The organism is Amycolatopsis acidiphila (assembly GCF_021391495.1).
In the GTDB taxonomy this organism is placed as follows: Bacteria; Actinomycetota; Actinomycetes; order Mycobacteriales; family Pseudonocardiaceae; genus Amycolatopsis_E; species Amycolatopsis_E acidiphila.
Map to the genome: position 1 here is coordinate 1,977,493 of NZ_CP090063.1, position 225,689 is coordinate 2,203,181.

The 225,689-nt window shown below is 70.4% G+C and carries 205 protein-coding genes, 1 tRNA gene and 6 pseudogenes (2 of these 212 only partly in view); 117 read left to right on the forward strand and 95 right to left on the reverse strand.

Going from position 1 to position 225,689, the window contains the following annotated elements:
• On the forward strand, positions 1-2,884 hold the 3' portion of the coding sequence (locus tag LWP59_RS09670; RefSeq protein ID WP_186383374.1) for a CHAT domain-containing protein. It extends 248 nt beyond the left edge of the window; 2,884 of the gene's 3,132 nt are visible here — the last part of the coding sequence; its start codon lies off the left edge, out of view; its stop codon occupies positions 2,882-2,884.
• Between the two features lie 124 nt (positions 2,885-3,008).
• Here the strand turns inward: LWP59_RS09670 and LWP59_RS09675 are convergent, their stop codons facing one another.
• Positions 3,009-3,263, reverse strand: coding sequence for a helix-turn-helix domain-containing protein (locus tag LWP59_RS09675; protein ID WP_144641978.1), 255 nt, complete (start codon positions 3,261-3,263; stop codon positions 3,009-3,011).
• A gap of 249 nt (positions 3,264-3,512) precedes the next feature.
• On the opposite strand from LWP59_RS09675, the gene LWP59_RS09680 reads away from it, so the two are divergent.
• The 3 genes from LWP59_RS09680 (at position 3,513) to LWP59_RS09690 (ending at position 5,163) form a co-directional block, all read left to right on the forward strand.
• A complete protein-coding gene (locus tag LWP59_RS09680; RefSeq protein WP_186383373.1) occupies positions 3,513-3,824 on the forward strand; it encodes a winged helix-turn-helix domain-containing protein in 312 nt (103 codons plus the stop codon).
• A gap of 90 nt (positions 3,825-3,914) precedes the next feature.
• Positions 3,915-4,562, forward strand: a complete 648-nt coding sequence (locus tag LWP59_RS09685; RefSeq protein ID WP_144641977.1) for a hypothetical protein — start codon at positions 3,915-3,917, stop codon at positions 4,560-4,562.
• A gap of 40 nt (positions 4,563-4,602) precedes the next feature.
• Positions 4,603-5,163 carry an HD domain-containing protein gene (locus LWP59_RS09690; protein ID WP_144641976.1) on the forward strand — a complete coding sequence of 187 codons (561 nt, stop codon included), beginning with the start codon at positions 4,603-4,605 and terminating at the stop codon, positions 5,161-5,163.
• On the opposite strand, the gene LWP59_RS09695 is transcribed toward LWP59_RS09690, so the two are convergent.
• Together LWP59_RS09695 and LWP59_RS09700 are read right to left on the reverse strand one after the other, a co-directional pair.
• Complete coding sequence (locus tag LWP59_RS09695) at positions 5,142-5,612, reverse strand: NUDIX hydrolase (RefSeq protein WP_144641975.1); 471 nt, start codon at positions 5,610-5,612, stop codon at positions 5,142-5,144. The two genes, LWP59_RS09690 and LWP59_RS09695, sit on opposite strands and share 22 nt — an antisense overlap.
• Positions 5,599-6,366: a DUF5919 domain-containing protein gene (locus tag LWP59_RS09700; protein WP_144641974.1), complete on the reverse strand. Its 768-nt coding sequence runs from the start codon at positions 6,364-6,366 to the stop codon at positions 5,599-5,601. Before LWP59_RS09700 ends, LWP59_RS09695 begins: the two co-directional genes overlap by 14 nt.
• Positions 6,367-6,549: 183 nt before the next feature.
• On the opposite strand from LWP59_RS09700, the gene LWP59_RS09705 reads away from it, so the two are divergent.
• The 8 genes from LWP59_RS09705 (at position 6,550) to LWP59_RS09740 (ending at position 11,900) form a co-directional block, all read left to right on the forward strand.
• Positions 6,550-6,861: a hypothetical protein gene (locus LWP59_RS09705; RefSeq protein ID WP_229857280.1), complete on the forward strand. Its 312-nt coding sequence runs from the start codon at positions 6,550-6,552 to the stop codon at positions 6,859-6,861.
• A 10-nt stretch (positions 6,862-6,871) separates the two neighbouring features.
• Positions 6,872-7,075: a hypothetical protein gene (locus LWP59_RS09710; RefSeq protein ID WP_144641972.1), complete on the forward strand. Its 204-nt coding sequence runs from the start codon at positions 6,872-6,874 to the stop codon at positions 7,073-7,075.
• A 181-nt stretch (positions 7,076-7,256) separates the two neighbouring features.
• Positions 7,257-7,910: a hypothetical protein gene (locus LWP59_RS09715; protein WP_229857279.1), complete on the forward strand. Its 654-nt coding sequence runs from the start codon at positions 7,257-7,259 to the stop codon at positions 7,908-7,910.
• 10 nt (positions 7,911-7,920) lie between these two features.
• On the forward strand, positions 7,921-8,733 hold the full coding sequence (locus LWP59_RS09720; RefSeq protein ID WP_144641971.1) for an FtsK/SpoIIIE domain-containing protein: 813 nt from the start codon (positions 7,921-7,923) through the stop codon (positions 8,731-8,733).
• A 43-nt stretch (positions 8,734-8,776) separates the two neighbouring features.
• A complete protein-coding gene (locus LWP59_RS09725; protein ID WP_229857278.1) occupies positions 8,777-9,031 on the forward strand; it encodes a hypothetical protein in 255 nt (84 codons plus the stop codon).
• Between the two features lie 22 nt (positions 9,032-9,053).
• The gene (locus tag LWP59_RS09730; RefSeq protein ID WP_186383372.1) at positions 9,054-10,556 is read left to right on the forward strand and encodes a replication initiator; all 1,503 of its coding nucleotides are present in this window, start codon (positions 9,054-9,056) and stop codon (positions 10,554-10,556) included.
• Between the two features lie 4 nt (positions 10,557-10,560).
• Positions 10,561-10,740, forward strand: a complete 180-nt coding sequence (locus tag LWP59_RS09735; protein WP_144641969.1) for a helix-turn-helix domain-containing protein — start codon at positions 10,561-10,563, stop codon at positions 10,738-10,740.
• Entirely contained in the window at positions 10,740-11,900 is a 1,161-nt protein-coding gene (locus LWP59_RS09740; RefSeq protein ID WP_144641968.1) for a tyrosine-type recombinase/integrase, read from the forward strand. The genes LWP59_RS09735 and LWP59_RS09740 overlap by 1 nt, the downstream gene beginning before the upstream one ends.
• Before the next feature lie 57 nt (positions 11,901-11,957).
• Here LWP59_RS09740 and LWP59_RS09745 read toward each other — a convergent pair.
• Positions 11,958-12,030 (reverse strand) — tRNA-Asn (locus LWP59_RS09745).
• Positions 12,031-12,178: 148 nt separating this feature from the next.
• On the opposite strand from LWP59_RS09745, the gene LWP59_RS09750 reads away from it, so the two are divergent.
• Entirely contained in the window at positions 12,179-12,418 is a 240-nt protein-coding gene (locus tag LWP59_RS09750) for a hypothetical protein (RefSeq protein ID WP_144641967.1), read from the forward strand.
• 360 nt (positions 12,419-12,778) lie between these two features.
• Here the strand turns inward: LWP59_RS09750 and LWP59_RS09755 are convergent, their stop codons facing one another.
• Together LWP59_RS09755 and LWP59_RS09760 are read right to left on the reverse strand one after the other, a co-directional pair.
• Positions 12,779-13,285, reverse strand: coding sequence for a GNAT family N-acetyltransferase (locus tag LWP59_RS09755; RefSeq protein WP_222425628.1), 507 nt, complete (start codon positions 13,283-13,285; stop codon positions 12,779-12,781).
• A gap of 65 nt (positions 13,286-13,350) precedes the next feature.
• A complete protein-coding gene (locus tag LWP59_RS09760; protein ID WP_144641966.1) occupies positions 13,351-13,734 on the reverse strand; it encodes a VOC family protein in 384 nt (127 codons plus the stop codon).
• A gap of 196 nt (positions 13,735-13,930) precedes the next feature.
• Between LWP59_RS09760 and LWP59_RS09765 the strand changes: the two genes are divergently transcribed.
• The 7 genes from LWP59_RS09765 to LWP59_RS09795 all read left to right on the forward strand — a co-directional run bounded on the left by LWP59_RS09765 (position 13,931) and on the right by LWP59_RS09795 (position 19,849).
• Positions 13,931-14,914, forward strand: a complete 984-nt coding sequence (locus LWP59_RS09765) for a Gfo/Idh/MocA family protein (RefSeq protein ID WP_144641965.1) — start codon at positions 13,931-13,933, stop codon at positions 14,912-14,914.
• Positions 14,914-15,933, forward strand: a complete 1,020-nt coding sequence (locus LWP59_RS09770) for a zinc-dependent alcohol dehydrogenase (protein WP_144641964.1) — start codon at positions 14,914-14,916, stop codon at positions 15,931-15,933. Before LWP59_RS09765 ends, LWP59_RS09770 begins: the two co-directional genes overlap by 1 nt.
• Before the next feature lie 54 nt (positions 15,934-15,987).
• A complete protein-coding gene (locus LWP59_RS09775) occupies positions 15,988-17,004 on the forward strand; it encodes a DUF2235 domain-containing protein (RefSeq protein ID WP_144641963.1) in 1,017 nt (338 codons plus the stop codon).
• Between the two features lie 25 nt (positions 17,005-17,029).
• Positions 17,030-17,779 (forward strand): enoyl-CoA hydratase-related protein, encoded by a 750-nt coding sequence (locus tag LWP59_RS09780; RefSeq protein WP_144641962.1) that lies wholly within the window; start codon positions 17,030-17,032, stop codon positions 17,777-17,779.
• A gap of 84 nt (positions 17,780-17,863) precedes the next feature.
• A complete protein-coding gene (locus LWP59_RS09785; protein WP_144641961.1) occupies positions 17,864-18,055 on the forward strand; it encodes a DUF3253 domain-containing protein in 192 nt (63 codons plus the stop codon).
• A 14-nt stretch (positions 18,056-18,069) separates the two neighbouring features.
• The gene (locus tag LWP59_RS09790) at positions 18,070-18,696 is read left to right on the forward strand and encodes a TetR/AcrR family transcriptional regulator (RefSeq protein WP_144641960.1); all 627 of its coding nucleotides are present in this window, start codon (positions 18,070-18,072) and stop codon (positions 18,694-18,696) included.
• Between the two features lie 151 nt (positions 18,697-18,847).
• Entirely contained in the window at positions 18,848-19,849 is a 1,002-nt protein-coding gene (locus LWP59_RS09795) for a zinc-binding alcohol dehydrogenase family protein (RefSeq protein ID WP_144641959.1), read from the forward strand.
• On the opposite strand, the gene LWP59_RS09800 is transcribed toward LWP59_RS09795, so the two are convergent.
• Complete coding sequence (locus LWP59_RS09800; RefSeq protein WP_144641958.1) at positions 19,846-20,733, reverse strand: NAD-dependent protein deacetylase; 888 nt, start codon at positions 20,731-20,733, stop codon at positions 19,846-19,848. The two genes, LWP59_RS09795 and LWP59_RS09800, sit on opposite strands and share 4 nt — an antisense overlap.
• Before the next feature lie 194 nt (positions 20,734-20,927).
• Here LWP59_RS09800 and LWP59_RS09805 point away from each other — a divergent pair, with 194 nt between their 5' ends.
• Complete coding sequence (locus LWP59_RS09805; RefSeq protein WP_186383371.1) at positions 20,928-21,074, forward strand: hypothetical protein; 147 nt, start codon at positions 20,928-20,930, stop codon at positions 21,072-21,074.
• A gap of 2 nt (positions 21,075-21,076) precedes the next feature.
• Here LWP59_RS09805 and LWP59_RS09810 read toward each other — a convergent pair whose 3' ends face one another.
• On the reverse strand, positions 21,077-21,397 hold the full coding sequence (locus LWP59_RS09810; protein WP_229857276.1) for a winged helix-turn-helix transcriptional regulator: 321 nt from the start codon (positions 21,395-21,397) through the stop codon (positions 21,077-21,079).
• Between the two features lie 70 nt (positions 21,398-21,467).
• On the opposite strand from LWP59_RS09810, the gene LWP59_RS09815 reads away from it, so the two are divergent.
• Positions 21,468-22,637 carry a cytochrome P450 family protein gene (locus tag LWP59_RS09815; protein ID WP_144641997.1) on the forward strand — a complete coding sequence of 390 codons (1,170 nt, stop codon included), beginning with the start codon at positions 21,468-21,470 and terminating at the stop codon, positions 22,635-22,637.
• A 3-nt stretch (positions 22,638-22,640) separates the two neighbouring features.
• On the opposite strand, the gene LWP59_RS40915 is transcribed toward LWP59_RS09815, so the two are convergent.
• Both LWP59_RS40915 and LWP59_RS40920 read right to left on the reverse strand, forming a co-directional pair.
• Positions 22,641-22,793 carry a hypothetical protein gene (locus tag LWP59_RS40915; RefSeq protein ID WP_373299411.1) on the reverse strand — a complete coding sequence of 51 codons (153 nt, stop codon included), beginning with the start codon at positions 22,791-22,793 and terminating at the stop codon, positions 22,641-22,643.
• 411 nt (positions 22,794-23,204) lie between these two features.
• Positions 23,205-23,294: pseudogene (locus LWP59_RS40920) on the reverse strand (NAD-dependent epimerase/dehydratase family protein); the annotation flags it as partial.
• 86 nt (positions 23,295-23,380) lie between these two features.
• Here LWP59_RS40920 and LWP59_RS09825 point away from each other — a divergent pair.
• On the forward strand, positions 23,381-23,668 hold the full coding sequence (locus LWP59_RS09825; protein WP_229857274.1) for a winged helix-turn-helix transcriptional regulator: 288 nt from the start codon (positions 23,381-23,383) through the stop codon (positions 23,666-23,668).
• Between the two features lie 108 nt (positions 23,669-23,776).
• Here LWP59_RS09825 and LWP59_RS09830 read toward each other — a convergent pair whose 3' ends face one another.
• Positions 23,777-24,229, reverse strand: coding sequence for a hypothetical protein (locus LWP59_RS09830; RefSeq protein WP_144641957.1), 453 nt, complete (start codon positions 24,227-24,229; stop codon positions 23,777-23,779).
• Between the two features lie 92 nt (positions 24,230-24,321).
• Here LWP59_RS09830 and LWP59_RS09835 point away from each other — a divergent pair, with 92 nt between their 5' ends.
• The 3 genes from LWP59_RS09835 (at position 24,322) to LWP59_RS09845 (ending at position 28,261) form a co-directional block, all read left to right on the forward strand.
• Positions 24,322-25,053 (forward strand): TetR family transcriptional regulator, encoded by a 732-nt coding sequence (locus LWP59_RS09835; RefSeq protein WP_144641956.1) that lies wholly within the window; start codon positions 24,322-24,324, stop codon positions 25,051-25,053.
• Positions 25,054-25,340: 287 nt separating this feature from the next.
• Positions 25,341-26,684 carry a M14 family zinc carboxypeptidase gene (locus LWP59_RS09840; protein ID WP_144641955.1) on the forward strand — a complete coding sequence of 448 codons (1,344 nt, stop codon included), beginning with the start codon at positions 25,341-25,343 and terminating at the stop codon, positions 26,682-26,684.
• Positions 26,681-28,261 carry an amidohydrolase gene (locus tag LWP59_RS09845; protein WP_222425626.1) on the forward strand — a complete coding sequence of 527 codons (1,581 nt, stop codon included), beginning with the start codon at positions 26,681-26,683 and terminating at the stop codon, positions 28,259-28,261. Before LWP59_RS09840 ends, LWP59_RS09845 begins: the two co-directional genes overlap by 4 nt.
• On the opposite strand, the gene LWP59_RS09850 is transcribed toward LWP59_RS09845, so the two are convergent.
• Positions 28,229-29,050 carry a DUF1295 domain-containing protein gene (locus tag LWP59_RS09850; protein ID WP_144641954.1) on the reverse strand — a complete coding sequence of 274 codons (822 nt, stop codon included), beginning with the start codon at positions 29,048-29,050 and terminating at the stop codon, positions 28,229-28,231. The two genes, LWP59_RS09845 and LWP59_RS09850, sit on opposite strands and share 33 nt — an antisense overlap.
• Positions 29,051-29,105: 55 nt before the next feature.
• Between LWP59_RS09850 and LWP59_RS09855 the strand changes: the two genes are divergently transcribed.
• From LWP59_RS09855 to LWP59_RS09865, 3 genes are read left to right on the forward strand one after another with little or no spacing between them, the layout of a single operon-like run.
• On the forward strand, positions 29,106-29,600 hold the full coding sequence (locus LWP59_RS09855) for an EXPERA domain-containing protein (protein ID WP_144641953.1): 495 nt from the start codon (positions 29,106-29,108) through the stop codon (positions 29,598-29,600).
• Positions 29,601-29,636: 36 nt separating this feature from the next.
• Entirely contained in the window at positions 29,637-30,440 is an 804-nt protein-coding gene (locus LWP59_RS09860; RefSeq protein ID WP_229857271.1) for an MEDS domain-containing protein, read from the forward strand.
• Positions 30,437-31,396, forward strand: a complete 960-nt coding sequence (locus LWP59_RS09865) for a sensor histidine kinase (protein WP_144641952.1) — start codon at positions 30,437-30,439, stop codon at positions 31,394-31,396. Before LWP59_RS09860 ends, LWP59_RS09865 begins: the two co-directional genes overlap by 4 nt.
• Here the strand turns inward: LWP59_RS09865 and LWP59_RS09870 are convergent.
• From LWP59_RS09870 to LWP59_RS09900, 7 genes are all read right to left on the reverse strand, one after another.
• Positions 31,389-32,762 (reverse strand): uracil-xanthine permease family protein, encoded by a 1,374-nt coding sequence (locus LWP59_RS09870; protein ID WP_144641951.1) that lies wholly within the window; start codon positions 32,760-32,762, stop codon positions 31,389-31,391. The two genes, LWP59_RS09865 and LWP59_RS09870, sit on opposite strands and share 8 nt — an antisense overlap.
• 169 nt (positions 32,763-32,931) lie before the next feature.
• Positions 32,932-33,540 (reverse strand): SRPBCC family protein, encoded by a 609-nt coding sequence (locus LWP59_RS09875; protein WP_144641950.1) that lies wholly within the window; start codon positions 33,538-33,540, stop codon positions 32,932-32,934.
• A complete protein-coding gene (locus tag LWP59_RS09880; RefSeq protein WP_144641949.1) occupies positions 33,540-35,861 on the reverse strand; it encodes a xanthine dehydrogenase family protein molybdopterin-binding subunit in 2,322 nt (773 codons plus the stop codon). The genes LWP59_RS09875 and LWP59_RS09880 overlap by 1 nt, the downstream gene beginning before the upstream one ends.
• Positions 35,858-36,319, reverse strand: coding sequence for a (2Fe-2S)-binding protein (locus LWP59_RS09885; protein ID WP_144641948.1), 462 nt, complete (start codon positions 36,317-36,319; stop codon positions 35,858-35,860). Before LWP59_RS09885 ends, LWP59_RS09880 begins: the two co-directional genes overlap by 4 nt.
• Complete coding sequence (locus tag LWP59_RS09890) at positions 36,312-37,187, reverse strand: FAD binding domain-containing protein (protein WP_144641947.1); 876 nt, start codon at positions 37,185-37,187, stop codon at positions 36,312-36,314. Before LWP59_RS09890 ends, LWP59_RS09885 begins: the two co-directional genes overlap by 8 nt.
• The gene (locus LWP59_RS09895; protein ID WP_144641946.1) at positions 37,184-37,960 is read right to left on the reverse strand and encodes an alpha/beta fold hydrolase; all 777 of its coding nucleotides are present in this window, start codon (positions 37,958-37,960) and stop codon (positions 37,184-37,186) included. Before LWP59_RS09895 ends, LWP59_RS09890 begins: the two co-directional genes overlap by 4 nt.
• On the reverse strand, positions 37,957-38,913 hold the full coding sequence (locus tag LWP59_RS09900; protein ID WP_144641945.1) for an amidohydrolase family protein: 957 nt from the start codon (positions 38,911-38,913) through the stop codon (positions 37,957-37,959). Before LWP59_RS09900 ends, LWP59_RS09895 begins: the two co-directional genes overlap by 4 nt.
• A 129-nt stretch (positions 38,914-39,042) precedes the next feature.
• Here LWP59_RS09900 and LWP59_RS09905 point away from each other — a divergent pair, with 129 nt between their 5' ends.
• The 4 genes from LWP59_RS09905 (at position 39,043) to LWP59_RS09920 (ending at position 41,744) form a co-directional block, all read left to right on the forward strand.
• Positions 39,043-39,657, forward strand: a complete 615-nt coding sequence (locus LWP59_RS09905; protein WP_144641944.1) for a UbiX family flavin prenyltransferase — start codon at positions 39,043-39,045, stop codon at positions 39,655-39,657.
• A complete protein-coding gene (locus LWP59_RS09910) occupies positions 39,620-40,573 on the forward strand; it encodes a LysR family transcriptional regulator (protein WP_191334780.1) in 954 nt (317 codons plus the stop codon). The genes LWP59_RS09905 and LWP59_RS09910 overlap by 38 nt, the downstream gene beginning before the upstream one ends.
• Positions 40,570-41,265, forward strand: a complete 696-nt coding sequence (locus LWP59_RS09915; RefSeq protein ID WP_222425625.1) for a GntR family transcriptional regulator — start codon at positions 40,570-40,572, stop codon at positions 41,263-41,265. Before LWP59_RS09910 ends, LWP59_RS09915 begins: the two co-directional genes overlap by 4 nt.
• A gap of 89 nt (positions 41,266-41,354) precedes the next feature.
• Positions 41,355-41,744 carry a DUF6010 family protein gene (locus LWP59_RS09920; RefSeq protein ID WP_144641942.1) on the forward strand — a complete coding sequence of 130 codons (390 nt, stop codon included), beginning with the start codon at positions 41,355-41,357 and terminating at the stop codon, positions 41,742-41,744.
• Here the strand turns inward: LWP59_RS09920 and LWP59_RS09925 are convergent.
• The 6 genes from LWP59_RS09925 to LWP59_RS09950 all read right to left on the reverse strand — a co-directional run bounded on the left by LWP59_RS09925 (position 41,741) and on the right by LWP59_RS09950 (position 47,561).
• Positions 41,741-42,688, reverse strand: coding sequence for a GlxA family transcriptional regulator (locus LWP59_RS09925; RefSeq protein WP_144641941.1), 948 nt, complete (start codon positions 42,686-42,688; stop codon positions 41,741-41,743). The two genes, LWP59_RS09920 and LWP59_RS09925, sit on opposite strands and share 4 nt — an antisense overlap.
• A gap of 123 nt (positions 42,689-42,811) precedes the next feature.
• Positions 42,812-43,519: a GntR family transcriptional regulator gene (locus LWP59_RS09930; protein WP_144641940.1), complete on the reverse strand. Its 708-nt coding sequence runs from the start codon at positions 43,517-43,519 to the stop codon at positions 42,812-42,814.
• Entirely contained in the window at positions 43,519-44,955 is a 1,437-nt protein-coding gene (locus LWP59_RS09935) for a UbiD family decarboxylase (RefSeq protein ID WP_144641939.1), read from the reverse strand. The genes LWP59_RS09930 and LWP59_RS09935 overlap by 1 nt, the downstream gene beginning before the upstream one ends.
• Complete coding sequence (locus tag LWP59_RS09940) at positions 44,952-45,932, reverse strand: ABC transporter substrate-binding protein (protein ID WP_144641938.1); 981 nt, start codon at positions 45,930-45,932, stop codon at positions 44,952-44,954. Before LWP59_RS09940 ends, LWP59_RS09935 begins: the two co-directional genes overlap by 4 nt.
• Complete coding sequence (locus tag LWP59_RS09945) at positions 45,929-46,759, reverse strand: ABC transporter permease (RefSeq protein WP_144641937.1); 831 nt, start codon at positions 46,757-46,759, stop codon at positions 45,929-45,931. The genes LWP59_RS09940 and LWP59_RS09945 overlap by 4 nt, the downstream gene beginning before the upstream one ends.
• The gene (locus LWP59_RS09950; RefSeq protein ID WP_144641936.1) at positions 46,671-47,561 is read right to left on the reverse strand and encodes an ABC transporter ATP-binding protein; all 891 of its coding nucleotides are present in this window, start codon (positions 47,559-47,561) and stop codon (positions 46,671-46,673) included. Before LWP59_RS09950 ends, LWP59_RS09945 begins: the two co-directional genes overlap by 89 nt.
• Positions 47,562-48,629: 1,068 nt before the next feature.
• Between LWP59_RS09950 and LWP59_RS09955 the strand changes: the two genes are divergently transcribed.
• Positions 48,630-49,946, forward strand: coding sequence for an MFS transporter (locus LWP59_RS09955; RefSeq protein ID WP_144643072.1), 1,317 nt, complete (start codon positions 48,630-48,632; stop codon positions 49,944-49,946).
• On the opposite strand, the gene LWP59_RS09960 is transcribed toward LWP59_RS09955, so the two are convergent.
• A complete protein-coding gene (locus LWP59_RS09960) occupies positions 49,943-50,731 on the reverse strand; it encodes an acyl-CoA thioesterase domain-containing protein (RefSeq protein ID WP_229857270.1) in 789 nt (262 codons plus the stop codon). The genes LWP59_RS09955 and LWP59_RS09960 overlap by 4 nt on opposite strands.
• Before the next feature lie 30 nt (positions 50,732-50,761).
• On the reverse strand, positions 50,762-51,394 hold the full coding sequence (locus LWP59_RS09965) for a TetR/AcrR family transcriptional regulator (protein ID WP_144643073.1): 633 nt from the start codon (positions 51,392-51,394) through the stop codon (positions 50,762-50,764).
• 254 nt (positions 51,395-51,648) lie between these two features.
• On the opposite strand from LWP59_RS09965, the gene LWP59_RS09970 reads away from it, so the two are divergent.
• Together LWP59_RS09970 and LWP59_RS09975 are read left to right on the forward strand one after the other, a co-directional pair.
• Positions 51,649-53,781, forward strand: a complete 2,133-nt coding sequence (locus LWP59_RS09970) for an acetate--CoA ligase family protein (protein ID WP_144643074.1) — start codon at positions 51,649-51,651, stop codon at positions 53,779-53,781.
• A gap of 54 nt (positions 53,782-53,835) precedes the next feature.
• A complete protein-coding gene (locus LWP59_RS09975; RefSeq protein WP_233459068.1) occupies positions 53,836-55,506 on the forward strand; it encodes an MFS transporter in 1,671 nt (556 codons plus the stop codon).
• Between the two features lie 21 nt (positions 55,507-55,527).
• Here the strand turns inward: LWP59_RS09975 and LWP59_RS09980 are convergent, their stop codons facing one another.
• From LWP59_RS09980 to LWP59_RS10000, 5 genes are read right to left on the reverse strand one after another with little or no spacing between them, the layout of a single operon-like run.
• Positions 55,528-56,136 (reverse strand): PHP-associated domain-containing protein, encoded by a 609-nt coding sequence (locus LWP59_RS09980; protein WP_144643076.1) that lies wholly within the window; start codon positions 56,134-56,136, stop codon positions 55,528-55,530.
• Positions 56,133-57,266 carry a thiolase C-terminal domain-containing protein gene (locus LWP59_RS09985; RefSeq protein WP_144643077.1) on the reverse strand — a complete coding sequence of 378 codons (1,134 nt, stop codon included), beginning with the start codon at positions 57,264-57,266 and terminating at the stop codon, positions 56,133-56,135. Before LWP59_RS09985 ends, LWP59_RS09980 begins: the two co-directional genes overlap by 4 nt.
• Positions 57,266-57,673 (reverse strand): Zn-ribbon domain-containing OB-fold protein, encoded by a 408-nt coding sequence (locus LWP59_RS09990; RefSeq protein ID WP_144643078.1) that lies wholly within the window; start codon positions 57,671-57,673, stop codon positions 57,266-57,268. Before LWP59_RS09990 ends, LWP59_RS09985 begins: the two co-directional genes overlap by 1 nt.
• A gap of 13 nt (positions 57,674-57,686) precedes the next feature.
• A complete protein-coding gene (locus tag LWP59_RS09995; RefSeq protein ID WP_144643079.1) occupies positions 57,687-58,439 on the reverse strand; it encodes an SDR family NAD(P)-dependent oxidoreductase in 753 nt (250 codons plus the stop codon).
• Between the two features lies 1 nt (position 58,440).
• Positions 58,441-59,313 (reverse strand): SDR family NAD(P)-dependent oxidoreductase, encoded by an 873-nt coding sequence (locus LWP59_RS10000; RefSeq protein WP_144643080.1) that lies wholly within the window; start codon positions 59,311-59,313, stop codon positions 58,441-58,443.
• 283 nt (positions 59,314-59,596) lie between these two features.
• Between LWP59_RS10000 and LWP59_RS10005 the strand changes: the two genes are divergently transcribed.
• The 5 genes and pseudogenes from LWP59_RS10005 (at position 59,597) to LWP59_RS40930 (ending at position 63,683) form a co-directional block, all read left to right on the forward strand.
• Positions 59,597-60,802 (forward strand): acyl-CoA dehydrogenase family protein, encoded by a 1,206-nt coding sequence (locus LWP59_RS10005; protein WP_144643081.1) that lies wholly within the window; start codon positions 59,597-59,599, stop codon positions 60,800-60,802.
• A gap of 15 nt (positions 60,803-60,817) precedes the next feature.
• Entirely contained in the window at positions 60,818-61,912 is a 1,095-nt protein-coding gene (locus tag LWP59_RS10010) for an acyl-CoA dehydrogenase family protein (RefSeq protein WP_144643082.1), read from the forward strand.
• A complete protein-coding gene (locus tag LWP59_RS10015) occupies positions 61,912-62,763 on the forward strand; it encodes a MaoC/PaaZ C-terminal domain-containing protein (RefSeq protein ID WP_144643083.1) in 852 nt (283 codons plus the stop codon). The genes LWP59_RS10010 and LWP59_RS10015 overlap by 1 nt, the downstream gene beginning before the upstream one ends.
• Before the next feature lie 24 nt (positions 62,764-62,787).
• A pseudogene (locus tag LWP59_RS40925) lies at positions 62,788-63,144 on the forward strand (alpha/beta hydrolase domain-containing protein); the annotation flags it as partial.
• A 98-nt stretch (positions 63,145-63,242) separates the two neighbouring features.
• Positions 63,243-63,683, forward strand: a complete 441-nt coding sequence (locus LWP59_RS40930; RefSeq protein WP_407653126.1) for an alpha/beta hydrolase domain-containing protein — start codon at positions 63,243-63,245, stop codon at positions 63,681-63,683.
• Here LWP59_RS40930 and LWP59_RS10025 read toward each other — a convergent pair.
• The 5 genes from LWP59_RS10025 to LWP59_RS10045 all read right to left on the reverse strand — a co-directional run bounded on the left by LWP59_RS10025 (position 63,568) and on the right by LWP59_RS10045 (position 68,662).
• The gene (locus LWP59_RS10025) at positions 63,568-65,622 is read right to left on the reverse strand and encodes a DUF6351 family protein (protein WP_144643085.1); all 2,055 of its coding nucleotides are present in this window, start codon (positions 65,620-65,622) and stop codon (positions 63,568-63,570) included. The two genes, LWP59_RS40930 and LWP59_RS10025, sit on opposite strands and share 116 nt — an antisense overlap.
• A 111-nt stretch (positions 65,623-65,733) precedes the next feature.
• Entirely contained in the window at positions 65,734-67,245 is a 1,512-nt protein-coding gene (locus LWP59_RS10030) for a WXG100 family type VII secretion target (RefSeq protein ID WP_186383449.1), read from the reverse strand.
• On the reverse strand, positions 67,242-67,574 hold the full coding sequence (locus LWP59_RS10035; protein WP_144643086.1) for a hypothetical protein: 333 nt from the start codon (positions 67,572-67,574) through the stop codon (positions 67,242-67,244). Before LWP59_RS10035 ends, LWP59_RS10030 begins: the two co-directional genes overlap by 4 nt.
• Positions 67,575-67,584: 10 nt before the next feature.
• Positions 67,585-68,067, reverse strand: a complete 483-nt coding sequence (locus LWP59_RS10040) for a YbaB/EbfC family nucleoid-associated protein (RefSeq protein WP_144643087.1) — start codon at positions 68,065-68,067, stop codon at positions 67,585-67,587.
• A 118-nt stretch (positions 68,068-68,185) separates the two neighbouring features.
• Complete coding sequence (locus LWP59_RS10045; RefSeq protein WP_144643088.1) at positions 68,186-68,662, reverse strand: Lrp/AsnC family transcriptional regulator; 477 nt, start codon at positions 68,660-68,662, stop codon at positions 68,186-68,188.
• 131 nt (positions 68,663-68,793) lie between these two features.
• Between LWP59_RS10045 and LWP59_RS10050 the strand changes: the two genes are divergently transcribed.
• The 3 genes from LWP59_RS10050 (at position 68,794) to LWP59_RS10060 (ending at position 72,470) form a co-directional block, all read left to right on the forward strand.
• Positions 68,794-71,115, forward strand: a complete 2,322-nt coding sequence (locus LWP59_RS10050) for a transketolase-like TK C-terminal-containing protein (protein ID WP_144643089.1) — start codon at positions 68,794-68,796, stop codon at positions 71,113-71,115.
• A gap of 106 nt (positions 71,116-71,221) precedes the next feature.
• Positions 71,222-72,052 carry a COG1361 family protein gene (locus LWP59_RS10055; protein ID WP_144643090.1) on the forward strand — a complete coding sequence of 277 codons (831 nt, stop codon included), beginning with the start codon at positions 71,222-71,224 and terminating at the stop codon, positions 72,050-72,052.
• A gap of 55 nt (positions 72,053-72,107) precedes the next feature.
• Positions 72,108-72,470: a VOC family protein gene (locus LWP59_RS10060; RefSeq protein WP_144643091.1), complete on the forward strand. Its 363-nt coding sequence runs from the start codon at positions 72,108-72,110 to the stop codon at positions 72,468-72,470.
• A gap of 48 nt (positions 72,471-72,518) precedes the next feature.
• On the opposite strand, the gene LWP59_RS10065 is transcribed toward LWP59_RS10060, so the two are convergent.
• Complete coding sequence (locus tag LWP59_RS10065) at positions 72,519-73,115, reverse strand: TetR/AcrR family transcriptional regulator (protein WP_144643092.1); 597 nt, start codon at positions 73,113-73,115, stop codon at positions 72,519-72,521.
• Between the two features lie 87 nt (positions 73,116-73,202).
• On the opposite strand from LWP59_RS10065, the gene LWP59_RS10070 reads away from it, so the two are divergent.
• Positions 73,203-73,940, forward strand: a complete 738-nt coding sequence (locus LWP59_RS10070; RefSeq protein ID WP_144643093.1) for an SDR family NAD(P)-dependent oxidoreductase — start codon at positions 73,203-73,205, stop codon at positions 73,938-73,940.
• Here LWP59_RS10070 and LWP59_RS10075 read toward each other — a convergent pair.
• From LWP59_RS10075 to pdxR, 3 genes and pseudogenes are all read right to left on the reverse strand, one after another.
• Complete coding sequence (locus LWP59_RS10075) at positions 73,937-74,896, reverse strand: LCP family protein (protein WP_144643094.1); 960 nt, start codon at positions 74,894-74,896, stop codon at positions 73,937-73,939. The two genes, LWP59_RS10070 and LWP59_RS10075, sit on opposite strands and share 4 nt — an antisense overlap.
• On the reverse strand, positions 74,893-75,402 hold the full coding sequence (locus tag LWP59_RS10080; protein ID WP_144643095.1) for a SigE family RNA polymerase sigma factor: 510 nt from the start codon (positions 75,400-75,402) through the stop codon (positions 74,893-74,895). The genes LWP59_RS10075 and LWP59_RS10080 overlap by 4 nt, the downstream gene beginning before the upstream one ends.
• A gap of 68 nt (positions 75,403-75,470) precedes the next feature.
• Positions 75,471-76,858 (reverse strand): annotated as a pseudogene (gene pdxR / locus LWP59_RS10085) (MocR-like pyridoxine biosynthesis transcription factor PdxR).
• Between the two features lie 78 nt (positions 76,859-76,936).
• On the opposite strand from pdxR, the gene LWP59_RS10090 reads away from it, so the two are divergent.
• The 3 genes from LWP59_RS10090 to LWP59_RS10100 are packed head-to-tail and all read left to right on the forward strand — an operon-like array spanning position 76,937 to position 79,489.
• A complete protein-coding gene (locus LWP59_RS10090; protein WP_233459069.1) occupies positions 76,937-77,566 on the forward strand; it encodes an MFS transporter in 630 nt (209 codons plus the stop codon).
• On the forward strand, positions 77,503-78,123 hold the full coding sequence (locus LWP59_RS10095) for an MFS transporter (RefSeq protein WP_233459070.1): 621 nt from the start codon (positions 77,503-77,505) through the stop codon (positions 78,121-78,123). Before LWP59_RS10090 ends, LWP59_RS10095 begins: the two co-directional genes overlap by 64 nt.
• A gap of 4 nt (positions 78,124-78,127) precedes the next feature.
• A complete protein-coding gene (locus LWP59_RS10100) occupies positions 78,128-79,489 on the forward strand; it encodes a hypothetical protein (protein ID WP_229857268.1) in 1,362 nt (453 codons plus the stop codon).
• Here LWP59_RS10100 and LWP59_RS10105 read toward each other — a convergent pair.
• Positions 79,486-79,683, reverse strand: coding sequence for a hypothetical protein (locus LWP59_RS10105; RefSeq protein ID WP_144643096.1), 198 nt, complete (start codon positions 79,681-79,683; stop codon positions 79,486-79,488). The genes LWP59_RS10100 and LWP59_RS10105 overlap by 4 nt on opposite strands.
• A 72-nt stretch (positions 79,684-79,755) precedes the next feature.
• Positions 79,756-80,124 carry an STAS domain-containing protein gene (locus LWP59_RS10110; protein ID WP_144643097.1) on the reverse strand — a complete coding sequence of 123 codons (369 nt, stop codon included), beginning with the start codon at positions 80,122-80,124 and terminating at the stop codon, positions 79,756-79,758.
• Positions 80,125-80,448: 324 nt separating this feature from the next.
• On the opposite strand from LWP59_RS10110, the gene LWP59_RS10115 reads away from it, so the two are divergent.
• The 7 genes from LWP59_RS10115 (at position 80,449) to LWP59_RS10145 (ending at position 88,433) form a co-directional block, all read left to right on the forward strand.
• Positions 80,449-80,922, forward strand: coding sequence for a hypothetical protein (locus tag LWP59_RS10115; RefSeq protein WP_144643098.1), 474 nt, complete (start codon positions 80,449-80,451; stop codon positions 80,920-80,922).
• Positions 80,923-81,111: 189 nt separating this feature from the next.
• Positions 81,112-82,095 carry a LacI family DNA-binding transcriptional regulator gene (locus LWP59_RS10120; RefSeq protein ID WP_144643099.1) on the forward strand — a complete coding sequence of 328 codons (984 nt, stop codon included), beginning with the start codon at positions 81,112-81,114 and terminating at the stop codon, positions 82,093-82,095.
• An 8-nt stretch (positions 82,096-82,103) separates the two neighbouring features.
• The gene (locus LWP59_RS10125; protein WP_144643100.1) at positions 82,104-83,723 is read left to right on the forward strand and encodes an FAD-dependent oxidoreductase; all 1,620 of its coding nucleotides are present in this window, start codon (positions 82,104-82,106) and stop codon (positions 83,721-83,723) included.
• A 24-nt stretch (positions 83,724-83,747) separates the two neighbouring features.
• Positions 83,748-85,898 carry a hydantoinase/oxoprolinase family protein gene (locus LWP59_RS10130; protein WP_144643101.1) on the forward strand — a complete coding sequence of 717 codons (2,151 nt, stop codon included), beginning with the start codon at positions 83,748-83,750 and terminating at the stop codon, positions 85,896-85,898.
• Positions 85,895-86,407: a hypothetical protein gene (locus LWP59_RS10135; RefSeq protein WP_144643102.1), complete on the forward strand. Its 513-nt coding sequence runs from the start codon at positions 85,895-85,897 to the stop codon at positions 86,405-86,407. Before LWP59_RS10130 ends, LWP59_RS10135 begins: the two co-directional genes overlap by 4 nt.
• 2 nt (positions 86,408-86,409) lie before the next feature.
• Positions 86,410-87,684 carry a TRAP transporter large permease gene (locus tag LWP59_RS10140; protein ID WP_144643103.1) on the forward strand — a complete coding sequence of 425 codons (1,275 nt, stop codon included), beginning with the start codon at positions 86,410-86,412 and terminating at the stop codon, positions 87,682-87,684.
• Positions 87,681-88,433, forward strand: a complete 753-nt coding sequence (locus LWP59_RS10145) for an alpha/beta hydrolase (protein WP_144643104.1) — start codon at positions 87,681-87,683, stop codon at positions 88,431-88,433. The genes LWP59_RS10140 and LWP59_RS10145 overlap by 4 nt, the downstream gene beginning before the upstream one ends.
• Before the next feature lie 333 nt (positions 88,434-88,766).
• On the opposite strand, the gene LWP59_RS10150 is transcribed toward LWP59_RS10145, so the two are convergent.
• Positions 88,767-89,660: an isocitrate lyase/PEP mutase family protein gene (locus LWP59_RS10150; protein WP_144643804.1), complete on the reverse strand. Its 894-nt coding sequence runs from the start codon at positions 89,658-89,660 to the stop codon at positions 88,767-88,769.
• Positions 89,661-89,782: 122 nt separating this feature from the next.
• On the opposite strand from LWP59_RS10150, the gene LWP59_RS10155 reads away from it, so the two are divergent.
• Both LWP59_RS10155 and LWP59_RS10160 read left to right on the forward strand, forming a co-directional pair.
• Positions 89,783-90,058, forward strand: coding sequence for a hypothetical protein (locus LWP59_RS10155; RefSeq protein ID WP_144643803.1), 276 nt, complete (start codon positions 89,783-89,785; stop codon positions 90,056-90,058).
• A gap of 125 nt (positions 90,059-90,183) precedes the next feature.
• Positions 90,184-91,008, forward strand: a complete 825-nt coding sequence (locus LWP59_RS10160; RefSeq protein ID WP_144643802.1) for a universal stress protein — start codon at positions 90,184-90,186, stop codon at positions 91,006-91,008.
• Here LWP59_RS10160 and LWP59_RS10165 read toward each other — a convergent pair.
• Complete coding sequence (locus LWP59_RS10165; RefSeq protein ID WP_144643801.1) at positions 90,977-91,813, reverse strand: oxidoreductase; 837 nt, start codon at positions 91,811-91,813, stop codon at positions 90,977-90,979. The two genes, LWP59_RS10160 and LWP59_RS10165, sit on opposite strands and share 32 nt — an antisense overlap.
• Positions 91,814-91,827: 14 nt before the next feature.
• Positions 91,828-92,340: an SDR family oxidoreductase gene (locus LWP59_RS40650; protein WP_186383537.1), complete on the reverse strand. Its 513-nt coding sequence runs from the start codon at positions 92,338-92,340 to the stop codon at positions 91,828-91,830.
• Between the two features lie 58 nt (positions 92,341-92,398).
• Here LWP59_RS40650 and LWP59_RS40305 point away from each other — a divergent pair, with 58 nt between their 5' ends.
• Positions 92,399-92,971 (forward strand): TetR/AcrR family transcriptional regulator, encoded by a 573-nt coding sequence (locus LWP59_RS40305; RefSeq protein ID WP_144643800.1) that lies wholly within the window; start codon positions 92,399-92,401, stop codon positions 92,969-92,971.
• A 9-nt stretch (positions 92,972-92,980) separates the two neighbouring features.
• Positions 92,981-93,481, forward strand: coding sequence for a DinB family protein (locus LWP59_RS10185; RefSeq protein WP_144643799.1), 501 nt, complete (start codon positions 92,981-92,983; stop codon positions 93,479-93,481).
• A 128-nt stretch (positions 93,482-93,609) separates the two neighbouring features.
• On the opposite strand, the gene LWP59_RS10190 is transcribed toward LWP59_RS10185, so the two are convergent.
• From LWP59_RS10190 to LWP59_RS10200, 3 genes are read right to left on the reverse strand one after another with little or no spacing between them, the layout of a single operon-like run.
• Complete coding sequence (locus LWP59_RS10190) at positions 93,610-95,688, reverse strand: xanthine dehydrogenase family protein molybdopterin-binding subunit (protein WP_144643798.1); 2,079 nt, start codon at positions 95,686-95,688, stop codon at positions 93,610-93,612.
• Positions 95,685-96,674 carry an FAD binding domain-containing protein gene (locus tag LWP59_RS10195; protein WP_144643797.1) on the reverse strand — a complete coding sequence of 330 codons (990 nt, stop codon included), beginning with the start codon at positions 96,672-96,674 and terminating at the stop codon, positions 95,685-95,687. The genes LWP59_RS10190 and LWP59_RS10195 overlap by 4 nt, the downstream gene beginning before the upstream one ends.
• A complete protein-coding gene (locus LWP59_RS10200) occupies positions 96,671-97,165 on the reverse strand; it encodes a 2Fe-2S iron-sulfur cluster-binding protein (RefSeq protein WP_144643796.1) in 495 nt (164 codons plus the stop codon). The genes LWP59_RS10195 and LWP59_RS10200 overlap by 4 nt, the downstream gene beginning before the upstream one ends.
• 48 nt (positions 97,166-97,213) lie before the next feature.
• Between LWP59_RS10200 and LWP59_RS10205 the strand changes: the two genes are divergently transcribed.
• A complete protein-coding gene (locus LWP59_RS10205; RefSeq protein WP_144643795.1) occupies positions 97,214-97,984 on the forward strand; it encodes an enoyl-CoA hydratase/isomerase family protein in 771 nt (256 codons plus the stop codon).
• On the opposite strand, the gene LWP59_RS10210 is transcribed toward LWP59_RS10205, so the two are convergent.
• Entirely contained in the window at positions 97,971-98,594 is a 624-nt protein-coding gene (locus tag LWP59_RS10210) for a TetR/AcrR family transcriptional regulator (protein WP_144643794.1), read from the reverse strand. The two genes, LWP59_RS10205 and LWP59_RS10210, sit on opposite strands and share 14 nt — an antisense overlap.
• Positions 98,595-98,639: 45 nt before the next feature.
• On the opposite strand from LWP59_RS10210, the gene LWP59_RS10215 reads away from it, so the two are divergent.
• The 3 genes from LWP59_RS10215 to LWP59_RS10225 all read left to right on the forward strand — a co-directional run bounded on the left by LWP59_RS10215 (position 98,640) and on the right by LWP59_RS10225 (position 100,746).
• Positions 98,640-99,089 carry a YdeI/OmpD-associated family protein gene (locus tag LWP59_RS10215; RefSeq protein ID WP_144643793.1) on the forward strand — a complete coding sequence of 150 codons (450 nt, stop codon included), beginning with the start codon at positions 98,640-98,642 and terminating at the stop codon, positions 99,087-99,089.
• 80 nt (positions 99,090-99,169) lie between these two features.
• The gene (locus LWP59_RS10220) at positions 99,170-99,538 is read left to right on the forward strand and encodes a YciI family protein (protein WP_144643792.1); all 369 of its coding nucleotides are present in this window, start codon (positions 99,170-99,172) and stop codon (positions 99,536-99,538) included.
• Positions 99,535-100,746: an RNA polymerase sigma factor gene (locus tag LWP59_RS10225; protein WP_144643791.1), complete on the forward strand. Its 1,212-nt coding sequence runs from the start codon at positions 99,535-99,537 to the stop codon at positions 100,744-100,746. The genes LWP59_RS10220 and LWP59_RS10225 overlap by 4 nt, the downstream gene beginning before the upstream one ends.
• A gap of 24 nt (positions 100,747-100,770) precedes the next feature.
• Here the strand turns inward: LWP59_RS10225 and LWP59_RS10230 are convergent, their stop codons facing one another.
• The gene (locus LWP59_RS10230; RefSeq protein WP_144643790.1) at positions 100,771-101,235 is read right to left on the reverse strand and encodes a nuclear transport factor 2 family protein; all 465 of its coding nucleotides are present in this window, start codon (positions 101,233-101,235) and stop codon (positions 100,771-100,773) included.
• 135 nt (positions 101,236-101,370) lie between these two features.
• On the opposite strand from LWP59_RS10230, the gene LWP59_RS10235 reads away from it, so the two are divergent.
• Genes LWP59_RS10235 through LWP59_RS10245 form a run of 3 tightly spaced genes read left to right on the forward strand, consistent with a single transcriptional unit; the run spans position 101,371 to position 104,404 of the window.
• Positions 101,371-102,693: an MFS transporter gene (locus tag LWP59_RS10235; RefSeq protein ID WP_144643789.1), complete on the forward strand. Its 1,323-nt coding sequence runs from the start codon at positions 101,371-101,373 to the stop codon at positions 102,691-102,693.
• A gap of 38 nt (positions 102,694-102,731) precedes the next feature.
• Positions 102,732-102,968: a hypothetical protein gene (locus tag LWP59_RS10240; protein WP_373299400.1), complete on the forward strand. Its 237-nt coding sequence runs from the start codon at positions 102,732-102,734 to the stop codon at positions 102,966-102,968.
• Complete coding sequence (locus LWP59_RS10245) at positions 102,968-104,404, forward strand: MFS transporter (protein WP_144643788.1); 1,437 nt, start codon at positions 102,968-102,970, stop codon at positions 104,402-104,404. Before LWP59_RS10240 ends, LWP59_RS10245 begins: the two co-directional genes overlap by 1 nt.
• A 4-nt stretch (positions 104,405-104,408) precedes the next feature.
• Here the strand turns inward: LWP59_RS10245 and LWP59_RS10250 are convergent, their stop codons facing one another.
• Positions 104,409-105,251 carry an MBL fold metallo-hydrolase gene (locus LWP59_RS10250; protein ID WP_144643787.1) on the reverse strand — a complete coding sequence of 281 codons (843 nt, stop codon included), beginning with the start codon at positions 105,249-105,251 and terminating at the stop codon, positions 104,409-104,411.
• Between the two features lie 31 nt (positions 105,252-105,282).
• Between LWP59_RS10250 and LWP59_RS10255 the strand changes: the two genes are divergently transcribed.
• Positions 105,283-105,924: a hypothetical protein gene (locus tag LWP59_RS10255; protein WP_144643786.1), complete on the forward strand. Its 642-nt coding sequence runs from the start codon at positions 105,283-105,285 to the stop codon at positions 105,922-105,924.
• A 142-nt stretch (positions 105,925-106,066) separates the two neighbouring features.
• Here LWP59_RS10255 and LWP59_RS10260 read toward each other — a convergent pair whose 3' ends face one another.
• A complete protein-coding gene (locus tag LWP59_RS10260; protein WP_144643785.1) occupies positions 106,067-106,612 on the reverse strand; it encodes a hemerythrin domain-containing protein in 546 nt (181 codons plus the stop codon).
• Positions 106,613-106,677: 65 nt separating this feature from the next.
• On the opposite strand from LWP59_RS10260, the gene LWP59_RS10265 reads away from it, so the two are divergent.
• The 4 genes from LWP59_RS10265 (at position 106,678) to LWP59_RS10280 (ending at position 109,115) form a co-directional block, all read left to right on the forward strand.
• Positions 106,678-107,085, forward strand: a complete 408-nt coding sequence (locus LWP59_RS10265) for a low affinity iron permease family protein (protein WP_144643784.1) — start codon at positions 106,678-106,680, stop codon at positions 107,083-107,085.
• 148 nt (positions 107,086-107,233) lie between these two features.
• Complete coding sequence (locus tag LWP59_RS10270) at positions 107,234-108,409, forward strand: PucR family transcriptional regulator (RefSeq protein ID WP_229857266.1); 1,176 nt, start codon at positions 107,234-107,236, stop codon at positions 108,407-108,409.
• A 56-nt stretch (positions 108,410-108,465) separates the two neighbouring features.
• Positions 108,466-108,837 (forward strand): YidH family protein, encoded by a 372-nt coding sequence (locus LWP59_RS10275; RefSeq protein ID WP_229857265.1) that lies wholly within the window; start codon positions 108,466-108,468, stop codon positions 108,835-108,837.
• Positions 108,834-109,115: a DUF202 domain-containing protein gene (locus tag LWP59_RS10280; protein WP_144643783.1), complete on the forward strand. Its 282-nt coding sequence runs from the start codon at positions 108,834-108,836 to the stop codon at positions 109,113-109,115. The genes LWP59_RS10275 and LWP59_RS10280 overlap by 4 nt, the downstream gene beginning before the upstream one ends.
• Here the strand turns inward: LWP59_RS10280 and LWP59_RS10285 are convergent.
• Both LWP59_RS10285 and LWP59_RS10290 read right to left on the reverse strand, forming a co-directional pair.
• Entirely contained in the window at positions 109,103-109,834 is a 732-nt protein-coding gene (locus LWP59_RS10285; protein WP_144643782.1) for a GntR family transcriptional regulator, read from the reverse strand. The two genes, LWP59_RS10280 and LWP59_RS10285, sit on opposite strands and share 13 nt — an antisense overlap.
• Positions 109,834-111,021, reverse strand: coding sequence for an acyl-CoA dehydrogenase family protein (locus LWP59_RS10290; protein ID WP_144643781.1), 1,188 nt, complete (start codon positions 111,019-111,021; stop codon positions 109,834-109,836). The genes LWP59_RS10285 and LWP59_RS10290 overlap by 1 nt, the downstream gene beginning before the upstream one ends.
• Positions 111,022-111,144: 123 nt before the next feature.
• Between LWP59_RS10290 and LWP59_RS10295 the strand changes: the two genes are divergently transcribed.
• Genes LWP59_RS10295 through LWP59_RS10305 form a run of 3 tightly spaced genes read left to right on the forward strand, consistent with a single transcriptional unit; the run spans position 111,145 to position 113,965 of the window.
• Positions 111,145-111,978 (forward strand): FAS1-like dehydratase domain-containing protein, encoded by an 834-nt coding sequence (locus LWP59_RS10295; RefSeq protein ID WP_144643780.1) that lies wholly within the window; start codon positions 111,145-111,147, stop codon positions 111,976-111,978.
• Positions 111,975-112,763: an HpcH/HpaI aldolase/citrate lyase family protein gene (locus LWP59_RS10300; protein WP_144643779.1), complete on the forward strand. Its 789-nt coding sequence runs from the start codon at positions 111,975-111,977 to the stop codon at positions 112,761-112,763. The genes LWP59_RS10295 and LWP59_RS10300 overlap by 4 nt, the downstream gene beginning before the upstream one ends.
• Before the next feature lie 11 nt (positions 112,764-112,774).
• Positions 112,775-113,965: a CaiB/BaiF CoA transferase family protein gene (locus LWP59_RS10305; RefSeq protein ID WP_229857263.1), complete on the forward strand. Its 1,191-nt coding sequence runs from the start codon at positions 112,775-112,777 to the stop codon at positions 113,963-113,965.
• 21 nt (positions 113,966-113,986) lie between these two features.
• Here the strand turns inward: LWP59_RS10305 and LWP59_RS10310 are convergent, their stop codons facing one another.
• The 3 genes from LWP59_RS10310 to LWP59_RS10320 are packed head-to-tail and all read right to left on the reverse strand — an operon-like array spanning position 113,987 to position 119,212.
• Entirely contained in the window at positions 113,987-117,028 is a 3,042-nt protein-coding gene (locus tag LWP59_RS10310; RefSeq protein ID WP_222425714.1) for a carboxyl transferase domain-containing protein, read from the reverse strand.
• A 33-nt stretch (positions 117,029-117,061) separates the two neighbouring features.
• Positions 117,062-117,583, reverse strand: a complete 522-nt coding sequence (locus LWP59_RS10315; RefSeq protein ID WP_144643776.1) for a DUF6069 family protein — start codon at positions 117,581-117,583, stop codon at positions 117,062-117,064.
• 33 nt (positions 117,584-117,616) lie between these two features.
• Complete coding sequence (locus tag LWP59_RS10320; protein ID WP_186383536.1) at positions 117,617-119,212, reverse strand: PucR family transcriptional regulator; 1,596 nt, start codon at positions 119,210-119,212, stop codon at positions 117,617-117,619.
• Positions 119,213-119,273: 61 nt separating this feature from the next.
• Between LWP59_RS10320 and pruA the strand changes: the two genes are divergently transcribed.
• The 4 genes from pruA (at position 119,274) to LWP59_RS10340 (ending at position 124,452) form a co-directional block, all read left to right on the forward strand.
• Positions 119,274-120,899, forward strand: coding sequence for an L-glutamate gamma-semialdehyde dehydrogenase (gene pruA, locus LWP59_RS10325; protein ID WP_191334779.1), 1,626 nt, complete (start codon positions 119,274-119,276; stop codon positions 120,897-120,899).
• Positions 120,900-120,912: 13 nt separating this feature from the next.
• Positions 120,913-121,839 carry a proline dehydrogenase family protein gene (locus tag LWP59_RS10330; protein ID WP_144642336.1) on the forward strand — a complete coding sequence of 309 codons (927 nt, stop codon included), beginning with the start codon at positions 120,913-120,915 and terminating at the stop codon, positions 121,837-121,839.
• 144 nt (positions 121,840-121,983) lie between these two features.
• Positions 121,984-122,709: an alpha/beta hydrolase gene (locus tag LWP59_RS10335; RefSeq protein WP_144642337.1), complete on the forward strand. Its 726-nt coding sequence runs from the start codon at positions 121,984-121,986 to the stop codon at positions 122,707-122,709.
• Between the two features lie 465 nt (positions 122,710-123,174).
• A complete protein-coding gene (locus LWP59_RS10340) occupies positions 123,175-124,452 on the forward strand; it encodes an OFA family MFS transporter (RefSeq protein ID WP_233459062.1) in 1,278 nt (425 codons plus the stop codon).
• A gap of 60 nt (positions 124,453-124,512) precedes the next feature.
• Here LWP59_RS10340 and LWP59_RS10345 read toward each other — a convergent pair whose 3' ends face one another.
• Entirely contained in the window at positions 124,513-125,940 is a 1,428-nt protein-coding gene (locus LWP59_RS10345) for a bifunctional phosphatase PAP2/diacylglycerol kinase family protein (protein WP_144642339.1), read from the reverse strand.
• Positions 125,941-125,986: 46 nt separating this feature from the next.
• On the opposite strand from LWP59_RS10345, the gene LWP59_RS10350 reads away from it, so the two are divergent.
• Together LWP59_RS10350 and LWP59_RS10355 are read left to right on the forward strand one after the other, a co-directional pair.
• Entirely contained in the window at positions 125,987-126,664 is a 678-nt protein-coding gene (locus LWP59_RS10350) for a glycoside hydrolase family 16 protein (RefSeq protein WP_144642340.1), read from the forward strand.
• Between the two features lie 40 nt (positions 126,665-126,704).
• Positions 126,705-126,941 (forward strand): KTSC domain-containing protein, encoded by a 237-nt coding sequence (locus LWP59_RS10355; protein WP_144642341.1) that lies wholly within the window; start codon positions 126,705-126,707, stop codon positions 126,939-126,941.
• On the opposite strand, the gene LWP59_RS10360 is transcribed toward LWP59_RS10355, so the two are convergent.
• Genes LWP59_RS10360 through LWP59_RS10375 form a run of 4 tightly spaced genes read right to left on the reverse strand, consistent with a single transcriptional unit; the run spans position 126,934 to position 130,375 of the window.
• Positions 126,934-128,262, reverse strand: a complete 1,329-nt coding sequence (locus LWP59_RS10360; RefSeq protein WP_144642342.1) for an acetyl-CoA carboxylase biotin carboxylase subunit — start codon at positions 128,260-128,262, stop codon at positions 126,934-126,936. The genes LWP59_RS10355 and LWP59_RS10360 overlap by 8 nt on opposite strands.
• A complete protein-coding gene (locus tag LWP59_RS10365; protein WP_144642343.1) occupies positions 128,259-128,495 on the reverse strand; it encodes an acetyl-CoA carboxylase in 237 nt (78 codons plus the stop codon). Before LWP59_RS10365 ends, LWP59_RS10360 begins: the two co-directional genes overlap by 4 nt.
• Positions 128,496-128,504: 9 nt before the next feature.
• Positions 128,505-129,476 carry a 5-oxoprolinase subunit C family protein gene (locus tag LWP59_RS10370; protein WP_144642344.1) on the reverse strand — a complete coding sequence of 324 codons (972 nt, stop codon included), beginning with the start codon at positions 129,474-129,476 and terminating at the stop codon, positions 128,505-128,507.
• Positions 129,473-130,375, reverse strand: coding sequence for a 5-oxoprolinase subunit B family protein (locus tag LWP59_RS10375; RefSeq protein WP_144642345.1), 903 nt, complete (start codon positions 130,373-130,375; stop codon positions 129,473-129,475). Before LWP59_RS10375 ends, LWP59_RS10370 begins: the two co-directional genes overlap by 4 nt.
• A 138-nt stretch (positions 130,376-130,513) precedes the next feature.
• Here LWP59_RS10375 and LWP59_RS10380 point away from each other — a divergent pair, with 138 nt between their 5' ends.
• Positions 130,514-131,281 (forward strand): LamB/YcsF family protein, encoded by a 768-nt coding sequence (locus LWP59_RS10380; protein WP_144642346.1) that lies wholly within the window; start codon positions 130,514-130,516, stop codon positions 131,279-131,281.
• 12 nt (positions 131,282-131,293) lie between these two features.
• Here LWP59_RS10380 and LWP59_RS10385 read toward each other — a convergent pair whose 3' ends face one another.
• The 3 genes from LWP59_RS10385 to LWP59_RS10395 are packed head-to-tail and all read right to left on the reverse strand — an operon-like array spanning position 131,294 to position 134,573.
• Complete coding sequence (locus tag LWP59_RS10385; protein WP_222425648.1) at positions 131,294-132,262, reverse strand: 5-oxoprolinase subunit C family protein; 969 nt, start codon at positions 132,260-132,262, stop codon at positions 131,294-131,296.
• Entirely contained in the window at positions 132,259-133,104 is an 846-nt protein-coding gene (locus tag LWP59_RS10390; protein WP_186383388.1) for a 5-oxoprolinase subunit B family protein, read from the reverse strand. The genes LWP59_RS10385 and LWP59_RS10390 overlap by 4 nt, the downstream gene beginning before the upstream one ends.
• Complete coding sequence (locus LWP59_RS10395) at positions 133,101-134,573, reverse strand: PucR family transcriptional regulator (RefSeq protein WP_144642348.1); 1,473 nt, start codon at positions 134,571-134,573, stop codon at positions 133,101-133,103. Before LWP59_RS10395 ends, LWP59_RS10390 begins: the two co-directional genes overlap by 4 nt.
• 174 nt (positions 134,574-134,747) lie before the next feature.
• On the opposite strand from LWP59_RS10395, the gene LWP59_RS10400 reads away from it, so the two are divergent.
• Positions 134,748-135,956: a CoA transferase gene (locus LWP59_RS10400; RefSeq protein WP_144642349.1), complete on the forward strand. Its 1,209-nt coding sequence runs from the start codon at positions 134,748-134,750 to the stop codon at positions 135,954-135,956.
• Here the strand turns inward: LWP59_RS10400 and LWP59_RS10405 are convergent.
• Positions 135,934-137,448: an MDR family MFS transporter gene (locus tag LWP59_RS10405; protein WP_144642350.1), complete on the reverse strand. Its 1,515-nt coding sequence runs from the start codon at positions 137,446-137,448 to the stop codon at positions 135,934-135,936. The two genes, LWP59_RS10400 and LWP59_RS10405, sit on opposite strands and share 23 nt — an antisense overlap.
• Before the next feature lie 57 nt (positions 137,449-137,505).
• Positions 137,506-138,402, reverse strand: coding sequence for a LysR family transcriptional regulator (locus tag LWP59_RS10410; protein ID WP_229857261.1), 897 nt, complete (start codon positions 138,400-138,402; stop codon positions 137,506-137,508).
• 105 nt (positions 138,403-138,507) lie between these two features.
• Between LWP59_RS10410 and LWP59_RS10415 the strand changes: the two genes are divergently transcribed.
• Positions 138,508-139,368 (forward strand): aldo/keto reductase, encoded by an 861-nt coding sequence (locus LWP59_RS10415; RefSeq protein WP_144642351.1) that lies wholly within the window; start codon positions 138,508-138,510, stop codon positions 139,366-139,368.
• Positions 139,369-139,470: 102 nt separating this feature from the next.
• On the opposite strand, the gene LWP59_RS10420 is transcribed toward LWP59_RS10415, so the two are convergent.
• Positions 139,471-140,109, reverse strand: coding sequence for an HD domain-containing protein (locus tag LWP59_RS10420; protein ID WP_144642352.1), 639 nt, complete (start codon positions 140,107-140,109; stop codon positions 139,471-139,473).
• 107 nt (positions 140,110-140,216) lie between these two features.
• On the opposite strand from LWP59_RS10420, the gene LWP59_RS10425 reads away from it, so the two are divergent.
• Together LWP59_RS10425 and LWP59_RS10430 are read left to right on the forward strand one after the other, a co-directional pair.
• The gene (locus LWP59_RS10425; RefSeq protein WP_144642353.1) at positions 140,217-141,173 is read left to right on the forward strand and encodes a GlxA family transcriptional regulator; all 957 of its coding nucleotides are present in this window, start codon (positions 140,217-140,219) and stop codon (positions 141,171-141,173) included.
• Between the two features lie 93 nt (positions 141,174-141,266).
• Positions 141,267-142,253: a hypothetical protein gene (locus LWP59_RS10430; protein WP_144642354.1), complete on the forward strand. Its 987-nt coding sequence runs from the start codon at positions 141,267-141,269 to the stop codon at positions 142,251-142,253.
• Here LWP59_RS10430 and LWP59_RS10435 read toward each other — a convergent pair.
• Entirely contained in the window at positions 142,233-142,895 is a 663-nt protein-coding gene (locus LWP59_RS10435; RefSeq protein ID WP_144642355.1) for a FadR/GntR family transcriptional regulator, read from the reverse strand. The genes LWP59_RS10430 and LWP59_RS10435 overlap by 21 nt on opposite strands.
• Before the next feature lie 128 nt (positions 142,896-143,023).
• Here LWP59_RS10435 and LWP59_RS10440 point away from each other — a divergent pair, with 128 nt between their 5' ends.
• The 5 genes from LWP59_RS10440 to LWP59_RS10460 are packed head-to-tail and all read left to right on the forward strand — an operon-like array spanning position 143,024 to position 147,044.
• Positions 143,024-143,899 (forward strand): fumarylacetoacetate hydrolase family protein, encoded by an 876-nt coding sequence (locus LWP59_RS10440; RefSeq protein WP_144642356.1) that lies wholly within the window; start codon positions 143,024-143,026, stop codon positions 143,897-143,899.
• Between the two features lie 17 nt (positions 143,900-143,916).
• Positions 143,917-144,678 carry an alpha/beta fold hydrolase gene (locus LWP59_RS10445; RefSeq protein WP_222425649.1) on the forward strand — a complete coding sequence of 254 codons (762 nt, stop codon included), beginning with the start codon at positions 143,917-143,919 and terminating at the stop codon, positions 144,676-144,678.
• Positions 144,679-144,713: 35 nt separating this feature from the next.
• Entirely contained in the window at positions 144,714-145,946 is a 1,233-nt protein-coding gene (locus tag LWP59_RS10450; protein ID WP_144642357.1) for a metal-dependent hydrolase family protein, read from the forward strand.
• Positions 145,943-146,293: a DUF1636 family protein gene (locus LWP59_RS10455; RefSeq protein WP_186383389.1), complete on the forward strand. Its 351-nt coding sequence runs from the start codon at positions 145,943-145,945 to the stop codon at positions 146,291-146,293. The genes LWP59_RS10450 and LWP59_RS10455 overlap by 4 nt, the downstream gene beginning before the upstream one ends.
• Before the next feature lie 13 nt (positions 146,294-146,306).
• A complete protein-coding gene (locus LWP59_RS10460) occupies positions 146,307-147,044 on the forward strand; it encodes an SDR family NAD(P)-dependent oxidoreductase (protein WP_144642358.1) in 738 nt (245 codons plus the stop codon).
• A gap of 161 nt (positions 147,045-147,205) precedes the next feature.
• Here the strand turns inward: LWP59_RS10460 and LWP59_RS10465 are convergent, their stop codons facing one another.
• From LWP59_RS10465 to LWP59_RS41375, 4 genes and pseudogenes are all read right to left on the reverse strand, one after another.
• On the reverse strand, positions 147,206-147,415 hold the full coding sequence (locus tag LWP59_RS10465; protein ID WP_144642359.1) for a hypothetical protein: 210 nt from the start codon (positions 147,413-147,415) through the stop codon (positions 147,206-147,208).
• A gap of 32 nt (positions 147,416-147,447) precedes the next feature.
• Positions 147,448-148,998, reverse strand: a complete 1,551-nt coding sequence (locus tag LWP59_RS10470; protein ID WP_144642360.1) for a purple acid phosphatase family protein — start codon at positions 148,996-148,998, stop codon at positions 147,448-147,450.
• Positions 148,999-149,110: 112 nt separating this feature from the next.
• On the reverse strand, positions 149,111-149,233 hold the full coding sequence (locus tag LWP59_RS40310) for a hypothetical protein (protein ID WP_267903802.1): 123 nt from the start codon (positions 149,231-149,233) through the stop codon (positions 149,111-149,113).
• A 40-nt stretch (positions 149,234-149,273) separates the two neighbouring features.
• Positions 149,274-149,465 (reverse strand): annotated as a pseudogene (locus tag LWP59_RS41375) (virginiamycin B lyase family protein); the annotation flags it as partial.
• 206 nt (positions 149,466-149,671) lie between these two features.
• On the opposite strand from LWP59_RS41375, the gene LWP59_RS10475 reads away from it, so the two are divergent.
• Positions 149,672-150,916 (forward strand): molybdopterin-dependent oxidoreductase, encoded by a 1,245-nt coding sequence (locus tag LWP59_RS10475; RefSeq protein WP_229857260.1) that lies wholly within the window; start codon positions 149,672-149,674, stop codon positions 150,914-150,916.
• Entirely contained in the window at positions 150,916-151,347 is a 432-nt protein-coding gene (locus tag LWP59_RS10480) for a hypothetical protein (RefSeq protein WP_144642361.1), read from the forward strand. Before LWP59_RS10475 ends, LWP59_RS10480 begins: the two co-directional genes overlap by 1 nt.
• Here LWP59_RS10480 and LWP59_RS10485 read toward each other — a convergent pair.
• On the reverse strand, positions 151,334-152,842 hold the full coding sequence (locus tag LWP59_RS10485) for an FAD-dependent oxidoreductase (protein ID WP_144642362.1): 1,509 nt from the start codon (positions 152,840-152,842) through the stop codon (positions 151,334-151,336). The genes LWP59_RS10480 and LWP59_RS10485 overlap by 14 nt on opposite strands.
• A gap of 3 nt (positions 152,843-152,845) precedes the next feature.
• Positions 152,846-153,763 (reverse strand): AurF N-oxygenase family protein, encoded by a 918-nt coding sequence (locus LWP59_RS10490; RefSeq protein WP_144642363.1) that lies wholly within the window; start codon positions 153,761-153,763, stop codon positions 152,846-152,848.
• 353 nt (positions 153,764-154,116) lie between these two features.
• Here LWP59_RS10490 and LWP59_RS40660 point away from each other — a divergent pair, with 353 nt between their 5' ends.
• Complete coding sequence (locus LWP59_RS40660) at positions 154,117-154,335, forward strand: cupin domain-containing protein (protein ID WP_308431683.1); 219 nt, start codon at positions 154,117-154,119, stop codon at positions 154,333-154,335.
• Positions 154,336-154,410: 75 nt separating this feature from the next.
• Here the strand turns inward: LWP59_RS40660 and LWP59_RS10500 are convergent, their stop codons facing one another.
• Entirely contained in the window at positions 154,411-155,271 is an 861-nt protein-coding gene (locus LWP59_RS10500; RefSeq protein WP_229857259.1) for an SAM-dependent methyltransferase, read from the reverse strand.
• 70 nt (positions 155,272-155,341) lie between these two features.
• Complete coding sequence (locus LWP59_RS10505; RefSeq protein ID WP_144642364.1) at positions 155,342-156,799, reverse strand: phospholipase D-like domain-containing protein; 1,458 nt, start codon at positions 156,797-156,799, stop codon at positions 155,342-155,344.
• A 276-nt stretch (positions 156,800-157,075) separates the two neighbouring features.
• On the opposite strand from LWP59_RS10505, the gene LWP59_RS10510 reads away from it, so the two are divergent.
• Together LWP59_RS10510 and LWP59_RS10515 are read left to right on the forward strand one after the other, a co-directional pair.
• Entirely contained in the window at positions 157,076-157,351 is a 276-nt protein-coding gene (locus LWP59_RS10510) for an IclR family transcriptional regulator (RefSeq protein ID WP_144642365.1), read from the forward strand.
• A 165-nt stretch (positions 157,352-157,516) separates the two neighbouring features.
• The gene (locus tag LWP59_RS10515; RefSeq protein WP_144642366.1) at positions 157,517-158,893 is read left to right on the forward strand and encodes an MFS transporter; all 1,377 of its coding nucleotides are present in this window, start codon (positions 157,517-157,519) and stop codon (positions 158,891-158,893) included.
• A 46-nt stretch (positions 158,894-158,939) separates the two neighbouring features.
• Here the strand turns inward: LWP59_RS10515 and ggt are convergent, their stop codons facing one another.
• The gene (ggt, locus tag LWP59_RS10520; protein ID WP_144642367.1) at positions 158,940-160,778 is read right to left on the reverse strand and encodes a gamma-glutamyltransferase; all 1,839 of its coding nucleotides are present in this window, start codon (positions 160,776-160,778) and stop codon (positions 158,940-158,942) included.
• 128 nt (positions 160,779-160,906) lie between these two features.
• On the opposite strand from ggt, the gene LWP59_RS10525 reads away from it, so the two are divergent.
• The gene (locus LWP59_RS10525; protein WP_144642368.1) at positions 160,907-162,889 is read left to right on the forward strand and encodes an NPCBM/NEW2 domain-containing protein; all 1,983 of its coding nucleotides are present in this window, start codon (positions 160,907-160,909) and stop codon (positions 162,887-162,889) included.
• Here the strand turns inward: LWP59_RS10525 and LWP59_RS10530 are convergent.
• Positions 162,886-163,725 carry a helix-turn-helix domain-containing GNAT family N-acetyltransferase gene (locus tag LWP59_RS10530; RefSeq protein WP_144642369.1) on the reverse strand — a complete coding sequence of 280 codons (840 nt, stop codon included), beginning with the start codon at positions 163,723-163,725 and terminating at the stop codon, positions 162,886-162,888. The two genes, LWP59_RS10525 and LWP59_RS10530, sit on opposite strands and share 4 nt — an antisense overlap.
• Before the next feature lie 101 nt (positions 163,726-163,826).
• Between LWP59_RS10530 and LWP59_RS10535 the strand changes: the two genes are divergently transcribed.
• Entirely contained in the window at positions 163,827-165,146 is a 1,320-nt protein-coding gene (locus LWP59_RS10535) for an FAD-dependent oxidoreductase (RefSeq protein ID WP_144642370.1), read from the forward strand.
• A gap of 8 nt (positions 165,147-165,154) precedes the next feature.
• Complete coding sequence (locus LWP59_RS10540; protein ID WP_144642371.1) at positions 165,155-166,366, forward strand: MFS transporter; 1,212 nt, start codon at positions 165,155-165,157, stop codon at positions 166,364-166,366.
• On the opposite strand, the gene arsB is transcribed toward LWP59_RS10540, so the two are convergent.
• Complete coding sequence (gene arsB / locus LWP59_RS10545) at positions 166,267-167,430, reverse strand: ACR3 family arsenite efflux transporter (RefSeq protein ID WP_308431682.1); 1,164 nt, start codon at positions 167,428-167,430, stop codon at positions 166,267-166,269. The two genes, LWP59_RS10540 and arsB, sit on opposite strands and share 100 nt — an antisense overlap.
• Entirely contained in the window at positions 167,427-167,726 is a 300-nt protein-coding gene (locus LWP59_RS10550) for an ArsR/SmtB family transcription factor (protein WP_144642372.1), read from the reverse strand. Before LWP59_RS10550 ends, arsB begins: the two co-directional genes overlap by 4 nt.
• 66 nt (positions 167,727-167,792) lie before the next feature.
• Between LWP59_RS10550 and LWP59_RS10555 the strand changes: the two genes are divergently transcribed.
• A complete protein-coding gene (locus tag LWP59_RS10555; protein ID WP_144642373.1) occupies positions 167,793-168,197 on the forward strand; it encodes an arsenate reductase ArsC in 405 nt (134 codons plus the stop codon).
• Positions 168,198-168,210: 13 nt separating this feature from the next.
• Here the strand turns inward: LWP59_RS10555 and LWP59_RS10560 are convergent, their stop codons facing one another.
• The 6 genes and pseudogenes from LWP59_RS10560 to LWP59_RS10585 all read right to left on the reverse strand — a co-directional run bounded on the left by LWP59_RS10560 (position 168,211) and on the right by LWP59_RS10585 (position 172,996).
• Positions 168,211-169,656 carry a nitrilase-related carbon-nitrogen hydrolase gene (locus LWP59_RS10560; protein WP_144642374.1) on the reverse strand — a complete coding sequence of 482 codons (1,446 nt, stop codon included), beginning with the start codon at positions 169,654-169,656 and terminating at the stop codon, positions 168,211-168,213.
• On the reverse strand, positions 169,631-170,221 hold the full coding sequence (locus LWP59_RS10565; protein ID WP_144642375.1) for a TetR/AcrR family transcriptional regulator: 591 nt from the start codon (positions 170,219-170,221) through the stop codon (positions 169,631-169,633). The genes LWP59_RS10560 and LWP59_RS10565 overlap by 26 nt, the downstream gene beginning before the upstream one ends.
• A 70-nt stretch (positions 170,222-170,291) precedes the next feature.
• Entirely contained in the window at positions 170,292-170,636 is a 345-nt protein-coding gene (locus tag LWP59_RS10570; RefSeq protein ID WP_144642376.1) for an MmcQ/YjbR family DNA-binding protein, read from the reverse strand.
• Between the two features lie 31 nt (positions 170,637-170,667).
• Complete coding sequence (locus LWP59_RS10575) at positions 170,668-171,489, reverse strand: class I SAM-dependent methyltransferase (RefSeq protein ID WP_186383390.1); 822 nt, start codon at positions 171,487-171,489, stop codon at positions 170,668-170,670.
• Positions 171,490-171,611: 122 nt separating this feature from the next.
• Positions 171,612-171,998: pseudogene (locus LWP59_RS10580) on the reverse strand (DUF2000 domain-containing protein); the annotation flags it as partial.
• Between the two features lie 245 nt (positions 171,999-172,243).
• Entirely contained in the window at positions 172,244-172,996 is a 753-nt protein-coding gene (locus LWP59_RS10585; protein WP_144642378.1) for an IclR family transcriptional regulator, read from the reverse strand.
• Positions 172,997-173,074: 78 nt separating this feature from the next.
• On the opposite strand from LWP59_RS10585, the gene asnB reads away from it, so the two are divergent.
• Both asnB and LWP59_RS10595 read left to right on the forward strand, forming a co-directional pair.
• On the forward strand, positions 173,075-174,580 hold the full coding sequence (asnB, locus tag LWP59_RS10590; protein WP_144642379.1) for an asparagine synthase (glutamine-hydrolyzing): 1,506 nt from the start codon (positions 173,075-173,077) through the stop codon (positions 174,578-174,580).
• Positions 174,581-174,726: 146 nt separating this feature from the next.
• A complete protein-coding gene (locus LWP59_RS10595) occupies positions 174,727-175,986 on the forward strand; it encodes an IS701 family transposase (protein WP_233921981.1) in 1,260 nt (419 codons plus the stop codon).
• A 440-nt stretch (positions 175,987-176,426) separates the two neighbouring features.
• Here the strand turns inward: LWP59_RS10595 and LWP59_RS10600 are convergent, their stop codons facing one another.
• The 5 genes from LWP59_RS10600 to LWP59_RS10620 form a co-directional block, all read right to left on the reverse strand.
• Positions 176,427-176,858, reverse strand: coding sequence for a toxin-antitoxin system YwqK family antitoxin (locus LWP59_RS10600; protein ID WP_144646105.1), 432 nt, complete (start codon positions 176,856-176,858; stop codon positions 176,427-176,429).
• 17 nt (positions 176,859-176,875) lie between these two features.
• Positions 176,876-183,262, reverse strand: a complete 6,387-nt coding sequence (locus LWP59_RS40315) for an RHS repeat-associated core domain-containing protein (protein ID WP_144646107.1) — start codon at positions 183,260-183,262, stop codon at positions 176,876-176,878.
• 228 nt (positions 183,263-183,490) lie between these two features.
• Positions 183,491-184,296, reverse strand: a protein-coding gene (locus LWP59_RS10610; RefSeq protein ID WP_407653013.1) for an IS5 family transposase whose coding sequence is annotated in 2 segments (ribosomal slippage) — positions 183,491-183,957 and positions 183,957-184,296 — 807 coding nt in all. Because the reading frame shifts where the segments join, the coding sequence is not laid out codon by codon here.
• A gap of 399 nt (positions 184,297-184,695) precedes the next feature.
• On the reverse strand, positions 184,696-185,115 hold the full coding sequence (locus LWP59_RS10615; RefSeq protein ID WP_191334967.1) for a hypothetical protein: 420 nt from the start codon (positions 185,113-185,115) through the stop codon (positions 184,696-184,698).
• A 240-nt stretch (positions 185,116-185,355) separates the two neighbouring features.
• Positions 185,356-185,505, reverse strand: a complete 150-nt coding sequence (locus tag LWP59_RS10620; protein ID WP_233921982.1) for a hypothetical protein — start codon at positions 185,503-185,505, stop codon at positions 185,356-185,358.
• A 61-nt stretch (positions 185,506-185,566) separates the two neighbouring features.
• Between LWP59_RS10620 and LWP59_RS10625 the strand changes: the two genes are divergently transcribed.
• The 4 genes from LWP59_RS10625 to LWP59_RS10640 all read left to right on the forward strand — a co-directional run bounded on the left by LWP59_RS10625 (position 185,567) and on the right by LWP59_RS10640 (position 193,177).
• Complete coding sequence (locus LWP59_RS10625; RefSeq protein ID WP_233921983.1) at positions 185,567-190,243, forward strand: LamG-like jellyroll fold domain-containing protein; 4,677 nt, start codon at positions 185,567-185,569, stop codon at positions 190,241-190,243.
• Positions 190,244-190,367: 124 nt separating this feature from the next.
• Complete coding sequence (locus LWP59_RS10630; protein ID WP_144646404.1) at positions 190,368-190,658, forward strand: transposase; 291 nt, start codon at positions 190,368-190,370, stop codon at positions 190,656-190,658.
• An 8-nt stretch (positions 190,659-190,666) separates the two neighbouring features.
• Positions 190,667-191,524, forward strand: a complete 858-nt coding sequence (locus LWP59_RS10635; RefSeq protein WP_267967022.1) for an IS3 family transposase — start codon at positions 190,667-190,669, stop codon at positions 191,522-191,524.
• A gap of 141 nt (positions 191,525-191,665) precedes the next feature.
• Positions 191,666-193,177, forward strand: coding sequence for an ISL3 family transposase (locus LWP59_RS10640; protein ID WP_144646373.1), 1,512 nt, complete (start codon positions 191,666-191,668; stop codon positions 193,175-193,177).
• A gap of 306 nt (positions 193,178-193,483) precedes the next feature.
• On the opposite strand, the gene LWP59_RS10645 is transcribed toward LWP59_RS10640, so the two are convergent.
• A complete protein-coding gene (locus LWP59_RS10645) occupies positions 193,484-194,743 on the reverse strand; it encodes an IS701 family transposase (protein WP_233921984.1) in 1,260 nt (419 codons plus the stop codon).
• A gap of 252 nt (positions 194,744-194,995) precedes the next feature.
• Here LWP59_RS10645 and LWP59_RS10650 point away from each other — a divergent pair.
• The 4 genes and pseudogenes from LWP59_RS10650 to LWP59_RS10665 all read left to right on the forward strand — a co-directional run.
• A pseudogene (locus LWP59_RS10650) lies at positions 194,996-195,197 on the forward strand (IS5/IS1182 family transposase); the annotation flags it as partial.
• Between the two features lie 533 nt (positions 195,198-195,730).
• Positions 195,731-198,148 (forward strand): BTAD domain-containing putative transcriptional regulator, encoded by a 2,418-nt coding sequence (locus LWP59_RS10655; protein WP_186383568.1) that lies wholly within the window; start codon positions 195,731-195,733, stop codon positions 198,146-198,148.
• Between the two features lie 74 nt (positions 198,149-198,222).
• A complete protein-coding gene (locus LWP59_RS10660) occupies positions 198,223-199,446 on the forward strand; it encodes an MFS transporter (RefSeq protein WP_144644345.1) in 1,224 nt (407 codons plus the stop codon).
• 25 nt (positions 199,447-199,471) lie between these two features.
• Positions 199,472-200,227 (forward strand): MerR family transcriptional regulator, encoded by a 756-nt coding sequence (locus LWP59_RS10665; RefSeq protein ID WP_186383569.1) that lies wholly within the window; start codon positions 199,472-199,474, stop codon positions 200,225-200,227.
• A gap of 30 nt (positions 200,228-200,257) precedes the next feature.
• Here the strand turns inward: LWP59_RS10665 and LWP59_RS10670 are convergent, their stop codons facing one another.
• A complete protein-coding gene (locus LWP59_RS10670) occupies positions 200,258-201,292 on the reverse strand; it encodes a ParB/RepB/Spo0J family partition protein (protein ID WP_233921985.1) in 1,035 nt (344 codons plus the stop codon).
• A 482-nt stretch (positions 201,293-201,774) separates the two neighbouring features.
• On the opposite strand from LWP59_RS10670, the gene LWP59_RS10675 reads away from it, so the two are divergent.
• The 8 genes in view from LWP59_RS10675 to LWP59_RS10710 are tightly spaced (at most 46 nt apart) and all read left to right on the forward strand, a layout consistent with a single transcriptional unit that may run on beyond the window.
• A complete protein-coding gene (locus LWP59_RS10675) occupies positions 201,775-202,551 on the forward strand; it encodes an FMN-binding negative transcriptional regulator (protein ID WP_267903847.1) in 777 nt (258 codons plus the stop codon).
• A gap of 1 nt (position 202,552) precedes the next feature.
• Positions 202,553-203,335 carry a thioesterase II family protein gene (locus tag LWP59_RS10680; protein WP_144644353.1) on the forward strand — a complete coding sequence of 261 codons (783 nt, stop codon included), beginning with the start codon at positions 202,553-202,555 and terminating at the stop codon, positions 203,333-203,335.
• Positions 203,328-207,071, forward strand: a complete 3,744-nt coding sequence (locus tag LWP59_RS10685) for an SDR family NAD(P)-dependent oxidoreductase (RefSeq protein ID WP_144644356.1) — start codon at positions 203,328-203,330, stop codon at positions 207,069-207,071. The genes LWP59_RS10680 and LWP59_RS10685 overlap by 8 nt, the downstream gene beginning before the upstream one ends.
• Positions 207,068-208,405, forward strand: coding sequence for a lysine N(6)-hydroxylase/L-ornithine N(5)-oxygenase family protein (locus LWP59_RS10690; RefSeq protein ID WP_144644359.1), 1,338 nt, complete (start codon positions 207,068-207,070; stop codon positions 208,403-208,405). Before LWP59_RS10685 ends, LWP59_RS10690 begins: the two co-directional genes overlap by 4 nt.
• 46 nt (positions 208,406-208,451) lie before the next feature.
• Complete coding sequence (locus LWP59_RS10695; RefSeq protein ID WP_144644362.1) at positions 208,452-208,658, forward strand: MbtH family protein; 207 nt, start codon at positions 208,452-208,454, stop codon at positions 208,656-208,658.
• Positions 208,659-208,661: 3 nt separating this feature from the next.
• A complete protein-coding gene (locus LWP59_RS10700; protein ID WP_144644365.1) occupies positions 208,662-211,169 on the forward strand; it encodes a condensation domain-containing protein in 2,508 nt (835 codons plus the stop codon).
• A gap of 2 nt (positions 211,170-211,171) precedes the next feature.
• Complete coding sequence (locus LWP59_RS10705) at positions 211,172-218,866, forward strand: non-ribosomal peptide synthetase (protein ID WP_222425722.1); 7,695 nt, start codon at positions 211,172-211,174, stop codon at positions 218,864-218,866.
• A 2-nt stretch (positions 218,867-218,868) separates the two neighbouring features.
• On the forward strand, positions 218,869-225,689 hold the 5' portion of the coding sequence (locus tag LWP59_RS10710) for a non-ribosomal peptide synthetase (protein ID WP_233921986.1). 1,483 nt of this gene lie beyond the right edge of the window; 6,821 of the gene's 8,304 nt are visible here — the first part of the coding sequence; its start codon is at positions 218,869-218,871; its stop codon lies beyond the right edge, outside the window.

The window sequence follows — 225,689 nt, forward strand, 5'->3', positions numbered from 1 at the left end:
GCTAGGCGGGATGTACACCATCTTTCTGCAGGAGATCGCGAATAGTAATGCTATCCAAAAGATACGAAGGGTGCTTGACGATCTTTGGGGAGTGTCTCCAGATCACCTTGTTGAATTCATTCAATCGCATCCTGAGCTTGCAACCAGTGACGCTGCAATTGAGGCAAGGGTACAGCGTGAAAGCCTGCCGGAAGAACTGCGCAACGAAACACCACCAGTAGCTAGGCTACGCTTGATTGAGGGCCTATCAAACGGCGGAACTGTCGAGAGTGCCGTTGCAGATTACCTGACTGCAATCGACGAATTTTGGCAAGGCCAGGTGCTGCCTGAGTTGGACCAGTTACGAGATCAGTTACGCGAAGCACCGGGTGACCCCAACCTAATCCCGGCCGCGCGCCGGGTGCTCCAGATTGTGGCCGGACACCCGGAACTTGAGCGTGATTTCGACTTTGATCTGGGGACCAGGATCCTTACTCAAGCTGGCGTCGGCCACGGTGAAGTAGACGAGGCGGTAGCTCTATTCGAGAGAGTGCGAGAGCTCAGTCAAGAGCATGATGGCGTTTGGTTTCGCGCTACTGGAAATCTTGCTATTGCACTCGATAAGAAGCTTGGCGGAGATTCAAGCGAAGCCTGGGAAATATGCATCGGAATGCTCCGCGAGGCGTGCGATCCCACCCTTCGAGATATCGACTCCGAAGCATGGGGAACTAACCTTACAAACCTTGCTCATGCGCTGTGTCAACGTCCAGGAGGTCCCACAGCAGAAGACCTAACTTTAGCGTTGGAAAGTCTACTTCTCGCGTTACAGGTCCGTCCAGTTGACGATAATGTCGTCAACTGGGCATTTACTCAGTTGCATCTGGGAATAGTCTTTTACAAGAGGCGTCATCCAGGCGACCTGGAGGCAGCAGTTCAACATCACCGTTCGACATTAGAGATTTTACGATCAGAGGACGACGAACATCTGTGGATTGCTCATCATTACAATCTAGCTAATGCTTTGGTCGAATTGGGCGCAGATAGTTCTGTCGAGGCTGAAGAAATAATAAGGGCAGCTATTACCGCCTGTCCAGGTCCACTGTTTCACGGTCTACTACTGCGCCTGTTGGCAAATATACTTGAAGATCGTCTCGGGTCGCTGGCTGAGGAAGTCGTAACATTGCGCGCTGAAGCAGCTCGCCAAATAGACCCGCGCTTAGAACCCGCACTACATCTCGAAGTTGGCGGCCAGTTGGTTGTAGCCCTCCAGGAGTTAAACAGGTGGGAGGAAGCTGGTGCGCAGTACGAGAACAGCTGGGTTGCCTTCGAGGCGCTTTATGGAGCGCAACTCACTCCAGAGACGAGACGTGACGTCGTTGCTCGCAATGAGCGACTCGGCAGGTGGGCCGCTTATACGATGGCCCGGGCGGGAAATATGGTCCGCGCGGTGGAGATACTTGAGCGAAGTCGCGCAATGGAACTGGCGGCTGCGGCTAGTAGAGATATGGCCGACTTAACGAGTTTGGCTGAGGTTGACGGGCAACTTGCTCGCCGTTACGAAGATTTACGCAAAGCTTACCGTGAGGTAATTGGAGCGCGCTTTTCGGCACCGGAAAACATTGCGGTCTCCACTTCGGTGAACAACGCGCGAATAGTCGAGCGAAGTTTGAGGGAACTCACAGCCGAGATTCGCAGGATTCCCGGCTTCGAGTCATTCCTTCTGCCTCTAACGTTCAATGAGATAGCCTGTGCAGCACAGGGTATCCCGATAATCTACCTGATCTCGGCTCCGGGCGGCTGTTTCGTAATAACTATATCGCATCCGGATGAGCAGGTGGGGCTGAATGGAATTCATATCGAGTCGGCTTCGAGTAAGGTCCTGGCGGAACTGGTTCTCCTGAATACCGAAAATGGCACACCTGGTCTGCTCCTCGCGCAACTTGATGAATATGACGAAAGTGTAATGGTGGGGGCGATCGCAGCGTTGGAAAAATTGCGCCCTCTTGCTACTGTCGTCGCGAAGGAAAGCCGACGACTTGGTACCCAGAAGTTCGTTGTCGTTCCAACTGGGCTATTGGGCTTTGTCCCGCTCGCCGCATTGCCAGTTGATGGCAGCGAGGCAGAAGTGCTTGATGATGTCTGCCTGCTGCTCGTTACGCCCTCCATTGCGACTTATCTGTCGTCACGAAAGCGGGCCGATCGGCATTTTGACTATAGTTTCGTTGGCATCGCCGATACAGATCCGGAGCATCCACTGCCTGGTAGTGTTGCAGAACTGGAGACTATATCCCACTTGTTCTCATCGGTAGGACGGGTACGATCTTCAATAGGTGACGGAGCTACTTATGACTGGTTCGCGTCTAACACTTCAAATGCGTCGCATGTGCACCTTGCGTGCCATGGGTATAGTCGTATTGAGCACCTGCAGCATGGCGCGTTGGTTCTTGGGCAAGGCACATATTTAGGCGTGTCGGAGCTTGCGCGCGAGATTCGTTTGGACGCACGGTTAGTCATCATGAGCGCTTGTCAGTCAGGGCATTATGCTACTGCTAGTGCTCCGGATGAATTCGTGGGCTTGACTGCAGCCTTTCTCGAATCAGGTGCAGCTTGCGTGATTTCGAGCCTGTGGCCTGTATCTGATGACGGCACGGCGCTCCTAATGACTCGGTTCTACGAGAATCTCCTTCGCAACGCGCTGGATCCGCCTGAAGCGCTTCGCGGCGCTCGGCAGTGGCTGCGTAAACTTAGCGAAGATGAGCGTCGCGGGTATCTTCTTGAGCGGCCAATACTTGCGCAAGGCCTTAGACGTCAGCAGGTTGGGGCTCCTCGTGTCAGGAATTGGAGAAACCACCTGCCTTATAGTTCGCCTGAATATTGGTCTGCTTTTGTTTCTTACGGTTGTTGAATCGACAGGGTTATGACAGCCGTAGCGAAGGGTCCGCTTCGTGCAGACCGCCAAAGTTGCAATGTTGCTGACAGAGAGGATTTTAGACATGCAATGACCATGGGTTGTGCGTGCCATGGGGAAGTTATTCGGACTGTTGATTCCAGGTGCGGCTGAGGCGCGACAGGAAAGCCGGTACAGAGACCCTGAGCACCGTCGCAACGTGCCGCAGTTCCACCACGTCCAACCTCCGCTGGCCGGACTCGTACTTGCTGACGAACGACTGGGGCACCCCAAGGGCTTCCGCCACCTGAGCTTGAGTCAACCCCGCCTCGCGCCGGAGTTGGCGTAACAGCTCGCAGACCTGTTGGTACTCGGCCGAGTAGATCGACTTCTCCACGCATTCAGGCCACCGCAGTAGTTGTCAATATCCCAAGATGGGATATCCTGGCGGTGCGTCCTGGTGCGGCGGGCCTGGGTTCCGCGTGATGCACGGCGCTTGACCGTCCCTCCTGGGGGACGGGGCCGCACCGTGGCTCGCGTTCAGCTCTTGGCCTGCTCGGCGACTCTTCGCGTCGACGTGGTGGTCGAGCTGAACCGGCGGTTGGCGGCAGTTGATGTCCGACTGCAACCAAGCGGAGGTACTTCGATGGTGTCAACGTTCGATCCGGACCCGGCTGGCTACCTGTACGAGCAGGTGGCCGCCCATATCCAGGCGCGGATCCGGTCCGGCGAGCTACAGCCCAATCAGCCGCTGCCCGCAGAGCTACGGCTCGCGCAGGAGTACGGGGTCTCGCTGGGGACCGCCCGGCACGCGGTGCGGCTTCTGCGGTACCGAGGGTTGGTCCAGGTGATTCGGAGCAAGGGGACGTACATTAGCCGTCTGGACGCGTTCCAGGTGCCCGGCCTCGGCTCCGAGGAAGCGCTGCCGAACAGCGTCGACGACTGTCAGTGGCTCTGACCAGCTACGTACCGAGAAGACCCCGACACGCCAAAACCCCGGCCGCTTGAATCAGAGGCGTGCCGGGGTCTTCGTAGATGATGGTACACGATGCCTGACCTGAGTCACCTCGAATCCTGGTTTTCCCACGATCGCCTGAGCCCGTACCGGAGGGCGGCCAGTGACCACCGCGACGCGGTCGCGCTCTACGAGTGGAACGCGGAGGTCTCGGCCTCCTTCTGGCGCACCCTGGGGCACGTGGAGGTCCTGGTTCGCAATGCGCTGCACCGCGAGCTCACCGCCTGGTCGCAGCAGCGGTACCAGACCGATCGGTGGTACGCGGCGATAGATCCGCTGGTGAGCGAACAGACGCGCCGTGACACCCGGGAAGCCATCCGCCGGGGCACGCGCAACGGCCGGGCGGAGACACCGGGGCGAGTGGTGGCGGAACTGAACCTCGGATTCTGGCGCTTCCTGCTGGCCCGGCGGTATGACGGCACGCTCTGGCGGTACTGCATGTATCGCGCCTTCCCGGGCAAGCGTCGCGCCGACGTCGAACGGGCTGTCTCGGAGCTGCACGTGCTCCGCAACCGCATCGGGCACCATGAGCCCATCCACAACCGGCCCCTGTATGCCTTGCTGGCGCTCTCGCTTGAAGTCGCGAGCTGGATCGACCCCGAGGCGCGGGAGTGGATCGCGGCCGGCGACCTGACACCCAGCCTGCTCGCGCAGCGCTCCTGGACGGGAAAGCAGCCGTAGGGAGGAATCGGCCAGGGCTGGACTTCGATACCCTTCGCCGATGTCACTGGTGAGCTGGGCGCATGGCGTTGCCGCTCGGAAGCTTGCGGACTCGCTTCCGCGTCGCTGGGCCCATGTCGAAGGGGTGGCCCGGCAGGCTCGTCGGCTCCAGTTCGTGCCCGAGGTGGACGCCGAGTTGGTCGAGGCCGCTGCGCTGTTGCATGACATCGGCTATGCCCCGGACCTTGCGGTTCTCGGTTTCCACCCGGTCGACGGTGCCCGGTATCTCGCGAGCATCGGCACGTCCCCTCGGCTGGTGAACCTGGTCGCTCACCATTCCGCGGCTTGCCACGACGCGGAGCCCCTGGACCTGGCCTATCTCCTCGATGACTACGAGGACGAGCGGACCCCCGAGCGGGACGCGCTGTGGTGGGCCGATATGACGACCGGGCCGGATGGGGAGACGCTGACGTTCATCGAGCGCATGACCGAGGTCAGGTCGCGCTACGGTGCCGAGCACGCGGTCAGCAAAGCGATCGACTTGTCGTGGTCGGTACGACTGGGGGCTGTCGAGCGCACGGAAGCCCGGCTGGCGGCTGCTCAGGTGAAGAACGCGGACTGACGGTTTTCGAAGCCGTGCTGGATGCGTAGCCGGATCGAGGGGTGCACGTTGAGATCTGCGATCTTGTTCCGGGGCACCCAGTGCACTTCTTTACTCTCCGAGCTGGTGCGCGGTTCGCCGCCGGTCGGGTTGGCCCGGAAGCAGATCGAAAACTCCTGCCGTACCTCGCCGTCGTCGTAGGCGATCACGTGGCGAGGGTTGGAGTACGCACCGATCAGCTCGGTCACCTCGACGGTGATTCCCGTTTCCTCCTGCACCTCTCGAGCGAGGGCCTCGCTCAGGGTCTCGCCCAGCTCGAGGTTGCCGCCGGGCAGCGCGTATAGGTCGTTGTCGGTGCGTCGGATCATGAGCAGTTCGCCGCGCTCGTTCAGTGTGAACGCGCTGACGGCCACGCCGATGCTGTTCGCAGCCGGCGCGTTGGGGTCGTTGAAGTAGTCAGTCCGCGTCAAGGTTTGCCTCTTCCAGTGTTGCGGGTTTCGAAGTCCGCCAGACCTCTTCGAAGCTCTGGGTGTAGGTGTCGAACAGGCTGCCCGACGACAGTCGGCGCAGGTGCATCGCGGGGGTGTGTGCGCCTTGCGTGCCGTAGACGTGCGTGTTCACGATCATCTCGTCGTCGAAGCGAAAGATCGAGTTGTAGAGCGTCGTCCGGTGGAAGCGGAGCTCGGGTCCTTGCAGGTCGAACAGCGGCCGGTAGTGAGCCAGGGCGTTACGGATTCGCCCGGACATCGTGTGTTTGCCCAGCCGCTCTTCTTCGCTTCGGCGCGTGACATCACGACTGGCCGGATCGCCGAACGCGACCCTGATGCTGCATCCTTTGCGAGATTTCTGGATCAGCGACCTCACGAAGTTCGGCCGCTCCACAAGGAAGAGGCCAGCCAGCACGACGATGTCGATCCGGTCGACCGCATCGTTGATCACCCGGTCCCACAGCTCGGTCGGGATGGAATTGCGGTGCGGGAAGAACGTCACCAGCTCCGACTGACTGACCGTCGCGGCTTCCTCGGGGTTGAGCGCGTCCGGCCACAGGTAGTTCTCGGCGGTGCGCAGTCGGGCGGCGATGCTGCTGCGGTACTTGCGATACGGGACCCGTCCTTTCGTGATCCACCGTTCGACCGTTTTCGGGTCTACGGCAAGTTCTTCGGCCAGGGCGTCGGTCGACAGCCCGGCGGCTGCCAGGGAGTCGCGAAGCCGTTCATTCCGCATGGGGACGACTTTAGGACGTCCAAGACGTCCTGAGAAGTCCTTCGTTGTGGTGAAGTGGTCCCCGCGTCCGGAGGCATCTTGGTTCTGCGCACCGCAACCTACCGCGACATACCGCGCGGGCGCTGAATCAAGTAACTGCCTTGGAGGCCAGTAGAGATGCGATTGTTGATCGACACTTCGCAGGTGACGTTCACGGTGGGCCGTGAGGCTCAGCCGAAAACCGACCAGAATGGTGTGCAGCGGGTCGAGCGCAACACCAACATTCCCATGTGGTCCGTGCAGCTGGTTGCCATGGACGACGGCGGGGCTGAGGTGATCACCGTGACCGTGGCGGCTCCGCAGCCGCCGAAGGTTCCGATTGGTTCCCTTGTCACCCCGGTGGCGTTGCAGGCGATTCCGTGGGCACAGAACGGCCGCAACGGTGTGGCTTTCCGCGCTACCGACATCAAGACTGTCACCGGTTCGAAGTCGGGTTCGGGTGCTTCTACTTCCTGAGGAGTGACCCATGCGACGCGTTGACACGCAGTATCCCGTTGATCCGACAGAAGACGCTGAAGAGCCTCGGTTCACCTTTGGCTTGATCCGTGATGTGGCCGGTCTCTTGGCCGACAAGGGCTACCCGAAGGTCGAGAACAGCCAGGACTTCGTCCGGCTTCAGCAAGCGCTGTACGAGTTCTTGTACAGCACCGAATTCTGGCACTACTTCTGATTGATCACGAGAGAGCACGGGACCGGTCTGGTTCTTGGCGGTTCCTGCCCGGACCCGTGCCTCTCGTTCAAAACAACTCCGCCCTGGAGGTGCGAGAGTCGTGGCAAAGTCTATGCGTCGTTCGCGGGGAGCGCGACGGCTCGATGTGATGGAAGTGTGGCACACCCCGAAGCAGTCGTGGGTGGTACTCATCGTCGGCGTGCTCGTGCGCTGGCGCGCCGAGATACTGATCGTTTCGCTCGTGGTGGCGGGGCGTATCTGGCTCGGCCATGAGGTCGGCCCGATGGTGGCGTGGCTGATTTTCGGCGGCGTTGCCTTCGTGATCGTGGTGATTCCGCCGTCGCGGCGGTTCGCGTACGGGCGGTTCTGGTGCCTCGTCGACCGGCATCGGCTACGTACCTGCCTGCGGCAAGCTCGGGCGCGCACGATGAACCTGGACGGCGCGTTGCCGTTCATGCTCTGGGCTCGACCGACCAAGACCGGCGAACGTGTGTGGCTGTGGTCCCGCGCCGGTTCCTCTTCCGGGGACATCGAAGAAGCGCTGGAGTACATCGCGCCGGCCTGCTTCGCCCGTGACGCCCGCCTGCACAAGGTACGGAAGCTGTCGACGCTGTTCGCGGTCGACGTGATCCGGCGTGACCCGCTCGACAAGTCGACTCCGCTTGGCTCGCCGTTGGGCAAGTTGGGCTCGCTGCTGGGTGGTCGAGGTATTCGTGAGAGCGCGGAACCGATCACTGGGGCCACGATCACGCCCCTGCCCGTCAAGCCGCGTGAGAAGAAGACCGATCGCCCGGCTGTGGTCAACGGCGACGACCTATCCGACTACATCGACTGAGGGGCGCGTGATGTTCAAGAAGGACACCATTCCCGTCGCCGGACTGTCCATCTACGACCCGGTTCACCTCGGCATCTACGAGGACGGGCACGGCGTCGACATCGAACTGATCTGGCGGAACATCCTGCTCGCCGGAGAACCCGGCGCTGGCAAGTCGGTCGGGCTGAACAATATCGTCGCGCATGGGGCGCTCTGCCCCGATCTGTCGCTGTGGCTCTTCGACGGCAAGCAAGTCGAACTCGGGCTGTGGCGCGAGGTGGCCGACCTCTTCGTCGGCCCGGACATCGAGGCCGCGTTGCTGGCACTGGAGCGGTTGCAGGCGGAGATGGACCGTCGGTACCGCGAGCTGGACCGTGTGCGGCGGCGGAAGATCGACCGCCGCGACCCCACCGACGTGATCATGCTCGTGATCGACGAACTTGCCCTGTTCTCCGCCACGATGGGCAGCAGGGACCAGCAGGAAAAATTCGTCCGCCTGCTGCGTGATCTCGTGGCACGCGGCCGCGCTGCCGGAGTCATCGTCGTGGCAGCGACACAGCGGCCGTCCGCCGACATCATCCCGACCTCGTTGCGGGACCTGTTTGGCTATCGCCTGGCCTACCGGTGCACCACCGATTCCTCGTCGGACATCATCCTCGGTCGTGGCTGGGTCAGCCAGGGCTATGACGCGTCCACCATCGCCCCGGAAGAACGGGGAGTGGCGCTGCTCCTGGCTGAGGGCGGCATTCCACGCCGCATGAAGACCGCGTACCTCACCGACGCACAGATCTATTCGCTCGTGGATTATGCGCGACAGTTTCACACCAAGAAAACCGTCGCCTGATCCGCAATTTCCGTATTCGTCTTGCAGGAGAGGACTGTCCACAATGCTCACCCCCAGCATTCCCATCGCGACCGACGCGGATCACGTCTGGGTGTTCGTCTCGGCTTCCGGTGGCGCGGTCGATGTGGTTCGGCTCGCGCATATGCCCGGTGCGCCCCGCTTCATCGGGCTACCCATTGAGGCGTTCGACCCGTCCGCCGTGCTGCCCACCTACAGCCCGACCGGCGAACTCGTGACCGGTTTCCGCTGGGCGACCACGGCCGACATCGACACCTACGCCGACCTGTTCACCGCCTGAGGAACCCGTGACCGTCTCGACCATGACTCCGAGCCCCACCACCAAGGCCGTGGTGGGGCTGGGAGCCGTTGCCGAGGCACAACTACGCCGCGAAGTCCTCGCCCGCGCCTCACGGCCCGGCTACTGGTGGTGGCTCGCGCACGTCATGCCCGCCGCTGCCTGCTCCCGGCCTGTCCGGCTCCGGCTGGAAGCCACCTGGGACGACGGCACCACCGAGCAACCCACCGACGACATGCCCGACGGGCGGCTGTACGTCGCGTGCAAGAACCGTCGTGCCTCGGTGTGTCCGGCCTGCGCGGAGACCTACCGGGCCGACACATATCAGCTCGTGAAGGCTGGGCTCGTCGGTGGCAAGGGTGTGCCCGACTCCGTGGCCGAGCACCCGTGCTTCTTCGTCACGCTCACCGCTCCCGCGTTCGGGACCGTGCACACGCGGGTGACCGGCTCAAATGGTGTCCGGCCGTGCCGTCCTCGTCGGTACGCGCCACTGTGCCCGCACGGCCGTTCGACGGAATGCCGGATGCGCCACGCTGAGAACGACCCGTGCGTGGGGGAGCCGTTGTGCCGGGACTGCTACGACTACGACACGCAGGCCGTGTGGAACTTCCACGCGGGGGAGCTGTGGCGGCGGACCACGATCACCCTCAACCGATACCTCGCCACTGCGGCGAAGGACCGGGGCGTCAAGGTCCGGCTCTCGTACGCCAAGGTCGCCGAGTTCCAGCGGCGCGGGACGGTGCACTTCCACGCGCTGATCAGGCTCGATGGCGTCAACCCGAATGATCCGGATACGATCGTGGCGCCGGACGCTTCGATCACGCCGGAGCTGCTGAGCAGCCTCATCGACACCGCTGCCACCGTTACGCGCTTCACCACGGCGTCCCACCCTCGGCATCGCACCGGCTGGACTCTGACCTGGGGCAAGCAGACCGATATCCGTCGGGTCCATCTCAACGCCGGTGACCACGACGACCACGGCGCGCTCACGTCGACCGCCGTGGCGGCGTACCTCGCCAAGTACGCCACCAAAGCCACCGAGGAAGCCGGGCACGTGTCCCGGCGGCTCACCGAGCAGACCGCGAGCATCTACGCCGACCAGGACACCCACCAGGCACGGCAGCTCGTCGCGTGCTGGTACCTCGGACGACGGCCGTTCTACTACACCTCGAAAGCCCAGCGCGAAGCCTGGGACGAGGGCTGGGGTCGCCTCCAGAAGTGGGCGCACATGCTCGGCTACGGCGGCCACTTCTCGACCAAGAGCCGCCGCTACTCCACGACCCTGACGGCACTGCGCGCCGTCCGTAGGGCGTTCCAGCGCGGCGAGAACCACCCCGACGAGAGCGCGCCGGCGGATCTCGACCAGCTCGGTGACGAAGCCGCGGTGACCTTGGATTGGATCTTCGACGGCGTCGGCTGGCTGACGATCGGCGACGCCGCGCTCGCCAATACCGCTGCTGCCAAAGCTCGTGAGCGTAGGCGCATCGCACGCGAAGAGATCGAAACAACTGACCGAGAAAGGATGTGAACCAGTGGAACCCCTGTTGCTCCGTGTCGACGAAGCCGCCCGCCTGCTCGGGATCGGCCGGACACGCGTCTACGACCTCATTCGGCTGGACTTGCTCCAGTCGGTCAAGGTCTTCGGCGCTCGGCGCATTCCCCGCACGGCGCTCGACGCGTACGTGCAGTCACTCATGGACAAGGCGGCGTGATGGCGAAGCGCGCGGCCAACGGCATGGGCACCATCGTGCAGCGCAAGGACGGGCGGTACCAGGCCGCCGTGTACGTGCTCGCGATCGACGGCACCCGGCAGCGGAAGTACGTCTACGGCAAGACCTGGGATGAGGTGAACGACAAGCGGATCGCGCTGCTCGACAACAACCGGAAGGGTGTCCCGTCCATCTCGTCGTCGATGAAGCTCGGCGACTATCTCGACTATTGGCTGGAGAACGTCGTGCGGATCGAGCGGGGACCCGCGACCTACTCCGGTTACGAGGTGGTCGTCCGGCGCTTCCTCAAGCGGCACTTGGGGTCACACAAGCTCAACGCGTTGACGCCAGGCGACGTGCGCGCGCTGCTGGCGAAGCTGCGCAAGGAGAAGACCGTCCACGGCAAGGCCCTGTCCGCGCGCTACGTGCAAAACGTCTTCGAGGTGCTTCGGGGCGTGCTGAACAACGCGGTCAGGGAAGAGTTGGTCGGGCGCAACGTCGCCAAGCTGGTCAAGGCACCTTCGCGTGACCACTTCGAGGTGCGGGTGATGCCGGAACCGGAGGCCCGGCGCTTCCTCCGGCACGTGACGACGCACTGGCTGCACGCGCTGTGGCTGATCATGATCACGACCGGCCTGCGGAAGGGCGAAGTGCTCGGGCTCGCCTGGTCCGACATCAACATGGCGACGGGGGAGCTGCGGGTCCGGCGGACGGTGCAGCGTGTCCGTGGGGAGCTGCTGTTCGGGAAGCCCAAGACGAAGCGGTCTCGTCGGGAGCTCTATCTACCGGCTGTCTGTCTGGTCGCTCTCCGTGCGCATCGGACTGCGACGGCCGAGCGGATGACCGAGCCGCTGAACCCGGCTCCTCGGCAGCCCGATGACCTGGTGTTTGTCACCCGATCGGGGCGAGTCATCGAGCCGAGGAACGTGAACACGATGCTGGATCGCATCCTGAAGAACGCGAAGATCGATCGGAGCCGGGTCCATGACCTACGCCACACCTGCGCGACTCTGCTGCTGATGAACGGGGCGACGCTCCGTGAGGTGATGGAGCTGCTGGGTCACGCCTCGGTCAGCACGACTGGCAACATCTACGGCCACGTTTTGGACGAGGCCAAACGGCGGATGGCCGAGCAGATGAACCGGCTGGCCGACGACAACTGATGTCAGCCGTAGATGTAGACAAGGCCCCGGATGATCTCCAGGGCCTTGTTTCTGCAGCTCCCCCGGTTGGACTCGAACCAACAACCCTTCGGTTAACAGCCGAATGCTCTGCCAATTGAGCTACAGGGGAACGCTCGGTGCCGGCTCGGAGCGCTCCGGGCCAACGAGAAGAAACGATAGCGCACCGCTGATCGCGCTCCGCAAGCACCCCCGGCACCGTGCGGCGGCCTGGGGGACAATGGCGGGACGAGCCGAACAACCGGTGAGGAGGCGGAGGCATGAAGATTTTCCTGCTTGGCGCGGCTGTCGGGTACGTGCTCGGAGCCAAGGCGGGCCGGGCGCGGTACGACCAGATCGTGCGCACGTACCGTAAGGCCGCGGATCACCCGATGGTGCAAGGCGCGGCCGGGGTGGTGCGGGCCAAGGTCGGCGAGAAGGTGGGCGACAAGGTCCCGTTCATCCGCCCGCAGGGCCGCAACGGTCACCGTGTGGGGCAACCCACGGTGACCCGGGCGTAGCACTCAGCGCGACGATCCGGGTGCTCGGCAACGGAGCCGGGCATCCGGGTGCTCCCCCGCTTCGGATCGCCCGTTTCGGTGAAGCGCGGCACGGATGGTCAGCTCGCTCCGCTTCGGATCGCCGCTTTCGGCAAGGCGGCAGGGTGCGAGCCGTTCCGCCGAGCTCCGCTTCGGATCGCCGTTTTCGGTGAAGCGACACCGCCGTCCGCTCGCTTCGCGTCGGATCGGCCTTCTGGCAAACAGCCGGGCGCTCAACCGGGCTTCGGGTCGGCCTTTCGCTGAAGCAGCACGGCACCGACCGTCAGCTCACCCCGCTGGGGACCACCGTTTCTGGTGAAGCAGCACGCGAGAACTTCCCGCTCATCCCGCTTCGAAGCCGTACACGACCCACGGACCGCCGGGGACGTCGTCCTGGGCGGGGAGTTCGACAAAGCCGCACTGCGCGACGAGGCGGCGCGACGCGACGTTGTGCGGCCGGATCACCGCTCGGACCAGCCGAACGCCAGGATCCGCCAGAGCCCTCACCTGCAGAGATTCCAGCGCCGCCCGCGCGTGGCCCCGCCGGCGGTGGGCGGGCTCCACCTCATAGGTCACCTCGACCCGGCGCAATGCATCCGGAGGCCCGTGGAACCCGGCGCGGCCGACGGCCGCCTGCTGGACTTCGTCCCAGACGACGTCGGCGAGCCACGACACGGCGGCCGGGTTCGCCTCGATGCGGTCCCGCGCCCGCCGCCAGCCCGCGATCCATTCGGGCTGCACGAAGTACGGCGTGAGCGGCACCGGCGCCGCCCGGCTCGCGCAGGTGAGATCGCCGTCGGCGAGAGCGCGGATCGCGGCCGCACCGAGCGGAAGCAGGCGCACGGTCATGGCGCAACCGTAAGCGGGCCTCGGTCGGCCTGTCGACGGGATTTCCGCCGATCGTCCTAAATGGATTAACTTCCTGAGGGCGCCACGCTCAGGTCCACGACGCAGAAGGCGTTCCCGTCGGGATCCGCGAGGACGACGAAGTCTGATTCCGGCGGGTACGAATCCCAGTCGACCCGGGTGGCACCGAGGCCGACGAGCCGTTCGATCTCCGCCTCCTGCTCGGCGGTCGTGTCGACGAACAGGTCCAGGTGCAGCCGTGGATGGGTCTGGACCGGCGACTCGCTGCGCATGACCGCGAGCGCGAAGCCCGAGCCGTCCGGGTGCGCCAGCGTCCGCCACGTGTCGCTCGCCCAATCCTGCGTGGCCACAAGGTTCAGAGCGGCGGTCCAGAACTCGGTTGCACGTGCGACGTCTTCCACACCGATCACCGGAAATCCCAGCCTGAGCATGGGGCCAGCTTACGACTCCGCTCGTTTCCCCCTTTTCGCCGAGGAAGCTCGCTGGTGTCCGTCCTGCCCACGAGATTCCGCGAAGGAAAAACACCAGGCCGACAGCACGAACCCCCGGTCCATTACGCCTGGCTCGGCTGTCCGGTCTCCCGCACAGCCGTCCGGTCGGTAGCATCACTGCGCGAGAGGAGGACGCATGGTCCTGCGTGTCGGGGTGCTCGGCGCCGCCTCGGTGGTGCCCATGGCGCTCCTGCGGCCGGCCGCTGCGGAGCCGGACGTCGTGGTCACCGCGATCGCCGCGCGGGATCGGGAGCGTGCTCGCCGGTTCGCCGAGCGGCACGGCATTCCCGAGGTCCACCAGGACTACGCAGCGCTGCTCGCCGACCCTCGCATCGACGCCGTCTACAACCCGTTGCCCAACGGGCTGCACGGCCGGTGGACCATCGCCGCGCTCGAGGCCGGGAAGCATGTCCTCTGCGAGAAACCCTTCACTGCCAACGCGCAGGAGGCCGAGGCCGTCGCGGCAGTCGCCCGTCGGACCGGGCTCGTCGCGATGGAGGCCTTCCACTACCGCTACCACGCACTGACCGCCCGGATGCTCGAACTCCGCGCCGAGCTCGGCCCGGTCCGCCGCATCGACACCTGGTTCGCCTTCCCCCTCCTGCCCGCGAAGAACATCCGCTGGAACCTCGGGCTCGCGGGCGGGGCGACGATGGACGTCGGCTGCTACGCCATGCACCTGTTGCGCACGCTCGCCGGCGCGGAGCCGCGGATCACCTCGGCCACCGCGAAGCTGCGCTACCCCGGCGTGGACCGGTCGATGCGCGCCGAGGCCACCTTCGACGACGGGATGACCGGGTCGATCGACGTTTCCATGCTCTCGCACCGGATCTTCACCGCCGGGGCACGCGTGGTCGGGGAGCGCGGGGCGATGCGGGTCTTCAACCCCTACGCGCCGCAGGCGTTCCACCGCCTCACCATCCGGACCGGGGGCAGGCGGCGGGTCGAGCACGTCGACCGGAAACCCTCGTCCTACGCCGCGCAGCTGCACGCCTTCGCGGGTGCCGTGCTGCACGGGGAACCGGTCGTCACCGGGATCGACGACGCCGTCGCCAACATGCGCGCGCTCGACGCCTGCTACGGCGCCGCAGGGCTGCAGCGCCGGGAACCCACGATCTGATGCGCGCGTTCGTGGTGACCGCGCCGGGCGAAGCGGGCGTGTACGAGGTCGAGCCACCGGGCCCAGCGCCGGGCGAGGTTGTCGTCGACGTCGAGCGGGTCGGGCTTTGTGGCACAGACGTCGAGTTCTTCACCGGCGAGATGCAGTACCTCCACGACGGGCACGCTCGTTTCCCGATGCGGCTCGGGCACGAGTGGGCCGGCACGGTGAGTGCCGTGGGCGAGGGCGTCGATCCGGCCTGGCTCGGCCGCCGCGTCACCGGCGACACGATGCTCGGCTGCGGGCGGTGCCGCCGCTGCCGCGCCGGTTACCAGCACGTGTGCGAGTTCCGGGCCGAGATCGGGATCCGCGGTGGACGGCCGGGCGCCCTGGCCGAGCAGCTGCCCGTGCCGGTCACCGCGCTGCACGCCCTGCCGGAGGCCGTCGATGTCGTCCGAGGCGCCCTGGTCGAGCCCGGCGGCAACGCGCTGCGTGCCGTGCAGGGCGCGAACCTGCGGCCCGGCGACCGGCTGCTCGTGCTCGGACCAGGCACGATCGGCTTGCTCGCGGCGATGTTCGCCCGGGCCGCCGGGGCCGAGGTGCACCTGCTGGGCCTGCCGGGCTCGGCGGACTTCGTGCGCGCACTCGGTTTCGAGCACGCCTGGACCGAGGAGTCGTTGCCACAGCTGCCGTTCGACGCCGTCATCGACGCGTCGAACGCGGCGGCACTGCCCGCGAAAGCACTCGAGCTGGTCGAGCCCGGCAAGCGTGTTGTCTACATAGGACTCGCCGGGAACCCGAGCCCGATCGACACCCGGACGCTCGCACTGAAGGACGTGACGGCTGTCGGCGTGCTCAGCGCGTCGCCCGGGCTCTCGGGTGCGATCGAGCGCTACGCGCGTGGCGCTGTCGACCCACGACCACTCGTCGCCGCGACCGTCGGTCTCGGCGAGGTCGCCTCGGTGCTGGCGGGCCGGCGGTCGGGGCCGGGACCGAAGATCCACGTCGACCCCCGGGAAACCCTGTGGCGGCAGGCGTGATCGTGCTAGTTTCGCAGCCGACCTTGCGAGCGGGGACGAGCTGCGGGAAGAACGATGGCCAAGCGCATTGTGATCTGCTGTGACGGCACCTGGAACACCCTGAGGCAACCCGCGACGACCAATGTGGTCAAGCTCGCGCAGGCGATCGCGAAACAGGACGATCAACTGGTCTTCTACCACGAGGGCGTCGGCACGCGGCCGCACGAGCGCCTGCTCGGCGGGGCGTTCGGCTTCGGCCTGTCCCGCAATGTCCGTTCGGCGTACCGGTTTCTGGCCGAGCACTACGAGCCGGGTGACGAGCTGTTCTTCTTCGGGTTCAGCCGCGGCGCCTACACCGCCCGCAGCACGGTCGGTTTCGTCCGCAACTGCGGAATCCTGCGCCGCGACGAGCTCGACCGGGTCGACGAGGCCTACCAGCTCTACCGCGACCGCGACCCGAGCACGCATCCCACACAGAGCAGGTCGGCGCGCTTCCGCGAGGCCTACGCGTGCGAGGACGTGACGCCGGTCCGGTTCATCGGCGTGTGGGACACCGTGGGCGCGCTGGGCATCCCGCTCAGCGGGCTGCGGCTGATCAACCTCATCAACCGGCGCTGGCAGTTCCACGACACGAAGCTGACCAGCACCGTCGCCGCGGCCTTCCAGGCGCTCGCGATCGACGAGCGGCGCGGGCCGTTCCGCCCCGCGGTCTGGGCGCCGGACGCGGCGGTGCACCAGGAACGCGAACAGGTGTGGTTCGCCGGGTGCCACTCCGATGTCGGCGGCGGCTACCCGGAGCCGACACTGGCCCACATCACGTTGCTGTGGATGGTGGAACGGGCGCAGCGGGCCGGGCTGGTGTTCGAGCCGCACGCGGTCGCCCCGCTCGGTCCCGATGCCGCGCTCGCCCCGGCGCACGATTCGCGGACGTTCTTCTACAAGCTGCTGCGGCCCTACGTCCGGCAGCTGGGCGTGACCGACGAGGCGCACGAGTTCGCGTCGTTCAAGGCCGTGGAGCGCACGAAGCTCGACCCGTCGTACGCGCCGCAGAACCTGCTCGACTACCTGCGGGACAGGCCACAGTATCGCTAGTCGTCCGCGAAGTACTCTCGTGCGCATGGCGGTGACTTCCGAGGTGCGCGAACGCATCCTGATCGTGCGGATCGAGCGCGAAGAGAAACGCAATGCGATCGACGTCGAGACCGCGCTGGGTATCGACGAGGCGCTCAACCGGCTCGACGACGACCCGGAGCTGTGGGTCGGGGTCCTCACCGGCACGCGCACGGTGTTCTCGGCAGGCACCGACCTGAAGAACGGCATGGACGCGCGCACCGAGCGCGGCGGTGAGTACGGCATCATCCGGCGCAAGCGGGTCAAGCCGCTCGTCGCCGCCGTGGAAGGGGTCGCGTTCGGCGGCGGGTTCGAGATCGCGCTCGCGTGCGATCTCGTCGTGGCGTCCCGCAGCGCGCGGTTCGCCCTGCCGGAAAGCCTGCGTGGACTGGTCGCCACGAGCGGGGCGCTGTTCCGGGTGATCCGGGCGCTGCCGTTGCACCTGGCCAAGGAGCTGCTGATCACCGGAGCCGAGCTCAACGCCGAGCGTGCTCACCAGTTCGGGTTCGTCAACCGGGTGACCGAAGCGGGGCAGGCGCTGGAGGGCGCGCTCGCGGTCGCCGAGGAGATCTGCGCGTCGTCCCCGGTCTCGGTGCGCACGACGCTGGCGGCGATCGCCGCGCAGCTGGAGGAGCAGGACCGCAAGGGCTGGGCGGAGACGGCCCGGGCGCAGGAGACGGTCCGCGCCTCCGCCGATATGCAGGAGGGCATCAACGCCTTCTTCGAACGCCGTCCGCCGCGCTGGCAGGGGCGCTGACGGCGTCCGCCCACGATCGGGACATGGCAGGGAAGCAGCAGCTCAGGGCGGTGATGGCTCGAGCTCGCCTGCCGCCGCCCTTCGATCTGTCCGTCGGACGCGGCCCGTGCCGTCGGCGGCGAGACATCGCGCGACCTCATGGAGCCCGCCCGCGAGGTCGCGCGCGAGCTGGCGCGGGCCGGCGAAGTCGAGATCACCCAGCGCGGTCAGGTCCTCGACCCGGACGCCCCATGGCGGGGTCCGATCCGAATGCGGTTGCGCGGGTTACTCGACTGAGTTAATTTCAACTCATGCAAGTACAGGTGGATCTCCAGCCGGAGCTGGGACTGAGTGTCACCGAGGCGGCGCGCCGGGCGCAGATCGTCTCCGCGACCATCGCCACGATCGCCGAACTGGGCTACCGCAAGGCGACGTTCGCCCGGATCAGGGAGCGGGCGGGGCTGAGCAGCACGCGGATCATCGGTTACCACTTCGGCACGAAGGCGGGGCTGATGCAGGCGGTGGTGACCTCGGTGCTGGGGATCAAGGAGAAGTTCCTCGTGGAGCGGGCCGCCGGCACCGCGGACCGGGCCGAGATGCTGCGGGCGCACATCGAGACCGAGGTCGCGTTCCTGCGGGACTGCCCGGAGTGCGTCCGGGTGCTGCGCGAGGTCGCCGCGAACGCCGACGACCCCGACGGCTGGCCGGTGGCAGGGCCGATGCTCAAGGACTTCCAGGCGGGGCAGTTCGAGCGGTTGCTGCGGCAGGGGCAGCAGGAGGGCGTGTTCGGCACGTTCTCCCCGGCGGTCATGGCCCGCACGATCGCGCACGCGATCGACGGCGCGGCCGAGGCGTTCGCGGCGGATCCGTCGCTGGACCTGGACGCGTACGCGAGCGAGCTGGTGGAGACCTTCGAGCGCGCCACTGCCCGACGGTGACCGGAGGTGGGCGACCTTCGAGCGGACCGTGGATGGCATCGTCCACAGTGGTCGAACAGGGACCGAGGTCGTGCTCGCGACCTGCATGCTTTCCCGGCGGTAACCAGGCGGCCTTGCGGGTAACCAGGCCCCCGGACGTAGCGTCGTCGCCATGAGCACACGTACTTCTGCTGTGGGAGCGTTCCGGAGCCTGCCGATCGACGAGCCGGACGCGCTCGTCGACGTGGAGATCGAGATCGGCGACCCCGGCCCGCACGACCTGCTGGTCGAGGTCCACGCGGTCTCGGTCAACCCCGTGGACGTCAAGGTGCGCGCGGGGTTCGGCGAGTCGAGCGAGCCGAAGGTCCTCGGTTTCGACGCGGCCGGTGTGGTGCGTGCGGTCGGTGCCGAGGTGCGCGAGTTCTCGCCCGGCGACGAGGTCTACTACGCCGGCTCCGTCGACCGCACCGGCAGCAACGCCGGGCTGCAGCTGGTCGACTCGCGGATCGTCGGCCGCAAACCGGCCGGCCTGGACTTCGCCGAGGCGGCGGCGCTTCCGCTGACCACGATCACCGCCTGGGAGACGTTGTTCGACCACTTCCGCCTCGGCCGCGACGCCACCGGCACGCTGCTGGTGGTCTCGGCGGCCGGTGGTGTCGGTTCGATGGTGTCCCAGCTGGCGTCCCGGCTGACGAACCTGGAGATCGTCGGGACGGCGTCGCGCCCGGAGTCCGCCGCGTGGGCGAAGGCGATGGGCGCCGCGCACATCGCCGACCACCACGACCTCGTGACGGAGGTGCGCAAGGTGGCGCCGGACGGGGTGCAGTACGTCTTTTCGCCGGTGTCGGGCAAGAACGTCGAGGCCTACGCGGAGCTGCTGACGCCGCGGGGCGAGATCGTCGCGATCGACGAGCCGGAAGGTATGGACCTGTTGCCGCTCAAGCCGAAAAGCCTGACGTGGCACTGGGAGCTGATGTTCACCAGGCCGCTGTACGAGCCGGAGAGCACCGCCCAGCGGGATCTGCTGAACGAGGTGAGCGGCCTGGTCGACCGCGGCGTGTTGCGCACCACTCTCACCACGCGCCTGCGCGGCCTCAACGCCGACACCCTCCGCACGGCGCACCGGATGGTGGAACAGGGCGACATGATCGGGAAGGTCGTCGTGGAGCGCTAGGCGACCGGACAGCCCAGCCGCACGGTCAGCTCGGTCAGCGCCTGACCGAGCGGCAGGTCCACCCGCACGGACGCATGCGTGTCGCCGCGGGTCCGGCCCTTGTTGACGATCAGCACCGGCTTTCCCGACTTCGCCGCATGGCGGACGAAGCGCAGGCCCGACATGACTGTCAACGACGAGCCCAGGACCAGCAGTGCGCTCGCCTCGTCGACCGCGTGGTAGCACTGCTCGACCCGCGCCGCCGGCACGTTCTCGCCGAAGAAGACCACGTCCGGCTTCAGCACGCCGGACCCGCACGCGACACAGGACACCAGCCGGAACTCGCGCACGACGTCGTCGGCCAGATCGACGTCGCCGTCCGGGTTGATCTGCGTGGACGAGGCGGCGAACGCCGGGTTCGCGGCGCGCAGCCGGCGGTCGAGGAACTCGCGGGCGCTCATCCGGCGGCAGTCCAGGCACACCACCCTGTCCAGGCTGCCGTGCAGCTCGACCACCTCGCGCGCACCCGCCGACTGGTGCAGCCCGTCGACGTTCTGCGTGATCACGCCGGACAGGTGGCCCGCCGCCTGCAACGCGGCGACCGCCCGGTGCCCGGCGTTCGGCCGGGCGCGCGCGATGTTCCGCCACCCGAGGTGGCTGCGGGCCCAGTACCGGCGCCGGCCCTCCTCGCTGCCGACGAACTCCTGGTACGTCATCGGCGTGTGCCGCCGCAGGCTGCCTTCGGCGCCGCGGTAGTCCGGGATGCCGGATTCGGTGGACAGGCCCGCCCCGCTCAGGACCACGACGCCGCCCTGCCCGACGGCGTGCACGACCTCGCTCAGATCGGTCGTCCGTGGCGCGGGCTCGCCGGTAGGTGTCCAGGTCAGGGTCGGTTTCGTCCGCACCGGACCAGCTTACGGGCTCAGCCGGGCAGAACATTCTTGGAGAAGACGCCGTACCCGCGATCAGGCTGGCCGGCAGCCTGGGCGCGCCACCCCTTGCCTGGTCCGTGAAACCCGCAGGTGAGACCTCTCACGAGAGCCGCACTGTGGATCTTGTTCACCGTGCGCGCCGCGGAGTTTGGGGTGACAATTCCGGCATGGCAGTTGGGGAGAGGTCAGCGCAGGAGCCGACGCCCGTCTTCGACGCGGTGCTGGCGAGCGTGCAGGCGGCTGTGCAGGGTCAGGCACAGCCCGAGACCGAGGGGCAGAACACGAGCCAGGCCGAGGTTCCGGCCGTCGTCTGAGCTCAGACGAGGCGGAGCCTGTCCAGGTTCGACTCGACCCAGGACCGCAGCGCGCCCAGTGGCTCGCTGACGCCGCACCCGGGCTCGGTCAACGCGTACTCGACGTGCAGGGGCACCTCGGGGTAGACCGTGCGGTCCACGAAACCGTGGTCCTCCAGCCGGCGCAGCGTCTGGGTGAACACCTTGGGGCTCACGCCCTGCAGCCTGCGCTGCAACTCGCCGAAGCGGTGCGGGCCGTCCTCCAGTGCGCCGATCACGAGCGCCGACCACTTGTTCGCCAGCAGGTCGAGGATCTCGCGGCACGTAAGTGCCCTTTCGGACACTGTTGTGCCCGGTACCGCTCGTTCACCGCTATCTTCGGAAGGCGTGGCGGATCCGACGGACACCGTGCGTATGCCCAAGGGGTTCTTCCAGAACCCGTACGAGACCTACGACCTGCTCCGCACGGCCGGTCCGGTCCGGCGCGTCTCCTTCGTGAACTGGGTCGACGGGTGGCTGGTCACCCGGCACGCCGACGCGCGGCGCCTGCTGGACGACCGGCGGCTGCTGAAGAACCGGGCCGGGGTGGCCGACCTGATGCCGCCGCACGCGGCCGGGGCGTACGCCTCGCCGCTGTTCGACCACATGCTCAACTCCGACCCGCCCGACCACACCCGGCTGCGCAAGCTGGTGACCAAGGCGTTCACCGCACGGGCGGTGGCGCGGCTGCGGCCGCGGATCGAGGAGATCGCCGACGCGCTCCTCGACGTCGTCCCGGCGGGCGAGACGGTCGATCTGCTGGACGGGTTCGCGTTCCCGTTGCCGATCATCGTCATCTGCGAGCTGCTCGGCGTGCCCGCGGCCGACCGCGACCAGTTCCGCCAGTGGTCGCGGCCGCTGGTCGCCGCGGCCTCGCTCGCGGAACTGGCCGAGTCGACCGGCGGACTGAGCGCGTACCTGCGGAAGCTGATCGCCGAGAAGCGGGCCGCGCCGACGCAGGACGTGCTGTCGGACCTGGTGCACGTGTCCGACGACGGCGACCGGCTCTCGCCGGACGAGCTGCTCAACATGGCGGTGCTGTTGCTGGTGGCCGGGTTCGAGACCACGGTCAACCTGATCGGCAACAGCGTGCTCGCGCTGCTGCGCAATCCCGGTCAGCTCAAGGCGCTGCGGGCCGACCCGTCGCTGGTTCCCGGCGCGGTCGAGGAGTTCCTGCGGTACGAGGGACCGGTGCACTTCGCGACGATGCGCTACACCGCCGAACCGGTCGAGGCCGGCGGCGTCGAGATCCCGGCGGGCGAGTTCGTGCTGATCTCGCTGCTGGCCGCCAACCGCGACCCGGAGAAGTTCCCCGACCCCGACCGGCTGGACGTCACCCGCCCCGCGGCCGGGCACGTCGCGTTCGGGCACGGCATCCACTACTGCCTCGGCGCCCCGCTGGCCCGGCTGGAGGGCGCGATCGCGCTCGGCCGCCTGCTCGACCGGTTCGGCGAGATCGAGCTCGCGGCCGAGCCCGCGGACCTGCGCTGGCGGGGAAGCGTGCTCGTGCACGGGCTGCACCGGCTGCCGGTGCGGATGTCCTGACGGTCAGCGGAACGCGTCGGCGTTGCGGGCCGCCCAGCGCGCGAAAGTGTTCGGCGCCCGCTGGAGGATCCGTTCGACGTCGGGACTCACACGCTGTTCGTCCGGGGTGGGGTCGCCGAGGATGTCGAGCGTGCCGTCGGCGATGGGCGCCGGCATGAACTCCAGCATGCGGGTACGGGCTTCCTCGCGGGTCAGCTCGGTGAACCCGACCGGTGAGCTCGTAGGTCCGGCCGCCGTGGTCGGCAGAGCGCAGGACGACGGCCGCCACCGCGGCGATGTCGGCCGGGTCGACGATCGGGATCGCCACGGCACCGAACGGTGCGCGCAGTGCCCGCCGGGTGCGGACCTGTTCGGCCCACTGGAAGGCGTTGCTGTGAAAGCCTCCCGGGCATAGCACTGTCCACACGAGACCGGGCTGGCGGACGGTGTGTTCGAACGCCGCTCGTCTTGGCGACGTCGAGGAGTTCGTCCGGCTCTCCGGGCACAGCGAGGAGGAACAGTGCTTCGCTGCCTTCGAGGGCGGGCCGAAGGGGTTTCGGGGTTCGTGAGGTCGTGGCCCGTGCGGCGGGTGGTGGTGGCGACCTCCTCACCGGCTTCGGGAAGTGCTCGGACGAGGGCGCTGCCGACGTTCCCGGTCGCTCCGGTGACGGTGATCATGAGGGGCTCCTTGCGTTCTGGTCGGTGCCGGGAACGCTAGGAGCGAGCTGCCCCGCGCGGACCGTGCTCGACCACGTGACGAGCCGGTGGGGCGTTGGGTGCTGATGGCGGTGCGGGGCAGGGAGCTGCGGTTCTTCGAGCTGCGCGGAAGCATCGAAGGGATCAGCGAGAAGATGCTGTCGCAGACGCTGCGGACCCTGGTGCGCGACGGCCTCGTGTGGCGGCGGGTCGAGCACTCGACGCCGCCGCGGGTGAGCTACGGGCTGACGCCGCTGGGCCAGGGAACGAGCGGTCCGCTGGCTGAGCTGTTCGAGGTCATCCGGGGCCACGCTTACGACATCCAGGCGACCCAGGCGGCTTTCGACGCTTCGTGACACGCGGCGCGGGTGGGCGATGGCTCGCCCTGCGCAGCGGGGAGCGGCCTCGGTGTCCGCGTGCGCCACGGAAGCCTTGCAGGGCAGGTGAAACCGGCGGCGAGTGCGTCAGTTCGACGGCAGCCGCGGGGGCACGACCGAGCGGATGCTCGCCAGTACGGCCGTCAGGCTCGGCAGCCAGCGGTGGTGCGTGTCCGGCGGGACGAGCCAGTGCGTCAGGTTGTGCGGGCTCCGCTCGTCGGGCAGCGGGATCCCCGTGCCCGCCGTCAGGACGCGGACGCCCTCGGGCAGGGAGCTGTCCGCCGGGGCGAGGACATCCGCCTCCACCAGGAGCACCGCGATCGAGCCGTGCTTGGTCAGCACGCACACGGCCGGGCCCTCGCAGCCCTGCCGCGCGACGCCGGCCAGCACCCGGTCCGCCAGCGACCGCGGCACCGCGACAGCGCCGATACCCGATCCGGTCACCAGGGTGAGTGCGTTGTTGTGCCACTGCACGGGCCAGCCGAAGACGCGCCGGTAGTCGAGCGTGGTGCCGGATTCGACATTCTCCTGAACGGTCATCCTGTTCCCTCCGGCCCGCGACGCTGGTTCGACCGCCTCACACTGTAACGGCACTGAGTGCCCTTAGCAACAGCGCCTGCTAGCTTCGAGGTATGTCCGTCGAGTCCCGGCAGTCGCCGCGCCCGCGCGCCGGCCGCACCACGGCCGGGCGCCGCCGGCTCCGCCACGCGCTGACCGTCGCGGCGATCGACTTGTTCCTGGCCCAGGGCTACGACGCCACGACGGTCGACGAGATCGCCGCCGCGGCGGGCGTCGGGCGGCGCACCTTCTTCCGGTACTTCCGCTCGAAGGAGGACGCCATCTTCCCCGACCACGAGGACGTCCTCGGCGACATCGAGCGCTCGCTGGCCACGGCCGCGCCCGCGCAGGACCCGGTCGCGGTCGCCTGCACCGCGGTCCGCCTCGTGCTCGACTACTACCTCGCCGATCCCGACGTGTCCGTGAAGCGCTTCGCCCTCACCAGGACCGTGCCCTCGCTGCGTGACCGCGAGGTGGCGACCGTCGACCGGTACCAGCGCGTGTTCGCCCGCTACCTGCGGGAACGGTTCGAGGCGGCGGACGATCCGGCGGCCGACCTGCGTGCCTCCGTCGCCGCGGCGGCCGTCGCGGCTGCGCACAACCACGTGCTGCGCCGCTGGCTGCGCAGCGGCGGCGAGGAGGACGTCCACGCCAACGCCGAGGAGGCCTTCCAGCTCGTCGTCGACGCCTTCTCCGGACCGGTCGAGCCGGGTGGCGAGGGGCGGACGGTGGTCGCCGTGATGGAGGCCTCGGCCTCGATGTCGGAGGTCATGCGGCAGATCTCGGCCGCCCTCCGCACGAATTGAGCCCGAATGGCACTGAGTGCCCTTACCGTCCGAACGGTCCGGCGCCGCCATCATCGGCGACCTGTTTGTCTACTGTGGACGGTGGTTGAGGCGTGGACGTGCTGGACCCCCGAGCGCCCCCGGCGTAGGCTGCGAACAGACTTTCGAGGCCGTTCAGGCCGATTTGCAGTAAGTATCTGGGGATCGAGGTCGTGACGCGCACCCGGCCGCCCTTCACGCGAGGGCGGCTACGGGACGCGGGTGTCGATGCGCTCGACGGCGTCCCCCGCTCCCGAGGAGGAACATCCTTGTTCGCACGCATTTCCCAGCTCGCGGCCGCGGTACCCGCGATCGAGGCCTTCGCCGGGGTGGACGAGCTCAACACGCGGATCGGCGAGATCGCACGCGACCACCCCGACCGGACCGAGCTCAGCCGCATCGGCAGTTCGCGGCTCGGCGAGCCGCTGTGGTCGCTGACCGTCCACGGTGGACCGCGACACGTGGTCGTCGTCGCGGCCGTACACCCCAACGAACCCGTGGGCGGCCTGACCTCGGTGCAGCTGGCCGGCCTTCTCGCCGAGGACGACGAGCTGCGCGAAGAGCTCGGCTGCACCTGGCACATCGTGCCGTGCGTCGACCCCGACGGGACCCGGCTCAACGAACCGTGGTTCACCCCGCCGATGACCCTGGAGAGCTACGGCCGCTCGTTCTACCGGCCCGCTCCCGACGAACAGGTGGAGTGGAGCTTTCCCTTCTCCTACAAGGGGCATTTCTTCGACCGGGTGCTGCCCGAGACGGTGGCGCTGATGCGGCTGATCGACGAGACCAAGCCGATGCTGCTGTGCTCGCTCCACAATGGAGAGTTCGGTGGGGTGTTCTACTACCTCAGCCGCGCCACCGACGCGCTCAACGAACAGCTCGCGGCCCTTCCGCTGAACCTCGGCCTGCCCCTGCACACCGGTGAGGGCGAGGCCGCGTTCATCGAGCAGATCGCGCCCGCGGTCTTCCGCAGTTTCACCGCGGAGGAGGAGTGCGACTTCATGCTGGAGCTGGGCATCGACCCCGCGCGGCGCACGGGTGGCGCTTCCAGCGGGGCGTATGCGGCGCGGTACGGAACCGCCTACCTGGCAACGGAAGTGCCGTACTGGGCCGACGCCAGGGCCGACGACCACACGCCGCTCGACATCTCGTACGCGGCCCTGCTCGTCGAGCGGGGAAGGCACACGGCGGAGACGACCAGGGTGCTCGAGGGCGTGCTCGCCGCCACGCGGGCCGACCTCACGGTCCGCTCGCCGTTCCTGCGCGCGACCGAGGCGTTCCTGCCCTACCTGGCGGACGCCGCGGAGTCCGACCTCGCCCGCGCGGCCCGGCCGGAGAGCGAGCGGCCCGCGGTCGTCGCGGAGCGGTTCCACTCCACGTCCGGGATCCAGTCCGCCCGGATCCGGTTCGGCGGGATGCTGCTACGGGCGCTGGCCGCGGAGATCGCGATCGGCAACGGCACCCCGGCCATCCGCGGCGGGCACGACCGGCTCGCCGGGGTCTACGCCCGCTGGCTCGCCGAAGCCGAGATGCCGCAGCCGATCCCGCTTGCCAAGTTGGTGGGCGTCCAGCTCGGTGCCATCCTGGCCACGGCGACCGCGATCGGCGAATGAAGGGGGCCGCAGTGCTCGACCTGCTCATCGAGGACGCGACGGTGCTCACGATGAACCCGGCGCGGCCGCGCGCCGGCAGGATCGGCGTCTGGCAGGGCCGGATCGTGGGCGTCGACGAGGAGCTGGACGGCGTGGCGGCGCGGCGCACGCTGCGGCTCGGCGGGGCGACGGTGCTGCCCGGGTTCGTCGACGCGCACACGCACCTGGTGTGGGCCGGGATGAGCCAGGGCGGTGCCGACCTGACCGGCGTGCGGGAGCGCTCCCAGGTGCTCGACGTGCTGCGCCGGGCGTGCGCGCGGGCACAGCCGGGCGAATGGGTCGAGGTGACCGGCTACGACCAGCGCCCGATCGGCGGGCACCTCACGCTCGCGGAGCTGGACGCGCTCTCGGACGGCCGGCTGCTGTGGCTGCAGCACACTTCGGGGCACGCGGGCGTGGTGAACAGCGCCGTGCTCGCGACCGCCCCGGTCGACCACGAAGACGGACTGGTACTGGAACGCGCGCAGATCGACGTGCGCCGGGCGCGGCTGCCGTACCGGAACAGCGAGCTGGTCGACGCGATCGAGCGGGCCGGGCGCACCTGCCTGTCCCAGGGCATCACCACCTGCGCCGAGGCGGGGATCGGCGGTGGGCTGATCGCCACGCCGCCCGTGGAGGTCGCGGCGTACCAGGCGGCGCGCGAGGCGGGGCGGCTGCCGGTCCGGATGCAGCTGATGATCGCGTCCGACGCGCTGCGCGACCTGGCCGGGCACCCGGACGACGGCATCACCCGCGGGATCGACCTCGGGCTGCGAACGGGCTTCGGCGACGAGACGCTGAGCATCGGCGCGCTCAAGCTGTGGCTCGACGGCGGGATCATGGCGCGTACGGCGGCGCTCAGCGCGCCCTACGCGGGCAGCACCGCCGCAGGTCGGCTGCAGGAGGATCCGGCGGTGCTGCGGCAGATCATCATCGACGGGCACACCGCGGGCTGGCAGCTGGCCGTGCACGCGATCGGCGACCGGGCGCTCGACGTCGCGCTCGACGCCATCGCCGAGGCGCAGGCACGCAAGCCGCGCCCGGACGCGCGGCACCGGATCGAGCACTGTGGACTCGTGCGCCCCGACCAGCTCGCGCCGCTGGCCGAGCTCGGGCTCACCGCCGTCCTGCAGCCGGAGTTCCTGTGGGACAACGGCGACGACTACTCCGACGTGCTCGGGCCGGACAGGGCGGGCTGGCTCTACCGCGGGCGCGCCCTGCTCGACGCCGGGGTCGCGATCGCGTCCAGTTCGGACCGTCCGGTGGTCAGCGGTGCGCCGCTGCGTGCCGTCCGGTTCATGGTCGAACGGCGGTCCGACAGCGGGCGGGTGGTCGGTCCCGGCGAAGAGCTGACGGTCGCGGAAGCGTTGTCCGCGGCGACGATCGGCGCCGCCCGCGCCTGCCGTCGCGAGCGGCTGTGCGGCAGCGTCGAACGCGGGAAGCTCGCGGATCTCGTTGTGCTGGCGCGGAACCCGCTGGAGGTGCCCGCGCCGGAGCTGGCGGACGTCGGCGTGACGGCGACGCTGCTAGGCGGAGAGGTCGTCCACGGCGCGCTCTGACCCGGGCCGCCACGGCACGAGCATGCAGGTGCGGCGCTGGTAGTCCGCGTACTCCGGGTACCGGCCCAGCGTGATGCTCTCGGTGAACCGCGTCGAGCCGATGAACAGCAGCGTGAGCAGGACCGCGCCGGCGACGGTCCACTGCCACGGCGAGTCCGCGGCGAGCGCGCCGAACACGAACACCACCCACCACTGGGCCTGCTCGAAGAAGAAGTTGGGATGCCGCGAGTAGCGGAAGAGCCCCGTCCGCACGAAGCGGGCGGCAGGTTCGCGCCCCGCGTCCAGCTCGGCCCGCTTGTGCTGCTGGAAGGTCCACTGCTGCTGGTCGGCGACGGTCTCCCCGGCGAGGAACGCCAGGAACACGACGGCCAGCACGGCGTCCCAGGCGCCGAACGGCGAACGGTGCTGCAGTGCGGTGTACGCGGGCAGCGTGATCAGCAGCAGGATCACGTTCTGGTACAGGGAGATGAAGAAGAAGTTGAACAGCTGGAACTGCCACGGCTTCAGCCGGGCGCGCAGGACGCCCCACCGGTAGTCCTCGCCGCCGGGCGCGTAGCCGCCCTTGCGCCCGTAGTTGAAGGTCAGCCGGATGCCCCACAGGGCGATCAGCGCCAGCATGACGTCGAGGCGGGCGTCGGCGAACCCCGCGCCCGCGGCGAACACCGCGACGTAGGCGATCGGCACGAGCGACCAGATCCGGTCGACCCACGAGTATTCCCTGGTCACGAGCGACAGCAGCCAGGTGCCGAGGACGACACCGGCGAAGACGTACAGGCAGACCAGCAGCACGCGCCCACTCTACTGCCCGCTGACCTGGACATTCGCCTATCTAGGATCCGTGTCCATGGCCAACCTGCCGCTGCGCCGGCGCGGTATCGACATCTTCTTCGCGATCGTGTTCGCGGCGTTCACCGTCACCTCGCTCATCAGCGACCTGCTGCCCAGCGTCGGGGTGGACTTCTCGCACCCGTCCTCGAACTTCTTCGTCAACTCCAACTACTGGTACGCCCACGACACCGACCCGCTGTTCATGCACCCGCCGACCTGGATGCGGATCATCACCGGGCTCTCGGCGTTCGGGTACATGCCGTTCTACGTCGTGCTCGTCTTCGCGCTGGTCACCGGTCGCAACTGGATCCAGCTGCCCGCGGTCGTCTACGCGACGATGATCGTGACGCTCACCGGGATCGTCGTGTTCGGCGTCGAGTTCTTCGGCGAGCCCGAGTGGCGCACCCCGAGCCCGGTGAAGTTCCTGCTGTTCAACCTGCCCTACGTGCTGGTGCCGCTCGTGCTGCTGATCCGGATGCGCAGACCCGCGCCCTTCACCCGCCGGTTCTGACCGCGTTCGCGACAGCCGTCCGGTTACCCTGTCGGGGTGAGACGAGTAGGCGCGATGGCGGATGCGCGGGGGCTGGCCGCGCAGGACCACGTCTGCTGGTTCTACGGCGACCGGGACGAGTTCCGCGCGCGAGCCCGCGAGTTCCTGGCCGAAGGGCGGGCCGCCGGGCAGCGGGTCCGCTACGTGACGGCTGACCAGGACGAAGCGGCCGGGGGCATGGATCGCGTCGAGGTTTCGCTGCTGCGGGACGTCTACCCGGTGGGCGGCGACGTCGACGTGACCGAGCAGGTGCGGCGGTTCGCGGCGGCCACGGACGAGGCGCTGCGGGACGGGTTCACCGGGCTCCGCGTGGCGGCGGACGTGACGGACCTGGTGCGCACCCCGGCACGGCTGGCCGTGTTCGGGCGCTACGAGCACGTGTTCGACCGCTTCCTGGCGAGCCGGCCGTTCACCGCCATGTGCGGCTACGACCGGCGGACCCTCGACGGCGCGGCGGTGGACCACCTGGCGTCGCTGCACCCGGCGGGCAACGTGGCGCCCCCGTTCCGGCTCTACGCCCGCGGCTGCGACGGGTTCGCGCTGGCCGGCGACCTGGACCTGACCGGGCGTGACCTGCTGGCACGCGCGCTCGACTGCGCGGACCCGCGCCCCGCGCGCAGCTCGCTGTGCGTCGACGCGTCCGCCGTCGAGTTCATCGATCATCGCGCCCTGATCACGCTGGCCGAGCACGCGCGGACGCGTGGCTTCCGCGACCTCGTGCTGCACACGTCGCTACGCTACCCGGCGCGCCTGGTCGAGCTGCTCGGCATCGACGGCGTGCGGATCGAGCCGGCCGAATGAGACCGGGCGCGGCGGCAGGCCATCAGGGCTACTTCCATGAGGCCGTGTGCTACGCCTCCGACGAGGAGCTGCTGGGCGTCGCGGTGCCGTTCCTCCTCGGCGGTGTGCAAGCGGGGGAGCCGACGGTGGTCTCGCTCGGCGAGCGCACCGCCGGGCTCCTGCGCGACGAGCTGGGCGACGTCGAGGGCATCGTGTTCCAGGCCGGAGGAGCGGTGTACGCCCGGCCGGCGGTCGCGATCCGGTCCTACCAACACCTCCTGGCCGGGTACGCGGCGCGCGGCGCGGGGCAGATCCGCGTCATCGGCGAGATTCCGGCCTTCGGCCTGGGCACGACCTGGGACTGGTGGGCCCGGTACGAGGCGGTGATCAGCCGGGCCTACGGGGCGTACCCGTTGTGGAGCATGTGCGCCTACGACACGCGCACCACGCCGGGCCACGTTCTCGAAGACGTCGCGCGGACGCATCCACGCAACGCGGAGCCCGACGGCAGCCACCGGCCGAGCCCGGGATACGCGGGCGCGGTGGCGTTCCTGAGCCAGGAACACGTCGTGACGCCGGACCCGATCGAGCGCACGGCACCGCTGGTGGACCTGTTCGAGCCGGCGCCGGGCGAGGCGCGCCGCGCGCTGGCCGGTGCACTGCACGCGCATCTGGACGCGGACGGGTTCGACGACCTCCTGGTGGCGGTGAGCGAGACCGTCACCAACGCGATCGAACACGGCACGCCACCGGTCCGGCTCCGGTGCTGGGCCGCCCCGGGCCGGCTGGTCGTGAAAGTGACCGACGCCGGTCCCGGCCCCGGTGACCCGTTCGCCGGGCTCATGCCCGCCGCGAAGGCGCCCGACGGAGGGATGGGCCTGTGGCTCGCGCACCAGCTGTGCGACCACGTGACGTTCGGCCGCACGCCCGAGGGGGAGTTCGTCGTCCGGCTCACCGCCGGGACTCCGCTCAGCTGACGTCGCCCGCCCGGTGGGTGCGCCGCAGCGCGAACGCGGCCTTCATCAGGATGAGCAGCAGGGTGCCCAGGATCAGCGGCTGGCCGAGGACCAGCTGCACGGTCATCGGCATCGCCTTGAGGGTGACGGCGGGGATGAACAGGCCGCCGATCGCCGTGATGAACGGGACGCCGGCGATCATCATGTTCTCCTGGTTCCATTCGGCGTGCGAGAGCACCTCGATGGAGCTGGCGAACAGCACGCCGAACAGCACGGTGCCCGCCGCGGCCAGCACCGGCAGCGGCACCGCCTGCAACAGCCCGTCGAACGGGCCGACCCCGCCGAGCACCAGCAGGATCACGCCGGTGGTGAGCGTGACGTAACGCGAGCCGACGCGGGTCACCCGCAGCAGCCCGATGTTGTCCGGATAGGCCAAAGTGGACATTCCGCCGAAGACGCTGCCGACGGTGCTGCCCAGCACCTCGCCGAACACGCCCTGGGAGACCCGGTACGCGGTGAGCTCGTGCCCGCCCCAGCCCGCGACGATGTCGTAGGTGGCGATGCTCTCCGCGACCGCGGGCAGCAGGGTGATGAAGAAGATCAGCACCAGCTCCGCGTGCACGCCGAAGCCGAACGGGAACAATCGCGGCACGGTGATCGTCGCGTGCTTGCCGATCTCGCCGAAGGTCGTGGGTTCGAACACGGCGTAGACGATCGTGCCGACGACGATCGCGACGAGCACGGCGCCGCGGCGCAGCATCGTGCCCCAGCGGGTGCGGCGCGGGAGCACGGTCAGTGCCACCACCAGCGCGGCGGCGATCGCGCCGGAGATCAGGTTCATGCCGGGGAAGCCGGGGCTGGTGGGCGCGCCGAGCCAGTTGGGCAGTGCGGTGCTGGTCAGCTGGGTGGCCAGGATCATCACGATGATGCCGGGGATGATCGGGTCGCGCAGGAACCGGCCGAGGCGGCCGATGAGGCTGAGCTTCCTGATCGGCAAGGCGAGCACGCACCAGATCGCCCCGGCCACGACCATCGACCCGAACGCGGCGCCGAGCCCGGACTCGTGCCCGACGGCGAGCAGCGCGGCGAGGCTGCCGGCGTAGGGGCCCTGCACGATCGGCAGGCGCAGCAGGAACACCGACTGCAGGATCACGACCAGACCTGAGGTCATGAACGTGATGCCGTAGAGGTATGCGGTGTCCGAAGTGGACATGTGGAACGCGGAGCCGATCAGCGCGGGGAAGATGAGCAGGCCGGCCATGCCGAGGATGTTCTGCACCCCCAGGCCGATCGAGGTGGCGATCGGCACCCGGTCGTCGATGCCGATGTCGAAGACACCGGCGGCGACGGTGGCGGCCGAGGAGGAGGTGGGCTTGGTGGTGGTCATCGGTGACTCCCGGGTGGGGCGCTCGGCTGGCGCCGGGTCGCGGCTCGCTGTCGGTGGGAGGTTGGGGGTTGGGTTCGGGACGGCGGCGGTGACCGGCGCGGACAGTGCTCGGTAGGTGGAGTGGCGACCAGGAGGGGCGGCGGCCGGTCGGCAGCCGCCCCTCGGCGGGTCAGTGGCGGCGGAAGCGGGCCGCCAGTCGGCGGAGCCAGCCGGCGACCACCGTGCGCAGGATGCTGCCCGCGCTGATCGGGGCCGCCTCCACCGCAGCCGGGGCGGTGTCCACCGCGACCGCCGTCGGCGCGGTCACCGTGGCCACACCTGTGGCGGCCGGCTGCGACAGCTGTGCCCGCACCCGGCTCGCCAGCTCACCGACCATCCGCGTCGCCACGTCGCTCATGATCCCGCGGCCGAACTGGGCGAGCTTCCCCGAGATGATCAGCTCCGTGGCCAGGCTGACCGCCGAGCCACCGGCGACCGGCGTCACGCGCATCTCCGCGGTCGCCTTCGCGGTGCCGGTTCCCTTGGTGTCCTTGCCTTCCGCGCGCAGCACAGCCACTCGCCCGGCCTCGTCGCGCTCCACGATCGTCGCGGTGCCGGTGAAGGCCGCGGTCACCGGGCCCACCTTGATCTTCACCTTGCCCCGGTACGAGTCGTCCCCGAGGTCCTCGACCAGCTCGGCGCCCGGAAAGCAGGTGACCACGTTGTGGGCGTCGGACAGGAAGGCGAACACCCGGTCCGGCCCGGCGTCCAACTCGAACGCGTTCTCGATCAGCATCATCAGCCCTTCACGGCGGAGTACACGGCATCGGAGATCCGCGCCGGGGTCACGGGTGCGCGGTCGATCCGCGCCCGCAGCGGCCGCAGGGCGTCCTCGACCGCGTTCGCGATCGCGGCCGGTGCGGGGATCGTGCCGCCCTCACCGGCTCCCTTGACGCCCAACGGGTTCAGCGGGCTCGGGGTGTGCATGTGGAACAGCTCGACCGGCGGCACCTCGGTCGCCGACACCAGTGAGTAATCCAGATAGGACGCCGCCTGCGGCTGGCCTTCGGCGTCGTAGAACGGCTCCTCGTACATGGCGTTGCCGATGCCGTGCGCGAACCCGCCCAGCACCTGTCCGTCGACGAGCCGGGGGTTGATCACGTTGCCGCAGTCGTGGCCGATCACGTAGTTCTGCACGTCGATCGCGCCCGTGTCCGGGTCCACCTCGACGATCGCCGCGTGCGCGCCGCTGGCGTAGGCCGCCCGCTCGGGCGCGAAGTAGCTGACCGTCTCGATACCCGGCTTGATCCCGACCGGCAGCGTGATGCCGTGCTTGCCGATGTTGGCCACCCGTGCGATGTCCAAAAGGGACATCGACTTCTCCGGGTCGCCGTCCAGCGTCGCCCGGTCGCCGGAGAACGAGAGGCCCGCCGGGTCGCAGCCGAGCAGCTGGGCCGCGGTGTCGACAAGTCGCTCCCGCATCTGCAGGGCCGCGTCGAACACCGCCGGGCCCGCGGTCGCGGTGATCCGGGAGGCGAAGGTGCCCTGCCCGAACGGGATCCGGCTGGTGTCCCCGGTGGCGACCTCGATGTGCTCCATGTCGAGGCCGAGCGCGTCGGCGGCGATCTGGGCGTACACCGTCTCGTAGCCCTGACCCTGCCCGGCGGCGGCGAGCGTCACCAGGATCTTGCCCTGGTTGGTCAGCCGCACCTTCGCGCCCTCGTACGGCCCGAGTCCACAGCCCTCGACGTAGACCGCGATCCCGATGCCGACGTACCGGCCTTCGGCGCGGGCCCGCTCCTGCCGCGCGCGGGCCTCCTCGTAGCCGAGGCGTTCGAGGGTGCCCTCGAGCAGCTTCGGGAAGTTGCCGCTGTCGTAGGTGAGCGGGCTGCCGTCGCGGAACATGATGCCCACCCGGTAGGGGAACTCGTCGGCCTGGATGAGGTTGCGCCGGCGCACCTCGGCCGGGTCGAGCTCGAGGTACTCGGCGACGCGGTCCATCATCCGTTCCATCGCGAACACCGCCTGCGGCCGTCCCGCGCCACGCACCGAGGAGGTCGGCACCATGTTCGTGTAGCAGGCGTAGAGCTCGGTGTGGATGTTCGGGATCCGGTACGGGCCGGGCACGGTGCTGGTCGTGATCGAGGGCACCTGCAGGCCGGCGCAGTACGCGCCCTGGTCGTGCTCGATGTAGTCGCGGACGGCGAGCAGGTGTCCGTCGTCGTCGAACCCGACCTCGATGCGGTGGGTCTGGGAGCGCTCCATCATCGTGCTGACGAAGTTCTCCTGCCGGTCCTCGACCCATTTCACCGTGCGGCCGAGCTTGATCGCGACCCACGGCACCACGACCTCTTCGCCGTAGAACTGCGCCTTGGGGCCGAACCCGCCGCCGACGTCCGCCGGGGCGATCACCCGGATGTCGTCCTCGGCCATCTCGTAGATGACCGACAGCTGCTGACGGGCGTAGTGCGGCGACTGGGTGGTGTCCCAGATGGTCACCTGCCCCGTCGCGGGCTCGAAGCGGGCCGCGACGGCACGCGGCTCCATCGAGTGGCCGCCGCCGCGCATCACGAAGAACTCGCCGGAAAGCGTGTGCGGCGCGGACTTGAGCACCTCGTCGGTGTTGCCCGAGCGCTGCACGAGCGTGACGGCGATGTTGTCGTCGGCGCCGGAGTGGGCGAGCGGGGCGTTCTCCGCGAGGGCGGCGGCGGTGGAGGCGACCGCGGGCAGGGTCTCGTAGTCGACCTCGATCAGCTCCAGCGCGTCCTCGGCGAGGTAGCGCGACTCGGCGACCACGATCGCCACCGGCTCGCCGACGTAGTGCACCTCCTCGGGTGGCATCGGCAGCCGCGGGAAGTCCTTGAGCTTGGGGTGCATCACCTTGGGCGCCAGCGGTTTCTGGATCTCCGGGAGGTCCGCGCCGCTGAACACCGCGACGACGCCGGGTGCTTGGCGCGCCGCGGCGGCGTCCACGGCGAGGATCCGGGCGTGCGCGTGCGGCGAGCGCAGGAACGCCGCGTGCAGGGTGCCCGGCAGCTCCAGGTCGTCGAGGTAGCGGCCCTTGCCGGTGAGCAGCCGGTCGTCCTCGCGGCGGTCGACGCTCTTGCCGATCATCGTCATTTCGCCGCCCCCGCATCGAGCACGGCCTGCACGAGGCCCCGGTAACCGGTGCAGCGGCAGATGTTGCCGCTCAGCACGTCGCGCGCCTGGTCGGCGTCCTCGATCGGCTCCTCGCGCAGCGCGGCCGTGACGCTCATCAGGAAACCGGGTGTGCAGAATCCACATTGGAGGGCGTGGTGCTTCTTGAACGCCTCCTGCAGCGGGTTGAGCCCGTGGTCGTCGGCGAGGCTCTCCACGGTCTCGACCTCGGCGCCGTCGGCCTGCGCGGCCAGCATCAGGCACGAGCGGACGGCCGCGCCGTCCACGATCACCGTGCAGGCACCGCACACGCCGTGCTCGCAGCCCAGGTGGGTGCCGGTCAGCCGCAGCCGCTCGCGCAGGAAGTCGGCGAGCGTGAGCCGGTCGTCGACCGCCTCCTCGTGCGGCTCGCCGTTGACGGTCACGGAAATCTCAGGCATTCGCGGTCTCCTGCTTGCTTCGGGCGTCGGCGAGGGCGCGCTTGACCAGCACTCCGGTCAGGCGGCGGCGGTAGTCGGCGCCGGCGTGGATGTCCCCGGTCGGCTCGACGGACTGGCGGGCGGCGGACTCGGCGTCGGCGAGGACGGCGGGTTCGAGGCTCGACCCGGTGACCAGTGCTTCGACCGCGGTGAGGCGGTGCGGGGTGGGCGCGACCCCGGCGGCCGCGATCCGGCAGCCGGTGACCCGGTTCCCGTCGAAGCGCACGGCGGCGGCGATCGCGGCGAGGGCGAAGTCGCCGCGCCGGGTGGCGAACTCGTGGAACACCGTCACGGTGCCGGGCGGCGGGCGGCGGATGCTCACCTCCAGCAGCAGCTCGTCCGGCTCCAGCGCGGTGGTGAGGTGGAACTGGAAGAAGTCGGTGACCTCGACGGTGCGCAGCCCGCGCGCCGAGGCGAGGGTGAACGTCGTGTCCAGCACCGACATCACGGTCGGCAGCTCGGCCGCCGGGTCCGCGTGCGCGAGGCTGCCGCACAGCGTGCCGCGGTTGCGGATCTGCGGATGCGCGACCTGGTGCAGCGCCTGGCGCAACAGCGGCACCGCCTCGGCCAGTTCGGCCGAGCGCTCGGCCTGCCGTTGCCGTACCAGCGCGGGGATCCGGATGGTCTCGCCCGCGTCGATCGCGCTGAACTCGGCGCCGATGCGGTTGATGTCCACGACGTGCTCGATCTGGGCGAGCCGGAAGTTCAGCAGCGGCATCAGGCTCTGCCCGCCGGCGAGGATCTTCGACTCGTCGCCGTACTCGGTGAGCAGCGCGAGCGCCTCGTCGAGCCCGCGCGGGGCGTGGTAGGTGAAGCGGCCGGGTTTCATGCGGTCTCCGTGAGATGGCGGTGGATCGTCTCGGCCAGTTCCGGCTTTTCGACGAGCGACAGGTGCCGCAGGGCGGGCAGGATCTCCAGGGTCGCGCCGGGGATCGCCCCGGCCAGCTCCCCGGCCATCGACGGGGGAGTGGCGTAGTCGTGCTCGCCCGCGAGCACGAGCGTCTTCGCCCGGACCGAGAACAGCAGCGGCCGGGCGTCCAGCTCGCCCATCGCGACCGAGGCGGCGGCGTGCGCGTGGGAGTCGGTGTGCAGGAAGATCTCGCACACCCGGTCCACCTCGTCCGGATGCGACTCGCGGAAGCCTGGAGAGAACCAGCGGTCGAGCTGGAAGGGCAGCTGGTCTGCACGGGCCGTGTCGGCGGCCTTCGCGGCGCGTTGCGCCCAGGCGGTGGGAGCGTTCTCGCCGTACCAGGCGGTGGTGTCGGCCAGCACCAGCGACCGGACGCGCTCGGGGTACTTGCCGGCGAAGGTCATCGCGACGCTGCCGCCCATCGACATGCCCAGCAGCGAGATCTCGTCGAGACCCAGCACGTCGAGCGTGACGCCGAGGTCGTCGGCCATGTCCTCGATCGAGAACGGTTTGCCGTCCCACGGGCTTTCGCCGTGCCCGCGCAGGTCGACGGCGAGAATGTCGAACCCGTCGAGCTTCGCGGCCAGCGGCCGCCACAGCTGCCCGGCGAGCGCGAGCGGGTGCAGCAGCACCAGCAGCGCCCCGGAGCCGCCGCGCAGCAGGGACAGGTTTCCGGCGAGGTGGCGGATCACGAGTTCCTCCAGAACATCGCGGCGGCGGTGTCGTGCAGGATCGGGGCAGGCTCGAGCCCGGTCTCCTCGATCGTCCGCACGGGTTGCGGGTCGCCGAGCGCGAACGGGTAGTCGCTGCCGAGCAGGACGTGCCCGGGACCGGCGATCCCGGCCAGGAACGAGATCGCGGGTGCGGACAGGGCGACTGTGTCGTAGTAGAGGTCGGGCAGGTAGGCCGAGGGCTTGCCGCGCTCCAGTTCGACCGCGAAGGCCTCCTTGGTGCGGTACCCGCCGTCGAGCCTGCCGGCCTGGTAGGGCAGGAACCCGCCGCCGTGCACCAGCAGCAGCTGCAGGCGCGGGTGCCGGTCGAGCAGGCCGTGCAGGATCAGCTCGGTGATCGCGAGGGTGTTGTCGACGAGGCGGCCGTGCACGTTGCCCATCGAGCCGAGCGTCGGCAGTGCGTCCGAGGGGCCGCATGTCGGCGGGTGCAGCACGACCGGGATCCGCTGCTCCTCCGCGAGCGTCCACAGTGGAGCGAGTGACGGGTCGTGCAGCGGCTTGCCCGCCGGGTTCGTGTTCAGCACCAGCCCGGCCAGCTCCGGCTGCGCCCACGCCTTCTCCAGGTCGCTCGCCGCCTGGTCGCCGTCGGCGGTGTCGACGCTCGCGAGGGCGACCGTGTCCAGTTCAGCGGCCGCCGCGCACATGGCGTCGTTGAGCCTGAGCACCCAGTCACGGGTGCCGTCGGTCTGGATGTCCATCCACGGCGAGAGCACCTGGCGCGCGATGCCGTGCTCGGCCAGCCACGCGCGCCGGAGACCCGGCTCGATCATGCGGGCGCCGATCGGGCGGGTGTCGCCGGTGCCGGGCATCGACACCACCCAGCCCTGGTCGCTCCGGCGTGCCTCGGACAGCTCCCGCAGCAGCGGCAGGGGCACGACATGGGCGTGCGCGTCGATCACTTCGGTGTGGCTCACGTGTCGACGCTATGCAGTGCCCCCGGCCGCGACCAGCGCGCTTTACTGTGGGCAAGGGTTAGGAGAGCTAACAGCCCCGCTCTGGCGCCGCCGGGACGGCCGTGCTGCGATGGCGGGCGGAGGTGCGAGATGCCGGTTTCGGAACACGGGTGCCGCAGGGTGATCGTGGCGATCACGGGTGCGAGCGGCGCCTGTTACGGGGTGCGGGTCCTGGAGTTGCTGCGGGCCGCGCCCGACGTCGAGGTGCACCTGGTGGTGACCAAGGCCGGCATGATGACGCTGCACCACGAGTGCGGGCTGGCCCCGCGTGACCTCGACGAGCTGGCCGCGGTGCACCACCGGCCGGGGGAGATCGGGGCGAGCATCGCGTCCGGCTCGTTCCCGGCGGAGGCGATGATCGTCGCGCCCTGCTCGATCAAGACGCTGTCCGCGATCGCGCACAGCTACACCGACGACCTGGTGAGCCGGGCGGCCGACGTGACCCTCAAGGAGGGGCGGCCACTGCTGCTGCTGGTCCGCGAGACCCCGCTGCACCTGGGGCACCTGCGCGCGATGACGGCGGCGGCCGAAGCGGGCGCGATCATCGCCCCGCCGGTGCCCGCGTTCTATCCTCTACCCGCGACGGTGGCCGAGATCGTCGACCACACCGCACGCCGGGCGCTGGCCCGGGTCGGACTGCGTGACCTCGCACCCGAAGCGTGGGACGGTGACGTCAGTGGCCGTGTCGCCGAGCGGGCGGGGTAGCGCGCTGGAAGGGACACGGGTGCTGGAGATACGGCGGCTGCAGATCTTCGCGGCGGTGGCGGAACGGGGTTCCTTCACCGCGGCGGCGGAGGCGCTGTACATGACGCACTCGGCGGTCTCCCAGCAGATGGCGCTGCTGGAACGGCAGCTCGGCGTGCCGCTGGTGATCCGCGGGCCGCGCGGGGTGGAGCTGACCGAGTCCGGCCGGCTGCTCGCCGAGCGCAGCACCGGGCTGCTGGGCACCATCGCGAGCATCGAGCAGGAGCTGCAGGACCTGAAGGCCCGGCACGCGAGCGTCCGGCTCGGCGCGTTCCCCACGGCCGGTGCCGACCTGATCCCGCGCGTGCTGAGCGAGTACCAGAAGCGCTACCCGGAGACGAAGGTCGTGCTGCGCTCGGCGCACGCCGCAGACATGCCGGCCGTGCTGCGGGAGGGCGCGATCCACCTGGGCCTGGTCTGGGACTACGACTTCCTGCCGCGCACCGTGCCGCCGGACATCGAGTGGGTGCACCTGGTCGACGACCCGCTGTTCGTGCTGGTGCCCGCGGACCACCCGCTCGCCGGGGAGTCCGAAGTGGACCTGCTGGAGTTCGCGGGGGAGAACTGGGTGGTCCGCGGCCACAGCCCGCCGTACGACGAGGCGTTCACCACGATGTGCCGGGTCGCGGGGTTCGAACCGCAGATCGGGTTCGTCACCGAGGACTACCTCTCGGCGCAGGGCCTGGTCGCCGCGGGGATCGGGGTGAGCGCCGCGCCGCGGCTCGCACTGGTCGCGCAGCGGCCGGACGTGGTCGCGGTGCCGATCGCGGGCCAGGCACCGCACCGGCGCATCGCGGCCGTGCGGCTGCGGGCGGCGACCCAGCACGAGGCGGCCGAGCAGATGCTCGACGTGCTGCGGAAGGCGGCGACCGGGTGAACCCCGACGGAGGCTTCGAACTGCTGCGGACGATCCTGCGCGCCGGGCGGTCGGAAAGCTCACTGGTGGACCGCATCGCCGAGGACATCGCGGTGCAGATCATCGACGGCACGCTCCCGCCGGGTGCCGACGTCAACTCGGTCGAACTGGCCAAAAGGTACTCGAGCAGCCGGACTCCGGTGCGCGAAGCGCTGCTGACGCTGCAGCGCGAGGGCCTGGTCGACATCCCGGCGCGGCGGCGACCACGGGTGGCACGGGTGACGCTCGCGCAGGCGCGGGAGATGTACGAGGTGCGGGCGAGCCTGCACGGGCTGGTCAGCGAGCTGGTCGTGCGCAGCGCCGACGACGAGTCGCTGAAGGTGCTCTACGAATGGCACGAACGGCTGCGGAGCGCGGCCGCGGGCGGCGACGTCGACGCCTACTTCTGGCACAACGTCGCGTTCCGCCAGGCCGAGGCGGACGTGGCCGGGAACCACCAGCTCGCGCGGATGCTCACCTCGCTCGGCCTGCGGACCCTGCAGCTGCGGCATGTCAGCCTGTCGCTGCCGGGGCGGTTGGACCGGTCGGTGAGCGACCACGAGCGCCTGCTGCAGGCCTACTCGGACCGCGATGTCGACCTCGCGGTGGCGATCACGAAGTCGATCATCATGGCCGGCCTGCGGGCGATCGAGTCCTCCCACTGGGCGGACTGAGCCCCCCGGCCGCCGTGCTGGCGAGAATCCGTCGGTATCTGGCATTCCGGCCACTTCTCGCCACCGCGGGCGGGGCCTAACTTCGGGCCATGATCGTTCTCACTGCCGTGCTCATCGGCGGTCTCTACGTCCTGCTGAACTCCCTCATCCCCGAACGGCATCGCCGGCGGCTCAACGCGATCATGGTCGCCGGCGCCGGCGCGGCCTACCTCAGCGGCGGTGGCCTGGGCGGCTGGGAGTTCGCGTTCACGGTGGTGATGACCTACCTCGCCTACCGTGGCCTGGACTCCTGGACCTTCATCGGCCTCGCCTGGCTGCTGCACGCCGCGTGGGACGTCGTGCACCAGCTGAAGGGGCATCCGATCATCCCGTTCGCCACGCACTCCTCGCTCGGCTGCGCGATCTGCGATCCGGTGATCGCCATCTGGTGCTTCAGCGGCGGCGGCTCGATCGTGCGGCGGAGAGCACAGGTGGCCTAGGGAGCGGTCCGGCGGAAGGCGGCCCGGTAGCCGTGCGGGCTGGTGCCGACGACCCGTTTGAAGCGCTCGCGGAAGGCCGTCACCGAGCCGAACCCGACCTCCGTCGCGACGAGGTCCACCGGCCGGTCCGTCGTTTCGAGGAGGTACTGCGCCTGGCGGACGCGGGCACGCAGCAGCCACTGCAGCGGGGTGCTGCCCGTCTGCTCCCGGAACCGGCGGTTGAGGGTGCGGGTGCTCATGCCGGCGTACGCGGCGACGTCCTCGAGCGTCAGCTCCTTCGCGCGGTTGTCCTCCAGCCAGCTCAGCACGGGTTCGAGCGCCGAACCGCGCGGCACCGGTGGCTGGTCGTGCACGATGAACTGGGCCTGCCCGCCTTCGCGTTCCAGCGGCATGACCGACAGCCGGGCGGCGTCGGCGGCCACCGCGGAGCCGTGGTCGCGCCGGATCAGGTGCAGGCACAGGTCGAGCCCCGCCGCCGCGCCGGCGGAGGTGAGGAACTGGCCGTTGTCGACGTAGAGCACGTCCGGGTCCACCTCGATCGCGGGATGACGCGCGGCGAGCGCGGCCGCGCCGGCCCAGTGCGTCGTCGCGCGGCGGCCGTCGAGCAGCCCGGTGGCGGCGAGGACGAACGCGCCCGAGCAGATGGACGCGAGCCGGGCACCGCGGGCGGCGGCGTCGCGCAGGGCGTCGAGCACTTCCCGCGGGACCTCGGTCAGCTCGGCACAGCCGGGCAGGATGATCGTGTCCGCGCCGGACAGCCCGTCGAGCCCCCACGGCACCTGCAGGGTGAACGCGCCCGCGTCGACGGACGGCGCGGCACCGCACACCCGGAGGCGGTAGGCGGGGCGGCCGTCCGGCAGCCGGGTGCGGGTGAACACCTCGATCGGGGTGGCGAGGTCGAACGGGACGACCTTGTCCAGCGCGAGGACGGCCACGGTGTGCATGGGCCACACGGTAGAAGACCGCGCGGGAACCCTGTCGCGTGCCGGGGCGCAAGCGGCGCCGGACCCCGCCGGCGACGACCTACGTCGACGAGTTCACAGCGTCAACCTGAACCGCGGCATCGCCTACGTGACCCGCCCCGACGACTCGATCGCCCGGTAGCCGCGCATCACCAGCGACCGGCTGACCGCGGCGGCGAGCCCGGCGTCGCGGTCGGCGTAGGCGCGCACGAGCCGCTCGTGGTCGGCCAGCGAATGCAGCAGCCGTCCCGGCAGCGACAGGCTCAGGTGCCGGAACCGGTGCATCTGCAGCCCCAGCGAGCTCAGCCGTCGTTGCAGCTCGCCGTTCTTCGCCAGGCTCGCCTCGTGGTTGCGGAACCCGACGTTGTGCCAGAAGTAGGCGTCCACCTCGCCGTCGCGCGCGTCCTGCTCCAGCAGCTTCTGCCACGCCGCGAGTCCGGCGATCTCCTCGTCGGACGCCCGCTCCACCACCAGCTCGCTCACCAGCGCGTACAGGCTCGCGCGGATCTCGTAGATCTCCCGGACCTGCGAGAGCGCGACGGGCGAGACGTACGGGCGGCGCCGCGGCGGCACGACGACCAGGTCCTCGCGCTCCAACAGCAGCAGCGCCTCCCGCACGGGTGTCCGGCTGGTGCTGAACCGCCGGGCCAGTTCGGCCGAGTTGACCTCGTGACCCGGCGGCAGCCGTCCCTCCACGATGCTCACCGCGAGCTCCTGGAACATCGTGAACGCCAGCGACGAACTGCCCTCGACCCCGCGCAGCGCGGAGAACAGCAGCTCCTGCCGCAGCCGAAGCAGGTCGTCGCCGACCACTAGCCGGACACCTCGGGCCAGCGGCGGCTCACCGCCGCGACGAGCTCCTCGCTGGACTCGGCCACCTCGGGGAAGTCGCCGAGCATCTCGAACGGGCGGCACGCGTCGATCACCGCGCGGCTGTTGAACGCGAGCGCGCCGGGCAGGGTCAGCGGGTCCACCCGGCTGCCCCAGGTCCGCTTCATCACCTCGATGTCGACCTGCGGGTCGCAGCGGCCGCACATCGCCCACATGACCTCACCGAGGTCGCGCGGGTTGACGTCGCTGTCGACGACCACCGTGAACCGGTTCATGTACGCCGAGTTCGGGAACTGCGCGGCCAGGTACGCGGCCTGCCGCGCGTGCCCGGGGTAGCGCTGCTCGATCGAGACGATCAGCAGCGACCGGCCCCCGCCCGCCTCATGCGCCCACACCCCGCGCAGCCCGGGCAGCCCCGCCTTGCGCAGGCCGTCGGTGATGATCGCGGACTTCATCACCGTGCGCATGTAGGAGTAGTCGTGCGGCGGCTTGCCGGGCGGCGCGCCGAGCAGGATCGGGTTCTCGCGGTAGTACACCCGCTCGATGTCGATCGTCAGGATCGGCTCCCGGGACCCGGAGTAGTAGCCGGTCCATTCGCCGAACGGGCCCTCGGGCCGCACGTTGTCCGGCCGCACCCAGCCCTCGATCGCCAGTTCCGCGTCGTGCGGCAGGGGCAGGCCGGTGACCTGCCCCGCGACGGTGCGTACCGGCTCGCCGAGGATCGCGCCGACGTAGTCGTACTCGGACACGTCACCGGGCACCTCGATGCCCGCGGCGACGAGGAACGCCGGATGGTGCCCGAGCGACGCCGCGATGGGCGCGCGGCCCTCGGCCTCGAACCAGCGGCGCAGGTGCTGCGCGCCCTGCTTGCCTGCCTCGATGTTCACGCTCGCCGACGCGCCGTCGTCCTGGACCTGCATCCGGTACGCGCCGAGGTTGATCCGCCCGGTGTCGTAGTCCCGGGTGACGACGGCACAGCCGGTGCCGATGTAGCGCCCGCCGTCGCCCTCGTGCCAGCGCGGCACCGGGAAGTCGAGCAGGTTCACGTCCGGCTTGCTGACCACAGTGGACAGTAGCGGCCCGTCGGGCACCTCCTGCGCCCGGAACTCGGCGGCTCTGGACACCCACTCGCCGGGCTTGACGGCCAGCGCCTCCATCAGCGTGTCGTCGGTGCAGTCCCAGCCGAGGCCGAGCACCGAGCCCAGCAGCCGCGGGTTGCTCACGCTGCCGCTGAGCACCCGCAGCCCGCGCTGGTAGTCCTTGATCGAGTCGAACAGCAGGGCCTTCGGCACCGGGCGCCGGTAGTTGACCTGTGAGAGCGCGCCCACCTCCAGGTCCCAGGAGGCCCCTTCGACCGGTTGCAGCTCACCGGCCTCCGACGCCTGTCCGAGCCATTCGCGCAGGTCCGTTCCGGTCACGACGCCCCCGCCAGGGTGTTGTCGATGTACTTCGAGACGTCGGCGGGCGGGGTGCTCTTCGCGTTCTGCGCCGCCTCGTCGAACGCCTGCTTGATGAGCCTGCCGTCCACCACCGGGGTCTGCGCCCACACCTTGAGGAAGAAGTCGTAGGCGTACTTGGCGAGGTCGTCGGAGTTCACGCCGGTGTACTTCTTGATCGCGGTCTCGGTCTCGGTCTCGTGGCCGCGCAGGTACTGCAGCGACTCCGCTTCGGCCGCGTAGAACTTCTGCAGCACCTCACGGTTGTTCTGCAGGTACTTCGTCTGCACGGTGTACGAGCCGAGTGGGAAGTCCAGATTGGACAGATCGGCCAGTCGGACCGCGCCCTTCTCGCGGCTCTCGGTGCCGTTCGGCGGCTGGGTGAGGATCGCCGACACCGCACCGCTTTCCAGCGCCGAGACCTCGGCGGTCACGCTCTTGACGAACACCGCGGTGACGTCGGAGCGCTTCATGCCGTTCGCCTCGAGCAGGTCGGTCAGCCCGAAGTCGCTCTGCGAGCCGGGCGAGGTGATCGCGACCTTCTTGCCCTTGAGGTCCTTGACGGACTTGTTCTCCGGGCTCGCCCACATCTCGAGGTTGTAGTGCGGCTCGGACATCGCGACGTAGCGCAGGTCCGCGCCCTTCATGATCGCCGCCGCGGTGTCCTGCGCGACGCCGACGCCGATCTGCACGCTGTTGCTGGCCAGGCCCGCGACGAGCTGCGAGCTGTCGTTGAGCCGGACCAGCTCGACCTTGAGGCCGTGCTTGGCGAAGATTCCCTGGTCCGCGGCGACGTACAGGTCGGAGTAGCCCGCGCCGGGCGCGGTGTAGCCGATCTTGACCGGCAACAGGCCGCTGGAGTCGGCGGCGACCTTGCCGCCTGCTCCGCCGCCACACGCCGTCAGCGCGAGAGCGAGTCCCGCGGCCAGCGCCGTTGCCGCTGTTTTCTTCAGGTTCATTGCGCACCTGCCCAGTGGGTGAAGCGCCGCTCGATCAGCCGCACGCCCCAGTTGAGCAGCAGTGCGACGGCGGCGAGGATGACGATCCCGGCCATGGCCGAGTCCATGTCGAAGTTCGACGTCTTGGTCTGCACGAAATAGCCGAGGCCCTGGCTGGCCAGGAACAGCTCGGCGACGATGGCACCGACGAGCGCGCGCCCGACGGCCAGGCGGATGCCGGCGAGGATGTACGGCAGTGTCGCCGGCAGCGCGACGGTGTAGAAGAACTTGAGCCGCGGCGTGCAGAACACCGTGGCCACGCGGGTGTAGTCGCTGTCGAGGTTCCGCACGCCCGCGGTGATGTTGATGATCAGCGGCAGGATGCCGGCCCAGACGATCACGAGCACCCGCGAGGTGTTGTTGATGCCGAACCAGAAGATGATGATCGGCAGGAACATCACGTAGGGCACCGAGTAGAGCACGTTGACGATCGGCTCGGTCATGTCGTGCAGAATCTTGCTGCGGCCCAGGACCAGGCCGATCGGGATGCCGGCGACGAACGTGATGATCAGGCCCAGCAACAGCTCGTAGCCGGTGGCGCCGAGCGCGGGGAAGATCTCGCCCGAGCCGAACAGCTTGACCTCGGCGTCGGCGATGCGCAGCGGGTTGCTGCTGAAGGTCACGTCGACCAGGCCGGTGGCCGAGCAGATCTGCCAGAGGATCAGCACGACGACCACCCCGGCGACGCCGAGGAGCGGGCTACTGTGCCGGCGCGCCCAGCCGGGCAGCATCGAGCGGGTCTGCGGCAGTGGCGGGTTCACCGTCCGCGGTGCTGACGTCGTCGTCATCGTTCCTCGCAGTGTCTCGGGAAGGGTGGAGGGCGTCGAGGATCTGGTCGCCGTAGGCCAGGAACTCGGCACTGCGGCGCCAGGCCGCTTCGCGCGGGCGGGGGGCGTCGATGGTGATCTCGAGCGCGATACGTGCTGGGGAGGGGGAGAAGACGAGCACGCGGTCGGCCAGCAGGACGGCCTCGTTCACGTCGTGGGTCACGAACAGCGCGGTCTTGCCGTTGCCGACGCCGTCGGCCTGCCAGATCCGCAGCAGCTCCTCCTGCAGGTTCTCGCGGGTCTGCGCGTCGAGTGCGCCGAAGGGCTCGTCGAGCAGGAGCAGTGCGGGGTCGGTGGCCAGCGCGCGGGCGAGGTTGACCCGCTGGCGCATGCCGCCGGACAGCTCGTGCGGGTACTTGTCCGCCACGTGCGCCAGCCCCGCCATGTCGAGCAGTTCCTTGGCCCGCTCGCGGGCGGTAGCGTCCAGGCGCCCCTGGACCTGCGGCCCGAACTGGACGTTCGCGAGCACGGTGCGCCACGGGAAGAGCGAGGCATGCTGGAAGACCAGCGACCTTTCGGGCCCGGGGCCGTCGATCGGGCGGCCGTGCAGCTCCAGCGCACCGTCCGCGACGGGCACCAGTCCGGCGACCGCTTCGAGGAAGGTCGTCTTGCCACAGCCACTGGGTCCGACGATGACGACGAACTCGTGCTCGGCGATGCTGATGTCGAGGTTGTCGCAGGCGAGGGTGAACCCTCCGCCGCGGCGGGCCCGGTGGCCCAGCCTCAGCTGGCGCGCTTCCAGGCAGATGTCAGGTGAAGGCATCGGCGGCTCCCTAACCGGTCGACCAAGGTGTCGACACTTCGCGGGGAAGTCTGTTCTCGGGGCGGGGCCGATGTCAAGGGAAGTGGGGGATCGGGGTGGGCGATGCGGGTAAGTGTCGACACTCGATGTCGGTTTTGGGCTGGGGGTTTTGCTGGAGGTGGGGTGGCGGCGGGTGCGTTGGTGGTGGCGGGACGGGATGCTTTTGGTGATGGGCGGGGTCGTAGCTACCTGCTGGGGCAGATCTGCAGGGCATCCACCACGGAAGGCGAACCCGGCAACGGCAGCCCGTCTGCCGAACCCGGACCGGCATTGCGCGGCCACCTGCCCAACAGAAACCCGCCACCCTCACCACCCGCCCCCAGGCGAACCCGGCAACGGCAGCCCGTCTGCCGAACCCGGACCGGCATTGCGCGGCCACCTGCCCAACAGAAACCCGCCACCCTCACCACCCGCCCCCAGGCGAACCCGGCAACGGCAGCCAAGATGGCCGCGCCCAGCCGCCCCCTTACCCCGATCCCCGCGTCCTTCAGCGGTCGGCACGCCGGGTCAAGGCATCTTTCCCGCCTTGACGCGGTGTGGCGACCGTTGAACGATGAAAGATCGGGGTGGGGCGGCCCACCCCGCGCTCCGCGCGAGGTCTACCCGGAACCCCGCGCTGCGCGCGGAGGAAAAGATCAAGAGAGTCCTCGCCGGACGGGCAGGCTCAAAGCTGAGCCAGGAAAAGCCCCCTACGTCACCTTCTCGAGGTGGTCGAGTTGGGTGGCCATCCCGTCGCCTGCGGTCTGTGCATATCACTTTGCGCCAGACCCGCAAGCTTGTGTTGTCGGCTGCCCGCAAGCAGGAGGGTTGCGGGCCTGGCTCAAAGTGATGCCGCGAGTTCAGGCGACGGGATGACCACCCAACCCTGGGGCGACCCTCGCCATCCGCCACAACCCCGGACAGTCCGAAATGCCCTGTGCCGACCCAAATGGGCCCTTGACAATCCCACCTGCCGGGAAGACCCTGCTATGAAGCCCAATTCTAGAGGACAGTTCTAAAAGCGGTCGCGCCGCCAGAAGGGTCAGAGCGATGAGGCTCTCCTACGTTCGCGAACTCGACGAGTATCCGACCGGGCTCCGCCGGATGCGCATTCTCACGATGGCCGTCCTGGCCATCCTGATCGGGTCCTACGAGGCGCAGATCGCGCCCGTCGTCCCGTTGCTGCTCAAGGATCTGCACATGTCCCTGGCCACGTACGGCACCGTCTCGGCCGTGGCGACCATCGCGGGCGCACTGGCCTCCGCGGCAGGCGGCCGGCTGACCGACCACTACGGCCGGGTCCGCCTGCTCGTGCCGTTGATGCTGCTCACCGGCGTGCTGTGCTTCATCATGACGCTCGTGCACAGCCCCGGCCAGCTGCTGCTCGCCAGGATCGCACTATCCATTGTGGACGGTATGGCGATGGCGGGCACCGCCCCGCTGGTCCGCGACTTCTCGCCCCGGATGGGCCGGGCGCAGAGCTTCGGCTTCTGGACCTGGGGCCCCGTCGGCGCGAACTTCCTCGCCGCGGCCGTCGCCGGGCTCACGCTGCCCCTCTTCGACGACTCCTGGCGCTCCCAGTTCGTCATCATGGGAGTATTTTCACTCGTCATCTCCGTCGTGATCATCTTCAACATCGCCGACCTCTCGCCGGAGCTGCGCGACCGCATCCGCCAGACCGAGCACCACGAGGGCGTGGAGGCCGCCATGGCCCGCCCGCCACGGCTGCGGAACCTGCTGGCACACCGGCACATCTGGGCGCACGTCGTGGGCATCTCGCTCTGGCTGGTGCTGTACATGACCCTGACGCTCTACGGCCAGACCATGATCAGCCAGGCCTTCCACCTGAGTGCGTCCAAGGCCTCCACCATCATGTCCGTGTTCTGGGTGCTGAACCTGGTCACCCTGATCGTGATCGGCCGCGTCTCCGACCGGCTGCAGCTGCGCAAGCCGATCTCCGTCGCGGGCACGATCGCGGCCCTGATCATCGCGGGCTACCTGGTGACCCTCGTCAGCCGGGGCACCGCGGGCACCGTGCACCTGATGATCACCGGCGCCCTGCTCGGCGGCGCGCTGGGTGTGGCCTACGGCCCGTGGATGGCGAACTACTCCGAGGACGCCGAGGACGTCGACCCCCGCCTGCAGGGCACCGCGTGGGGCATCTACGGCTTCCTCGCCAAGGCCGTCGCCGTGGTCGCGCTGTTCGTGATCCCGCGGGTGGTCGAGGCGGGCGGCTGGGGCACCTGGCTGATGGTCGCGACCGTCTGCCTCGCCCTGTTCATCCCGGCGGCGCTGATGTTCCACGGCCGCTGGCGGCGCCCCGCCGTCAAGCCGAGCGTGCCGAGCACCGCGGCGGCGAGAACCTAACCCGCCGCCTGTTCAGCCGCCCGCGGCCGCCGCGGTGGCCTGACCCCCGGGTTGGCCACCGCGGCTGTCGCGCTGTAACCGACCGGGCCGAGCCGGTCGTACACCGTGCAGAGCCCGACCGCCACGCCCTCGTCGCTGGTGTGCCCGCCCGACTGCAGCCCGATGTGCTCGCCGACCGGCGGCCGGCTCAGGTACAGCGTGTAGTCGGCGTTGATGAACTCCAGGTCCCCGTCGCTGCCGTGGGCCAGCGGGCTCGCCATGTCGGCGGCCAGCGCCGCCCGCACGAACGGCGAAAGCTCCTCGCCGTCGACCAGGGCGATCGGCTCACGCAACCAGATCCGCCGTGTGTCGCCTTCGTTGAACCGCCAGCGTTGCGGCATCGAACCCGGCTTCGCGGGGGGCAGGGTGAGCGGGTCCGGCGCGTCCCAGTCCGGCGTGGCCGGTACGCGCCCCGGCGGCTGCTCGCCCGCGCGCAGCTGTACCGCGGTGGCCCTGGCGATGAGCCCGATCGCCGAGCTCGCCGTGGCCTCGGCGACCCGGATCCGGTGCCCGTCGCGGATCCGGACGGTGGTGACCTCGACGGGTTCGAGCGGTGCGCTGCGGAACAGGTCCACCGTCAGCCGCCCGAACCGCAGGCCCGGCGCGCCGTGCTCGGCCTCCAGGGTGCGGGCGAGCAGGCCGCCGAGCAGCCTGCCGTGCAGCATCGTCGGCGCCCACCAGCTCCGGGCGTGCGGCGCCGGCGCGAACCGGCCGCCGGAGGGGGTGAAGTAGGCCGGTGACGCCAAGGCGCTGGTCCTTCCGGGGGCGGGGACGTCCTATTCGGACTCGGGGCGGTGCACGGGGTCGAGCCTGCGGATCAGCGTCTCGGCCGCGTCGGCGATCGTGTTCGCCTTGCGCTTGGTCGGGCAGTTCGCGATCTCGCGGCCCGCCTCGCCGATGATCGTGGTGATCACCGAGACCGTCAACCTGTCCACCGGGTCCGAGCCCGCGCCCAGCAGCACGGCGTTCTGCCGGACCCACTCGCGGTTGCGGGTGCGGCGCATCAGCTCGAACCCGGGCGGACCGTCCCCGTCGAGGAACACCCGGACCAGGTCACGGCGCTGCCAGGACCCTTCGAGGAACGCGCGGGCGCCGACGATGAGCAGGTCGAGCGCGTCCTCCACACCCTCGGCGCGGGCCTTGGCCACGGACGCCGTCGCGTGGTGCTCGTGGCTGGCCTGGTGGTCCTCCCACAGTGCCAGGTACAGCTCGGTCTTACCGCCGAAGTGGTGGTAGAGGCTGCCGACGCTGGAGTCGGCCCGCTTGACCACCTCCGCGACGCTCGCCTCGGCGAAGCCGCGCTCGCTGAACACCTCGCGGGCGGCGTTCAGCAGCACCCGGCGGGTCTCCGTGGTGCGGCTCCACTGCCAGGCGTTCCCGGTGCTCGTCGTTCCCGTCTTGCGTGCCATTGCCCGCTCCGTTCGGTCCGTCGAACCCGATTCTACTAATCCGACCGAAAGCAGGCGGACACGGTCCGCAGCCGACCTGCTCGTGGCAACCCGTTTCCGCCGTGGCTGCCCGTCGGATCAGTAACGAACGGCACGGTAGAACGCCCGTCGCCCGGAAGCGCTCTTGACACCGATCACGGACCGGCGCAGGCTGAATGAATTACTAGAGTCGTGTTCTAAAAAGTGCGCCAACGGCGGTGCGAAGGCGGGCAGGGATGACGAACTTCTCGGTCAGCGCAAGGGAAAGCACGAGCTCACTGCGGGCGTTGTTCAACCCCGGTTCGATCGCGCTGGTGGGTGCGACCGACAAGTCCGGCTGGTCCCGCAACACCTTCGACAACCTGCAGGCCCACGGTTTCACCGGGCCCGTGCACCTGGTCAACCCGCGCACCGAGATCGTGCACGGCCGGCGGGCGCACCGGAGCCTGAGCGAGATCGGGCAGCCCGTCGACCTCGCCTACGTCATGGTCCCCACGCCGGTCGTGCTGCCGGTGCTGCGGGAGGGCGCGCGGCTGGGCATCCGCAGCTACGTCGTGCTCACCGCCGGTTTCGGCGAGACCGGGGCCGAGGGCCGGCTGCGCGAGCAGGAGGTGCTGGACTTCGCGCGCGAGAACGAGCTGACCGTGCTGGGGCCCAACGGGAACGGCTACATCAACGCCGCCGCGCGGATCACCCCGTACGGGCTGCCGATCCTGAGCGCACCCGCCCGCGGCTCGGTCGGCGTCGTGCTGCAGAGCGGCGCGCTGGCCAGCTCGATCCTCGCCTTCGCGCAGGCGCGCAACGTCGGGATCAGCCTGCTCACCGCGATGGGCAACGAGGCGATGATCTCGGTCACCGACGTCATGGAGTACCTGATCGACGACCCGGCGACCAAGGTCATCGCGTTGTTCCTGGAGTCGGTCCGCCGTCCCGGCGAGTTCGCGGCGGCGGCCCGCCGTGCCGCCGCGGCGGGCAAACCTGTCGTCGCGCTCAAGATCGGCGCCAGCCAACTCGCGTCGCGCACCGCGCAGGCGCACACCGGCGCGCTGGTCGGCGACGACAGCGTGATCGACGCCGCGTTCCGGCAGCTGGGCGTGATCCGCGTGCGGTCGCTGGAGGATCTGATCATCACCTCCGGCCTGCTCGCCGGCACCCCGCCCCTGCCGGGGCGCCGGGTCGGCGTCGTGACCCCCTCCGGTGGCGCGTCGGAGATCATCGCCGACCGGGCCGAGCAGGAGGGACTGGTCCTGCCGGAGTACGCGCCGGAGACGGTGGCGCGGCTGAAGGAGATCCTGCCGGAGTTCGCGACCGTGCAGAACCCGCTCGACGTGACCGGCTACGTGGTGGTAGACCGGACGCTGCTGAGCCGCGCGCTCGCGATCGTGGCCGAGGACCCCGGGATCGACGAGGTCATGCTGCTGTCCGACCTGCCGCGCGGCGTGCCGGCCGATCCGGAGCTGGCGCTGTCGGTGTACCACACGAGCAGCCGGCTGATCCAGGAGTCGCCGCGCCCGGTCGTGGTCGTGAGCAACGTGCTGGTCGACGTCAGCGACTTCGGCCGGAAGGTGCAGGAGGAGACCGGATACCCCTACGTCGCGGGTGGGATCGAACACGGCGTCGGCGCGCTGGGCGCGGCCGTGCGCTGGGCCGAACAGGCCCGCGAGGTTTCCTCCCGGGCGCCGGCACCGGTCACCGCGGTGCCCGAGCTGCCGGCCGGGCCCACCGGCACGTGGGTCGAGCACGAGGCGGCGGCTTTCCTGGCGCGTAACGGGATTCCCGTGGTGCCCGCCGAGCTCGCCGACGACGAGGACACCGCGGTCGAGGCCGCGGACCGGTTCGGCTATCCGGTGGTGCTCAAGGCCGTCGCCGACGGTCTTGGCCACAAGAGCGACATCGGCGGCGTCCGGCTCGGCCTGGCGAGCGAGCAGGACGTGCGGCAGGCGCACCGTGAGATCACCGCGTCGTTGCGGGCGATGGACGCGAAGGGGATCGGCACCCTCGTCCAGCCGCAGCGCTCGGGCGGGGTGGAGCTGCTCGTCGGCGTGGTGCGCGACGCGGCGTGGGGGCCGGTGCTGGCGGTCGGGCTCGGTGGCATCTGGGTGGAAGTGCTGCGGGACGCGGCACAACGACTGCTGCCCGTTAGCACCGCCGATGTCCGGTCAGCGCTCGGAGAATTGCGTGGTGCGGTCGTTTTGCGCGGGTCCAGAGGGCACGAACCGGCCGATTTGGACAGTGTCGCCGAGGTCGTCGCGCGGGTGGGCGAGCTTGCCCTCGCGCTGGGTGATCAGCTGGAATCGTTGGAGATCAACCCGTTGCTGGTGCGGGGTTCGCGGGTGGAGGCGTTGGACGCGCTCATCACGTGGCGCTGAGGGAAAGGATGGCGAGTGGGCGGGGCGGACGTTCGGGGGGAGAGGTACAAATGGGTGGCGCTGACCAACACGACGATCGGCGTCCTGCTCGCCACGATCGACTCGTCGATCATGCTGATCGCGATGCCGGACATCTTCCGCGGCATCCAGCTCGATCCGCTGTTGCCGGAGAACAGCTTCTACCTGCTGTGGATGATCCTCGGCTACCTGGTCACCAGCAGCGTGCTGGTGGTGAGCGTCGGGCGGCTGGGTGACCTGTTCGGCCGGGTGCGGATGTACAACCTCGGGTTCGTCATCTACACCTTCGCCTCGCTCATGCTCACCATCGACTGGATGACCGGGCACGCGGGCGCGATCTGGCTGCTGCTGTGGCGGATCGTGCAGGGCGTGGGCGGGGCGTTCCTGGTCGGCAACTCCGGCGCGATCCTCACCGACGCGTTCCCGCCGCGGCAGCGCGGGCTCGCCCTCGGCATCAACAACGTCGCCGGCATCAGCGGCACGTTCATCGGGCTGGTGCTGGGCGGCCTGCTCGCGCCGATCAACTGGCGGCTGGTGTTCCTGATCTCCGTGCCGTGCGGGGTGTTCGGCGCGGTGTGGGCCTACCGGCGGCTGCACGACCTGTCGAAGCGCTCGGGCGAACCGATCGACTGGCTGGGCAACGTCACCTTCGCGGTCGGGCTGATCCTGGTGATGATCGGGATCACGCACGGGATCCAGCCGCACGGCGGGCACACGATGGGCTGGACGAGCCCGGTCGTCGTCGGCTGCCTCGCCGTGGGCGTGGCGCTGCTGGTGGCGTTCGGCGTGATCGAGACGCGGGTGCGGTTCCCGATGTTCCGGCTGCCGTTGTTCAAGATCCGGGCGTTCACGTTCGGCACGCTCTCGACCTTCCTGTCCGCGCTCGGCCGCGGTGGGCTGATGTTCATGCTGATCATCTGGTTGCAGGGGATCTGGCTGCCGCTGCACGGCTACAGCTTCGAGTCGACGCCGTTGTGGGCCGGGATCCACATGCTGCCGCTGACGGTCGGCTTCCTCGCGGCGGGCCCGGTTTCGGGATACCTGTCGGACCGGTTCGGCGCACGGCCGTTCGCGACCGCGGGCATGCTCGCCGCGGCGATGACGTTCGTGTTGCTGGAGCTGTTGCCGATCGACTTCCCGTATCCGGCCTTCGCGGCGATCCTGCTGCTGAACGGGCTCGCGATGGGGTGTTTCGCGTCGCCGAACCGGGCGGCGGTGATGAACAGCCTGCCGGTGAGCCACCGCGGCGCCGGGGGCGGGATGAACTCGACCTTCCAGAACTCGGCGCAGGTGTTCTCGATCGGCATCTTCTTCTCGTTGATGATCACCGGCCTGGCGGCGAGCCTGCCCTCGACGCTGACGAGTGGCCTGGAGGCGCACCACGTCCCGCCCGCGGCGGCCGCGGCGGTGGCGGGCAGCCCGCCGGTCTCGGTGCTGTTCGCGGCCTTCCTCGGCTACAACCCGATGCAGCACCTGTTGGGGAACAACGTGATCGCGCAGCTGCCACCCGCCGATGCGGCCGCGCTGACGGGGCATTCGTTCTTCCCGAACCTCATCGCGGGCCCGTTCCAGGCGGGGCTGCACATCGCGTTCGGCTTCGCCATCGCGGCGTGCCTGATCGCGGCGGGCGCGAGCGCCTTCCGGGGAAGCCGTTATGTGGCAGCGGAACTGGAGACGCCGGTGCCGTCCCACGAGAAGGCTTCCTGACGGGCAGGACGGGCCTCGCACTCAGAACCTCGGCGCGTGGGGCCGGTACTCGCCGTGCACGACGGCCGAGTGGAGCGCTTCCAGGAAGTCCCGCGGGCCGTCGAAGTCGGGCATCTCCAGGTAGGCCGCGCCGATGCCCGCCGGGTCGTGGGCGTCGGAGCCGGCGGTGCCCGGCAGGCCGAACTCCCGCGCCGTCGCCAGTGCCGCGGCGTTGACCGACTGGTCGGCGATCTTCGCGTTGAAGACCTCCACCGCGTCGATCAACCCCGCCTCGCACAGCGACGGCAGCTCCGCGCCCACGCCCCCGCGCAACGGGTCGTACGGGTGCGGCGCGCACACGATCCCGCCCTGCTCCCGGATGCGCGCCACGACCTCGTCCGCGGGCAGCACGTACGGCACGCGCTCCCGCAGGAACAACCCGATCAGCTCGCCCGACCGCGTCCGGATCTCCTCGCCGACCACGACCCGCGCGCCGATGAGCCGCGACAGGTCGTAGCCGGCGATGTGGTTGTGCTCCGTCACGCACACCACGTCCAGGCCGCACGCGGCGACCCGGTCCGCGAGCTGGTCGACCGTCGTCACCGCGTCGCCGGACTCGACGGTGTGCAGGTGGGTGTCGACCCGGATCATGGCTTGCGGTTGCCCAGCACCAGCGTGCCCGCGGCCATGAACATCCCGCCGTTGCCCAGCGCCACGCTCACCTCGACGCCCGGCACCTGCGCCGCCGCCTCGCCGCGCAGCTGCCGCACCGACTCCTGGATCAGGAACATCCCGTACATCCCGGTGTGCGTGTAGGACAGCCCGCCGCCGTTGGTGTTCACCGGCAGCGACCCGCCCGGCGACGTGTGCCCCTCCGCGATGAACGGCCCCGCCTCGCCCCGCCCGACGAAGCCCATGTCCTCCAGGCCGTAGATCGGCACGTGCGCGAACGCGTCGTAGATCATCACGTGGTCCACGTCGCCGACCCCGATCCTCGCCTCGGCGAACGCGTCGCGGCTCGACCGGCAGAAGGCCGCGGACGTGGTGAAGTCCGCCATCTGCGAGATCAGCGGCGACTCGAAAGTCTCCCCGGTGCCCAGGATGTGCACCGGCGGCTTGCGCAGGTCGGCCGCGCGCTCGTCGGAGGTGACGATGAGCGCGCCGCCGCCGTCGGTGACCAGGCAGCACTCCAGCAGGTGGAACGGATAGGAGATCATCCGCGAGTCGAGCACGTCCTCGACCGTGATCGGCTTCCGGTACATCGCCCGCGGGTTGCGTGCGGCCCACTTGCGCTGCGCGACGGCCACGGACGCGAGCTGCTCGGGGGTCAGCCCGAACTCCTTCATGTACCGCAGCAACGGGATCGTGAACATCGTCGGCGGCCCGAACACCCCGTACGGCGCCTCGAACTGCGCGTTCGGGCTCGACGCCGGCATCGAGCCGCGCGCCGAGCCGACGCGCGACCGGCCCGACTCGCCGTGCGTGATCAGGATCGTGTCGGCGTGCCCGGCCTGGATCGCGGCGACCGCGTGCCGGACGTGCAGCAGGAACGACGTGCCCCCGACCCCGGTCCCGTCGATCCAGCGGGGCTGGATGCCCAGCGCGTGCGCCACCTGGATCGGGCCCGGCGAGGACACCGAGGCGATCCCGTCGATGTCCGACAGCTTCAGGCCGGCGTCGGCGAGCGCGTTACGGGCGCCCTCGACGTGCAGGCGCAGGGTCGAATGGCCTGGCAGCACACCGATCTCGTCGGTCTCCGCGGCTCCGGCGATGGCTGCCATCAGTGGCCTCCGGCGGGGGTGAACTGCGGGATCGTGACGTCGCCGCGCTGCTCGAAGGTGACTTCGAGGTCCATGTCGAGCACCAGGTTGTCCGGGGTGTTCTCGATGCCGACGATGTTCGTCATCATCCGCGGGCCCTCGGCCAGCTGCACCACGGCGATCGCGTACGGCGCGTCCTGCTCGAAGCCCGGCGCCGGCCGGTGGCTGATCGTGTAAGAGTACAGCGTCGCGCGGCCGCTCGCGGTGAACCACTCCACCGCGCCCGAGGCGCAGAACGGGCAGCTCGGGCGCGGGTAGAAGAACGGCTCGCCGCAGTCGGCGCAGCGCTGGATGCGCAGCTCGCCTGCCGCGGCGCCGTCGAAGAACGGCCTGGTCTCCGGCGTGGGCGCGGGAACGGGTTTGCCCATCGGTCGCACTCCTTCAGTTCAGGGCGAGTTCGGCGAGGATCTCCTGCGAGTAGGCGACCCGGCCGCTGGGCGCGCCTGGCCGGCACAGCGCGAGCGCCGCGGCCGCCATCACCGACGGTGGTTCCGCCTTCGGGTCGTCCTCGGTGGTCAGGTGGTGGAACACGGTGCCGGGCGTCGGGACGACCTTGCTCGGCGACAACGCGTTGACGGTGATCCCGTCGGTGTGGAGCTCGGCGGCCAGCCCGGTGCTGAACCGCTCGAGTGCCGCCTTGCACATCCCGTACACGGTGCCGCCACGCCGCCCGGAGTCCGGGGCCGGATGGCGCGCCGCGCGGGAGGAGATGTTGAGGATCCAGCCCGCGCCGCGCATTCCCGGCGCGAACAGCTGTGCCAGGTGCACGGGCGCGGTCACCTGTACCTCGAACATCAGCGCGAACCGGCGGGCGGAGAACTCCTCGATGGGCGTGAAGTAGGTGACGGCCGCGTTGTTGACCAGGATGTCGACCGGGCCGGCCTCGTGCGCCAACCGCTGTCGATCGTCCCCTTTGGACAGATCGGCCGCGATCGCCGTCGCCTTGCCGCCGGCCGCGGTGATCCGCTGGACCGTGTCCGAGATCGTGCCGGGCAGGCGGCTCTGCTCCGGTGTCACCGTCCGCGCGGTGACCACGACGCGGGCGCCCTCGGCGGCGAACAGCTCCGCGATCGCCGCCCCGATGCCCCGGCTCGCGCCGGTGACCAGCGCGACCTTTCCCTCCAGCGCGGCCATGTCAGCGGCCCAGCAGGGGACCGAAGGACGACTCGATCTGGGTGGCGAGCGAGTCGGGGTCCCACGGGGCCGTCCCGACGATGCGGCTGACCGGCTCCGGGTTGTTGTACAGCGCGATCTGGTAGCCCGCCGAATGCAGGATGCGGCCGTTGATCCAGCCCGAGCCGGTGCCGGCGAGGTAGGCCACGACGGGCGCGACGTTGTCGGGGGAGCGCTCGTCGGTCTGCGGGCTCTTGCGCCGATCGCCGGGGATCGACGCGGTCATCCGGGTCGCGGCGCCCGGCGAGATGGCGTTGACCGTGACGCCGTACTTGGCCAGCGAGTTCGCGCTGGAGTAGGTCAGCCCGACGATGCCCATCTTCGCCGCCGCGTAGTTGGGCTGCCCGGGCGCGCCGTGCAGGCCGGAGACCGAGGTGAAGTTGATGATCCGGTTCTGCGCGCCCTCGTCCCGCAGCGAGCGCCAGTGCGCGGCGGCGAACTTCGTGGTGTTGAAGGTGCCCTTGAGGTGCACCCGGATCACGTCGTCCCACTCGCGCTCGGCCATGTTGAACACCATCCGGTCGCGCAGGATGCCCGCCACGTTCACCACCACGTCGAGCCGCCCGAACTGGCCGATCGCGGTCGCCACCAGCTCTTCGGCGGCGGCGTGGTCGGAGACGTCGGAGAAGTTCGCGATCGCCTTGCCGCCCGCCTCCGCGATCTCGGCGACCACCCCGGCGGCCGGCCCGTCGTCGATTCCCGAGCCGTCCAGCTGTGCGCCGAGGTCGTTCACCACGACCTGTGCGCCCTCGCCCGCCAGCAGGCGCGCGACCGAGGCTCCGATGCCGCGGCCCGCGCCCGTCACGATCGCGACCCGCCCGTCAAGTCGACCCATGATGACCGCCCTTCGTCGCAGGGTTTCACCGGTCCGACCAAAAGCAGGCAGACCCCGAGCCGCGCGTAACCGTTGCTGCGCAAGCCGGATAGCCGTGACTGTGGTCGGACTGGTGACAACGCCACAATAGAACTTGCTTCTGAAATCAGCTTCGGCTGCCGAGCGTGGCCGTGTCAAGGCGGACGGGGTATTGACACCGGTACCGGGCGGGGGTCTGATGTAAGAATCAGATTCTAGTATTGAGGTCAACGCGATCGTCGCAGCGGAGCGAGGAGCACGCGCCATGGAACTCGACCTGGGCCCCGAGATCGACGCGTTCCGCGCCGATCTGCGCTCGTGGATCGCCGCACACGCCCCGGACGGGCTGTCCGGCCTGGTCAGCTGGGAGGCGGCGCTGATCACCGGCGGCCGCCGGACCCCCGGCCTCGACGAGGCGCTCGCCGACCCCCGGTACCGGGAGTGGGAGCGGGAACTGCTCGAGGCGAAGCTCGTCTGCCCGCAGTGGCCCGCCGAGTACGGCGGCCAGGACATGGACGCCGTGCGCGTCGCGGTGCTCAACGAGGAGTTCGCGCGCTCCGGCGTCCCGCGCGTGGTGCGGGGGATGGGGGAGACGCTCGTCGGCCCCGCGATCCTCGTGCACGCCACGCCCGAGCAGAAGGCGGCGTTCCTGCCGCGGATCGTCTCCGGCGAGGACGTCTACTGCCAGGGCTTCTCCGAGCCGGGGCACGGCTCCGACCTCGCCGCCGTGCAGACCCGCGGCGTGGTCGACGGGGACGACATCGTGCTCACCGGGCAGAAGGTGTGGACGTCCGGCGCCGCGCGCGCGAACAAGATGTTCGTGCTGTGCCGCACCGACCCCGAGGCGCCCAAGCACCGCGGCCTGTCCTATGTGCTGGTGCCCTTCACCGGGCCCGAGGTGCAGTACCGGCCGATCCGGCAGATGTCCGGCGCCGCCGAGTTCTGCGAGGACTTCCTCGACGGCGTGCGGGCCCCGCTGTTCAACGTCGTCGGCGGGCTCAACAACGGCTGGCGCGTGGCGATGACCACCCTCGGGCACGAGCGCGGCGGCCGCGCGACCGTGCAGCACCTGCGTTTCGAGCGCGAGTTCTGGGCGCTGGTCGAGACCGCCCGCAAGTACGGCAGACACGAGGACCCGCTGATCCGCCAGCAGCTCGCGTGGGCCTACACGCAGGTGCAGCTGATGCGCTTCAGCGGGCTGCGCACGCTCGCGCAGGTCGCCCAGGGCACGCAGCCTGGCCCCGAGGCGTCGGTCAACAAGCTCTTCTGGAGCGAGTACCACAAGCGCCTCGGCGAGCTCGCGATGAACATCGTCGGCACGCACGGGCTGGTCCGCCCGGAGGGTGAGGACTACCCGACCAGCCAGTGGCAGAACACGTTCTTGGCAAGCCGGGCGGGCACCATCTACTCCGGCACGAGCGAGATCCAGCGCAACATCATCGCCGAGCGGGCGCTCGGCCTGCCCAGATGACCCGGGAGAGCCGCCATGCAGTTCACGGAAAGCCCTGAGCAGAAGGAACTCCGGTCCTCGGTGCACCGGTTCCTCGCCGAGCGGTCGCCGAGCACGGCGGTCCGGGAGCAGATGGAGACCGTCGCCGGGTACGACGACGCGGTGTGGAAGCAGCTGTCGGTGCAGCTCGGCCTGCCCGCGCTGGCGATCCCCGAGGAGTACGGCGGCGCCGGGTTCTCCTTCGTCGAGCAGTGCATTGTGCTCGAGGAGATGGGCCGCGCGCTCTACTGTGGACCGTTCTTCGCGACTGCGGTGCTGGCCGCGACGGCGCTGCTGAAGTCCGGCGACGAGGAGGCGAAGAACCGCTACCTGCCGGGCATCGCGAGCGGCGAGACCATCGCGACGCTCGCGTTCACCGACGACAGCGGCGGCTGGAGCGGCAACGGTTCCGGCCTCTCCGCCGCGGACGGCAGGCTGACCGGGCACAAGAACTTCGTCCTCGACGGGCACAACGCCACGCTGGTGCTGGCGACCGCCCGGACGGCTGAGGGCATGTTCCTGTACGCGGTGGACGGGCACGCCGCGGGGCTCACCGCGACCGCACTGCCCACTTTGGACCAGACGCGCCGGCTGGCCCGGCTCGAGTTCGACGGCGTCGAGGCGGAGCTGATCGGCCCCGCCGAAGGCCCGCTGGCCGCCACCCTCGACATCGCGGCGCTGGCTCTGGCCGCCGAACAGCTCGGCGGCGCGCAGGCCGCGCTGGACATGGCCGTGGCCTACGGCAAGCTCCGTGAGCAGTTCGACAAGCCCATCGGCAGCTTCCAGGCGCTCAAGCACCGCTGCGCGGACCTGCTGCTGGAGGTCGAGTCGACCCGCTCGGCGGTGATCTACGGTTCGTGGGCGGTCGCCGAGGACGCCGACGAGGTGCCGGTCGTCGCGTCGCTGGCCAAGGCGTACGCGTCGGAGACGTTCTTCCACGCCGCCGCGGAGAACATCCAGATGCACGGCGGGATCGGCTTCACGTGGGAGCACGACGCGCAGCTGTACTTCAAGCGGGCCAAGGCCAGTGAACTGCTGTTCGGTGACCCCGCCTACCACCGCGAACGGCTCGCCGGAAGGATCGGCATCTGATGGCGCTCAACCACGACCTGATCGGCGTCGAGTCCGAGCCGGTGGAGCGGTCCTGGACGAGCAGGGACACGCTGCTCTACGCGGTCGGCGTCGGCGCCGGGCTCGACGACCCGGCCGAGGAACTGCCCTTCACCACGGAGAACTCGGCCGGGATCACCCAGCAGGTGCTGCCCACGTTCGCCGTGCTGGCCGCGCAGGGCGGCGGCCGCCGCGACCTCGGCGACTTCGACCGCGCGATGCTGGTGCACGCGGAGCAGGCCTTCGAGCTGCACCGGCCGTTGTCCCCGGCGGGCACCGCGCAGGTGACGTCCAAGATCACCGGCATCTACGACAAGGGCTCGGGCGCCCTCGTCGTCACCGAGGCGACCGCCGTCGACGCGGCGTCCGGGGAGCTGCTGGTCACTTCACGCAGTTCGGCGTTCATCCGCGGCGAGGGCGGCTTCGGCGGCGACCGGGGGCCGGCGTCGGAGTGGCAGGAGCCCGCGCGCTCGCCCGACCACCAGGTCACCTACCGGACCCGCCCGGAGCAGGCCCTGCTCTACCGGCTCTCCGGCGACCGCAACCCGCTGCACTCCGATCCCGCGTTCGCCGCGCGGGCCGGGTTCCCGCGGCCGATCCTGCACGGCCTGTGCACCTACGGCGTCACCGGCCGCGCGCTGCTGCACACGCTCGCCGGCTCGGACCCCGCGCGCTTCGCCGGGATGTCCGGCCGGTTCAGCGCCCCCGTGTTCCCGGGCGAGTCGCTGACCGTGTCGATGTGGACCGATGGCGACACCGCCACCTTCAGGTCCACAAAGGACGACGGTGCCGTCGTGCTCGACCGGGGAGTGGTAGCACTTCGTCCCCAGTGAAGGGAATCCGATGCGCAGCCGGGTGTGCCTCCTGCTCGCACTCGTCCTCGCCGCGGCGCCGCTGACGGCGCAGGCGGCTCCGGCACACGGCTCGCCCCCACGGTCTCGCCGGGCGCGGGGCCGGCCAGCGCCGACTACTTCGTGCGCAACGGCTGGACCTGGATCGGCGCCTCGGTGCAGCACGTCGGCGCCAACGGCGCGCCTCCGGGCGCGACCGCCGGACTCGGCCTCACCGAGTGGAGCCCGCAGCGCTACGGCTCGCTCGACGTGACCGACCACGGCGCGGTCATGGACGACGCGCAGTCGTTCGACATCTACACCGAGATCGCCCAGCTGCTGAAGGGCCACAGCCGGTCGAACCCGTTGGCGGACTTGGGAATCTCGAAGGCGATCCGGGTGTCCACCGAGAACGACATCTACCGCGGCGCCGGGGTTCCGTCGTGGGCGGTGTTCCACGCCGCGTACGACGCGCTGGACAAGTGGGTGCGCAAGGGCGTCCCGCCGCGGATCGCGCCGCCGCTGGCGATCATCGACCCGGGTCCGCCGGCTTCCTGTACGGGACGCACCGGGACTTCACGGCCGCGCAGCTCGCGTCGTTGTACTACAGCGACTCGGACTATCGGCACCAGGTGCGGGACGTCGTGCAGCCCTTGGTGGGGGAGCACTTCGTCCTGCCGGAGGACGGCCGGGTCCTGATCGACCAGGCCCGCCACCGGCGGTGGTGTAACCGGCCCGATCCGCCCCGGGCTGCAGGGCCCCGGGGCGGGTCCCTCCGTGCGTGCCACTACGTTCGCCGTGGGAGTGTCAGGAGTAACTCAGCCACGTCCCGGCGGGCTTGCGCGCGCCGACGCTCGGCTTGCTGTAGTCGCACACGCCGTCCGGGAAGGCGGCGCGCAGCTGCTTCTTCTCCGCGTCGGTGAAGGTCACCGGGTAGTCGCGGAAGTCCAGCGGCTCGAGCCGGCACTTCAGCACGTCCGTCCCGATCCCCTCACCGGCCACCGTCCGCGGGTTGCCCGCCACCGGGTACTGCGCCGCGCACTGCCCGCGGTCCAGCGGCGCCCGCACCCGCTGTCCCGCCAGGTAGCACCCGTCGCCCAGGTCGCGCGGCCGGTCGGCCAGCACCTTGTGCGCCTGGCTGCCCGGCGAGTGGTCGGCGTCGACCGCGGTGAGCCAGCGGTCCATCGCGTCGAGCTCGTAGCCGCTGGCCGCGGCGGCGTCGGTGACCTGGTTCTCGATGATGACCTGGTTCCCGGCGGTCCCGTTGGCGTCCAGCAGCCGCTGCCGCATCGCGAACGACCACTCCGTGGTGTGGATGTCGTTGCCCAGCCCGGCGAGGTCCAGGTCGCTGCGCTGGTCGATGATCGGCGTCTCACGCAACCCCTGCGACGCCGAGTTCAGCAGATCGTCGGCGTAGGCGGCGCTGAGCGCCTTCGGGTCGGCCGCCGTCCGCTGCGGGACCGGCGTGCCGGTGTAGTCCAGCCCGCCGATCGACGCGTTGAGCAACGCGAACTGCGCGGGACTGAGCTGGCCGGACTTCAGCGCGGCCAAGCCGTACTGGATGCCGACGCTGTCCAGCGGGCTGCGGACGAACCCGGTCCGCGGGTCACGCCCGAACTGGTTCACCAGCTGCTCGTTGGAGCTGCACTTGACGCCGCCCGGGTTTGTGACCGGGTCCCAGCGCGCCGAGACCGGGATCGCCGCGTTGCAGCTGCCCGTCGCGGTCGCGCGGTTCGCGAACGTCACCTCCCAGGAGGTGCACGTGGTGTAGTCGTTGTACCCGGCCACGGCCTTCCTCTGCTCGGCCGTGAACGACGCGCCGGGCCCGGCGAAGAACTGGTTCAGCAGCCGGCAGTCCGACACCGGCCCGCCCGTGCTGAGCGGGTCCGGGAAGGAGATGCCGGGGATGATCCCGTCGACGATGCCCGGATACTCCTCGGCGATGTCGTACTGCTGGATCGCCCCGCCCGAGCCGCCCCAGCCGATCGTGTGCAGCACCGGGCCGTAGGTCTCGATGAAGTGCTCCTTGACCATCATCGCGGCCTCGGCGGAGATGATCGGGCTGCAGTTGTTGTCGAGCACGTTGAGGCTCGACGACGCGACGGCGTAGCCCTGCGACAGGAACAGGTCGTCGACCACGCCGCCGGTCGTCGCGCCCTGGTGGTAGCCGCCGTTGCAGCCGCCGCCGAAGGTGTAGACGAGCTTGGAGTTCCAGGCGCGGTCGGGGGTGAACGGCGAAGGCCGGCCGTCGTAGAGCGCCGCGATCTCGTAGACGGCGCGGTCGATCGTCCCGCGCTCGACGCGCACGACGTAGGGCACCTTGACGCCGTTGACGGTCGCCGACGCGAGGTCGGCGGGCCGGGCCGCCGGGTCCGCGAGCGGCGCGAAGATCCCTGCGGTGTTGCGGTACTGGTAGCTCACCTGGGTCGGCGCGCTGCACAGCGGTTGCTGCGCGGGCGGCAGGCCGTACGCGGTGGTCTCGCAGTAGAACGGTTGCTGCTGCTTGCCGGACAACACCGGACCGGTGATCGGGTGGTTGGTGACGCGCAGCTTCGCCGGCCGGTCGCGGTCCCCGGCGACGATCTCGTTGTCGCCGTTGCGCAGCCCGGTCACCAGGCCGAGGAAGCCCCCGCCGGGGACGCGGTGGAAGGCCTGGGTGACGTCGTGGCCGTTCGCGGTGACGCGGGTGGGGGTGTTGACCTCGACCAGCACCTGCCCGCCGCTGACGAGGTCGGGGTGCGGGTTGGAGACCGTGGTGAGCGTCAGCCGGGGCCCGGGATCGGCGGACGCGGTGAGGGGAACGAGCACGGGACTGGCCAGCGCGGCCAGCAGGATCATCGAGCGCCAAGCACTTCTCGCCATCAGCACCTCAATGGGCAAGGGTGCCACTTCCGCGTGGCACCAACGAAAGCCGGTATAGCACACAGCGCGGAGTTTTAGAACAAGGTTCTGGGATGCCGCCGCAGGCCCGGCTCAGGCCTGCTGTGCCGCGGGATCCTGCGCGCCGGGCCCGCCCTGGGCGGCCGGGTCCGGGTGGTCCTGGCGCCACTTCTCGTCCGACTGCTGCCAGGCGTCCTCCGCCTGGGTCTGGATGTCCGTGAGCGCCTTGTCGACGTTCACCACGTCCTTGCCGACCCAGCCGGCCCAGTTCTTGCTGCTCTTGGCGTCCGCCATGGCCTTCACGAGCGGGTAGCTGTCGGGCGCGTTCCGCTTGACCCAGTTGTCGACGAACTTCACCTTCGCGTTCGACTCGGCGAAGTTGGCCTTCAGCCAGTCCTCGTGCTTCTTGAGCAGCGCGATGTCCTGCGGGCGCAGGATGGACTGCGGGTTCGGCGGCGCGGGAGCGGGCTCGGGAGTGCCGGCGCTCGACGTCTCGGTGTCGTCGTGCGGCGTGCCGGGAGGCGTCTCTTCGTGCGGGGTACCCGGCGGAGTCTCCTCGTGCGGGGTGCTGGGAGCGCTCTCGTGCGGCGTGTTCGGGGCCGGTTCGTGCGGGCCGTTGAAGTGCTGGTCCGCGGCCAGCCACGTGTCGAACGGCTCGTTGTCCTCGTGCGGGGTGCCCGGCGGTGTCTCGTCGTGCGGAGTGCCTGGCGGCGTGTCCTCGTGCGGCGTGCCCGGCGGGGTGTCCTCGTGCGGGGTGCCCGGCGGGGTGTCGTGCGGGGTGGTGGTCACCGGCGTGCCCGGACGCGGCGGCGGCGTCATCTCGTGCGCGCTGCCCGGCCGCGGCGCGTTGCCCTTGGCGAGCTTCGCCAGGTCCGCCAGCCGCTTGCCCACGCGGCCCGCGAAAGCGACCACCTTGGCCAGCTTCGCCGCCATGGCGGCCGCCTGGACCGAGGCCGTGACCACGCACTTCGTCACCCCGGCCACCACCGACGCGCCGAACGTGGGGATCGCCAGCGCCAGTGCGACCAGCATGGTGGAGATGATGTCGGCCAGGATCGTGGTGATGATGTCGCGGATCAGCGAGCGCACGGCGGTGATCAGCGCCATCGTCGTCTCGACGACGTAGCCGGCGACGTCGACCGAGTGCCCGGCGTCGTCGATCTGCGTGCGGTGGCCGTCCATCCGGCTCTTGAAGCCGTCGTAGCCTTCGCCCTGCCACTTCGTGATCTGCGCCTGCAGCGCGGAGTCCATGTCCTGGGCCGCGTTGCGGAGGTTCTCCGCGATCTTGTGCAGTTCCTCGGCCAGCTTCTTGACCTCGGCCGGGTCGCCGGCGAGCTGGTCGAGCGGCTCCTTGAGGAACGAGATGTGCTCGATCAGCCAGCCCAGCCCCGCGGAGATCAGCTTCGCCAGCGGGTCGAACGCGAACGCGACGGTGTCCAGCACGGCGCCGACGGCCGTCACGCCGATCTCGACGCCGATCGCGGCCGCGTCCCCGCCGTGCGCGGTCTTGATCTCCTCGATCGACGACCCCAGGCTGTGCCAGCTGTCGATCACCCCGGCGCCGGTGGTCGAGTTCGACGTGGTGATCGGGTCCACGACGCTCATCGCCCCAGCTCCGTGGTGAACTCGCCCAGCCCGGCCGACACGCTGTCGTCGTGGTCGGCGTAGGCCGCCGCGGCCTTGGTCGTGGTGTCCGCCGCCGTGGTGACGTCCTGCGAGACCTTGTCGAGGTTGTCGGCGACCGTGGCCATCGCGATCCGCGCGGGCACCGCGAGGATCTGTGCGACGAGGACGCCGAACGCCTGGTTGTCGAAGCCGTTCGCCGCGTGCACCCCGCTCGCGGCCTCCTTGACCGCGGCCGCGGTGGTGTTCGTGAGATAGCCGCCGAACGTCCGCAGCTCCGCCGGGTCGACGGAAAACCCTTCGCCTGCCACAGTTTTCCTCCTACCAGGGCTCGTTGTCGTGGTCGTCGTCCTCGTCGGCGGGCCGACGGGGCGGTCGCTGCCGCGGCGGCGCCGGGGGCGGGGGTGGCGGCGCGGCCGGGCCGTCCTCGTCCTCGTCGTCGCGCTCGGGCTCGGGTAGGAACTCGTGCAGCACCTCCATGGCCGCGGAGTCCTCGCCGACGAGGTCGGCGAACGCGCCGGAAACCTCGGCGGAGACAGCCTTCTGCGCGGCGGCGACGAGCTGCATCACGAGCGCGGACAGCGCTTCCGGTGGCCGCTGGTAGGCCCCGGCGCCGAAGGAGATCTCCTGCAGGACGCCGCTCGGACCGACGGTGACGGTGACCGCCCCGTCCGGGGCCCGCATCGTCGAGGACGCGGTGCGCAGCCGCGCCTGTACCTCTTCGGCCTTCGCCTTGATCAGCTGGAGCTCGGCGTCGAACGCGGCGAGCGGGTCCCCGTCGCCACCGGATGCGAACTGAGTCAATTTGTCCTCTGTCACAGGGGAAGGTCTGAGCGCGAAAAGTAGATCAGTGCCGACTGAACGGCATGCTACGCAGGAGGGTCCGCCAGCTGAACTCCGGGGCAGCCGGTGCTGAAGGCGCTTACCGCGCTTCGGCACGATGCCGCAGCAACGGGCTGATCCGGTAGTCGACGAGCTCGCGCATCACCAGCGCGGTATTGGTCCGCTCCACGCCGGGGATCGCGAGGATCTGGCCCGCGATGCGGTACAGGTCGTCCGCGTCGGTGGCGACCACGTGCACCATCAGGTCGGTCTGCCCGCTGATGCCCTGCACCTGCAGCACCTCCGGGATGTCCGCCAGCGCCGCGGCGACCTCGTCGAGCAGGCGCTGGCGGACCTGCGTGGTGACGAACGCGGTGAGCGGATAGCCGAGCAGCTTCGGCGGCACCCGCCGCTGGAACGAGTCGAGCCGTTCCTCCAGCCGCGCCAGGCGGCTCTGCACCGTGTTCCGCGACAGGCCGGTCTGCTCGGCCAGCGCGATCGTCGTCGCGCGAGGGTCCTCGGTCAGCGCGAGCAGCAGCCGGGCGTCGGTCGCGTCGATCCGGTCGGGGTTGGGCATGATGCTCGCTTTCGGTTCGCCGGACACTTGTCATGCTGAGCATTCTGCTCAACGCATCGGTGTCACATTGTGCATCAGAACCAAAGGTGCTGTCATGTTTTGGACTTGTGCCCATAAGACGAGGTGGAGAAATGACCAGCGTTGCCGCGGCGCGCCCGCAGGGCGAGGCCGACCGGTCCGAGGTGCTGCGAGAGGTCGAGCAGCGCGTCCTGTGGCTGTCGACGTCGATCATCCAGCACGCGAACCGGGTGCGCCCCAACACCTCCGGCCTCAAGGTGGGCGGGCACCAGGCGTCGAGCGCCTCGCTGGCGTCGATCATGACCTCGCTGTGGTTCCGGCACCTGCGTCCCGAGGACCGGGTCTCGGTCAAACCGCACGCCTCGCCGGTGCTGCACGCGATCAACTACCTGCTCGGCGAGCTGGACGAGTCGTACCTGACGACGCTGCGCGAGTTCGGCGGGCTGCAGAGCTATCCCAGCCGTGCCAAGGACCCCGATCCCGTCGACTACTCCACAGGCTCGGTCGGCATCGGCGCCACCGCCCCGATCTGGGGCGCGGTGGCCAGGCGCTACGTCGAGAACACCGTCGGCGGGGCGGGCACCGGCCGGCAGTACTCCCTGCTCGGGGACGCCGAGCTGGACGAGGGCGCGGTGTGGGAGGCGATCCTCGACCCGGGGGTGGCCGAGCTCGGCGAGGTCGTCTGGATCGTGGACCTCAACCGCCAGTCGCTCGACCGGGTCGTGCCGAACATCGCCGCCGGGCGGCTGCAGGGGATGTTCGCCGCGGCCGGCTGGCAGGTGCTCACGCTGAAGTACGGGCACCTGCTGGAGGAGCTGTTCACCCGGCCCGGCGGCGCGGCCCTGCGGGCGCGCATCGACGAGATGCCCAACCCCGAGTACCAGCGCCTCCTGCGCTGCGACGCCCAGCAGGTGCGCGACCGGCTGCCCGGCGGTGACGCCGAGATCGCGCGGCTGGTGTCCGAAGTGGACGACGGCATGCTGCTCGCCGCGATCCGCAACCTCGGCGGGCACGACCTCGACGCACTGGACAGCGCTTTCCGGTCCATCGAGGACACCCGGCCCACGGTCATCTTCGCCTACACCATCAAGGGCCGGGGCCTGCCCACGCAGGGGCATCCGCAGAACCACTCGTCCCTGCTGAGCGACCAGCAGTGGCGGGCGCTGGCGGCGGAGCTCGGCGAGGACGCCGAGCGGCCGTGGCGCCGGTTCACCGACGGTCCCGCCGCGCGGCTGTGCGCCGAGACGGCGGCGAGGCTGCGCCGCCCGGAGTATCCGGCCCGCAAGCCGCCGGAGCTGCCCGTCGACATCGGGCGCACCCCGTCCGGCACCACGACCAGCCAGGCCGCGCTGGGCCGGGTGCTGCTGGATCTCACCCGCGAGGCGCCGGAGGCCGCCAAACGCGTGGTCACGGTGAGCCCCGACGTCAGTTCCACGACCAACCTCGGCGGCTGGGTCAACAAGGTCGGCGTGTGGTCGGTGGCCGAGCGGGTGGACTGGTTCGCCGACGACGCCGAGACCATCCTGCACTGGCGGGAGAAGCCGACCGGGCAGCACATCGAGCTGGGGATCGCCGAGACGAACCTGGTCGGCCTGCTCGGCGAGCTCGGCGCGACCTGGAGCCGCTGGGGGCAGCCGCTGCTGCCGATCGGCGTGCTCTACGACCCGTTCATCGAGCGCGCGCTCGAACCGTGGTCGTTCGGCATCTACGCCGGTGGACAGTCCATTGTGGTCGGTACGCCGTCCGGGGTGACGCTGGCGCCGGAGGGCGGCGCGCACCAGTCGATCACCACGCCTTCGCTGGGGATCGAGCAGCCCGGCTGCGTGACCTACGAGCCCGCGTTCGCGATCGACGTCGAGTGGACCCTGCTGGCCAGTCTCGCCCGGCTCGGCAAGCCGGACGGCGGCTCGGCGTACCTGCGGCTGTCCACCCGGCCGATCGAGCAGACCCTGGCCGCCGTCCCGGCCGACTCCGCCGCCAGGGAGCGCCGCCGGTCGCAGGCCGTCGCCGGGGCCTACCCGTTGCGGCGGACGGAGAAGCCCAAGGTGACGCTGGCCGTGATGGGGGCGATGGTGCCGGAGGCGCTGGCGGCGGCCGAGCGGCTCGAGGCGTCGGGCGTGCCCGCGGACGTCGTGTGCGTGACGAGCCCGGGCCTGCTGTTCGAGGCTCTTTCGGCGCGCCAGGGCCGGTCGGACGCGCCGAGCTGGATCCTCGACCAGGTGTTCCCCGCGGCGCGGGCCACCCCGCTCGTCACGGTCCTCGACGGGCACCCGCACACGCTCGCGTTCCTGGCGAACGTCAACCGGGTGCCGCACGCCGGGCTCGGGGTGACGCGGTTCGGGCAGTCCGGGTCGCTGGAGGAGGTCTACCGCTACCACGGCATCGACACCGACAGCATCATCCGCGCGGCACTCGATGTGGGGGACCAGTCGTAACACCCCGGGCAGGACCGGCGACTGATGGTCGTCAGCGCGCGTCCAAACGCGACGGTCCTACCGGTGAGGGGTTATGAAACCGCAAAGAATGCGCCGAAGAGCCACGATGTTCACCCTGGTGGCGGCTGGTGCCACGGCGTTGTCCGTGGCACCGGCGGCCGCGGCTCCGCAGTCGAGCTCGGCCGAGGTCAGTCCCGCCACGGTCGCGCAGGGACAGACCTTCACGGTCACCGAGCAGATCTACAACTCGCAGGACTTCACCATCACATCCGCGCGGGCGGCGATCTACAGCACGCAGCGGGGCATCGCGGACGTGGCGGATCTGGTGTCCTGCACCGGAACGACGAGCGACTGCTACGTGTTCGGCAGCAGCTTCCGTGGCCCGGTTGGTGATTTGCCCGCAGGGGAGAGCCGGACGGTCACGTTCACCTTCCGCGCCAAGGACGACGTCGATCCCGGCACGGTCGCGCTGCAGACGCAGCTCGTGGGCGACAACTACGCGCTGGACACGCTGGCCGGGCCGGACCTGACGATCACCGGTGTCCCGAAGACCGCGGACATCGGCGTCTCCGTGCAGGCTTCACCGCCGGGGATCCTCACCTCGAAGATCACGTACACGATCACGGCGACCAACAAGGGGCCCGGTGCCGCGACCGATGTCCGGCTGTCCTCGACGTACGCGCCGGGCCTGATCTACGCCGGTTCGACCACCTGCTCCCGCGTCGGCTCGACCCGCCAGGTCACCTGTGCCGTCGGGTCGCTGTCCTCGGGCGCCGGCAAGACGGTGAGCTTCTCGGTGAACGCCGGGCTGCTCGCGCTGGGCCCGCTCACCACCACGGTGACGCGGCAGGCGAGCACGCCGGCGGACCCGAACGCGGCCAACGACAAGGCCGCGGTCACCTGCCACGCACTGACAGGTCTGCTCGTGCGGTGCTGACGCGGACGCGCGCCCACGTGGCTTTCTCCCGCGTGGGCGCGTATTCGTGGTAGTCATGGGTTCCGGGTTCGATCTTCACCACGTGCAGCTCGCCATCCCGGCGGGCGGCGAGGACGTGTGCCGGAGGTTCTACGTCGGCGTGCTCGGGTTGCGGGAGATCGCCAAGCCGCCACCCCTCGCGGCGCGCGGTGGCCTCTGGGTGGGCGCCGACGAGCTCGAGATCCACCTCGGCGTCGAGGCGGACTTCCGGCCGGCGCGCAAGGCGCATCCGGGCATCCTGGTGGCCGACCTGGACGCGCTCGCGGCCCGGCTCACGGCCGCCGGGACCGAGGTCACCTGGGACGACGGCTTCCCGGGCCACCGCCGGTTCTACGCCGCCGACCCGCTGGGCAACCGGCTGGAGTTCCTGGACCGCTGACTCCGGCGTGGCGGTGCAGCCGGCGAGCCCCACGTGTCCGGTTCGAGCTCACCCCCGCGCGCTGCCTCGCAACGCGGCGATCCCCAGGTCCATCGCGGCCTCGAGGTGCCGCGTGCTGCCCGTCGAGAGCATCACCACCACTCCGCCCTGGATGCCGGCCAGCAGGGCGGCCGCGGACTGGTCCGGGTCCACCGACGCGCCGATCTTCTGCTGCCGCTGCATCTCGCGGATGCCCGCGGCGATCTCGGCCTGCCACTGGTCCAGCAGCTGCGTCACCACGGCCTGCGCCCCCGGCGTGCTCCGCCCCAGCTGGGAGATCAGCACGCTCAGCGGACAGTGCTGCCCCTGCTTCCGGTACCGGTCCACGACCCTGTCCCGCCACGCGTGCCACGCCCGCCACGACGACAGCTCGCCCAGCTCGGGCTGCTGGTCATCGAGCACCCGGCCTGACTCGTAGCGCGCCACCGCGAGCAGCAGCTCCTCCTTGCCGCCAGGGAAGTAGTGGAACACCTGGCTCTTGCTCGTCCCCGTGCGCGCCCGCACGTCGTCCAGCGTCGTCACCGCCACGCCGCGCTCGCGGATCTCCGCCGCCGCCCCCTCGACGATGCGCTGCCGGGTCGCCGCCCCCTTCGCGGTCAGCTTCACGTCGCCTCCTCATTTATGGACTTGCGGGTCCAATTTTAGCGTGCCACGTTTGAACTGCACAGTCCAGAACGTATCGAGGAGCAGCACATGAACGCACGTCTGGCCGGCCGGACCGCACTGGTCACTGGCTCGACCGACGGCATCGGCGTCGGCATCGCACAGGCCCTCGCCGCCGAAGGTGCGAACGTCGTCGTCAGCGGCCGCAACGCCGAACGCGGCGCACAGGTCGTCAAGAGCATCGCCGACAAGGGCGGCCAGGCCAGGTTCGTCGCCGCGGACCTCGGCGACGGCGAGGGCGCCCGTGCGCTCGCCGAAGCCGCCGGGCCGGTCGACGTCCTGGTCAACAACGCCGCCCTGCTGATCATGCCCCAGCCCACGGGCGAGGTCGCCGAGGAGCTCGTCGACCGGGCGCTGGCCACCAACATCAAGGCCGCGTTCCTGCTGACCGGCCTGATCGCCCCGGCCATGGCCGCCCGCGGCGGCGGCGCGATCGTCAACCTCGGTTCGGTCAACGGGTTCAACGGGAGCGCGCAGTCCGCGCTCTACAGCATGACGAAGGCCGCGGTCCACTCGCTGACCAAGTCGTGGGCGGCGGAGTACGGGCCGGGCGGGGTGCGCGTCAACACCGTGGCACCCGGCCCGACGCGCACCCCGCGGAACGCCGGGGTCATGGACCACATCGAGCCGTTGATCGCCCGGACGCCATCGCGCCGGATGGGCACGCCGGAGGAGGTCGGGGCCGCCGTCGTGTTCCTGGCGAGCGACGAGGCCGCGAACATCCACGGCGCGACGCTGTCCGTCGACGGCGGCCTGGCCGCCGTCTAGTTCACGCACGAACCGGTGCCGGTCCCGCCGGTCCCGCCGGTGAAGTCCCGCACGAACGCCTGTACCTGCGCCGGGTCGACCTGGAACGCGTTCACCTGAGACACGAAACCGTTGTCGCCCACCGGGATCGTGGCCACGCGCAGGTCGTGGACCTGGCTCAGGCTGCCCGCGAGGTCCAGCAGGTTCCAGCCCTGGTCCACGCGCACGCTGTCCCGCACGGTGGTCAGGAACCCCTGGTCGGCGAGCTTGCCGCCGGTGACCACCTGGTTCGCCAGCGAGCGCAGGAAGCTCTGGAGCCGCACGATGCGGTCCAGGTCACCGTTGGGCAACCCGTGGCGCTGGCGCAGGAACGCCAGCGCCGCGGGGCCCGCGAGCACCTGCTGCCCGGCGGGGAAGGACGTGCCGGAGAACGGGTCGTGCACCGCGTTGCGCAGGCACACCGGTACTCCGCCGACGGCGGTGCTCAGCTTGGCGAACCCGGCCATGTCGACCAGCACGAAGTGGTCGGCCTGGGTGCCGGTCAGCTCCCGCACGGCGCCGAGCAGCGTCGACGCGCCGCCGCGGGCGTAGGCCGAGCCGAGCTTGCCCATCCCGAGCCCGGGCAGGTCCACCCACGAGTCGCGGGGCAGGGAGATGGCCGAGGCCGACCCGTCTCCGCCGAGCCGCCCGAGCACGATCGAGTCGGCGTTGCCGCCGTCGTCGAGGCCCACCAGGAGGATGTTCTGCGTGGTCGCGGGCGGTGTCGCGACCGGCGGCGCGCTCCGGTGCAGTGCCTGTGGGACCACCACGGCCGTGATGGCGGCGACGACCGCGGCGACCGCGGCGACCAGGATGAGCCCACGGCGGCGGGGCCGAGCCCGGCGCCGTTCGAGCTCGGCCAGCACGAGCCGGGGGTCGACGGCACGGTCGGCCTCGGCGGCGAAGGCCTCGCGGATGAGACGTTCGGTCGAGCTCATGACAGCGCCTCCCGGAAGGTGGGGTCGGGCGCGCCGGCACGCAGGGTGCCGAGCGCGCGGGAGATGTGCGAGCGCACGGTCCCGGCGGAGCAGCCGAGCACCCCGGCGATCTCGGCGTCCGTGCAGTCCTCGTAGAAGCGCAGCAGGATCGCGGCGCGCTGCTTGCGCGGCAGCGTCGCGATGCGGGCGCGCATGGCGTCCCGTTCGGCGTAGGAGTCGGCGTGATCACCGCTCGGCGTGCCGATCGCGTCCAGCGTGGCGTGGGTGGACGCGATCGTGCGCGCCGCACGCCGCCGGCGCCACGAGAGGTACTCGTTGGTCACCATCTTCCGCAGGTAGCTCTCCGGCGCCTGCATCGCGGCGATCCGTGCCCACCGGGCCTGCGCGCGCACCAGCACCTCCTGCACGACGTCCTGCGCCAGGTACGGGTCGCAGGTCAGCGCGGTGGCGAAGCGCAGCAGCCGGTCCAGCCGGTCGGCCACGAACTGCTCGAAGCGGTCGGGCACGCCAGCTCCTTTCTGCTCGATCGGGGTATGCGGACCGGACAACGCGACGGGACCCCCGGATTGTTGAGTCAGCGGGCGAATTCTTTTCGCAGCCGCGCCAGACCCTGGTCGATCCGCTCGGCCTGGATCGCGCCGTACCCCAGGACCAGCCCGTGCCGGACCGGCTCCTGGGCGCAGTAGGACGCGAGCAACTCGACTCGCACGTCGTCGGCCCCCGCCGGGACCGGACCGTCGGCGAGCGCGCAGACGTGCAGTCCCGCGGCGGAGGGCACCAGCTCCAGCCACGGCGCGAAGTCGCGCCGGAGGATGCCGGTGACCAGCTCGTGGCGCCGGGCGTACTCGCGCGTCGCCTTGCGGATGTGCCGGGTCAGCAGCCCCTCCTCGACGAACCGGGCGAGCGCGGCCTGCGTGGTGAGGTCGCCGTGCCAGTCGGTGAGCTGCTTGGCCGTGTGCAACGCGGGGCGCAATGCGGCGGGCGCGATGACGAACCCCAGGCGCAGCATCGGCAGCAGCGTCTTCGAGAACGAGCCGACGTAGACGACGCGGCCCGTGCGGTCGAGGCTCTGCAGCGGTTCGAGGGGACGGCCGGAGAAGCGGAACTCGCTGTCGTAGTCGTCCTCGACGATCAGCGCGTCCCGCCGCTCGGCCCAGGCGAGCAGCGCGGTGCGGCGCGCCAGCGACATCGGGACGCCGAGCGGGAACTGGTGCGACGGCGTGACGTGGATCAGCCGCGCGGCGGGCGGGATGGCGTCGACGCACAGGCCTTCCCGGTCGACCGGCACGCCGGCCACCCGCGCGCCGAGCGACCGGAACAGCCGGCGCGCCGGGGGATAGCCCGGTTCCTCCACGGCCACGCAGCTGCCGGGCTCGACGAGCACCCGGCCGAGGATGTCGAGCGCCTGTTGCGCGCCTGCGTGACGAGCACGTCCGAGGCGTCCGCGCGGACCGAGCGCGAGGCGCCGAGGTGGTGGGCGATGGCGGCGCGCAGTCGCGGATGCCCGGCCGGGTCGCCGTATCCCGCCGGATCGACGGCATTCGCACGCAGGGTGTGCCCGATGAGCCGGCGCCAGGTCTCGATCGGGAACAGCCGTCCGTCCGGCACCCCGACGCTGAAGTCGAACGCCTTCGGACTCGCGGATTCCAGCGCCGGGATGTCCTGCCACACCTTGCGGACCTGGGTGCCGGTGCCCCGCGGGGCGCGGCGGCCGCGGCGGGCCGTGGCGCCGGTGACGAACGTGCCCGCTCCGACCCTGCCGACGAGGAACCCTTCGGCGACAAGGCGTTCGTATGCGGCGGCGACGGTGTTGCGGGAGACGTCCAGCGTGCCGGCGAGCTCCCGGGTCGGCGGCAGGCGCTCGCCCGCGGCGAGGCGGCCGTCGAGGATCGCGTCCAGCAGCTCGCGGTAGATGCGGGCGACCAGGTCACCGCGGCCGGTGAGGTTGACCTGCAGGTCCATCCCGGCAGTGTATTGGCCCAAACAAATCTGTTGATATTGGCGCTGGGACCTGACCAATATCGTTCTAGCGTCATCGCCATGACCTCCTCCGCCCGGGCACTCGCCTTGGCGCAGCTGGCCAACTCCGTCGGCGACGGCGCCTGCTTCGTGTGCTCGGCCCTCTACTTCACGCTCGTCCTGGGCTTCTCGGCCGCGCAGGTCGGGCTCGGGCTGACGGTCGGCTGGGCCCTCGGCGCGGTCGCGGGCGTCCTTGCCGGGCACGTGGCCGATCGCCGGGGAGCGCGGGGGACGGCGGTGTTCCTCGCCGCCGCGACGGCCGTGTCCCTCCTGCTGTTCCTGCTGGAGGACTCGTTCGCGTTCTTCGTGCTCTCGGCCTGTCTGTACTCGGCCTGCCGGTCCGGGCTTTCCGCCGCACGGCAGGCATTGCTCGCGGGTCTGGTCGGCTCGTCGGAGCGGACCCGGACGCGCGCCCGGCTGCAGTCGGCGCAGAACGTGGGTCTCGCGGTGGGCGCCGCGCTCGGCGGTATCGCGTTGAGCGTCGACACCCGGGAGGCGTTCCTGGCGGCCTTCGCGCTCGACGCGGCGACGTTCGCACTCGCGGGCCTTGCCCTGCGCCGGCTTCCCTCGGTCGCTCCGTGCGGGCGGTGCGCGGGGAGCCGGCGCTGGCCGTGCTGCGCGACCGGCCGTATGCCGTGCTGGCGCTGGTGAACGCCGTGATGCTGCTGTACATGCCGATGCTGAGCCTGGTGGTGCCGCTGTGGATCGCGCACCGGACGGTCGTGCCGCACTGGCTGATCTCGGTGCTGCTGATGCTGAACACGGTGAGCGTGGCGCTGTTCCAGGTGCGGGTCGCATGGCGGGTGACCGGCCCGCACAGCGCGGCGCGGTTCGTGCGGTACGCGGGACTGGCGTTGCTGGCCTCGTGTGCGGTGTTCGCCCTCTCGGCGACGGGGGGCCCGGCCTGGGCGGCCGCGCTGATCCTGCTGGGCGCGGTCGGATTGCAGGTGATCGGGGAGCTGCTGCTGGCGTCCGGGGCGTGGGAGATCGGCTTCGGCCTCGCGCCGGAGGACAAGCAGGGGCAGTACCAGGGCTTCTACGGCGCGGGCGTGCCGGTCGCGCGGATGCTGGGGCCGCTGCTGCTCACCGGTCTTGTCCTGACGCTGGGCCCGGTCGGCTGGCTGGTGCTCGGCGCGCTGTTCGCCACCGCGGGCTGTGCGACGATGCCCGCGGTGCGCTGGGCCAACGGTCGGATTGCAACACGGTAAACAGGTGGGCACCCGCCGGCGTGCCGGGAAAGATCACCGGGTGATCATCAGCAGGCAGGACGTCGACGAGCGGCTCGGGGCACTGTCGGTCGCGGCGCGGTGGGGCAACGGCGCCGCCGCCACCGAAGCCATGGCAGGAGCCGGTCCGGAGCTGTGGCTCGCCGTGGACGAGGCCGTGCGGCGCTGGTGGAAGCTGCCCGGCGGCCAACGGCCCGCCGAGATCGTGCTGCGGGCCTTGTCGCGTGACGGCTACATCCGCGAAACCGCCATCGCCGACACCGGTCGGCTGGACGAGCGGCTCGCGTTGCCCGTGCTCGCGATCCGCGCGGCCGACTGGGTGCCGCAGGTGCGCGAGGCCGCCCGGCGCGCCTGCCTGAGCCACCTCGCCCGCGACCCCATGGCCGCCCTCACCCTGCTCCCGATCGCCTCGCGGCTGCGAAGACGGGCGCACGGCGAATGGCTCGCCGCCACCCTCGGCGAAACACTCGCCCGCACGCCCGAAGTTCTCACCGCCGCACTCGTCTCGCCGGAGCGGCTCACCCGTCGTGCCGCGTATGCCACCGGCGGCCTGGGTCCCGGCCGGCTGAAAGCCGGACTGCGCGACGCCGACCTCCCGATCCGCCTGAGCTGTGCGAAGGCTCTCGCCGGCAGCGAGGACCCCGAGGTCCGGCAGCTGTTGCGCACCAGCGGGACGGCCGCCCTGCGCGCACTGGCGATCAGGAACCGCGACGACGCCCTCGCCGCGTTGACCGACCGCAGCTCCCTGGTGCGCGCGCACGCGCAGCTCGCCCTGCGCCGCGGCGGCGAGGATCCCGCCGTCCACTACCGGAAGGTGCCCGGAGCCGACGCGGTCGCGGGTCTCGGGGAAACGGGCACGGACAGCGACGCGCCGGCGCTGCTGCCGTTCCTCGGCCACGAGCGGCCCGGTGTGCGGGCCGAAACGATCCGCGCGCTGCGCCGTCTGCGCTGCATCCCCCGCACCGAACTCGTCGCGCTGCTGGTGGCGGACCCCGCACCACGGGTGGCGCGGCAGGCGATGCTTTCGCTGCTCGGCTGCGCCGAGCTGATCGACGAGCGCACCCTGCTGGACCTGCTCGACGGCGACCGGCGGCACCTCGCGCACCGCCTGCTGTGCGCCCGCGACACCTGGACCCGCGTCGTCGTCGACCTGCGGCTGGCGCTCGACCCGGCCCAGCCGCTGCGCGAGAACGCCCTGCGCGACCTGCGGAACTGGCTCACCCACCAGTCCGCGCGCAGCTACACCTCGCCGGGTGGCACCCGCGCGGGTGAGCTCGCCCAGCTGGTCGCCAGGGCCGAACCCCTGCTCGGCGCGCGGCAGGTGCGGCACTTGCGCATGTTCCTCTAGATCTTGCGTTGCGCCGCGTAGAGGCACGCGAGCGCGATGAGCGTGAAGAAGGCGGCCGCGGTCCACGCCCACCAGGCGGTCATGGTGACCGCGAGGTAGACCTGCATGCCGGCAGTGGCGACGAAGACGAGCGAGCACAACAGCCACCACCAGCGGCGGTACCGCGCGCCGGTGGCGCCAGAGTGGATGTGCACGACGCCTCACCTCGACCGGTTGGGGTTATGCACGGTTATCGGCGCAGGCCCCGGGCCGTTACGGGATACGCGTCACGCGTCGGCGAGTGCGGCCTCGCAGGTCGTGTACAGGTCGAGCACCTCGTCGAGGCCGGTCATGCTGAACGCGCGTTGCGTTTCGCGAGCCGAGGCGACGATCCGCACGCTCCCGCCGGACCCGGTCCGCTCGTGCGCGGTGACCAGCGCCGCCAGCCCGGCCGAGCCGAGGAAGTCCACCTTGCCCAGGTCCACCACCACCGCCCGCGGACTGTGCTCGCGGATCTCCTCCAGGCACTGGGTGAGCTGCGGCGAGGTGAGCATGTCGAGATCTCCGGCCACCGTGAGCACCGCGACTTCGGGCTCGGCCCAGTGTGTCGTGAGGCTGAGCGAACCGGGGTGGGGACCAGGTGGCTGCGTCGTCACGCGGAGACCTCCCTGTTCGGCGCCTCACGGCGCGACGGGCGTTACGGACCAGACCAGGGACACGGTCGCGACGTGCACGTCGAACCCACCCTGATCGCGCCTTTCCCCGGGCGAGGGCAGGCGGAACGGCTGTGGGCTCAACCGTGGTAGTGCAGCGTAGTCGTGATCTTGCATCCCGCAACCGCGCGGCCGGTCACGACGTGGCGCTTACAGTAACCCCAGGCGATCGCGGCCCGTAGCCCGGATGTGTTGCGATGCGGTCGAAGCAACTTCCGTGGTCGCTCTGTGTTTCCGGTACCTGACACCCGGGTATCCGCCGCTCGCATGGAGAGGTCAGCGGAGGTGATCGCCCGGATGTGCGCGGCGCGGGGGCACGGCGAGCAAATGGAACGGCTCACTCTCGGTGGGCTGACCGACCTGGGGAAGGTGCGGGAGGCCGTGCGGAAGCTGCTCCTCGACTGTGCCCAGGACGACGTCATCGACGCCGTGCTGGTCGCCGACGAGCTGGGCACCCTCGCGTGCGAGTACGGGAACCTGCCCGCGGCCATCAGCGTGATCCGGTCCTACGGGCAGCCGTCGCTGCGGGTCGCCGTGAACGCCGCGCACCTTTCGCTGCCCACCTCGACCAGCCGGTCGCGGACCACCAGGCACCTGCTGGAGGCGTGTGCCATGGACTGGGGGATCGGCAACGAGGGTGTGCAGATGATCCTCTGGGCCTGCGTGGCGCTGCCGAGCGCCCAGGCCGGGGAAGACGGGGACCACGACGGTTTTCCCGCGCCGCGGATGTTCCAGTCCTAGGGAGCGTCCTCCCGTCGGCAGATTAGCTGCCCGGAGCGCGCCGTTCAAGGTGCTAATACGTATTAGTGCTGTGCCCCGGTCGGACCGGACAGGAACCGGCCCTTTTCTTGACTTCCGCTCGCGCGTCGCTGAGCCTCTGCTAATCCGCATTAGCGACGAGGAGGTGCGGAGTTGGCAGCGCGAGGCAGGATGCCGAGGCAGGCGGACATCGCCCGGATCGCGGGGGTGTCCCAGGCGACCGTGTCCGTCGTGCTCGGCGGGAACAGCGCCGTGCGGATGGCCGAGTCGACCCGGCGCCGGGTGCTGGAGGTCGCCGAACAGCTGGGCTACGTGCCGCACCCCGTGGCGACGCGGCTGGCGTCGGCGCGGTCGAACCTGCTCGGGCTCTACACCTTCCGCGCCACGTTCCCGACCGACGTCGCCGACTCCTACTACCCGATCCTGGTCGGCGTCGAGGAGGAGGCCGCCGCGCTGGGGCAGGACCTCATCCTGTTCACCGGCACGAGTGGTCCCGGCGCCTCCCACGAGGCCGCCATCCGCCGCACCCGGATGGCCGACGGCTGCCTCTTCTTCGGCAGGCACGTGCCCGAGGAACCCGTCGCGCGGCTGGTCGACTCCGGGTTCCCGCTCGTCTACATCGGCCGCCGCGCCGAGCTGGACGGGCGGATCCCCTACGTCGGCGCCGACTACGTCAGCGCGTCGGCCGAGGTGCTCACCCGGCTGAAAGGGCTGGGACACCGCGAGATCCGCTACGTCCGCGAGTCCGACGAGGCGCCCTCGTCCACCGACCGGCAGCGTGGCGTGCTGGAGGCCGCGCCGGAGACGACGGTCGTCCGCATCGACGGCCCCGAACTGGACCCCGGCACGGTGCGTGCCTGGGTTCGCGACGGCGTCACCGCGGTCGTCGTCGAGGGAACCGACACCGGCGCCGCGTACACCGCCGTGCGCAAGGCGATCGACGCCGCCAGACTGTCCACACCGGACGATCTCTCGCTGGCCGTGCTCGGCGGTCCGCCGGAGGTGAGCGGTTTCGCGGTGCCGATGCGGGAGATGGGCCGTCGCGCGGTGCGCCTGCTCGTCGACCTCGTGACCGAGCGGCAGACCACACCACAGCAGCTGCTGTGGTGCCCACCGGTGGCCGGCTCGACCGTTGGCGCACCACGAACCCGTTAGGACGGAGCATGCCTGAACTCGACACCGAGATCCTCGTCGTGGGTGGAGGCGTCGGCGGCGTGGCCGCCGCGCTGGCCGCCGCTCGCGCGGGCCATCGGGTCGTGCTGACCGAGGAGACCGACTGGCTCGGCGGGCAGTTCACCGCCCAGGCGGTGCCCCCGGACGAGAACCCGTGGATCGAGCGCTTCGGCGGCACCGCGACCTACCGGCAGGTGCGCGAGGGGATCCGCGGCTACTACCGCCGCAACTACCCACTGCGCGCGGAGGCCGCCCGGCTGACCGACCTCAACCCGGGCGCCGGGCGGGTCAGCAAGCTGTGCCACGAGCCGCGCGTCGCGCTCGCGGTGCTGGAGGAGATGCTCGCGCCGCACCGCGCCGCCGGGCGGATCACCGTGCTGCTCGAACACCGGCCGGTGGCCGTGGACGTCACCGGGGACCGGGTGGACGCCGTCACCGTCGAGAAGGCCGGGGAGCGCACGACGATCCGGGGCGGCTACGTGCTCGACGCGACCGAGAACGGGGACCTGCTGCCGATGGCGGGGGCCGAGTTCGCCGTCGGCGCCGAGTCGCGCGACGAGTACGGCGAACCGCACGCACCCGAGCAGGCGGACCCGGGCAACCTGCAGGGCATCACCTACTGCTTCGCGGTCTCGCACCACGCCGGGCAGCAGCACGGGATCGACCGGCCCGCGATGTACGACTTCTGGCACTCCTACCGGCCGGACTTCTGGCCGGGCCCACTGCTCGGGTTCCTCGCGCCGGACCCGCGCAGCCTCGAAGCGCACGAGCGGACCTTCGACCCCAACCCGGACGCGGACCCGCTCGCGATCACCGCCGACCAGAGCGCGGACGCGGGCGACAAGGAGCTGTGGGGCTTCCGCCGCATCCTCGCGCGCGGCCTGCACCAGCCGGGCGCGTTCGAGTCGGACATCACCCTGGTGAACTGGCCGCTCAACGACTACTGGCTGCGGCCCGCGCTGGAGATCGACGGCATCGCGGGTCCCGACGACGTGGCACGCGCGCACTACGAGGCCAAGCAGCTGTCGCTCTCGGTGCTCTACTGGCTGCAGACGGAGGCGCCGCGGCTCGACGGCGGCACCGGCTTCCCGGGCCTGAAGCTGCGCCCGGACGTCGTCGGCACGGCGGACGGGCTCGCGAAGTCCGCGTACGTCAGGGAATCCCGGCGCATCCGCGCGGTCACCACCGTGACCGAGCACGACGTGTCGCTGGACATCCTCGGCCCGACCGGGCGGAAGTTCCACCCGGACTCGGTGGGGGTCGGCAGCTACCGCATCGACCTGCACCCGTCCACGTCCGGCGACAACTACGTCGACATCGCGAGCGTGCCGTTCGAGATCCCGCTCGGCGCGCTGCTGCCGCGGCGGGTGCGGAACCTGTTGGCCGCCGCGAAGAACATCGGCACGACGCACATCACCAACGGGTGTTACCGGCTGCACCCGGTGGAGTGGAACATCGGCGAGGTCGCGGGCCACCTCGCCGGGTTCGCGCTGCGGCGCGGCAGCGAACCGCACCAGGTCCGCGAGAACGACAAGCTCTTCGAGGAGTTCGGCCGGGTCCTGGACCAGGCCGGCGTCGAGCGCCACTGGCCCGAGGTCCGCGGCTACTAGAACCCACCAACTGGAGGTGTGGCAATGACGCAACATCCCCCCAGACATGTCCGGATCGGCATCGATGTCGGCGGCACGTTCACCGATGCCGTCGTCGTCGACGCCCGGTCCTTCGAGCTGCTCGGCCAGGTCAAGGTCCCGACGAGCCACGACCACGCGGACGGTGTCGCGCACGGCATCCTGGAGGCGCTGGAAAAGCTCCAGGCCGACGTCGGCATCGGCGCGCGGGACGTGTCCTTCCTCGCGCACGGCACGACGCAGGCCACCAACGCCCTGCTCGAAGGAGACGTCGCGACCGTCGGCATCGCCGGGATCGGCGCCGGGTTCGACGGGTTCGCCACGCGGCGGCTCACGGCACTCGGCAAGCTCGAGCTGGCGCCTGGCCGACGCCTGCCGATCCGGTACGCGGCGGTGCGCGACGCGAGCGACCCGGTCGCGGTCAAGGAGGCGCTCGCGCGGCTGCGCGCAGAGGGCGCGGAGGTGATCGTCGCCGTCGAACCGTTCAGTGTGGACGATCCCGAAGGCGAGCAAGCCGTCCTGGACGCCGCGCGCGAACAAGGTCTGCTCGGCACCTCCACGCACGAGATCACCAGCCTCTACGGGCTGACGAAGCGGGCACGCACAGCGGTGCTCAACGCGGGCATCATGCCGCGCATGGTCTCCACCGCCGACCTCGTGGAGGCCAGCGTCCAGCGCGCCGGGATCACCGCGCCGCTGATGGTCATGCGCGGCGACGGCGGCGTCATGTCGTTGCCGGAGATGCGGCGGCGGCCGTTGCTGACAGCGCTTTCCGGCCCGGCGGCGGGCGTCGCGGGCGCACTGATGGGGGAGAAGCTCAGCGAAGGGGTCTTCCTGGAGACCGGCGGCACCTCGACCGACATCAGCGTCATCCGGCGCGGCCGGGTCCAGGTGCGGCACGCGCATCTCGCCGGCCGCGAGACGTACCTGCCCGCGCTCGACGTGCGGACCGTCGGCATCGGCGGCGGCTCGCTCATCCGGTTCTCCGGCCGCGCGGTGACCGACGTCGGCCCGCGCAGCGCGCACATCGCCGGCCTCGCGTACGCGTGCTTCGCCCCCGCGTCGGCCCTCACCGACGCGAAGCTGGTCACGATCTCGCCGCGTCCCGACGACCCCGCGGACTACGTCGCGCTCGAAGCGCCCGACGGCACCCGCTACGCGCTCACATTGACCTGTGCGGCGAACGCCCTCGGCATCGTGCCGGCCGGTTCCTACGCGCGGAGCGAGCCGGAGTCCGCGCGGCTCGCCGTGCAGCCGCTCGCCCAGGCGCTCGCCGTCCCGGTGGAGGAAGCCGCCAGGACCGTGCTGCGGCAGGCGATCAAGCCGGTGCGGGACGTGGTCGACGAGCTGGCCCGCGAGTACCAACTCGACCACCTGACGCTCGTCGGCGGCGGTGGCGGAGCGGCGGCCGTGACGCCGTTCCTGGGCGAGGAAGCCGAGCAGGACTGGCGGATCGCCGCGCACAGCGAGGTGATCAGCCCGCTCGGCGCGGCACTCGCGCTGGTGCGGGAGTCGGTGGAGCGGATCGTGCCCGGTCCGTCCAATGCGGACATCCTCGCCGCACGGGCCGAAGCCGAGGCCGCGGTGATCGCGCAGGGCGCGGACCCGTCCGGTGTCGAGGTCGACGTGACGGTCGACCCGCGGCGCAACCTCATCCGCGCCATCGCCACGGGCGCGACCGAGCTGCGTACGAAGGACCGTGCGTCCACAGTGGACGAAGGCGTGGTGCGCGGCGAAGTGGCACGCAGCATCGGCGTCCCGGTGGCCGAGGTCGAGGAGCTGGCCGCGGCGGGGCAGCACCGGGTGTTCGGCGCCCGGGCCAGGCGCAAGGGGCCGCTCGGCAGGTTCGCCGCGCCGGTGCGGTACGTCCGGGTGGTGGACGGCGAAGGCGTGATCCGCCTGCACAGCACGGGCGCCGCGGTCGAGCAGACCGATGTCGCGTCCGCGCAGAGCCGTCTCGCGACGTTGGTCGACCAGCACACCCATTACGGCGACGGCGGTTCGCGCGCGCCCGCGCTGTGGCTGCTCGCCGGGCCGAAGATCGCGGACCTGTCCGGGGTCCTCGACCGGGACCAGCTGGTCGCCCTGATCGGCGCCGAGCTCAAGACGCGGGCACCGGCGGAACCGGTCGTCGCGATCCTGGAGGACCGGAAATGAGCGACGTCGATCTGGCCGCCGAGCTGCTGCGCGCCACGCCGATCCACGAGCGCCGCAGCGAGGAGCAGTTGCGGGCGTGGGCGGAGATCGCACTGTCCTATGGGGACGAGCTGGCCGACCGGCCGGACCCGGACGAGGAGATCGAGGTCGTCGAGCGCGACGGTGGCCTGCGCGAGGGCGAGCTGCTGCTCGCGGAGTACCAGAAATCCACCGTGACGCTGTACCGGGACTCCTTGGCACGAGTGGAAAAGCTGGCCGCGCGCAAGGGGTGGGCGGTGTCGCGCGAAGGGCTGCGCAGGGCGGCCGTCGCGCACGAGCTCGTCCACCACCGCCTCGACGTCCGCGAGCTCAACCGCAGGCTCGGGCACACCGCCGCGCGGCTGGGCAGGCTGCGCATCCGGGGGCACGTCGCCGGGGCCGACGAGATCGTCGCGCACCGGTTCGCCCACCGCCGCAGCGGCCTCGGCGTCAGCCCGCTGCTGCTCACCACCGCACTCCGAGGAGACTGACCATGGGTATCGCGATTCTGGCCCTGATGGCCGTGGGCGTGGTCCTGATGCTGACCCGCGTGCTGCCCACCGCGTTCGCGCTCGTGCTGCTGGCACTGGGCATCTCGATCCTGGCGCGGGCGCCGTGGACGGGGGACAAGAACAGCATCCTGACCGCGGTGCTGCAGAACGGCGCGCCCGCGCTCGCGTCGACGATGATCGCCGTGCTGCTCGGTTCGTGGCTGGGAGCGCTCCTGGACGAGACCGGCATCGCCGCGACGCTGGTCCGCAAGATCGTCGAGTTCGGCGGCGAGCGGCCGTCGGTGGTGGCGCTGGGCGTGTTCGCGGTGTCGATCCTGTGCGGCAGCATCACCGGCTCCGCACCCGCCGCGATGCTCGCCGGTGTGGTCGGCATCCCCGCGATGAGCGCCGTCGGCGTCTCCCCGGTCGTCGCCGGTGGCACGGTGCTGATGGGCGTGGGCGCGGGGTCGCCGCTGGAGCTGCCGGTGTGGCAGTTCCTCGCCGACGCGCTCGGCTCGCCGGTGGCCGACGTCCGGTCGATCATGATCAAGCTGTTCCCGGTGGCGCTGGTCGTCGGCATCGCGTACGTCCTCATCGAGACGCGCCGCAGGGGGGCGCGGCACGCGTGGGCGGTGAAGCTGGACCGGCCGAAGGCACGCGTCCGCCGCGGCGACGCGCCCTGGTACGCGCTGCTCACCCCGCTGGTGCCGATCGTGCTGGCGCTCGGGTTCGCCGTCCCGATCGTCCCGTCGCTGCTGGCGGGCCTGGTGTACGCGCTGGTCACGACGACCAAGTGGGGCGAGCTCAACGGGCGCGCACTGCGCTCGCTGTACAAGGGGTTCGAGGTGGCGGCGCCGCCGATCGCCCTGTTCGTCGCGATCGGCATGCTGCTCGCGGCGGTGAAGCTGCCGGGCGCGAAGAGCGCGCTGACGCCGATCGTGTCGGCGATCAGCCCGTCCGGCGCGGTGTGGTTCGTCGTGGTGTTCGCGATCCTCGTGCCGCTGTGCCTGTTCCGCGGGCCGCTCAACGTGTTCGGGCTCGGGGCCGGGGTCGCCGGGGTGCTGGTGACCGGCGGGATCTACCCGCTGCCGGCGGTGGTCGGGCTGATGGCCTCGTACAACCAGGTGTTCGGCGTGTCGGACCCGACGAGCACGCAGACCGTGTGGGCCGCGCAGTACGCCGGGGTGCGGCCCGAGAAGGCGATGATCTCGACGCTGCCGTACACCTGGGTCGTCGGGCTGGGCGGGATGATCCTGACCGCGGTGCTGTACCTGTGATCACGACGTCCGACGGGCTGCGGCTGGAGTCGGCGTGGCAGCCCGGTGGCGGGCAGGCGGTGGTGCTGGCGCACGGCATCACCGCCGACCTCGACGAGCAGGGGCTGTTCGTGGCACTGGCCGGACGCCTTGCCGCGGCGGGGTTTTCGGTGCTGCGGTTCTCGTTCCGCGGGCACGGCGGGAGCGACGGGGAGCCGCGGGACATGACGGTCGCGGGGGAGCGGCTGGACCTGCGGGCGGCGGTGGACTCGGTCGGGAGCCCGGTGTCGATCGTCGCGTCGAGCTTCGGCGCGGTGAGCACCGCGCTGTCGCTGGCGTCGCTGCCGGTGCGGTCGGTCGTGTTGTGGCAGCCGGTGCTGGACCTGCGCGGAACGTTCCTCTCGCCGTCGTTGCCGCGTGCCCGTGCGTTGTACGAGGACAAGACTTCGTTGCGGGAGAAGGGTTTCCTCGACATCGAGGACAGGTTCGAGCTGGGTGCCGGGCTGTTCGAGGAGTTCGCGGTCCTGGACCCGCTGGCCGCGTTCCTGGCGAGTGACGTCCCGGCGTTGGTGGTGCACGGGGATGAGGACGAGCACATCTCGTACGAGGTGGCGCGCGAGGCGGCGGCGTGCAGAGGGCGAACGGATTGGTACCCGGTGGCCGGGGATGGGCACGGATTCCGGCGGACGGGGTCGGAGGTGGTGGAGGTGACGGCGCGGTGGCTGGTGAGGCAGGCGGGTTTGCGCGACTCGACCACCTGCATGAGGTGACGTAGGCGGCTTTTCCTGGCTCATCTTTGAGCCTGCCCGTCCGGCGAGGACTCTCTTGATCTTTAGAGCCGCGCGCTGCGCGCGGGTGGCTGGGGTACGCCCGTCCCACCCCGATCGCTGAGTGTTCAGCGGTCGGCCCACCGGGTCAAGGCGGGAAAGATGCCTTGACCCGGCGTGTCCACCGCTAGGGACGCTGGGGATCGGGGTTAGGGAGCGGGCTGGGTGCGGGCGTTCTTGGCTGCCGTTGCCGGATCGCCATTTGTGGGTGGTTGGGCGTTGTCGGGTTCGCCGTGGCCGGGCCAACGCGCCGAAACCCCACCACCCGGCACGGCGTCAACCCTGTCCGAAGCGTCGCCCGATCTCCGTCACTTCGGGCAACCCGGCGAACTCCGTGAACTCCCCGAACCCCGGCAGTCCCGCCACCGCGTTGATCGGCGTGCCGTCCTGCGCGATCTGCGCGTAGACCTCCCGCACGGCACGCGTCGCCGCGAGGAGGGCCGCGATCGGGCAGATCACGAGCCGGAAACCCAGCTCCCGCAGGCGTTCCATGCTCGTCGGCGGGGTCTTGCCACCCTCGGCCCAGTTGAACAGCAACGGAAAACCCTCGAACTCCGCCGCCACGTGTTCGATCTCCTCGTCGGTCTGCAGGGCCTCCACGAAGAGCGCGTCCGCACCCGCGTCCCGGTAGCGCCGCGCCCGGTCGATCGCCGCGTCGACGCCTTCCACCGCACGTGCGTCGGTGCGGGCGATCAGCACGAAATCGGGGTTCCGCCGCGCGGCGACGGCCGCCCTGATCTTGTCGACCGCCGTATCCACGGGTACCACCTGTTTACCCTCCAGGTGCCCGCACCGCTTCGGCGCCACCTGGTCCTCGAGATGGATGCCCGCCACCCCGGCTGCCTCGTACTCCCGCACCGTCCGGATCACGTTCAGCGCATTGCCGTAGCCGGTGTCGGCATCGGCGAGCACCGGCAGGTCGACCGCCGCCGTGATGTGCCGCGCGGTGTCGACCATCTCGGTCATCGTGAGCAGGCCGACGTCCGGCCGCCCGATCAGCGAGGCCGTCACCCCGAACCCGGTCATGTACACGGCCGGGAACCCCGCCTCCTCGGCCAGCCGTGCGCTCAGCGCGTCGTACGCGCCCGGCGCCACGACCGGCTCACCTCCGGCCAGCAGCTCCCGCAGCCGCTTCGGTCCGTCGCATCCGTCACTGAGCAGGCTCGCCACCGTTGACCCTCCGTAGTCGTCCCCACCACCCTATCTCGTGGCGAAGCGGCTCGAAGGTTTCGTCGTTCCCCTTCGCGGGCAGGCAAAAGAGCAGGCGGGAGAGTCGAAGGGTGGGAGCGAACATGACTGTGACAACGGTGAAGACACCGAACCTTGCCGAGATCGCGGCGGAGGAGCTCGCCGCCGCGGTCGCCGCCGCGCTGCGTCCCGACGACGCGCCGCTCGACTACGGCCCGTGCCGACGGGGGGTCGGCGCGGCCGTGGAGCGGCTGGGCGCGGCGCTGCGCGAGCTGATCAGCGAGCTGACCCCGAGGGCACCGTCCTCACCCGACAGTGCCGTCGCGCGGGCGACCGACCTGGCGGCGGACATCCGGTTCGTCCGCCCGGTCGGGCTGTGAGCCAGGGCTGGAGGTAACCGCAGGACACGGCCGAAAGTCCCTCGGGATCGAGGCCCAACGCCTGCGGCGCGCCCGCCACCCATCTCGTACGTTCGCTTCCAGGGCGGGGCGGAAGGTGGCAGACGATGGTGGAGGCAGCGGTCCGGGGCCCGGTCCTGGTGGGTGTGGACGGGTCCGGCGCGGCATTGCGGGCAGTGTGCTGGGCCGCGGACGAGGCAGTGCGCCGGAAGGCGCCCTTGCGGATCGTGCATGCGGGGGCGCAGGGGGACGGATGCACGGCCGAAGCCGCCGCGATGGTGGCGCCGGGGGTAGAGCTGACCACGGCGGTTTCGGCCCAGCCGCCACTGAGGGCGTTGCTGGAGGAGTCGGAGACCGCCAGGATGCTGGTCCTCGGGCCGACCGGGCTGGACGCCGTGCCCGGCGTGCCCGCCGGCTCGCTGCCCGCGAAGCTCGCGGCGCACGCGCACTGTCCGGTCACCGTGGTGCGGGGCGATGAAGACCGCCCGGCCGGGCCGGTGGTCGCGGGGATCGACGGCGGCCCGCTGACCGAGGTCGTCATCGCCACGGCGTTCGAAGAGGCGGCGAACCGGGGTGTTCGGCTGGTCGCCGTGCACTCCTGGAGTGATGCGGACTTCCAGGGCGTGTCGTTCGACGGGTTGCGCTACCTGGGCTGGGAACCGGTCGCCGACGCCGAGCGCGTGCTGGGGGAGAGCCTCGCAGCCTGGCAGGAGAAGTACCCCGAGGTCGTGGTGGACCGGGTGGCCGTGCGCGATCGGCCCCGGCACCTGCTGCTGGAATGGAGCCGGCGCGCACAGCTGGTCGTCGCCGGGCATCGGGGCCGCGGCGGGTTCGACGGCCTGGCGCTGGGCTCCGCCGCCCAGGCACTCGTCGACCACGCGCACGGCCCCGTGCTCGTCGTCAGGCAGCCGGGAAGTCGGTGGAACGGCTGACCTCGGCCCACCGCTGCGCCTCCTCGGCGCGCGAGCGCGAGGACTGCTCGGCCCGGGCGAGCGCGTCCGAGCCCAGCAGCAGCCGCAGCGGCGGTTCGTCGAGCTTCGCGATGTCCACCAGGGCCTTCGCGCCGCGCGCCGGGTCGCCGGGCCACGTGCCGGCCGTGCTCTCGCGGAACCGGTGGATCTCCCCGACGGTCTGCTCGTAGTCCTCGCCGACCGCCGGCCGCCGCATCGACGAGCCGCCCCAGTCGGTGCGGAACGCGCCCGGCTCGACGATCGTCACCTTGACACCGAAGGGCTTCACCTCGGCGGCGAGCACCTCCGAGAAGCCTTCGACACCGAACTTCGCGGTCTGGTACGCGCCCATACCGGGTGTGCCCCCGACGCGGCCGCCGATGGAGGAGAACTGCAGGAACAGCCCGGAGCGCTGCGCACGCAGCACCGGAAGCGCGGCCCGCGTGACGTTGACGACGCCGAACAGGTCCGTCTCGATCTGCGCGCGGAAGTCGTCCTCGGTCATCTCCTCGATGGGTGCGCTGTCGGCGTAGCCGGCGTTGTTCGCGACCACGTCGAGCCGGCCGAACTCGTCGACCGCGGTCCGCACCGCCGCGCGAGCCGCCGCCGCGTCGGTGACGTCGAGCGCGACGGCGCGCACCTGCTCGCCGTACTTGTCGACGAGCTCCTGCAGCTGTTCGGGACGGCGCGCGGTCGCGACGACCCGGTCGCCGTCTTCGAGCGCCGCCAGGGCGAGCTCCCGGCCGAAGCCGCGGGAGCTGCCGGTGATGAGCCAGGTCTTGGTCATGTCTTCCTTCTTCCTCAGTGCACGGAGCGGATGGTGCCGCCGTCGACCCGCAGCGTCGCGCCGCTCACGTAGTCGGCGACGGGGCTCGCCAGGTAGGCCACCGCGGCGGCGATCTCTTCGGCGCGGCCCGAGCCACGGGCCGACGCCAGCTCGGCGAGGAGCTTTCGACGCTGTCCACGAGGATCGCGCCGGGCGCGACCACGTTGGACGTCACGCCGGTGCCCGCGACCTCGTGGGCGAGCGAGACCGCGAGGTTGTGCCGTGCGGCGTAGGCCCGCAGCCAGATCTCCGGGGTCGCGTCCGTCCATGACACGTGGTCGTAGCTGCCGGCGTTGTCGACCAGGATGTCCACCGGTCCCGCGGCTGCCGCCACGGCGTCCGCGCCCTCGTCGGTCGCCAGATCGCCGATCGCGAGGTCGGCGCCGATGGCGGTGGCAGCCGCGGCGAGCAGCGTGGCGATCGGTTCGCCGAGACCCGGAACTCGATCCCGTCACGAGGGCCCGCCGGCCCGTCAGCTGCAGATCCATGTCTTCTCCCGGCTATGTCTACCACTGTAGACCTCGCTTTGAGTCTACACTCGTAGACATGACTTCTGCGGACCGTGCCAGACCCGCGCGGAAGGCGGCCGCGACGCGGGAGGCGATCCTGCGCTCGGCACAGGCCGCCTTCACCCGAGGGGGCTACGACGGGGTCGGCGTGCGGGAGATCGCCGAGGGGGCGGGCGTGACGGCGATGCTCGTCAACCGGTACTTCGGCTCGAAGGAGCGCCTGTTCGCCGAAGCGGTCGAAGTGACCTTCGCGACGCCGACGCTGCTCACCGACGACGCGACGTCCCTCAGCCGTGACGTCGCGAAGGCGCTCACGTCGTCCGACGGCCGCAGCGTCAACGGCTTCCTGCTGATGCTGCGGTCGGTGTCGAACCCGCGCGCGGTGGAGATCCTGCGCGACGCGATCAACCGGCACTTCCGGCGGCGGCTGGCGGCCCTGTTGCCGGGTGAGCGCGTCGAGGAGCGGGCTGCGCTGTTCCTGTCCGTGATCGCGGGCTTCCAGCTCATGCACAACGTCGTGGGCGACTCGGCGCTGGCGAACGCGGGGGAGCGGCTGGAGCGGCTGTTCCGGGTCCTGACCGAAGCGGACGGCCAGGGCGTGCCGGAGTAGCTTCCGGGGATGGCGAACAGGGGCCCGTTGACCGGCGGGGAGAAGGAAAGTCTGCGGCACAGCCTCGACCGGCATCGGGACGTGGTGCTCTGGAAGGTCGAGGGCCTGGACGACGCGCGGTTGCGGGAGCGCAGGACGCCGTCGGGCACGACGCTCCTGGGACTGGTCAAGCACCTGGGCGCGATGGAGTACAGCTGGTTCTGCGGCACCTTCGGGGTGGAAACCGAGCCGCTGCCGCTCGACGACGAAGACCCCGAGGCCGACCTGCGGGTGGAGCCGCACGAGACGGCCGAGGAGATCGTGGCGTTCTACCGGCGGGCCCGCGCCGCCGCGGACGAAGTGATCGAGGCGCGGGGGCTCGACGAGCAGGGCACGGCGTGGTTCGGTTCGGCTGTGTCGCTGCGGTGGGTGCTGATCCACATGATCGAGGAGACCGCGCGGCACGCGGGGCACCTGGACATCGTGCGCGAGCTGATCGACGGCAGCACCGGCGACCACCAGCGGTCATGACAGTCCTCGGCCGAGGACCCGGGTGACCTCCGCGAGCGCCTGCGCCGAAGTGGCCGGCCAGTCGGTCCCCCGCCGACGAATGGCACGCGCACAGGATTACCCGCTGAAGCGCCTGCGGCGCCAGTGGATTACAGCAGCTTGTCCAGCGTGATCGGCAGGTCGCGGACGCGCCGTCCGGTCGCGTGGTACACCGCGTTCGCCACCGCGGCCGCCGCGCCGACGATGCCGATCTCGCCGATTCCCTTGCTGCCCATCGGGTTCACGTACGGGTCGTGCTCGTCGATCCAGTGCGCCTGGATGTCGCCCACGTCGGCGTTCGCGGCGATGTGGTACTCGGCCAGGTCGTGGTTGACGACGTGCCCGGTGCGCGGGTCCAGCACGCTGTTCTCGTGCAGCGCCATCGACAGCCCCATCGTCATCCCGCCGACGAACTGCGACCGCGCCGTGCGCGGGTTGATGATCCGCCCCGCCGCGAACACGCCCAGCATCCGCGGCACCCGCACCTCGGCGGTGTCGGCGTGCACGCGTGCCTCGACGAACTGCGCGCCGAACGCGTACATCGCGTACCGCTCCATGTCCTCGTTCGGCCCGGCCGTGGCCCCCGCCGCATCGCCGTCGTCCGGATCCCCGCCGAACTTGTCGCGGAACACCCGCGCCGCCTCGACGATCGCCCAGCCCCAGCTCGCCATGCCCGAGGACCCGCCGGCCACCGGCGCGGTCGGGTACGCAGTGTCGCCGATCCGGACCTCGACGTCCTCCGGCGGCACGCCCAGCGCGTCCGCCGCGACCTGCGGCAACGCGGTCCACGTGCCGGTGCCCAGGTCGGCGGCACCGATTTCGGCGATGTACCGCCCTTTCTCGAAGCGGATGTTCGCCTCGGCACCCGCCTTGAAGTACGTCGGGTAGACCGAAGCCGCGACACCGGTGCCGACGAGCCACCCGTTCTCCCGGCGCACACCCGGCCGGGGATCGCGCTGCGCCCAGCCGAACCGTTCGGCGCCCTCGCGCAGGCACGCGACGAGGTTCCGGCTGGAGAACGGGTTGCCGGTCTCGGGGTCGCGCTCCGGCTCGTTGCGGATCCGCAGCTCGATCGGGTCCAGGCCCAGCCGCTCGGCGAGCTCGTCCATCGCGACCTCGGGCCCGAACATGCCGGGGCACTCACCCGGCGCCCGCATCCACGACGGCACCGGCACGTCGAGCGCGGCCAGGCGGTGGCTCGTGCCGCGGTTGGGCGAGGCGTACATCATCCGCGCCGCGACAGCGGTCTGCTCCGCGAACTCCTTGATCTTCGAGGTCTGCTCGACGACGTCGAGCGCGAGCGCCGAAAGCCTGCCCTCGGAGTCGGCGGCGAGCCGCATCCGCTGGATCGTCGGCGTGCGGTACCCGGCGAGCGAGAACATCTGCTGCCGCGTGAGGGCCAGCTTCACCGGCCGGTTCTCCACCGCACGCGCGGCGATCGCGGCCAGCACGACGTTCGCGTGCGGCAACCCCTTCGAACCGAAACCGCCGCCGACGTACGGGCAGATCACCCGGACCCGCTCCTGGTCGAGCCCGAAGATCTCCGCGATCGCGTCGCGTGCGGGGTGCACGCCCTGCGTCGAGTCCCACAGCGTCAGCGACCAGCCGTCCCACAGCGCGGTCGTCGCGTGCGGCTCCATCGGGTTGTTGTGCAGCATCGAGGTCGAATAGGTCTCGTCGAGCGTCACCTCGGCGGCGGCCATGGCGGCGTCCACGTCGCCTTCGCTGGTGTCGGCCGGAAAGCTCGGGTTGACCTTCTCGGGCTTGTACAGGTCCTCGCGGTCGGCGGACAGCTCGGTGTCGTGCGGCTCCTGCGCGTAGTCGACGCGGATGAGGTCCGCGGCCTCGCGCGCGATCTCCGAGGTCTCCGCGATGACCACTCCGATCAGCTGCCCGCGGAACGCGACGTCGCGGTCCTGCAGGATCGCGAGCTCCTTGTCCGCCAGGGAGGCCAGCCGCTCGGCCTCGCCCGCGACGATGACCGAGAGCACGCCGTCGAGGTCGCGCGCCGTCGAGGCGTCGATCGACTCGATCCGGCCGCGGGCGATCGTCGCCTGCACGGGATGGCAGTACGCCGGGCGCTCCACCGGGGTCTCGTAGGCGTACGTCGCGGTGCCGGTGACCTTGGACCTGCCGTCGCGGCGCGCGGTGTCGAGGCCGATCGCGTGCGGTTCGAGGAGCCCGGTCATGCGCATACCTCCCGGAGGACGGCGATGAGCGTGCGGGTGAGCAGCGGGATCTTGAACCCGTTGCCGCCGTCCAGCCCGTCGAGCGGCCGCGCGTCGGCGAGCTCGGCCTCGGCCGCGGCGCGGAAGCTGTCCTCTGTGGACGGTGCGCCGCGCAGGGTCTCCTCGGCGCGGTGCGCGCGCCACGGTTTGTGCGCGACACCGCCGAACGCGATCCGCACGTCCCGCACCGTGGCGTCGGCGACCTCCGCCGCTACCGCGACCGAGACCAGCGCGAAGGCGTAGGACGCGCGGTCGCGGACCTTGCGGTAGCGCGACCGCTGGGCCATCGGCAGCGCGGGCAGGTCGATCGCGGTGATCAACTCGCCGTGCGCCAGTACCGTGTCCCGCTCGGGCGCGTCGCCGGGCAGGCGGTGCAGCTGCGTGAACGGGATGGTCCGCTCGCCGTCCGGCCCGAGCACGCGAACCTCGGCCTCGAGCGCGGCGAGCGCGACGGCCATGTCGGACGGGTGCGTGGCGATGCAGTGCTCGGACGCGCCGAGGATCGCGTGGTACCGCGTGTAGCCGCCGAGCGCCGAGCAGCCGCTGCCCGGCTCGCGCTTGTTGCACGGGGTGGTGACGTCCTGGAAGTACACGCACCTGGTGCGCTGCAACGGGTTTCCGCCCGTAGTCGCCATGTTCCGCAGCTGCCCGCTGGCGCCGGCGAGCAACGCCTGCGCCAGCACGGGGTAGCGCTCGCGCACCCGGCGGTCCGCCGCGAGGTCACTGTTGGGCACGGCCGCACCGATCGACAGGCCGCCGTCGCGCTCGGTGATCTCCTTCGACGTCAGCGAGCGGACGTCGACCAGGAGACCGGGCTGCGCGACCCCCAGCTTCAGGTGGTCGACGAGATTGGTGCCACCGGCCAGAAAAGTGGCCGCGGGGTTGCCGGCGACGGTTCGCACGGCCGTCCGGGCGTCGGCGGGCGCCTCGTAGGCGAACGGCTTCACCGGGCCTCACCGGCCTGCCGCACGGCCGAGACGATGTTGACGTACGCGCCACAGCGGCACAGGTTCCCGCTCATCCGCTCCGCGACCTCTTCGCGGGTCAGCTCCGGTTCGGCATCGAGGTCCTCGGTGACGTGGCTGGGCCAGCCGTTCCCGACCTCGTCGAGCACCGCGGCCGCCGAGCAGATCTGGCCCGGCGTGCAGTACCCGCACTGGAACGCATCCTGGTCGATGAACGCCTGCTGCAGCGGATGGGTCAGCCCGGCTGCGGTGACGACCTCCGCGCCGTCGTGGGCGATAGCGAGGGTGAGGCAGGAGAGCACCCGCCTGCCGTCGAGCAGGACCGTGCAGGCGCCGCACTGCCCGTGGTCGCAGCCCTTCTTCGGGCTCAGGTTCCCAACCCGCTCGCGCAGGGCGTCCAGCAGGGTCGTGCGGGGATCGATCGGGATCCGGCGCTCCGCACCGTCCACGCGCAGCGTTGTCGAGGCCTCCATCCCGGAGGCCTACCCGTGCTGGTCGGCAGCAAACCCTAGGCTGCGAAGGTGACGACACTCGATCTCGAACCGTCCGGGCTCGCCGTGCTGACGATCGACGCCGGACCGCTGAACCTCTACACCCCCGAACTGCACGAGGACCTCGACGCCGCGCTCGACCGGCTGCCCGCGGACACGCGAGCCCTGCTGATCCGGGCCGACGGCAAGATCGTCAGTGGCGGGGTCGACGTCGGGCAGTTCGCCGCACAGGAAAGCCCCGAACAGGCGAAGGTCCTGTTCGACCGGATGCTGACGCTGCCGGACCGGATCGCCGCACTGGAGTTCCCGACGGTGTTCGCCGCGCACGCGCTGTGCCTGACCTGGGCTTTCGAGCTCGCAGTCGCCTGCGACATCATCCTCGCCGCGGAGCGCGCGAGCTTCGGGCTGGTCGAGAAGGTCGTGGGGCTGACCCCGACCATGGGCGGCACCCAGCGGCTCGCCGCGCGGGCCGGCGTCGGGCGTGCCAAGGAGTTCGTGATGACCGGCGAGCGCTACCCGGCGGCGACGCTGGAGCGGTGGAACGTCGTGAACCGGGTGCTGCCCGACGAGGGGTTCGACGACGCGGCCCGCGCGTTCGCCGCGTCGCTCGCCGAAGGTCCGACGAGGGCGCACGCCGCGACCAAGCGCGTGCTCGACCACTTCCAGCACGGCGGCGTGCCCGAGGCCAACGCGCACATCACCACGATCGCGGCCGACCTCTACCGGACCGAGGACCTGCGCTCGGCCGTGCGGTCGTTCCTCGCCGAGGGCCCCGGCAAGGCGACCTTCACCGGCCGCTGACGTCGTACGCGGCCAGGAAGACCCGGGCCCCCGCGTCGGCGAACCGCTCCAGTTCGCGCGGCGCAGGAGTGTCCGCGAACATCGCCTCGTCCAGCGGCTGGCCCAGGACCAGGAACGCGAAGTGCCCGGCCGCGAGCCGGGGGTCGTCGACCGCCAGCAGGCCGCGCTCGGCCAGCCGCGCGAAGCAGTCGGCGAGCCGCGTCAGCGTGCCGCCGATGGCGCGGTCGTAGTAGCCGCGGGTCAGCGCAGGCAGCCGCCCGGACTCGCCGATGATCAGCCGGCGTAGCTGCACGACCTGGGGCTGCAGGACGGCGACGAGGTACTGGCGGGCGAGCGCGTGCAGGTCGTGTGCCAGGTCCGTGGTCTCGGCCAGCGACCTGATCTCCTCGCCGAACGGCTCGGCCACCCGCTCCAGCGTGCCCTGGATGATCTCGCCGAACAGCGTCTCCTTGTCGGCGAAGTGCTTGTAGACGGTCTGCTTCGACACCGCCGCCTTCGCCGCGACCTCGTCCATGCTCGTGCCCTGGTAGCCCTTCGCGAGGAAAAGCTCGGCGGCGGCGCCCAGGATCGACTGGTGTTTGCGGGCGGATCTGGTCAGCTCCTCGGTCACGGGTCTACAGTACTGGACCGTCCAGTACTAACAGAGGGAGACGCCATGAAGTTCCGTGCCGAGCTCGAGCTCAACGGCAAGACCGCCACCGGGATCCAGGTGCCGGACGAGGTGGTGGGCGAGCTGGGGTCCAAGCGCCCCGCGGTGCGCGTGACGATCAACGCCCGGCACACCTACCGCAGCACGGTCGCGTCGATGGGCGGGCGGTACCTGCTGCCGGTCAGCGCCGAGCACAGACAGGCGGCCGGCGTCGCGGCGGGCGACGAGGTGGAGGTCGAGCTGGTGGCGGACACGGCGCCCCGGGAGGTGACGGTGCCGGCGGACCTCGCCGCCGAGCTGGGCAAGGACGAGACGGCGAAGAAGTTCTTCGACGGGTTGTCCTACAGCCACCAGCGCGCCTACGTGCAGTGGATCGAGGACGCGAAGAAGGCCGAGACCCGCCAGCGGCGGGTGGGCCAGGCGGCCGAGATGCTGCGCGAAGGCCGCCGCCGATAATTTCTCACCGACGATGTCGAGAACCTCGCGCCCGCTCCGACCACTTCGCGAGAGGATGCCGGAGACGAAGGAGCGAGACCATGAAATACCTGCTCATCATGCACATGAACCCCCGGATCTGGGAGTCGCTGACCGAGGCCGAGCGCCAGTCGGTGATGGAGGGGCACGGGAAGTTCATCGAGACGATCCGCGAGTCGGGCGAGCTCGTCAGCACCGAGGCGCTGGGCGACCCGTCGGCGAGCGCGGTCGTGCGGGTGCGCGACGGGGCACCGGTCGTGACCGACGGGCCGTACCTGGAGACGAAGGAGTACCTGGGCGGGTACTACCTCGTCGACGTCGAGAACAAGGAACGCGCGTACGAGCTGGCGGCGCTGATCCCGGACGCGTCCGTCGACGGGCTCGGCATCGAGGTGCGGCCGGTGATGTTCTCGGCCGGCATGGAGATGTGAGCGCGCCTGCTCGCGTCGAGGACCTGCTGCGCGAGTGCGCGCCGCAGGTCCTCGGCGCGCTGGCCCGCCGGTACGGCCGGTTCGGCGCGTGCGAGGACGCGGTGCAGGAGGCGCTGCTCGCCGCGGCGGTGCAGTGGCCGGACGAGGGCGTGCCGGCGAACCCGCGCGGCTGGCTGGTCACCGTCGCCTCCCGCCGTCTCGTCGACCTCACACGCAGCGAAGAGGCGCGGCGGCGGCGCGAGGAGACGGTCGCGGCGATGCCCGTGCCCGACGAGCCGCCGCCGGCCGAGGACGACACGCTGACGCTGCTGTTCCTGTGCTGTCATCCGGAGTTGTCGGCGGCGTCGCAGGTCGCGCTCACGCTGCGGGCCGTCGGCGGCCTGACGACCGCGGAGATCGCGCGGGCGTTCCTGGTGCCGGAAGCGACGATGGCCCAACGGATCAGCCGCGCGAAGCAGCGGATCAAGGCCTCCGGCGCGCGGTTCCGGATGCCGCCGGAGCCGGAGCAGGCCGACCGGCTGCGGGTGGTGCTGCACGTGCTGTACCTGATCTTCAACGAGGGGTACACCGCGAGCTCGGGCCCGGACCTGCAACGCAACGACCTGACGGCGGAGGCGATCCGGCTGACCAGGGCGGTGCACGCGTTGCTGCCGGGCGAGGGGGAGGTCGCGGGCCTGCTGGCGCTGATGCTGCTGACCGACGCGCGGCGCCCGGCGCGGACCGGGGCGGACGGGGCGCTGATCCCGCTGGCCGAACAGGACCGCGCCCGCTGGCACACCGAGTCCATTGTGGAGGGTGTCGCGCTGGTCTCGGAGTCGCTGGCCAGGTCGGAGCTGGGGCCGTACCAGCTGCAGGCGGCGATCGCGGCGGTGCACGCGGAGGCGCCGTCCATGGCGGCGACCGACTGGCCGCAGATCCTGGTGCTGTACCGGATCCTGGAGCGGATCTCGCCGAACCCGACGGTGACACTGAACAGCGCGGTGGCCGTCGCGATGGTCGAGGGGCCGCGGGCGGGGCTGGCGGTGCTGGACACGCTGACGGGAAGCCTGCCGGAGCACCACCGCCTGGACGCGACGCGCGCCCACCTGCTGGAGATGGCGGGGGAGACCGGAGCGGCGCGCAGGCACTACGAACGCGCCGCCCGCGCGACGGCGAGCATCCCCGAGCGGCGGTACCTGGAGGGAAGGCTGCGGGCGCTGGGAAACTGATTGCCGGCGCCCGCCGCCGAGCGCTCAGGCCTTCGCGAGCCACGGGTAGCGTGCCGTGTCCTTGCCCGCGTAGTCCGGGTCCAGGTAGACGAACACCCGCTGGATCTTCCAGTCGCGGATCTCGAACACGTCGCACCACCGGCCCGCGCCCCAGTCGGGCACGCCCGCGCGCCAGGGGCCGTCCTGGTGCTCGCCATAGCTGGTGCCCTCCACGACGACCGTGTCCGAGCCGGAGAAGATCCAGTTGAAGGTCGCGTAGTCGTGCCGGATCGCGCGGATCGTGCCGCCCACGTCGCCGAACAGCTTCCCGATCTCCGCCTTGCCGTTCGCCAGGCCCCACTTGGGGAAGCACGCCTGCGCGTCCTCGGCGAACAGGTCGAGGATCCCGCCGCCGCCGCTCGTGACACCACCGTTGTCGAAGGCCTTCAGGTACTCCAGTGCGACCGACTTCCGTTGCTCGTCGGTCATGGTCTGGGTCGACAGCGCCATCGCTGACTCCTTCCGCCGCTGCGACGGTAACCCGATCTCCTCGCGGCGGACAGGTTCTTGACAGGATGCGGCTCGCCCAGGCAGTCTGCTGGACCACTGACCTAGTGGACTAGTGGATGAGCCAATGGAGGCGATATGCCGCGCACGCCCAGTCCTGTCCGCACGCACCGCCGCCGGGCCGTCGTCGCCAGTACCGTCGGCACGACGATCGAGTGGTACGACTTCTTCCTCTACGGCACCATCGCCGCACTCGTGTTCCCGAAGCTGTTCTTCCCCACCGGATCCGCGGGCGCGGGCGTGCTCGAATCGTTCGGCACGCTGTTCGTCGGTTTCGCGGCGCGGCCGGTCGGTGCCGCGATCTTCGGCCACTACGGCGACCGCGTCGGCCGCAAGGCCACCCTGGTCACCACGCTCCTGCTGATGGGCATCGCCACGGTGCTCGTCGGCGTCCTGCCCGGCTACGCGGCGATCGGCCCGGCCGCGCCCGTCCTGCTGACCCTCCTGCGCGTCGTGCAGGGCATCGGCGTCGGCGGCGAGTGGGGCGGCTCGGTGCTGATGGCGATGGAATGGGGCGGCAAGGGCCGCCGCGGTTTCCTCGCCAGCCTGCCCCAGCTCGGCGTGCCGCTCGGCCTGCTGCTCTCGACCGCGGCGGTCAGCGCGTGCACCGCGCTCAGCGGCGGCGGGTTCGAGAGCTGGGGCTGGCGGGTGCCGTTCCTGCTCAGCATCGTGCTCATCGGGATCGGCCTGTGGGTGCGGCTGAAGGTGCTGGAGAGCCCGGAGTTCGCGGAGGTCAAGCGCACCGTCGCGGTCGAGCGGCGGCCCGTGCTGACCGCCATCCGCCGCCATCCCAGGGAAATTCTCACCTCGGCGTTCGTGCGGTTGTCCGAGCAGGCGCCGTTCTACCTGTTCATCACGTTCGTGCTCACCTACGGCACCAAGGAACTGGCCCTGCCGCGGACCCAGCTGCTCGACGACACCATGATCGCGGCGGGCGTCGGGCTGGTGAGCGTGCCGCTGTTCGGGCACCTGTCGGACCGCTTCGGGCGCCGGCTCGTCTACGGCGCCGGCATCGTGTGCACCGGGCTCTACGCCTTCCCGTACTTCGGGTTGCTCGACACCCGGTCCGCCGGGCTGGTCCTGCTGGCCATCGTGGTCTCGCTGATCGTGCACGACCTGCAGTACGGGCCGCAGGGCGCGCTGATCGCCGAGAGCTTCGGCACCAGCGTGCGTTACAGCGGGGCCGGGATCGGCTACCAGCTCGCGTCCGTCATCGCCGGGGGACCGGCGCCGCTGATCGCCGCCGCGGTCCTGCAGCACACCGGTTCCAGCACGGGGATCAGCTGGTACATCGTCGGCTGCGCGGTGGTGTCGCTGGCCGCGCTGATCCTCATGCCCCGGCGCGAGGCTGCCGGGGAGAGCGCTGCCACCGAGACGGCGGCGGCGCGCGCGGCGGGATAGGAATTCGTCCTTCGGGGTATTGCTCGGCCATGATGAAGGTGACCGCAGCTGATCTCAGGGCCCTCCTTCAGTCCGGAGCGGGCACGAACCTCGTCCTGGAAGGCGGGCAGGTCCTCGTCGTACCGCCCGGACAGGCCGCCGAGCACGAAGGCGCGCTGACCGTGGCGTCGTGGGAGGACGTGCGCCGACGGCTGGGTGACGACGCACAGGACGAGCGGGCGCTCCAGGAGCAGGCGGAGATCCTGACCACCGAGATCACCGAGCTGGGTGCGTGATGACCACGGCCACCGGAGTCATCACCACCTCGATCCCGGCGAGACTCGACCGCCTGCCCTGGTCCCGGTTCCACTGGCGGATCCTGATCGGGCTGGGCACGGTCTGGATCCTCGACGGCCTCGAGGTCACGATCGTCGGGTCCGTCGCCGACCGGATGACCGAGAACGGCAGTGGCGCCGGGATGGGCTCCGGCGACGTCGGCGTCGCCGCCGCGTTCTACGTCGCCGGTGCCTGTCTCGGCGCCCTGCTGTTCGGGCAGCTGACCGACCGCTACGGCCGAAAGAAGCTGTTCCTGGTCACGCTCGGGGTGTACGTGGTCGCCACGGTCGCCACCGCGTTCACCTTCGCGCCCTGGTTCTTCTTCCTCGCGCGCTTCGTGACCGGCGCGGGCATCGGCGGCGAGTACTCGGCGATCAACTCCGCGATCGACGAGCTGATCCCGGCGCGGCTGCGCGGCCGGGTCGACCTCGTCGTCAACGGCACCTACTGGGGCGGGTCCGCCGCCGGCGCGGCGCTGGCGCTGGCGCTGCTCGACACGTCGATCTTCCCGATAGGACTGGGCTGGCGGCTCGCGTTCGGCCTCGGCGCGCTGCTCGGCGTGCTGATCCTCGTCGTGCGGCGGCACGTGCCGGAGAGCCCGCGCTGGCTGTTCATCCACGGCCGCGAGGACACGGCCGAGGAGATCGTCGGCGGCATCGAGAAAGAGGTGGAGCGCGAGAGCGGCGAGAAGCTCGAAATGCCCACGGAGACGCTCAAGATCCGGCAGCGGAACAGCATCCCTTTCCGCACCATCGCGCGGACCGCGTTCAAGACCTACCCGCGCCGGGCGGCCCTCGGGCTGGCGCTGTTCGTCGGGCAGGCGTTCCTCTACAACGGGATCACCTTCAACCTGGGCACGATCTTCAGCACGTACTACGGCACCACGTCGAGCTTCGTACCGGTGTTCATCGTGATCTACGCGATCGGCAACCTGCTGGGCCCGCTGCTGCTGGGCCGGCTGTTCGACACGGTCGGTCGCCGTCCGATGATCACCGTCAGCTACCTCGGGTCCGCGGTGCTGAGCGTGCCGCTGATCTTCGTGTTCCTCAGCGGTGCCGGTGGCCCGTGGGGCTTCCTCGTCCTGCTGGTGGCGACGTTCTTCCTGGCCTCGGCCGGGGCCAGCTCGGCATACCTGACGGTCAGCGAGATCTTCCCGATGGAGACGAGGGCGCTCGCCATCGCCTTCTTCTACGCGATCGGCACCGGGGTCGGCGGGATCGTCGGGCCGCTGATGTTCGGCTCGCTGGTGGAGGCGAACGACCGTGGCCTCGCCGCGGTCGGGTTCGCCGTCGCGGCCGTGGTCATGGCCGTCGGCGGTGTCGCCGAGCTGTTGTTCGGGGTCAAGGCGGAGAACGCCTCGCTGGAGGCCATCGCGAAGCCGCTGACCGCGCAGTGACGGCTCAGCGCCGGTGCGACGGCTCGTGCCGCAGGTCCGCCAGCCGAAGGCTCTCCCCGCGCCGGAGCATCCGCACGGCGGTCGCCGGCTTCTGCTCGGCGACCGCTTGCAGGAAGTTCGACACCGGCGAGGTGAAGTTCGCGTAGTCGTCGAAGTGCACCGGCACGGCGTGCGCGGGCCGCAGCAGTTCCAGCAGCCGCACGCCCTGGCGGTCGTCCATCGTGACGAGCACCCCGAGCACGCGGGTGCCGCCCAGGTGCACGATCGCGAGGTCGAGGTCCGGGTAGCGCTCACGGATCTGGTGCAGCTCGTGGTACATGACCGTGTCGCCGCTGACGTAGAGCCGCAACGGCCGGGTGTCCGGCGACGCGGTGTAGGTCCAGATGCTGCCCATCACCGGCGGCAGCACCCGGGCGAGCGGGCCGGGCGCGTGCTGCGCGGGCACGGCCGTCACGGTGAGCGAGGCGTCGCCGTCGGTCAGCGTCTCACTGGACCACGTCTGCAGCGCGACCGTCGCCCGGAACCCGCGGCGGCTCAGCCGGTGGGCGGCGTGCGCGGTCGTCAGCAGCGGGACGTCCGCGGCGAGATCCCGGCGGGCGACCCGGTCGAAGTGGTCGCCGTGCAGGTGCGACAGCACCACGGCGTCCAGCGGCGGCAGCTCGCGCAGCTGGGCCGCGGGCTCCGTGCGGCGGCGGGAGAACAGGCCCTGGCCGAAGTAGCACCACTGGCCGCGGTGGAGGAAGTTCGGATCGGTCAGCACGGTGAACGGCCCGAGCCGCAGCAACGTGGTCGCGGTGCCGATGAAGGTCAGGGAGTCGCCGGCGGGCAGCGCGAGGGGTTCAGGCATAGTCCGGGGGCTACCCGGCAATCCTGGCCGCATGCCACCACTTCGCACCGCGTTCGACGCACTCGCCCGGCTGCGCGACGCCCGCGCGTTCCATCCCAAGGGCGCGCGCGTCGACGGCGAGCTGACCACCCTCGACGCCGGCCCGTGGCCACTGCCCGCCGGCAGTGCGCAGGTGGCGGCGCGGTTGTCCAAGGGCGCCGGTGTGCCGGACGGCTTCCGCGACGTGCTCGGGCTGGCGGTGCGCGTGCCGCTCGAGACCGGGCCGTGGGACCTGACGTTCTCCACGATCGGCTCGCTGACCCGGATCCTGCCGTTTCCCGCGCGCGGGTGGTGCGACGCGTCCTACAGCAGTTTGGCGCCCTACCGGGTCGGCGGGCAGCTGCGGTGGCTGCTGGCGCGGGCGGCGCGGGACCAGCCGAAGGTGGACGCGTCGCTGCGGGCCGCCCGGCGCCTGGTGCGCGGCGGCGGGTTCGAGCTGGTCCTGTCCTCGGCGACGGCGATCGGGGTGCCGCAGCCGATCGCCCGGCTGCGGCTGCACACCGTCTGCGATGACGCCGGGCAGCCGACCTTCGATCCGATGCTCAACCATCCGCCCGGCGTGACTCTGTACCCGGACTGGCTGACGAAGGCGCGGGAGCTCGCCTACGCCGGTAGCCGCGCGGGGCGTGCCTGACGCCCGGTCTTTCCCGATTTCGACCGCTCGGTCCAGACGTCGACCGTGCGGCGTGGCGAGGGGCGTCGTGCTCAAGTCTCGGCCGTGCTGGCAGCCGAGGAGGGCCGTGGTGCCGCCGCGACCGCCCGGGCGGGGACGCTCGCTAGTCCTTGCCGAGGGCCTTGCGGATCGCGTCGCGGGCGCGGTCCATGATCGCGACCGGGGCGCCGAGCAGGGCGTTCGCCGCCGCGCCCTCCACGCCCGGATGCGGCCGGGTGGGGGCGACCGCTTCGGCGGCCTTCACCGTGTCGGCCATGGCGCGCAGCCGCTTCTCGTCGTAGGCCTTGCGCAGCAGCGGGAACTCGTCGTGCTCCTCGTGCTCGGCGTGCGCGAGGACGTCGTCGCGCAGCTGGAACAGCAGCGTGTCGAAGCCCTCGGCGTCCGGCCCCATCTCGTCCAAAGTGGACAGCAGCTCCTTAGCGCGGTGCTCCTCGCCGACCCTGGCGTCCACCACCGGCTCGCCGCCCTGCTGCTTGCGGACCTCCGGGTGGACCAGCTCCTCCTCGGCGGTCTCGTGCACCGACAGCAGCCGCACGAGCTCGCGGAACGCCCCGGCGCGCTCGTCGTCCTTGGCGCGCTCGACCTCGCCGAAGAGACGGCGGATCTCCTGGTGCTGTTGCTCGAGCAACGTGATGACGTCGTTCGCCACGGTGTTCCTCCTTCGGGGATGTCCAGGGGTGAGTACCCGGCGTCCGGCGGGGTAACCGGGCCGCCATGGCAGAGGAAGAACCGGCGCCCGATCGCAGCACCCTCGGCAGCCGGATCGTGACGAAGGCGACGGAGTGGCTGGGTTCGGTCGCCACCGTCCTCGCGGCGGTCCTGCTGGTGCTGGCCTGGCTCGTGGGGCTGCTGTTCACCCACGACCTGGAGAACTACCAGCTGATCCTCAACACCGCGACCTCGATCGCGACGTTCGTGATGGTGTTCATCATCCAGTCCGCGCAGAACCGCGACAGCCGCGCCATGCAGGCCAAGCTCGACGCCCAGAACCGGGTGCTGGCGGCGATCGCGAAACACGGCGAGGTGGCGGACCCGCAGGAGCTGCTCGACCTGGTGGCGCTCGAAGAGGCGCCCGAACGGCAGATCCAGTCCTACCAGCACCACGTGCGCCGGCGGTACTGACGCGCACCGCGACAGCGCGACCGGTGGCCTCACCGATGCCGGGCGCGGCGGAACGGCTCCAAGATTCCACGCCTGATCCTCGAACCGCATTCGGCGGACAGCCGTGATGCAGGCGGAACGAGTTGTCGTGGAAGGTGGTCGTCCAGGCGTGCTGGAGGAACGAAGACGCCGGCTGGCCGCGTTGCTGCGCCCCGAACTGCCCGGCCTCGTCGAGGAGATGACGCGCGAGATCCGGCGGGCCGTGCCCGAATACGGCCGCCCGCTCGACGACGCGCACGCCGGGGTGTTGCGGGAGCGGGTGCAGTACGCGGTCAAGCTGTTCGTCGATCTGCTCGAACATTCGCAGCCGGCGCGTACCGACGCCGAACGCGTCTTCCGCGGCGTCGGCCGTGCCGAAGGGCATTCGGGCCGCACGCTCGATCAGCTGCACGCGGCGCTGCGGGTCGGCGGCCGGGTCGCCTGGCGCCGGGTGGCCAGGGTCGAACAGCAGCGCTCGCTGCCCGCGGTGGACGTGTCGTGGCTGGCGGACCGGCTGTTCGTCTTCCTCGACGAGCTGGCCGGGGTGGCGGTGCGGGGCTATCGCGAGGTGCAGGCCCAGGCCTCCGACGCCGGGCGCGGCATGCGCCGCAGGCTGCTGCAGCTGATGCTCAACCGGCCCGGCGCCTCGGTCTCCGCCGTGGCCGACCTCGCGCGGACCATCGGCTGGACCGTGCCCGAGCAGTGCGCACTGGTGGCGATCGACGCCGAGCCCAGCGGGCACCTGCGCCCGGACCCCGTGCTGGGTCCCGACGTGCTCGCCGACCTGCGCGAACCCGAGCCGTGCCTGCTGCTGCCCGGCCCGGTGACCAGCGACCGGCTGCAGCGGCTGTCCGCCGCCTTCCACGGCGCGCGGGTGGCGGTCGGGCCGACCGTGCCGGTCGCCGAGGCGCCGGCTTCGCTGCGCTGGGCCCGGCAGGCGCTGCGCCTGGTCGCGGACGGGGTGCTGCCCGACGTGCCGGTGACGGTGTGTGCCGAGCACTGGTCCACGCTGTGGCTGCTCAGCGATCCGGCCCTGCTCAAGCAGGTCACCAAGCGGCGGCTCACCCCGCTCAACGGGTTCCCGCCAAAGCAGCGCGCGCGGCTGGCCGGCACGTTGTTCGCCTGGCTGCAGGCGCAGGGCAACGTGCAGGAGGCGGCGACGAAGCTGCGGGTGCATCCGCGGACGGTGCGCTACCGGATGCGCCAGATCGAGGACGCGTTCGGCGGGGACCTGCACGACCCGGCGGCGCGGTTCGAGATCGAGGCCGCGCTACGGGCGCTCGACCTGCTGGGTATCGGGTACTGAGCACGACCGCCCCGGCCGGCGCCACGCCGACCGGGCAACGCCTACCGTGGGCGATCATGCCGGACATGAAGCGTCGCCCGCACTGGTACGAGGAGGGACAGGAACCGGACTACCGGTTCACCCTGGCCAACGAACGCACCTTCCTCGCCTGGCTGCGCACCGCACTCGCGCTGCTGGCGGGTGCGGTCGCGCTCGCCCAGCTCGTGCCGCCGTTCAGCGTCGCCGGGCTGCGGACCGGGCTGGCCGTGCTGCTGGCCGTCACCGGCACCGTGCTCGCGGCGTTCTCCTACCGGCGGTGGGCGCGGGTGCAGCGCGCGATGCGCAACGGCAGGCCGCTGCCGATGACCTGGCTGCCGTTCGTGGTCGGCTGGGCCGCGGCGCTGTGCGGGGTCGTGGTGCTCGTGCTCGTGCTGACGCATCCGCGATGAGCGATCGGGGGCTGCAACCCGAGCGCACCGCGCTGGCCTGGCAGCGGACCGGGCTGGCCGCGGCCGTCGTGGCCGTGCTGCTGGTGCGCGACGGCGTCGTGCACGGTTCGGCGTGGGGGATCGCGGCCGGCGCGTGCGCGGCCCTGGCGGTGCCGCTCTCGGCGCTCGCCGCCAGGGCGACGCCCAGCGCGTGGACGCGGTTGACGCTGGTGACGGGCGCGGTGGTGGCCTCGGGGCTGTGCACGGTGGTCCACCTGCTGCTGCACTACGACGGGTGACGCCGCAACCGGACCCGGTAGGAGTAGTGCTCCGGCAGGAAGTGGCTGATCGCGAGCTCCACCGGCTGGCCGGAGGACGAGAGGTACAGCCGGTCGATCCGCAGCAGCGGCCTGCCGACCTCGCAACCCAGCTGCTCGGCGATCTCGGGCGTGGCGAGGCCGACGGTCACGCTCTGCTCGGCCTCGGTGATCGGGTCGGGCAGCCGGCCTTCGAGCAGGCCGATGATCGTCGCCCGGCTGCGCGCGCCCGGTTCGGTGACCTCGGGCGCGGACTCCAGCAGTTTCGCGACGGCTGGCGGCAGGAACATCGTGGTGAGGCAGAACGGGATCTCCTCGTGCACGCGCAGGAACTCCAGCCTGCCCACCCGGTCCGAGTGCAGCCGCAGCCTGCCCGCCGCGTCCACCTCGATCTGCCGCCGCAGCGGCGCGACCACCCGCATCTCGGTGTCGATCGACAGGCCCATCAGGTCCTCGATCGAGCCGAACTGCCGCAGGTACTGCTCCTCGGTGGGCGCGGCGAACGTGCCACGTCCCGGCACCCGGTACACCATGCCCTCGGCCACCAGGTCCTGGAACGCGCGGCGCACGGTCTGGCGGCTGACCCGGTGGCTGTCGGCGAGCTCGGCTTCGGTGGGCAGGCGCACGCCGTCGGGGAACTCGTGCCGCAGGATGGCGTCGCGCAGCTCGCGGGCGAGGCGGACGTACGCGCTGTCGGCCATCAGGCGTCCAGGCCGCCCCGGCTGACCAGCTGCCGGGCGATGACGTTGCGCTGGATCTCGTTCGTGCCCTCGCCGACGATCATCAGCGGCGCGTCCCGGAAGTAGCGCTCGACGTCGAACTCGGTCGAATACCCGTAGCCGCCGTGGATGCGCACGGCGTTCAGCGCGATCTGCATCGCGGTCTCCGACGCGAACAGCTTCGCCATCCCGGCTTCCATGTCGACCCGGCGCCCGGCGTCGGCCTCGCGGGCGGCGTGCAGCGTGAGCTGCCGGGCGGCGGTGAGCGAGGTGGCCATGTCCGCGAGGTAGTTGCCGACCGACTGGTGCTGCCAGATCGGCTTGCCGAACGACTCGCGCTCCTGCGCGTACCGCAGGGCGTCCTCGAACGCGGCCCGCCCGACGCCCAGCGCCCGGGCCGCGACCTGCAGGCGACCGGTCTCCAGGCCCTTCATCATCTGCGCGAAGCCCTTGCCCTCGACGCCGCCGAGCAGCCGTCCGGCGGGCACCCGGTAGTCCTCGAACGCCAGCTCGCAGCTCTCGACGCCCTTGTAGCCGAGCTTGGGCAGGTCACGCGAGACCGTCAGGCCGGGACCGTGCTCGGCGAGCAGGATCGACACGCCCTTGTGCTTGGGCTCGGCGGCGGGATCGGTCTTGCACAGCAACGCGATCAGGCCCGAGCGGCGGGAGTTGGTGATCCAGGTCTTGGTGCCGTTGACGACGTACTCTCCCCCGCCGGCTACGCCCCCACTGCCCTCGCGGCGGGCGACAGTCCGCATGGCCTGCAGGTCGGAGCCACCGCCCGGCTCGGTCAGCGCCATGGTCGCACGCAGTTCGCCGGTCGCCATCCGCGGCAGGTAGGACTGCTTCTGCTCGTCGGTGCCGAAGTGCAGCAGCAGCTTCGACACCACCGTGTGCCCGCCCATCGCGCCCGCGAGGCTCATCCAGCCGCGCGCCAGCTCCTCGGTGATCAGCACGTAGCAGGGCGTGGACACCGGTGTGCCGCCGTACTCCTCGGGGATCGCCAGGCCGAAGATCCCCAGCTCCTTCATCTGGTCGATGAGCCGTTCGGGATAGGTGTTGGCGTGTTCGAGCTCCCGGGCGACCGGCCGGACCTCCTTGTCGACGAACTCGCGCACGGTGCCGACCGCCAGCTGCTCGTCCTGGCTCAGACTGTCGAGGGTGCTCATGTCGTTATTTGTACGGCCAAATCCTGGTGCCGGTCAATGGCCCGCCTCTGGGAAAGGTTGACGAGAACGCCGTCCCCGACACACACTGACCGGAGCTTTGTACGGCCGAAACGAAGGAGTGGCATGGACCTGGGCGCGCACGTGGTGGACTGGCGGCCGGGCCCGGTGACCTCGGCCGACGAGCTGCCCCCCGGCCCCGCCGCCGCGCTGTCCGCGGTGTTCGACCAGCCGCCGCCCGGCGGGGCGCTGCCGCCGCTGTGGCACTGGCTGTACTTCCTCGACTGGCCCGCGCAGGGGGAGCTCGGCGAGGATGGCCACCCCCGTGACGGCCACTTCCTGCCGCCGATCCCGGACCGCCGCCGGATGTTCGCCGGTGGCAGGCTCGAGGTGCAGCGGCCGCTGGTGCCCGGCACGCCTGCCGAGCGGGTCAGCAGCCTCGGCGAGGTCACGGTCAAGCAGGGCAGCACCGGCGAGATGATGTTCGTGACCGTGCGGCACGAGATCAGCCAGGACTCGCGGCTGTGCGTCGTCGAGGAACAGGACATCGTCTACCGTTCGGGTGAGGACGAGCGGCGGCGCGGAATGCTTTCGGCGAGCGCGGAGGAGGCGCCGGAGTCCGATGCGGAGTGGCAGCTCGCCCTGCGACCCGACTCGCGGTTGCTGTTCCGGATCAGCGCGCTGACGGCGAACGCGCACCGCATCCACTACGACGAGCCGTACGTGCGCGAGGTCGAGGGCTACCCGGGGCTCGTGGTGCACGGGCCGTTGCTGGTGCTGCTGATGCTGGAGCTGGTGCGGGACAAGCAGGTGCGCTCGCTGTCCTACCGGCTGCGCCGCCCGGTCTTCGCCGGGGAGCACCTGCGGGCGCTGGGCGGTCCGGAGAACGGCGGGGCGAGCCTGCGCATCGCGACCGCCAGGGAGGAACGCAGTGCGACGGCCGAGGTGAGCTTCGCATGACCGTCCAGTTCGGACAGATCGTCGCCGCGCGGGCCCTGCTGTTCGTGCCGGGCCACCGGCCCGACCGCTTCGACAAGGCCGTCGCCTCCGGTGCGGACGGCGTCATCCTCGACCTCGAGGACGCCGTCGCGCCCGCTGACAAGGATGCCGCCCGCGAGCACGTCGACGAGTGGCTTTCCCGTGGTGGCAAAGCCCTGGTCCGGATCAACGGCAGTGACACGCCCGAGTTCGAGGCCGACCTGGCGGTGGTGGCGCGCCGCGGCTGCCCGGTCGTGCTGCCCAAGGCCGAGGACCCGTCGGTGCTCGCGGGCATCGAGGCGCCGCTGGTCCCGATCATCGAGACCGCCGCCGGGATCGAGGCGGCGACGGCGTTGTGCGCGGTCAAGAACGTCGCGCGGGTCGCCTTCGGCAGCGTCGATCTCGCGACCCAGCTCGGTGTCCGGCACGACGACGAGATCGCGCTCGGCTACGCCCGGTCCCGGCTGGTGCTGGCCAGCACCGCCAACGGGATCGCGCCGCCGATCGACGGTGTCACCACGGATCTCGGTGACGAGAACGTGCTCGAAGCCGACATCCAGCACGCCCGGCGGCTGGGCTTCGGCGGCAAGCTGTGTATCCACCCGAAGCAGGTCGCGGCTGTGCGCAAGGGTTTCGCGCCCACGGAGGCGGAGCTCGCCTGGGCGCGCCGGGTGCTGGAGGCGGGCGAGTCGGTGTCCGCCGTGGACGGTCAGATGGTGGACCGGCCGGTGCTGGAACGGGCGCGGCGGTTGCTCGCGCAGCAATGAGGAGGCCTGGGGTGGCGCTGCCGCTGGAGGGATTCACCGTCGTCAGCCTGGAACAGGCCGTGGCCGCGCCGCTCGCGACCCGGCACCTGGCGGACCTGGGCGCGCGGGTGCTGAAGATCGAACGGGTCGACGGCGGGGACTTCGCCCGCGCGTACGACAGTTCCGTGCGCGGGATGGGCTCGCACTTCGTGTGGCTCAACCGCGGCAAGGAGTCCGTGTCGCTGGACGTGAAGAGCGCGGAGGGGCTGGCGCTGCTGCGGGCGCTGATCGAACGCGCGGACGTGTTCGTGCAGAACCTGGCGCCCGGGGCGGCCGCGCGGCTCGGGTTGTCGGCGGCGCAGCTGCGGGCCGGGCGCCCGGAGCTGGTCGTTGTCGACATGTCGGGATACGGCTCGTCGGGTCCGTACCGGGACCGGAAGGCGTACGACCTGCTGGTGCAGAGCGAAGGTGGGCTGGTGTCGATCACCGGCACGCCGGAGGCGCCGGCCAAGACGGGCATCCCGACGGCGGACATCGGGGCGGGGATGTACGCGTACTCCGGGGTGCTCGCGGCGCTGGTGCGGCGCGGGCGGACGGGCGAGGGCGCGCACATCGAGGTGTCCATGCTCGACGCGGTCGCGGAGTGGATGGGGCATCCGCTGTACCTGGCCGCGCACACGGGGGAGCAGCCGCCGCGGGCCGGCCTGAGCCATCCGGTGATCGCCCCGTACGACGCGTACCCGGCGGCGGACGGGACCGAGGTGCTGATCGGGATCCAGAACGACCGCGGCTGGGTACGGCTGGTGACGGACGTGCTGGGGCGGCCGGAGCTGGCGGTGGACCCGGAGTTCGCGACGAACGTGGCCCGGGTGCGCAACCGCGCGCAGGTCGACGCGATCGTCGCGGCGGGCACGAAGGCCTTCCCGGCGGACGAGCTGGTCCGCCGCCTGGACGAGGCGGGCATCGCCTCCGCGCGGTTGAACACGGTGCGGCAGCTGATCGAGCATCCGCAACTGTCCGAACGCGACCGCTGGCGCTCCGTCGAGACGCCGGTGGGGCCGATCCAGGCGATGCTCCCGCCGACGACGTTCGCCGACACGGAGGCGAGCATGGGCCCGGTCCCGGCGCACGGTCAGCACACGGCCGCGGTCCTCGCGGAGTTGGGGTGCGGGGAGGCGGAGATCGCGGGGCTGTCGGAGCGCGGAGTCGTCTTCACGGGGTGACCCCGGGATTGCCGCCAACCCTCACCACGTGTCCACGACCCGCGCCTTCGGGGTGCCCGGGGTCAGGAGCGTGCTGATCCAGTGGCGCGACTCGGCCGGGTCGATGACGTCGTCGATCTCGAACGCGGAGGCCACGTTCGTCGCCTTGCCGCGGGCGTACTCCGCCGCCACCATCTCCTCGAAGCGCGCCTGCCGCTCGGCCGGATCGCCGATCGCCGCGAGCTCCTTGCGGTAGCCGAGCCGGACGGCGCCCTCCAGGCCCATCGGGCCGAACTCGCCCGTCGGCCACGACACGATGAACCGCGGCACCCGGAAACCACCCGCGGCCATTGCCTGCGCGCCGAGGCCGTACCCCTTGCGCAACACGATCGTGCCGAACGGCACCGACAGTCCCGCGGCGTTGACGAACATCCGGCTCACGTGCCGCACCGTCGCGGTGCGCTCGGCGTCCGGGCCGACCATGAACCCCGGCGTGTCGCACAGGGACAGCACCGGCAACCCGTAGGCATCGCACAGCTGCAGGAACCGCGCGATCTTGTCCGCCGCGGGGGAGTCGATCGCGCCACCCAGGTGCGCCGGGTTGTTCGCGATCAGCCCGAGCGGCCGCCCCGCCACCCGGACCAGCGCCGTGATCGCGCCCTGGCCGAAGTCGCGCCGCAGCTCCAGCACGGAGTCCACATCGGACAACCCGTCGATCACCCGCCGGACGTCGTACACCCGCAACCGGTTCTCCGGCACCGCGTGCCGCAGCAACCGCTGGTCCGGCGCCTCCCACGTCGCGGCCGGGCCCTGGAAGTACGGCAGGTACCGCCGCGCGAGCCGCACGGCGTCGGCGTCGTCCTCGGCCATCAGGTCGATCACGCCGTTCGTCCGCTGCACGCCGGTCGGGCCGACCTCGTCGGGATGGAACACCCCGAGCCCGCCGCCCTCGATCATCGCCGGGCCGCCCATGCCGATCGACGCCTCGGGCGTCGCGATCACCACGTCCGAACATCCCAGCAGCGCGGCGTTTCCAGCGAAGCACCGCCCGGACGCGATGCCGACCAGCGGCACCTTGCCGTTCAACCGGGCGTAGAGCGCGAACGCCATGCAGTCCAGCCCGGTCACGCCGCTGCCGTCGGTGTCGCCCGGGCGCCCGCCACCGCCCTCGGCGAACAGCACCACCGGCAGCCGCGCCTGCTCGGCCAGTTCGAACAACCGGTCCTTCTTCGCGTGCCCGCGCTGCCCCTGCGTCCCGGCGAGCACCAGGTAGTCGTAGGACATCGCGATCACCCGGTGCCCGTCGATCGTGCCGACGCCGCCGACCAGGCCGTCCGCGGGCGTGTTCGCCATCAGGTCCTCGGCACTGCGCCGCCGTCGCTGCGCCGCGATCGCGAGCCCGCCGTACTCGACGAAGTCCTCGCACAGGTCCGCGATGTTCTCCCGCGCGGTGCGACGGCCCGCCGCGTGCCAACTGTCCACTTTGGTCCCACGGGCGTCGTCCAGCGTCAGCGCACGGCGTTCCCGCAATGCGGCGAGGTCCGGGCGGGGCGTGTCGAGATCCAGCTCCTGCGAGCCGCCGCCCTCCTCCGCCGCGACCTCGCCCGGGGTCAGGACGGCGAGCCGCTGGCCCGCCGTGACGACGTCGTCCGGCTTGACCAGCAGCTCGGCGATCACCCCGCCGGTCTGGGCGACGACGGGATGTTCCATCTTCATCGCCTCGAGCACGAGCAGCACCGCCCCGCTCGCCACCGCCTCGCCCGCGGACCGGTGCACCTCGACGACCGTGCCGGTCATCGGCGCGGTCACCACGGCCGCGTCCTGCTCGACCGCCGGCGCCTCGGGCAGCACCTCGTCGACGAACGTCGTGTGCGCGTTGCCGACTTCCGGGCGGGACAACAGGTCCCGCAGCAGCTCGCGATTGGTCGCGGCGCCTTCGACGCGGAACTCCTTGAGGGCGCGTCGAAGCCGGCGCGCCGCTCCCTCCAGCGTCACGTCGTGCGCGATGACCTTCGCGAGCGTCGGGTCGTACCGCGGGTTGAGCCGGTAGCCGGAGTAGCCGCAGCCGTCGACCCGCAGCCCCCGCCCACCGGGCGGCTCGTACGCGTCCAGCCGCCCGGAGGCGTGCACGCGGGCCTGGATCGCGAATCCTTGCGGCACGGGGGTTTCCGTGATCCGTTCGCCGGTCAGCTGCAGCCGCACGAGGTCCAGGCCGGTGACCTCCTCGGTCACCGTGTGCTCGACCTGCAGGCGCGGGTTGACCTCGAGGAAGTACCACTCGCCGTCGGCGACCAGGAACTCGACCGTGCCGAGCCCGCGGTAGCCCGCGCGGCGGGCGAGCGCCGTGGCCGCGCCCGCGAGCGCCTGCCGGGTCTCCGCGGCCAGCCCGGGCGCGGGCGCGATCTCGACCAGCTTCTGCCTGTGCCGCTGGAGACTGCAGTCGCGGTCGCCCAGCACGACGTCGTCGCGCAGCTGGACCTCGATGTGCCGGGCGCGCGGCAGATACCGCTCCACGAACACCTCGTCGTCGCCGAACGCCGTCCGCGCCTCGGAACGGCACCGGCGCACCGCTTCGGCGAGATCCTCGCCCGGCCGCACGACCCGCATCCCGCGCCCGCCGCCGCCCGCGACGGCCTTGATCATCACCGCCGAGCCCGCGGCGAGGAACGCCTCGGCCCCCTCGACGCCGCCGCCGTCGAGCACCGGGATGCCCAGCTCCCTGGCCAGCGCCCGGGCGCGGGTCTTGTCACCGAGCAGTTCGAGCGTGCCGGGGTCCGGGCCCACCCAGGTGAGCCCGGCTTCCTGGCAGGCGCGGGCGAAATCGGCGTTCTCCGACAGGAACCCGTAGCCGGGGTGGACCGCGTCGCAACCGGAGGACCGGGCCGCGGCGAGCAGGGCCGCGCCGTCGAGATAGCCGGCGGGGCCGGTGCCGGGAAGGCGCACGGCGTTCTCGGCGAGCCGGACGTGCAACGCCTCCGCGTCGTCCTCGGCGTACACCGCCACCGCGTCGAGATCGAGATCGGCGGCCGCGCGCAGCACGCGGACCGCCACTTCACCACGATTGGCGATCAACAGGCGGTTCACGCCTCGCAGCGTCTCCGGCCCGGCGGGCGGCTGTCAACGGTCGTAGTAGGACGAACCCTGGTCGTACGGCCGGGTCTGGTCCCACTCGCGCACCGGCGGCGCGGCGGCGACCTGCTTGTTGGCGCGCTTGAGCGCACTGCCGGCCGTGCTGATCAACAGCAGCGTGACGACGAGGCCGATCACCAGGTTCAGCAGCGCGGTGGCGATCTTGGTCTCGTAGCTGACCGCCAGGCTCAGCGGCAGCACGACGGCGATCAGCGTCAGCAGGACCATGATCCAGCCGAAGAACGTGGTCGGCTTCGGGGTGGCGACCGAGAGCAGGTGGATCAGCCCGGTGGCGGCGAGCGCGACGAGCGCGGACACGATCGCGTAGGTGGCGGTGTTCGCGTTGCCCCACAGGCCGGAGCCCTTGGGCGCGAGGATCGCGACCCCGGCGAGCCCTCGCGCGATGAGGATGCCCACGATCGCGACCAGTGCCGCGACGAGCGCCGTGGCGACGCCGCCGGCCCACAGCCGGGCCGGGTCGAGCCGAACCTGCTGGCTGTAGTCGCTCATTGTGTTCCCTCCCACCGAGACGACCCGCCAGTACTACCCGCGGCGCGTTCCCGGTAAACGCGTGGCGAGCAGCAGTTGCAGGTGGCAGACCAGGCGTTCGCGCGGGTCGTCGAGGTGCAGCCCGCTCACGGCGGTCACCCGGCGGAGACGGTGCCGGAGGGTGTTGGGGTGGATGTGCAGGTCCGTCGCGGCGGCGCGGACGTCGCCGAGCGCTTCGAGGTACGCCAGCAGGGACGGCACCAGCTCCGTTCCGTGCTCGGCGTCGTGCCCGACGAGGGCGGTCACCGCCGGGTCGCGCAGGTCCGGGTTCGCCTCCACCAGCGACAGCGTCTCGTCGAGCAGGATCTCGGCACGCAGGTCGGAGATCGTCGCCATGTCGCGCTCCGGGGTGCGCGCCATCGCGTCGAGCACGCGGTCGGCCTCGTGCCGGGAGGTCACCACGTCGCCCAGCGCCGGCGCCACGGAGCCGATGCCCGCCTGCGCCCGGACCCCGGCGCGGCGCAGCACGCCGACGACGTGCCCGGCGAGCGTGGTCAGCGACGAGCCGGCCTCGGGCAGCACCGCGTACACCCGCGAGCCCACCGTGCCGACGAGCGCACCTCGCCGGTACGAGGTCGCATGCACCGATACGACGTTGCTGATCTCCAGCTGGTGCAGCTCGTGCTCGGAGCGGTCGCGCTCGATCTCGCGTGCCGCGAACGCCAGCACGGCGGCCGGGGCCGACGGGTCCAGGCCGAGCTGGCCCGCCACCAGGTCCGCACTGACCCGCCCTTCGAGCAACCCCTCGACCAGATCCTCCCGCGGCCGCACGCTCGGCGACCGCCGCCGCAGCAGCTGCACGGCCGCGAGCCGCGCGGCGCCGAGGAGAGCGCTTTCCGCGCGCTCGGCGAACGGCCGCGCGCCCTCCTGCACCCAGATCGTGCCGAGGTGCTGGGTGCCCGCGCGGATGCCGACCGCGAGCCGCCGCCGGATCCCCAGCTCCGGCCGCTCGTCGACGCGCACGACCTCCTCGCCCGAGCGCAGCCGCTGGTACACGCCCCATTCGCGCAGCAGGGCCAGGTACTGCTCGGGGCCTTCCCAGCCCAGGATCGACAACCTGCGCAGCTCGTCGATCTCGTCGTCGGAACGCGAGTAGGCGAGCACCCGGTTGCCCGCGTCCTCGATGGTCACGCTGCCGGAGGTCAGCACCGCAACCGTTTGCGCCAGCGCGAACAGGTCGCCGCCCTCGGCGGGGGACTCCGCGGCCAGGTTCGCCGCCTCCAGCACCTCGCGCAGCAGGGTCTGCAGCTGGTCCCAGCGCATCCGCGGCCGGACGGTCAGCAGCGCGATCCCGCTGTCCTCGGCGGCGGCGCGCAGGTCGTCGAGCCTGCCGTCGTTCTTCACCACGGCCGCCGCCGCGCCCGCCCGTGCGGCGGCCCGCACCGACCGCACGGCCTCCCGTCCGCGTGCGCCCACCACCAGCACCAGCTCGCCGGGGAAGGCGCCCACCTCGTCGTCGGGGTCGAAGATGCCGACGCCCTGGACCAGCGTGTCGAGGCTGCCCGCGACGCGCTCCAGCAGCGGTTCGCCGACCGCGAGGAGCAGCTGCCGCAGCGGCAGGCCCAGGCTTGTGCGATCGGACAATGCCATACGCGCAACAGTAGCCGATCGGCCAGTCCGGAGAGGCCGGTTCGCTGCCTAGCCTTGCCGCATGGACGCCCTGACCCACCCGCCCGCGCCGAGCAACGAGCCGGCCCGCGACTACGCCCCCGGCTCGCCGGAACGAGCGAGCCTGACCGCGAAACTGGCCGAGCTCGCCGGCCAGGAGTTCGAGCTGACGGCCACCATCGACGGCGAGCAGCGGATGGCGGGTGGTGCGCCGATCGACGTGGTGCAGCCGCACAACCACGCGCACGTCCTCGGCACGATGCACAACTCGACGCACGAGGACGCGAAGGCCGCGGTCGCCGCCGCGTTGCGCGCCGCCCGGAGCTGGCGCGAGCTGCCCTTCGACGAGCGCGCCGCGGTCCTGCTCCGCGCTGCCGACCTGCTGTCCGGCCCGTGGCGCGACACGATGAACGCCGCGACGATGCTCGGCCAGTCGAAGACGGTCGTGCAGGCCGAGATCGACTCGGCGTGCGAGCTGGCCGACTTCTGGCGGTTCAACGTGCACTTCGCCCGCCAGATCCACGCCGAGCAGCCGCAGAGCGGGCCCGGCACCTGGAACCGCACCGACTACCGCCCGCTCGAGGGCTTCGTCTACGCGGTCACCCCGTTCAACTTCACCGCCATCGCCGGAAACCTGCCGACCGCGCCCGCGCTGATGGGCAACACGGTCATCTGGAAGCCCTCGCCCACGCAGGGCCTCGCCGCGCACCTGACCATGCGGCTGCTCGAAGAGGCAGGCCTGCCGCCGGGCGTGCTCAACCTGCTCCCCGGCGACGGCCTCGCCGTGTCGGACGTGGTGCTCGCCGACCCCGCGCTCGCCGGCATCCACTTCACCGGCTCCACCAAGACCTTCCAGCACCTGTGGTCGACGGTCGGCGCCAACCTCGCCGGCTACCGCACCTATCCGCGGCTGGTGGGGGAGACCGGCGGCAAGGACTTCGTGGTCGCGCACGCGTCCGCCGATGTCGACGTGCTGCGCACGGCGCTCGTCCGCGGCGCTTTCGAGTACCAGGGCCAGAAGTGCTCGGCCGCCTCGCGTGCCTTCGTACCGCGGTCGGTGTGGGCGAAGCTGAAGGACGATCTGGTGTCCGAAGTGGACTCGCTGACGATGGGCGACGTCACCGACTTCCGCAACTTCCTCGGCGCGGTGATCGACCGCCGCGCCTTCGACCGGCTGGACGGCGTGCTGAAGCGGGCGAACGCGGCGGCGGACGTGGACGTGGTCGCCGGTGGCCGCGCCGACGACTCGGAGGGCTACTTCGTACGCCCCACCGTGATCGTGGGCGAGGACCCGTCGAACGAGGTCTTCTCCACCGAGTTCTTCGGCCCGGTCCTCGCCGTGCACGTCTACGACGACGCCGACTACGCCGCGGTCCTGCGCCACGTCGACGAGGGTGCGCCGTACGGCCTGACCGGCGCGGTGATCGCCACCGACCGTGCTGCCGTGCACCAGGCGAGCGAGGCCCTGCGGTTCGCGGCGGGCAACTTCTACGTCAACGACAAGCCGACCGGGGCGGTGGTCGGGCAGCAGCCCTTCGGAGGTGCGCGCGCGTCGGGCACCAACGACAAGGCCGGCTCGATCTACAACCTCCAGCGCTGGGCCAGCCCCCGCTCGATCAAGGAGAACCTGCGGCCGCCGACGACCAGCGGCTATCCGCACCAGTCCTGAGAGGGGAACCACCATGCTCCGCTCCGCGTTGATCGCCGCCTCCCGCTCGGCCGGCTGCCGGTCGGTCGTCGAGCGCACCCCGCTCATGCGCCCGATCGTGGACAGGTTCGTCGCGGGCTCCGCCGTGGACGATGCCGTCCGAGTCGCGCACGAGCTGGCCGCGGACCGGCTGATCTCCTTCGACCACCTCGGCGAGGACACCCTCGACCGCGCGCAGGCGGAACAGACCGTCGAGGCCTACCGGACCGTCCTCGCCCGACTGGACGCGGAAGGCCTCGGCGGCAAGGCGGAGGTGTCGGTCAAGCTGTCCGGACTGGGCCAGGCACTGGCGGTGGACGGCGAGAAGATCGCGCTGGAGAACACGCGGCGGATCTGCGAGGCGGCGGCAGCCGCGGGCACGACCGTCACGGTGGACATGGAGGACCACACCACCACCGACTCGACGCTGTCGATCGTGCGCGCGCTGCGGGCGGACTTCCCGGCCACGGGCACGGTCCTGCAGGCGTACCTGAAGCGCACGGAGGCCGACTGCGCCGACTTCGCCGGGCCGGGTTCGCGCATTCGGTTGTGCAAGGGCGCCTACGACGAACCGGCTTCGGTCGCCTACCGTGACAAGTCCGAAGTGGACGCTTCGTACGTCCGCTGTCTCAAGGTGCTGATGGCCGGCCAGGGCTACCCGATGGTCGCGACCCACGACTCGCGGCTGATCGAGATCGGGGAGCGGCTGGCCGGGCAGGCCGGGCGCTCGCGCGACGGGTACGAGTTCCAGATGCTCTACGGCGTGCGGCCGCAGGTGCAGGCACAGCTGGCCGCGCGCGGGCTGCGGATGCGGGTGTACGTGCCCTACGGCACCGAGTGGTACTCCTATTTCATGCGCAGGCTCGGCGAGCGCCCGGCGAACATGGCGTTCTTCCTGCGCGCGCTCACGCGCCGCGGCTGAACTGCTAGTCTTCCGGAGGCCGTGCGAGAGAACGAGGAGGTGGTACCCGTGAACGTATCGACATGGGTGCTTCCCTCCGGGGTCACGGTCGGACGATAGGTCGTCCGGGAGCGCCGTTCACGAGCACTCCCGAAAGGCACGACCATGCGATTCACTTCCGAACAGCGCTTCGACGACGGTGTCCTCGAACGCGAATTCACCCTCGGTGAGGTCCCCGGCATCCTGTGGACGCGGGGGTCCGCACCGGCCCCGCTGATCCTGCTCGGCCATCCCGGCGGACTGCACAAGATGTACCCGCGGCTGGTGGCCCGGGGCCGGCACTGCGCGGCGGAGGGCTTCGCCGCGGCCACCATCGAGCTTCCCGGGAGCGGTGAGCGACCCCGTTCCGCCGCCGCCGAGGAGGCCCGCGCCGACCTGCGCCGGGCGCTGGCGGCCGGCGAGCCGGTCGACGACGAGATCGTCGAGCGGCTTGTCCTTCCGCTGGTGGAAAAGGCGGTCCCGGAATGGCGGGCCGTCCTGGACGTCCTCCTTTCGCTGCCCGAGATCGGTGGCCCGGTCGGGTACGCGGGAGGGGTGATCGCCATCGGCCTCCGGCTGGCGGTGGTCGAGCCGCGCATCTCGGCCGCCCTTCTGTTCGCCGGGAGTTTCGTGCCTCGCGCCATGTTCGAGGAGGCCCGCCAGGTCACCATTCCGCTGCACGTGCTGTTGCAGTGGGACGACGAGGGAAACGACCGGCAGCTGGCCCTGGACCTGTTCGACGCGTTCGGCTCCACGGAGAAGACGTTGCACGCCAATCTGGGCGGGCACACCGGCGTCCCGCAGTTCGAGGGGGACGCCGGGAACCGGTTCTTCGCCCGGCACCTGAAGTGAGGCCGGGCCGTCAGGCCGGCAGCAGACCCGGTGCGGGACCTCGTCGCGGAGCCGGCCCCGCACTCCAGCCCCTGACACGCTCCTAGCGCCGTTCCGGGCAAACCGGCTATTTTAGACAAACAAGACACTTCAGTCAAGCGTGCCCTAGATCGGCAGGTTTTCCCTTTCCCCGACGCCGGAAGGCTGGACAGGGCCGCGCGGGTGGCGTATTCATTAGGAAGGCCACATACGGTATACAGCCTACAGTGTCCACCATTCGCAGTGCCGGTCGGCGCGCGGGGCGCACTGCGGTTGTCCGGTGGCGGACAAGGGAACCAGCGGCCAGGGAAGCCGGCTTCAGCGTCGAAAGAGGCTCTCATGGAACAAAGCCCTGCAGGCTATTCCGAAGTAACGGACGAAAACGGACGGACCTACCGCGTCGGTGAGTCGCCACAAGCCCTTCTCGGCAGGTCCCGGGTGTGGATGATGTGGCTGCCCTGGGTGGCCATGTTCGCGGTGAGCTCCTTCGAATACGGCTGGGGAGCCGTGGAGGAGACCCTGGAGGATCGGTACGGCTGGACGCTGACCGACGCTTTCTGGCTCGCCAGCATCTGGGCGGTCTTCCAGGCCGGGGTGGCGTTCCCGGCCGGGCGGCTCCGGGAGAAGGGCATCGTCTCCGCGCGCACCGCCATGGTGACCGGGGCGATCTGCTGCGGTATCGGCTACTTCACGATCGCGCACGTGGGCAACCTCGCGCTCGCGTTCGTCGGGTACTCGGTGCTCGGCGGGATCGGGGCCGGATTGGTCTATGCCACCTGCATCAACATGGTGGGCAAGTGGTACCCGGAGAAGCGGGGCGCGCGCGTGGGCTTCGTCAACGGCGCCTTCGCCTACGGCAGCGTGCCGATCATCTACGTGTTCTCCTACCTCATGCATCCGGGCAACGTGTCGGTGATCCTCGATGTCGTCGGCGTCTACATGCTCGCGGCCGTGCTGGTGTGCGCGCTGATGTTCAGGGACCCGCCCAAGAACTGGTGGCCCGCGCACATCGACCCGCTGCGCTGGTCGGCCGGCGGCCGCACCGCGGCGGTGCGCAGCCTCGTCAAGAACCCGCCCGCGGTGCGCCAGTTCGCGCCGATGGAGGCGATCCGCAGCGGGATGCTGCCGCTGATGTGGGTCTGCATGGTGGTCATCGGGATGGTGTCGTTGTTCGGCATCAACTTCGAGGTGCCGTTCGCGAAGGAGAGCGGGTTCGGCCCGTTCGTCGTCGCGTCGTCGGCCGGGGTGCTCTCGATCGTCAACGGAACCGGCCGGGCACTGGTGGGCTGGGTCTCCGACACGATCGGCAGGCGCCAGACGCTGACGATCGTGCTGGTGATCGCCGCGATCGCGCAGTTCGGCGTGCTGTACGCGGGCAACACGCACAACCTGTGGCTGTTCATGGTGGCCGCGTTCCTCACCGGGTTCGGCAGTGGCGCGTTCTACCCGCTGTTCGCCACGCTCGTGCCGGACTACTTCGGCGAGAACCACAACGCCACCAACTACGGGATCGTCTACAGCTCCAAGCTCGTCGGCGGCATCGGCGGTGGTGGCGTCGCCGCCGCCGTGGTCGTGGCCTGGGGCTACACCGGGGCATATCTGCTCGCAGGTGGGTGCGCGCTGCTCGCGGCGCTGCTCAGCCTCTTCCTCCGGCAGCCGGGCAGGCGGAGCGGGCGCGTCCAACCCGTCGTCGAGGAGATCGGCGGCACGGCGATCGCGAGCTGAGCTCGCCCCGGAACCGGGCGCCGCGCACACTTCCCGGGTGCGCGGCGCCCGGTCTCGTCGTCAGCGGGGCCGGTACACCGTGAGCGCGTGGGGCTGCTTGGTGATCCGCACTGCCGGGTCGACGCTGGTGAACTCGCCGTCGAGGGTCAGGTACAGCAGGCCGTCGGGCGCGGTGATCTCGAGCTCGCGCACGGCGGTGCCCTCGTAGGGGCCGGACCAGCGCAGCGTGCCGAGCAGCACCGCCAGCGCGACCCGGGTGCGGGCGAACGGCCGTTCGGCGTCGACGATCCGGACGTCGAGCAGCCCGTCGTCCAGCCGGGGGCGGGCCGTCGGCGCGAAGCCGAGCGGCAGGTACTGGCCGTTGCCCGCGAACACCATCCACACCCGGCGCCGCCGCCCGTCGATCACCAGGTTCTGCGGTTGGGTCCGGCGCAGCAGGTGCACGAGGCCGACCAGGACGGCAGGCCACTTCCCGAGCCGTTTCTCCCACTTCTCGCGGTAGCGCACCAGTTCCGTGTACACCCCGGTGCTGCAGGTGTTGACGAACACGTGCTCGTCGACGCAGCCGAGGTCGATCCGGCTCGCGGCACCGGCCTGCACCGCGGAGATCGCCTCTTCGACGTTTTCCACGCCCAGGTCGCGGGCGAAGTGGTTGAGCGTGCCGGCGGGGATCACGAACAGCGGGACGTCGTGCTCGGCGGCGGTCTTCGCGGCGATGTTGATCGAACCGTCCCCGCCCGCGACGCCGAGGACGCGGCCGCGCTCGGCCGCCTCGGCCAGCACCTTCGCGAGATCGGCGCCGTCCTCGGGCTGGACGATCTCCGCGTCCGGCAGCCGCCGCCGGAGCAGGTCCACGAGATCGCCGTTGGTGCTGCCCGCGGCGGAGTTCACCACCACGATGACGCCCTCGCCGGTGGGCGCGGCGGGCGCGGCGACCAGGGCGGCGTCGGCGGGGCCGGCCGGGGTGCGCGGCCACCACCACATCGTCAGGGCACCGGCACCCGCACCGAGCGCGAACCCGGCGAGCACGTCGGTGGGGTAGTGCGCGCCGGTGACCACGCGCGAGGCGCCGACGCCCGCGGCGAGCAGGCCGACCGGCACGGCGAGCAGCGGCCATTCGAGGGCGACGCCGGTCGCGAACGCGGCGGCCGAGGCGGAGTGCCCCGACGGGAACGAGGTGGTGACGGGGATCCGGCGCAGGCGGCGGCCGACCGGGGTCAGCTCGAGCGGTGGCCGGGGGCGGCGGACGGCCTGCTTGCTCACCACGTTGGCGGCGAAGCTGGCCACTCCCAGCGCGATCATGCCGCGCAGCCCGGCCCGCCGCGCGCGGCGGTTGCCGGTGGCGGCGAGCGCCGCGCTGACACCCCACCACAACCGCCCGTAGTTCGCCGCGCGGCCCAGCGGGGGCAGCACACTCAGCGCGCGGGTGTCGGCCGCGCCCAGTCGCCGCAGGACCCAGCGATCGGCCGCGGGCAGTCTTCGCCACATGCGCTGTAGCCTACGTAATCCGGGGCGATCGTGATCTACTCAGCCGGTGACGGTGCGGACCTGGGTTGTGCTCGCGGCTGTGTCGTTGCTGGTGGCGGGTTGCTCGGGCGGGGCGCAGCCCGTGGTGTCGGACGACTTCGACGGCGTGTCGCTCGACCGCGCGAGCTGGGTCGCGTACGACGGGTACAACCACGCGTCGGGGGAGACCTGGCGGGCCGCGCAGTGCACGGTCTCGGGCGGGGTGCTGCGCCTGCACGCCGACGATACGGGGATCTGCGGGATCGCGTCGCGCACCCAGAAGACCTACGGGAAGGCGGAGGTCCGGGCGCGGTTCTCCGCGCCGGCGGGGCGCGGGCTGGCGCCGGTGTTCCTGTTCTGGCCGCAGAACGACGAGGACTGGCCGCAGGCGGGCGAAATCGACTGGCTGGAGTGCTACGACACGACCCGGCAGTCGTTCGGGTCGTGGATCCACTACGCCGGGCCGTCGGACAGCGACGAGTCCGACCGCGCCGGCGACTTCCGGGTCGACATGAGCCAGTGGCACACCTACGGCGTCGAGTGGACCTCCTCGGCGGTGCGTGTGTCGGTCGACGGGCAGGTGTGGCACGTGTACACCGAGCACCTCCCGAGCGGGCCGATGCACCTGGCGTTGCAGGTCAACCGTATTGGCCCGGTGTCGGGCGAGGCCGACGTGGAGATCGACTGGGTGCGGCAGTCCGGGTGATCTGCTGCTGTCATCACCCGGTTGAGCGACACTGACAGGTATGGCGCACCGTCGTAAGGCCCGGGTCGTCCGCTGGCCGGTGTCCTCCTCGGTGATCAAGACTGTCGGCTACGACCCGGCCCGCAGGCTCCTCGACGTCGAGTTCCACAACGAGCACGTGTACCGGTACGAGGGTGTGGAGAGCACCGTCTACGCCGAGTTCATGGCGGCGGATAGCAAGGGCCGGTTCTTCAACGAGCACATCCAGCACGGGTACGAGTTCGAGCGCCTCACCTGAGCCACTCCTCCAGCCAGCGGGTGTGCACCGGGCCGGGGGCGAGCTGCGGCAGCAGGCGGGCGTGCAGCCCCGCGGTCGAGGGCACGCCCTCGAAGCGCAGCTCGGCCACGGCCTGCCGGGCCCGGGAAAGGGCTTCCTCGCGGGTGGCGCCCCAGCAGACCAGCTTCGCGATCATCGAGTCGTAGAACGGGCTGATCCGGTCGCCCGCCGTGAAGCCCGTGTCCACCCGCACGCCGGGGCCGCCGGGCAGGTCGAACACGCTCAGCTCGCCCGGCGCCGGCCGGAAGTCCGCGTCCGGGTCCTCCGCGTTGATCCGCAGCTCGACCGCCGCGCCGGTCAACGCGAGATCGTCCTGCGCGAAGGAAAGCGGTGCGCCGGAAGCGATCCGCAGCTGCTCGGCCACCAGATCCACCCCGGTGACGCACTCGGTGATCGGATGCTCCACCTGGATCCGGGTGTTCATCTCGATGAAGTGGAACTGCCCGTCCTCGGCCAGCAGGAACTCCACGGTGCCCGCGTTGCGGTACCCGACGTGCCGCGCGAGCCGGACCGCCGCGTCGGTGATCGCCGTGCGGACCTCGGCGGGCAGGCCCGGCGCGGGTGCCTCCTCGATCAGCTTCTGCCTGCGGCGCTGCACCGAGCAGTCGCGTTCGAAGGCGTGCACCGCGTTGCCGTGGTGGTCCGCTAGCACCTGCACCTCGATGTGCCGCGCCCGCTCGATCAGCCGCTCCAGGTACACCGTCCCGTCGCCGAACGCGGCGGAGGCCTCGGCCTGCGCCGTCGGCAGCACCGCGGCCAGCTCGTCCGGCGCGCCGACCGGTCGGATCCCGCGCCCGCCGCCCCCGGCGGAAGCCTTGACCAGCAACGGAAAGCCGACCTCCGCGGCGGCGGCTTCGGCGGCCTCGACCGAGGTCACCGGGTCGCTTCCCGGGACCACCGGCACCCCGGCCTCCTGCGCCATCCGCCGCGCGGTCGCCTTGTCGCCCATCTTCTCGATGACCTCGGCGGGTGGCCCGACGAACGTCAGGCCCGCCTCGGCGACCCGGCGGGCGAACGCGGCGTTCTCGGCGAGAAAGCCGTAGCCGGGATGGATCGCGTCCGCGCCCGACCGCTTCGCCGCGTCGAGCACGGCGTCGGCGTTGAGGTAGGACTTTGCCGCGGGCGAACCACCGATGTGCACGGCGTCGTCGGCGAGCTCGACCCACCGCGACGCCGTGTCGGCGTCGGAGTAGGCGGCCACGGCCTCGAACCCGGCGTGGTGGCACGCGCGGATGATCCGCAGCGCGATCTCGCCCCGGTTCGCGACCAGCACCCGCCTCATTCGCCGACCTCGGCGATGTCCTGTCCCATCGAGACCTCGTCGCCGTCGTCGATGAGGAACCTCCTGACCGTGCCCGCCTCCTCGGCCTTGAGCTCGTTGAAGGTCTTCATCACCTCGATGACCGCGATGGTCTGGCCGGGCGTGTAGCTGCCGCCCTCCTCGACGTACGGGTCGGCGTCGGGCGAGGGGCGGCGGTAGAACACACCGGGCATGGTGGCCTTGATCGTTCCCATGAGTTCCTCCTAGCTCACAAGGGATTTGATGCGATCCAGCCGGGAGCGGCGGTCGCGTCGCGCGGCGAGCGCCGCGGCGAGGTCGACGGGGACGAACGACACCAGGTCGCCGGTCCTGGCCTGTGCGATCCGGTCGCGGTCGGCGGAGACGACCGTGCCGATCGTCGCGTAGCCGCCGCCGGTGACCGCGTCGTTGAGCAGCACGATCGGCTCGTCGCCGCCGGGCACCTGGATCGAGCCGACGGGATAGCCGAGGTCGACGACGTTCGCCGGGTCGCTGCCCGCGCCGAACGGCTGCTCGCGCTCGACGAAGTCGAGCTTTCCGCCACGCAGCCGGTAGCCGACCCGGTCGGCGTCCTTGGTGATCTTCCACTCGGTCCCCAGGAACGATTCCATCCCGGCGTCGGTCAGCCGGTACGAGCACAGGCCCACGACTGTCCGAAGTGGAGTGACCGAGGGATGTTCCGGGCGCAGCTCATCGGGCACCCGTACGCCGGGCCGGGCGCCGCTCGCCTCGCCGAGCGGGAGCCGGTCGCCTTCGGCGAGCTTCCGCCCGTCGAGACCGCCGAGCCCGGTGAGCGTGTAGGTCGAGCGCGACCCGAGGTACTCGGGCACCGCGATCCCGCCGCTCACGGCGATGTACGGCCGGGCGCCCGCGGTGATCATGGCGAACGACAGCACGTCGCCCGGCTTGACCGCGAAGGCTTCCCACGTCGGCACCGGTTCGCCGTTGAGGCTCAGCGGCGCTTCCGCACCGGTCACGGCGACGATCCGCGAGTCGGTGAACTCGAGCTTCGGCCCGATGTAGGTCGCTTCGAGCGTGGCGGCGCCTTCGGGGTTGCCGACGAGCAGGTTGGCCGCACGGTGGGAGAACTGGTCCATCGCGCCCGACGGCGGCATCCCGATCTCGTAGAACCCGTCGCGCCCGGTGTCCTGCACCGTGGTGGACAGGCCGGGGGAGTGCACGATCAGCTCACTCATCGGTACAGCACCTCCAGCAGCTCGCTGTTGAGCGCGTCGGGGTCGGCGAGGAACTCGGCAGGGCTGAACTCGAACTCGCGGATGCGGTAGGCGAAGGTGCCGGCCTCGACCTCGGCACGCACCTGGTCGAACTCCGCCCGGTCGATCGCCCGGTACCGGAAGACGTCCCCCGCTCGTGGGAACACGCTGCGCTCGCGGAAGTCCGGCAGCGTCTGCGACACGTCGAGCACCGGCGCCGGCGCGATGCCGAACAGCTGGTAGCCGCCCGCGCCCCGCACGGGGTAGACCACGGAGAACGCGCCGCCGTAGCCGAACGCGCGTTCCGGCGTGTCGGTGCGCGGCCGGACGTACTTGGGCACCTCGATCTGCCGGTCGCGGGGCACCATCTGGTAGCAGAACGGCAGGCCGGGCACGAAGCCGAGCATCGTGACGATGTACGGCGCACCGGCGAGCGCGTCGATCAGCTGCGGCACCCCGGCGTAGCCGTTGATGCGGGCCGCGTACTCGAGGTCTGTCGCGTCCGGGTCCTGGTGGCGGTCGCGGAAGCGCAGCAGCGTCTCGCGGGTCCACGGGTCGTCGTAGAGGATCGGCACGTCCACGACGCGGGTCGGCAGCACCTGGTCGGCGGTCAGCGCGGTCGCCGACTCCTCCAGCGCGCGCAGCTGCTCCACCAGCTCCGCGGGGTGAAGCACGTCCGGGTCGAGCCGGATCAGGTAGGAGGCGTTGGACGGGCAGATGTCGATCACGCCGGGCACGGACCGCGCACGCAGGGCGGCGGTGATGGTCATGGCCTTGAAGTTCGCCTCCAGGCTCATCGCCTGGTCGATCTCGACGAACACGAACTCGTCGCCGCCGTACTCGTAGCGGGCGGGCGGCAGCACCAGGTCGGTCGTGGTCACGGCACCCTCCTCTCGGGTTGGGCTCACCTTTGCCGTCCGGCTGCCTCGACGCTATTGGACATCCGGGACAGGTGCCCGCCCACGCGTTGTCCAACCGGGCGAATTGCCGTCGCGCCCCGGGGCTCGCACGCTGGAGGCATGAAGAAGCTGATCGATCTCAACGCCGATGCCGGGGAGAGCTTCGGGCGGTGGCGCCTCGGCGACGACGAGCACCTGCTACCGCTGGTCAGCTCGGTGAACGTGGCCTGCGGCTGGCACGCCGGGGACCCGGCGACGATGCGCCGGTCGGTCGAGCTGGCGCGCGAGGCCGGGACGGCGCTGGGCGCGCACCCCGGGCTCCCGGATCTCGCGGGCTTCGGCCGGAGGTCGATGGCCCTCTCCCCGGCGGACGCGGCCGACGCGTGCCTGTACCAGTACGGCGCCCTGCGCGGGTTCGCCGACGCGCTCGGCGTACCGGTCGCGCACGTGAAGCCGCACGGGGCGTTCTACGGGCTGACCATGCGGGACCCGGAGGTGACCGACGCGATCGTGCAGGCGTGCCGGGCGGTGTCGCCGGAGCTGATCGTGGTGCTGCTCGCGGGCGAGACGGCTGCCAGGGCGGAGGCGGCGGGTGTGCGGGTGGCGCGCGAGGCGTTCGCCGACCTGGAGTACGACGACAACGGGCACATCATCATCGAGCCGCAGCCGCTGGCGAAGGACCCGCGGGCTTGCGCCGACCGGGTGCTGGACATCCTCGACGGCCACGTCACGTCGGCCGGCGGCAAGCGCGTCGAGGTGGACGCGGACACCATCTGCCTGCACGGGGACCGCCCGAACGCGGTCGAGATCGCGGCGGCGATCCGCGACCGCCTGGCCCCGGCGGAGGTGACGGTGGCGCCGATCGCGGAGGTACTCGCGGCGCGGTAGGGCTGCCCGCCCTCAGACCTCGTCCAGATGTGCCGGGTCCAGGACGAACTCCGTGTGCGCCGCCAGCGCGTCCGCCGCCTCGGGGGTCACCTCGCGGAAGCGCACGGTGTCCTGCCCGGGCCGTAGCTGCCCCACCTTCCACAGCGCCGCGTGGACGACCGTCGCGATCACCGTGAACCCACCCGAGCTGGGGCCGTCGGGGCCGAGGATCGTGGGCACGTCGCCGTTCACGATGACTCCGCCGAGGGGGTAGCTTGCGTCCAGCACGTTCGACGGGTGGTCCCCGGCGAGCCCCGCCCCGTCGCGCGCCCATGCGAAGTCGTGCGGGTTGAGCAGCACCCCCAGCCGGTCGGAGTTCAGGTTCACCCGCCACCGTGCCGACGTGAACTCGCGCCAGTCCGCCGCGGTCAGGAACTGCGGGTCCGCCTGCGGCCCGCGCACCACCTCGAGCTCCCAGTCCCGGTGGTGGACCGGCCGCAGTGACTGCGGCACCCGCAGCTTCCGCCCGCGCCCCGCGCCGACCGGCAGCAGATCGCCCCGGATGAGCGCTCGCCCGTCGAGCCCGCCGATGCCGCCCATCGTGTGCAGCGCCCGCGCGCCCAGCACCGGCGGCACGTCGATCCCGCCGGAAACCGCCAGGTACAACCGGAAACCGGCCCCCGGCGGCGCACCCGAGGCCAGCACGTCGCCCGGCGCGACCTCCAGCGCCTCCCACAACGGCACCGGCGCCCCGTTCAGCGACGGGCTGCCCGCGCCGCAGAACGCGACCACTCCGGCGAACCGCGCCCGCGCGGTGAACCGGCCCACCGGGATCTCCAGCCCCGCCGCGCCTGGATCATTGCCCACCAGGACATTGGCCAGCCGGAACGCGAGGTGGTCGACCGGCCCGGCCGGGAACAGCCCGCGCGCCTGGAGCCCGACGCGGCCCGGGTGGTCCTGGATGGTGACCTGCGTGCCCGGCTCGATGATCTCCAGGGTCACTGCCGCCCCAGATGGCCGGCCACGGAAAACGGCTCCTCCGCGATCTCGTACCGGTACCGGTTTTCCAGCACCAGCCTGCGGATCTCGGTCAGCTCGTCCTCCTCGACCCGGAAGAACCGCAGCCGGTCCCCGGCCCGCACCAGGAACGGCGACGCGGCGAACACGTCGTTGTGCGCGAGGGCGTCGAAGATCGGGACGGTGCGGCCGATCAGCTGGTAGCTGCCGGGCGACTCGACGGGGAACACCGCCAGGCAGGGGCCACCCATGCCGACCGCACCCTCCGGCGTCCACGCGCGCGTCGGGTTGTACTTCGGCACCGACAGCTCCGTCGGCGCGCGCAGCGAGAACGTGAACGGCAGGCCGGGGGAGAAGCCGGTGAACGCGGTCCACCACTCGCTGCCGAGCACCTTGTCGTATAACGCCTCCCGGTCCGGCAGCCCGTTCTGGGCGACGATGTAGTCGATGTTGCTGCCGCCCTCGGTGTAGAGCGCCGCGCGGATCGTCGCCGCGTACAGCTCGACGGCACGCCGCGTGGCGGAGTCGTCGAAGGCGATCGGCAACGAGATCCGCCGGCTGGGCAGGACGAGCGACGAGACGTCCGGCTGAAGCTCGTGCACCGCGGCGAGGTGGTCGAGCAAGGCGGCACGGCTGGTGCGGGCGGGGTCGAAGTGGACGAGGATCGAGCGGAAGCCCGGCGCCGCCTCGACGAAACCGGGCGGCGGATCCGCCGTGAGCCCGGCGAGCGCGCGCACGACGAAGAAGTTCAGGCGCAGGTCCAGCTCGGCGTCGCCGTATTCGACGAGCACGTACCGGTCGCCTGCCGGGCAGTAGCTGACCTTCACCGGTCGGCCTCCCGCAGCCGCAGGGCCAGCCACAGTTCGGCGCGGGCGGTCGGGTCGTCGAGATCGCTGCCGAGCAGCTCCACGATCCGGCCGAGCCGGTAGCGCAGGGTGTGCCGGTGGATGCCGAGCGCGGCGGCGGAGGCGTCGATGTGCCCGTTGTGGCCCAGGAACACCCGCAACGTCGAGACAAGGTCCAGTTTGGACCGGGTGGCGTGGCGTTCGAGCGGTTCGAGCAAGGCGTCGGCCCACCCCAGCGCGCCCGGGGTGTCCAGCTGCGCCAGCAGACCGGCCGTCGCGACGTCCTTGGCCGGTATCAGGCGTTCGCCCTTCGGCGTGCCGAAGAACACCGAGCGGGCCCGGCGCAACGCGTCCGGCAGCTCACCGAACCCGACCCCTTCCGTCACGACGCCCCGCGACCCGGGCACGCGGTGCAGCACCTCCTCCAGTGCCTGCAGATCCCCTTCGGCGACCGGCAGCACGACGACCACGGTGTGCTGCTCGTGCCGGACCACCAGCGCGTTGACCTGGCTGAGCGCCTGGTGCTCCTCGACCGCACGCAGCACGTCGGCGCTGTCGGCGTCCGTGCCGAGCACCGCGACGCGCACCGGCGCGGCCGGCAACGGGACCTCGAGCGTGTCGGCGACCGCGCGGGTCAGCTCGGTGTGCTCGCCCGTCGCCAGGCGCAGCACCGCGCGGCGGGCGTTGCGGCGTGCGCCCGCGACCTCGCGTTGCGCCGCCAGGTCGAGCGAGAGCAGCCCGGCCGCGCTGGTGAGCACGGCGTGGTCGGCGGCGCCGAGCGGCGTCGCTCGCCCTGCCGCGAGGAACCCGCCGTCGGGGGCGATCGGCAGCAGCGCGACCTGGTCGGCGCCCAGGTCCAGCGACGCGGCGCGCACCGGCGAACCGAGCCGCGCGAGGTCATGGGCCAGGCGTTCGGCGTGCTTGCGGGCCCCGGCGGGGGAGGAGTGCCGCGCGGCGCCGCGCTCGTCGAGGATCAGGCACCAGCAGCCCAGGGCGCGCGCGAGCCCGTCGAGCACCGCGCGCGGGCCGTCGAGCGCGGCCGCGATGAGGCCACGCTGGGCGTCGATCGCGTCCGCCCGCTCGTGCGCCCCCGAGATCGCCGCCGCGACGGCCTCGCTGATCGCGATGAACGGCGTCGTCCGTGGCACCTCCAGCACCGGCAGGCCGCGCTCGCGGGCCGCGTCGAGCAGTTCGCGCGGCACCTCGTCGTGCCCGAAGCCGACGCCGAAGCCGAGCCCGGCCAGGCCGTGCGCGGCCAGCCGCCGGGCGTACGCCGTCCAGTCGCCGGCGAGGCCCACGGTCAGCAGGAACTCGCCGCCGGAGAGGAACGGGGCGGGGTCGGCGAGCTCGCTGACGTGCACCCAGCGGATCGGCCGGGTGAGGTCGGCGTCCACGAGCGACCGCAGCCCCAGCTCCCGCCGGTCGAGCAGCCAGGCCGGGGTGGGTCGCATTCCGTCGCCTCCTCGGTTCGGCCGGGCCCGGGCCGGGTAGCTGTGGCGCCCTCGAAACGGTAACCACCTTCACCGCTCCGGTGCCCACCGGCGTGACCGTGCCGCACACGGGTGGACCACCCGATAGCGGGACGAACGGGCCCGCTGCCCGGCGGCGGCGCAGAATCGGGCGTCATGACCGGCTGGAGGCCGCAGACGCGGGGCCCGCTGGATGGGCTGCGCGTGGCCGTGTGCGGGGCGGGCGCGGCGGTCCGGCACGCCGGTCGGCTGCTCGCTTCGCTGGGCGCCGTGGTCGATACCGGCGAGGACGAGGCCTGGCGCGAAGCCGACGGGGTCATCGACGCCACCGGGACGCTGCCCTCGACCGCCGAGCTGCCCGCGGTGCGGACCGTGGACACCACCGCGTTGCAGGACTGGGCGTCCTCGGGCGCGATGATCCTCACCGGACGCCGTGCGGGGCCGCCGCTGCGGTCGCCGGGGCAGCCGGCGAGCGTCGCGTGGGGCGCGTTGCTCGCGACGGAGCTGCTGGTGCGCATCGGTGGCGGGGACGCGGTGCTGCCGGGCCCGCGGGTGCTGTCGGAGCGGGCCGCGATGGCCGGTTTCCACCGGGACGCACCCGTTTCGGCGGACGGCAGCTTCCGCGTCGGGACCATCCGGTGCACAATGGACGATCCGGGCTGGCCGTTCGTCCTCAATGGACTGACGTGCAAGGCCGTGCCGGGCAGCGGGCCCGCGCGGGCGGTACGGCGGCGCTGGCGGTTGCCCCCGATGCTGGTCGCGGACCTGTCGTCGGGGTGGGCCGGGCCGTTGTGCGGGCACCTGCTGACCCTGCTCGGCGCCCGGGTGCTGAAGGTGGAGGACCCGGCCCGCCCGGACGGCGCACGGGTGTGGTCGCGCGAGTTCTACGACCTGCTGCACGCGGGGCAGGAGTCGGTCGCGCCGGATCTCGGGTCGGCCCTGCTGGGACACCTGCTCGCGGTGGCGGACGTGGTGATCGACGACGGCCGGGTGGCGCGGCCCGGCGGCGCGGCGGACCAGTGCTGGATTCGCATCACCGGCGACTCCGGCGACGCGGCCGCGGTCGACGCGGGCCTGGTCGCGTTCGACGCCGACGCCGGGGTGGCCGCGCCCTGCGGGGACGCGATCGCCGCACCGCTGACCGGGATCAACGCGGCGCTGGCAGTGGTGGCCTGCCGGCTCGGCGGCGGGCGGTGGCGGGCCGATCTCACGTTCCGCTCCCAGGCGGCGGCCGCCCTGATCGGCTCCCTGGGGAACGGCCCGAGCCCGGCGCCCGCCCCGCCGGTGGCCCGCACGCCTGCCGGCCGCGCCCCGGAACTGGGCGCTGACACGGAGCGGGTGCTCAGGGAGCTGGGTCGGCGCTGATCGGCTCCGCCCGGCGCGGCATCAGCAGGAGCGCGCCGACGCCGACGACGCTCAGCACGATCAGGCCCAGGAACACGTGGTGCGTCGCCGCCTGCAGGGACGAGCGGATGTACTCCGCGACGTCCGGGCGCTCGGGTTGCCCGCCCAGCACCAGGCTCGTCGCGTCCACGTTCTGGGGCAGCTCACCCGCGACGGCGGCCGGCGGGTGCGCGAAGCGGGAGGCGAGTGTCGCGTTCGCGACGGCGCCGAACACCGCCGCGCCGACCGCGCTGCCCAGTGACCGGCTGAACATGTTCGTCCCGGTCACCACGCCCCGCTGCGACCAGCCGACCACCGACTGCGCCGCCACCAGCGTCGGGCTCGTGCACAGGCCCAGCCCGAGCCCCAGCACGAACGCCGCCCCCGCGGCCGTCCACACCGACGAGTCCTCGCGTAGCCGGGTGGCCGTCAGCACCGCGCCCGCGATCACGAACACGCTGCCGATCAACGCCGTGTCGCGGAAACCGATCCGCAGGTAGATCCGTCCCGCGAGGCTCGCGGCCAACGGCCAGCCGACCGTCAGCGCCGCCAGCGCGAACCCGGCCACGACCGGGCCGGTGCCCAGCACGCCCTGCACGTACGTCGGCAGGAACGAGCTCAACCCGATCAGCAATGCGCCCACCACGAGCGCGACGATGCTGCCGCCCAGCAGGACCCGGTGCCGCAGCACCCACAGCGGCAGTACCGGCTCCCGGGCCCGGCGCTCGACGAACACGAACGCGACGAGCAGCGCCACGCCCAGCACGAAGATCACCAGCGTCTGCGCCGAAAGCCACGGCCACGCGACGCCGCCTTCCAGCAACCCGAGGATGATCAGGGAGAACCCGCCGGTCAGTGTCGCGGCTCCGGCGAAGTCGACGCGGTGCGAGCGGTGCTCGACCGACTCGGCGAAGTGCCGCGCCAGCATCCACACCGCGATCGCGCCCAGCGGCAGGTTGACGAAGAAGATCAGCCGCCACGACAGGTATTCGGCGAACAGGCCGCCCAGCGTCGGGCCGAGCACGGACGCGATGCCCCACACGCTCGCCACGTAGCCCTGCACGCGGGCCCGTTCCTCCACGCTGTACAGGTCGCCGACGACGGTCATGCTGATCGGCTGCACCGCGCCCGCGCCGATGCCCTGCACCGCGCGGGCGATGATCAGCGCCGGCATGCTCCAGGCGGCCCCGCACAACACGGAACCGAGCAGGAACACCCCGATCCCGAAGAACAGCACCGGCTTGCGGCCGAGCGAGTCGGCGAACTTCCCGTACAGCGGGACGGTCACCGCCTGGGTGAGCAGGTAGACCGAGAACAGCCACGGGAACTGGGAGAAGCCACCGAGATCGCGCACCACCGACGGAACCGCGGTCGCGATGATCGTCGAGTCCAGCGCGACGAGACCGGTGCTGAGCATGATCGCCACGAGGACCGGGCCCCGTTCCGAACGCAGACCGACACCACTCACCGTCATCCAGTACCCCTCTCCGCCGAAGCGGGACAACTCCGCCGGGTTCCGGCGCATTCCCGATCAGCGGGAAACGGACAGCCGACCGCTCTTCGCCACCGCGACCTCGCGGAGCAGCTCCGTGGCCGCGGTACTCGCCGCGGCACGGGTGACGCTGACCGTGCGCCACTGTGGCGGCCGACCATCGAGCCCGAGGAAGCACACCTTGTCGGTCTTGACCGAGAACGACTGTGGCACCAGGGCGACCCCGAGTCCGCACGCGACGAGGTCGAGCAGCGAGTGCACATCGGTGACCTCGAGCGCGACCCGCCGCTCGACACCGGCCTCGGCCAGCACCTCGTCGGCGAGGTCGCGGGCGCCCCAGTCGGCGGGGAAGTCGACGAACCGCTCGTCCCGCAGGCGCGCCAAAGAGATCCGCGACTCCCCGGCCAGCGGATGCCCTGGCGCGCAGGCGAGCACGAGCGGCTCGGCGGCGAGGGCCTCGGCGACCAGCCCGTCGGGGACCCGCGCGCTGCCGGACACGAACGCCACGTCCAGGCCGCCGGTGCGCACCTGCTCCACCAGCTCGCCGGAACCGCCGTGCCGCAACTGGATCTCCAGCCCCGGATGCGCCCGCAGGAACCCGGCGAGGACCTTCGGCAGGTGCACCACGTGCAGGCACTGCAGCGAACCGACGGCGAGGTTGCCGCGCAGCAGGCCCTGTACCGCGGAGACGGCCTCGCGGGCGGCGTCGGTCGCCGACAACGCGCGCCGCGCCTCGGTCAGGAAAGCCTCTCCTGCGGTGGTCAGCTCGACCTGCCGGGTGTTGCGCAGGAACAGTGCCGCGCCCAGTTCGCGCTCCAATGCCCGGATCGACGCCGAAAGCCCGGACTGCGCGACCCGCATGCGCTTGGCGGCACGGGTGAAATGGCTCTCCTCCGCGACGGCGACGAAGTACTCGATCTGCCGTAGTTCCACCATTCATCACCCAGACTGCTCAACGCGATCAGAATCTTCTGTTGGACAGCTTAATCGAGCGCGGCAAGGGTGGATGGTGCAGCTTTCGCGGAACGAAGGGGAACCAGTATGCGCACTCGCCGTCTCGGCGATGTCGAGGTCAGCGCGATCGGGCTCGGCGGGATGCCGATGTCCATCGAGGGCAGGCCCGACGAGGAGCGGTCGATCGCCACGATCCACGCCGCGCTCGACGCGGGCATCACGTTCATCGACACGGCCGACGCGTACCACCGCGACGCGGGCGAGGTGGGCCACAACGAGTCGCTGATCGCCCGCGCGCTCGCGAGCTACGGGGGCGACACCTCCGGCGTGCTCGTGGCGACCAAGGGCGGGCACCTGCGGCCCGGCGACGGGTCGTGGACCGTCAACGGCTCGCCCGAGTACCTCAAGCAGGCCTGCGACGCCTCGCTCAAGCGGCTCGGAGTGGACGCGATCGGGCTCTACCAGTTCCACCGGCCCGACCCGAAGGTTCCCTACGCGGAGTCGGTCGGCGCGATCCGGGACCTGCTCGACGCCGGGAAGATCCGCTTCGCCGGGATCTCGAACGCCACCGTGTCCCAGATCGGCGACGCGAACGGCGTTCTCGGCGGTCGGCTGGTGAGCGTGCAGAACCAGTTCTCGCCCGCGTTCCGCTCCAGCGAGGACGAACTGGAGTTCTGTGCAGGGCGGGAGATCGCGTTCCTGCCGTGGAGCCCGCTCGGCGGCAGCTCGCGGGCGGGCGAGCTGGGCTCCCGGTTCGCCGCGTTCGCTGAGGTCGGGCGCGAGCACGGGGTCAGCCCGCAGCAGGTGTGCCTGGCCTGGGAGCTGGCGAAGGCGCCGGTCGTCATCCCGATCCCGGGTTCGACGCGGCCGGAGACGATCCGCGACTCCGCCGCGGCGGTGGAGCTGCGGCTCACCCCGGAGCAGCTCGCCCGCCTCGACGCGGTCTGAGCCCCGGCGACCCGACGGCGCTGTCCCGGAGTTTCCAGCCGGGGCAGCACCGTGTCCGAAGTGGACCCGGCAGTCCGGCGTGCTCCGGCCGGGCGCCGCGGCTCATTCCGGCCAGCTGTTGCCCAGGATCACCTCGACGAAATCGAGGTGGTGGAACGCCGCGTCGTCGTGCTCGAGGACGTCGGCGTTGACGGTGCCGAAGGTGCTGTCGGGCCGGTGGCGGAAGCCGTCGGCGAAGGCGGCGATGATCTGGCGTTTGAAGTCCGGCCGCGGGTGCGCGGCGACGACCGCGGCCAGGTCAGCCTCGCTCAGCAGGTCCCGCCCGATGCCCGGCACGTCGGTCTCCACCCCGGCCGTGACCAGCGCGACCTCGGGCTCGAGCCGCCAGGGGACCTCGGGGGTGGTGTGCAGCGCGATGCCCTCCCACACCTTGCGCACCTCGGCCTCCGGCACGCCGTGCGACTCGAGGAACCGGCGGGCCTCGTCGGCGCCGTCGAGCTCGAAGCGCTGGGTCTCGCCGCGGTACTTCTCCGTCAGGCCGAGGTCGTGGAACATCGCGCCGACGTAGAGCAGCTCGGGGTCGGCCCGCAGGCCGAGGCGGCGGCCCTGCAGCGAGCCGAACAGGAACACCCGGCGAGAGTGGTGGAACAGCAGGTCGGGGGTGGCGTCGCGGACCAGTTCGGTGGCCTCGGCGACGAGGGCGGAGTCGGGGATGGTGATCCCGGCGATCACGGTGGTCATGGAAGCGCTTCCTTTCGTTCTCGTTCCTTCGAGGTTCGCAGCACCGACCGGGCCCGTGCCCCTCGATTCGAGTCATACTCTCCACAGTTCGAGACGAGGGGACGGACATGAGCGAGCGGCGGACGGCGGTGCTGGTCTTCGACGGGGTGAAGCTGCTGGACGTGGCGGGCCCCAGCGAGGTGTTCGCCGAGGCCAACCGGTTCGGCGCGGACTACCGGCTGGTGCTGTGCTCGGTCGGCGGCCGTGACGTGTCCTCGTCGACGGGGATGCGCATCCACGTCGACGAGGATGTCGCGGAGCTGGGCCCGCTGGACACGGTGCTGATCGTGGGCGGCGACGTCTTCCCGGCGCATCCCGTCGACCCCGAGCTGGCGCAGGCCGCTGCCACCCTGGCGAGCCGTGCCAACCGGGTCGCCTCGATCTGCACGGGCGCGTTCATCCTCGCCGCGGCCGGCCTGCTCGACGGCCGCCGCGCGACGACGCACTGGCAGCACGCGCAACGGCTGGCGCGGGCGTACCCGGGGATCGAGGTCGAGCCGGACGCGATCTTCGTCGAGGACGGCCCGGTGTTCTCCTCGGCCGGGGTCACCGCGGGCATCGACCTGGCGCTGGCGCTGGTGGAGCGCGACCACGGGGCGGAACTGGCACGCAGCGTCGCCCGGTCGCTCGTGGTGTTCCTGCAGCGGCCGGGCGGGCAGTCGCAGTTCTCCCCGTCGACCCAGGGTCCGGCGCCGAAGACCGTGCCACTGCGCAAGGTGTGCGACGCGATCGCGGCGGACCCGGCGGCGGACCACTCACTGGCGAAACTGGCCGCGACGGCGGGGCTGAGCTCCCGCCACCTCACCCGGCTGTTCCAGGAGGAGCTGCACACGACCCCGGCGAAGTACGTCGAGCTGGTCCGGTTCGACGCGGCGAAGGCGATGCTGGACGCGGGCCGCTCGGTGACCGACACAGTGCACGCGAGCGGCTTCGGCAGCCCGGAGTCCCTGCGGCGGTCGTTCATCCAGCACGTCGGGGTCTCGCCGCGGGCCTACCAGCAACGCTTCCGGACCGCGGCCCGCTGATCGCCGCCGGGCCGTAGCACTGGGGCCGCTTCCCGCGACCTGATCACTGGCCGGGTCGTGATCCCCGCCCGGCCGTGCTCACGGGAGGTGCGGATGGCGTCGCAGGCCGGAAACGTGGTCAAGATCGGCGGGGCGCTCGTGCTGGCCGCCGGTCTGTGCTGGTGGTGGGTGCCGCCGGCGGTGAAGATCCTCGACCGGCCGCACACGGTCGCCTCGGGCGCCCGCCCGCTGATCGTGGTCTCGACCGCGGGCGGTACCACCGACCAGGCGCTCGACGTGTCGATGACCGGCGGCATCGGGACCGACCTGACGGTCCGGATGAACCTGCGCACGCTGGACGAGAAGCACACCGACTACGAGCAGGTCGAGACCCGGGTCACGATCTTCGGCCCCGAGCGCGACGGAGCCGTCGCGTGCCAGGGGGAGTCCGCGAAGCTCAGGCCGTGGGCCGATCTCGGCGAAGGGGCGCAGACGGCGTTCGACGTGGATGAGGTCAGCACTTACGCCGGCGCGCATCCGCTCGGCAAGGCGAGCGAGGACGTCCTGTCGGCGAAATCCTTCCCCCAGTGGACGGGACACGTGAGCACCGTGACCGGCTCCACGGACGAGGACGGCCGCAAGAACGCGGCGCTCGAGTGCGTCGTCCCGGCATCCTGGGTGTGGGCGATGGGCTCGGCGCGGGCCAGCGGGCTGCTCCCGCAGATCAACTACAACGCCGTCGACGGCCGCACCGACTTCCAGGCGCAGGTGAACGCGACCACGGCGATCGACCGGGACCCCGGGTGGGTGCTGGACGAGTCGTACCCGGAGTCCACAGTGGACGCTTATTCGATCAGGCAGACGCTGAACCAGTACTGGGTCGGCAAGCGTGGCGAGCACGCCAACCTCGCGTACACCTCGCAGCCCGATCTGCTGCTGGCCGCGCGCGACACCGGCCAGGACGACGCGAAGACCCTGACGGTGGCGGGAATCGTGCTCGGGATCGCCGGCAGCCTCGTGGTCTCCGCGCTCTCGCGCATCGTCGACGTGCTGCTGTATCCCTCCCGTCGCAGGCGGGACTCAGCCGCGGCCGAGGAGTGAGTCCGCCACGTGCTGCAGGTGGACGCGCATGTTCTCGCCCGCGCCGAGGGGGTCCCGGTCCTGTAGCGCCGCCACGATCTCCATGTGCTCCTGGTGGTAGCAGCGGCGCAGCTCCGGCGTCGACGTGCGCCGCTTGAGGCTGCCCCACACCGGCAGCGCCCGCGCGGTGTTCATGACGTCGAACATGTTCATCAGCAGTCCGTTGTGCGCGGCGGCCGCGATGGCGCGGTGCAGCTTCGCGTCCCAGCGTTCGAAGCCCTCGAAGTCCGGTGACTGCCCGCCGCCGTCGAGGCATCCGGCGATCCGGTCCAGGTCGGCCTGCGTCGCCACCCGGGCGGCCAGCGTCGCGACCTGGGGCTCCAGCAGTTGCCGCACCTGCATGATCTCCGCGGGGCTGGTGTCCGACGGTGCGCCGTCCACGTGCTGGGTCACGACCTCGGTCACGAACGTCCCGCGCCCGACGTAGCGCACCACCAGCCCGTCCCGTTCGAGGATGTCCAGCGCCCGCCGGACCGCGCTGCGGGGTGCCTCCAGTTGCTGGACGAGGTCGCGTTCGGGCGGCAGCTTCGCGCCGGGGCCGAGCGTCCCCGCGCGGGCGCCTTCCGCCAGCAGCGTGCGCAGCGAATCCTCGAGCTTGCTCATGCGTTCACTTTAACCCATCCGTGGTGACCAATCGAGACCAATTTGACCAGGCTATCGACAAGCTCATCGACGCCGCGTACGGTCTGGACGGTAAGCATTGGTCTCAATTGTTCAGATTGGTTCACGGGATGAAGCTGGTGACCTTCTCCACCGACACGGGCCCCCGGGTCGGGGTGGCCGACCCCGCGGCCGGTGTCGTCCGCGACGTCAGCGACCTGCTGCCACCCGGCACGGGGGTGCTCCAGCTCGTCGAGCGCTGGGCCGACCTGGCGCCCCTGCTGGCCGGGCGGGCGGACACGCTGCCGCTCGACGAGGTGCGCCTGCTGGCGCCGATTCCCGTGCCACGGCGCAACATCTTCTGCGTCGGCAAGAACTACCGCGAGCACGCCGCCGAGTTCGGCCGCAGCGGGTACGACACCCCGAGCCGCTCGGAAGACCTGCCGGACAAGCCGATCATGTTCACCAAGGCCACCACCGCGGTCATCGGCCCGGACGCGGAGATCGACCCGCACCCCGGCGTCACCGCGGAGCTCGACTACGAGGGCGAGCTCGCGGTGATCATCGGCCGGGGCGGCCGCGGGATCAGCCGCGAGGACGCGTACGCGCACGTCTGGGGCTACACGATCGTCAACGACGTCACGGCGCGGGACCTGCAGCGCGACCACAAGCAGTGGCTGCTGGGCAAGTCGCTCGACACGCACTGCCCGATGGGGCCCTACGCCGTGACAGCCGACGAGATCCCCGACGTGACAGCACTGGAGCTGGAGACCGCCGTCAACGGGGAGCGCCGTCAGCACGCGCTGGTCAAGGACCTGATCTTCGACATCCCCGAGCTGATCGCGACCGTGTCGGCCGGCATCACGCTGCTGCCCGGCGACGTGCTCGCCACCGGCACCCCGGCGGGGGTCGGGATCGGCTTCGACCCGCCGAAGTTCCTGCACTCCGGCGACGTCGTCGAGGTGTCCCTGACCGGCCTCGGCGTCCTGCGCAACAGCGTCCGCTGACCACGACAAGGAGCATTGTGAAGATCAACGACACCGAACTGGCCGTCGAGGTCGAGGGCGAGGGCCCGGCCGTCCTGCTCGTGCACGGGCTCGGCGGCACGTCGAACTTCTACCAGGTGCAGGCGGAAACGCTCGCTGAACGGTTCCGCGTGATCCGCGTCGACTCCGCCGGGGCGGGCCGGTCCGCGCTCGCGGACGGCATCAGCATCGAACGGCACGCCGAGGACCTCGTCGCCGTTCTCGACGCGCTCGAGGTGGAGTCGGCCGCGGTGGTCGGGCACTCGATGGGCACGCTCGTGGTGCGCCTGCTCGCCGCGCGTCGTCCGGAAAGGGTGTCCGCGCTGGCGCTGCTCGGCGCGGTCGCCGAACCCGCGGAAGCCGGCCGCCAGGCGCAACGGGACCGGGCCGCCGTGCTCCGCGAACGAGGCACCGGCGCCGTCGCCCCCGGGGTCGTGGCGAACGCGCTGTCGGAGCACACGCGCCGCACGAAGCCGGAGGTGGCCGCGTTCGTCCGGGAGCTGGTGATGCGCCAGGACCCGGAGGGCTACGCCCGCAACTGCGAGGCGCTCGCCGCCGCCACCGACCCTGGCCCGATCGCCCGGGAGCTGCCGCTGCTGCTGGTCACCGGCGCCGAGGACAAGGTCGGCGCGCCGCCGGTCAGCGAGCAGCTCGCCGCCGCGCACGGCAACGCGACACTGGAGATCCTGCCCGGCATCGGGCACTGGACGGCGCTGGAAGCCGCCGCCGAGACGACCGACCTGCTGCTCAAGTTCCTTTGAACCACGCCACACCTCAATGACGAGGAGGACCCCGCATGTCCATTCCCGCGAGCAAGACCCTGTTCCGCGACGTGTCCATTCTGGACTCCACCGGCGCCGACCCGTACCGCGGTGACGTCCTGGTCGAGAACGACCACATCGCCGCCGTCGGCACCGTCGACGCCGGCATCGCGACCGACGCGCGGATAATCGAGGGCCGCGGGCGCACGCTGATGTCCGGCCTGTGCGACGCGCACACCCACTTCAGCTGGAACAACAGCGCGGACCTCGACGGCCTCGGCACGATGCCGGTCGAGGAGCACCTGTTGTTCGCGATCGAGTCCGCCCGCTCCTACCTCGACTCCGGCTACACGATGTGCCTCGGCGCCGCCTCGGCGAAGGACAGGCTCGACGTGGTGTGCCGCGACGTCATCAACCAGGGCCGCTTCCCCGGTCCGCGCTACCTCGCCAACGGGCCGGAGATCGCGGTGACCGGCGGCGAGCTGGTCAAGGGCATCACCTGGTTCGCCGACGGGCCCGACGAGATGCGCAAGGCCGTGCGCCGGCTCGTCGAGATCGGGGTGGACCAGATCAAGCTGTCCATGACGGGCGAGGAGATCACCGGCACTCAGCGGGCCGAGGACACGTACATGTCCGACGAGGAGGTGGCGGCCGCCGTCACCGAGGCGCACCGCCGCGGCAAGCGGGTGTGCGCGCACGCGCGCAGTGCCGAGAGCGTGAAGATGTGCGTGCGCCACGGCGTCGACATCGTCTACCACGCCAGCTTCACCGACGAAGAGGGCATGGACATGCTGGAGTCGGCGAAGGACTGGATCTTCGTCGCGCCCGGGATCAACTGGCTCGTCGCGACCCTCTACGAGGCCGCGGACTTCGGTTTCCCGCAGGAGGCCGCCGAGGCGGTCGGCTACAAGCGGGAGCTGGAGATCGCGACGGCCGGCATGATCGAGATGCACCGGCGCGGCATCCGGGTGCTGCCCGGGGGCGACTACGGGTTCGCCTGGACCCCGCACGGCACCTACGCGCGCGACCTGCAGCACTTCGTCGAGCGGTTCGAGTACACGCCGATGGAGGCGATCCTCGCGGCGACCGCGCTGGGCGGGGAGATCATGCTGCGGCCGGACAAGCTCGGCAAGGTGCAGCCGGGCTACTACGCGGACCTGCTGCTGGTCGACGGCGACCCGCTCGCCGACATCGCCGTCCTGCAGGACCACGAAAAGCTCGACTTCATCATGAAGGACGGCCGGTTCCACAAGGAATCCGTGCGGTGACCCTGCTCATCTGCCGCACCTGCCCGCGGTACGACCCGCGGGCGAGCGGTGAGTTCGGCCGCGCCCTGACCGCCGCGATCGCGGCCGGCCGGGGCGGGGCCGGCGTGGAGATCCGCAACGTGCAGTGCCTCGGCGGCTGCCCGCGGCACGGGGTGGTCGCGGTGGACGGGCCGGGCAAGGCACGGGTGCGCTTCAGCGGGCTCGACACCGGTCACGTCGAGGCCATCCTCGAAGCCGCGGCCGCGCACGACGCCTGCCCGAGCGGGCGGCCGGACGACTGGGAGGTGCCCGCCGGACTTGCCGATCACGTCAGCTCTGTCACCCTGAAACGGGGACCCCACAGCTGACGAGGAGGGTGCGGTGACCGAGTCGAAACCGCTCGAGGGCCGGGTCGCCCTGATCACCGGCGCGTCCGGCGGGATCGGCGGCGCGCTGGCGGCCCGGCTCGCCGAGGCGGGGGCGGACCTCGCGCTCGCCTACAGCGGGCATCGCGAGGACGCCGAGCGCGTCGCCGCGAGCGTCGGGGTGAAAACCCTGCTGCTGCAAGGAGATCTGGGCGACCGGGAGGTGCCGGGGCGGCTTGTCGAGCGGACGCGGGACGAGCTGGGCGCGGTCGACGTCCTGGTCCCCAACGCCGGGGTCGGCAAGCAGCTCGCCTGGGACGAGGTGGACGTCGACACGTGGGACACCACGATGGCGGTCAACACCCGTGCCCCGTTCCTGCTCGCGCAGGCCGCGCTGCCTTCGATGATCGAGCGCGGCTGGGGGCGGATCCTGTTCGTCTCCTCGATCGCGGCGCTCAACGGCGGTCTCGTCGGCCCGCACTACGCGGCGAGCAAGGCGGCGTTGCACGGCATGACGTATCACCTGGCTTCGCGGGTGGCGGGCAAGGGAGTCACGGTGAACGCCATCGCACCGGCGTTGATCGGCGGCACCCGCATCCTGCCGCGGTCCGGGCCCGGCGAGCTGCCCGCGCCGATCCCGGTGGGGCGGCTGGGCGAGCCGGACGAGGTCGCGGCGATGGCCCTGTCGATGCTGACGAACGCCTACCTGACCAACAAGGTCATCGCGGTGGACGGCGGGCTTTTCGCCTACTGACGGCGCTGCGCCCGTTCGATGAGCCCGAGCACGTGCTCCGGATCGGGGATGTCCTGCAGCACGAGCGGCGAGATCGGCTGGCCGATGCCCGGCGATCGCGTTACTCTCGAGGGCTCCGAAGGCGACCGAGCCGTCGGTCAGTTTCGGGGAGGTCAGCTCGGTCAGGTTTTCGGCGGGGTGGACACGGCCAGCCCCACGACGGCGACCAGCGCGGTGTAGGGCAGGGCCTGCGACTTCCCCAGGAGAACCTCCACGAGCAGGAGCACTGCCACGGCTGCGACGGCATTGAGCGCGAAGGCCCACCGCTGCGGCGGACGCCGCGCCGACTCCCCGGTCCACAGCACGATCTCACCCTCGCGCAGTTCAGCCACGAGGGTGAGATCGAATTCGCGCGGGAAACGTTTCAGCCGTCCGAGCGGCGCCGCCGGAGGGTGAACTTCTCGAAGACCGACAGCTCGCCGGACGGCTTGTTCACGTTGTAGTACGTCACGTACATCGACGTCGTGTCGCCGGGGTGGCGGCCCGGGTCGACGGTGAACGCCGCGAAGCCGTACGGGTGCTCCTCGTCGCGCACCGCGCTCCAGACCGCCTGCTCCTTCACGTAGGTCGGCGTGCGCTTGCCGGTGCTCGGGTTCGCGGCGGCCGAGACCGCGGTGAGCACCTTCGCCGTGCCGTCCTGGAAGAAGCTCTGGTTGGTCGTCCCGGACACCCCGCCGCCGCCGAGCACCATGTGCACCGTGCCGTGCGTGGAGTCGATGACGTCGGTCTTCGCCGACGCCGGGTTCGGGGTGAGCGTCTCGCTGCCGGACACCACCCCGCGCACCGCCAGCGAGCGCTCGTAGTCGTGCTCGTGGCCGCACAGCACGAGGTCCACGCCGTACCGGTCGAACAGCGGCCCGTACTTCTCGCGCAGGCCGAGGTCGGCGCCGTTCGCGTCCGAGGAGCTGATCATCACCTGGTGCATCGCGACGACGACCCAGTCGACGTCGCGCGAGGCACGGGCGGCGCGCAGCTCACGCTCCAGCCAGGCCAGCTGGCGGCCCCCGGAGTAACCGCTGATGTAGACGTCCCCGCCGTCCTGCAGGCAGTTGTCGTCATTCTGCAGCACGATCACGTGCACCGACCCGGCGGTGAACGAGTACCACAACCCCTGCAGCTCGGTGTCGGTCTCGGTGGAGGGCAGCTGGAAGTACGCCTGGTAGGCCGACAACCCGATCGGGCCGTTCGCGCGCTCGATCTCGTGGTTGCCCGCGGCGGGCATCCACGGGCGGAACCGCGCCGAGCGGGTGTTGTTGGTGAAGAAGTTGTTCCAGGTGCGGACCCGGTCCACGTCCAGGTTGGCGTAGCAGAGGTCGCCGTTGAGCAGGTGGAACAGCGGGGCGACGGTCTCGATGCCCGTGACGATGTCCTTCGTGGCGGGTGTGGAGTTGGCGTCCAGCCCCACGGTGCCGTTCGCCGCCCAGGTGACCTGCGGCGCGGACTGGTCGCCGAAGCTGGTGAAGGTGAAGGGCATGCGTCCCGACGGCGCGGTGCGGAACGTGCCCGCGTCGGGGGTCGCGCCGTCGTGCTGCACCGCGTAGATGTAGTCGGTGCCGGGACGCAGCCTCTCCAGCTGCGCGTGGTGGATCCACACCGTGCGGCCCGAGGCCCCGTCGACGTAGGTGCGGGTGTCGGCCTGCACGGTGGCGCCGAAGCCGCCTTCGAGCGTGCCGTACACGACCCGCGGGCGGCGCACCGAGGCGTCGGTGACCCAGGACGCGACCATCTGCCGCGCCGGGTCCTTGCCGAACGTCAGGTGCAGGCCCTGCACCGGGGTGGCCCCCGAACCCGTCGTCGGCGCGACGCCCGCGGCGCCGGCGACGTTCATGCCGAGCAGCGGTCCCGCCGCGGCTCCGGTGCCGGCCGCGCCGAGCAGTCCGAGTGCGTTGCGGCGGCTGACGGGGTGCTGGGACATGAAGGCCTCCTCGGGGTCGAGGAGAACCTAGAAGCGGTGAACGACGCGGCGGTGAACTCGTCCTGTCGCGCGCGTGAAGCATTTTCCTTACGACACAAGGAAGAGGGATGATTCAGGCCCAGGCGGTGATGGTCCTGCGGACCGGGCGCTGGTCGCCGTCGGTGGCGAACAGCTCGGGGGAGTGGCTGCGGATCCGCTCGACGTCGGAGAAGACCAGCCGCAGGTGCGCGCGCATCGCTTCGACGCTCTCGCCGAGGTTTCCCGCGGCGCAGCAGGGTGAACCAGAGCGCCCCGTCCGGGCCGGCGGTGATCACTGATGGCCCGTCGCCGGCTTCGAACACGCGCACGTCGGCGCCCACCCGCGCGATCTGTCCGCTGTGGACCAGTGTGACCCACAGCGTGCCGCCGGGCCGGGTGGCGATTCCGTACGGGCCGGAGCCGGGCAGCTCGATCTCGTCGTAACGCACCCGGCAATCGTGCCAGACCCGGGTGGCCGACCACAGCGGTATTTCGTGCCGGCCTCACCCGTTCCGCGTGTGGTCCACAGTGGAGGGCAACAGCCGGAGCCGGAGTTCGGTGACGTCGGGTGGACGTTCGCCGAACTCTTACGACTTCCTGACCGAACCCGCCGAGCGGGCGCCCCTGGGGTGGCACCGGTCCTAGCATCAGCCGCGTGACCAGCACCTCCTCCCTTCCGCCCGGCCTGCGGCGGATCCGGTTCCGCAGCCCGCTGCGCGGACCGTGGCTGACGTCGGTCTTCGGCGCCGTCCTGCTCGCCTGCCTGCCGTTGGTGATCATCACCGGACTGCTGGACTACGTTGCCTACGGCCCCGGCCAGGGCATCCCCGGTGCGGTCGGCTTGCTGCATCTGCCCGGCTTCGACTGGCCGACCCGGCCGTCCTGGCTGTTCCGCCTCACCCAGGGCCTGCACGTCGGGCTCGGCCTCCTGCTCGTGCCGGTGGTGCTCGCGAAGCTCTGGTCGGTCATCCCGAAACTGTTCGCCTGGCCGCCGGTCAAGTCCCTCGCCCAGATCCTCGAACGGGTCTCGCTCCTGCTGCTCGTCGGCAGCATCCTGTTCGAGATCGCGACCGGCCTGCTCAACATCCAGTACGACTACGTCTTCGGCTTCAGCTTCTACACCGGGCACTACATCGGCGCCTGGGTGTTCATCGCGTCGTTCGTCGCGCACGTCTCGCTCAAGCTGCCGACCATGGTCCGCGCCCTGCGTTCCCGGTCCCTGCGCAAGGAACTGGCGACCCCGCTCGCCGAGACCGTGCCCGAACCGCCCGACCAGTTCGGTCTCGTGGCGCCCGAGCCCGCGGCCCCGACCGTCAGCCGCCGCGGCGCGCTCGGGCTCGTCGGCGGCGGGGTGTTGCTGGTCGGCGTGCTGACCGCGGGTCAGACCATCGGCGGCCCGCTGCGGGACGCGGCCGTGCTCCTGCCGCGCGGCAGGCAGCCCGGCGAAGGGGCCAACCGCTATCCCATCAACCGCACCGCCGTCGCGGCCCGCGTCACCCAGCCCGGCGAGGAATGGCGGTTGGCGCTCAACGGGTCCCGCGAGTTCAGCCGGGCCGACCTGCTCGCCCTGCCACAGCACACCGCGCGGCTGCCGATCGCGTGCGTCGAGGGCTGGTCGACCGTGCAGACCTGGACGGGCGTGCGCCTGCGCGATCTGGCGGCGATGGCGGGCGTGCCCGGCCCGGCATCGGCGTTCGTCGACTCGGCTGACCCGGGACCGTTCGGGCGGGCGATGTTGACCGGCGACCAAGCCACCGATCCGGACGCGTTGCTGGCATTGCGGGTCAACGGTGCCGAGCTGAGCCTCGACCACGGCTTTCCCGCCCGGGTCATCGTGCCCGCGCTGCCCGGTGTGCACTGCACGAAGTGGGTCCGCTCGATCGAATTCCGGAGGGCGTGATGAACCGCTTCGCCGACCTGTACGGCGCTCGTCTCACACATCTGGTCCTGCTGCTCGCCAGCCTCGCCCTCGCCGCGTACGCCGGTTCGTTCCTGCTGGGCGATCCCGCGCTGCTGACGATGCTCGTCTGGTTCGTCGGCGCGGCGGTCCTGCACGACCTCGTGCTCTTCCCGCTGTACTCGCTGGCCGACCGCGCGCTGGTCAGCCGCCTGCCGAGGCTGGTCAACCACATCCGGATACCGTTGCTGGGCGCGGGGCTGACGTTCGTGCTGTTCCTGCCGGGCATCATCCGCCAGGGCGAGCTGACCCACCTGGCCGCGACCGGGCTGACGCAGGAGCCCTACCTCGCCCGGTGGCTGTGGCTCGTGCTCGGGATGTTCGCCGTGTCCGCGGTGGTCTACGGAATCCGGTTGCTGGTCAGGAAAGCCTGAGCCCGGCCCTGGCGCGGCGGGACCGCCGGGCGCGCCGGGGCAGTTTTCCCGCGATGACGTCGTCGAGCAGGGTGGTGACCGTCTCCCGGGCGCACTCCCTGTTGGTCCCGATGCCGCCGGACGGCCCGCGTTTGATCCAGCCGACGACATACGTGCCCGGCCGGTCCGCCACCCGGCCGGCCGAGTTCGGGATGGTGCCGGTGTCCTCGTCGAAGGGCAGGCCGGGCAGTGGCGTGCCGCGGTAGCCCACCGCGCGCACGACCTGCCCGGTCGCGATCTCCGTCGCCCCGGCCGCTCCGGTGACCCGGAGCCCGCGCACCTCGCTGTCGCCGAGGACTTCGGCCGGGGCGGAGTGGAACCGGAACACGATGCGCCTGCGTCCGTCCGGCCGCGGTGGCGCGCACCAGTCGACCGTTTCCCGGCGGATACCTTGTAGCAGGGCCGCTTTCTCGCCGGGGCCGGCCGCGTCGATGGTCTCGGTGACACGCGCATCGTGCGCGTCGACGACCAGTTCGACGTCCTCCTGCCCGATCAGCGCGAGCAGCTCCGGCCTGGTGCAGGCGGCCGCGTCCGGGCCGCGGCGGCCGAGCAGTACGACCTCGCGCACCTTGCTCGATTCCAGGCGCGCCAGCGCTTCCGGTGAGATCGACGTGCCTGCCAGCGTGCGCGGGTCGGCGGTCAGGATCCGCGCCACGTCCAGCGCGACGTTGCCGTTGCCCACCACCACGACCCGCTCGGCCGACAGGTCGATCTCACCGGCGGCCACGTCCGGATGGCCGTTGTACCACGCGACCACCTTGGTGGCGGGCACGCTGCCGGCGAGGTCCTCACCGGGAATGCCGAGGCCGCGGGCCGACGAGGCGCCGACGGCGTAGATCACCGCGTCGTGCCGGGCCGCCAGCTCCTCGACGGTGACGTCCCGGCCCACCTCGACCCCGAGGCGCAGCCGCAGCCGCGGATGGTGGTGGAAGCGGGCGAAGACCTCGCCGATCTTCTTCGTCGACGGGTGGTCCGGCGCGACGCCGTACCGCACGAGTCCGCCCGCGACGGGCAGCCGGTCGATCAAGGTGACGCGGGAACTGGTGTGCAGCAACAGGTCCTCGACCGCGTACATCCCCGCCGGGCCGGTGCCCACCACCGCGACGTCGAGGGCCGGGAAGTCGCTCGGGATGGTGCGGGAGAACACCGGCTGGCCCCAGGCGTGGAAGTTCGGCGAGGCGGCGTCGAAGACGTCGACCGCGCGGTCGGTGTAGTAGTCGGCGTTGATCCCCGCGTAAGCCTGGAGCGGGCCGGTGAGCAGGTCCACGGGGAAGATCGCGTCGACCGGGCACGCGTCGGCGCAGGCCCCGCAGTCGATGCAGGTGCGCGGGTCGACGTAGAGCATCTCCGTGCTGCCGAAGTCGGGCTCGTCCGGCGTCGGGTGGATGCAGTTGACCGGGCACACCGCGACACACGACGCGTCGTTGCAGCAGGTCTGGGTGATCGCGAACGCCATGGCTCAGATCAGGTTCGCACGCTTGTAGAACCAGGTCGACGCCTTGGTGAGCAGCCCGGCGGAGTTGAGGAACTCCATCAGCCCGGCGCAGCTCGAGCGCAGCATCGACTTGTGGTGCTCGTTCGCCCTGGCCTCGCGGATGGCGCGCTTGGCGTCGAGCCCCGCGTTGGCGTAGACGTCCTGGTTCACCATGCTGCTGACGATGACGTACGCGGCGACCGAGACGACGAACGCGTTGTAGTGGCGGCGCAGCAGGCCCGCGCCCTTGAGCCGCTCGCGGGTCTCGTCGCGGGCGAACTTCATGTGCCGCGACTCCTCGACGACGTGGATGTTGTTGATCGTGCGCACGAACGGGACGACGCGCTCGTCACGCATCCAGTCGCGCTGCATCACGTCGAGGACCTCCTCGGCGACGAGGATCGCCGCGTAGGCGGCCTCGCCGGTGGCGGTCGTCTTGAAGAACCGGCCGAGCTCCACCGCGAGGCGGCGCGGGCGGTAGGCCGGGGCGCGCAGTTTCGCCGCGCCGCGGGCGAACATGATCGAGTGCCGGCACTCGTCGGCGATCTCGGTCAGCGCCCACTGGAACGCCGGGTCGGTCGGGTCCTTCGCGTAGAAGTCGCGCAGCATCATCTGCTGCAGGATCATCTCGAACCAGATCCCGGTGCTCGCGACCGACGCCGCCTCCTGGCGGGTCAGCTCGCGCTGCTGCCCGGGAGTCAGCTCGGCCCAGTAGGACGTGCCGTAGAGCGTGCTCCACTCCGGGCTCGCGCCGTGGTAGTTCGTGTCGAGCGGGGTCTCCCAGTCGACCTCGTGGACCGGGTCGTAGGACAAGGTCTCCGACGAGTCCAGCAACCGACGCGCGACTGACTGGCGGTCGGGCTGGGACGCGTCCGCTTCGTGCTGGATGTCGACGCTGGTCATGGCGAAGCTCCCTGGCGAGTTTGCCTGTTACCGGAATTTACAGTTACCAACGGTAACACGAACTCGGCCGCGGGCACATCAGGCGCGGACGGGGAGTGTGGCGCAGGACACGCTCGGGCAAGGGGCCGGGTCCGGACACGGTCATGGTCGCGCCGATCCTGCGCCTGCGGGCAGTATCGCGCTCCCGATGGGGCCATCGGCTGGGACGGCCGGCGCGACCCCCGGTTCCGGGGTCACCGCCGTCACCCTCGCCGACCACGTGATCGGGGGGACCGACTACGTCCTCAAGGAGATCGCCATCGCGCCGGGCGGCAGCACCGGCTGGCACTGGCATCCCCGGCCGCGTCTACGGGGTGCTCCGTCAGGGCACGCTCACGCACAACATGTCCGACTGCTCGATCGACGGCGTCTACCAGGCGGGCCGGCACATCGTCGAGCCCAGCGGGTCCGGCCACGTGCACATCGGGCGCAACCTGGGCAGCACGCCGGTCGTGCTCGACGTGCTCTACGCCGACCCGGCGGGCAGCCCGCTCGCCGTCGACGCCCCGAACCCCGGATGCGCGTTCGAATGACGCCGCGGGCGGCCCGATGGGCGTGGCGGGCACCGGTCCGGGCAGGTGCCGCTTGGAGTCCTTTGTGGACGAACCTCAGGGTTTGCGGCCGACGCCCACCATGATGACCGACTCCTCCGGGGCGTCGAACTTGATCTCCGGCGAGTTCGGGCTGCTGTCCTCCGGATGCCACAACGTCGTCCACGTGGTGCCCGGCTCGATGAGCTCGAAGTCGCCGAAGAGGGCGCGGATGTCCGCCTGCGAGCGCCAGTGCACGGGGTTCGCCGACGACTTGTACATCTCGTCGAGATCGACCAGGTTCTGGTACAGCGGCGCCGGCACGCCTTCGTCGGTGGTGTGCGAAAGCACGAGGTAGGACCCGCTGGGCAGCAGGTCCCGCAGCCGGGCGAGCGACTGCGGGCCGACGTCGGCACCCCGGTACAACTGCTGGAAGTGCAGGACCGCGACGAGCAGCAACGCGACCGGCTGGTCGAAGTCGATCACGCCGGTGCGGCCGACCGCTTCCCACAGGCGGTCGGGCTCGCGCAGGTCCGCCTGGATCGCCGCGTGCCGCGCCGGGTCGCCCTCGGTCTCCAGCAGGATCTTCGAGTGCGCGACGGCCACCGGCTCGTTGTCGATGTAGACGACCTTCGAATCGGGCGCCACGTCGTCGGCGACCTGGTGCGTGTTGCCCATCGTCGGGATCCCGGCGCCGACGTCGATGAACTGCCGGACGCCGAGGCCGGCCAGATGCCGGACCGCGCGGTGCAGGAAGAGCCGGTTGGCCAGGGAGATCGACCGCAGCAGGGGGAACCGCTCGACCACCGCGGCGCCGAACTCGCGGTCGATGGCCCAGTTGGCGGTGCCGCCGAGCAGCCAGTCGTAGACCCGCGCCGCGGTCGGATGGTCGAGATCGATGCCCTCGGGGGCGACGGTGTTGGGTCCCCTGTCGCTCACTGTCTACATCCCTCCGCCGGGCCGTGGTGATTCTGTCCACCATCGTAAGGGAGGGCGGGACCCGTGCCTGTCAGCCGTCCACCAACAGACCGCGCAGCGGGCCCTGCAGCCGTTCGGCGCGCCGGGAGACGCCCGGCAGCAGCACGAGCCGGTGCGTCCGGCGCTCGCCGCGGCGCTCGCGGTCCGCCTGCTCCTCGGCGATCGGGCGCCACAGCTCGTCGACGACGTCCGCGGGATCGGTGTCCAGCTCCGGCTCCGGGCGCCGCAGGTGTTCGGCCCACAGGCGCAGCCGCGTCGCGCGGATCAGCTCCCGGTCGCCGGTCGCCACGTTGACCTCGGTGTCGTTGAACAGCGAGTGCTCGTTGAGGTTCGCGGAGCCGATCGTCATCCACTCGTCGTCCACGATGCCGAGTTTCGCGTGCACGTACACCGGCGCGGCGGACTCGCCGTCGTGGGTGCTGATCGTCGCCGCGAGCAGGCGGCGGTTGCCGTCGTCGGCGCCGAGCAGCCTGCCCAGCTGGCCGCGGGTGGTGTCGGCGCCGTTGCTCGGCTTGCGGGGCAGCAGCAGGACCACGCGGAAGCGGTCGTCCGGCGGGTCGCACAGCTTGTCGATCAGGATCTCGGCGATCTCCGGCGACCACAGGAACTGGTTCTCCAGGTAGATCAGCCGCCGCGCCGAGCGCAGCGCGCGCAGGTAGCCGTCGAGGATCGTGAACTCGCCTCGGGGGGCGAAGCCGTAGGTCTTGTCGGGGACCGTGCGCAGCAGCTGCACGTCGCTGCTGCCCGCGGGCTCGGGGACGTCCGGTTTCGCCAGGTCCTCGCCCGCCACCTCCGTCCACCGCTGGCGGAAGTGCTCGGCGACGTCGGCGACCACCGGGCCGTCGAGTCGCGTCATCAGGTCGTGCCAGCCGATCGGCCGGTCCGGCGGGTGTTCGGGGCTGTCGTGCCGGTCGCCCTCCAGCGCGGTGAAGTCCACCCCGCCGACGAACGCGACCGTGTCGTCGACGATCACCAGTTTCTCGTGGTGGCAGTGCAGAGTGCGCTCGCGGGCGTCGAGGACACAGCGCACGGCGGTGTTCTCGGTGAACTTCCGCTGCTCCGAGCGCACCAGCCCGCGGGTCGGCTGGAACGCCGGTACCGGCGGGCCCGCCCACAGCAGCAGCCGGACGTCGACGCCGCGGTCCGCGGTGGTGGCGAGCAGCTCACGCAGCGTGGGCGCGCCGGGCTCGCGGGTGAGCCGAAAGTCCGGGCTCGCGTGCCAGTTGGCGATGTGCACGTGCGAGGTGGCGTTCCGGATCGCGGCCTGGATCGCGGGCAGCGCCTCCTCCCCGTCGACGAGCACCTCGACGCGGTTGCCGCGGCGCACCTCGGCCCGGCCGCCGAACCGGTCTCCGGCGCCGTCGGGTTCGAGCACCTCGCCCCAGCCGAGCCTGTGCAGTCTGCGCTGGTGGCGGGCGCAGAGAACGTTTTCCAGCCCGTTGCCGACCTGTTCGTCCAGCTTGTCCACGAGTGAGCGAAAAGTCTTCACCCGTCTATGTGACTACAGATCGGCCCGGTCCGCCGCGCAACGTGCCACGCGGCGCCGGTGTGCTCGTCAGGACCGGGCGTCCAGATCGGCTCCGGTCCACAGTGGACGCACGATGCCGCTTGGCGGGTCGTCTCGGCGCGACGGCCGGTCAGCCCTCGAAGGTGGTGCTGATGCCCATGCCGGTGATCCATTCGGGCACCGGTTCGTAGCTGGTCCGGTCCAGCGGCCGTCGCGCCGCACCTGTCGCTCTCGCTGCACTGCGAGACCGCGGAGATCATGACCGCATACACGAAGATGGTGGAACAGGACGGCCCGCTGAGCGGGCTGCGGGCCTACAGCGCCTCCCGGCCCGCGGACCGCCAGGACGCGCTGCTGGCACAGCCGCTGCCGCCGCTGACGGACCGGACGATCACCGGCGTCGGCTCCATCAGCATCTGCGGCCCGCGCGACCACTTCACGCCAGAGGCCCTCGAGCGCTACCGCGTGCTGGTCCGCGACGCCGCCGAGGAGATCCGGCGCAGCTGGGCCTGGCTGCGCGGCTCCCGGTCCTGACTCGGGCTCGGTGCGAGAACGCCGCACCGGTAGCCACGCCCGTTTCGTCGTGGGCGGTCGCTTGTCGCCGTTGGGGAGCGGAGTTACCCTTCTCGGGATCATCTCAGCAATCAGGAGCAGTTTCTCAACATCTGAGATTCCTCCCGCGAGTCGAAGGGGCGGTCGATGACGACTGCGAGCAACTCCGCGGCCATCGCGGCGCGGATGGACCGGCTGCCGATCACCCGCCGCCACCGGCTGGCGACCGTCGCGATCGGGCTCGGCCTGTTCTTCGACCTGTACGAGATCTTCCTGGCCGGCGTGCTCGGCAGCGTGCTGCAGAAGGACTTCCACCTCGGCAAGTCCTCGCTGGCCCTGCTGCTCGCCTCGGCGTTCCTGGGCATGTTCGTCGGCGCGCTGGGCATGGGCCGGGTGGCGGACCGGCTGGGCCGCCGTCGCGCGTTCCTGCTCAGCCTCGGCACCTACTCGCTGTTCTCGCTGCTGGGCGCGTTCAGCACGGGACCGGTGATGCTGGTGATCGCCCGGTTCGTCGCCGGGGTGGGCATCGGCGCCGAGCCGCCCGTGTCCGACACCTACCTCGGCGACCTGCTGCCGCCGCGGCACCGCGGCCGGTACACGGCCTGGGCCTACACCCTCGCGTTCCTGGGGGTGCCCGCCGCCGGGTTCCTCGGCCGCTGGCTGGTTCCCGCCGCACCACTGGGTTTCGCGGGCTGGCGCTGGATGTTCGTGATCGGTGCGCTCGGTGCGCTGATCGTCTTCGCACTGCGGACCGGGCTGCCGGAGTCACCGCGCTGGCTGGAGTCGGTCGGCCGTACCCGCGAGGCCGAAGCGGTGGTCGCGAGCTTCGAGCAGCAGGCGGGCGAACTGCCCGAGCCCGCCCCGCAGCAGGTCACCGAGACCGAGACCGGGCGGCTGGCCAACCTCTTCGTGCCGCCCTACCGTCGCCGGACGCTGATGATGACCGTGTTCCACATCCTGCAGACCCTCGGCTACTACGGGTTCGGCACGCTCGTGCCGATCGTCCTGGTGGCCAAGGGGTTCCCGGTCGTGCAGTCGCTGACGTTCACCGCGCTGACCTACATCGGCTACCCGGTCGGCTCGGCGCTGTCCCTGCCGTTCGTCGAACGGGTCGAGCGCAAGTTCCTGGTGATCGGGTCCGCGATCGTGATGGCCGTCTTCGGGCTCGGGTTCGGCCTCGCCGCGGACACCTGGCTCATCGTCGCCTTCGGCTTCCTCTACACGGCGGCCAGCAACTTCTTCTCCAACGCCTATCACATCTACCAGGCCGAGATCTTCCCGACCGCGCTGCGCGGCACGGCCACCAGCGGGACCTACTCGCTGTCCCGCCTCGCCAGCGGGCTGATGCCGTTCGTGCTCCTGCCCCTGCTCAACTCCGCGGGCGCCGGAACGCTGTTCACCGTGGTCGCGATCGCGATGGCCGTGGTGGCACTGGATGTCGCGCTGCTGGGCCCGCGCACCACCGGGCGCGTCCTCGAGGTGGTGAACACCGCGAGCGGATCGACGGCGGCCGCGGGGCGGTGACGCCGTCCGGGATGCGCGTGCCGCAGATGGCCGACAGCCCGGCGGCTCACCGGCGTGGCGCGACGACTCCTGCCGCCGTGCCGCCCCGGCGGGTCGGTTCGCCCGCGGCGAGGACCTGGCCGTGGCCCAGGAACTCCAGGCCCGCGGCCACCCCGATGTCCGGCGGGATGGTGATCGTCGGGTCGAGGGGGGAGGTCGAACTGACCGCGAAGCGCTGCCCGAGCTGCTGCAGGCCAGCGGCGGCCGGGTCGGCGAGGAAGGCCGGTTCCACCTGTGTCGTGGCCGCGTTGCGCTGCGAGGCGCGGGGTGCGGCGATCGCCTCGGGCAGGGACATCCCGAAGTCGATCCGGTCGAGCAGGATCTGCAGCACCGTGGTGATGATCGTCGCCCCACCCGGCGAGCCGAGCGCCAGCCACGGCTCGCCGCCGCGCAGCACGATCGTCGGCGACATGCTCGACCGCGGCCGCTTGCCGCCGGCGGGCAGGTTCGGGTCGGGCACACCCGCCTGCAGCGGGGTGAAGTCGAAGTCGGTCAGCTCGTTGTTCAGCAGGAACCCTCGGTGGGGCACCACGATCCCGCTGCCGCCCAGCTCCTCGATGGTGTTGGTGTAGGACGCGACGTTGCCCCACCGGTCGGTGACGACGAAATGGTTCGTCTGGGTGCCCTCGTCGGGCTGCCGCGCCTCCGTCGGCTGCGCCGGGCTGCAACCGCCCGAGCCGGCGAAGGGGTTGCCCGGCGCGACGGGACTGGTCGACGCGTGAGCGGGATCGATCAGGCAGGCTCGTTGCCGCCCGAACTGCGGCGAGAGCAGCTGCGCCAGCGGCACCGGGGTGTACGCGGAGTCGCCCACGTAACGGTTGCGGTCGGCGAAGGCCAGCCGGGTGGCTTCGAGATAGTGGTGCAGCGCCTGCACCCTGCTCATCCCGGCCAGGTCGAAGTTGCCCAGGATGTTCAGCGACTCGCCGACGGTCGTGCCGCCGCTGGACGAGGGCGCCATCCCGTAGACGTCGTAGCCGCGGTAGTCGACGTGCGTGGGCGCGACGAACGGCGCGCGGTACGCGGCGAGATCCGGCAGCTGCATCAGGCCCGGCCGCGGCTGCAGTGTCGCGCCGGGCGCGAGCGGCAGGTTGTGCACGGTTCGCACCACGTCGGCGCCGATCGACCCGCCGTAGAGTGCGTCGGCCCCTTCGCGCCCGAGCTGCCGGTAGGTCGCCGCCAGATCGGGGTTGCGCATGGTGGAGCCGACCTCGGGCAGCTGCCCGCCCGGCAGGAACAACGCGCTGGTGGAGCCGAACTGCGCGAACCGGCCGGCGTTTTCGCGGGTCTGCTCCCGCAATGTCGCCGTCACCGGGAAGCCCTGGTCCGCGATCTGTTCCGCCGGGCGCAGGACATCGGCCAGCCGGAAGCGGCCCCACCGGGACAGCGCCTGCTGCCAGGTCATCAGGGTGCCGGGCACGCCGACGGACAGCCCGCTGGTCACGGCGGTGGGGAACGACAACGGCTTGCCGGTGGCGGGGTCGAGGAACAGGTCCGGCTCCGCGCTCGCCGGCGTCGTCTCCCGGCCGTCGATGGTGCTCACCCGGTGCGTCCGCGCGTCGTAGTACACGAGGTACCCGCCACCGCCGATGCCGGCCACGTAAGGGTCGGTGACGCCCAGGGTCGCCGCGACGGCCACCGCGGCGTCGGCGGCGGTGCCGCCCGCACGCAGGACCGCGAGACCGGCGTTGGTCGCCTGGGGCGTGTCGGAGACGACGGCGCCTCCGGTGCCCACCGCGACCGTGCCGAGCGACGGGGCGGCGGTCGCCGGAAGCGCGGTGAGAAGGGAGCCGAGCAGGGCGGCCGTCACGGTCAACGTGGCGGCGGAAAAACGCGAGCGGATGCGCATCCGATTCCTTCCGGCGCGGGCAACGTCTCTCGTTCTACTCCTCGTCCCTCGCCGGGTGTCAAGACCGGGTGCGGTGAACTGTGTTCGTTCCCTTTTGTTTGTGTTGGATTGATGTTTAGATTTAGCTCATGGTTGTTCGATTCGCGCGATGGGGCGGCATCGTGCTCAGCACGCTCGTGCTCGTCCTGGGATTCGCCCCGGTGGCCTCGGCGGTACCCGTGGCCGGCTCCAGCAGCGGCAGCCGGCTGACAGCGCCCCCGATGGGCTGGAACGACTGGAACAAGTTCGGCTGCGGGGTCACCGAAGCGGTCATCCGCGAGACCGCGGACGCGCTGGTCCGCACCGGGCTTCGCGACGCGGGCTACCGGTACGTCAACGTCGACGACTGCTGGGAGGCCGGCAGCCGGGACACGGCCGGGCACCTGCAGGCCGACCCGATGACGTTCCCGGGCGGTATGGCGGCGTTGGCCGAGTACGTGCACGCCCGCGGCCTGCGGTTCGGCATCTACACCGCGGCCGGGGACAAGACGTGCCAGGGGCGACCGGCCAGCGGCGGGCACTACCAGCAGGACGCCCGCGACTTCGCGGCCTGGGGCGTCGACTACGTGAAGTTCGACTGGTGCGGCGCGCAGGGCGACCCGTACCAGCTGGCGACGCAGTTCCGCGCGGCACTGGACGCGACCGGTCGCACGATGGTGCTCGGCGTGTCCCGCCACGGAAACCCGTGGACGTGGCCCACTCATCCCGCGGACCTGTGGCGCACCTCCGCCGACATCGACGACCAGTGGTCTTCCCTGCTGCGCAACACCGAGGAAGAGGCCGGGCTGGCCACGAAGGCAGGTCGCGGCGTGGGCTGGAACGACCCGGACATGCTGCAGGTCGGCAACGGCGGGATGAACACGGAGGAGTACCGGGCGCACCTGAGCCTGTGGTCGGTGCTGGCCGCGCCGCTGCTGATGGGCAACGACGTGCGCACCGCCGACCAGGCGACGGTCGACCTGCTCGGCAACCGTGAGGTCGTCGCCGTCGACCAGGACCCCCTGGGCGTCCCGGGCGACCGGGTGCGCAGCGACGGCGATCGCGAGGTGTGGAGCCGCCCGCTGGCCGGGGGCGACGTCGCCGTGGCCCTGTTCAACCGGGGCGCGACCAGTGCGGAGATCCGCACGGACGCGCGAGAGGTGGGACTGCGCCCGGCGGCCGGTTACGACCTGCGTGATCTGTGGGAGCACCGCGACACGCAGAGCGCCGGCGGCATCTCGGCGCTGGTGCCGCCGCACGGCGTGGTGCTGTTCCGGGTGTCCGCCGACCAGGCCCGAAGCGCGCCACAGGTCACCGTGTCCACCGACACCGGTTTCGTCGAAGGCGGACGGCCGACTCCGGTCACGGTGTCGGTGCGGAACGAGGGGTTCGTCCCGGTCCGGGTGGACCGGGTCGGGCTCGACGCGCCCGCGGGCTGGCAGGTCACCCGGCTGCGGCAGGACGTGCCGGTCACCGTGGCCGGGCATCCGGTGACGGCGCGGTTCGAGGTCACCGCGCCGCCCGGCGCGTCGGACGCGGCGTTCGGCCTCACCGCCGAGGGAGGCGGCGTCACCTATCGTTCACAGGCCCAGGTCGTCGTGCCGCCCGCGCCGCCCGACGGGAACGTCGCACTGTCCGGGCAGCCGCGCCTGCAGACGGACAACGGCTGGTACCTGCCGATGAAGGTGGACCACTCGTTCGGGCCGGACGACTTCTGCGGCGACTGCCAGGGCGGCCCGCTCACCCTCGACGGCGAGCAGTACACGACCGGGCTGGGCACGTACGCGTCCGCTCAGGTCGGTTACTACCTCGGCGGCCGTTGCCGCACCTTCGAGACCACGGCGGGGATCGACGACGAGGTGCTCGGCATGACCTGGCCGGGGCCACAGAACGTCAAGGGCACCGCCCGCTTCCTCGTCTACGGCGACGGGCGTCTGCTGTTCGACAGCGGTCTGCTGCGCGCGGGCGACCATCCGGCACAGGCGCGGCTGGACGTGCGGGGTGTGCGCGAGCTGAAGCTGGTCAACCACAGCGGTGGCGACGGCAACTTCGCCGATCACGCGGACTGGGCGGGGATGCGGGCGAGCTGCTAGCCAACGGCGGTGCGGCGTTCGACGAAAACCGTGTCGTGCCAGGTGCCGTTCAGCTGGGCGATGCGTTCGCGGATGCCGACCGTGCGGAAGCCCGCGGCGTGGTGCAGGCCGATGCCGGCGCGGTTCCCGGTGAAGATCGAGGTCTGCAGCGTCCAGAGGCCGTCCTCGTCAGCGGCCATGACCTGCTTGCGGATCAACGCTTTTCCGATCCCGCGGCCGCGGTGGCCGTCGGCCACGTAGATCGAGGTCTCGGCCACGCCGGCGTAGCAGTCCCGCGCCGAGACCGGCGTGGCCGCCGCCCAGCCGACCACCTCGCCGTCGAGCTCGGCGACCCAGCGGTGGCCGGGCAGCCACTTCGCGTCCAGTGACGCCCGGCTGGGCACGGCGGTCTCGAAGGTCGCGATGCCGGTGGCGATGCCCTCGCCGTAGATCCGTCGCACCGCGGCCCAGTCCTCGTCCCGCAACGCGCGCACCGTGACGTCCGTGGGGACGTCCTCGGGGCAGCACGGACGCGGCGCGAGGAGGCCCATCACGGCGTCGGCGGCGTGGGGGAGCCCGGCGCAGCAGGCCGCGTTGATCGTGACCAGCGTCGCCGTGCGTTCCTTGTGCACCCGCACGAACCCGACGTCGGCCAGCTTGCGCACGTGGTGCGAGCAGGTGGACTGGCTGATGCCGAGGAACTCGGCGAGCGCGCCGACGGTCATCCCGCGTGGCGCGGTCGCGACGGCGTGCAGCAGCCGCACCCGGGTCGGCTCGGCCAGGCAGGCGAACCAGTCCGCGTAGGTGGCGGCGTCGGTGTCCGGCAGGACCCGGGCCTCGGGTGTCGCGGTCGTCATGGCCGCCAGTGTATCGACAGGAATCGATGGTTGTGTCAATCGATGTCGGTCGATAGAGTCTCGTTCAGTTCAATCGAACTGGATCGATGGAAGGGGCCGGGATGGACGAGCTACCCGTGGTCGTGGTGGGGGCGGGGCCGGTCGGTCTGGCCGCCGCGGCGGAGCTGGCCGAACGTGGGCTGCCGGCGCTGGTGCTCGAGCGTGGTCCGCGGGCCGGGGCCGCCGTGGCGGAGTGGAACCACGTGCGGTTGTTCTCGTCGTGGTCGGAGCTGGTGGGCCCGGCTGCCGGGCGGCTGCTCGCGGCGACGGGCTGGCAGCGCCCCGACCCGGCGGCATATCCGACCGGGCAGGACTGGGTGGCGCGCTACCTGGAGCCGCTCGCCGCCGCATTGGGGGAACGGGTGCGCTTCGGCGCCGAGGTCGTGGGCGTCGCGCGCCGCGGCCGGGACCGGGTGGTGGACCACGGCCGGGACACCGAACCGCTGACCGTGCACGTGCGCCGGGCCGGCGGGGGTGAGGAGCTGACCACCGCACGCGCCGTCGTCGATGCCTCCGGCACCTGGCCCGAGCCCAACCCGCTCGGCGGGGACGGCCTGCCGGCGCCGGGGGAGAAGGCCGCCGCCGACCGAATCGCCTATCGCATCCCGAACCTGGCGGACGCGGCGGTGCGGGCCCGCTATGCGGGCAAGCACGTGGTCGTCGCCGGCAGCGGGCACTCGGCGCTGACCGCGTTGGTCGCCTTGTCGGGTGTCGCGGGGCAGACCAGCTGGATCCTGCGCCGCGGCGCGGTCGGGAACACCTTCGGCGGTGGCGAAGCCGACCAGCTCCCGGCCCGTGGCGCGCTCGGCTTGCGTGCCAGAGACGCCGTGGCAGCGGGCCTCGTCAGGGTGGTGACCGGGTTCCGCACCGAGACGGTCTCCCGCGACGACGAGGGACGCCTGGTGCTGACCTCGCCGCAGGGGCACCGGGTGGACGGCGTGGACGAGGTCGTGGCCGTGACCGGGTTCCGGCCCGACCTCTCCTGGCTTTCCGAGCTGCGGCTGGACCTGGACGCGACTTTGCAGGCGCCGGTGGCGCTGGCGCCGCTGATCGACCCGAACGTGCACTCCTGCGGCACCGTCTACCCGCACGGGGTGAAGGAGCTCGCGCATCCGGAGCCGAACGTGTTCCTGGCCGGGATGAAGAGCTACGGCCGTGCCCCGACGTTCCTCGCGAGGACCGGCTACGAGCAGGTCCGCTCGATCGCCGCCGCGCTGGCGGGCGACCACGAAGCCGCGGAGCGGGTGGAACTCCCGCCGGCCGAGACCGGGGTGTGCGGTGGTGCCGGGCTGTTCGACGAGCCAGAGGGGGGCGCGTCGGCCGGCGGGTGCTGTGGCGCGCCGGCGGAGCCGCGGCTGATCTCCCTGTCGCCTCCTCGCTGAGGCCGCTGATGGGGGTGCAGACGGTGGCGCAGCCCGGGCTGCGCCGGGTGCTCGCGGCGTTGTGCGTCACCGAGATCACCAGCTGGGGCGTGCTCTACTACGCCTTTCCCGTGCTGGCCGGCGAGATCACGCACACGACCGGCTGGTCGGCGGCGACCGTGACCGCGGGGTTCTCCGTCGGCCAGCTCACCGCGGCGCTGGCGGGGATCCCGATCGGGCGGTGGCTGGACCGCCGCGGCCCGCGGTGGCTGATGACGGGCGGTTCGGTCCTCGCGGTCCCGGCCGTGGTGGCGCTGGCGACGGCGCGGAACCTCGGGTGGTTCTTCACGGCGTGGCTGCTGATGGGCCTGGCCATGGGCGCCACCCTGTACCCGCCCGCGTTCGCCGCGCTGACCCGCTGGTACGGGCCCCGCCGGATCTCCGCCCTCACCGTGCTCACCCTCGCCGGCGGTCTCGCGTCCACAGTCTTCGCGCCGCTCACCGCGTTGCTCGACGCGCACCTGGACTGGCGGCACACCTACCTCGTGCTCGCCGGGATCCTCGCCGTGCTCACGATTCCCGGTCACCTGTGGGGTCTACGGGGCGCCTGGCCGGATCCCGAGCCGCACGACCACGCGCGGCCCGCCGAACACCGCGACCCGGGCCGGGTGGCCCGGTCCCGGCCGTTCGTACTACTGGTCGTGACGCTCAGCGTGGCCGCGTTCACCGCCTACGCGGTCGTGGTCAACCTCGTGCCGTTGCTCACCGAACGGGGGCTGTCGCCCGGCTTGGCGGCTGTCGCATTAGGACTCGGCGGTGCCGGGCAGGTGCTGGGCCGGCTCGGCTACACCACCCTGGTCCGCCGCACGAGCGCGCACGTGCGCACCGCGCTCATCGTGGCGGCGGTCGCGGTCACCACCGGCGTGCTCGGCCTGATCACGGCGACCCCGGCGCTCGTCGCCGCCGCGGTGGTGGCCGGGATGGCGCGTGGGGTGTTCACCCTGTTGCAGGCCACCGCCGTCACCGACCGCTGGGGTGCCACCCACTACGGCCGCCTGACGGGCCTGCTCTCGGCGCCGCTCACGACCATGATGTCACTGGCGCCCTGGGCGGGTGCCGCGATCGCGGGCGGCCTCGGTGGCTACCCGCACACCTTCCTGTTGCTGGCGTCGCTGGGCGCCGCCGCCGCACTGCTCGCGCCGGCCACCCGGCCGGTACCGTCCGGAAAGGACAGTGCCTGAGCTGCGCGCGGCCAGCGTTTGCGCAACCACAGGCTGACGTAGACCAGCGCCACCAGGACCGGGACCTCGATCAGCGGGCCGACCACCCCGGCCAGCGCCTGGCCCGAGGTCACCCCGAACACGCCGATCGCCACGGCGATGGCCAGCTCGAAGTTGTTGCCCGCCGCGGTGAACGCCAGCGTGGTGGTGCGGGCGTAGTTCAGGCCGATGGCCTTGCCGAGGCCGTAGCCGCCCGCCCACATGATCGCGAAGTAGGCCAGCAGCGGCAACGCGATCCGCGCGACGTCCAGCGGGCGCGAGGTGATGGTCTCGCCCTGCAGGGCGAACAGGACCACGATGGTGAACAGCAGCCCGTACAACGCGATCGGGCCCACCTTGGGCAGGAACTCGCCTTCGTACCAGTGCCGTCCGCGCGCCTTCTCGCCCAGCCGGCGCGAGAGGTAGCCGGCCAGCAGCGGGATGCCGAGGAAGATCAGCACGCTCTTCGCGATACCCCAGACGGAAACGTCCAGCGTCGTCGTGTCCAGGCCGAGCCAGTCGGGCAGCGCCTCGAGGTAGAACCAGCCGAGCACGCCGAACGCGATCACCTGGAACACCGAGTTGAGCGCGACGAGGACAGCGGCCGCCTCCCGGTCACCGCAGGCGAGGTCGTTCCAGATGACGACCATGGCGATGCAGCGGGCGAGCCCGACGATGATCAGGCCGGTGCGGTACTCCGGCAGGTCCGGCAGCAGCAGCCAGGCCAGCGCGAACATCAGAGCCGGGCCGATGACCCAGTTCAGGACCAGCGACGAGACCATCATGCGCCGGTCGCGGGCCACGGTGTCCAGCCGGTCGTAGCGCACCTTGGCCAGCACGGGGTACATCATCAGCAGCAGACCCAGTGCGATCGGCAGCGAGACGTCGCCGACCCGCACCGCGTCGAGCACCCGCTGCAGGCCCGGGACGAACCTGCCCAGCAGTACCCCGGCGATCATCGCCGCACCGATCCACAGTGGCAGGAACCGGTCGACGAACGACAGGCGGTGCGGTACCGCGGCCTCGTCGACGTCCGGCCGGTTCAACAGGGCCTCCTGGAGGTGGGGTTCAGCCGCGCCCGGGCGGCGAGGGCGGCCAGGGAGTCGGCGGCGTCCTGCACCGCGTCGGCACGCAGCCGGTAGTAGGTGTAGCGGCCGCAGGGCTCGGTCTGCACGAGGCCGGCGTCGCGGAGCTGACGCAGGTGGTTGGAGATGTTGGTCTGCTTGGCGCCGGTGGCTTCGACGAGGTGGCAGGTGCACAGGGCCTCGCCGGCCAGCAGCTCCAGGATCTGTGCCCGCAACGGGTCGGCGAGCACGCGCAACGCATCAGTATCGAGTGACATCAGTGTGCGATGATACGTCAGGCCGGACTGATATGACAGCCTGCCGTTTCGACCCGAGGAGTTCCCGTGCCCGACCTGCCCGAGGTCCTGTTCGTCTGCGTGCACAACGCCGGCCGGTCGCAGATGGCGGCTGCCCTGCTGCGGCACCACGCTCTCGGCCGGGTGGCCGTCCGGTCCGCGGGGTCGGAGCCCGCGGAGCAGGTGAACCCGGCTGCCGCGCAGGCCATGGCCGAATGGGGCCTGGACATCACCGCGGAGATCCCCACCAGACTGTCCACCGAGGACGTCAGGGCCTCGGATGTGGTGATCACCATGGGCTGCGGCGACGCCTGCCCGGTCTTCCCCGGCAAGCGCTATCTGGACTGGCGGCTCGACGACCCGGCAGGCAAGCCGGTCGAGGCGGTCCGTCCGGTCCGGGACGAGATCGACCGCCGGGTCCGGGAACTGCTCGCCGAACTGCTCGACAGCTGATCCGCTGCGCCGGCTACTCGGCCCGCTCGACGGGTTTCGCGCCTGACGCCTGCCTGCGTGCGATGGGCAGGCAGGCGACCAGGCCGCCGACTGCGACGACGAGGCAGAGCCAGGCGAACCAGTCGCCGAGGCGGCTGTAGACCGTGGTGCCCGGGCCGGTGACGTCGGCGGTGACGGTGCTGAACCGCGCGGGTCCGCCCGTGTGCGCCTGGGCGAGCACCCGGCCCCAGCCGTCGGAGATCAGCAGCGTCCCGTTCTGGTCCGACCACGCCACGGGTATCCCGTTCTCCACGCCACGCAGCAGCGCGGTCCGGTTGTGCTGCCAGCCGTTCTCGTCGTTGTCCGAAGCGGGGATCGCGAGCAGCGTGCTGCCCGCCGCGCCGTAGTCGCGGCTCGGCCGGGCGAAGTCGAGGTCGGCGCAGATCTCGACGCCCGTCCTGGTCGTGGGCGAGAAGACCAGCTCGTGCCCGTGCGCGCTGACGAGATCGTGCTGTTTGAGGTACCGCAAGGGATCGCCGCCGTCCGCGGGGAAGAGCAGGGCGAGGTTGGCGGGGCCGCGGCCCCCGGTCTGGATGAGCCCGAGCACGATGTCGACGCCTCGCGCCCGGGCGGCCTGGCGCATCGGCCGCACGAGCACGGCGGGCTCGGCCTCGCCGGAGCCGAACGCGCCCTCCGGCAGCACCACGGTGCGCACCCCGTCCGGCAGGTTCTCGATCTCGTGGACGTAGTCGGCCACCAGGCCGTCGGTGACCGCGGGCGCCCACGCATACCGGTCGGGCGCGATGGCGGCGACCCGCTGGGGAGCGCCACCGGTGCCGGCCAGGCGCAGCGCACCGAAACCCAGTGCTGCCACGAACACCACCACGGCAACGGTCGCGGTGCGCAGACGGACCATTGTGGACACACCGGGGGAGAGCAGCGCCGCGACCGTGCACGGCGCGAACATCACCATGAACTCCACCGCCCACATCCCGCCCACGGCGGCGACCTGCAGCACCAGCGGCACGTCGCCCTGGTCGTTGGCGAACGTGCCCATCAACCCCTGCGGGTTCGCGATCGAGACGACGTAGAACATCCCGGTCCACGCTGCCGGTGCGGCGATGGCGGCCAGCGGCGTGCGGCCGCGGACAGCGAGTGCGCGGAAGACCCACACGGTGGCCACGAACGTCAGCGAGGTGCCGAGGTTGATCACCAGGCCGACCGGGACCATCGGCTCGTCATGGGAGTGGAGCTGGAACCCCCAGCTGTTGGCCGTGCCGAGCAGGCACGCGCCGAACGCGACGGCCAGCGCGGTGCCCACCCGCACGCGCGGCGCGAGCAGCAGCACCGGCAGTGGCGCGAGCCAGGTCAGCGCGGCGACCGGGGCGAGCCCGGTGCCCAGGTAGCCCAGCACCGCCGAGCTGACCAGCGCGGCCGCCGTCAGCAGGCGGTGATCACGTGTCGTCCCCAGCCGTTCCATCGAGAACCCTCCCCACAGTTCGCCTGCACAAGGCGCGGAAGTCCTTTTCGGACATGTCCATCCGGCCGCCGAGGTAGAGCTGCACCAGGCCCATCACGGGGGTGGTGATCGCGAGCGCGGCCTCGAGCGGGTCGTCGCGGCGGAGCGCGCCCTCACGCATGCCCTGCTCGACGACGTCGATCACCGGGGTGAAGGCGGGGGACCGCCCGGCGCGGAAGTCCTCGGGGAACCGCCGGACGCCCTCGCGCCGGTCGGTGACCAGGAACGTGTAGAGGTTCGGCTTGCCGAGCGCGAAATCCAGGAAGTCGTTCAGCAGACCGTAGAAGCGGGTCCCGAAGTCGAGCTCCTGGGCCCGTTTCCCCCAGTCCTTGCCCAGCTCCGCGAAGGCGGCGTCGACCACGGCGCGCAGCAACGCCTCCCGGTTCGGGTAGTGCCGGTAAGTGGCCATTGTGGTCACCCCGGCATCCGCGGCCACCCGCCGCATCGTCACCGCCTGCGCCCCTTCGCCGAGCAGGATCGCCAACGCCGCCTCCGCGATCCGCTCCGCCGTTCCCCGCTCCGCCATGTGTACAACGTACACCTGCGCGTGTACGTTGTACACGCCGTGGTGTGGAGGGTCTTTTACCGGTGACCGGCTACCAGGGGAACGGCAGCTGGGCGGCGAGCTCTTCGGGTGCGGACAGCCGCCAGGCTTCGTACACCAGCTCGGACAGCTCGTCGACCTCGATCTCGGCCAGGTGGACCACCACCCAGCCGAAGCCGCCGGCGGTGAACTGCTCCTCGAAGACGTGCGGCCGCTCGGCGACGAGCGCCTGCTGCTCGGACAGTGTCTGCTTCAGGCCGACGGTCTGGGTGCGCGGCCAGTAGTAGCCGAACCGCTTGCCGCGCACGCTGAACGAGGTGTACTCGCCGCCCTCCGCGCGCCGGACATCGGCAAGCGTGTCGACCATGCGCTGGAACTCGCCGCTGTGCGCACTCACGTCGCACAGCCTAGGACCTCGCCGGGGCGGGTCAGGAGGCCGTGGTTCGCAGCGCGGTCACGGCCACGGTGGTGTAGCGCATCGTGAAGCTGCCGCCCATCGCGTCGACGGCCGCGCCGACGCCGTCCAGGATCTCCGCCATCGAGGCCGGCGGCAGCTGGGTGTTGGCGCCGAGGGTGGGCAGCTGGTCCAGCCACTCGTCCCGGGTGTAGACGCGCTCCCAGTCGAACCGCCATTGCTCCGGCTCGCCCAACCCGCCGACCTCGCGGATCCCGTCGGCGATCCTGGTGAACAGCGGCTGGTAGGTGTCGAGCGCGGACCCCAGCAACCGGCGCGCGTCGAACGGCGAGTCCGGCGCCACCCGCCGGTAGCTCGTGGCGAGGGCTTCCAGCACCTTGGACGGGGTCTGGAACACGTGGTGGAAGGGCGCGAGCCGGCCGCCGGGCCGCAGCACCCGCGCCGCCTTGGCCGCTCCGGCGACCGGGTCGACCCAGTGCCAGGCCGTGCCGGCGACGACGGCGTCGAAGGTCCGTCCGGCCGGGTCCCAGGCTTCGAACGTGGCGACCTCGACATCGACCCCGGTGTGGCGCGCGAAGTCGGCCATCCGCGCGTCGGGCTCGACGCCGAGCACCGTGCAGCCCGCCGCCTGGAACTGCCGGGCCGCGATGCCGGTGCCGCAACCGACGTCGACGACGTCGGACCCGGTCGCGGCGATCCGGTCCACGAGCGCATCGGGATAGGGCGGCCGGGTGCGGTCGTAACGCGCGGCGTCCACGCCGAACGACTGGGCTGTCTTCCGGAGTTCGTGCGGCTCGGGTGCGGACCGTTGCGTTCGCTTCGGCGATGCGGGCATGCGGCCACAGTAGGACCACGGTCCTCGGCGGAAGGCCGAGCGGGGAGACCCTGCACCACGATTTCGCGCACAGCTGATGCGCGACCGACCGCGCCGCGAGGCAGCCGAGGATCAGGCAGCGCTCAGGACAGCAGCGACAGCTTCCTGGTCAGCTTGTCGATGCGGTTGCGGGGGCCGATGAGCCCGACCGCGTAGTAGTCGGTCTCGGTGTCCGCGACCTCGCCGAGCCGTTCCAGGTACTCGTCGTAGACCCGGGTCCGCTGGGCCAGGCCGGGCATGTCGGCCACGAACATCCCGTCGGAGCCGGCGGCCTTGGCGCGCAGCTCGGCCAGCTGCTCGGCCGAGGCGGCGAGGACCGTGCAACCGGCCCAGGGCAGTCCCGGGTGGAGCCCTCCGCCGGAGTCCTTGCCGTCCGGGCCGAGCAGGCCCGGCACCGCTTCGCCGGTTGCCGCCGCGACGCAGACGGCGGCGTTCGCCGCCAGCCCCGGTGCGAGCGCCTCGTTGACGACGACGACCCCTTTGAGGCGGGCGGCGCGGGTGGGCTGATTTCACGACGGGGGAGACGCTACAGCTGACCGGCAGCGCCCAGCTGGAATGGATCACGCCCGGTTCGCCCGGCGACGACGGCGGCACCGGCCGCCGGGTGCGCTTCCACCCCGACCGGATCGTCGCCGCGTACTCGCTTCCGATCCACTCCGGCGGCGTCAACCCGTCTCCGCACAACCCGGCGCTGACCGCCTGAGCGCGCCCCCGGTCAGGTGTCGCGGTTGCTCGACAGACCCGCGGCAGCAGCCGTGACGGCGGCGATCACCCGCTGCAGCCCGTCCGGCGTCAGCCGGAACGAAGGCATCGAGACGTTCACCGCCGCGACCGGGGTGCCCTGGAAGCCGAGGATCGGGGCAGCCACGGCGGTGAGCCCCACCTCGTACTCCTCGGCGGACACGACGTAGCCGGTCCGTTGCTCCTGGCGCAGCCGTTTCAGCACGGCGGCGACAGTGCGCGGCGCCTTCCCGATTCCCGGCCACGGCGTCGGGCATCCGGACAGGATGTCGGTGACCTCATCGGCTTCCAGGCCCAGCAAGAGGGCGCGGCCACTGGACGTGCAGTTCAGCGGTGAAGCCCGGCCGATCCACTCGTGAGCCTGGATGCCGCGGCCGGACTGCTCGCTCAGCACGGTCAGTGCCGCGCTGCCTTCGCGGACGGTGAGGTACGCCGGCTCTCCCAGCTCGCGTGTGAGGCCCCGTAGGGCTTTCGCGGCATTGCGGCGCAGCCTGCTGTCCGTGCCGGCGGCGGCGAGCGCGAAGATGCGCCAGCCGAGGCTGTACTCGAGGGTCCGCGGGTCGCGCTCGACGAACCCTTCCGAGGCGAGGACCTTCAGCGTGCGGGAGATCTGCGTCTTCTCCGTGCCGAGCTCCTCGGCGACGGCCTGCACGCCGAGCGGGCCGGAACCCAGTGCCGTGAGCACGTTCAGCGCGCGGTGGACGCTCGTGAGGCTGTCGTTGGCCATCCGGCCATCGTCCGTGCTGCGTGCGCGGAGCGCAACTCGCGTTGCCGAGCGCCCACGGGCGTGCCTAACGTGGGGATCATGTGCGGAATCGTCGCGTGGTACTCCCAGTCCACCGGGCCCGAACTCGTCGAGACGGGACGGGAGATGCTGAGCCGGATCGTCCATCGTGGACCGGACGACAGCGGGCAGACCCTCGTCGGGGAGCGGACCTGGCTGGGGCACAACCGGCTTTCCATCGTCGGGCTCGAGGACGGAGCACAGCCGCTCGAGGGCCCGCGTGGCTGGGCGATGGTGTGCAACGGTGAGATCTACAACGACGCCCAGCTGCGGGAAAGCCTGTCCGGGTTCCGGTTCGGCACGGGATCCGACAACGAGTCCGCCCTCGCCCTCCTCGCGCTGCACGGCCCGCGCGCGCTCGATCGCCTGCAGGGCATGTGGGCGCTGTGCGCGGCGACGCCGGACGGCCGGTTCATCGCCGCCCGCGACCGCCTCGGCATCAAGCCGCTGTACTGGGCGAAGGTGGGCGACACGCACCTGTTCGCCTCCGAGATGCGCGCCTTCTCGCTCGACGTCCAGCACGCCGTGGCAGCGTTCCCGCCGGGCTGCTGGTGGACCCCGGAGGACGGTTTGGTCCGGTTCGCCGAGGCCGTGACGCCGGCCGAGGTCCGCGCTGACGCCGTCGAGCAGCGGACTCGCGACGTGCTCGTCGACTCCATCCGGCGGCACCTCATGGCCGACGTCGAGGTCGGCGTCTTCCTCTCCGGGGGCCTCGACTCGAGCATCGTCGCCGCGGTCGCCGCGGACGAGTACGCCAGGCGCGGCGCGCGCCTGAAGACCTTTTCGGTCGGCACCACGGGGTCCCCGGACCTCGCGGCGGCGCGTGAGGCCGCGGAGTTCCTCGGCACCGAGCACCACGAGGCGGTCTTCGATGCGGCGCAGGCCATCGACGCGCTGGAGGACGTGATCGCCTCCGTCGAGTCGTACGACGCGGGGCTGATCCGCAGCGCCGTGCCGAACTGGTTCCTAGCCGAGCTGGCCGCACGCCACGTCAAGGCCGTGCTGACCGGCGAAGGGGCCGACGAGCTCTTCGCGGGCTACGGCTACTACCACGAGCAGCACCCCGCGCCGGGAGAGCTCCGGCGGGAGCTGGAGCGCACCGTGGGCCTGCTGCACGGCCTCAACCTCCAGCGCTGCGACCGCGTGACGATGGCACACGGTCTCGAGGCCCGCGTGCCCTTCCTCGACACCGCCGTGGTCACGCACGCGATGTCGTTGCCCGACGAGGTGAAGCTCCTCGGCGAGGACGGCATCGAGAAGAGCCACCTGCGCCGTGCGTTCACCGGATGGCTTCCCGATTCGGTGCTCTGGCGGCGCAAACTGGAGTTCGGCACCGGCAGCGGCGCCCAGGACCTGCTGACCCCGTACTGGGAACGGCAGGTGAGCGATGACGACCTCGCCGTGGCCCGCGCCGACACCGACACGCAGGTCAGGTCCAAGGAGGAGCTGGCGTACTACCGCGCGTTCCGCCGCGCGCTGCCGGAGATCAGGCCGCACTCGGTCCTGACCCGGTTCGCCCTCGCCTAGTACTCCAGCCGGACTTCGTGATCGGTGCTGGTGAGGGGGTGTCGGAGATGGGTGCGGCCGCCAGTTGATCATGGTCGGTTGTGTGGACTTCCCAAGATCGGCTGGCGGCCGCGGGCCGCAGCATAAACCCTGCTCGCTGGCAGGCGATGTTCGATGAGCTGACCGCGCGGATCGCGGGCCGTTTCAGCCGGGTCGAGCCCCGTCGTCGGGCGGAGAAACTGTTGCTGGGTCTGGTGTCTGAGCTGCCGCGGAAGAACTGTTGGACCATCGCCGAGCATGTCGGAGACGCGACACCAGACGGCCTGCAGCACCTGCTCGCGCGGGCGGTGTGGGATGCCGACGCGGTGCGTGACGACCTGCGCGACTACGTCTGCGACCACCTCGGCAGCCAGAACGCAGTCCTGATCGTCGATGAGACCGGAGACTTGAAGAAGGGCACGCGCACCGTTGGGGTGCAACGTCAATACACCGGAACCGCCGGTCGGATCGAGAACTCGCAGGTCGCGGTGTATCTGACGTATGCCACGACGGCCGGGCACGCGTTTATCGACCGGGCCTTGTATCTGCCGAAGTCCTGGACGAGCGACCGCGAACGCTGCGCCGCGGCTGGGATCAGCGAGAACATGCAGTTCGCGACCAAACCCGCCCTGGCCACCACCATGATCGCCCGAGCCCTCGATGCCGGAGTTGATGCGCCGTGGGTGACCGGCGACGAGGTCTACGGCGCCGACCCCACGCTGCGCGCGGAACTGGAGCGCCGTGGCGTCGGCTATGTGCTGGCCATCGGATGCGACCGCCGCGTCACTACCGGAGCGGGGACGTTCCGCCCGGACGAGTTGGCCACCCGACTACCGAAACATGTGTGGCAACGCCTGTCGGCCGGTACCGGGGCGAAGGGACACCGCTTCTACGACTGGGCTTTGGTCGACATTGATCAGGATGCCGAGGTGGGCGGGCATCGATGGCTGCTGATCCGACGCAACCGCCGCACCAGAGAGTTGGCGTTCTACCGCTGCTACGCGCCCACCCCCGTCGCGTTGCCCGTTCTGGTTCGCGTGGCTGGAACCCGCTGGCGTGTCGAAGAATCCGTTCAAACCGGCAAAGGTCTGGCAGGCCTGGACCAGCACCAGGTCCGCCGCTGGCTCTCATGGCATCGCTGGACCGTTCTGGCGACGCTCGCGCACGCGTTCCTCACCGTCCTCGCCGCGACCGAACCCACCCAAACACCAACATCCACCCGCTGGATTTCCTTGACCTGCAACGAAGTCCAACACCTGTTCGCCACGATCACCACCACGCTGATCACAGGCACCACGCACCACCTACGCTTCTCAGCCTGGCGCCGACAGCATCAACACCGAGCCCGACAGGCCCACTACCAGCGGCAATCCACCCAAGAACCATGAACATCACGATCTACGGCTGGAGTACTAGCCAGCGGAAACAGAGAAACCAGTGCTCACCACACGCATGTTGGGCTCGACTCAAGCACGTTCAAACCATCTGCGGAACAGTCCCCGCTCCACTCTCGCTCCGGCTCCTTCGCGTCGAGCATGCCATTTCTGACCCCTTCACTGCCAACGAGATTCGAACACCCCGTCTTCCTGCACGAACGGGGAAACCGCAGGAGAAACATCGTCGTCCAGTGCAGTTCACTGCCGTTGCACGTCGTGGGACGCACCGCAGCGCCCCAGGATTGCCCCATAGAATTCGTGTGAAAACCGGACATCAGCCTCGGACTGCTTCCGGAGTTACTGCTTATCTCATCGGTACCTGATGCGATACAAGAGGCAGCCTCGGTTGTGGTCCAGCCGCGTGTCGCTAGGTGAGCACTCTCGCCCGAGTCTCAACCGATCTCAGGCCAGCCCTTTTCCTCGCGAAAGCGTTGAAGAAGCCGACGATTCGGACTGCCATCGGCCAGCCTGTAGACTTGCCGGAACTCGCCATCTTCGCCGCGCTCCGACTTGCTCAGCAAGATCCCGTACTCGTAGACAGCCTCAGATTCAACCTCGCCACCCTCAGTGTACTCTCGAGTTACACCGTGCTGGACGTTTTCCCTAAAGTATGACTCCCCCTTAAGCACTCCTGACGGATACCAGTCGCGGGCCGGGCCTTCTTGCATACCGTGGCGGTAGCACACTTCGGACAAGCCCGATGGCGACCCATCGTCGTAGCCGACACCCGTGAACAGTTCGCCGCGCCACCGGTAGATCAGCTCCTCGTCGTACTCCAGCTCCGAGTCGGGCACCCTCATCACCGAGCCTTCCGCAGAGTCCACTTGCCCCTCCGTAACCATCACTTGCCGAGGATCCACGCGCAGTTCGGGCACATCTCGATAAACTCTCCCTGAGCTGCTCCGCGGAGCCTCACATTGTAGAAGATGAAGTCGTCGATCTGCGATCCGGACCGCGCGAAGAGCCCCTGGTTTACCGCATTTATCTCCGAGTGGGCTCCAGGAGTACCTTTATAAGGCGCGCCCGGCCCGGGGAACTCATCTAGGCGTTGCTGCAGGACCGGGTGCAGCGGGTCCGGGACGCCGGTGTTCTGGCCGAAGAATATATCACCCGTCTTCGTATCCATCGCACCTGTCAAGACTGGCCCTCGCTGTCGAATCGACTGCGTCGCGACGACCTGCGACGCCCGCTGCTCGACTGCCGCCTGCAGAGCCGCAGGGTCCGCTGCTGCGGAAGCGGCTGCTTCAGGTGCCACGGCATCTGCCGCTGCAGCCTCTGGGCTCGCCACGGCGGTTGCGGCGATGGTGGCGGCTTTGCCGACGGCGAAGAGTTGGGAGTTGGGGTCAGCGCCGTGGGCGACCAGGGTTTGCTGGACCGCGGTGTCGCCGCGTTGGCAGATGCCGAGGACTCCGAGCACGGTCGGGCCGCAGGCGAGTGCGCCGAGATCGGCGATTTCGCTGATGAGTCCGGCAAGCAGGTCAAAGGCGCTGCCGGTGGGCTTGGGCAGGACGGGATGGGGTAAGGGGTAGTGCTTCGTCCGGTTGAGCCTTTTGTCCGCACCCCCCTTGAGCGTGCCTTCGTTGTAGAGGCAATCATGCTGGAAGTTGCAGCTGGCGGCGGCCCCGGGATCGAGATTCGGATCATGGATCGCACTCGGCCCGTCGTAGTAGTAGTCCACACACTGGGCACCCATGTCCGAGCCCACGCAGGCGCTGGGATACGGCTCCAAACCAGTGGGGTCACTCGTAGACACGGGATTGTCGGCACCGTAGGCGTAGCCGTTCGTCCCCTGGGACTGCGCAAGGTTCAGCACCGGGTCGACGGAGAGGAAGCGCCCCGTGGTGGGGTCGTAAGTTCGGGCGCCGATGTCGGTCAGGCCCGTGTTGGGGTCTTGGGGTTTGTTGAGGAAGCCGTGGGCGTCGGGCCAGGTGCCGCTCGTGGTGGTGCCGGTGGTCGTGGTGGTGACGGATCCGAGGGGGTTGCCGTAGGGGTCGAGTGCGCGGCGGGTGATGGCGCCGGTGTCGGGCCGGTACGCGATTTGCATGCTGCCGTGCGGGTCACCAGCGACATAGGTGGGGTTGGCGCCGCCGACCCGCAACGCCACGGTTTGGTCGTTGATCTGGTAGTAGCGGGTGCCGGTCACCGTCGCTGTCGACGTGTTGTAGGTGAGCTCCTCACCCGGCAGGTACAGGGTGGTCGAGCCCGGATCGTGGCGGACCAGTTCGTTGCCGTCGGCGTCGTAGACGTAGGACGTGGTGCCGGCTGGGGCGGCGACGCTGGCGAGATGGTTCTCCGCGTCCCAGGTCAGAGTCTGGTTCCCGGCGGGAACCGTCCGGGTGAGGGTGTTCCCGTCCGCGTCGTAGGTGTAGCCCGTACTCGAGTTCCCGCCGGGACCGGTGGTGGCGGTCGAGGTGAGCGTGGCGGCCTGTGGGGTGGCGGCGGAGGGGTAGGTGTAGTTGGTGGTGGTGTCGCCGCCGGTGTTGCCGGGCAGCGCGTGGATGGTTTGAGTTTGGCGGAGGCCGGTGGGGTCGAAGGTCCAGGACTGCCAGTAGGGCTGGGTACCACCGATCACGCTGGTGGTGGGGCTGGCGGCGCAGCTATCGGTGGCGGTCCAGGCTTGGCTGAGCCGGTCGAGGGCGTCGTAGGCGTAGCACTGGGTCTCGGTGGGGCCACCTTGCACGCCTTGGACGTCGACGGTGCGGATGGGATTGCCGACGGGGTCGTAGCGGTAGGTGGTGTCGTCGAGTTGGGGTGTGCCGGTTTGGGCGGAGTAGTTGACGTGGTTCAACCGGCGGGTTTGCGCGTCGTAGTCGTAGGTCAGCCATGACGCCATGCCGATGTCACCCATGCTGACCTGCGCGGGCTCGCCGTAGGGGGTGTAGGCGACGGAGGAGACGTAGCCGTTGTAGCCGTCGGAGCTGGTCGCGTTGCCGAGCGAGTCGTAGAGGGTGGAGACCCATTCCCCGGGCAGCCCCCCACCGGGCGCGGGCAGTGTGGAGGCCAGCCGGCCGGGATCGCTCCACTCGTATTGGGTGGTGTGGTTACCGGACAGCCCGGTTTCGCTGCTGGGGAGGCCGATGGTGAGGCTGGTGGGGTTGCCCTCGCCGTCGTAGCCGCCGTAGCCGACGAGGTAGTTGCCTTGGGGGGTGTAGCGGGTGGAGTAGGTCAGCTTGCCTTTCTGGACGGTGTCGTACACCCAGGAGGCGAGTTTGGTGCCGGTGGTGGAGCCGGAATATTCGGCGGTTGCCCGGCCGATGGGGTCGTAGGTGTAGGCCAGCGTTTGGTTGCGGGCGTCGGTGGAGCTGGTGAGCTGTCCAGCCAGGTCGTAGGTGTAGTGGGTGGTGCCAGTGCCGGGGTCGGTGGCCTGGATCTTGTTGCCGAGCAGGTCGTAGGTGGAGGTCCAGACGTTGCCGCTCGCGTCGGTGATCTTGGTCAGCTGCCCGAGCGGGTTGTAGGCCTGCAGGGTGGACTGGTAGGTGCCGCCGGTGACGACGCTGCCGTTGATCGTGGGCGCCGTCGTGAACTGGCGGGTTTCGGTGGTGTGGCCGCGAGTGTCGGTGAGCGTGCTGGTGGTGACTCCGCCGGCCGGCGGGATGGTGGTGGTGCGGTCTCCGCCGTAGACGGTTTTGGTGTCCCAGGTGAAGGTGACCCCGTTGTAGGCGGCGGCGTCGATGATCCGTCCCGCACCGTCGTAGGTGTCGACGGTGCGGCTGTCGACCGCGGAGTCGGCGACCGAGATCATGGTGGAGGGGGCACCGTCGGTGTAGTAGCGGTCGTGGGTGCTGGTGACCCAGCCGTGGGAGTCGTAGAAGCTGTCGGAGACCGTTCTCCCGCCGCCTTCGGCGTCGGTCTGGGTCTGTTTGAGCTGCCCGAGCGCGTCGTAGATCTTGATTGAGGTGACGTAGGTGTTCGCGGTGGTCGTGTGTACCAGGGTTTTGGTGGTCACCGCGGGCGGGGTGGTGGCGGAGAGCTGGTAGGCGTAGGTGGTCGACGCGGGGTCGTTGGAGGCCATGCTGTGCCCCGGCAGCCACACTGCGGTGAGCCGGCCGAGCGGGTCGTAGGTGGCGTCGGTGCGGTGCCCGGCCACGTCGAGGGTCGAGGTGGTGGCGCCGCGCCCGGCGTCGACGTTCACGGTGGTGGTCTGGTTGGCGGCGTTGGTGGTGACGGTCTGGGTCAGGCTCCCGCCGTCGGACGGGGTGTAGGCCAGCGTCGTGTGGCGGTTCAACCCGTCTGTGGAGACGAGCGGTCGACCGGAGCTGTCGTAGGTGGCGGTGCTGGTGGTCGCGAAGGTGAGGGTGCCGCCGTTGTTGCTGGTGGCGGTGTCGGTGCGGGTCACGTCCCCTGTGCTCGGGGCTGCGGCGAGGCTGGTGGATCCGTCGTAGAAGTTGCGGACATCGGAGAGGATCGGGGATGGCATCGTGCCGGGTGCGGGGCAGGTTTGCTGCGAGGTGATGGTTTCGGCGGCCTTGTCGCGGATCCAGGACGTCGTGTTGTCGGCGTAGGAGGTGATAGTGCACATGTCGGGGACGCCGTCACCGGATGAGGTCGCGGCTGTGAGGCGGCCGAGGCTGTCGTAGACATTCGTGGTGGTCGCGGTGCGGGTGCCGCCGACGGCAAGGTCGGTGATATCGCGGGTCTTGGTGGGGGCCAGGACCGCCGCGATGAGAGCGGGCAGCCCGGTGCGGTTGCGGGTGGCGGTGGTGGCGATGGTGGACAGGTCGGTGATGGTGCTCGAGACCCGGGGTCCGGTAGGGCCGTTGAAGGTTTGGACCTCGCGGGGGTTGTCAGAGTAGAGGTCGCTGTCACGGACGGTTTCGCCGAGGGAGTCGGGGACCGTGGCGGTGCGGGTGGCGCCGCCGGGCAGGGTGTCGCCGTCCATGCCGCGGTAGTAGGTGGTCTTGGTGAGTGTGGTGGTGTCGGCGTGTCCGTTGGTGTTGTTGCCGGAGTCGCCGGTGGTGACGTCGACTTCGCTGTAGCCGCGGAACTGGCCGTAGGTGCGGTGGGCTGGTTTGACGATCTCGTTGTCGTCGAAGTGCCACGCTGGGGCGCCGACGTAGGTGTAGCTGGTCAGCTGCGATGGGGACAGCGCGTTGGGATCCTGCACCTGGACGGAGGTGACCACGTATTTGTGGAAGTAGTCCAGTGTCGGGTTCGTCTGGTAGGGGAAGGCCCAGTAGACGGGGAAGCAGCGTTTGGTGTCCTGCGAGGGGTCCGCGGGCACGTTGGTGGCGGTGCACTCGGGTTGGCTGTAGCTGATCAGGGTGCGTTGCCCGGTCTCGGCGGTGATGTTGGTCAGCCGCCACCGCGCCATCGGGGGTTGGTTGTTGTAGCCGGCGACACGGTTGTCCATCACCTGCCCGGCGAAGGACACCGGCGGCAGCGTGATCGAGGTGCCGTCCGGTTTGAACCCTGTTCGGGTGATCGAGTTCAGCCACAATGCCGGGTCACCGGAGCTGGCGAACTGCTGCGCGAGTGCGTAGGCGTCCACCTTGGTGTATCCGGTGCCGTTGTAGTACTGCGTGGTGATGTTCGTCAGCCGTTTGGTGGTCCAGAATGTCGGTGCGTGGTTGTTGCAGGTGGCGCCGGCCAGGCACTGCTGGTCCTGCGGGGTGTCAGGCCATTTCGAGGCGTTCGCGGCGGTGAACAGGGACGGGTCACAACTGAAGGTGCTGGTGGGCACGCACCGCTCCGCGACGGTGAACTGGACCTCGTCGGGGGCGGGGTGGGCGTAGATGGTGCCGTTCTCGTCCCGCAGCCCGTAGTCGATCCGGCTGAGATATCCGCCCCGCGTGTAGGCGACACCGGTGGTGCCGTTGTTGGCGCCGTAGAAGTTCGTCTCGGGCGTGTAGTAGTAGGTGGTGACGTTGCCGTGGGTGTCCTCGACGTAGTCCAGGTTCCACCGCCATGCTTGGGCGCACGACGATGCGGCGAATCCGGAGGCGTTGTAGCAGGGGTCTCCGGGGTGGGCTCCGTAGACAGGCGTGGTCCAGGTCGAGTTCGTGGTGCCCTGGTTGGTGTAGCCGGGGCCGCTGTTGCGGCCGAAGAAGTACTGGGTGCCGTCAACGGTGGTGATCTTCCAGTACTCTCCGTTCAATGCCCCGTTACCCGAACCAGTGAGCAGTTCGACCCGGGCACCGTTGTCGGCCACCGGATGCCAGGATCCGGTGGCGTCGTCGCGCACCAAATGCATGCTGGTGCCGCCGAGGTCCATCGTGACCACCTGCCCCGCCCAGCACAGATCGTCGGTCTGCTGGGCCGCGGGCAGTGTGGTGTCGTCGGAACATTGGCGATAGGTGCGCTCGATGTAGCCGGGCGTATAGTCCCAGCCCTCCCCAACCCACGACACCTGGTTGTTCGTGCTCGAGGTCCGGCCGTCCACGGAGGACGAGCTGTAGGACAGCGCGATCTTGGGGGCGACGGTCCCCGACGCGGCCGGGGGCACGGCGATCGGATAGGACCAACCGAACTGACCGGAGTCGCCGGTCACCGACCACGACCCGGACGGGCTGAGCGAGGACGCAGTGAACGTGCCCGTCGGTCCGCTCGAGCTGGTCGCGGTCGCCAGCACGATGACGTTCGAGGTCGTGCTCGGGGTCGCGGTGCTGTCGGGACGCGCGGCCTTGGCGGTAGCCTGCGATCGCGGCCCGAAGGAGACCTGGGCGGTGATCGTGTTTGTGGTGCGGTTGGCCTCCGCCGAGGGGATGGGGGTCTGAATTCGGCATTGCGGTGCGGCGGGCGTGATCAGGACGCAGGCCGGGAGCTGCACCAGCTGGGCACGGTCGCCGAACCCGGCGGTGACGTCGCGGAACTGGGAGTAGTCCACCCCGACCGTGGCCAAGTCGCCCGTGCTGCCCGGGGTGCGCTCCAGCGAGAACAGCACCCCGGTCACGCCGGCGTCACGGGCCGCGGTCGGGTCCGCCAGATGCACCTTGAGCGCCGGTGTCGTCCGGCCTGGGGCCGCGGCGGCCACGGTGATCGGCGTCGGTCCGACCCGACCAGGTGTCGTGGCCGATCGCGGCGCCACGTCGGCATTCCCCGACGCCGGTAGCACCGCGGCCGGCACGGCGGCAGGCGGTGCCGCCGCCTGGCCGCGTGCAGGCAGAGGAACATCACGGTGCGGGATCTGCGGGGTCACCGGCACCGGCGGCTTCGCGTTCTCCACCGCGGCGGCGATCGCCGGGGCCGTCAGCAGCGAGGTGACCAGCGCGGCGACGATCACAAGTGCCATCGGCAGCCTGGTTCGACGGTGCGTCCATACACCAGACAAACCGGCACGCATACGCGATGCAAATCTCATCGGACCCCTCTTTACGCCGAATGGACGCAGGCGGCGGACAATAAAAGACGATCTCGCCAAATCAGCAAATCACCCTCACTCAAGAATGTGTTACACGTCGTTATGAATCCGTTGCCAAAAAAGGCGAACACCACACAGAATTTGGACTAAGAGCTTGTCTCATTTGGTGAGTTTCTTGTGGCAGGTGATGGCGGCACCGAGGGTGAGGAAGGCGAGGTAGTGGTTGGGTTTGCGTTCGTATCGGATGGTCAGGCGGCGGTAGCCGGTGAGCCAGGCGATGGTTCGTTCGATGACCCAGCGGTACCGGCCGAGTTTCTCGGCGGATTCGATGCCTTTGCGGGCGATGCGCGGGATGATCCGGTGCTGGCGTAGCCAGTCGCGCAGGGCTGGGATGTCGTAGGCCTTGTCCGCGTGGAGTTTCGCCGGTTTGCGTCGTCGTGGTCCTCGACGGGAGCGGATGGCCGGGAGGGCGTTGACCAGAGGCTTGAGCGCGTGGCTGTCGTGGGTGTTGGCCGCGGAGATCCCGACTGTCAAGGGCAGCCCGCTCCGGTCGGAGAGCGCGTGGATCTTCGAGCCGGGTTTGCCGCGGTCGACCGGGCTGGGACCGGTCAGTCCGCCCCCCTTTTGGCCCTGACGGATGCTCCGTCGAGGACCACGCGCGACCAGTCGATCAGCCCTCGGCCACCCAGTTCGTCCAGCACCGCTTGGTGCACTTGCCGCCACAGCCCGGCCTCGGTCCACTCGGTGAACCGGCGATGCGCCGTCGGTACGGTGACCCCAAAACTGGGTGGCAGATGCCGCCACGCGCAACCGCTGGTCAGCACGAACACGATCGCGGTGAACACCGCTCGATCGTCCACCCGCGGCATCCCGCCGCCCTGCGGACGCGTCTTGCCCGGCGGGATCAGCGGTTCCGCCAGTGCCCACAACTCGTCGGACACCAGCCGCCGCGACAACTCGTCCATCACAGGTCATGATCATGCCCGCACCTCAACCAACATCCAAGTGAGACAAGCTCTAATACGACGAAAGTAGGACGAAGCGACTGATCATGTGAGTAGCTCGCAGGTTGAATGTGGTTCACTCGTTCGGCCGTAGGAAACGGGGAATCCGGCGGTTAATGTGTCGAGGCCTGCCATTTCTCTGGCATTTTTCGACGGCTGTGGGGATCCCATGACTAAGCGTGTTTTGGTGAGCGAGCGCGCGCGAGGAAAGCGGTTCGCGACGAGGGTTCTCACGTGCCTGCTCGGCGCCACGATGCTGCTCGGTGTCGTGACGCCGGCGGCCGGGGCCGTCGATACGTTCAACCCGTCGACGCCGCCGCCACCGCCGGCGGTGCCCGATAGTCGCGCACTGCCGACCGATCAGGCACCGGTGTCGCCGCCGGATGTGGGACAGCCCCCGGTCGATCCGCCGCCACCCGCGCCCGCCCCCATCCCCGCGCCGACGGCGTCGGATATCGCGGTGCAGACCGGGAAACCGGTGGAAGTGACGGCAGAGACCACGCCGACCCGGCAGGTGATGGCCAACCCGGACGGCACGTTCACCGCGACGTCGAACCGGGTTCCGGTGCGCACCCAGAAGAACGGGACGTGGGTGCCGATCGACACCACCTTGCACACCAACGCCGACGGCACCCTGTCCCCAGCCGCGACCACAGAGAACCTCACCCTGTCCGGTGGCGGGAGCACTCCCCTGATCACCTTGGCGCAAGGAACCGGGTCGATCGCGCTGTCCTGGCCCGCCACCCTGCCGGCACCGCTGGTATCCGGGGCGACCGCCACCTATCCGAACGTCTACCCCGGTGTCGATCTGCAGGTGACCGCCGAGGCCGCGTCGTACTCGGAAGTGCTGGTCGTGCACGACGCGACCGCCGCGGCCAACCCGAACGTCGCCCAGGTGCACCTGACTGCGACCGCAACCAACCTGACCCTATCGACCGACGCCAACGGCGCTCTTGTCGCCACCGATTCGGCCGGTACGGTCGTTTTCGGGGGCGCGACCCCCTTGATGTGGGACTCGGCCTACGACCCCAAGGCCGGCACCCAGCCCAGCGCCACCGACCCCGGCACCGGGCACATCACACCGATCCCGGCGACCCTCACGCCGGTGACGACCAGGAGCACCAAAACCACCTCGACCATCACCACGTCCACTATGGACGTGACGATCACCCCGCCGTCGAGTGCTCTGTCCGGCTCGGGCGTGACGTATCCGGTCTACATCGACCCGCAGATGACCCGGGGCGAGGAGTTCTGGGTCGAGGTCACCGCCAACGGCTGGTCCTACATCAATCAGAACCAGCTCGCGCAGGTGGGTGACTGCGGCACTTGGACGGGCTGCAACGGTCTCACGGTCGCGCGCTCGTACTTCCGTATGGGCACCGAGGACGTCTCCGGGCACCCCAACGGCCGCAGTGCCAGGGTGTTCAGCGCGCAGTTCTACGCCAACGAGGTGTGGGCCGCACACAACTGCATTGCCGAGCCCGTCGAGGTCCACCTCGCCGGCGTGATCGACAACAACACCCGCTGGGGCGGCCCCGAGGCCGGATGGATCAACACCCAGTCTTCGGCCGCCGGCACCAACTGCGGCGGACCGAACAACGTCGTATTCGACGTGACCTCCGCTGCCCAGACGGCCGCGGACCAGGGCTGGCCGAATCTGACGCTGGAACTGCGGGCGCCGGATGAGGGCAACCAGTACCAGTGGAAGCAGTTCGCCGACAACCCCAGCTTGGTGATCAACTACAGCTACCCGCCCAATCCGGCCGCTGGATTGAGAGTGTCCAACGCGGTCACCTGCACCGGGCACGCCTACACCCCGGACGCGAAGCCGACGTTGTACGCGACGGCAACGGACAACAACAACCCGCCGTTGAACCCGCAGCTGTGGTTCGATCTGTACAACGGCGCGGGAACCAGCGCGGTCGTCGGAGGCGCGGGCCCGGTGACCATCGCCTCCGGCACCACCGGCGCTTGGACGGACACCGTGGCGTTGAACAACAATACCGACTACGAGTTCCGCGTCAACGTATCCACCCAACAGGGCACGGGGCAGGAGATGTGGGCGGGAGCGTTCAGTCCGTGGTACAGCTTCACCCGCCTCGCCGCACCGTCCCAATCCCCATACGTCGACAGCTACGACTACCCCGCCAACTACTGGGGCCAGGCCAGCGACAACCCCGGCACGGTATTCATCTCCACCAACGGCGCGGCGAACATCGCCGGCTTCACCTGGACACTAACCGGCGCCGGGACGGAATCCGCGCCCTCGACGAGCCAGTGCAACTACAACCAAACCTTCGGAACCACCGGTGGCTACATCTCCCCCGACACCAGCGGCTGGGCCAGCCTCCGCCTCCCCACGAACATCAGCCCTGGTTACCACACGATGTATGTGCGCAGCTTCGACTACGCACACAACCTCTCGCCCGAATCCCAGCCCTACACCTTCTACGTCGCACCCCCGGCCGGCGGTAGCGGGGGCTGGAGCGAGGCCGAGAACCTGCCCCTGACCCAACCTGCCGGGCAGAACGTCACGGTCACCCACCAGGCCAACTGCTGTGGCGTGACCTGGACCGGTGGCCAGCAACTGTTCTTCCAGGGCACCGCCGCCAGACAGTCGTTCAACCTCACTCTCACCGCCCCTGTAGCCGGCAACTACGACCTCGACGCCAACCTCACACTCGCCCCCGACTACGGACAACTCGGCTTCACCCTGGACGGGAAATCTCTCGGACTGCCCACCACCACACCCATCGACACCTACAACCCCACCGTCGCCCTCAAGTACGCGCCCCTCGGTGGTGCCTATCTGACCGCCGGCAGCCACACCCTCACCGTCACGGTCGTCGGCACCAACCCTGCCTCCACCGGAAACCGCTACATGGCCGGCATCGACACCGTCTTCGTCCAGCCCACCGACCAGGTCGAAGCCGAATCACCCCAACTGCTCCAAGCGGTCGACACCTCCGGGAAGAACATCCCCGTCGGCCCGGTCGCGAACAACGGCGGCAACTCCTGGCGCAGCGTCGCACAACTGGAATACGACGCCACCGCCGCCGGCCAAGCCATGAACCTCACCTTCACCGCGCCGAAGGAAGCCGACTACGCCCTCGGTGCCATGCTCACCACCCGCCCCGGCTACGGCCAACTCAAGTTCACTGTGGACAACGCCACGGTGCTGGAGAACACCGACACCGCACCCGTCGACACATACACCCCCACCAACACCTGGACCTACCGGCCCTTCGGCAGCCTGCACCTGACTGCCGGCACCCATACCCTCACCGTCACAGTCGTCGGGAAGAACCCCGCCTCCAGCGGCTTCGCCGCCGGCATCGACTACTTGACCATCGCCGCGATCAACAACATCACCGCCGCGAGCTTCGCCGCAGCAATGAACAACCACGGCATCGCCGTCGACGGCCAGCCCGCCAATCTCGACCTCTGGGGTGGCTACAGCTTCTCCGGCTACGCCATGGCCGACGCCGGATACGCGCCCGGCTCCGCCGTCACCGTCTCGGGCGCGACCTTCACCATGCCCGCCGCCACCAACGCCAACGACAACATCATCGCCGACGGCCAAACCATCCCGCTACCCGCCGGCCAGCAGGTGAAAGCCAACGCCATCGGGCTGCTCGCCGCCAGTACCTGCGGCCCCAGCCCCGCCGCCGACGCACGGATCACCTACACCGACGGCACCAACAGCAAGGCGATCGTCCCGTCCGTGCCCGACTGGGTGTACGGCGACAACACCTCCGCCACAGCGGTACTGTCCTACATCGACGATTCCACCGCGACCAGGATGCCTGGGCGGGCCGGGAAGTTCTACGCCGTGTTCCTGCCTACGGACCCGACCAAAACCGTGGCCAAGGTGACCCTGCCCTACACCGGCACCGGTCAGCTGACCAACACCTGCAACACCGGTGCCCCGGTCACCGCCGCCCTGCACGTGCTGGCGATGGCCCCGCGGCCCGCGAGCAGCGGGCCCCTCCCTGCCGGCGCGGCCGGCTGGCTCGGTTCCTGGGCCGCCCCTGCCGACACTGCCGAAATCCCGCCCGGCGGTGCGGGCTTCGCCAACCAGACCGTCCGCATGGTCGTGCACCCCACCACCACCGGCGCCTCGATACGAGTCCGGGTCTCCAACACCGGCGCCGGCCTCGCCTCGCCCCCGCAAACCGTTCCCAGCACCGCCACCATCGACGCCGCCACCGTGGCCGCGCAATCGGGCACCACCGGCACCGGCGCCGCCACCCTCACCACCCCCACCGCGCTCACCTTCGGTGGCGCCACCAGTCTCACACTGTCCGCCGGTGGCGAAGCAATCAGCGACCCGATCCCGTTCCCCGCCACCAACGGCGGCAGCGGCAACCTCGTGGTCAGCATCCACCTGCCCAGCGCCGTCACCCGCGCCCCCGTCCACACCGCACCCGCAACCCCCACCTACCTGGCGACCGGCAACACCACGACCGACGCCAGCGGAACCCCCTACACCACCACACTGCCCGGGGACTACTACCTCACCGGTGTCGACGTCACCACCACTGACCCATCCGCCGGCACCATCGCCATCCTCGGCGACCAAACCAGCGCCGCCGGCGCATCCGCGGCCGGGCGCACCGACCAGCAAACCTGGGTCGACCACCTCCCCGACACCCTCGCCGGGGCTTTACCGGGCAGTGTCGTCAACGTCAGCCGCGCCGGCCAACCAGCCGGCGACTGGTGGAAACTCGCCGACGGCACCGGCACCACCGCCACCGACAGCACCGGACCCCACCCCGGCACCCTCTCCGGCGGCGTCACGTGGAACACCGCCTGGGCCGGAGACCTCGCCGGCAGCGCCGTCTTCAACGGCACCGGCGCCATCACGTCGAACGGCGCCGCGATCACCACCAACCGCAGCTTCACGATCTCGGCCTGGGTCAACCTCACCAACACCAATGCTGCGCAAACCGTCATCGCACAAGACGGCACGAACACCAGCAGCTTCCGCCTCGACTACGACAAAACCGACAACCGCTGGGCCTTCACCCGCGCCAGCGACGACACAGCCAACCCCACTCTCACCCGAGCCCTGTCCACCGCCGCACCGGCAGTGAACACGTGGACTCTGCTCACCGGCGTCTTCGACGCCAGCAACCAGAACATGACCCTCTACGTCAACGGCCAAGGCCAAAACACAGTCGCCACCACCACCTCACCCGACATCACCGGCAACCTCACCATCGGGAGCGGCAAGACCAACGGCACCCCCAGCGACTACCTCACCGGCGCGGTCTCCGACGTCCGCGTCTACCACAACACCCTCAACAACCTCGACGTCACCGCCCTCTACGACAGCACACCACCCCAGCAACCCGGCCCGATGCCCGACGCCCCCAGCGCACTCAGCCTCGGCAACACCACCGACACCGGCGAACACCTCGTCGCCGCCAGCCCCGACACCACCCTCAACCAAACCCTCCTCGCAGAACCCAACCTCCGCACCGTCATCGCCACCATCGGCACCAACGACATCCTCGACAACACCCCCCGCTCCACCATCGAAAACAACATCACCAACGCACTGAACGCCTCCACGCCAGGCGGCTACGCCCTCCACCGAACCCGCCGCCCCGACGGCACACCCCTACACGTCATCCTCACCACCATCCCACCCCTAGGACTGTCCACAACAGACCCACGAGAGACCCTACGAATCACGGTCAACAACTACCTACGCGCGAACTACACCCAATACGGCGCCGACGAGATTCTCGACCTCGACGCCGCCGTCACCGACCCTGCCAATCCCAACCAGATCAACCCCAGCTACCTCACCAACAACCAGCCCAACAACGCCTACTACCAACAACTCGCCCAAACCCTGGCCGACGCCGTCAACACTTTCCCGCCCACCGCGTCCCTCTGAGTGGCGTGTGTGCGGAATTGGGTCTGTCAAATGAGCGGCTCTGGGCCGGATCCGGTGTGAGCTTGTCCCCGCAGCTCGGACACCGGCCTTGAGGTGACCTTGGGTCACCAGGAAGGATGTCCCGGTGCCTGCACCACACCCGCCTGAGTTTCGTCGTCGTGCCGTCGAGTTGGCCCGTCAGGGCTCCAAACCGGTCGCTGAGCTGGCCAAAGAGCTGGGGATCAGCGAATCGTGCCTGAGGAATTGGATGGCCCAGGCCGATACTGATGCGAACGGCTCAGCGAGTCGTTTGACGAGCGCGGAGAAGAAAGAACTGGCCGAGCTGCGGAAGAAAACCCGTCAGCTTGAGATGGAAAATGAGATCCTCAAGCGCGCGGCCGCCTATTTCTCGCGGGAGAACGTTCTCCCAAAGTAATCTACCCGCTGGTCCGTGAGCTCGCCGCTGACGGTGTCGACGTCGCGGTGGCCTGCCGGGTACTGAAGGTGTCACGGTCGGGCTATTACGACTGGCACGACCGGCCGCCCTCACCCAGGGAGCAGGATAACGAATTGCTACTCAAACACATCCAAGCCATTCACGTCGAATCCCGTGGCACCTACGGGTGGCCCCGCGTGCACGCGGAACTCGTGCTCGGCATGGGCGTGAACGTCAACCACGAGCGGGTGGCGCGACTCATGCGCGAGGCCGGCATCCAGGGCCTCTACCGGCGCCGGAACCGGGGCTACACCATCCGCAACCCCGCGGAGGAGCCCGCCGAAGACCTGGTCAACCGCAAGTTCACCGCCGAGGGCCCGAACCGCCTATGGCTCACCAACATTACCGAACATCCCACGAAGGAAGGGAAACTGTACTGCGCCGCCGTCATGGACGCCTATTCCCGGCGCATCATCGGCTGGTCCATCCACAATCACATGCGCACTGAACTGGTGATCGACGCACTCGGCATGGCCACCCTCCGCCGTAAACCCGAATCCGGCAACACTATCCTGCATTCCGACCATGGATCGCAATTCACGGCCTGGGCATTCGGGCAACGACTCCGTGCCGCCGGAATCCTGCCCTCCATGGGCAGCGTGGGCGATTGCTACGACAACTCCATGATGGAATCCTTCTGGGGCACACTCCAACTCGAAGTGCTCGACACGAAAACGTGGGAAACTCGTGACGAGCTTGCCAACGCGATCTTCGAATGGATAGAATGCTGGTACAACCCGGAACGGCGACACTCCCGCATCGGAATGCTCAGCCCGGCCGAGTTTGAGGCCACTAACCCCGAGTGACCGTCACCACACCACGATCGCTGACGCCACACCCAACGTGTCCGGCGAACGGGGACAAGCTCAGTGGTAGCTGTGCGTGTCGGTTCGTGTCGAATCTGGTGCTGTGTGCCAGCGTGACGCCGGTGCAAGGTTGATCAACTTTTGAGATTGGTGTTCTCGGGACTGTCTTCCCTGGTCATCGAGGACGTTGAGGATGGCGCGGGGGCGCTGGTGGTGTGGGCATCGACGCATCCGGTGCCGGTGGCCTGCCCGGGCTGCGGGGTGCCGGCGGGGCAGGTGCACGGCTACGTCGCCCGGCAGCTCGCCGATGTGCCGGTGGATGGGCGGCGAGTGCTGATACGACTACGGGCGCGGAGGTTGCGCTGTGGAACGCTCGACTGTCCACGGCAGACTTTCCGTGAGCAGCTGGCCGGCGTCATCGAGCGCTACCAGCGGCGTACCGAACGGCTGAGAGCGCAGGTGGGCGTCGTCGTCCGCGATCTGGCCGGTCGTGCGGGCGCCCGTGTGCTGGTCGGCCTCGGCGTCGCGGTCTCGCGGCAAACCGCGCTGCGCGCGTTGGTGCGCCTTCCACTCCCGATCCGACCGGTGCCGCGGGTCATCGGGGTGGATGATTTCGCGCTGTGTAAGCGGAAGCGCTACGCCACTGTGATCATCAATGCGGAGACCGGCGAGCGGGACGTGCTGCCGGAGCGCAAGACCGAGGTACTCGAAGCGTGGTTGCGGGAGCACCCCGATGTCGAGGTGGTCTGTCGCGATGGCTCGGCCGCCTACGCCGAGGCGATCCGCCGTGCCCTGCCCGACGCGGTGCAGGTCGCGGACCGGTGGCACCTCTGGCATAACCTCGCCGAGGCCGTCATCAAAGAGGTCGCCGCGCACAGCAGCTGTTGGGGCAAGACCGGGCCACCGCCGCGAGAGGGCATCCAAGCCCAGACCACGCGGGAGCGCTGGCGGCAGGTCCATGACCTGGTCGATTCCGGTGTCGGCCTGCTGGAATGCGCCCGTCGGTTGAATCTGGCATTGAACACGGTCAAGCGCTACGCCCGGATCAGCGAACCCGAGCGGCTGGTCCGGGCGCCGAAGTACCGCCCCACGTTGGTCGACCCTTACCGGGAGCATCTGCGGCGCCGCCGTGAAGTCGATCCTGCCGTGCCGGTGCAGTACCTGTTCGCCGAGATCAAGCAGCTCGGCTACCCGGGCAGCCTCAACCTGCTCTACCGCTACATCACCCAAGGCCGCGTCGAATCCGACCGGCCGGCGATCTCCCCACGGCGCCTGGCCCGCTACCTGCTCACACGCCCAGACCGGCTGAAAGACCACCAGCGGGAACGGCTCGACGCCGCGGTGGCCGCCTGCCCAGAGATGACAGCGCTGGCCGGCCTCGTCGGCGACTTCGCCGCCCTCCTGGCCCCCACCGTCGGCAACGATATACGCCTCACCGGCTGGATCGACCAGGCCCGGGCCGAGGATCTGCCCCATCTGCACGCGTTCACTCGCGGGCTCGAGATCGACCGCCACGCCGTCAACGCCGCCCTCACTTGCCCATTCCACAATGGACGAACAGAAGGAGTGAACACCAAAACGAAGATGATCAAACGGCAGATGTACGGACGCGCAGCTTTCACCCTCCTACGCCACCGCATCCTGCTCGGCTGAACTACACACCGTCACCACCGGAAGTGGGTCAGAGCCGCTCGTTTGACAGACCCGTGCGGGCTGCTACAGATTTTGAAAGGCCAGCATTACGGCGCTCCGGGTTCGAGGGTGAGTCCAGTGTGGGCGAAGGAGGCGTCGGTCAGTTGGGGTCGGTACTGGATGCGTTTGAGCCGGTTTTTCACCACGGTGGCCAGTTGGTCGATGCCGTGCACGATGAGGTTGCCCAGGCCGCGTTTGACATGCGACCACACGTGCTCGACCGGTTTGAGGTCCGGGGCGTAGTACTCCAGCCGTAGATCGTGATGTTCATGGTTCTTGGGTGGATTGCCGCTGGTAGTGGGCCTGTCGGGCTCGGTGTTGATGCTGTCGGCGCCAGGCTGAGAAGCGTAGGTGGTGCGTGGTGCCTGTGATCAGCGTGGTGGTGATCGTGGCGAACAGGTGTTGGACTTCGTTGCAGGTCAAGGAAATCCAGCGGGTGGATGTTGGTGTTTGGGTGGGTTCGGTCGCGGCGAGGACGGTGAGGAACGCGTGCGCGAGCGTCGCCAGAACGGTCCAGCGATGCCATGAGAGCCAGCGGCGGACCTGGTGCTGGTCCAGGCCTGCCAGACCTTTGCCGGTTTGAAAGGATTCTTCGACACGCCAGCGGGTTCCAGCCACGCGAACCAGAACGGGCAACGCGACGGGGGTGGGCGCGTAGCAGCGGTAGAACGCCAACTCTCTGGTGCGGCGGTTGCGTCGGATCAGCAGCCCCCGATGCCCGCCCACCTCGGCATCCTGATCAATGTCGACCAAAGCCCAGTCGTAGAAGCGGTGTCCCTTCGCCCCGGTACCGGCCGACAGGCGTTGCCACACATGTTTCGGTAGTCGGGTGGCCAACTCGTCCGGGCGGAACGTCCCCGCTCCGGTAGTGACGCGGCGGTCGCATCCGATGGCCAGCACATAGCCGACGCCACGGCGCTCCAGTTCCGCGCGCAGCGTGGGGTCGGCGCCGTAGACCTCGTCGCCGGTCACCCACGGCGCATCAACTCCGGCATCGAGGGCTCGGGTGATCATGGTGGTGGCCAGGGCGGGTTTGGTCGCGAACTGCATGTTCTCGCTGATCCCAGCCGCGGCGCAGCGTTCGCGGTCGCTCGTCCAGGACTTCGGCAGATACAAGGCCCGGTCGATAAACGCGTGCCCGGCCGTCGTGGCATACGTCAGATACACCGCGACCTGCGAGTTCTCGATCCGACCGGCGGTTCCGGTGTATTGACGTTGCACCCCAACGGTGCGCGTGCCCTTCTTCAAGTCTCCGGTCTCATCGACGATCAGGACTGCGTTCTGGCTGCCGAGGTGGTCGCAGACGTAGTCGCGCAGGTCGTCACGCACCGCGTCGGCATCCCACACCGCCCGCGCGAGCAGGTGCTGCAGGCCGTCTGGTGTCGCGTCTCCGACATGCTCGGCGATGGTCCAACAGTTCTTCCGCGGCAGCTCAGACACCAGACCCAGCAACAGTTTCTCCGCCCGACGACGGGGCTCGACCCGGCTGAAACGGCCCGCGATCCGCGCGGTCAGCTCATCGAACATCGCCTGCCAGCGAGCAGGGTTTATGCTGGGGCCCGCGGCCGCCAGCCGATCTTGGGAAGTCCACACAACCGACCATGATCAACTGGCGGCCGCACCCATCTCCGACACCCCCTCACCAGCACCGATCACGAAGTCCGGCTGGAGTACTAACGCCACCCAGCGCTACCACCGCATTCGGGCCAGAGCCGATCACGGGATAGACCCTCCTGAGCCCATACAACGACAATCCGTGGGCGAACCACGTCGCCGGCCCACGCCGACCGCAGCTACGACCACGAAAAGTACCGCCGCCTGGTCCGCGTTGGGGGCATCATTCCGCGCATCGCCCGCCGTAGAACCGAGCACGGATCCGGCCTCGGTCACGTCCGATGACCCGTGGAACGCACCTTGCGCCTGGCTCGAAGGCTTCCGGCGACTACATATCCGCGCCGAACGCCGAGCTGGCGTTCGCGGAGGGAATGGCAATGTGTGGACAAGAATTCGGTTCATACCTCGCAAACCTGGCACGTCGAGAGTTTTGTGCACGACCGACCAGGACCAGAACCAGATCGTCTCGTTCTACGCGGGTGCGGTGGAGGAAGTGTGGGAAATCGAGTCGCAGGCGGTCGTCGACCGCACTGGCGGTCTTGACCTCGTGGTGGGGCGCCGAATGATCCGGTGGCGATGGTGCGGCACACCGAGGAGTGCGGGCGGCGCAGTTTCGCGTTCGCCACAGATCCCTCCCAGCGATCGACCAGGATGAAAGGTCCGGAGATCTGTAAGCTGATCGTCGGCGCGAAGTAGTTGTTCACCAACGAGTACTTCGACGCCATGAAATTTCTTGACAGCCGGGTCGTCCATGCGTTTGACTCAATGACTGATCGAGCAAGAGCGACTCGAGGCGATTTGTACTGCTGGGGGCAGTTAGTGCGTGTCAACGGCGTGAGTCATGATTTCCTTTCGGCGAACGGGGAGGAAAATGACCGGTTGGGATCGCGGTTCGCCACGTTGGTCCGAACCTATCGCCGTGAAGCGGGACTGACGCAGCGCGAGCTGGCCATGCGCGCCGGACTGAGCGTCGCGGCCCTGCGTGATTTCGAACAGGGAAGGCGGGGGAGGCCGCGGGCGAACTCGCTGGCGGCACTGGTGGGCGCGCTCGGACTGGACCCCGAGCAGGCGATCGACCTCGCCAAGGCCGCCGCGCCGTCCCGGTCCCGCGAGCGGGGCGTCCTGCAGGCAGGTGCGGAACCGGCTCAGATCCCGGCGAGCATACCGGAGCGTGGCCTGTGGGTCTCCGTGCTGGGACCGCTGGAAGTCTGGCGGGACCGCACGGCGCTGGCGCTCGGTCCGTTCACTCGGCGCGCGGTGCTCGCGCTGCTGGCCACAGAGCCGGGCGCCCTTGTGCACCGCGACACGATCGTCGACGTGCTGTGGGCACAGTCCCCGCCGCCCAGCGCTGTCAGCCTGATCCAGGCTCACGTGAGCAGGCTGCGGCGGTTGCTCGAACCTGCCGGGCTGCCGCCGCGGGAGGACGGCGTGATCGTCTCGGAGGGCGGGGCCTACCGCCTGCGGCTCCCACAGAACGCACTGGACCTGCAGGCCTTCCGGGCGTTCGCGGTGCGCGCGGACGGGGCGAGTGTACGCGGCGACCTGCGGCAGGCCTGCGAATTCTACGAGCGCGCCGTCGAGCTGTGGCGGGGCGACCCATTGGCGCACCTCGACCTCGTCCGCGGCCACCCCGGCGTCGACGCGCTCGGCCGCGAGCTGGTCGCAGTGCTGCTGCGGTACGCCGAGCTGGCCTGCGAGCTGGGGGAGTACGAGCGGGTGCTGCCCCGGCTGCACAGCGTTGCCGCCGCTGAACCGCTGAACGAGCTGGTCCACGCCCGGCTGCTGATCGCGCTCGCCGCCTCGGGACAGCAGGCCGAGGCACTGTGGCTGTACGAGGACCTCCGGCGCAGGCTGGACCGGGAGCTCGGCGTCTATCCTGGCGATGAGCTCGCCACGGCCCATCTGCGGGTGCTGCGCGGGGAGTTCTCCGGTACCGGCGGAACCCGCGTGTGCGGTTTCCGGACCGTGCAGCGGCCGATCGCCGTGCGGTACGTGGTGCCGTGGCAGCTGCCTGCCGCGCCGCGGCGCTTCACCGGCAGGAAGCGGGAGCTGGCCGCGCTGTCCGGACTGCCGGACCAGCGCACGGGCGGCGCCGCGATCTGCGCATTAGTAGGCATGGTCGGTGTCGGCAAGACCGCGCTCGCCGTGGAGTGGGCTCACCGGATGGCCGAGGACTTCCCGGACGGGCACCTCTTCGTGGACCTGCGGGGCTTCGGCCCGTCCGGCAATTCCCTCGCGCCCGGTGATGCGGTCTACGGGTTCCTGCACGCTCTCGGGGTGCCTCCCGGACGGCTCCCGGACGACGCCGAGGAGCAGGCCAAGTTGTACCGCAGCCTGCTCGCCCACCGGCGGCTGCTCATCGTGCTGGACAACGCGCGTGACGCCGGGCAGGTCCGCCCGCTGCTGCCCGGCGCCGGCAAGTGCATGGTCCTGGTCACCAGTCGCAACCGCCTCACCGGGCTCGCCGCGACCCACGGGGCACAGCTCGTCGAGGTCGGTCCGCTCGATGCCGCCGAGGCGCGGGAGCTGCTGGCTAGCGGGCTCGGCGCGGAACGGGCTCGAACCGAGTGCGGGGAGGTCGCCGAGCTCGCTGAGCGGTGCCTGCGCCTGCCGCTCGCGCTGCGCAACGCCGCGGCCCGCGTGGCGGCCTTCCCCGGGCTGCCGTTGTCCGCGCTGACGGCGTCGATGCGCGGCGGGCGGCAGGACTGGCTGAACAGCCTGGAAACCGGCGACCCGGTCAGTAGCGTGCGAGCGGTGCTTTCCTGGTCGCAGTCGGCCCTCAGCCCGGGTGCGGCCCGGCTGTTCCGCCTGCTGGCGCTCCACCCCGGCCCGGATGTCACGGTGGGCGCGGCGGCGAGCCTCGCCGAAGTCAGCTGCCAGGACGCGCACGCGGCGCTGACCGAGCTCTACGACGACTGCCTGCTCACCCAGAGGATCCTCGGTCGCTTCGCCTTCCACGACCTGGTCCAGGCGTACGCCGCCGAGCAGGTGCTCGAGCATGACGACGAAGCCGGGCGCACCGCCGCAGTTCGCCGGCTGCTCGACCACTACCTGCACCTGACCGCGGCGGCGGTCCGGGCGATGTATCCGCAGCAGCCCCGGCTCGCGTTGGGAGCGCCACTGCCCGGGGTCGTGACGGTGGACGAGTTCTCCGGTCCTATGGGGGCGGGAGAATGGTTCGAGGCCGAGCAGGAGGTCTTGTTCGGCCTCGTTGAGCTTGCCGCAGGCAGCGGCAGCACGCATGCGTGGCAGCTGCCCTGGCTCGTACGCCGGTTCGAGCTGGGTGACGGCCAGCTCCGCCGGCTCGCCGGTGCGTAGCGGGTGTGCTGTTCCGGATTCACTGGAAGCCTGTGCTTGACCATGACGCAAGGGCAGGGTTGGAGTCTGGACACATGGTGAAGTCCCCAGTCCCCGTGTTCCTGTTCATCACCGCTGAGGCGGTGGCACTGCTCGCCAACTCAGCCTTCCTGGTCGTGTTCCCGTGGCTGGTGCTCTCGCACACGGGCGACGCGGGCAAGACGAGCCTCATGACCGCCCTGGTGACGATCCCGACCGCAGTGGCGACGCTGCTCGGCGGTCGCGTGATCGACCGCATCGGACGGAAGCCCTCGAGCGTGCTGGCCGGGCTGGGCTGCGCGGTGGCCGCGGCGGGCTTCGGCGTCGTTAGTGGCCTCGGGGCGCTCAACATTGGCACGCTGATCGCATTGGGCATGCTGGCCCAGGCGTTCCTGCCGCCGAGCACCACGGCGCGCGATGCGCTGATGGACGCGATCGCCTCTGTCGGCGGGATCTCGCTGGAGCGCCTCGCCGGTATTCGCCAGGTAGTGTTCTCCCTCACCTACGCGATCGGACCAGCGCTGGCCGGACTGCTGCTCACCGCGATCAGCCCGATCGCCGCGTTCTGGATCATCGCCGGGGCGTGGACGTTCGCAGCACTGCTGACCACCGGGCTGCCGTCCGGCACGAGTCGGAAGGTGAGCGAGGCGGCGATCACGCCCAGTGGCTCGGTCTGGAAGCTGCTGCGCTCGCGCCGGGCAGTCTGGATGGCCGTGGTGATCGGCTTCGGGGCCTCGGTGATTACACAGCCGATCACCAGCGTGCTGCTGCCAGCGCACTTCCGTGACCTGCACCAGCCGCAGCTCTACGGCGTGTCTGTGTCGGCTTTCGGCGTCGGCGCGATTCTGGGCGCACTGCTGTACGCGGCTGTCGGAGCGAAGGCGGGCGTCAAGCTCTACGTCGGCGGCGTGCTCGTCACGACCGCGGGCATCGTGGCCTTCGCGCTGCTGCCCAGCTTCTGGATCCTAGCGCTCGGGCTGGCGCTCGGCGGGCTGGGCAGCGGTCTGCTCGCCCCCATGCTGCTCGTTGCCGTCACCAGGAACACCGCGGACAACGAGCGTGGCCAGGCGCTGGGCGTCTACAACGCGGCGTCGCTCGGTGCGTCTCCGATCGGTCTCGGTCTGCTTTCTCTGCTGCTGCAGCGGCACCCGGACCTGCACGCCGGGGCGTTCGCGGTGCTTGGCGTCTGGGCACTGGCCGCGGTATACGCGCTGACCCGGCCATCGGTGATCGTCTCCACCCCCGGGCAGCAGCAGGCGGCGGATACGGCGGCGGTGTGAGCGGCGAGACGGAAGGAGGCGCCCGGTGCTCACAATCAGTCAGCTGGCCGACTACGCGGGCGTGACGGTGCGGGCGATCCGCCACTACCACCAGCGTGGGCTGCTGCGCGAGCCGCCGCGGGACGCGTCGGGCTACCGGCGCTACGACGCGCAGGCGGTCATCGACCTGACCCGGATCAAGACGCTCGCCGAGTCGGGCGTGCCGCTCGGGCAGATCCCCCGGCTGCTCGAAGCCCCGGAGGAGGAGCTCGACAAGGCCATAGCCGAGCTCGACGTCGCGCTCGCCAAACGCGTCGACGAGCTGAACGCGACCCGCGCACGGCTGAAGGCGCTGCGCACGGGCAACCGGTTCTGCCTGCCGGACGCCGTAGTCGACCACCTGGACCGGCTGCAGGCGATCGGTCTGAACGACGCCCAGGTCACACTCGAGCGCGACGTGTGGATCCTGCTCGTGGTGCTCTACCCCGACCAGATCTCTCGCTGGCTCGCGCGGATAAGCAAGCTGCTCGACGACCCTGACGTCGCGCAGCTCTACGTCGACATCCATGCCGCGCGGGACTGGCCGCCGGACGACCCCCGGCTCAAGCTGATCGCCCGCAGGGCCGCGAAACTGGTGCGTCGCCACGACCGACACGCCGAGGCGGCGCGGGACATGCGGCAGGACCTACGGGCGCTGCACCTGGTCGACGAGTTCGGCCACGACGTGTCGCCCGCTTGGCAGCGCATGGGGCAGCTGGCCGCGGCCGAGCTGGAGCCACCATCGCGAGTGGACGGAGCGTGAGACCGGAGGGGGAGTACCGGAAGGTGGCGATCAGGCAAGGGAGTCGAGCCTGCGGGCGATGCCGGTCCACATTTCGGCATAGCCGAGAGCGAGTCGGACGACGGCGGTCACGCAGTGCGGCGGCATAGCGCCGACAAGGTCCGGCAGGCGCGCGGACGCGGCCGCGTTCAGGTGCAGTAGCCGCAGGATGGCGCGTCCGTGCTCGGTGTTGCGCAGTGAGGGATCGCGGCGCAGCACGTTAAGCGCGACCTCCGGTCCGTAAGGTGCGCCTGGCCCGGGACGGGGTGTGGCGGCCTCAGCCGCGCGTTTCTCCCGGTTCCGGCGCACGGCTGGTCTTCGAGCTGTCGCGGCTTTCTCCGGCACAGGTGCATCGCCGCGTTCGATGCGCTGCCGGACGTCCAGCACGGTCGCCGGAGAGATGCCGGCTGCCTTCGCGATGTCCCGCAGAGAAATGTGAGGTTGCCGGAGCAGCAGTTCGGCCGCCCGTAGCCTTCCTTCGCCGGCATCGAGCGGGCGGGTCCGCCCGTCACTGCCCACCCGGACCGGGGCTGTCCCGATGTTCTCGCCGAGGTTCCGGCGGATCGCCGCCACGGTTTTCGCGGCGATCCCTGCCGAGTGGGCGAGTGCCCGGTCGGACAGGTGCGGGTGCGTTTGGATGAGGCGTCTGGCCGCGGCCTGCCGCTCCACCTGGGAAAGCGGCAACCCGTGCTGGACGTTCTCCTGCACGGCGCGCAGGAACAGGTCCTGCTCGCTGCCGTGGAAAAAGACCACCTCGATCGTCTCCCGGCCCTGGCGAGAGGCGGCGAGCAGGCGGTGCATCCCGTCCACCACGCACTTCGTCCGCCGGTCAACGAGGATCGGGGGGAGCGGAGTCTCGGTCTCGGCCAGCCTCGCGACGTGGGCCTCACTGGTGCCGGTCAACCGGGGCGAGTCACCGGCACGCAACGAGGCGATCGGCACGGTGACGGGTTCCGGTGCTCCGTTCGCCGCGCGCGGCTGCTGCTCCTGGCGCGAACTCGCGTCCACGCCGACCAGATCGGCCATACTGCCAGCTGTCTGATTCACGATGACTCCCCCTTGTGTTAATCAGCTCGCATTTCCAGTGGACATCCTGTCGGTGCCGCTAGTCACCCTCGGTCGGCGAGGTGGGCGCCGCCCTTGCCTCGCGCTGACAGGCAATTGCCGTACCCCTCACCGGGATGTCGATCGTCTTCCCAGCTGAAGCGCCTTCGGTGAGAACCTTAATGAACGTCCTGATCGCCGCAGTACGAGCACGGCCGGGGCGCCCCGGCAGCGGCCTCCTGCGGAAGGCGTAACCGAACCGGGCGTCCGGAGGAACTCCTCCGGCGGAACGGGCAGTAGGGGCTCAAGACCGCGCACGGCGGTGTTCAACTGCGGCAGGTCAGCACTTAAACGCGCGGTCACCACCACCGTTCTTCCTGCTGTGGGCGGGAATTCGTGCCTCCGAACACGACGGTCGCGCTGCCGGGGGTGTTGGGCAGGAGAAGAACGCGTCGTAGGCTCCGCCGTACCGCTGTGCCACAGCGATGGACAGGAGCCCCGGTCAGGCCGGAGGCACCTCCGGTGCCGCTCTCCCCTCTCGTGAAATTCGGAGGATTCCCTTGTTCGTTCCGCGCCAGTACCGGCCCCCCGACGTCTCCTGGATGCTCCGCCTCATGCGCGGTAACCCGTTGGCGCTCATGGCAACCAACGGCGATCCCGGCCGGGCGCCACTGGCGACGCACCTGCCGGTCATCCTCGACCCGGAATCCCCGCTGCCCGACTCGGACTCGCTCGCCGGACTCGGTCTCCTCGCGCACCTGAACCGGGCGAACCCGCAGTGGATCCAGGTGCGGCCGGGGATGGAGGTCCTGTTCTCCTTCACCGGCCCGCACTCCTACGTCTCGCCTGTGGTCTACGGCCTGCCGACCGCCGCACCCACGTGGGACTTCACCGCGGTGCAGGTGCGCGGGGAGATCGTCGAGCGGTTCGAATCTCCCGAGGACACGCTGCGGGTCGTCACCGCCACGGTCCGGGCGTACGAGCGGGACTTCGGCGCAGGCTGGGACATGACCGGTTCGATCCCGTACTTCCGCCAGATCCTGCCCGGCGTCGGTGCCTTCCGCGTCCGGGCGCTGAGTGTCGAGGGGATGTTCAAGCTGAGCCAGGAACAACCGGAGGACGTGCGCGAGAAAGTCCGGGACCACTTCGCCCACCGCGGGCAGGGCCGGGACCTGGAGCTGGCGGGGCTGATGGCGAACCCGCGAGCGGCGTCCGCCTGCCCCTGCGCGGGGCAGTTCGAAGAACTGAAGCACGGGGTGTGAGATGAGCGAGCTGCCTGAGCTTGTGCCGGACAAGCCGTACCTGTGGCGGGCGCGGTCGGAACGGGCCACGCACAAGCTGATCTGCTTCCCGCACGCGGGAGCGGGGGCGGGCACCTACTACGAGTGGGCCGAGCGGCTGCCCGCGGAGATCGAGCTGCTGGCGGTCCAGCTCCCGGGCCGCCAGGAACGGATCACCGAGGACCTGATCACCGAGGTGCCGGCACTGGTGGCGGCCGTCGTCGACGGCATCGCCCCGGACGTGACCGCGAACTGTTCGTTCTTCGGGCACTCGGCCGGTGCTCTGCTCGCCTTCGAGGTGACCCGGGCGCTGGAAGCCGCGGGCCTGCCGGCGCCGGGCACGCTGTTCGTGTCCGGCCAGCCCGCGCCGGGCGGCTGGAAGGCGCCCCCGGTCAACGGCCTGCCCGAGGACCGGTTCCGCGACGCGCTCACCGAGCTGGGCGGCATGGACGCCGAGGTGTTCGCCGACGACGAGATCATGGCGATGGTGATCCCGGTGGTGCGCGCGGAGTTCCGGATGTGGGAAGAGTACGAAGTGGACAGTGCGGCCCGGGTCTCGTCCTCGATCGTGGCGCTCACGGGCGACGCGGACAGCCGCAGCCCGGTTTCGGCCGCGGCGGGCTGGCGCTCCCGCACCAGCGGTGCCTTCGAGACGAAGGTCTACCCGGGTGGGCACTTCTACCACTTCGACCATCTCGACGAGGTTGTCGCCTTCGTGGCGGAGCGCGTCCTCGCCGGCACCGGGCACGGAGTGCGCCATGGATGATCCGAGGAAGCTGGAGTCCGTACTGGCTGAGCGCGTGGCCGCGGCCACCCGCGGAATTGACGGGCTCGAGAACGTCGCCGTGCTGGTGCGGGGCACCGTCACCCGGCCGTCCCGCTCGCTGCCCGGTGACACGGCCGAGCGCCTGGCCCGCACCGTGGATTCGTCCGCGCCGTCGTCGCTGCTCGTTGGCCCGGCACTGAACCTATCCGGCGACGAGGCGGGAACGCTCGACGAAGCACTCCGCCGCGCCGCGCTGCTGCCGGACAAGGGCACCGTGTACCTCGCCGGCGACGAGGAGCCGCGGTTCCAGAGCTACCGCGATCTCGCGGAGTCGGCGGGGCGGGTGCTCGGCGGCCTGCGCGCCCGGGGCGTCCGGCCGGGGGATCCGGTGATCCTGCAGCTGCGCGACAACCAGGACATCGTCACCGTGTTCTGGGCGTGCGTCCTCGGTGGTTTCGTTGCGACGCCCATCGGTGTCGCGCCCAGCTACGAAACGCACAACGAAGCCAACCGCAAGCTGCGCAACGCGTGGCGGCTGCTCGGCGAGCCGGTGATCGTGGCCGACGACGGCACCGCGGCGGAGTTGGCCGCGGCGGCCCGGCTGTGGGAGGCGCCGGGGGTGCGCACGCTTCCACTGTCCGAACTCGACACTGCCGAACCGGCTCAGTGGCTGCCCGGCGGACCGGACGCCCCGGTGCTCAACCTGTTCACCTCCGGCAGCACCGGCACGCCGAAGTGCGTGCAGCACACGCACGCGAGCATCGCGGCCAGGACGTGGTCGGCCGCGCAGGCCCGCGGGTACACGGCCGAGGACGTCAGCCTGGTGTGGATGCCGCTGGACCACATCACCCTCGCGATGTTCAACGTGCGCGACGTGTTCCTGCGGGCTCTGCACGTCAACGCCCGCACCGCCGACTTCCTGGCGGACCCGCTTGAGCTGCTGCGGTGGATCGACCGCTACCGCGTCACGAACGTGCTCGGGTCGAACTTCGCCTACGCGCTGGTGAGCGAGGCGCACGGCGACGCAACCGATCTGAGGCTCGACCTGTCCTGTGTGCGGGAGTTCATCAACGCGGGCGAAGGGGTCGACCCCGCCGTGAGCCACCGCTTTCTGCGGCTGATCGGCAGGTACGGCGCGCCGCCGGACGTGATGACCCCGGCCTGGGGCATGTCCGAGACCTGTTCGGCCGTCAGCCACGCCACGCAGAGCCGGGACGACCGGTCGCTCGGCACGGTGTCGGTGCGGCGCTCGTCCGTCGGCGGCGACGTCGTCGTCGCCGGACCCGGCGATGACGACGCGGTGCTGCTGTCCACCGTCGGCGCACCGATCGGCGGGGTGGAGATGCGGATCGTGGACCCCGGCGGCGCCGTGCTGAAGTCCGGGCAGACCGGCGAGCTGCAGGTGCGCGGCGTGACGATGATGCGCGGCTACTACGGCAATCCCGAGGCGGGCGCGCTCGCCGACGCGGGCGACGGCTGGTTCCGCACGGGCGACCTCGCGTTCGTCCACGACGGCGAGGTGGTCATCGCCGGCCGGATCAAGGACCAGATCATCGTGCGCGGCATCAACTTCCGGGCCGCCGAGCTGGAGGCCATCGTCGAGCGGGTGGCAGGCGTGCGTGTCCCGTACGCCGCGGCCGCCGCCTACCTCGAACCCGGCGCGCAGGGCGAGCGGCTGGCCGTCTTCTTCGTCCCCGAGGACTGGGAAGCCGGGGCACTCGACCGCACACTCACCGGCATCCGCTCGGCACTGTCCCGCGAGGCGGGGATCGCACCGGACCTGATGGTGCCGGTCGGTGCGCCGGACTTCCCGCGCACCGCGACCGGCAAGATCCAGCGTGGCACGCTGGTGGCCGGTCTGCGGGAGGGGCGCCTGCGGCCCCGCGCGGAGCGCGATGGCGCCGAAGCGCCGGACTCGGGCCAGTGGCTGTTCACCACCACCTGGTCCGCCCTGGACGGCGGCCGGGCCCCGGCCGGCCCCGGCACGGTGTTCCTCGGCCCGCGGCGGCTGGCCGAGGACTGCGGTCTCGCCGACCCGGTGCTGATCGACACCACCGACGACCTGGCGGGTGCCCTTGACCGGGCTGCCAGGGCGCTCGGCGGCGTCGGGACCGTCGTCTTCGCCTGGCCACTGTGGACGGACAAGACCGGCCCCCGGCTGCGAGCCGAATGGCTCAGCGAAGAGCTCGCCGCGGTGCTCGCCGTGCTCGACGACGGTTCACCACGGGTCGAACGGCTACTCGTCCTCACCTCCGGTGCGGTCGTCACCGGCGATCCTGTCGAGGCGGACCTCGGCGCGAGTGTCCTTTCCGGACTCGTCAGGACGGCCGCGGCCGAGCTGGACCGGGTGGCGGTGACCCAGCTGGACCTGCCCGCCGACCGCGCCGGGTGGCGGTCGGCGCTCGAGGCGGAGCTGGCCGCACCGGCGTCGCCCGGTGAGGTGGTGGCGCACCGGGACGGTCAGCGGCTGGTCCGGCGGCTGCGGCCGCTGCCGGCCGAGCACCGGGGTGGAGGCGTCCGGGCGGAAGGCCGGTACGTCGTCACCGGCGGTCTCGGCGGGATCGGCACCAGGCTATGTGCGCACCTGCTCGCGGAGTACAGGGTGAAGCTGCTGGTCCTGGGCCGCTCGGAGCCGGCCGGGGAACGGGCCGCGCGCCTGGCGGAACTGCGGGCCGCGGGAGACGTGCGCTACCGCGCGGTCGACGTCGCCGATGCCGACGCCGTGCGGGCCGCGGTCGCCAAGGCCGAAGCCGCGTGGGGCGAACCGATCGACGGGATCTTCCACCTCGCGGGCCACGACCCGACCAGGACGGACACCGGCGCCGACGGGCTGCCCATGGCCGAGGCGCGGCTCGCGGACTTCGAGGAGGCCTACCGGGCGAAGATCGGTGGCACGCTGGCACTCGGCGAACTGCTCGACGAACGTCCCGGAGCCGCGCTCACGCTCTTCGGCTCCGTGAACGGCGAGTTCGGTGGCAGCGGGTTCGGCCCGTACGCCGCGGCCAACGCGTTCCTGGTCTCCTTCGCCGTGGACAGCGCCACCCGGCTCGGCCGGACCGTGTGCTGCGCCGCCTGGAGCCTGTGGCCGGGCACGGGGATGAGCGAGCTGCTCGTGCCTTCCGCCGCGCGCCAACGGGGTTACCTGCCGATCGATCCCGCGGCCGGCCCGGCACTGGCCGTCGATGCGCTGGCGGCGGGCTCGCCGTACGTGCTGGCGGGGCTTGACGCCGGGCACCACGCGGTGGCCGGGCTGACCGACTCGTCCTGCCTGGTGCCCGCGGAAGTGGTCGTGGCCTATCGCGGTCCCGTCGACCACGCCGCGGTGCGCGCCGCGGTGGAGTCCGCGGTCGCCGCACACCACCTGCCCGTGGTGATTCGCGAAGTGCCCGCACTGCGCCGGAACTTCGACGGCGAGCTGGACCGGGACGGGATCTGGCGGTCGGTCGCCACCGCCGACCATCCGTCCACAGTGGACGATGAACCGCGCACCGAGCTGGAACGCACCACGGCGGCGGTGTTCGCCGAGCTGCTCGGCCGGGACACCGTCGGGCGCGATTCGTCCTTCTTCGAGCTGGGCGGCAATTCCGTGCGGGCCGTCCGGGTGCTGCGGGAACTGGAGCAGCGCACCGGTGTCCGGCTGAGCGCACACGAGCTCTATGAGTACCCGACGGTCGCCGGCACAGCAGCGCGTATCCGCATGACCGCGGCCATTCCAGCGAATCAGGAGCGTCGATGAACGAATACCGCGACATCGTCGGTGTGGGTTTCGGCCCTGCCAACCTGGCACTGACGGTGGCACTCGACGAGGTGCCGGGCAACGGCACCGACAGGCCGAGCGCGCTGTTCTTCGAACGGCAGCCGGAGTTCGGCTGGCACCGCAACATGCTGCTGCCGTCCGCGAAGATGCAGGTGGCGTTCGTGAAGGACCTCGTCACCTTCCGCAATCCGGGTTCGGCGTACACCTTCGTTTCCTACCTGCACCACGTGGGACGGTTGGCCAGGTTCGTCAACAACCAGGACTTCTTCCCGACCCGGCTGGAGTTCCACGACTACCTGGAGTGGGTGGCGAGCCACTTCACCGACCGGATCCGCTACGGCGCCGAAGTGCGCGCGATCCGGCCCGCGCCCGCTGACGGTTCTCCCGGCTCGCTCGAAGTGGCCGTCCGCTACCGGGACCGGCCCGGCAGCCAGGTCGTCTCGGCCGACAACGTCGTGATCTCCACCGGGCTCGTCCCCCGCGTCCCGGACGGGACCGTACTGGGGGAGCGGGTCTGGCACAGCTCCCAGTTCCTCGGCCGGTTCCGGGCACGCGACTGGTCCGGCGCGCGTCGCGTGGCCGTCGTCGGGGCGGGGCAGAGCGCGGCGGAGCTGACCGCGTTCTGCTACGACAACACCACGAACGCGGAGATCATCTCCGTCGTCCCGTCGTACGGGTACTCCATCGCCGACGACACCCCGTTCGCGAACGAGGTGTTCGACGGGCAGGCGGTGGACGACTACTACTTCGGGACGAAGGAGTCCCAGGACGCATACTGGCGCTACCACCGCAACACCAACTATTCCGTCGTCGACGACGACCTGCTCCGGGAGCTGTACCGCCGCAGCTACGACGACGAGTTCACCGGGGCCCGGCGGCTGAATTTCCAGCGGTTGAGCCGTATCGACGGAGTCGAGGAGACCGCGGACGGCGCGCGGATCAGCGTGCGCTCGCTGAGCACCGGACAGCGCAACCACTTCGACGTGGACTTCGTCGTCTTCGGGACCGGGTACCACCCGATGGACCCGGGCCCGCTGCTGGCCGAGGTGGACCAGTACCTCCTGCGTGACGAGAACGGCCGCTACCGGGTGGACCGGCACCACCGGCTGCTGACCCGCGACGGCTTCGGCGGCGGGATCTACCTGCAGGGCGGCACCGAGCAGACACACGGGTTGAGCGCGTCACTGCTGTCGAACATGGCTGTTCGCAGCGGCGAAATCGTCGGCTCGATCCTCGGCCGCGCCAAGGACGGCTGGCCGTGGACGGACAGCCGCGCTGCGGACGGCAGCGAGCCCGCCGCGGCCGTCTCCTGAACCGGAAACACCGAGAAAGCCGAACGCCACGGGGAAACGGGGAACAATGTCCACCAATCCGTTCGACGACGAGGCCGCCGAGTTCCTGGTGCTGGTCAACGCGGAGGAGCAGCGGTCGCTGTGGCCGACCTTCGCGGAGATTCCCGCCGGATGGCGGGCGGTGCACGGGCCGGACAGCCGCGCGGGCTGCCTCGCCCACGTCGAAGCCACCTGGAAGTCGATCCGCCCGCTCAGCGCGCGCGAAAGAGACTGAGCGATGCGGGACGGCGACAGGTCCGCCGAAGGCGTCAAGGTGCTCGACAGCCGCCTGCGGCCGGTCCGCGCCGGCGAGGTCGGCGAGATCTACCTGGGCGAACCCGGTCTCGCTGAGGGCTACCTCGGGCAGCCGGCGCTGACCGCGACCCGGTTCGTGGCAGACCCCGGGGCCCAGGGCGGCCGGATGTACCGGACCGGCGACCTCGCGGTGGTGGACGAAGAGGGCAGGCTGTATTTCCGCGGCCGCGCCGACGACCAGGTGAAGGTCCGCGGCCACCGGATCGAGCTCGGCGAGGTCGAGGCGGTGCTGCGGTCGGCGTCGGGTGTCGGGCGTGCCGTGGTCGTCGCACGAGCTGTGCCGCCGGGGGCCGCACGACGGGACCTGTGTGCCTACGCCGTTCCCGAGCCTGGCCGCACGATCGAGCAGGCGGCGCTGGTGGCCTGGCTGCGCGAGCACTTGCCTGGGCCCATGGTGCCCCGGTACGTGTGCGTACTCGACCGGCTGCCGACCACGGTCAACGGCAAGCTCGACCGTGCGGCCCTGCCGCTTCCGGGCAGGCGTGCCGGATGCGAAGCGCCGGAGACCGACGCCGAGCGCCAGGTCGTCGACGCCATGACCGCCGTGCTGGAAGACGACGAGGTCGACGTCACCGACGACTTCTTCGCCGTCGGCGGGGACAGCGTCCGCGTCGTGCGGCTGCTGGCCCTGCTGCGCGCCGCGGGCTGGGTGGTCGGCCAGGCCGACGTTTTCGCCGCCCGGACCGCACGGGCGCTCGCGGCCCGGATCACCCGGGCCGACGGAGCCGCGACCGAGGCGGGCGCGTGGTACGAGCCGGACAGCGCGATCCGGGAAGACGTGGAGCAACGCTTCGGCCCGGGAAGTACTGTGCTGCCGGTCTCGCCGATGCAGTTCGGCATGGTCTTCCACACCCTGCTGGCCCCGGAGCAGGGCATGTACCAGGTCCAGCTGGTCTGGGACTTGGACGGGCCGCTGGACAGCGGGCGGCTGCGGACCGCGTGGGCGAAACTGCTGGACCGGCACCCTCACCTCCGGGCGGCGTTCACCATCGCCGGCGCGCGCGGCGACGTCGTGGCGGTGGTGCCCCCGTCGATCAGTCCGAAGTGGACCTGGATCGACGTCGAGGGCGCCGGTGAGCCGGGCCGGTGGATGGCCGAGGTGCTCCGGACGGAATGGCAGGGCAGCCTGAACCCCGCCGACGCACCGCTGGTGCGGCTCGCCGTCGTGCGCTCCGGCCCGGCCCGCCACCGCCTCGTCGTCACCGCGCACCACGCCCTGCTCGACGGCTGGTCCGAGCCGATCCTGCTGCGTGACCTTCTGCGCCTGTACGTGGCGGGGGAGACCCCGGTCCCGCCCGCGCCGGGCTACGAGGACTACCTGCGCTGGCTCCACGAGCAGGACGCCGCCGCGGCGCTGCGGGCCTGGACCGCGGAGCTGAGCGGAGGCAAGCCGAACCTGGTCGCGGGGGAGCCGCCGCGCCGGGCCGGCGCCGGAACGCTGACCGGGGTCGACGTCTGCTGCGCGCCGGAGACGGCCGAGGCACTGCGGGAGCGGGCGGTCGAAGCCGGAGTCACCCTTAACGCCCTGATACAGGCCGGATGGGGCCTGGCGCTGCGCCGGCTGACGGGCTCGGACGACGTCGTGTTCGGCACCACCACGTCCGGCCGCGACGCGGCGGTGCCCGGGATCGACGAGATCGTCGGGCTGTGCATCAACACCGTTCCGGTGCGCGTTCGCGCCGCGGAGGGCGATCGCGTTGTCACGCTGGCTCGTCAGGCGCAGGCGCACCAGGTGAAGTTCGCGCCGCACGCGCACCTCGGGCTCGGCAGGCTGCAGGAGGAGCTCGGCGTTCCCGCGTTGTTCGACACCGTCGTCGTCTTCCAGTCGTATCCCCGGCGGGCCGGGGAGATCGCCGCGGCGGCGGCCTGCGCAGGGCTTTCCGTCGCCGGCTTCCAGTCGTCCTCGACGGGCAACTACCCGCTGGTGTTCCGCGTGGACGTCGATCCCGCCGTCACGATGTCCGTCCAGTACGACCACACCCGGTTTCCGGCGGAGGAAGCAGCCGCGACCGCCCGGTTCCTGGAGCAGGTTTTTGAGGCCCTCGCGGCGAATCCCGACACCGCGGTCGGTGCGGTCATGGAACGCGGCGTGTTCCCGGCCCGCGTGGACGCCCAACCCGTGTCGCGTCCGGAACCTGCTGAGCAGGAAACCGAGATGGAACGCGCGTTGGCGGGCATCTTCGCTGATGTGCTGGGGCGTGATGTGTTGGGGGCCGATGAGAGTTTCTTCGCGATGGGTGGCAATTCGCTGAAGGCGACGCGTTTGGTGGGGCGGGTGCGTTCGGTGCTTGGGCTCGAGTTGTCCGTCCGGGACGTGTTCGAGAAGGCGACGGTGCGCGGGCTGGCGGCGTGCCTTCGCGTGTCCGATGTGGATGGTGAGCCCGCCGGTGTGGCGGCGCGGCCGGTGTTGCGTAAGAGGGTTGGAGGTTAGTGGTGTTGGTTCCGCTTTCGTCTGCGCAGCGTCGGCTGTGGTTTTTGTTCTGTTTGGAGGGTCCGTCGGCGACGTACAACGTTCCGTTGGTGTTGCGGTTGCGGGGTGCACTGGATGCGAGCGCGCTGGCTTCGGCGGTGGGGGATGTCGTGGAGCGGCACGAGAGCCTGCGCACGGTCTTCGTCGTCGATGAGGACGGGGTTCCGCATCAGCGGGTGGATCCGTTGGGGGACTTCGCGGTGCGGGTGCTGCACAGTACCGAGGTCGACGTGGACGAGTTCGTCGCGGGGGAGGTGGGGCACGCTTTCGATCTGGCGGGTGAGTGGCCGGTGCGGGCTTCGGTGGTGCGGATCAGCGATGTGGAGCATGTGCTGGTGCTGGTGCTGCATCATTCGGCGGCGGATGGGGAGTCGCTGGGTCCGTTGGGGCGGGATTTGGCGTTCGCTTATGGCGCGCGGCGGAGGGGGCGTGTTCCGGCGTTTGCGGAGTTGCCGGTGCGGTATCGGGATTATGCGTTGTGGCAGGAGGAGTTGCTGGGGGACGAAGACGATCCGGACAGTGTCGTCTCCCGTCAGCTGGACTATTGGCGCACAGAGCTGAGCGGTGCTCCTGAACCGCTCGCGCTGCCGCTGGACCGTCCGCGGCCGGTGGTCGCCGGGCACAGCGGGGACCTGGTCGAGTTCCGCATCGGCGCCGAGCTGGCCGACTCGGTCGCGGCCCTCGCGGCGCGTTCGGAGTGCACGATGTCGATGGTTTTTCAGGCTGCGTTGGGTGTTTTGTTGTTTCATCTGGGTGCCGGTAGGGATGTGCCGGTGGGGTCGCCGATCGCGGGCCGGGTGGATGCGGCGTTGGATGATCTGGTTGGGTTTTTCGTCAATACGTGGGTGTTGCGGGTGGATTTGTCGGGTTCGCCGTCGTCCATTGAGGTGCTGGGCCGGGTCCGGGAGAAGGCGCTGGCGGCGTATGACAACCAGGACGTGCCGTTCGAGCGTGTGGTGGAGGTGCTCAACCCCGAACGGTCCACCGCGTACAACCCGCTCTTCCAGGTTATCCTCGCCGTCAACGAACCCCTTGCGATCGATCTGCCCGGAGCCGAGGCCGCGCGCGACCGCCGCTACACCACCGGAACCGCGAAGTTCGACCTCGACTTCAGCCTGACCCATGACAGGGAGGGCGGTCTCTTCGGGGAGATCGAGTATGCGACGGAGTTGTTCGACCGGGTGTCGGTGGAGGCGTTGGCGGCGCGATTTGTGCGGGTGCTGGAGCAGGTGGTGAGTATGCCGTCGGCCCGGATCGACGATATTGATGTGCTCTCGGTGGGTGAGCGGAATTGGTTGCTGCGTGAGTTGAATCCCGTTCCTGTCGAGGTGCCGGAGCAGTCCGTTGTGGAGCTGGTAGCTGAGCGGGCGCGGGAGAATCCGGGTGCGGTCGCGGTTGTCTGTGATGAGGTGAAGCTGACTTATGGGGAGTTGATGGCCCGGTCCGGGCGGGTGGCGTGTGGTTTGGTGGCTCGTGATGTGGGCCGGGGTTCGCTGGTGGGGCTCGCATTGCCGCGGAGCGCGGATCTCGTGGTGGCCATGCTGGCGATTTGGCAGGCGGGAGCGGCTTATGTACCGATGGATCCTCGGTATCCGAGTGAACGCTTGAGTGTGGTGCTCGCGGACGCGTCTCCGGTGCTGGTGGTGACCGACCTCGCCGAGTTCGAGGCGGCGAAGGGTGTGTTGCCGGAGATCGGTGGTGGTGATGCGGCGTATGTGATGTATACGTCGGGGTCGACGGGGGTGCCGAAGGGTGTGGTGGTGCCGCATTCGGTGGTTGTGAATGGTGTGCGTGAGCTGGTTTCCGGGGTCGGTATGACCGCTGGTTCGTTGGTGTTGGCGGGGACGTCGGTGAACTTCGATGTGTCGGTGTTCGAGATTTTCGGCGGGCTCGCCGCGGGTGCGTGTGTCGAAGTGGTGGCTGATGCGTTGAGCGTGGTCGAGCGAGGCGGGTGGTCGGGCGGCGTGCTCTCCACGGTGCCGTCGGTGCTGGCCGAGTTGGTGACTGCGTTGCCTGCGGGCAGCGTGCGAGCGGACACGGTCGTGTGTGCGGGTGAGTCTTTGCCGGGTTCGCTGGTGGCCCGGGTGCGGGAGATGGTGCCTGGGGCGCGGGTGGTAAACGCCTACGGTCAGACTGAATCCTTCTATGAATCGCTCAGTGTCCTCGGCAATGTGGGTGAGGGTTCTGTCCCTATTGGACGTCCATTGCGGAATATGCGGGCTTATGTCCTGGGTCCGGGTTTGACGCCGGTGCCGGTGGGGGTGGTGGGTGAGTTGTATGTGGCGGGCGAGGTGGCGCAGGGCTATCTCAACAAGCCTGGTCTGACAGCGCGGCATTTCGTTGCTGATCCGTTTGGCCCGCCGGGTTCGCGAATGTACCGCACTGGTGATCTGGCGCGGTGGAACAGGGCGGGGGAGTTGGAGTACGCGGGCCGCGCCGACGCTCAGGTGAAGATCCGCGGGTTCCGCATCGAACCGGGTGAGGTGGAGGCCGCGCTCCTCGCGCACCCGGCCGTGTCCCGAGCTGTGGTGTCTGTGCGGGAGACCGGCGGCTCATCACGGCTGGTCGCCTATGTCGTGCCGGTGCGGGAGGTGTCGACGGCGGGCGCGGTGGACAGTATCAGCCAGGTTGATGTTTCCCTGGATAGCGGGATTGACCCGCGCGCTTTGCGGGAGTTCGTTGCTGGTGTGTTGCCGGAGTTCATGGTTCCCTCGGCGTTCGTTGTCCTTTACCACCTTCCTCTGACGCCGAATGGCAAGGTCGATCGTGGGGCGTTGCCGGATCCGGGTTTTGTCGCCAGCCGGTACCGCCCGCCAGGCACAGCCCGGGAAAAGATCCTGGCCGCCGTCTATGCCGATGTCCTCGGTGTTGATCGGGTGGGTGTGGATGATGACTTTTTTGCGGTTGGTGGGGACAGTATTCGTTCGATTCAGGTGGTGACTCGCGCCAGGGCACGCGGTGTGGAGGTCAGTGCCCGGGATGTGTTCCACGCGCGGACTGTGGCCCGCCTTGCCGAGTTGGCGCTGGCGAAGGAGGTCGATGGGACTTCGCCGGTGTTGGCTGAGTTGCCGGGTGGTGGTGTGGGTGAGGTGCCGTTGCTGCCGATTGGCAGGTATCTGCTGGAGTTGGGTGAGCGTTACCGCCGGTTCGCTATGACGCAGTGGCTTGAGCTTCCGGTCGGTCTGGATGCGGACGAACTGCTGGCTACCTTGAGCGCTGTCGTGGAGCGGCATGATGTGTTGCGCTCGCGCCTTGTGGGTGAGGTGCTGCCAGTCGCGCCTGCTGAGGGGTTCGGGGTTGAGGGTTTGGTGCGGCGGGTGTCGTGTGCGGGTCGTTGGGATGATCCGGGATGGCGTGCGTCGGCGGTGGGTGAGTTGGATGCGGCGGTGGATCGGCTTGATCCCGCTGGTGGGGTGATGGCGCAGTTCGTGTGGTTCGACGCCGGTTCGGCGGTTCCGGGCCGCCTGGTGATCGCGTTGCACCACTTCGTGATCGATGGCGTGTCGTGGCGGATCCTGCTGCCGGACCTGGCGACAGCCTGGGAGGCTGTGCGCCAGGGTGCCCGTTCTGCCCTGCCGGAAGTGGGCACGTCCGCCCGCCGGTGGGCGCACGCTCTCGCGGACGAAGCGGTGGCCGAGGGCCGCGTCGGCGAACTGGAATTCTGGAAGTCCATTGTGGATCGTCCGGATCCGTTGCTTGGTTCGCGTTCTCTGGATCCGGGGCGGGATGTGCGGGCGACCGCTGGCTCGGTGCGGGTCGAGGTTCCGGGCTCGGTGACAGAGTCCCTGCTCACAGCGGTGCCTGCCGCGTTCCGTGCTGGGGTGGAGGAGGTTCTGCTGGCTGGGTTGGCGCTGGCGGTGGCGCGGTGGCACCGCGAGCGTGGGGTTGATGCGTCGTCGGTGCTGGTGCGGTTGGAGGGTCACGGTCGGGAGGAAGCTGTGGTGCCGGGTGCGGATCTTTCCCGCACTGTCGGCTGGTTCACCAGCGTGTACCCGGTGTCGCTGGATTTGGCAGAGGTCGGTCTGGATGACCCGGGTCGGGCGGTGAAGGCGGTGAAGGAACAACTGCGGCGTGTTCCGGATAAGGGTTTGGGGTATGGGTTGTTGCGGTACCTCAATTCCGATACCGCCCCGGTGCTGGGAAAATTCTCGTCGGGGCAGATCTCGTTCAACTATCTGGGCCGGTTCTCGACCGCGGACATGCCGGAGGAGTTGCGTGGTTCGGGGTGGCGCCGGGCCGATGACTGCCGTGACCTCACCGTCGGGCTCGACCCGGATATGCCGATGATGTCCACACTGGAGATCAACGCACGCGTCACGGACGGGGCCGACGGACCCAGCCTGGGCGCGGAGTTCTGGTTTCCCAGCGGCATCTTGCACCAGGACGAGGTGACCCGGCTCGCAAAGCTGTGGCGCGCGGCGCTGACCGAGATCGCCGGGCAAAGAGGTGGCTTGACGCCGTCGGACGTTCCGCTGGTGTCGGTGGAGCAGCGTGAGCTGGAGCGGTGGGAGGCCGAGTATCCCGGGCTGCGGGACGTGTGGCCGTTGACGCCGTTGCAGTCCGGTTTGCTCTTTCACGCTCTGGTTGGTGAGTCCGCGGTGGACTCCTACCAGACGCAGCTCGCCTTGCACCTGAACGGACACGTGGACGCCGACCGGTTGCGGGCGGCCGGACAAGCGTTGCTGCAACGGTACGAGAACCTCGCCGTGGCGTTCGTGACCGACTCCCAGGGCGAACACGTGCAGCTGGTGCTGGACGAGGTGCGACTGCCCTGGCGCGAGGTCGACCTGCGGGCCATGTCCGGCGAGAAGCGGCAGGCAGCATTCGAGGACGTCCTCGCGGGGGACCACGCGCTGCGGTTCGACCCGGCGACGCCCCCGCTGCTGCGGATGACGCTGGTCCGGATGACCGAGGACCGATCCGAGCTGCTGCTGACAGCACACCACGTGCTCTTCGACGGCTGGTCCTTCCCGATCCTGGTCCACGACCTGATGAGCCTCTACCGGCTGGGCGCGGACGCCGACACCGGAAGCCTGCCGCGGGTCTCGGGTTACCGGGACTTCCTGGCGTGGCTGTCCAAACGCGACAGTGCGGCGGCCGCCCGCGCCTGGGCGGCGGAGCTGGACGGCCTGACCGAACCGACCCTGCTCGGCGGCGGGCGGGCGACCGACGGCGATCCCGTCATCAGCCAGCTCGACGTCCCGCTCGGCGCGGAGCGGGCGCAGGCCCTCGGTCACCGCGCGGCCGAACTCGGCATCACCGTGAACACGCTGACCCAGGGCGCGTGGGCGCTGCTGCTGTCCCAGCTGACCCACCGCCGCGATGTCGTGTTCGGTGCCACGGTGTCCGGCCGCCCCGCCGAACTGGCCGGGGTGGACTCGATGGTCGGGCTGTTCATCAACACGCTCCCAGTCCGGGTCGACTGCGCCCCGGGGCGGCAGATCGCCGACCTTCTCACCGACCTGCAGGACCGGCAGACCGCGTTGCTGGAGCACCACCACCACTCGCTCAGCGAGATCCAGCAGCCGACCGGGCTCAAGACGCTGTTCGACACGCTGCTCGTGTTCGAGTCCTACCCGTTCGACCGCGCCGCGATGACCCAGGCCTCGTCGGCCGCGGCACTCGAGCTCACCGGCATCCGGTCCTTCTCCGGCACGCACTACCCGCTGATGCTCGTTGCCAGCGCCGACCCGAACCTGCGGCTGTCGTTCCAGTACCAGCCCGCCCTCCTCGGCCGCAGCACCGCCGAAGCCATCGCACGGCAGCTCGTGAGAGTGCTGGAGCACATCGCGGACGACCCTGGCGCGCCGGTCGGCAGTATCGGCATCGTCGCCGCGGACGAGCGGAACCGGTTGCTGCGGGAGCTGAACCCGGCGCCCGTCGAGGTGCCGGAGCAGTCCGTGGTGGAGCTGGTGGCGAAGCGGGCACGGGAAAACCCGGGCGCGGTCGCGGTCGTCTGCGACGACGTCAAGCTGACGTACGAGGAGCTGGAGACCTGGTCCGGGCAGGTCGCCGGCGGTCTGGCCGCCCGGGGCATCGGTGCGGGTGAGCTGGTCGGCGTGGCGCTGCCGCGGTCGGTCGACCTGGTCATCGCGATGCTCGGGATCTGGAAGGCCGGGGCCGCCATGATGCCGATGGACCTCCGCTATCCCGCCGACCGGCTGGCCCTGCTGATCGTCGACGCGCAGCCGGCGCTGATCGTCACCGACACGCCGAGCGCGGTCACGCTCCCGCTCTGCTGCGTGCCCTGGACGGACATCATCGAGCTCACCGTCCACTGCGACGACGTGCCCGACCCCGAAGGCACCGGCGAAATCGCGTACGTGATGTACACGTCGGGCTCCACCGGCACGCCGAAGGGCGTCGTGATGCCGCATTCGGCGGTCGTCAACGGTCTGCGGGCCCTCCTGCCGCGGGTCGGCCTCGGCCCCGGCTCCTCTGTGCTGGCCGCCACGTCGGTCAACTTCGACGTCTCGATGTTCGAGATCTTCGGAGGCCTGGCCGCGGGGGCGTGCGTCGGGATCGTGCCCGACGCGCTCGCCGTGGCCAGGAGCGGGGGCTGGACGGGGGGCGTGCTCTCGACCGGACCCTCGGTGCTCGCCGAGCTGGCCGCGGCCGTACCGCCGGGTGGCATGGCCGTCGACACCGTGGTCTGCGCCGGGGAGTCCCTGCCGGGAGCGCAGGTGGCGCGGGTGCGGGAGATCGTGCCGGGCGCACGGGTGGTCAACGCCTACGGCCAGACCGAATCGTTCTACGCATCGGTCCACGTGCTGCCCGCCACCGAGGACTTCGACCGGGACACCGATCTCCCGATCGGACGTCCACTCGGGAACATGCGTGCGTATGTGCTCGGTCCCGGCCTCTCGCCGGTGCCCGCCGGGGTGGTCGGCGAGCTGTACGTGGCGGGTGAAACGGCCTGGGGCTATCTCAACCAGCCGGGGCTCACCGCGCACCGCTTCGTCGCCGACCCGTTCGGGCCGCCGGGCTCGCGGATGTACCGCACCGGCGACGTGGCCCGTTGGAACGAGGCGGGGGAGCTGGAGTATGTGGGCCGGGCCGACGCACAGGTGAACGTCCGAGGGTTCCGGATCGAGCCGGGCGAGGTCGAGGCGGCACTGCTGGCCCACCGCGGGGTGGCGCAGGCCGCCGTCGCGGCCCGCGGGACCGGAAGTACCCGGCAGTTGGTCGCGTACCTGGCGCCCGCCAACGGAATCGACGTCGCCGCGGTCCGTGCGACCGCCGCCGACCGGCTGCCGGAGTTCATGATCCCGTCCACCTTCGTGCTGCTCGACCGGCTTCCGCGGACACCGAACGGAAAACTCGACCGGCGCGCGCTCCCCGATCCCGGCACTGTCGTCACGGATTCCTCGCCGGACAACGAAACCGAACGCGCGTTGGCGGGCATCTTCGCTGATGTGCTGGGGCGTGATGTGGTGGGGGCCGATGAGAGTTTCTTCGCGATGGGTGGCAATTCGCTGAAGGCGACGCGTTTGGTGGGGCGGGTGCGTTCGGTGCTGGGGCTCGAGTTGTCCGTCCGGGACGTGTTCGAGAAGCAGACCGTGCGTGGTTTGGCGGCTGCATTGCCGGTGCCCGGTGCGAACGCGGAACCGGCGGCCGGTCCGGCGCGGCCGGTGTTGCGCAAGAGGGTTGGAGGCTAGTGGTGTTGGTTCCGCTTTCGTCCGCGCAGCGTCGGCTGTGGTTTTTGTTCTGTTTGGAGGGTCCGTCGGCGACGTACAACGTTCCGTTGGTGCTGCGCTTGCGTGGGTTGCTGGATGCGAGCGCGTTGGCGTTGGCGGTGGGGGATGTTGTCGGGCGGCACGAGAGCCTGCGCACGGTCTTCGTCGTCGATGACGACGGGGTTCCGCATCAGCGGGTGGATCCGCTGGGGGACTTCGCGGTGCGCGTGGTCGAGGGCTCCGGGGACCTCGACGCACTGGTGGCCGAGGAGGTGGGGCACACCTTCGATCTGGCGAACGAGTGGCCGGTGCGGGCTTCGGTGGTGCGGATCAGCGATGTGGAGCACGTGCTGGTGCTGGTGCTGCATCATTCGGCGGCGGACGGGGAGTCGCTGGGTCCGTTGGGGCGGGATTTGGCGTTCGCTTATGGCGCGCGGCGGAGGGGGCGGGCTCCGGTGTTCCCGGAGTTGCCGGTGGGGTATCGGGATTATGCGTTGTGGCAGGAGGAGTTGCTGGGGGAGGAGGACGATCCGGACAGTGTCGTCTCGCGCCAGTTGGATTACTGGCGCACGGAGCTGCGGGACGTTCCCGAACCGCTCGCGCTGCCACTGGACCGCCCGCGGCCCGCGGTCGCGAGCCATCACGGGGACCTGGTTGAGTTCCGTGTTGACCCCGGCCTCGTGGCGTCGCTGGAGGAGCTGGCGGCGCGTTCGGAGTGCACGATGTCGATGGTTTTTCAGGCTGCGTTGGGTGTTTTGTTGTTTCATCTGGGTGCCGGTAGGGATGTGCCGGTGGGGTCGCCGATCGCGGGCCGGGTGGATGCGGCGTTGGATGATCTGGTTGGGTTTTTCGTCAATACGTGGGTGTTGCGGGTGGATTTGTCGGGTTCGCCGTCGTTCGCTGAGGTGCTGGGCCGGGTCCGGGAGAAGGCGCTGGCGGCGTATGACAACCAGGACGTGCCGTTCGAGCGTGTGGTGGAGGTGCTCAACCCCGAACGGTCCACCGCGTACAACCCGCTCTTCCAGGTCATGCTGGCCTGGCAGAACACTTCGTACTCGGCGCTCGAACTGGAGGGCGTCTCGGTCACCCAGGAGATCGCCGGGACCGGCACCGCGCGGTTCGACCTGCTGTTCAACCTCCACCAGCCCCGTGGCGACGCAGCCGCGACGAGGGCCCCGGTCTTCGGGGAGATTGAGTATGCGACGGAGTTGTTTGATCGGGTGTCGGTGGAGGTGCTGGCGGCGCGGTTTGTGCGGGTGCTGCAGCAGGTGGTGAGTACCCCATCGGCCCGGATCGATGGTATCGATGTGCTTTCGGTGGAGGAGCGGAACTGGTTGCTGCGGGAGCTGAATCCGGTGCGTGTCGAGGTGCCGGAGCGGTCGGTGGTGGAGCTGGTGGCGCAGCGGGCGCGGGAGTTTCCCGACGAGGTCGCGGTGGTGTGCGGCGAGGAGAGACTGACCTACGGCGCGTTGATGGCGCGGTCCGGGCGCGTGGCGTGTGGCCTGTTGTCCCGTGGGGTGGGGCGGGGTTCGTTGGTGGGGTTGGCGTTGCCGCGGAGTGTGGATCTTGTGGTGGCGATGCTGGGGGTTTGGCGGGCTGGGGCGGCGTATGTGCCGGTGGATCCTCGGTATCCGAGTGAACGTTTGAGTGTGGTGCTGGCGGATGCGTCTCCGGTGTTGGTGGTGACGGATGTCGCCGACCTTGAGGCGGCGGAGGGTGTGTTGCCGGATATTGGTGGTGACGATATCGCGTATGTGATGTATACGTCGGGCTCCACCGGCACGCCGAAGGGCGTCGTGATGCCGCATTCCTCGATCGTCAACGGTGTGCGTGAGTTGGTTTCCGGGGTGGGGGTTTCTGCTGGTTCGTTGGTGTTGGCGGGGACGTCGGTGAACTTCGATGTGTCGGTGTTCGAGATTTTCGGTGGGTTGGCTGCGGGTGCGTGTGTGGAGGTCGTGGCTGATGCGTTGAGCGTGGTCGAGCGAGGCGGGTGGTCGGGTGGGGTGTTGTCCACGGTGCCGTCGGTGCTGGCGGAGTTGGTGTCGGCGTTGCCGGTGGGCAGTGTGTACGTCGACACTGTTGTGTCGGCGGGGGAGGCGTTGCCGGGTTCGCTGGTTACTCGGGTGCGGGAGATGGTGCCTGGGGTGCGGGTGGTGAATGCCTATGGTCAGACCGAGTCGTTCTACGAGTCTCTGAGTGTCCTCGGCAATGTGGGTGAGGGTTCTGTCCCTATTGGACGTCCGTTGCGGAATATGCGGGCTTATGTTCTGGGGCCGGGGCTTTCCCCGGTGCCTCCCGGGACGGTGGGGGAGCTATATGTGGCGGGTGAGATCGCGCAGGGGTATTTGCACCAGCCCGGTCTCACGGCAACACGGTTTACCGCCGATCCGTTTGGTCCTGCGGGTTCGCGGATGTATCGCACCGGCGACCTCGCCCGCTGGAACGAAGCGGGAGAGTTGGAGTATGCGGGCCGCGTCGATGCGCAGGTGAAGATCCGCGGGTTCCGGATCGAACCGGCCGAAGTCGAAGCCGCACTACTCGCGCACCCGGCCGTCGCTCAGGCCGTGGTACTGGCCAAGGACACCGACGGTGTGCCGAGGCTGATCGGCTATGTGGTGCCCGCGCGGGAGCTGATCACGTCCGGCACCGTCGAGAGCATCAGCCAGGTCGACGTGGCGCTGGACGGTGGGATCGACCCGCGCGCCCTGCGGGAGTTCGTCGCTGGTCTGTTGCCGGAGTTCATGGTTCCTTCGGCGTTCGTCGTGCTGGAGCGGCTGCCGCTGACCCCGAATGGCAAGGTCGATCGCGGGGCGTTGCCGGATCCGGGTTTTGTCGCCAGCACGTACCGTCCGCCGAGCACAGTTCGCGAGAAGGTGCTCGCCGCCGTGTACGCGGAGGTGCTGGGCGTCGGCCGGGTCGGGGTGGACGACGACTTTTTCGCGATTGGTGGGGACAGTATCCGTTCGATCCAGGTGGTGACCCGCGCCAGGGCACGCGGTGTGGAGGTGAGTGCCCGGGATGTGTTTCATGCGCGGACGGTGGCCCGTCTTGCCGAGCTGGCGTTGGCGAAGGAGGTGGATGGCGGGCCGCCGGTGCTGGCCGAGTTGCCGGGTGGTGGTGTCGGTGAGATGCCGTTGCTGCCCATCGGCCGGTACCTGCTGGAGCTGGGGGAGCACCACCGCCGGTTCGGCATGTGGAGCTGGTTGGAAGTACCCGCCGGTATGGATTTCGACGGGTTGCTGGCCGTCCTGAGCGCCGTCGTGGAACGGCACGACCTGCTCCGGTCACGCCTCGTGGATGACGCGCTGGAGGTGGCGCCTGCCGAGGGGTTCCCAGTCGAAGGTTTGGTGCGGCGGGTTTCGTGTTCTGGTCGTTGGGACGATCCGGCGTGGCGGTTGTCGGCGCTGGTCGAGCTGGACACCGCGGTAGATCGGCTTGATCCCGCTGGTGGGGTGATGGCGCAGTTCCTGTGGTTCGACGCGGGGCCGGCGGTTCCGGGCCGGTTGGCGATCGCGTTGCACCACTTTGTGGTGGACGGGGTGTCGTGGCGGATCCTGCTGCCGGATTTGGCGACGGCCTGGGAGGGAGTGCGTCAGGGTATCCGGCCTGCGCTGCCGGAGGTGGGCACGTCGGCCCGCCGGTGGGCGCACGCGCTGATCGAGGAGGCCGCTTCGCCGAAGAGAGTGGCGGAACTGGACTTCTGGCGCTCCGCTGTGGACCGGGCGGACCCGTTGCTCGGAGCACGCGACCTCGATCCGGCGCGCGATGTCCGCGCCACGGCGGACTCGGTGCGGGTCGAGGTCCCGGCCGGGGTGACGCAAAGGTTGCTGGCCGAGGTTCCTTCGGCGTTCCGCGTCGGCGTGGACGATGTTCTGCTGGCCGGCCTGGCGCTCGCGGTCGCGCGCTGGCGCCGGGAACGGGGGATTGACGCGTCGTCGGTGCTGGTGCGGTTGGAGGGTCACGGTCGGGAGGAAGCTGTGGTGCCGGGTGCGGATCTTTCCCGCACTGTCGGCTGGTTCACCAGCGTGTACCCGGTGTCGCTGGATTTGGCAGAGGTCGGTCTGGATGACCCGGGTCGGGCGGTGAAGGCGGTGAAGGAACAACTGCGGCGTGTTCCGGATAAGGGTTTGGGGTATGGGTTGTTGCGGTACCTCAATTCCGATACCGCCCCGGTGCTGGGAAAATTCTCGTCGGGGCAGATCTCGTTCAACTATCTGGGCCGGTTCTCGACCGCGGACATGCCGGAGGAGTTGCGTGGTTCGGGGTGGCGCCGGGCCGATGACTGCCGCGACCTTACTGTCGGGCTCGACCCAGGCATGCCGATGATGTCCACACTGGAGATCAACGCGCTGGTGGTCGACGGCGCGGACGGGCCCAGCCTGGGTGCCGACTTCTGGTTCCCCGCGGGAATCCTCGACCAGGACGACGTTGTCAGGCTCACGGCGCTGTGGTGTGCGGCGCTGACCGAGATTACCGAGCAGCCCGGTGGTCTCACGCCCTCGGACGTTCCGTTGGTGTCGGTGGAGCAGCGTGAGCTGGAGCGGTGGGAGGCCGAGTATCCCGGGCTGCGGGACGTGTGGCCGTTGACAACGTTGCAGTCCGGGTTGCTTTTCCACGCTCTGGTGGGTGAGTCTGGGGTGGACTCCTACCAGACGCAACTCGTGTTGCACCTGAATGGACGGGTAGACGCCGACCGGTTGCGGGCGGCCGGGCAGGCGTTGTTGCATCGGTACGAGAACCTCGCTGTAGCGTTCGTGACCGACTCCCAGGGCGAACACGTGCAACTGGTGCTGGACAACGTGCCACTACCCTGGCGGGAGATCGACCTGCGGGGATTGCCGGAACCCGCCAGGCAGGAGGCGTTCGAACGAGAACTGGCCGCCGACCACGCTCAACGGTTCGACCCGGCGGCGCCCCCGCTGCTGCGGATGACGCTGGTCCGGATGGCCGCGGACCGGTCCGAGCTGGTCCTGACCGCACACCACGTGCTCTTCGACGGCTGGTCCTTCCCGGTGCTGATCCATGACCTGATGAACTTCTACCGCGGGGGCGCGGCGCCCCGGTCGGCGGGTTACCGGGACTTCCTGGCGTGGCTCTCCAAACGCGACAGTGCGGCGGCCGCCCGCGCCTGGGCGGCGGAGCTGGACGGCCTGACCGAACCGACCCTGCTGGCGGGTGGCCGCACGGCTTCCGGCGATCCCGTCATCAGCCAGCTCGACGTCCCGCTCGGCGCGGAGCTGGCCCAGGCGCTGGGCCGCCGAGCGGCCGAGTCCGGGGTCACCCTCAACACGGTGGTGCAGGGCGCGTGGGCGCTGCTGCTGTCCCAGTTGACCCACCGCCGCGATGTCGTGTTCGGTGCCACGGTGTCCGGCCGCCCCGCCGAACTGGCCGGGGTGGACTCGATGGTCGGGCTGTTCATCAACACCTTGCCGGTCCGGGTGGGGTGCGATCCGGCGCGGCCGGTGCGGCAGCTGCTGACCGGGCTGCAGGACCGGCAGACGGCGTTGCTGGAGCACCACCACCACTCACTGAGCGAGATCCAGCGGTCGACAGGATTGAAGGAGCTGTTCGACACCCTGGTGGTGTTCGAGTCCTACCCGTTCGACCGGGCCGCGATGACCCAGGCCTCGTCGGCCGCGGCATTGGAGGTGACCGGCATCCGGTCCTTCTCCGGCACGCACTACCCGCTCACGCTGATGGCCAGCGCCGAAACCAACCTGCGGCTTTCCCTCCAGTACCAGCCGGGCGTACTAGGCCGGGACACCGTGGCGGACCTCGCCCGCCGGCTGGTCCGGGTCCTTGAGTGCGTCGCGGAGCGTCCGGACACCCCCGTCGCCGGAGTCGTCGTCCTCACCGAGGAGGAGCGGAACTGGTTGCTGCGGGAGCTGAATCCGGTGCGTGTCGAGGTGCCGGAGCGGTCGGTGGTGGAGCTGGTGGCGCAGCGGGCGCGGGAGTTTCCCGACGAGGTCGCGGTGGTGTGCGGCGAGGAGAGACTGACCTACGGCGCGTTGATGGCGCGGTCCGGGCGCGTGGCGTGTGGCCTGTTGTCCCGTGGGGTGGGGCGGGGTTCGTTGGTGGGGTTGGCGTTGCCGCGGAGTGTGGATCTTGTGGTGGCGATGCTGGGGGTTTGGCGGGCTGGGGCGGCGTATGTGCCGGTGGATCCTCGGTATCCGAGTGAACGTTTGAGTGTGGTGCTGGCGGATGCGTCTCCGGTGTTGGTGGTGACGGATGTCGCCGACCTTGAGGCGGCGGAGGGTGTGTTGCCGGATATTGGTGGTGACGATATCGCGTATGTGATGTATACGTCGGGCTCCACCGGCACGCCGAAGGGCGTCGTGATGCCGCATTCCTCGATCGTCAACGGTGTGCGTGAGTTGGTTTCCGGGGTGGGGGTTTCTGCTGGTTCGTTGGTGTTGGCGGGGACGTCGGTGAACTTCGATGTGTCGGTGTTCGAGATTTTCGGTGGGTTGGCTGCGGGTGCGTGTGTGGAGGTCGTGGCTGATGCGTTGAGCGTGGTCGAGCGAGGCGGGTGGTCGGGTGGGGTGTTGTCCACGGTGCCGTCGGTGCTGGCGGAGTTGGTGTCGGCGTTGCCGGTGGGCAGTGTGTACGTCGACACTGTTGTGTCGGCGGGGGAGGCGTTGCCGGGTTCGCTGGTTACTCGGGTGCGGGAGATGGTGCCTGGGGTGCGGGTGGTGAATGCCTATGGTCAGACCGAGTCGTTCTACGAGTCTCTGAGTGTCCTCGGCAATGTGGGTGAGGGTTCTGTCCCTATTGGACGTCCGTTGCGGAATATGCGGGCTTATGT

Bases quoted from the DNA above. Each gene is read 5' to 3' on its own strand.
- LWP59_RS09920 (WP_144641942.1), top strand. From the start codon at position 41,355: ATGATCGTTCTCACTGCCGTGCTCATCGGCGGTCTCTACGTCCTGCTG.
- LWP59_RS09845 (WP_222425626.1), top strand. From the start codon at position 26,681: ATGAAGGGGGCCGCAGTGCTCGACCTGCTCATCGAGGACGCGACGGTG.
- LWP59_RS10410 (WP_229857261.1), bottom strand. From the start codon at position 138,402: ATGGTGGAACTACGGCAGATCGAGTACTTCGTCGCCGTCGCGGAGGAG.
- LWP59_RS09865 (WP_144641952.1), top strand. From the start codon at position 30,437: ATGAGACCGGGCGCGGCGGCAGGCCATCAGGGCTACTTCCATGAGGCC.
- LWP59_RS10450 (WP_144642357.1), top strand. From the start codon at position 144,714: ATGTCCATTCCCGCGAGCAAGACCCTGTTCCGCGACGTGTCCATTCTG.
- LWP59_RS09775 (WP_144641963.1), top strand. From the start codon at position 15,988: ATGGCCAAGCGCATTGTGATCTGCTGTGACGGCACCTGGAACACCCTG.
- LWP59_RS10510 (WP_144642365.1), top strand. From the start codon at position 157,076: ATGACCGCATACACGAAGATGGTGGAACAGGACGGCCCGCTGAGCGGG.
- LWP59_RS10220 (WP_144643792.1), top strand. From the start codon at position 99,170: ATGAAATACCTGCTCATCATGCACATGAACCCCCGGATCTGGGAGTCG.
- LWP59_RS09795 (WP_144641959.1), top strand. From the start codon at position 18,848: ATGAGCACACGTACTTCTGCTGTGGGAGCGTTCCGGAGCCTGCCGATC.
- LWP59_RS10585 (WP_144642378.1), bottom strand. From the start codon at position 172,996: ATGGCCAACGACAGCCTCACGAGCGTCCACCGCGCGCTGAACGTGCTC.
- LWP59_RS09890 (WP_144641947.1), bottom strand. From the start codon at position 37,187: ATGAAACCCGGCCGCTTCACCTACCACGCCCCGCGCGGGCTCGACGAG.
- LWP59_RS09730 (WP_186383372.1), top strand. From the start codon at position 9,054: ATGACTCCGAGCCCCACCACCAAGGCCGTGGTGGGGCTGGGAGCCGTT.
- LWP59_RS09835 (WP_144641956.1), top strand. From the start codon at position 24,322: ATGTCCGTCGAGTCCCGGCAGTCGCCGCGCCCGCGCGCCGGCCGCACC.
- LWP59_RS10340 (WP_233459062.1), top strand. From the start codon at position 123,175: ATGTGGCTGCCCTGGGTGGCCATGTTCGCGGTGAGCTCCTTCGAATAC.
- LWP59_RS40305 (WP_144643800.1), top strand. From the start codon at position 92,399: ATGACTTCTGCGGACCGTGCCAGACCCGCGCGGAAGGCGGCCGCGACG.
- LWP59_RS10290 (WP_144643781.1), bottom strand. From the start codon at position 111,021: ATGAGCACCCTCGACAGTCTGAGCCAGGACGAGCAGCTGGCGGTCGGC.
- LWP59_RS09765 (WP_144641965.1), top strand. From the start codon at position 13,931: ATGGTCCTGCGTGTCGGGGTGCTCGGCGCCGCCTCGGTGGTGCCCATG.
- LWP59_RS09690 (WP_144641976.1), top strand. From the start codon at position 4,603: ATGTCACTGGTGAGCTGGGCGCATGGCGTTGCCGCTCGGAAGCTTGCG.
- LWP59_RS10190 (WP_144643798.1), bottom strand. From the start codon at position 95,688: ATGACCGGGCTCCTCGAACCGCACGCGATCGGCCTCGACACCGCGCGC.
- LWP59_RS10595 (WP_233921981.1), top strand. From the start codon at position 174,727: ATGTTCGATGAGCTGACCGCGCGGATCGCGGGCCGTTTCAGCCGGGTC.
- LWP59_RS09945 (WP_144641937.1), bottom strand. From the start codon at position 46,759: ATGACGACGACGTCAGCACCGCGGACGGTGAACCCGCCACTGCCGCAG.
- LWP59_RS09965 (WP_144643073.1), bottom strand. From the start codon at position 51,394: ATGGCACGCAAGACGGGAACGACGAGCACCGGGAACGCCTGGCAGTGG.
- LWP59_RS10075 (WP_144643094.1), bottom strand. From the start codon at position 74,896: ATGAGCTCGACCGAACGTCTCATCCGCGAGGCCTTCGCCGCCGAGGCC.
- LWP59_RS10160 (WP_144643802.1), top strand. From the start codon at position 90,184: ATGGTGGAGGCAGCGGTCCGGGGCCCGGTCCTGGTGGGTGTGGACGGG.
- LWP59_RS10185 (WP_144643799.1), top strand. From the start codon at position 92,981: ATGGCGAACAGGGGCCCGTTGACCGGCGGGGAGAAGGAAAGTCTGCGG.
- LWP59_RS09760 (WP_144641966.1), bottom strand. From the start codon at position 13,734: ATGCTCAGGCTGGGATTTCCGGTGATCGGTGTGGAAGACGTCGCACGT.
- LWP59_RS40650 (WP_186383537.1), bottom strand. From the start codon at position 92,340: ATGGATCTGCAGCTGACGGGCCGGCGGGCCCTCGTGACGGGATCGAGT.
- LWP59_RS10395 (WP_144642348.1), bottom strand. From the start codon at position 134,573: ATGCGACCCACCCCGGCCTGGCTGCTCGACCGGCGGGAGCTGGGGCTG.
- LWP59_RS10365 (WP_144642343.1), bottom strand. From the start codon at position 128,495: ATGGGAACGATCAAGGCCACCATGCCCGGTGTGTTCTACCGCCGCCCC.
- LWP59_RS40315 (WP_144646107.1), bottom strand. From the start codon at position 183,262: ATGGCACTTGTGATCGTCGCCGCGCTGGTCACCTCGCTGCTGACGGCC.
- ggt (WP_144642367.1), bottom strand. From the start codon at position 160,778: ATGCGCATCCGCTCGCGTTTTTCCGCCGCCACGTTGACCGTGACGGCC.
- LWP59_RS10275 (WP_229857265.1), top strand. From the start codon at position 108,466: ATGCCGGACATGAAGCGTCGCCCGCACTGGTACGAGGAGGGACAGGAA.
- LWP59_RS10015 (WP_144643083.1), top strand. From the start codon at position 61,912: ATGGCGCTCAACCACGACCTGATCGGCGTCGAGTCCGAGCCGGTGGAG.
- LWP59_RS10155 (WP_144643803.1), top strand. From the start codon at position 89,783: ATGACTGTGACAACGGTGAAGACACCGAACCTTGCCGAGATCGCGGCG.
- LWP59_RS10680 (WP_144644353.1), top strand. From the start codon at position 202,553: ATGAGCGAGCTGCCTGAGCTTGTGCCGGACAAGCCGTACCTGTGGCGG.
- LWP59_RS40310 (WP_267903802.1), bottom strand. From the start codon at position 149,233: ATGCGCGCGCACCTGCGGCTGGTCTTCTCCGACGTCGAGCGGATCCGC.
- LWP59_RS10540 (WP_144642371.1), top strand. From the start codon at position 165,155: ATGGGGGTGCAGACGGTGGCGCAGCCCGGGCTGCGCCGGGTGCTCGCG.
- LWP59_RS09680 (WP_186383373.1), top strand. From the start codon at position 3,513: ATGGTGTCAACGTTCGATCCGGACCCGGCTGGCTACCTGTACGAGCAG.
- LWP59_RS10000 (WP_144643080.1), bottom strand. From the start codon at position 59,313: ATGGGTCGACTTGACGGGCGGGTCGCGATCGTGACGGGCGCGGGCCGC.
- LWP59_RS09980 (WP_144643076.1), bottom strand. From the start codon at position 56,136: ATGATCCGGGTCGACACCCACCTGCACACCGTCGAGTCCGGCGACGCG.
- LWP59_RS10415 (WP_144642351.1), top strand. From the start codon at position 138,508: ATGCGCACTCGCCGTCTCGGCGATGTCGAGGTCAGCGCGATCGGGCTC.
- LWP59_RS09780 (WP_144641962.1), top strand. From the start codon at position 17,030: ATGGCGGTGACTTCCGAGGTGCGCGAACGCATCCTGATCGTGCGGATC.
- LWP59_RS09790 (WP_144641960.1), top strand. From the start codon at position 18,070: ATGCAAGTACAGGTGGATCTCCAGCCGGAGCTGGGACTGAGTGTCACC.
- LWP59_RS09875 (WP_144641950.1), bottom strand. From the start codon at position 33,540: ATGATGCTGATCGAGAACGCGTTCGAGTTGGACGCCGGGCCGGACCGG.
- LWP59_RS10485 (WP_144642362.1), bottom strand. From the start codon at position 152,842: ATGGCGTTCGCGATCACCCAGACCTGCTGCAACGACGCGTCGTGTGTC.
- LWP59_RS10685 (WP_144644356.1), top strand. From the start codon at position 203,328: ATGGATGATCCGAGGAAGCTGGAGTCCGTACTGGCTGAGCGCGTGGCC.
- LWP59_RS10055 (WP_144643090.1), top strand. From the start codon at position 71,222: ATGTTCACCCTGGTGGCGGCTGGTGCCACGGCGTTGTCCGTGGCACCG.
- LWP59_RS10480 (WP_144642361.1), top strand. From the start codon at position 150,916: ATGAACCGCTTCGCCGACCTGTACGGCGCTCGTCTCACACATCTGGTC.
- LWP59_RS10300 (WP_144643779.1), top strand. From the start codon at position 111,975: ATGACCGTCCAGTTCGGACAGATCGTCGCCGCGCGGGCCCTGCTGTTC.
- LWP59_RS40915 (WP_373299411.1), bottom strand. From the start codon at position 22,793: ATGCCGGCGCCCATCGCCGACGGCACGCTCGACATCCTCGGCGACCCC.
- LWP59_RS10430 (WP_144642354.1), top strand. From the start codon at position 141,267: ATGGCGTCGCAGGCCGGAAACGTGGTCAAGATCGGCGGGGCGCTCGTG.
- LWP59_RS10030 (WP_186383449.1), bottom strand. From the start codon at position 67,245: ATGAGCGTCGTGGACCCGATCACCACGTCGAACTCGACCACCGGCGCC.
- LWP59_RS10355 (WP_144642341.1), top strand. From the start codon at position 126,705: ATGGCGCACCGTCGTAAGGCCCGGGTCGTCCGCTGGCCGGTGTCCTCC.
- LWP59_RS10280 (WP_144643783.1), top strand. From the start codon at position 108,834: ATGAGCGATCGGGGGCTGCAACCCGAGCGCACCGCGCTGGCCTGGCAG.
- LWP59_RS10255 (WP_144643786.1), top strand. From the start codon at position 105,283: ATGCCACCACTTCGCACCGCGTTCGACGCACTCGCCCGGCTGCGCGAC.
- LWP59_RS10165 (WP_144643801.1), bottom strand. From the start codon at position 91,813: ATGACCAAGACCTGGCTCATCACCGGCAGCTCCCGCGGCTTCGGCCGG.
- LWP59_RS09990 (WP_144643078.1), bottom strand. From the start codon at position 57,673: ATGGGCAAACCCGTTCCCGCGCCCACGCCGGAGACCAGGCCGTTCTTC.
- LWP59_RS10470 (WP_144642360.1), bottom strand. From the start codon at position 148,998: ATGTCCCAGCACCCCGTCAGCCGCCGCAACGCACTCGGACTGCTCGGC.
- LWP59_RS10695 (WP_144644362.1), top strand. From the start codon at position 208,452: ATGTCCACCAATCCGTTCGACGACGAGGCCGCCGAGTTCCTGGTGCTG.
- LWP59_RS10230 (WP_144643790.1), bottom strand. From the start codon at position 101,235: ATGGCGCTGTCGACCCAGACCATGACCGACGAGCAACGGAAGTCGGTC.
- LWP59_RS10025 (WP_144643085.1), bottom strand. From the start codon at position 65,622: ATGGCGAGAAGTGCTTGGCGCTCGATGATCCTGCTGGCCGCGCTGGCC.
- LWP59_RS10560 (WP_144642374.1), bottom strand. From the start codon at position 169,656: ATGGAACGGCTGGGGACGACACGTGATCACCGCCTGCTGACGGCGGCC.
- LWP59_RS09750 (WP_144641967.1), top strand. From the start codon at position 12,179: ATGAAGATTTTCCTGCTTGGCGCGGCTGTCGGGTACGTGCTCGGAGCC.
- LWP59_RS10690 (WP_144644359.1), top strand. From the start codon at position 207,068: ATGAACGAATACCGCGACATCGTCGGTGTGGGTTTCGGCCCTGCCAAC.
- LWP59_RS10250 (WP_144643787.1), bottom strand. From the start codon at position 105,251: ATGCCTGAACCCCTCGCGCTGCCCGCCGGCGACTCCCTGACCTTCATC.
- LWP59_RS10130 (WP_144643101.1), top strand. From the start codon at position 83,748: ATGACGCAACATCCCCCCAGACATGTCCGGATCGGCATCGATGTCGGC.
- LWP59_RS10010 (WP_144643082.1), top strand. From the start codon at position 60,818: ATGCAGTTCACGGAAAGCCCTGAGCAGAAGGAACTCCGGTCCTCGGTG.
- LWP59_RS10285 (WP_144643782.1), bottom strand. From the start codon at position 109,834: ATGGCCGACAGCGCGTACGTCCGCCTCGCCCGCGAGCTGCGCGACGCC.
- LWP59_RS09885 (WP_144641948.1), bottom strand. From the start codon at position 36,319: ATGCCTGAGATTTCCGTGACCGTCAACGGCGAGCCGCACGAGGAGGCG.
- LWP59_RS10535 (WP_144642370.1), top strand. From the start codon at position 163,827: ATGGACGAGCTACCCGTGGTCGTGGTGGGGGCGGGGCCGGTCGGTCTG.
- LWP59_RS10330 (WP_144642336.1), top strand. From the start codon at position 120,913: ATGCTCCGCTCCGCGTTGATCGCCGCCTCCCGCTCGGCCGGCTGCCGG.
- LWP59_RS10140 (WP_144643103.1), top strand. From the start codon at position 86,410: ATGGGTATCGCGATTCTGGCCCTGATGGCCGTGGGCGTGGTCCTGATG.
- LWP59_RS10370 (WP_144642344.1), bottom strand. From the start codon at position 129,476: ATGAGTGAGCTGATCGTGCACTCCCCCGGCCTGTCCACCACGGTGCAG.
- LWP59_RS10245 (WP_144643788.1), top strand. From the start codon at position 102,968: ATGACCACGGCCACCGGAGTCATCACCACCTCGATCCCGGCGAGACTC.
- LWP59_RS10425 (WP_144642353.1), top strand. From the start codon at position 140,217: ATGAGCGAGCGGCGGACGGCGGTGCTGGTCTTCGACGGGGTGAAGCTG.
- LWP59_RS10135 (WP_144643102.1), top strand. From the start codon at position 85,895: ATGAGCGACGTCGATCTGGCCGCCGAGCTGCTGCGCGCCACGCCGATC.
- LWP59_RS09720 (WP_144641971.1), top strand. From the start codon at position 7,921: ATGTTCAAGAAGGACACCATTCCCGTCGCCGGACTGTCCATCTACGAC.
- LWP59_RS10420 (WP_144642352.1), bottom strand. From the start codon at position 140,109: ATGACCACCGTGATCGCCGGGATCACCATCCCCGACTCCGCCCTCGTC.
- LWP59_RS10525 (WP_144642368.1), top strand. From the start codon at position 160,907: ATGGTTGTTCGATTCGCGCGATGGGGCGGCATCGTGCTCAGCACGCTC.
- LWP59_RS09870 (WP_144641951.1), bottom strand. From the start codon at position 32,762: ATGACCACCACCAAGCCCACCTCCTCCTCGGCCGCCACCGTCGCCGCC.
- LWP59_RS09805 (WP_186383371.1), top strand. From the start codon at position 20,928: ATGGCAGTTGGGGAGAGGTCAGCGCAGGAGCCGACGCCCGTCTTCGAC.
- LWP59_RS10060 (WP_144643091.1), top strand. From the start codon at position 72,108: ATGGGTTCCGGGTTCGATCTTCACCACGTGCAGCTCGCCATCCCGGCG.
- LWP59_RS09970 (WP_144643074.1), top strand. From the start codon at position 51,649: ATGACGAACTTCTCGGTCAGCGCAAGGGAAAGCACGAGCTCACTGCGG.
- LWP59_RS10380 (WP_144642346.1), top strand. From the start codon at position 130,514: ATGAAGAAGCTGATCGATCTCAACGCCGATGCCGGGGAGAGCTTCGGG.
- LWP59_RS10335 (WP_144642337.1), top strand. From the start codon at position 121,984: ATGCGATTCACTTCCGAACAGCGCTTCGACGACGGTGTCCTCGAACGC.
- LWP59_RS10625 (WP_233921983.1), top strand. From the start codon at position 185,567: ATGACCCGGGGCGAGGAGTTCTGGGTCGAGGTCACCGCCAACGGCTGG.
- LWP59_RS10050 (WP_144643089.1), top strand. From the start codon at position 68,794: ATGACCAGCGTTGCCGCGGCGCGCCCGCAGGGCGAGGCCGACCGGTCC.
- LWP59_RS09830 (WP_144641957.1), bottom strand. From the start codon at position 24,229: ATGACCGTTCAGGAGAATGTCGAATCCGGCACCACGCTCGACTACCGG.
- LWP59_RS10645 (WP_233921984.1), bottom strand. From the start codon at position 194,743: ATGTTCGATGAGCTGACCGCGCGGATCGCGGGCCGTTTCAGCCGGGTC.
- LWP59_RS10215 (WP_144643793.1), top strand. From the start codon at position 98,640: ATGAAGTTCCGTGCCGAGCTCGAGCTCAACGGCAAGACCGCCACCGGG.
- LWP59_RS10345 (WP_144642339.1), bottom strand. From the start codon at position 125,940: ATGTGGCGAAGACTGCCCGCGGCCGATCGCTGGGTCCTGCGGCGACTG.
- LWP59_RS10005 (WP_144643081.1), top strand. From the start codon at position 59,597: ATGGAACTCGACCTGGGCCCCGAGATCGACGCGTTCCGCGCCGATCTG.
- LWP59_RS09700 (WP_144641974.1), bottom strand. From the start codon at position 6,366: ATGCGGAATGAACGGCTTCGCGACTCCCTGGCAGCCGCCGGGCTGTCG.
- LWP59_RS09995 (WP_144643079.1), bottom strand. From the start codon at position 58,439: ATGGCCGCGCTGGAGGGAAAGGTCGCGCTGGTCACCGGCGCGAGCCGG.
- LWP59_RS10265 (WP_144643784.1), top strand. From the start codon at position 106,678: ATGGCAGAGGAAGAACCGGCGCCCGATCGCAGCACCCTCGGCAGCCGG.
- LWP59_RS10405 (WP_144642350.1), bottom strand. From the start codon at position 137,448: ATGACGGTGAGTGGTGTCGGTCTGCGTTCGGAACGGGGCCCGGTCCTC.
- LWP59_RS09755 (WP_222425628.1), bottom strand. From the start codon at position 13,285: ATGACCGTGCGCCTGCTTCCGCTCGGTGCGGCCGCGATCCGCGCTCTC.
- LWP59_RS10700 (WP_144644365.1), top strand. From the start codon at position 208,662: ATGCGGGACGGCGACAGGTCCGCCGAAGGCGTCAAGGTGCTCGACAGC.
- LWP59_RS10295 (WP_144643780.1), top strand. From the start codon at position 111,145: ATGGACCTGGGCGCGCACGTGGTGGACTGGCGGCCGGGCCCGGTGACC.
- LWP59_RS09725 (WP_229857278.1), top strand. From the start codon at position 8,777: ATGCTCACCCCCAGCATTCCCATCGCGACCGACGCGGATCACGTCTGG.
- LWP59_RS09740 (WP_144641968.1), top strand. From the start codon at position 10,740: ATGGCGAAGCGCGCGGCCAACGGCATGGGCACCATCGTGCAGCGCAAG.
- LWP59_RS09950 (WP_144641936.1), bottom strand. From the start codon at position 47,561: ATGCCTTCACCTGACATCTGCCTGGAAGCGCGCCAGCTGAGGCTGGGC.
- LWP59_RS10235 (WP_144643789.1), top strand. From the start codon at position 101,371: ATGCCGCGCACGCCCAGTCCTGTCCGCACGCACCGCCGCCGGGCCGTC.
- LWP59_RS10550 (WP_144642372.1), bottom strand. From the start codon at position 167,726: ATGTCACTCGATACTGATGCGTTGCGCGTGCTCGCCGACCCGTTGCGG.
- LWP59_RS10115 (WP_144643098.1), top strand. From the start codon at position 80,449: ATGGAGAGGTCAGCGGAGGTGATCGCCCGGATGTGCGCGGCGCGGGGG.
- LWP59_RS10565 (WP_144642375.1), bottom strand. From the start codon at position 170,221: ATGGCGGAGCGGGGAACGGCGGAGCGGATCGCGGAGGCGGCGTTGGCG.
- LWP59_RS10515 (WP_144642366.1), top strand. From the start codon at position 157,517: ATGACGACTGCGAGCAACTCCGCGGCCATCGCGGCGCGGATGGACCGG.
- LWP59_RS10530 (WP_144642369.1), bottom strand. From the start codon at position 163,725: ATGACGACCGCGACACCCGAGGCCCGGGTCCTGCCGGACACCGACGCC.
- LWP59_RS10200 (WP_144643796.1), bottom strand. From the start codon at position 97,165: ATGGAGGCCTCGACAACGCTGCGCGTGGACGGTGCGGAGCGCCGGATC.
- LWP59_RS10675 (WP_267903847.1), top strand. From the start codon at position 201,775: ATGGACAGGAGCCCCGGTCAGGCCGGAGGCACCTCCGGTGCCGCTCTC.
- LWP59_RS09925 (WP_144641941.1), bottom strand. From the start codon at position 42,688: ATGCACACCGTGGCCGTCCTCGCGCTGGACAAGGTCGTCCCGTTCGAC.
- asnB (WP_144642379.1), top strand. From the start codon at position 173,075: ATGTGCGGAATCGTCGCGTGGTACTCCCAGTCCACCGGGCCCGAACTC.
- LWP59_RS09855 (WP_144641953.1), top strand. From the start codon at position 29,106: ATGGCCAACCTGCCGCTGCGCCGGCGCGGTATCGACATCTTCTTCGCG.
- LWP59_RS10435 (WP_144642355.1), bottom strand. From the start codon at position 142,895: ATGAGCAAGCTCGAGGATTCGCTGCGCACGCTGCTGGCGGAAGGCGCC.
- LWP59_RS09815 (WP_144641997.1), top strand. From the start codon at position 21,468: ATGCCCAAGGGGTTCTTCCAGAACCCGTACGAGACCTACGACCTGCTC.
- LWP59_RS10070 (WP_144643093.1), top strand. From the start codon at position 73,203: ATGAACGCACGTCTGGCCGGCCGGACCGCACTGGTCACTGGCTCGACC.
- LWP59_RS10360 (WP_144642342.1), bottom strand. From the start codon at position 128,262: ATGAGGCGGGTGCTGGTCGCGAACCGGGGCGAGATCGCGCTGCGGATC.
- LWP59_RS10320 (WP_186383536.1), bottom strand. From the start codon at position 119,212: ATGGCATTGTCCGATCGCACAAGCCTGGGCCTGCCGCTGCGGCAGCTG.
- LWP59_RS10400 (WP_144642349.1), top strand. From the start codon at position 134,748: ATGACCGGCTGGAGGCCGCAGACGCGGGGCCCGCTGGATGGGCTGCGC.
- LWP59_RS10315 (WP_144643776.1), bottom strand. From the start codon at position 117,583: ATGAGCGACTACAGCCAGCAGGTTCGGCTCGACCCGGCCCGGCTGTGG.
- LWP59_RS09770 (WP_144641964.1), top strand. From the start codon at position 14,914: ATGCGCGCGTTCGTGGTGACCGCGCCGGGCGAAGCGGGCGTGTACGAG.
- LWP59_RS09710 (WP_144641972.1), top strand. From the start codon at position 6,872: ATGCGACGCGTTGACACGCAGTATCCCGTTGATCCGACAGAAGACGCT.
- LWP59_RS10490 (WP_144642363.1), bottom strand. From the start codon at position 153,763: ATGACCAGCGTCGACATCCAGCACGAAGCGGACGCGTCCCAGCCCGAC.
- LWP59_RS10125 (WP_144643100.1), top strand. From the start codon at position 82,104: ATGCCTGAACTCGACACCGAGATCCTCGTCGTGGGTGGAGGCGTCGGC.
- LWP59_RS10090 (WP_233459069.1), top strand. From the start codon at position 76,937: ATGACCTCCTCCGCCCGGGCACTCGCCTTGGCGCAGCTGGCCAACTCC.
- LWP59_RS09940 (WP_144641938.1), bottom strand. From the start codon at position 45,932: ATGAACCTGAAGAAAACAGCGGCAACGGCGCTGGCCGCGGGACTCGCT.
- LWP59_RS10440 (WP_144642356.1), top strand. From the start codon at position 143,024: ATGAAGCTGGTGACCTTCTCCACCGACACGGGCCCCCGGGTCGGGGTG.
- LWP59_RS09880 (WP_144641949.1), bottom strand. From the start codon at position 35,861: ATGACGATGATCGGCAAGAGCGTCGACCGCCGCGAGGACGACCGGCTG.
- LWP59_RS09685 (WP_144641977.1), top strand. From the start codon at position 3,915: ATGCCTGACCTGAGTCACCTCGAATCCTGGTTTTCCCACGATCGCCTG.
- LWP59_RS09985 (WP_144643077.1), bottom strand. From the start codon at position 57,266: ATGGCAGCCATCGCCGGAGCCGCGGAGACCGACGAGATCGGTGTGCTG.
- LWP59_RS09955 (WP_144643072.1), top strand. From the start codon at position 48,630: ATGAGGCTCTCCTACGTTCGCGAACTCGACGAGTATCCGACCGGGCTC.
- LWP59_RS10575 (WP_186383390.1), bottom strand. From the start codon at position 171,489: ATGCCCGCATCGCCGAAGCGAACGCAACGGTCCGCACCCGAGCCGCAC.
- pruA (WP_191334779.1), top strand. From the start codon at position 119,274: ATGGACGCCCTGACCCACCCGCCCGCGCCGAGCAACGAGCCGGCCCGC.
- LWP59_RS10120 (WP_144643099.1), top strand. From the start codon at position 81,112: ATGCCGAGGCAGGCGGACATCGCCCGGATCGCGGGGGTGTCCCAGGCG.
- LWP59_RS10045 (WP_144643088.1), bottom strand. From the start codon at position 68,662: ATGCCCAACCCCGACCGGATCGACGCGACCGACGCCCGGCTGCTGCTC.
- LWP59_RS10660 (WP_144644345.1), top strand. From the start codon at position 198,223: ATGGTGAAGTCCCCAGTCCCCGTGTTCCTGTTCATCACCGCTGAGGCG.
- LWP59_RS09905 (WP_144641944.1), top strand. From the start codon at position 39,043: ATGCCGGTTTCGGAACACGGGTGCCGCAGGGTGATCGTGGCGATCACG.